This is a genomic window from Acinetobacter sp. BD54, assembly GCF_044778325.1.
Lineage (GTDB): Bacteria > Pseudomonadota > Gammaproteobacteria > Pseudomonadales > Moraxellaceae > Acinetobacter > Acinetobacter baumannii.
In genome coordinates, this window is record NZ_JANJEP010000006.1 from 115,344 (window position 1) to 278,665 (window position 163,322).

Annotated in this window: 150 protein-coding genes and 4 pseudogenes (1 of these 154 only partly in view); 83 read left to right on the plus strand and 71 right to left on the minus strand. The window is 37.6% G+C overall.

Going from position 1 to position 163,322, the window contains the following annotated elements; all coding sequences use genetic code 11:
- The 4 genes in view from NQ782_RS11605 to NQ782_RS11620 are tightly spaced (at most 29 nt apart) and all read left to right on the plus strand, a layout consistent with a single transcriptional unit that may run on beyond the window.
- On the plus strand, positions 1 to 743 hold the 3' end of the coding sequence (locus tag NQ782_RS11605) for a 2-oxo acid dehydrogenase subunit E2 (RefSeq protein WP_057092886.1). The gene continues 793 nt to the left of window position 1, outside the view; 743 of the gene's 1,536 nt are visible here — the last part of the coding sequence; its start codon lies off the left edge, out of view; the stop codon is at positions 741 to 743.
- A gap of 10 nt (positions 744 to 753) precedes the next feature.
- The gene (lpdA, locus tag NQ782_RS11610) at positions 754 to 2,157 is read left to right on the plus strand and encodes a dihydrolipoyl dehydrogenase (RefSeq protein ID WP_057092888.1); all 1,404 of its coding nucleotides are present in this window, start codon (positions 754 to 756) and stop codon (positions 2,155 to 2,157) included.
- Positions 2,158 to 2,183: 26 nt separating this feature from the next.
- Positions 2,184 to 2,969, plus strand: coding sequence for an acetoin reductase (locus NQ782_RS11615; protein ID WP_057092890.1), 786 nt, complete (start codon positions 2,184 to 2,186; stop codon positions 2,967 to 2,969).
- A 29-nt stretch (positions 2,970 to 2,998) separates the two neighbouring features.
- Positions 2,999 to 4,057: a 2,3-butanediol dehydrogenase gene (locus tag NQ782_RS11620; protein ID WP_057092891.1), complete on the plus strand. Its 1,059-nt coding sequence runs from the start codon at positions 2,999 to 3,001 to the stop codon at positions 4,055 to 4,057.
- 47 nt (positions 4,058 to 4,104) lie between these two features.
- Here NQ782_RS11620 and NQ782_RS11625 read toward each other — a convergent pair whose 3' ends face one another.
- Both NQ782_RS11625 and NQ782_RS11630 read right to left on the minus strand, forming a co-directional pair.
- On the minus strand, positions 4,105 to 5,016 hold the full coding sequence (locus NQ782_RS11625; protein ID WP_047480733.1) for a bestrophin family protein: 912 nt from the start codon (positions 5,014 to 5,016) through the stop codon (positions 4,105 to 4,107).
- A gap of 69 nt (positions 5,017 to 5,085) precedes the next feature.
- The gene (locus tag NQ782_RS11630; RefSeq protein WP_057092893.1) at positions 5,086 to 6,357 is read right to left on the minus strand and encodes a sigma-54-dependent Fis family transcriptional regulator; all 1,272 of its coding nucleotides are present in this window, start codon (positions 6,355 to 6,357) and stop codon (positions 5,086 to 5,088) included.
- A gap of 191 nt (positions 6,358 to 6,548) precedes the next feature.
- On the opposite strand from NQ782_RS11630, the gene NQ782_RS11635 reads away from it, so the two are divergent.
- The 4 genes from NQ782_RS11635 to NQ782_RS11650 all read left to right on the plus strand — a co-directional run bounded on the left by NQ782_RS11635 (position 6,549) and on the right by NQ782_RS11650 (position 10,990).
- Positions 6,549 to 7,244 carry an MBL fold metallo-hydrolase gene (locus NQ782_RS11635; RefSeq protein WP_000465441.1) on the plus strand — a complete coding sequence of 232 codons (696 nt, stop codon included), beginning with the start codon at positions 6,549 to 6,551 and terminating at the stop codon, positions 7,242 to 7,244.
- 9 nt (positions 7,245 to 7,253) lie between these two features.
- On the plus strand, positions 7,254 to 8,909 hold the full coding sequence (locus NQ782_RS11640) for a TIGR01244 family sulfur transferase (RefSeq protein ID WP_057093942.1): 1,656 nt from the start codon (positions 7,254 to 7,256) through the stop codon (positions 8,907 to 8,909).
- 175 nt (positions 8,910 to 9,084) lie between these two features.
- Entirely contained in the window at positions 9,085 to 9,876 is a 792-nt protein-coding gene (locus tag NQ782_RS11645; protein ID WP_057093940.1) for a sulfite exporter TauE/SafE family protein, read from the plus strand.
- 109 nt (positions 9,877 to 9,985) lie between these two features.
- Complete coding sequence (locus NQ782_RS11650) at positions 9,986 to 10,990, plus strand: homoserine dehydrogenase (RefSeq protein WP_057093938.1); 1,005 nt, start codon at positions 9,986 to 9,988, stop codon at positions 10,988 to 10,990.
- Positions 10,991 to 11,022: 32 nt separating this feature from the next.
- Here the strand turns inward: NQ782_RS11650 and NQ782_RS11655 are convergent, their stop codons facing one another.
- Positions 11,023 to 11,940, minus strand: coding sequence for a DMT family transporter (locus tag NQ782_RS11655; RefSeq protein WP_057093937.1), 918 nt, complete (start codon positions 11,938 to 11,940; stop codon positions 11,023 to 11,025).
- 166 nt (positions 11,941 to 12,106) lie between these two features.
- Here NQ782_RS11655 and NQ782_RS11660 point away from each other — a divergent pair, with 166 nt between their 5' ends.
- A complete protein-coding gene (locus NQ782_RS11660; protein ID WP_000331398.1) occupies positions 12,107 to 12,961 on the plus strand; it encodes a helix-turn-helix domain-containing protein in 855 nt (284 codons plus the stop codon).
- On the opposite strand, the gene NQ782_RS11665 is transcribed toward NQ782_RS11660, so the two are convergent.
- Complete coding sequence (locus NQ782_RS11665) at positions 12,958 to 13,353, minus strand: helix-turn-helix domain-containing protein (protein ID WP_079281616.1); 396 nt, start codon at positions 13,351 to 13,353, stop codon at positions 12,958 to 12,960. The genes NQ782_RS11660 and NQ782_RS11665 overlap by 4 nt on opposite strands.
- Before the next feature lie 95 nt (positions 13,354 to 13,448).
- Here NQ782_RS11665 and NQ782_RS11670 point away from each other — a divergent pair, with 95 nt between their 5' ends.
- On the plus strand, positions 13,449 to 14,057 hold the full coding sequence (locus NQ782_RS11670) for an FMN-dependent NADH-azoreductase (RefSeq protein ID WP_057093935.1): 609 nt from the start codon (positions 13,449 to 13,451) through the stop codon (positions 14,055 to 14,057).
- 83 nt (positions 14,058 to 14,140) lie between these two features.
- On the opposite strand, the gene chrA is transcribed toward NQ782_RS11670, so the two are convergent.
- A complete protein-coding gene (gene chrA / locus NQ782_RS11675; protein WP_001186393.1) occupies positions 14,141 to 15,490 on the minus strand; it encodes a chromate efflux transporter in 1,350 nt (449 codons plus the stop codon).
- A 241-nt stretch (positions 15,491 to 15,731) separates the two neighbouring features.
- On the opposite strand from chrA, the gene NQ782_RS11680 reads away from it, so the two are divergent.
- From NQ782_RS11680 to NQ782_RS11715, 8 genes are read left to right on the plus strand one after another with little or no spacing between them, the layout of a single operon-like run.
- Positions 15,732 to 16,475 carry a GntR family transcriptional regulator gene (locus NQ782_RS11680; protein ID WP_057093933.1) on the plus strand — a complete coding sequence of 248 codons (744 nt, stop codon included), beginning with the start codon at positions 15,732 to 15,734 and terminating at the stop codon, positions 16,473 to 16,475.
- Positions 16,476 to 16,503: 28 nt separating this feature from the next.
- A complete protein-coding gene (locus NQ782_RS11685) occupies positions 16,504 to 18,237 on the plus strand; it encodes a fumarate reductase/succinate dehydrogenase flavoprotein subunit (RefSeq protein WP_057093930.1) in 1,734 nt (577 codons plus the stop codon).
- A 20-nt stretch (positions 18,238 to 18,257) separates the two neighbouring features.
- Entirely contained in the window at positions 18,258 to 18,503 is a 246-nt protein-coding gene (locus NQ782_RS11690; RefSeq protein ID WP_000864073.1) for a ferredoxin family protein, read from the plus strand.
- A gap of 19 nt (positions 18,504 to 18,522) precedes the next feature.
- On the plus strand, positions 18,523 to 19,953 hold the full coding sequence (locus NQ782_RS11695) for an ABC transporter substrate-binding protein (RefSeq protein ID WP_057093928.1): 1,431 nt from the start codon (positions 18,523 to 18,525) through the stop codon (positions 19,951 to 19,953).
- A gap of 34 nt (positions 19,954 to 19,987) precedes the next feature.
- Complete coding sequence (locus tag NQ782_RS11700; protein ID WP_057093926.1) at positions 19,988 to 20,842, plus strand: ABC transporter permease; 855 nt, start codon at positions 19,988 to 19,990, stop codon at positions 20,840 to 20,842.
- Between the two features lies 1 nt (position 20,843).
- Positions 20,844 to 21,683 carry an ABC transporter ATP-binding protein gene (locus tag NQ782_RS11705; RefSeq protein WP_000117518.1) on the plus strand — a complete coding sequence of 280 codons (840 nt, stop codon included), beginning with the start codon at positions 20,844 to 20,846 and terminating at the stop codon, positions 21,681 to 21,683.
- Positions 21,680 to 22,678 carry a HEAT repeat domain-containing protein gene (locus NQ782_RS11710; protein WP_057093924.1) on the plus strand — a complete coding sequence of 333 codons (999 nt, stop codon included), beginning with the start codon at positions 21,680 to 21,682 and terminating at the stop codon, positions 22,676 to 22,678. The genes NQ782_RS11705 and NQ782_RS11710 overlap by 4 nt, the downstream gene beginning before the upstream one ends.
- Entirely contained in the window at positions 22,662 to 22,943 is a 282-nt protein-coding gene (locus tag NQ782_RS11715; RefSeq protein ID WP_001167103.1) for a gamma-butyrobetaine hydroxylase-like domain-containing protein, read from the plus strand. The genes NQ782_RS11710 and NQ782_RS11715 overlap by 17 nt, the downstream gene beginning before the upstream one ends.
- A 39-nt stretch (positions 22,944 to 22,982) precedes the next feature.
- Here NQ782_RS11715 and NQ782_RS11720 read toward each other — a convergent pair whose 3' ends face one another.
- Positions 22,983 to 24,269, minus strand: coding sequence for an MFS transporter (locus NQ782_RS11720; protein WP_000222731.1), 1,287 nt, complete (start codon positions 24,267 to 24,269; stop codon positions 22,983 to 22,985).
- A 518-nt stretch (positions 24,270 to 24,787) separates the two neighbouring features.
- Here NQ782_RS11720 and NQ782_RS11725 point away from each other — a divergent pair.
- Positions 24,788 to 26,992, plus strand: a complete 2,205-nt coding sequence (locus NQ782_RS11725; protein ID WP_267581199.1) for a TonB-dependent siderophore receptor — start codon at positions 24,788 to 24,790, stop codon at positions 26,990 to 26,992.
- Between the two features lie 53 nt (positions 26,993 to 27,045).
- Here the strand turns inward: NQ782_RS11725 and NQ782_RS11730 are convergent, their stop codons facing one another.
- Positions 27,046 to 28,464 (minus strand): aspartate ammonia-lyase, encoded by a 1,419-nt coding sequence (locus NQ782_RS11730; protein WP_000980437.1) that lies wholly within the window; start codon positions 28,462 to 28,464, stop codon positions 27,046 to 27,048.
- Positions 28,465 to 28,877: 413 nt separating this feature from the next.
- Here NQ782_RS11730 and NQ782_RS11735 point away from each other — a divergent pair, with 413 nt between their 5' ends.
- From NQ782_RS11735 to NQ782_RS11750, 4 genes are all read left to right on the plus strand, one after another.
- A complete protein-coding gene (locus tag NQ782_RS11735) occupies positions 28,878 to 29,063 on the plus strand; it encodes a hypothetical protein (RefSeq protein ID WP_000922092.1) in 186 nt (61 codons plus the stop codon).
- A gap of 91 nt (positions 29,064 to 29,154) precedes the next feature.
- On the plus strand, positions 29,155 to 29,376 hold the full coding sequence (locus tag NQ782_RS11740) for a hypothetical protein (protein WP_000668585.1): 222 nt from the start codon (positions 29,155 to 29,157) through the stop codon (positions 29,374 to 29,376).
- A 778-nt stretch (positions 29,377 to 30,154) separates the two neighbouring features.
- Positions 30,155 to 31,051, plus strand: coding sequence for a LysR substrate-binding domain-containing protein (locus NQ782_RS11745; RefSeq protein ID WP_001047847.1), 897 nt, complete (start codon positions 30,155 to 30,157; stop codon positions 31,049 to 31,051).
- A 236-nt stretch (positions 31,052 to 31,287) separates the two neighbouring features.
- Positions 31,288 to 32,184 (plus strand): LysR family transcriptional regulator, encoded by an 897-nt coding sequence (locus NQ782_RS11750; RefSeq protein WP_001983834.1) that lies wholly within the window; start codon positions 31,288 to 31,290, stop codon positions 32,182 to 32,184.
- 60 nt (positions 32,185 to 32,244) lie between these two features.
- On the opposite strand, the gene NQ782_RS11755 is transcribed toward NQ782_RS11750, so the two are convergent.
- The 6 genes from NQ782_RS11755 to NQ782_RS11780 all read right to left on the minus strand — a co-directional run bounded on the left by NQ782_RS11755 (position 32,245) and on the right by NQ782_RS11780 (position 38,019).
- Positions 32,245 to 33,417 carry a thiolase family protein gene (locus NQ782_RS11755; protein WP_004739006.1) on the minus strand — a complete coding sequence of 391 codons (1,173 nt, stop codon included), beginning with the start codon at positions 33,415 to 33,417 and terminating at the stop codon, positions 32,245 to 32,247.
- A gap of 64 nt (positions 33,418 to 33,481) precedes the next feature.
- Complete coding sequence (locus NQ782_RS11760; RefSeq protein ID WP_267581198.1) at positions 33,482 to 34,891, minus strand: short-chain fatty acid transporter; 1,410 nt, start codon at positions 34,889 to 34,891, stop codon at positions 33,482 to 33,484.
- 116 nt (positions 34,892 to 35,007) lie between these two features.
- Positions 35,008 to 35,649: a 3-oxoacid CoA-transferase subunit B gene (locus tag NQ782_RS11765; RefSeq protein ID WP_000312583.1), complete on the minus strand. Its 642-nt coding sequence runs from the start codon at positions 35,647 to 35,649 to the stop codon at positions 35,008 to 35,010.
- Position 35,650: 1 nt separating this feature from the next.
- Entirely contained in the window at positions 35,651 to 36,355 is a 705-nt protein-coding gene (locus tag NQ782_RS11770) for a CoA transferase subunit A (protein WP_001045563.1), read from the minus strand.
- A 245-nt stretch (positions 36,356 to 36,600) separates the two neighbouring features.
- On the minus strand, positions 36,601 to 37,482 hold the full coding sequence (locus tag NQ782_RS11775) for a LysR family transcriptional regulator (protein ID WP_000172956.1): 882 nt from the start codon (positions 37,480 to 37,482) through the stop codon (positions 36,601 to 36,603).
- Positions 37,483 to 37,629: 147 nt separating this feature from the next.
- Positions 37,630 to 38,019, minus strand: a complete 390-nt coding sequence (locus tag NQ782_RS11780) for a hypothetical protein (RefSeq protein WP_000637822.1) — start codon at positions 38,017 to 38,019, stop codon at positions 37,630 to 37,632.
- A 197-nt stretch (positions 38,020 to 38,216) separates the two neighbouring features.
- On the opposite strand from NQ782_RS11780, the gene NQ782_RS11785 reads away from it, so the two are divergent.
- Positions 38,217 to 39,044, plus strand: a complete 828-nt coding sequence (locus NQ782_RS11785; RefSeq protein WP_024435806.1) for an RsiV family protein — start codon at positions 38,217 to 38,219, stop codon at positions 39,042 to 39,044.
- A 202-nt stretch (positions 39,045 to 39,246) separates the two neighbouring features.
- Here NQ782_RS11785 and NQ782_RS11790 read toward each other — a convergent pair whose 3' ends face one another.
- On the minus strand, positions 39,247 to 39,648 hold the full coding sequence (locus NQ782_RS11790) for a DoxX family protein (RefSeq protein WP_000157577.1): 402 nt from the start codon (positions 39,646 to 39,648) through the stop codon (positions 39,247 to 39,249).
- Positions 39,649 to 39,757: 109 nt separating this feature from the next.
- Here NQ782_RS11790 and NQ782_RS11795 point away from each other — a divergent pair, with 109 nt between their 5' ends.
- The 5 genes from NQ782_RS11795 to NQ782_RS11815 all read left to right on the plus strand — a co-directional run bounded on the left by NQ782_RS11795 (position 39,758) and on the right by NQ782_RS11815 (position 44,906).
- Positions 39,758 to 40,372, plus strand: coding sequence for a TetR/AcrR family transcriptional regulator (locus tag NQ782_RS11795; protein ID WP_000622631.1), 615 nt, complete (start codon positions 39,758 to 39,760; stop codon positions 40,370 to 40,372).
- 101 nt (positions 40,373 to 40,473) lie between these two features.
- Positions 40,474 to 40,890 carry a hypothetical protein gene (locus NQ782_RS11800; RefSeq protein ID WP_000739326.1) on the plus strand — a complete coding sequence of 139 codons (417 nt, stop codon included), beginning with the start codon at positions 40,474 to 40,476 and terminating at the stop codon, positions 40,888 to 40,890.
- Between the two features lie 465 nt (positions 40,891 to 41,355).
- Complete coding sequence (locus NQ782_RS11805; protein WP_057094074.1) at positions 41,356 to 42,777, plus strand: GntP family permease; 1,422 nt, start codon at positions 41,356 to 41,358, stop codon at positions 42,775 to 42,777.
- Between the two features lie 33 nt (positions 42,778 to 42,810).
- Positions 42,811 to 43,596, plus strand: a complete 786-nt coding sequence (locus tag NQ782_RS11810) for a 3-hydroxybutyrate dehydrogenase (RefSeq protein ID WP_000163854.1) — start codon at positions 42,811 to 42,813, stop codon at positions 43,594 to 43,596.
- Positions 43,597 to 43,919: 323 nt separating this feature from the next.
- Entirely contained in the window at positions 43,920 to 44,906 is a 987-nt protein-coding gene (locus tag NQ782_RS11815) for an AraC family transcriptional regulator (RefSeq protein WP_031985676.1), read from the plus strand.
- 68 nt (positions 44,907 to 44,974) lie between these two features.
- Here the strand turns inward: NQ782_RS11815 and NQ782_RS11820 are convergent, their stop codons facing one another.
- Positions 44,975 to 46,318 (minus strand): aromatic acid/H+ symport family MFS transporter, encoded by a 1,344-nt coding sequence (locus NQ782_RS11820; RefSeq protein ID WP_057093015.1) that lies wholly within the window; start codon positions 46,316 to 46,318, stop codon positions 44,975 to 44,977.
- Positions 46,319 to 46,646: 328 nt separating this feature from the next.
- On the opposite strand from NQ782_RS11820, the gene NQ782_RS11825 reads away from it, so the two are divergent.
- The 5 genes from NQ782_RS11825 to NQ782_RS11845 are packed head-to-tail and all read left to right on the plus strand — an operon-like array spanning position 46,647 to position 51,535.
- Complete coding sequence (locus tag NQ782_RS11825; protein WP_002047180.1) at positions 46,647 to 47,897, plus strand: dienelactone hydrolase family protein; 1,251 nt, start codon at positions 46,647 to 46,649, stop codon at positions 47,895 to 47,897.
- Between the two features lie 12 nt (positions 47,898 to 47,909).
- Complete coding sequence (locus tag NQ782_RS11830; RefSeq protein ID WP_057093017.1) at positions 47,910 to 48,695, plus strand: SDR family oxidoreductase; 786 nt, start codon at positions 47,910 to 47,912, stop codon at positions 48,693 to 48,695.
- A 43-nt stretch (positions 48,696 to 48,738) separates the two neighbouring features.
- Positions 48,739 to 49,977 (plus strand): styrene monooxygenase/indole monooxygenase family protein, encoded by a 1,239-nt coding sequence (locus tag NQ782_RS11835; RefSeq protein WP_057093019.1) that lies wholly within the window; start codon positions 48,739 to 48,741, stop codon positions 49,975 to 49,977.
- Between the two features lie 28 nt (positions 49,978 to 50,005).
- Positions 50,006 to 50,536, plus strand: a complete 531-nt coding sequence (locus NQ782_RS11840; RefSeq protein WP_000379658.1) for a flavin reductase family protein — start codon at positions 50,006 to 50,008, stop codon at positions 50,534 to 50,536.
- Positions 50,537 to 50,587: 51 nt separating this feature from the next.
- Positions 50,588 to 51,535 (plus strand): transporter, encoded by a 948-nt coding sequence (locus NQ782_RS11845; protein ID WP_000843226.1) that lies wholly within the window; start codon positions 50,588 to 50,590, stop codon positions 51,533 to 51,535.
- Between the two features lie 58 nt (positions 51,536 to 51,593).
- Here NQ782_RS11845 and NQ782_RS11850 read toward each other — a convergent pair whose 3' ends face one another.
- The 4 genes from NQ782_RS11850 to antA all read right to left on the minus strand — a co-directional run bounded on the left by NQ782_RS11850 (position 51,594) and on the right by antA (position 56,051).
- Positions 51,594 to 52,652 (minus strand): AraC family transcriptional regulator, encoded by a 1,059-nt coding sequence (locus NQ782_RS11850; protein ID WP_057093022.1) that lies wholly within the window; start codon positions 52,650 to 52,652, stop codon positions 51,594 to 51,596.
- A gap of 449 nt (positions 52,653 to 53,101) precedes the next feature.
- On the minus strand, positions 53,102 to 54,136 hold the full coding sequence (antC, locus tag NQ782_RS11855) for an anthranilate 1,2-dioxygenase electron transfer component AntC (RefSeq protein WP_001987956.1): 1,035 nt from the start codon (positions 54,134 to 54,136) through the stop codon (positions 53,102 to 53,104).
- Between the two features lie 5 nt (positions 54,137 to 54,141).
- The gene (antB, locus tag NQ782_RS11860; RefSeq protein WP_000076811.1) at positions 54,142 to 54,633 is read right to left on the minus strand and encodes an anthranilate 1,2-dioxygenase small subunit; all 492 of its coding nucleotides are present in this window, start codon (positions 54,631 to 54,633) and stop codon (positions 54,142 to 54,144) included.
- Positions 54,634 to 54,635: 2 nt separating this feature from the next.
- Positions 54,636 to 56,051 (minus strand): anthranilate 1,2-dioxygenase large subunit, encoded by a 1,416-nt coding sequence (gene antA / locus NQ782_RS11865; RefSeq protein ID WP_057093024.1) that lies wholly within the window; start codon positions 56,049 to 56,051, stop codon positions 54,636 to 54,638.
- 222 nt (positions 56,052 to 56,273) lie between these two features.
- Here antA and NQ782_RS11870 point away from each other — a divergent pair, with 222 nt between their 5' ends.
- The 7 genes from NQ782_RS11870 (at position 56,274) to NQ782_RS11900 (ending at position 61,686) form a co-directional block, all read left to right on the plus strand.
- Positions 56,274 to 56,624, plus strand: coding sequence for a winged helix-turn-helix domain-containing protein (locus NQ782_RS11870; RefSeq protein WP_000663108.1), 351 nt, complete (start codon positions 56,274 to 56,276; stop codon positions 56,622 to 56,624).
- 191 nt (positions 56,625 to 56,815) lie between these two features.
- Complete coding sequence (modA, locus tag NQ782_RS11875; protein ID WP_057093026.1) at positions 56,816 to 57,601, plus strand: molybdate ABC transporter substrate-binding protein; 786 nt, start codon at positions 56,816 to 56,818, stop codon at positions 57,599 to 57,601.
- Positions 57,598 to 58,290, plus strand: a complete 693-nt coding sequence (gene modB / locus NQ782_RS11880) for a molybdate ABC transporter permease subunit (protein ID WP_057093028.1) — start codon at positions 57,598 to 57,600, stop codon at positions 58,288 to 58,290. Before modA ends, modB begins: the two co-directional genes overlap by 4 nt.
- A gap of 4 nt (positions 58,291 to 58,294) precedes the next feature.
- A complete protein-coding gene (gene modC / locus NQ782_RS11885; protein ID WP_057093030.1) occupies positions 58,295 to 58,915 on the plus strand; it encodes a molybdenum ABC transporter ATP-binding protein in 621 nt (206 codons plus the stop codon).
- Positions 58,916 to 59,274: 359 nt separating this feature from the next.
- The gene (locus NQ782_RS11890; RefSeq protein WP_001257949.1) at positions 59,275 to 60,045 is read left to right on the plus strand and encodes an SDR family oxidoreductase; all 771 of its coding nucleotides are present in this window, start codon (positions 59,275 to 59,277) and stop codon (positions 60,043 to 60,045) included.
- A gap of 72 nt (positions 60,046 to 60,117) precedes the next feature.
- Entirely contained in the window at positions 60,118 to 60,759 is a 642-nt protein-coding gene (locus NQ782_RS11895) for an isochorismatase family protein (protein WP_000026859.1), read from the plus strand.
- Positions 60,760 to 61,284: 525 nt separating this feature from the next.
- Positions 61,285 to 61,686 carry a transcriptional repressor gene (locus NQ782_RS11900; RefSeq protein ID WP_000207886.1) on the plus strand — a complete coding sequence of 134 codons (402 nt, stop codon included), beginning with the start codon at positions 61,285 to 61,287 and terminating at the stop codon, positions 61,684 to 61,686.
- Between the two features lie 67 nt (positions 61,687 to 61,753).
- On the opposite strand, the gene NQ782_RS11905 is transcribed toward NQ782_RS11900, so the two are convergent.
- Entirely contained in the window at positions 61,754 to 63,535 is a 1,782-nt protein-coding gene (locus NQ782_RS11905; protein WP_057093735.1) for a bifunctional UDP-sugar hydrolase/5'-nucleotidase, read from the minus strand.
- 305 nt (positions 63,536 to 63,840) lie between these two features.
- On the opposite strand from NQ782_RS11905, the gene ppk1 reads away from it, so the two are divergent.
- From ppk1 to NQ782_RS11955, 10 genes are all read left to right on the plus strand, one after another.
- Positions 63,841 to 65,916 carry a polyphosphate kinase 1 gene (ppk1, locus tag NQ782_RS11910; protein ID WP_057092962.1) on the plus strand — a complete coding sequence of 692 codons (2,076 nt, stop codon included), beginning with the start codon at positions 63,841 to 63,843 and terminating at the stop codon, positions 65,914 to 65,916.
- Positions 65,917 to 66,139: 223 nt separating this feature from the next.
- Entirely contained in the window at positions 66,140 to 66,214 is a 75-nt protein-coding gene (gene pqqA / locus NQ782_RS11915; RefSeq protein WP_001982218.1) for a pyrroloquinoline quinone precursor peptide PqqA, read from the plus strand.
- 75 nt (positions 66,215 to 66,289) lie between these two features.
- The gene (gene pqqB, locus NQ782_RS11920) at positions 66,290 to 67,201 is read left to right on the plus strand and encodes a pyrroloquinoline quinone biosynthesis protein PqqB (protein ID WP_017725688.1); all 912 of its coding nucleotides are present in this window, start codon (positions 66,290 to 66,292) and stop codon (positions 67,199 to 67,201) included.
- Positions 67,202 to 67,209: 8 nt separating this feature from the next.
- Complete coding sequence (pqqC, locus tag NQ782_RS11925; protein ID WP_000195110.1) at positions 67,210 to 67,968, plus strand: pyrroloquinoline-quinone synthase PqqC; 759 nt, start codon at positions 67,210 to 67,212, stop codon at positions 67,966 to 67,968.
- Positions 67,965 to 68,249 carry a pyrroloquinoline quinone biosynthesis peptide chaperone PqqD gene (pqqD, locus tag NQ782_RS11930; RefSeq protein ID WP_001031363.1) on the plus strand — a complete coding sequence of 95 codons (285 nt, stop codon included), beginning with the start codon at positions 67,965 to 67,967 and terminating at the stop codon, positions 68,247 to 68,249. Before pqqC ends, pqqD begins: the two co-directional genes overlap by 4 nt.
- Complete coding sequence (gene pqqE / locus NQ782_RS11935) at positions 68,246 to 69,400, plus strand: pyrroloquinoline quinone biosynthesis protein PqqE (RefSeq protein ID WP_057092965.1); 1,155 nt, start codon at positions 68,246 to 68,248, stop codon at positions 69,398 to 69,400. The genes pqqD and pqqE overlap by 4 nt, the downstream gene beginning before the upstream one ends.
- Positions 69,401 to 69,416: 16 nt before the next feature.
- Entirely contained in the window at positions 69,417 to 70,469 is a 1,053-nt protein-coding gene (locus NQ782_RS11940) for a dipeptidase (RefSeq protein ID WP_057092966.1), read from the plus strand.
- 582 nt (positions 70,470 to 71,051) lie between these two features.
- On the plus strand, positions 71,052 to 71,228 hold the full coding sequence (locus NQ782_RS11945) for a hypothetical protein (protein ID WP_000920231.1): 177 nt from the start codon (positions 71,052 to 71,054) through the stop codon (positions 71,226 to 71,228).
- 253 nt (positions 71,229 to 71,481) lie between these two features.
- On the plus strand, positions 71,482 to 71,718 hold the full coding sequence (locus NQ782_RS11950) for a hypothetical protein (protein ID WP_000044010.1): 237 nt from the start codon (positions 71,482 to 71,484) through the stop codon (positions 71,716 to 71,718).
- Positions 71,719 to 71,885: 167 nt separating this feature from the next.
- The gene (locus NQ782_RS11955) at positions 71,886 to 72,473 is read left to right on the plus strand and encodes a uracil-DNA glycosylase family protein (protein ID WP_000582747.1); all 588 of its coding nucleotides are present in this window, start codon (positions 71,886 to 71,888) and stop codon (positions 72,471 to 72,473) included.
- Positions 72,474 to 72,481: 8 nt separating this feature from the next.
- On the opposite strand, the gene NQ782_RS11960 is transcribed toward NQ782_RS11955, so the two are convergent.
- Positions 72,482 to 74,041, minus strand: a complete 1,560-nt coding sequence (locus NQ782_RS11960; RefSeq protein WP_057093827.1) for a phospholipase D family protein — start codon at positions 74,039 to 74,041, stop codon at positions 72,482 to 72,484.
- Between the two features lie 438 nt (positions 74,042 to 74,479).
- On the opposite strand from NQ782_RS11960, the gene NQ782_RS11965 reads away from it, so the two are divergent.
- Positions 74,480 to 74,947 (plus strand): hypothetical protein, encoded by a 468-nt coding sequence (locus NQ782_RS11965; RefSeq protein WP_057093728.1) that lies wholly within the window; start codon positions 74,480 to 74,482, stop codon positions 74,945 to 74,947.
- 811 nt (positions 74,948 to 75,758) lie between these two features.
- On the plus strand, positions 75,759 to 76,124 hold the full coding sequence (locus NQ782_RS11970; protein ID WP_004747199.1) for a hypothetical protein: 366 nt from the start codon (positions 75,759 to 75,761) through the stop codon (positions 76,122 to 76,124).
- Between the two features lie 77 nt (positions 76,125 to 76,201).
- Here NQ782_RS11970 and NQ782_RS11975 read toward each other — a convergent pair whose 3' ends face one another.
- The gene (locus NQ782_RS11975; protein ID WP_057093397.1) at positions 76,202 to 77,365 is read right to left on the minus strand and encodes a catalase family protein; all 1,164 of its coding nucleotides are present in this window, start codon (positions 77,363 to 77,365) and stop codon (positions 76,202 to 76,204) included.
- A 182-nt stretch (positions 77,366 to 77,547) separates the two neighbouring features.
- On the opposite strand from NQ782_RS11975, the gene NQ782_RS11980 reads away from it, so the two are divergent.
- Positions 77,548 to 79,419 (plus strand): hypothetical protein, encoded by a 1,872-nt coding sequence (locus NQ782_RS11980; RefSeq protein ID WP_017725693.1) that lies wholly within the window; start codon positions 77,548 to 77,550, stop codon positions 79,417 to 79,419.
- A 229-nt stretch (positions 79,420 to 79,648) separates the two neighbouring features.
- On the plus strand, positions 79,649 to 80,758 hold the full coding sequence (locus NQ782_RS11985) for an S-(hydroxymethyl)glutathione dehydrogenase/class III alcohol dehydrogenase (RefSeq protein WP_000842120.1): 1,110 nt from the start codon (positions 79,649 to 79,651) through the stop codon (positions 80,756 to 80,758).
- A 56-nt stretch (positions 80,759 to 80,814) separates the two neighbouring features.
- Here the strand turns inward: NQ782_RS11985 and NQ782_RS11990 are convergent, their stop codons facing one another.
- From NQ782_RS11990 to NQ782_RS12025, 8 genes are all read right to left on the minus strand, one after another.
- The gene (locus NQ782_RS11990) at positions 80,815 to 81,789 is read right to left on the minus strand and encodes a DUF4882 family protein (RefSeq protein WP_057093400.1); all 975 of its coding nucleotides are present in this window, start codon (positions 81,787 to 81,789) and stop codon (positions 80,815 to 80,817) included.
- A gap of 112 nt (positions 81,790 to 81,901) precedes the next feature.
- A complete protein-coding gene (locus NQ782_RS11995) occupies positions 81,902 to 82,912 on the minus strand; it encodes a fimbrial protein (RefSeq protein WP_000821733.1) in 1,011 nt (336 codons plus the stop codon).
- Positions 82,909 to 85,467 (minus strand): fimbria/pilus outer membrane usher protein, encoded by a 2,559-nt coding sequence (locus NQ782_RS12000; protein WP_001124962.1) that lies wholly within the window; start codon positions 85,465 to 85,467, stop codon positions 82,909 to 82,911. The genes NQ782_RS11995 and NQ782_RS12000 overlap by 4 nt, the downstream gene beginning before the upstream one ends.
- A gap of 57 nt (positions 85,468 to 85,524) precedes the next feature.
- Positions 85,525 to 86,259 carry a molecular chaperone gene (locus tag NQ782_RS12005; protein WP_000774086.1) on the minus strand — a complete coding sequence of 245 codons (735 nt, stop codon included), beginning with the start codon at positions 86,257 to 86,259 and terminating at the stop codon, positions 85,525 to 85,527.
- Between the two features lie 88 nt (positions 86,260 to 86,347).
- On the minus strand, positions 86,348 to 86,881 hold the full coding sequence (locus tag NQ782_RS12010; protein ID WP_000731819.1) for a fimbrial protein: 534 nt from the start codon (positions 86,879 to 86,881) through the stop codon (positions 86,348 to 86,350).
- 490 nt (positions 86,882 to 87,371) lie between these two features.
- Positions 87,372 to 87,662 carry a hypothetical protein gene (locus NQ782_RS12015; RefSeq protein WP_000794351.1) on the minus strand — a complete coding sequence of 97 codons (291 nt, stop codon included), beginning with the start codon at positions 87,660 to 87,662 and terminating at the stop codon, positions 87,372 to 87,374.
- Between the two features lie 1,190 nt (positions 87,663 to 88,852).
- Positions 88,853 to 89,227 (minus strand): hypothetical protein, encoded by a 375-nt coding sequence (locus NQ782_RS12020; RefSeq protein WP_024434471.1) that lies wholly within the window; start codon positions 89,225 to 89,227, stop codon positions 88,853 to 88,855.
- A gap of 2 nt (positions 89,228 to 89,229) precedes the next feature.
- Positions 89,230 to 89,604, minus strand: coding sequence for a helix-turn-helix domain-containing protein (locus tag NQ782_RS12025; protein ID WP_001245401.1), 375 nt, complete (start codon positions 89,602 to 89,604; stop codon positions 89,230 to 89,232).
- 145 nt (positions 89,605 to 89,749) lie between these two features.
- On the opposite strand from NQ782_RS12025, the gene NQ782_RS12030 reads away from it, so the two are divergent.
- The 6 genes from NQ782_RS12030 to NQ782_RS12055 all read left to right on the plus strand — a co-directional run bounded on the left by NQ782_RS12030 (position 89,750) and on the right by NQ782_RS12055 (position 95,272).
- Positions 89,750 to 90,973: a phage/plasmid replication protein, II/X family gene (locus NQ782_RS12030; RefSeq protein ID WP_057093603.1), complete on the plus strand. Its 1,224-nt coding sequence runs from the start codon at positions 89,750 to 89,752 to the stop codon at positions 90,971 to 90,973.
- A gap of 13 nt (positions 90,974 to 90,986) precedes the next feature.
- Positions 90,987 to 91,283: a hypothetical protein gene (locus NQ782_RS12035; protein WP_034038088.1), complete on the plus strand. Its 297-nt coding sequence runs from the start codon at positions 90,987 to 90,989 to the stop codon at positions 91,281 to 91,283.
- Between the two features lie 496 nt (positions 91,284 to 91,779).
- Positions 91,780 to 92,031: a hypothetical protein gene (locus NQ782_RS12040; RefSeq protein ID WP_004749067.1), complete on the plus strand. Its 252-nt coding sequence runs from the start codon at positions 91,780 to 91,782 to the stop codon at positions 92,029 to 92,031.
- A gap of 320 nt (positions 92,032 to 92,351) precedes the next feature.
- On the plus strand, positions 92,352 to 93,713 hold the full coding sequence (locus NQ782_RS12045) for a methyl-accepting chemotaxis protein (RefSeq protein WP_404214385.1): 1,362 nt from the start codon (positions 92,352 to 92,354) through the stop codon (positions 93,711 to 93,713).
- Positions 93,713 to 94,054, plus strand: coding sequence for a DUF2523 family protein (locus NQ782_RS12050; RefSeq protein ID WP_001127949.1), 342 nt, complete (start codon positions 93,713 to 93,715; stop codon positions 94,052 to 94,054). The genes NQ782_RS12045 and NQ782_RS12050 overlap by 1 nt, the downstream gene beginning before the upstream one ends.
- Positions 94,055 to 94,057: 3 nt before the next feature.
- Positions 94,058 to 95,272: a zonular occludens toxin domain-containing protein gene (locus tag NQ782_RS12055; RefSeq protein WP_057093605.1), complete on the plus strand. Its 1,215-nt coding sequence runs from the start codon at positions 94,058 to 94,060 to the stop codon at positions 95,270 to 95,272.
- Positions 95,273 to 96,120: 848 nt separating this feature from the next.
- Here the strand turns inward: NQ782_RS12055 and NQ782_RS12060 are convergent.
- Together NQ782_RS12060 and NQ782_RS12065 are read right to left on the minus strand one after the other, a co-directional pair.
- A complete protein-coding gene (locus tag NQ782_RS12060) occupies positions 96,121 to 96,495 on the minus strand; it encodes a hypothetical protein (protein ID WP_024434471.1) in 375 nt (124 codons plus the stop codon).
- A gap of 2 nt (positions 96,496 to 96,497) precedes the next feature.
- On the minus strand, positions 96,498 to 96,872 hold the full coding sequence (locus NQ782_RS12065; protein WP_001245401.1) for a helix-turn-helix domain-containing protein: 375 nt from the start codon (positions 96,870 to 96,872) through the stop codon (positions 96,498 to 96,500).
- A 145-nt stretch (positions 96,873 to 97,017) separates the two neighbouring features.
- Here NQ782_RS12065 and NQ782_RS12070 point away from each other — a divergent pair, with 145 nt between their 5' ends.
- From NQ782_RS12070 to NQ782_RS12080, 3 genes are all read left to right on the plus strand, one after another.
- On the plus strand, positions 97,018 to 98,241 hold the full coding sequence (locus NQ782_RS12070) for a phage/plasmid replication protein, II/X family (RefSeq protein ID WP_057093603.1): 1,224 nt from the start codon (positions 97,018 to 97,020) through the stop codon (positions 98,239 to 98,241).
- 13 nt (positions 98,242 to 98,254) lie between these two features.
- Positions 98,255 to 98,551: a hypothetical protein gene (locus NQ782_RS12075; protein WP_034038088.1), complete on the plus strand. Its 297-nt coding sequence runs from the start codon at positions 98,255 to 98,257 to the stop codon at positions 98,549 to 98,551.
- A gap of 460 nt (positions 98,552 to 99,011) precedes the next feature.
- Positions 99,012 to 101,273, plus strand: coding sequence for an excinuclease ABC subunit UvrA (locus NQ782_RS12080; protein ID WP_031967104.1), 2,262 nt, complete (start codon positions 99,012 to 99,014; stop codon positions 101,271 to 101,273).
- Positions 101,274 to 101,419: 146 nt separating this feature from the next.
- Here the strand turns inward: NQ782_RS12080 and adeB are convergent, their stop codons facing one another.
- Together adeB and adeA are read right to left on the minus strand one after the other, a co-directional pair.
- A complete protein-coding gene (gene adeB, locus NQ782_RS12085) occupies positions 101,420 to 104,530 on the minus strand; it encodes a multidrug efflux RND transporter permease subunit AdeB (RefSeq protein WP_086230968.1) in 3,111 nt (1,036 codons plus the stop codon).
- Positions 104,527 to 105,717: a multidrug efflux RND transporter periplasmic adaptor subunit AdeA gene (gene adeA, locus NQ782_RS12090; RefSeq protein ID WP_064191312.1), complete on the minus strand. Its 1,191-nt coding sequence runs from the start codon at positions 105,715 to 105,717 to the stop codon at positions 104,527 to 104,529. The genes adeB and adeA overlap by 4 nt, the downstream gene beginning before the upstream one ends.
- A 145-nt stretch (positions 105,718 to 105,862) precedes the next feature.
- Here adeA and adeR point away from each other — a divergent pair, with 145 nt between their 5' ends.
- From adeR to adeT1, 3 genes are all read left to right on the plus strand, one after another.
- Positions 105,863 to 106,606, plus strand: a complete 744-nt coding sequence (gene adeR / locus NQ782_RS12095; protein ID WP_016685949.1) for an efflux system response regulator transcription factor AdeR — start codon at positions 105,863 to 105,865, stop codon at positions 106,604 to 106,606.
- 31 nt (positions 106,607 to 106,637) lie between these two features.
- A complete protein-coding gene (gene adeS, locus NQ782_RS12100; RefSeq protein WP_032031304.1) occupies positions 106,638 to 107,711 on the plus strand; it encodes a two-component sensor histidine kinase AdeS in 1,074 nt (357 codons plus the stop codon).
- A 123-nt stretch (positions 107,712 to 107,834) separates the two neighbouring features.
- Complete coding sequence (adeT1, locus tag NQ782_RS12105; protein ID WP_057094234.1) at positions 107,835 to 108,830, plus strand: putative multidrug efflux protein AdeT1; 996 nt, start codon at positions 107,835 to 107,837, stop codon at positions 108,828 to 108,830.
- Positions 108,831 to 108,905: 75 nt separating this feature from the next.
- On the opposite strand, the gene NQ782_RS12110 is transcribed toward adeT1, so the two are convergent.
- A complete protein-coding gene (locus NQ782_RS12110) occupies positions 108,906 to 109,931 on the minus strand; it encodes an AraC family transcriptional regulator (RefSeq protein ID WP_057094236.1) in 1,026 nt (341 codons plus the stop codon).
- A gap of 191 nt (positions 109,932 to 110,122) precedes the next feature.
- On the opposite strand from NQ782_RS12110, the gene NQ782_RS12115 reads away from it, so the two are divergent.
- Genes NQ782_RS12115 through NQ782_RS12125 form a run of 3 tightly spaced genes read left to right on the plus strand, consistent with a single transcriptional unit; the run spans position 110,123 to position 112,816 of the window.
- Positions 110,123 to 111,037 (plus strand): alpha/beta hydrolase, encoded by a 915-nt coding sequence (locus NQ782_RS12115; RefSeq protein ID WP_032059833.1) that lies wholly within the window; start codon positions 110,123 to 110,125, stop codon positions 111,035 to 111,037.
- 30 nt (positions 111,038 to 111,067) lie between these two features.
- Positions 111,068 to 111,928 carry an SDR family NAD(P)-dependent oxidoreductase gene (locus NQ782_RS12120; protein WP_057094238.1) on the plus strand — a complete coding sequence of 287 codons (861 nt, stop codon included), beginning with the start codon at positions 111,068 to 111,070 and terminating at the stop codon, positions 111,926 to 111,928.
- A 45-nt stretch (positions 111,929 to 111,973) separates the two neighbouring features.
- On the plus strand, positions 111,974 to 112,816 hold the full coding sequence (locus tag NQ782_RS12125) for an SDR family NAD(P)-dependent oxidoreductase (RefSeq protein ID WP_057094240.1): 843 nt from the start codon (positions 111,974 to 111,976) through the stop codon (positions 112,814 to 112,816).
- Between the two features lie 47 nt (positions 112,817 to 112,863).
- Here the strand turns inward: NQ782_RS12125 and NQ782_RS12130 are convergent, their stop codons facing one another.
- Positions 112,864 to 114,057 carry a CaiB/BaiF CoA-transferase family protein gene (locus NQ782_RS12130; protein ID WP_000650722.1) on the minus strand — a complete coding sequence of 398 codons (1,194 nt, stop codon included), beginning with the start codon at positions 114,055 to 114,057 and terminating at the stop codon, positions 112,864 to 112,866.
- A gap of 1 nt (position 114,058) precedes the next feature.
- Positions 114,059 to 114,997, minus strand: coding sequence for a hydroxymethylglutaryl-CoA lyase (locus tag NQ782_RS12135; protein WP_057094242.1), 939 nt, complete (start codon positions 114,995 to 114,997; stop codon positions 114,059 to 114,061).
- Between the two features lie 385 nt (positions 114,998 to 115,382).
- Here NQ782_RS12135 and NQ782_RS12140 point away from each other — a divergent pair, with 385 nt between their 5' ends.
- Both NQ782_RS12140 and NQ782_RS12145 read left to right on the plus strand, forming a co-directional pair.
- A complete protein-coding gene (locus NQ782_RS12140) occupies positions 115,383 to 116,654 on the plus strand; it encodes a CitMHS family transporter (protein ID WP_000959905.1) in 1,272 nt (423 codons plus the stop codon).
- Positions 116,655 to 116,819: 165 nt separating this feature from the next.
- Positions 116,820 to 117,590, plus strand: coding sequence for an IclR family transcriptional regulator (locus tag NQ782_RS12145; RefSeq protein ID WP_000167520.1), 771 nt, complete (start codon positions 116,820 to 116,822; stop codon positions 117,588 to 117,590).
- A gap of 61 nt (positions 117,591 to 117,651) precedes the next feature.
- Here NQ782_RS12145 and NQ782_RS12150 read toward each other — a convergent pair.
- Positions 117,652 to 117,759 (minus strand): annotated as a pseudogene (locus NQ782_RS12150) (GNAT family N-acetyltransferase); the annotation flags it as partial.
- A gap of 105 nt (positions 117,760 to 117,864) precedes the next feature.
- On the opposite strand from NQ782_RS12150, the pseudogene NQ782_RS12155 reads away from it, so the two are divergent.
- Positions 117,865 to 118,130 (plus strand): annotated as a pseudogene (locus NQ782_RS12155) (hypothetical protein); the annotation flags it as partial.
- Here NQ782_RS12155 and NQ782_RS12160 read toward each other — a convergent pair.
- The 6 genes from NQ782_RS12160 to NQ782_RS12185 form a co-directional block, all read right to left on the minus strand.
- The gene (locus NQ782_RS12160; RefSeq protein ID WP_024432169.1) at positions 118,130 to 119,041 is read right to left on the minus strand and encodes a LysR substrate-binding domain-containing protein; all 912 of its coding nucleotides are present in this window, start codon (positions 119,039 to 119,041) and stop codon (positions 118,130 to 118,132) included. The pseudogene NQ782_RS12155 and the gene NQ782_RS12160 sit on opposite strands and share 1 nt — an antisense overlap.
- 95 nt (positions 119,042 to 119,136) lie before the next feature.
- Positions 119,137 to 120,411: an OprD family outer membrane porin gene (locus NQ782_RS12165; protein ID WP_000572023.1), complete on the minus strand. Its 1,275-nt coding sequence runs from the start codon at positions 120,409 to 120,411 to the stop codon at positions 119,137 to 119,139.
- 86 nt (positions 120,412 to 120,497) lie between these two features.
- Complete coding sequence (locus tag NQ782_RS12170) at positions 120,498 to 121,853, minus strand: MFS transporter (RefSeq protein ID WP_228138148.1); 1,356 nt, start codon at positions 121,851 to 121,853, stop codon at positions 120,498 to 120,500.
- A 16-nt stretch (positions 121,854 to 121,869) separates the two neighbouring features.
- Positions 121,870 to 122,649, minus strand: a complete 780-nt coding sequence (locus NQ782_RS12175) for an SDR family NAD(P)-dependent oxidoreductase (RefSeq protein WP_057093324.1) — start codon at positions 122,647 to 122,649, stop codon at positions 121,870 to 121,872.
- Positions 122,639 to 123,532, minus strand: a complete 894-nt coding sequence (locus NQ782_RS12180; protein ID WP_000147284.1) for a sugar phosphate isomerase/epimerase — start codon at positions 123,530 to 123,532, stop codon at positions 122,639 to 122,641. The genes NQ782_RS12175 and NQ782_RS12180 overlap by 11 nt, the downstream gene beginning before the upstream one ends.
- 212 nt (positions 123,533 to 123,744) lie before the next feature.
- Complete coding sequence (locus NQ782_RS12185; protein WP_001115794.1) at positions 123,745 to 124,047, minus strand: YciI family protein; 303 nt, start codon at positions 124,045 to 124,047, stop codon at positions 123,745 to 123,747.
- A 292-nt stretch (positions 124,048 to 124,339) separates the two neighbouring features.
- Between NQ782_RS12185 and NQ782_RS12190 the strand changes: the two genes are divergently transcribed.
- Both NQ782_RS12190 and NQ782_RS12195 read left to right on the plus strand, forming a co-directional pair.
- Entirely contained in the window at positions 124,340 to 125,179 is an 840-nt protein-coding gene (locus tag NQ782_RS12190; protein ID WP_000235266.1) for a PAAR domain-containing protein, read from the plus strand.
- Positions 125,176 to 125,877, plus strand: a complete 702-nt coding sequence (locus NQ782_RS12195) for a hypothetical protein (protein WP_057093088.1) — start codon at positions 125,176 to 125,178, stop codon at positions 125,875 to 125,877. Before NQ782_RS12190 ends, NQ782_RS12195 begins: the two co-directional genes overlap by 4 nt.
- Positions 125,878 to 126,070: 193 nt before the next feature.
- Here NQ782_RS12195 and NQ782_RS12200 read toward each other — a convergent pair.
- A pseudogene (locus NQ782_RS12200) lies at positions 126,071 to 126,178 on the minus strand (GNAT family N-acetyltransferase); the annotation flags it as partial.
- 369 nt (positions 126,179 to 126,547) lie between these two features.
- Here NQ782_RS12200 and NQ782_RS12205 point away from each other — a divergent pair.
- Positions 126,548 to 129,247: an ATP-dependent RecD-like DNA helicase gene (locus tag NQ782_RS12205; protein ID WP_086230967.1), complete on the plus strand. Its 2,700-nt coding sequence runs from the start codon at positions 126,548 to 126,550 to the stop codon at positions 129,245 to 129,247.
- A 77-nt stretch (positions 129,248 to 129,324) separates the two neighbouring features.
- Here NQ782_RS12205 and NQ782_RS12210 read toward each other — a convergent pair whose 3' ends face one another.
- From NQ782_RS12210 to NQ782_RS12220, 3 genes are all read right to left on the minus strand, one after another.
- On the minus strand, positions 129,325 to 129,846 hold the full coding sequence (locus NQ782_RS12210; RefSeq protein ID WP_001071844.1) for a hypothetical protein: 522 nt from the start codon (positions 129,844 to 129,846) through the stop codon (positions 129,325 to 129,327).
- An 81-nt stretch (positions 129,847 to 129,927) separates the two neighbouring features.
- Positions 129,928 to 130,488 (minus strand): TetR/AcrR family transcriptional regulator, encoded by a 561-nt coding sequence (locus NQ782_RS12215; protein WP_057094442.1) that lies wholly within the window; start codon positions 130,486 to 130,488, stop codon positions 129,928 to 129,930.
- Between the two features lie 726 nt (positions 130,489 to 131,214).
- Positions 131,215 to 131,526 carry a helix-turn-helix domain-containing protein gene (locus NQ782_RS12220; protein ID WP_000737062.1) on the minus strand — a complete coding sequence of 104 codons (312 nt, stop codon included), beginning with the start codon at positions 131,524 to 131,526 and terminating at the stop codon, positions 131,215 to 131,217.
- A 295-nt stretch (positions 131,527 to 131,821) separates the two neighbouring features.
- Between NQ782_RS12220 and NQ782_RS12225 the strand changes: the two genes are divergently transcribed.
- Positions 131,822 to 132,262, plus strand: a complete 441-nt coding sequence (locus tag NQ782_RS12225; protein WP_002126884.1) for an HD domain-containing protein — start codon at positions 131,822 to 131,824, stop codon at positions 132,260 to 132,262.
- A gap of 34 nt (positions 132,263 to 132,296) precedes the next feature.
- On the opposite strand, the gene NQ782_RS12230 is transcribed toward NQ782_RS12225, so the two are convergent.
- The 14 genes from NQ782_RS12230 to NQ782_RS12295 form a co-directional block, all read right to left on the minus strand.
- The gene (locus NQ782_RS12230) at positions 132,297 to 132,941 is read right to left on the minus strand and encodes a hypothetical protein (protein WP_057093818.1); all 645 of its coding nucleotides are present in this window, start codon (positions 132,939 to 132,941) and stop codon (positions 132,297 to 132,299) included.
- An 11-nt stretch (positions 132,942 to 132,952) separates the two neighbouring features.
- The gene (gene surE, locus NQ782_RS12235) at positions 132,953 to 133,924 is read right to left on the minus strand and encodes a 5'/3'-nucleotidase SurE (protein ID WP_086230966.1); all 972 of its coding nucleotides are present in this window, start codon (positions 133,922 to 133,924) and stop codon (positions 132,953 to 132,955) included.
- A 126-nt stretch (positions 133,925 to 134,050) separates the two neighbouring features.
- On the minus strand, positions 134,051 to 135,211 hold the full coding sequence (locus NQ782_RS12240; protein ID WP_057093817.1) for a hypothetical protein: 1,161 nt from the start codon (positions 135,209 to 135,211) through the stop codon (positions 134,051 to 134,053).
- On the minus strand, positions 135,204 to 136,532 hold the full coding sequence (locus NQ782_RS12245) for a TolC family protein (protein ID WP_057093815.1): 1,329 nt from the start codon (positions 136,530 to 136,532) through the stop codon (positions 135,204 to 135,206). Before NQ782_RS12245 ends, NQ782_RS12240 begins: the two co-directional genes overlap by 8 nt.
- A complete protein-coding gene (locus NQ782_RS12250) occupies positions 136,529 to 138,115 on the minus strand; it encodes a GH3 auxin-responsive promoter family protein (RefSeq protein ID WP_057093812.1) in 1,587 nt (528 codons plus the stop codon). Before NQ782_RS12250 ends, NQ782_RS12245 begins: the two co-directional genes overlap by 4 nt.
- Positions 138,112 to 138,900, minus strand: a complete 789-nt coding sequence (locus NQ782_RS12255) for a hypothetical protein (RefSeq protein ID WP_171251921.1) — start codon at positions 138,898 to 138,900, stop codon at positions 138,112 to 138,114. The genes NQ782_RS12250 and NQ782_RS12255 overlap by 4 nt, the downstream gene beginning before the upstream one ends.
- A 187-nt stretch (positions 138,901 to 139,087) precedes the next feature.
- Positions 139,088 to 140,635, minus strand: coding sequence for a DHA2 family efflux MFS transporter permease subunit (locus NQ782_RS12260; protein ID WP_016685934.1), 1,548 nt, complete (start codon positions 140,633 to 140,635; stop codon positions 139,088 to 139,090).
- Between the two features lie 24 nt (positions 140,636 to 140,659).
- Complete coding sequence (locus NQ782_RS12265; RefSeq protein WP_005124018.1) at positions 140,660 to 141,721, minus strand: HlyD family secretion protein; 1,062 nt, start codon at positions 141,719 to 141,721, stop codon at positions 140,660 to 140,662.
- 755 nt (positions 141,722 to 142,476) lie between these two features.
- A complete protein-coding gene (locus NQ782_RS12270; protein WP_000737387.1) occupies positions 142,477 to 142,599 on the minus strand; it encodes a hypothetical protein in 123 nt (40 codons plus the stop codon).
- A 167-nt stretch (positions 142,600 to 142,766) separates the two neighbouring features.
- Positions 142,767 to 144,161, minus strand: coding sequence for a methylenetetrahydrofolate reductase C-terminal domain-containing protein (locus NQ782_RS12275; protein ID WP_267581195.1), 1,395 nt, complete (start codon positions 144,159 to 144,161; stop codon positions 142,767 to 142,769).
- Positions 144,162 to 144,234: 73 nt separating this feature from the next.
- On the minus strand, positions 144,235 to 145,002 hold the full coding sequence (locus tag NQ782_RS12280; RefSeq protein ID WP_000155299.1) for an NrtR DNA-binding winged helix domain-containing protein: 768 nt from the start codon (positions 145,000 to 145,002) through the stop codon (positions 144,235 to 144,237).
- 60 nt (positions 145,003 to 145,062) lie between these two features.
- Positions 145,063 to 146,556, minus strand: coding sequence for a nicotinate phosphoribosyltransferase (locus NQ782_RS12285; protein ID WP_057094266.1), 1,494 nt, complete (start codon positions 146,554 to 146,556; stop codon positions 145,063 to 145,065).
- Positions 146,557 to 146,567: 11 nt separating this feature from the next.
- Positions 146,568 to 147,452 (minus strand): phosphoribosyltransferase family protein, encoded by an 885-nt coding sequence (locus tag NQ782_RS12290; protein ID WP_057094268.1) that lies wholly within the window; start codon positions 147,450 to 147,452, stop codon positions 146,568 to 146,570.
- A 181-nt stretch (positions 147,453 to 147,633) separates the two neighbouring features.
- Positions 147,634 to 148,443, minus strand: coding sequence for a sulfite exporter TauE/SafE family protein (locus tag NQ782_RS12295; RefSeq protein WP_057094270.1), 810 nt, complete (start codon positions 148,441 to 148,443; stop codon positions 147,634 to 147,636).
- Between the two features lie 98 nt (positions 148,444 to 148,541).
- Between NQ782_RS12295 and NQ782_RS12300 the strand changes: the two genes are divergently transcribed.
- Positions 148,542 to 149,330, plus strand: a complete 789-nt coding sequence (locus tag NQ782_RS12300; RefSeq protein WP_057094272.1) for a helix-turn-helix domain-containing protein — start codon at positions 148,542 to 148,544, stop codon at positions 149,328 to 149,330.
- Here NQ782_RS12300 and NQ782_RS12305 read toward each other — a convergent pair.
- Genes NQ782_RS12305 through NQ782_RS12320 form a run of 4 tightly spaced genes read right to left on the minus strand, consistent with a single transcriptional unit; the run spans position 149,325 to position 152,606 of the window.
- Complete coding sequence (locus NQ782_RS12305; RefSeq protein ID WP_057094274.1) at positions 149,325 to 149,816, minus strand: GNAT family N-acetyltransferase; 492 nt, start codon at positions 149,814 to 149,816, stop codon at positions 149,325 to 149,327. The two genes, NQ782_RS12300 and NQ782_RS12305, sit on opposite strands and share 6 nt — an antisense overlap.
- Positions 149,813 to 150,577, minus strand: coding sequence for an ABC transporter ATP-binding protein (locus tag NQ782_RS12310; protein WP_057094276.1), 765 nt, complete (start codon positions 150,575 to 150,577; stop codon positions 149,813 to 149,815). The genes NQ782_RS12305 and NQ782_RS12310 overlap by 4 nt, the downstream gene beginning before the upstream one ends.
- On the minus strand, positions 150,574 to 151,584 hold the full coding sequence (locus tag NQ782_RS12315; RefSeq protein ID WP_086230965.1) for an iron ABC transporter permease: 1,011 nt from the start codon (positions 151,582 to 151,584) through the stop codon (positions 150,574 to 150,576). The genes NQ782_RS12310 and NQ782_RS12315 overlap by 4 nt, the downstream gene beginning before the upstream one ends.
- Before the next feature lie 2 nt (positions 151,585 to 151,586).
- Positions 151,587 to 152,606, minus strand: a complete 1,020-nt coding sequence (locus tag NQ782_RS12320; RefSeq protein ID WP_057094280.1) for an ABC transporter substrate-binding protein — start codon at positions 152,604 to 152,606, stop codon at positions 151,587 to 151,589.
- A gap of 256 nt (positions 152,607 to 152,862) precedes the next feature.
- On the opposite strand from NQ782_RS12320, the pseudogene NQ782_RS12325 reads away from it, so the two are divergent.
- A pseudogene (locus NQ782_RS12325) lies at positions 152,863 to 152,964 on the plus strand (hypothetical protein); the annotation flags it as partial.
- A 71-nt stretch (positions 152,965 to 153,035) separates the two neighbouring features.
- Here the strand turns inward: NQ782_RS12325 and NQ782_RS12330 are convergent.
- Positions 153,036 to 154,088: an NAD(P)-dependent alcohol dehydrogenase gene (locus NQ782_RS12330; RefSeq protein WP_000206303.1), complete on the minus strand. Its 1,053-nt coding sequence runs from the start codon at positions 154,086 to 154,088 to the stop codon at positions 153,036 to 153,038.
- 285 nt (positions 154,089 to 154,373) lie between these two features.
- Between NQ782_RS12330 and NQ782_RS12335 the strand changes: the two genes are divergently transcribed.
- Complete coding sequence (locus tag NQ782_RS12335; RefSeq protein ID WP_057094283.1) at positions 154,374 to 155,258, plus strand: AraC family transcriptional regulator; 885 nt, start codon at positions 154,374 to 154,376, stop codon at positions 155,256 to 155,258.
- A gap of 95 nt (positions 155,259 to 155,353) precedes the next feature.
- On the opposite strand, the gene NQ782_RS12340 is transcribed toward NQ782_RS12335, so the two are convergent.
- The 4 genes from NQ782_RS12340 to NQ782_RS12355 all read right to left on the minus strand — a co-directional run bounded on the left by NQ782_RS12340 (position 155,354) and on the right by NQ782_RS12355 (position 159,753).
- Positions 155,354 to 156,226 carry an NAD(P)-dependent oxidoreductase gene (locus NQ782_RS12340; RefSeq protein ID WP_016805386.1) on the minus strand — a complete coding sequence of 291 codons (873 nt, stop codon included), beginning with the start codon at positions 156,224 to 156,226 and terminating at the stop codon, positions 155,354 to 155,356.
- Positions 156,226 to 157,602, minus strand: coding sequence for an MFS transporter (locus tag NQ782_RS12345; protein ID WP_057094285.1), 1,377 nt, complete (start codon positions 157,600 to 157,602; stop codon positions 156,226 to 156,228). The genes NQ782_RS12340 and NQ782_RS12345 overlap by 1 nt, the downstream gene beginning before the upstream one ends.
- A 33-nt stretch (positions 157,603 to 157,635) precedes the next feature.
- The gene (gene denD / locus NQ782_RS12350) at positions 157,636 to 158,607 is read right to left on the minus strand and encodes a D-erythronate dehydrogenase (RefSeq protein WP_057094287.1); all 972 of its coding nucleotides are present in this window, start codon (positions 158,605 to 158,607) and stop codon (positions 157,636 to 157,638) included.
- 210 nt (positions 158,608 to 158,817) lie between these two features.
- Positions 158,818 to 159,753: a LysR family transcriptional regulator gene (locus tag NQ782_RS12355; protein WP_000774594.1), complete on the minus strand. Its 936-nt coding sequence runs from the start codon at positions 159,751 to 159,753 to the stop codon at positions 158,818 to 158,820.
- A gap of 111 nt (positions 159,754 to 159,864) precedes the next feature.
- Between NQ782_RS12355 and NQ782_RS12360 the strand changes: the two genes are divergently transcribed.
- The 3 genes from NQ782_RS12360 to NQ782_RS12370 all read left to right on the plus strand — a co-directional run.
- Complete coding sequence (locus NQ782_RS12360) at positions 159,865 to 161,040, plus strand: fumarylacetoacetate hydrolase family protein (protein WP_001011893.1); 1,176 nt, start codon at positions 159,865 to 159,867, stop codon at positions 161,038 to 161,040.
- A gap of 87 nt (positions 161,041 to 161,127) precedes the next feature.
- Positions 161,128 to 162,915 carry an IlvD/Edd family dehydratase gene (locus NQ782_RS12365; protein ID WP_057094289.1) on the plus strand — a complete coding sequence of 596 codons (1,788 nt, stop codon included), beginning with the start codon at positions 161,128 to 161,130 and terminating at the stop codon, positions 162,913 to 162,915.
- Between the two features lie 16 nt (positions 162,916 to 162,931).
- Positions 162,932 to 163,322: aldehyde dehydrogenase family protein (locus NQ782_RS12370; protein WP_267581194.1), on the plus strand; the 391-nt coding region annotated here is incomplete at its 3' end.

A 163,322-nucleotide genomic window follows, 5' to 3' on the forward strand; every position in this document is an offset into this window, starting at 1 on the left:
ATAACCCAACGCCAGTAAATGAACAACCTTTGCAATGTGCAACTCAACCACAATCAACCGTTACGACGGTGGCAATGAATGGAATGCGTAAAGCGATTGCTTCACGGTTACAGGCTGCAAAACGTAACGCACCGCATTTCCGCTTAGTGGTCGATCTCAACGTAGAAGCTTTGCAAAAACTACGTAAGCAGATTAATGAGACTGTTCCCCAAGTGAAACTTTCTATTAATGACATGCTAATTAAAGCAGCTGCCGCCGCGTTGATTAAAGTACCTGAGGTGAATGTTCAATTTGATGAGGCGACTCAATCAATTTTACAGTTCTCTCAAGCGGATATTTCGGTGGCCGTAGCGATTCCAAACGGTTTAATTACACCCATTGTAAAAGCAGCAAATCAGAAGTCTTTAGCACAAATTTCCGATGATATGCGTGATTTGGCAACGCGTGCTAAGACTGGCAAGTTACAACCTGACGAGTTTCAGGGAGGCAGCTTTAGCATTTCAAATTTAGGAATGTTAGGCATTAAACAATTCGATGCCATTATTAACCCGCCGCAAGGTGCAATTATGGCATTAGGTGCTTCGGAATCTCGCGCTATTGTCGAAAATGGCAATGTAGTGGTTCGTGAGATTGTCACAGCGACGTTGTCATGCGATCACCGAGTTATTGATGGCGCAGTTGGGGCAAAATTCTTGGCCAGCTTTAAGCAGTTTGTTGAAAACCCTGCTTTAATTTTGGTGTAGGAGAACCCGCATGTCAGAAGCTCAATTTGATTTAATTGTGATTGGCGCGGGACCGGGTGGGTATGTGGCTGCAATTCGTGCAGCCCAGCTCGGGTTAAAAACCGCAATTGTAGAAGAGCGACATTTAGGCGGAATTTGTCTAAATTGGGGCTGTATTCCAACCAAAGCTTTGCTTGCAGGGGCAGAGCTCGCAACCCAGTTTAAACATGCCGGACAGTTTGGTTTTCAGGTATCCCAACTCGTTTTTGATATCCAAAAGCTTGTGCAACATAGCCGACAAGTATCAGCTCAATTAGTACAAGGCATCGATTACTTACTGAAAAAGAATCAGGTGACTGTTTTTAATGGTCGTGCTCAGCTTACGGCAAAAGAAAAACTTGAAGTGACAGATGCTCAAGGTAATAGTCAGGATTTGAGTGCACCACATATCATTTTGGCAACTGGGGCTAAAGCTCGACATGTTCCTCAACTTCCTGTCGATGGAATATATGTCTGGAGCTATAAAGAAGCGCTTGTTCCAGAGCAGTTACCGAAAAGTTTACTGGTTGTAGGTTCAGGTGCAATTGGTAGTGAGTTTGCTAGCCTTTATCAAGATTTGGGATGTCAGGTGACCCTTATTGATTTGGCTAAACAAATTTTACCGACCGAAGATGCAGAAGTTGCTCAATTTGTTAGAAAACAATTTGAACAAAAAGGTATGAAAGTCTTAACCGATGCTGTCGTTCAAAGTATTCAGATTGAAAATGAGCAAGTCCACTGTGTGGTTGAAACGGCAAATGATGTTCAAACGCTTGTTTTTGATCGCGTGCTTTCGGCAATTGGTGTACAGCCGAATACCACAGGGCTAGGACTAGAACGTTTAGGTGTAGAACTCAATCCACAAGGTTTTGTGGCAATTGATGACTATTGTAAAACCAACGTAGCAGGGCTTTATGCCATTGGTGATGTTGCTGGAGCGCCTTGTCTCGCTCATAAAGCAAGCCATGAAGCCATGATATGTGTCGAGAAAATCGCTGGTGTGGCAAACGTCCATTCACTCGACCGTAGCCAGATACCCGGTTGTATTTTTACACATCCACAAGTGGCAAGTATTGGTTTAACGGAAAATGCAGCAAAAGCTAAGAATCTACCTATACGTATTGGTAAGTTTTCTTTAACTGCAAATGGTAAAGCTTTAGCAATTGGAGATGCGTCAGGTTTCGTTAAAACGGTGGTACATGCAGAAACGGGCGAGCTGCTTGGTGCACATATGGTGGGTCATGAAGTGACTGAACATATCCAAGGCTTTGCGATTGCCAAATATCTAGAAGCAACTGATGAAAGTTTAGCTCAAGTGATTTTCCCACATCCAACATTATCAGAAGCTATGCATGAATCCATTTTGGCTTCAATGCAACGAGCGATTCATATGTAGAAATTCTACATTTACAGGAGTTGAACATGGTTAAGGGATTAAAAAATAAAGTCGTTTTAGTAACTGGGGCAGCTCAAGGCATTGGCCGTGGGATTGCCCTGCGCTTGGCGCAAGAAGGGGCACATATTGCATTAGTTGATATGAAACAAGATCGACTAAACGATGTGCAGCAGGAAATTCAGGCTTTAGATGTAAATGCGAGCACATTTATTGCTGATGTAAGTGACCGCGAGCAAGTGTATGCCGCTATAAATCATGCTGAGCAGACCCTTGGTGGGTTTGATGTCATGATTAATAACGCTGGAATTGCCCAAGTTCAAGCGATTGCCGATATCACACCCGACGAATTTCAAAAAATTGTTGATATTAATATTGGCGGCGTGCTGTGGGGCATACAGGCTGCTGCTGCAAAATTTAAGCAACGGCAACATAAAGGTAAAATCATTAATGCTTGCTCAATTGCAGGCCACGACGGGTTTGCTTTACTCGGTATTTACTCGGCAACTAAATTTGCGGTACGAGCACTTACCCAAGCCGCGGCAAAAGAATATGCCAGTCACGGTATTACGGTAAATGGATATTGCCCTGGAATTGTCGGAACGGACATGTGGGTTGAAATTGATAAGCGTTTTGCTGAAATTACCGGTGCCGCAATTGGTGAAACTTATAAAAAATATGTGGAAGGCATTGCTTTAGGTAGAGCCCAAACACCAGACGATGTAGCTGCATTAGTTGCTTTTCTGGCAAGTGAAGATTCGGACTATATTACGGGTCAATCCATTTTAACGGACGGCGGAATTGTCTATCGCTAAAACAACATCCTGATTTGAGGGAGATAATAATGAAAGCAGCGCGTTTTTATGACAGAGGTGATATTCGTATTGAAGATATCCCTGAACCAAAAGTCACTCCCGGCACTGTAGGTATAAAGGTGGCTTGGTGTGGAATCTGTGGTACAGATTTGCACGAATTTATGGAAGGGCCAATTTTTATTCCACCGTGTGGACATCCGCATCCTATTTCAGGTGAATCTGCACCGATTACCATGGGACATGAATTTTCAGGTGTGGTTTATGCCGTAGGTGAAGGTGTTGATGATATTGAAATTGGTCAGCATGTCGTCGTAGAGCCTTATATTGTGGCCGATGATGTGCCGACTGGACCGGGTGATAATTACCATCTTTCTAAAAATATGAACTTCATTGGTTTAGGCGGTCGTGGTGGTGGTTTATCGGAAAAAATTGCAGTTAAACGCCGTTGGGTGCATCCAATTTCCAATAAAATTCCGCTAGATCAGGCAGCCTTAATTGAACCGTTATCGGTGGGTCATCATGCTTTCGTACGTAGTGGTGCAAAGGCTGGTGATATTGCACTGGTTGGCGGTGCGGGGCCAATTGGTTTATTGCTTTCGGCAATTTTAAAAGCGAAAGGTCTTAAGGTCATCATTACCGAACTAAGTGCCAAACGTAAAGAAAAAGCCAAAGAGTCGGGAGTTGCAGATTATATTTTAGACCCGTCAGAAGTTGATGTTGTTTCTGAGGTCATGAAAATTACTAATGGCGATGGTGTTGATGTTGCGTTTGAATGTAGTAGCGTTAACAAGGTGTTAGATACTTTGGTCGCGGCAGTGAAACCAACAGGCGTTATAGTTATTGTTTCGATTTGGAGCCACCCAGCATCAATTAATGTGCACAGTGTTGTAATGAAAGAGCTCGATGTAAGAGGCACAATTGCCTACGTAAATGACCATCAAGAAACCATTAAACTGGTCGAAGAAGGTAAAATAAATCTGGAACCTTTTATTACCCAGCGCATTCAACTTGATGATTTGATTTCACAAGGTTTTGAAACCTTAATTCATAACAATGAGTCAGCCGTTAAGATTATTGTACATCCATAAATAGACACTTAAGCCTATAAAAAAGAGCGAATCATCGCTCTTTTTTATTAAAGTAAATTGTTGTTTTGGGCTTCAATAATAGGCGGTAATGGCTGCCCTAAAGAGCTTAGAGACTCTCGTTCAATTAAACGCACAATAGAATCGAGCGGTAAATCATTTTCTTGCAAGCCAAAAGGTTCTTCAATTTGAGCACTTAAGGCATCTAGTCCTAAAAACATATAAGCGATTAAGCCGACAATAAGCGGTGTCCAAATGCCTAAAGCAGCTTCAAGGCTAAAAGGTAAGATGAAGCAGAAACAATAAACAGCACGGTGCAAAAGTACTGAATATGAGTAGGGTAAAGGTGTCCCAGCAATTCGGTCACAACCTGCTTGGATATTGCCTAACTCAATAATATGTCGATTTAGCGTGCTATAGATGATGTCACTAATTTCACCGTCTTTTAGAGCTTTGACTAAATCCTTTTGAATATTTTCGAGTACAAATTGAGGTGCATTAATATGCTCATTTAAATAATTAAGTGAAGAGTTATTTAAATAGGCATGCTCAAGAAATTTGGTGGGTTCGACTGTTTGTTGACGCAGTCGATCACGCAACAAGTTACTAAAAATTAAGACCTGATGAATTAAATGTTCACGTTGTTCATTAGATAAAACATGGCTATCTCTAACAATATGTCTGGCATTGGCAATTAAAGCACCCCAGAGCTTGCGACCTTCCCACCATCGGTCATAACACGCGTTATTTCTAAAACCCGTACAAATCGAAAGGATCACCCCAAAGATCGTAAATCCGATCGCGGGTACGGTAGGAATTTGAATCCAATGATAATAAGAGAGCCAGACCACACAGGCTGAAATAAGTACAACAAAACTCAGTGCTGGCAAGACCTTCGGTAAAATTGTTCCTTTCCAAGCAAATAAAAGTTTAAATACATTGCTTTTATCACGAACAATCATATAAAGCCTTTGAACTAATGAACCAAACCATGTGCAATATGATACGCCTTAGATGAGCTAAATACCTACTTAAAGCTTATGTTTTTGTCTATAGCGCCAAAGCGTGGTACGGCTAATTCCAAAAATATTCGCGACTATATTCAGGTTATGGTTATATTTTTCTAAAGCGGCTTGCACATTTTCTGGACTAAGCTCTGCATTTTTCTCGGGTAATTTAACGTAATCATCTGCATTTAAGAGTTCATTTGGTAAGTCTTCGACTTCAATTTCATCCTTACCATTTGCCATGGTTAAAGCATAAAGCAGAGTGTTTTTAAGCTCACGAACATTTCCTGGCCAGTCATAATTCAATAAAACTTGCATGGCTTTTTGATTGACATGTCGAGGCATTGTATCGAGTTGAGTGGAGCTCTCTTTTAAAATCTGATCGACAATAAGAGGAATATCGACTTTTCTCTCTCTGAGTGGTGGTATAAAAATTGGAATTACGCGTAAACGGTAGAGTAAATCATGACGGAAACGCCCAGCCTTAGCCTCTTCGCGTAAAGCTTTATGTGTTGCGGTAATAATTCGGACATTGGCTTGAATCGGTTTTTCACCACCAACTGGCGTAAATTCACCTGTTTCTAACACCCGTAATAATTTAGCTTGAAGCTCTAAAGGAATCTCGGCAATTTCATCCAGAAACAGCGTTCCGCCTGCGGCACGTTCAAACACGCCTTTATGGTCACGAATTGCTCCTGTAAAAGCACCTTTCACATGCCCAAAGAGTTCACTTTCTAAAATATTGGCATTAAGAGCGGCACAGTTAATCGCCACAAAAATCTTATTTTTACGTTGGCTATAATCATGAATTGCTTTTGCCACAAGTTCTTTACCACTACCAGATTCGCCGCGGACGAGCACTGGAAACTCAGTAATTGCCACTCTTTGAATAATTGAAAACATACGAGTCATTTCTGGTGAACAACTATTGAAAACTTTAGCCAAGTCTTGCAATTGTTCTGTGAGCTCTACTTGATTAGCAATATCATTCTCTATGCTAACGGGCTGTAGAATATGCAATTTCCCGATAATGCGATGCTCTGCGATGTAAATATCATTTTCCTGATAGATAAATCGCTGTCTCATTTTAGGAGTATTAATTTCGAGATATTGATTGTGATGGTCTTGAGTAAGCGCTGCCATACTCTCTACAGAAATATCGTCTGTATTAAATTTATAGTGAATTGCTTGAGTCGTTGTGTCTGCTAAAAACAGACTCGCATTTGGGAATAGAGCTTTAAGCTGCTCAAATAAAATAAAAAAATCCTGTTCTGACTCAAAATTTAACTTTGCCATTTCATATGTTTCACAATCGTTTCATTGAAACATACTTGAGTTTCATAGGAACATCAAGCTGAGTTCATTTTCTAAGTTTAGTTTTAATTATTGTTTTAAGAGTTTGATTTTTATATTTATTATTTAATTTTAAATAATTGGCATCTTATTTGCAAAATATAGGAAAGAAATAAATTATTAGGGTATAAATCATGTTCTTTAAGCAGTTTTTTGAAAAAGAAAGTTCGACTTATACATATATGCTTGGATGTGAAGAAACACGAGAGGCTGTTTTAATTGATCCAGTCGCATCAGATATAGAGATTTATGCAAAAGAATTAGAGCAGCATCAATTTACGCTCATCTATACCTTAGATACTCATGTTCATGCAGACCATATTACCGCTGCAAATTTACTTCGTGAACGTTTCCATTGCAAATCGGTTTTACACCGAAACTCAGAAGTAAGTTGCGGAGATATTTTAATTACTGATGGTTGCATGCTTAAAGTTGGCAACCTCAGTATTGAAGCACGTTATACACCAGGTCATACCAATGCTTGTACGAGTTATCTAGTTGGAAACATGGTTTTCACTGGTGATGCATTATTAATTGACGGCTGCGGTCGAACTGACTTCCAACAAGGTAATGCAGGCACACTTTATGACAGTATTCATAAGCAACTTTTCAGCCTACCTGACGAGACTATTGTGTATCCGGGACACGATTATAAAGGTCGTCTATCTTCAACAATTGGTTATGAACGCTTAAATAATTCACGTCTAGGTCAAAATCGCTCGCGTGAAGATTTTATTGAATTAATGAATAACTTAAATCTGCCATATCCAAAACAAATCGATAAAGCACTTCCTGCTAATCAGGCTTGCGGCTCAATTTCACAATTATAAGGTGGCAATATGGAACTTAAACGAGTTAATCAAGATTTTTATGTTGCTGGCCAGATTACTGCCGACGATATTGCGAAAATTGCAGACCAAGGAATAAAAACTCTGATATGTAACCGTCCAGATGGAGAAGGTACAGATCAACCTAACGTGATTGAAATTGAAGAAGCAGCTCAGCGACATGGCCTAAACGTAATCTATCAGCCTGTTATTAGTGGTAAAATTACCGATCAACAAGTTACCGAGTTTAAGCAGCTTTATCAGAATGCTCAGAAGCCCGTTTTAGCATATTGTCGCTCGGGTATGCGTGCAATCAGTTTGTGGGCTTTGGCTGAAGTTGCTCCATCAGATGCAGCACTGTTAGTTGAGTCGGGTAATAAGCTTGGGTTTAACTTAAAAGGCTTGGTGCCACGTATTTTAAAACGTGATCATGAACCAGCCACAATTCCTTGTTATAGCGTTGTGATTGTTGGCGCTGGGGCAGCAGGAATTTCTGTAGCATCGAGCTTAATGTCTCGCGAACCTCATTTAGATATTGTCATTATTGATCCGGCAGATACCCATTATTATCAACCGGGCTGGACCATGGTCGGTGGCGGTATTTTTAAACCTCAAGTAACCGCACGTTCAATGGCAAGTGTGATTCCTTCAAAAGTGAAATGGATGAAAGCCGCCGTTGCTGGATTTGACCCTGAGCATAATCAGGTTATTTTGGAAGGATGCCAACCCATTCAATATAAAGCCTTAGTCGTCTGTCCTGGTTTAAAACTGAATTGGCATGGAATTGACGGTTTAGTTGAAACCTTAGGTAAAAATGGAGTGACGTCTAACTATCGTTATGACTTGGCGCCGTATACATGGGAACTGGTGCAACAGCTAAACGGTGGAAAAGCAATCTTTACCCAGCCGCCTATGCCGATTAAATGTGCCGGAGCCCCACAAAAAGCGATGTATCTTTCAGCCGACTACTGGTTAAAGCAAGGCAAACTTAAAGATATCTCTATCCATTTTTATAACACTGGTGCTGTTTTATTTGGTGTGAAGGAATATGTACCTGCACTAATGCAATACGTTGAAAAATATGGCACTGAACTTCATTTTAACCATCAACTTGTCAAACTAGACGGGCCTGCAAAGAAAGCATGGTTCAAAGTGGTGAATGATGAAAATGCAGCTTTGGTCGAAACAGATTTCGATATGTTGCATGTTGTTCCACCGCAACAAGCGCCTGATTTTATTCGTGCAAGTACTCTTACTGATGAAGCCGGCTGGGTGAGTGTGAATCCTCAAACCCTACAACACACACAGCACGCCAATATTTTTGCTTTAGGTGATGTGATGAATGCGCCTAATGCCAAAACTGCTGCTGCGGCACGGGCACAAGCTCCGATTGTTGCTGTAAATGTTCTCGCACAACTGAACGGTGAGCAAAACTTCTGCGAGTACAACGGCTATGGCTCATGTCCACTTACGGTAGAACGAGGAAAAATCGTTCTGGCTGAGTTTGGCTACGGCGGCAAATTACTTCCAAGTTTTCCAAAATGGGTAATTGATGGGCAAAAACCTTCCCGTTTGGCTTGGCTGCTTAAAGAGCGGATTTTACCGCCAATTTACTGGCAAGGCATGCTCAAGGGCCGTGAGTGGATGGTCAAACCTGAGCGAGGATAAGTAAAGCAACGCTTTACCCGAGCGCAAGACGAGAACTATGTTCGAGTGGAAGAGGATAAGTAAAGCAACGTTTTGTCCTGAGAAGCGACTAAAGCTTCGCAAGAAGACGAGATCAACTCACTCATTAACTAGCAGTCTACTGCAAACGATGTATATGCAATTTTAGGCTTTTAATATGTTATTACTTGTCGTTGAAGGCATTGTGATTGGCTTTTTACTTGGTCTTACCGGTGCGGGTGGTGGCATTCTTGCTGTACCCGCGCTTATGACCAGTCAAGGCTGGAGCGTGGTGCAAGCTGCACCGATTGGGTTATTAGCAGTTGCGCTATCTACACTCATTGGAACTATTGAAGGCTTATTTAAAAAGATAGTTCGTTATCGTGCTGCAATCTGGATTGCCTTAATTGGTGCCCCTATGGCACATATCGGTATTTTAATAGCTAACACAATTTCACCTATTTGGCTCATGTTAATGTTTAGCTTGGTCATGTTTACAGTCGGCTATCGACTTATTAGTAACCGAATTTCGGATTTTCATAACCCGCCGTGTCAGGTCAACCCAAGTACGGGACGCTTTATCTGGAATTTTAAAACTGGTGGTGTGCTTGCGAGCATCGGGATTATTGCTGGGCTTTTAACTGGTATGTTAGGGGTTGGAGGCGGCTTTGTAATTGTACCCGCGCTTAGAAAAGTCACAAATTTGGATATGCATAGCATTGTTGCAACCTCACTTATGATTATTTTCCTGATTAGTGGAATGAGTATTGTGATGCATATTGCAGAGGGCTTTCACTATCCAGTCGCCATTACTAGTGCGTTTGCACTCGCATGTGCATTCGGTATGTTATTAGGACGCCGAGCTATTCGGTTTATTCCGTCTGCAATTGTACAAAAGGTCTTTGCTTTAATGGTTTTTGCTGTCGCAATTTATATGGTTATTAAGATTGTTAATCTAACAAATATCTGAGCGATATAGTATTTTAACCTTCTCTATAAATAGCAATTTTTCCAAGATGAGATATTAAAATTATCTTTGGAAAATTGATTTAAACCATTTAATTTTTTGAGAAAGTGAAATGAAGCGAATTAACGTGGCAATTTGTGGTTTTGGACGGATTGGGCAACAAATTGCAGAGCTTCTTTTAAATCGATCGACCTACTATAAACAAAAATATCAAATTGATGCCCGTTTAGTGGGTGTTTGTAACTCATCATCAGGTTTAATTAACCAAGATGGTTTACAAGCTTCAAAGTGGCTAGATAAAACACAATATCAAGCAGGCCTAACTGAGCAAAAGTTTTTAGAACAGGTTCAAGCAGATGTCATTATTGAAACTGGACCAAGTGATTATGTTACCGGTGGGAAAGGCCTATTTTATTTAAATTATGCTTTAACACATAACATGAATGCGATAGCAGTATCTAAAGGTGCTTTAGTCGTAGAAGGCAAAAAAATAATTAGCTTGGCACATCAACATAATAAAAAACTATTTTTTAGCGGTGCAACTGCTGCAGCTTTACCGACGGTTGATTTGTTTGAATATAACTTGGCGGGCTGCCAAATTTTAGAAGTTGAAGGTGTGTTTACAGGCACCACGAATTTTATTTTGAATGATATGTTGCAACATGAATGCGCATTTACAGAATCTCTTGAAAAAGCTCAAGCAAAAGGTATTGCGGAACCTGACAGTTCTTTCGATGTAGATGGATGGGATACTGCTGCAAAAATTACGATACTAGCCAATACTGTTTTGGGAGCTGATGTAAAAATTCAGGATATTTCAAGACAAGGAATCAGTCATGTTACGGCCGATCATATTCGTGATTGGAAAAAAGGAAATGTAATTCCTCGTCTAGTTGGTTTTATTCATATTAAAAATCAGCAAATTCAAACAGGTGTTGAATTAAGGTTAGTCCCAGCAAATCATCCGTTTGCTCATCTGCAAGGTTCCAATAAATGCATTCGGGTGTTAACGAAAGAAATGGGGGAATTTGTTGTCAGTGGAGGGGCATCTGCGCCCTTAGCCACAGCCGCTGCAGCTTTAAAAGATTTCGAGTTAATGCTAAAAACTGGCTGCTAAAATTAATTATGATTTATAAAAAAAGCAGGCTTTTATGCCTGCTTCTCACAATTTTTTGGACTGCTAAATAACTTCTTTCCAATTTCAAACTTACTAAACATTAAGTAGTTACCAAGTAAGATGAGTAAAATTCCAAATACAGCATTTAAAGTCCACTCATATCCTTCAAAGAAAGTAGAAACTGTTAAAGCAACTAAAGGAAAGAGCAACGTGCTATAGGCTGCTTTGGCTGCACCAATTCGTCCGACCAGAGAAAAATAAGCTGAAAACCCAATAACCGTACCAAATACAGCCAAGTATAGTACCGAGCTTAAAAATGGGAAATTCATCGGCGGCATTAAATCTTGTCCTGTAAATAAAGCCAGAATTAACATCACCAATGCGCCATACGTCATGGCATAACAGTTTGTTGAAAAGATATTTAGACCACGTTTTTGGTGTCTAACACTAATCATGTTCCCTAAAGAAAAACCGTAAGTGCCTATTGCACATAGCCCAATACCCATTAATAACTGCGCATTAAACTGGCTATTAATCAGGTCATGCCAAAACAGTAAAACAATACCACTTAGGCCCAAAAGTGCAGCTGGTGCAAAGTTTGGGGAAGGTTTCTGCTTAAAAAAGATAAGCGCATTAATGGCATTAAAGAAAACGGCCATCGAAAAAATGACAGACTCTAAACCGCTATTTACATATTTAACCGCAGTATAAAAACAAATAAAGTTTAGACCAAAAACGCAAAGGCCTTGCAGCATACAAAACAAGTGATCTTTTAAAGCAATTCGCTGTAACTTTCCTGAAAATAGTAAAACCACCCAAAGTAATAAGGCTGAAATAGCAAAACGCCATAAAATTGCGACAACGGGTGTTGCATAATGGCTTTGAACGGCAATTCCAATCCATGTTGTTCCCCAAATCAACACCACCGCAACATAGAGTAAAATATTCATAACTTCATCCTCGATTACCAAGCTTAAGTATCTAGGAATGCTTCATTTTTCACGTATATATTCTTGTGTTGTACATGCAAGATCTTGCGTTTTTTATAGACCTAAACTAGCTGAATTTTGCTGAATATGGTTAACTTAAGCTCAATCATATTCGTTTTAATTTTGCATGGCTTATCAAACTTTAGAACAGCTGCAGCAGTCTAAAGCCAAGCTTCACGAAACTGTGGTGCTTGATGAAAATATGCAACTTGCATTTTGGTCTAATCAGCAAGATCGTGTAAGTGTCTGTAGCGATCACCACACTTTAAGTCTTTATATTCAAGATGGTTATGAAAGCTATCAAAAAACACCTGCGGGCTGGAAAAATGGCGGTGGACCAGGACGTTTTTGCCTATTGCCCGAGCATCAGGAATCGACTTGGGACATACGTGGTGGGCTTAAATTTGTCCACTTGTATTACACCGATCAACATTTGCGTGATGTTGCTGAAAAAATATGGGACAAAGAGCCGAATCAAATTGAACTAAACGAAGTTGTCTTTAATGACGATGAACGGATTCGGGCGTTATATCAATTTTTCTTGTTAGATTGCGATTGGCAAGATTCTTCAAATCATTTGCAAATGAGTACAACGGCAAGTTTATTGTTGAATCACTTAATTCGAAAATATAGTAGTGTTCAATGGCAACAGCCTACTATCAAGGGCGGACTGGCACCCCATAAACTCAAATATATTCAGGAATGGATTGAAGATCATCTAGATCAGGCACTCACTTTGTCTGATTTGGCAAATATTGTGAATTTAAGCGAATACCATTTTGCTCATATGTTTAAACAGTCCATGAATATGGCGCCTCACCAATATGTCATGCAAAGACGCTTAACCAAGGCCAAGGGGCTAATTCAGTCATCTCAGCTTTCTTTGCAAGATATTGCCCTAGTATGTGGGTTTAGTTCAGCAAGCCATTTAAGTCATCGCTTTAAACAATTTTATGGTATGAGTCCTTCGCAGTTACGTTAAGTGTCTAATGTAATTGGTTTCTCCTGAGCTGCGTCAAATGCAGCTCTTGCCGCATCAATATCCGCAATATGCCGCTGAGCCCATTGACCTAAAGCAATTACAGGCTCTGTAAGTGAATGGCCCAGTGGAGTTAATTCATATTCAACATGAGGTGGAACTACAGGATAAACCGTACGTTTAACCAACCCATCTCGTTCTAAACCACGCAAACATAAGGTAAGCATACGCTGCGATATTCCATTGATACGTCTCTTTATTTCAGAAAAGCGATGAGGATGTGATGCAAGTGTCATTACAATGAGTATACTCCATTTCTCTCCAACTCTAGCCAACACTTGACTGACTCTTTGGCAATCTGAACTTTGGATATCATGAGGTATGGTTACAGTCATATTACTTGGTTCCCTAAATGTGCCTTCTTGTGCATAAGAATAATAGTAGTAACATAATTAGCTCAAGTAACAATTTTATACTGTAGGTATAAGCGATGAAACTACTTCAAATTGACACAAGTATTTTAGGTGAGCAGTCTGTTAGCCGCCAACTCACCTCATCTGTTATTCGTCAGCTCAGAACAGCTTATCCAGATGCAGAAATTATTCATCACGATTTTGCTTTAGAGCCAATTCCTCATTTGTCTGATGCTGAGTTTTTAGCATGGCAAGGTGTTGAACCTAATAATGAAACAGCGCAACAACGTGTTGCAAGAAACACCCAATATTTGGATGAGTTTTTATCGTCAGATATCGTTGTAATTGGCGCACCTATGTATAACTTTAGCTTCCCATCACAGTTAAAAGCGTGGCTTGACCGTCTATCTGTTGCTGGTAAAACATTCCGTTACACGGAACACGGTCCTCAAGGTTTAGTAGAAGGGAAACGTGTCATTATTGCTTCTTCGCGTGGTGGTGTGTATTCAGAAGGTTCACCAGCCGAAGCTTTAGACTATCAAGAAACTTATATCAAAGCGTTTTTCAATTTTATTGGGGTGACTGATATCACTTTTGTGCGCGCCGAAGGAATCGCTTTTGGACCAGAAGCACGTCAAGCTGCCTTAGATAATGCAGCAGCGCAAATTGCCCAGTTAGCGGGTTAAAAATATAAATAGCCGAACAGTAAAGGAACTGTTCGGCCTTATTGAGATTATGATTTTGAAAAATCAATTCAATCAGTAAATAACTAGAAGAAAGTGACTGCGAGCCCAACCAGTGCCGAAGCAAAAATGACATACAGCACGTTAATGTTAAATCGGAATAAAGCAATAAATGCAGTAACAGTAATGAGGGCCGCGACAATATCAAAATGGCCTGAAAAACCCTGTGGCCATAACACGTGATAACTAAAAAATAGTGCTAAATTTAAAATGACACCGACCACAGCCGCGGTAATTGCAGTGAGGGGTGCAGTAAATTTAATTTCGTTATGTGTAGATTCAATAATCGGTGCACCCGCAAAAATAAAGACAAATGAAAATAGAAAGGTAAACCAAGTCACAATAACAGCACCGAGTGCTCCAGCAAAAAATAAATGCTCAGAGCCAAGTAATGAATGATTAACGCCTCCTAAAAAACCAACAAAGGCAACGACCATAATTAGTGGACCGGGTGTAGTTTCACCAAGTGCCAATCCATCAATCATTTGTGTAGGTGAAAGCCATCCAAAATGATTGACAGCCCCTTGATAGACATAAGGTAAAACCGCGTAAGCGCCCCCAAACGTAAGCAGCGCAGCTTTAGTGAAAAACCAAGCCATTTGGGTATAGGAATGATGCCATCCAAAATATGCGCCTAAAGCTAAAATTGGCAATAACCATAAAGCGATTGCCACAAGAATAAGTCTGGCTAACCGTGACCAATGGAATTTAGCGTGCTCTGGTGTTGGGGTATCATCATCAATATATGCCGGACCATAATCTTTTTGACTGGCTTTATGTCCAGCCGCTGAGGAAAATAGTTCTGGGTACTTTTTACTCGCTAAATAGCCAGTAATACCTGCAGATAAAACGATAAGCGGGAAAGGAAGTTTTAAGACAAAAATGGCAAAAAACGCTGCAATCGCGACGACCCATAAAAACTTATTTTTAAGCGAACGACTACCTATACGGTAAGTTGCATGAAAGACAATTGCAGTGACGGCAGGCTTTATCCCGTAAAAAATACCTGCAATAACAGGCACATCTCCAAATTTTATATAAACCCAAGATAGTCCAATTAAAATAAATAATGAGGGCAATACAAATAGAATACCTGCAACCAATCCTCCCGCAGTTCTATGCATAAGCCAACCAATGTAGGTTGCTAACTGCTGCGCTTCAGGACCGGGTAACAACATGCAGTAGTTCAGTGCATGTAAAAATCTTTTTTCTGATATCCAGCGCTTTTGCTCAACCAGTTCCTGATGCATCACAGCGATTTGTCCAGCTGGTCCCCCAAAGCTAATAAAACCAAGCTTGAGCCAAAATAAGAAGGCTTGCCAGAAGGTGACTTGTTCCACTGAATCATCAGGGGTATTTAATTGTTTTTGTTGCATATTATCCCCTAAAAAATAATATTAATTTTTACGTTTATGGCATAACGGAGTATGTTTTATAGCATAACAAACACAAATGTATTTTTTATGATAACCATTCAACTTTTATAGATAACTATTTATTAATTTATTGATAATCAATGAAATTATTTTTTTAACTAAAGTTATCGCTTTAAATTATTTCCAAAGCTGAAACATTTTAAACATTATTTGCTCAAGTTGTTATAACAGGTTGTGAGCCGTGAGCCAGCTACCCCAAGATCCCAAAAATCACAAGCCTCTTTACGATCAGTTAAGGGAACTCATCCTTAACAAAATTGTAAATGGTGAATATGCCGTGTTGAGTCAAATTCCATCTGAAAACGAGTTTGCTGAACAGTTCGGTGTAAGCCGAATCACAGTTCGCCAAGCACTTAACCAATTACAGTTGGAAGGCTATATTTTTAAGGTGCCAGGTAAAGGGACCTTTGTAAGTAAGCCAAAAACGTTCCAGAACATCTCAAGTTTACAAGGCTTTGCAGAAGCAATGTCATCTGCTGGTCACGAAATTTTAAACCGTGTCATCTCCGCCGAGCTTAAACAGGTCCCGATGCACGTTGTACCCAAATTAAAGTTACCTGTTAAAGCCAATGTGTATGAAATTCAACGTGTTCGTTTACTCAACCGTCAGCCAGTGTCTTATGAGTTGACTTATTTGCCTGAACATATTGGTTTGAGGCTTAAAGATAAAGCGATTGATTTACGTACAACCGATATTTTCAAGGCATTAGAGCAAGAGTGCGATATTCCCTTGGGACATGCGGATTTAAGTATTGATGCCACGGTGGCGGATGAAGAATTAGCGGCTTTGTTACAAGTCGATACCGGAACTCCTGTATTACGGGTCGAACGTTTGACTCATGACGCAAATGGCCAACCGATTGACTATGAATATCTCTATTTCTCGGGCGATACCTTCCAGTACCGTTTACGTATTCATCGTTAATAACTCAAATAAAAATAAGGAATATTCAATGGAAACTAAATATCTTGAGTTCGATATTGTGGTGATTGGTGGTGGAACTGCAGGGCCAATGGCTGCGATTAAAGCCAAACAAGAAAACCCGAATTTAAAAGTCTTGCTCATTGAAAAAGCGAATGTAAAACGTAGTGGGGCGATTTCAATGGGAATGGACGGTCTGAATAATGCCATTATTCCGGGATACGCAACACCTGAGCAATACACCAAAGAAATTACCATTGCCAATGATGGGGTAGTTAACCAAACCACTGTATATGCATATGCAAAGCATAGTTTTATAACCATTCAACAGCTCGATCAATGGGGCATTAAGTTCGAAAAAGATGAGACGGGTGAATTTGCAGTAAAAAAAGTACACCACATGGGGGCATATGTTTTACCTATGCCTGAAGGTCATGACGTTAAAAAAGTTTTATACCGTCAATTAAAGCGTGCTCAAGTCAAAATTAATAATCGGATTGTCACCACAAAGCTTTTAAAAAATGAGCAAGGTGCAATCAATGGTGTACTCGGTTTTGACTGTCGTAGTGGTGACTTTTATGTCATTAAAACGAAAGCTGCCATTTTATGTTGTGGTGCCGCAGGGCGTTTAGGTTTGCCAGCTTCCGGCTATTTAATGGGTACTTATGAAAACCCAACCAATGCAGGTGACGGCTATGCAATGGCATACCATGTAGGTGCTGAGCTTGCTAACTTAGAATGCTTCCAGATTAATCCATTGATTAAAGACTATAACGGCCCAGCTTGTGCCTATGTGACTGGTCCTTTAGGAGGTTATACCGCTAACAGTAAAGGTGAACGTTTCATTGAATGTGACTACTGGAGTGGTCAAATGATGTGGGAGTTTTACCAAGAACTGGAAAGTGGTAATGGTCCTGTTTATTTAAAAGTAGATCATCTGGCCGAAGAAACCATTCAAACCATCGAAGAAATCTTGCATACCAATGAGCGCCCAAGCCGTGGACGTTTTCATGAGGGTCGAGGAACCAATTACCGTCAAGATATGGTGGAAATGCATATTTCAGAAATTGGTTTCTGTAGTGGACACAGTGCTTCTGGCGTATGGGTCAATGAAAAAGCCGAGACTTCGGTTAAAGGCTTATATAGTGCTGGCGATATGGCGGCTGTACCTCATAACTATATGCTTGGTGCATTTACCTATGGTTGGTTTGCGGGTGTAAATGCTGCGCAATACGTGAATGCAATTGAAGATAGCGAATTAAACCAAAGCGAAATAGAAGCAGAAAAAGCTCGAATATTTGCGCCACTGGATTGCTCAGAAGGTTTGCCTCCCGAACAAGTGGAATATAAGCTGCGCCGTTTTGTAAATGACTATTTGCAACCCCCTAAAACTCGCCAAAAAATGCAAATTGGGCTCAAGCGTTTTGAAGAAATTAAACAGGATATTAAGCGAATTTCTGCCAGAAACCCACATGAGCTGATGCGTGCCGCTGAAGTTTCTTTTATTCGAGATTGTGCGGAAATGGCAGCAAGAGCTTCATTGTTTAGAGAAGAAAGCCGCTGGGGACTGTACCACTATAGAGCAGATTTCCCTCAAAAAAATAACTCGGATTGGTTCTGTCACGCGCATTTGAAAAAAGATGAACACGGCAATATGGTCAGTTTCAAAAAGCCAATCGAGCCTTATGTGGTTCCGATTAATCAAGATGAAGCTGTGTCGTATGACCGTTTACGCATTCAAAAAGATGTTGCTCTAGCAGACTAAATAAATCAGGAATTCAAATCATGGCTTTTATTTTTAAAGAAGTACAGCACCGTACTGTCGCACCCGTCATTATCGATGAAGATAAATGTATTGCTGATAAAGGATGCACAGTCTGTGTAGATGTTTGTCCAATGGACTTATTGGCAATCGATCCAACAACTCAAAAAGCTTTCATGCAGTTTGACGAATGTTGGTACTGCATGCCTTGTGAAAAGGACTGCCCAACAGATGCAGTCAAAGTAAATATCCCATACCTACTCAAATAATTAATTTGGAATACGTAACATGAGACAAAATAAATTGATCAATAAAAAACTATTACTCAGTAGCTTAATTGGTGCCATGGTACTCGGCACTTTGGGGTGCGGCAGTAAAACAGAAACTGTGCGTGTAGCCATTGGTACACAAGACACGACCATTAACTGTGCAACAGGTGGGTTGCTGATTCGTGAATTAAATTTATTACCAAAATATTTGCCTAAAGATGGTAAATACAAACACGTTAAATATGACATTCAATGGAAAAACTTTACCTCTGGCGCACCACTTACCAGTGAGATGGTGGCTGGGCGTTTAGATTTGGGAGCAATGGCTGACTTTCCTGCGGTTAATAATTTAGCGGCATTTAAAAAAGCTGGGAAAGAAAGCATATTTTTAGCCCCATTGTCAGGCAGTATTAATGGTAGCGGCAATGCGATTGTTGTTCCAATTGACTCAAAAGTAACTTCACTCAAAGAACTAAAGGGACAGACTATTTCCGTACCTTTTGCTTCAACTGCTCATGGACTGTTGCTACGAGCAATTCAAGCTGAAGGCTGGCAACTTGATAAAGATATTAAAGTGATTGCTCAGGCGCCAGAAGTGGCAGGGCCTGCATTAAAAAGTCATAAAATTGCTGCACATGCTGACTTCGTACCATTTGGAGAGTTATTTGCTTACCAAGGTTTTGCCAAAAAAATCTATGATGGTTCACAAGCAAAATCACCAACATTTCATGGTTCACTTGCCAGCAAGGATTATGCACAGCAGCATCCAGAAGTTATAAAAGCCTATTTACAGGCAACTATTGAAGCGAATCGTCTGATTCGGGAACAACCAGAAAAATATAGTGAACTTATTGCTGAAAAAACAGGTATTCCTGCCGAAGTTGTTTATCTATTTCATGGCCCTTTAGGTCTGCAAACTCGTGACTTAACGTGGAAACCTGAATATCGAAAAGCGACTCAAATTGCGATAGATACCTTAAAAGTTTTAGGCAAAAACGACGGTACGCTTGATGTAAATAAATTTATTGATGATCAATATATTAAGGATGCATTTCAGGCATCTGGACTTAATTACAGCCAGCAACTGGCCGACTATGCAAAATCACCTTTGGTTGCCAATGACGCTTTAACGGGCCAACCCATCAAAACATTTGATCGGGTAACTCAAATTTGGGTAAAGGGTGAAGAAAAAGTGCGTAGCTACGAAACGCCTGAGCATGCTTTTTCTGATTTAAAGAAAATACAAGCCGATGGAAAAACGGTGCGTGTGGTTTATAGCCAAGATCATCAGTCCGATATTAAGTTACTTGCTAATTTGGCATGGTATGCCACAGACAAAGCAGGACAAATTCAGGCTTTTTTATTAAAAGATGATGCTGAAAAATGGGCTAAACAACAGGGCGGAAAAGTATATGACTTTAAAGCTATTCAGCTTGTAACACAGAGCTGATGTGTTGTCTTACCTAATGATCAGGAGGTGACAAATGAGTAGTTTAGCCCAGACAAAACCTAATAACCAAAGTACATTTTTGACTAAATTTTTTCAGCAGTTGAGTTCATATCCGGCGCGTTTAAAAAGCTATGTCATTGCTTTCACATCTATAGCTTTTTGGATAGTCATTTGGCAAGGACTTGCTCAGTTTAAAGTAAATTTAGGCTTTGTGAACTTTAGCAATGTCCCGACACCTTTAGATGTCATTCATGCGCTATGGGCTTTTTTTCAACTCAGCGCTGCATTTGAACATGTTGAATCTAGTATGTTTCGTGTAGTGATTGGTTTTGTGCTTGCGGCTCTAATTGGTGTAGGTATTGGTTTGTTGGCAGGACGTTATCAAAAACTGGCTGCCTTTCTAATGCCACCATTAGAAGTATTACGTCCAATTCCGGCAGTTGCATGGATTCCTTTAGCGATTCTGATTTTTCCATCCTCAGAGGCTTCCATGATTTTTATTACCTTTATTGGGGCTTTATTTCCAATTTTATTAAACACGGTACATGGTGTTGGTGCAGTTGACCCAAGACTCGTTGCGTCAGCGAAAAGTCTAGGTGCTTCTGATCTCGCCATTATTCATGAAGTCATCATTCCGGGAGCATTACCGAACATCATTACTGGTTTATCCATTGGAATGGGCACTTGTTGGTTTTGTTTAGTGACTGCCGAAATGATTTCAGGCCAACACGGAATTGGATACTTCACATGGGAATCTTTCACCTTGCAAAACTATAGCAATATCGTGGTTGGCATGGTGCTGATCGGAGCGTTAGGTATGTTTAGCAGTACATTGGTACGTGTGATTGGAAACCGATTTACTCCATGGTATCAATTGAGGAAGTCTTAAAATGTCAGTTACACAAGGCCATGTACGTATTCAAAATCTATCTCTACATTTAGGGCAAGCTAAAAATCGTTTTCAGGCATTAGATCGGGTTAATTTCGAAATACAACCGGGCGAGTTTATATGTCTACTTGGCCCATCTGGTTGCGGTAAATCTACATTATTAGGTGCTTTGGCAGGGCATTTACCGATTAGTTCTGGGTCTTTAACGGTCGATGATGAATCGATATTTGAACCGCATCCAGATAGAGGTTTGGTGTTTCAGCAACATACCTTATTTCCGTGGAAAAGCGTGCTCGAAAATATTGCCTTTGGTTTAAAAATGAAAGGCATCGCTAAACAAAAGCGTATTGAACAAGCTCAGAAAATGATTGATCTGGTCGGGCTTAAAGGTTTTGAACATAAATTTCCAGCCGAACTTTCTGGTGGCATGCAGCAACGAGTTGAAATTGCGAGAGTATTGATTAATCAACCTCGCATTTTATTAATGGATGAGCCTTTTGGTGCGTTAGATGCTCAAACTCGTTTAAAAATGCAAATGCTATTACTCGAAATTTGGCAAGAAATCCAAACGTCGGTTTTATTTATTACCCACGATATTGATGAGGCACTTTTTTTAGCCGATCGAGTGTTGATTATGAGCCATCGACCAGGACGGATTATTGAGGAAATTTCGCTTAAGTTTGAACGTCCACGGGATGTTGAGCTTGTAACGAGTAGTGAATTTACAGCCATAAAAAAACATTGCATCCAAACGTTAAAAGAAGCCACTCAACAAGAAGAGTTAAGCCGTTTAAATCCATTAGGGCTTGGAAAGAAATCACAAATTAAGGAATACGAATGAGTTTTTATTATCAGGCTTTAGACGACCTCAATGAATATAATCAGGAATTTCTCGCACAGCTCAATCATGCAGATGAAAAGATCCGTTTTGTCGCTTTAATGAATATTGGTGATGAAGAAAATCCGGATTTACTTCCGTGGCTGCATACAGCACTACAACACGATTCTTCAGCTTTAGTTCGTGAAGAGGCAGCAAAAAATTTAGAAAGCTGGGAAGACCCAACCAGTTTGCAAGTATTGGCGCAAGCCTTATTTGATGTTGATCTGAATGTGAGACAAGCTGCCAGCCAGAGTTTAAGTGAAGTCAAAAATCCGGCATCGGCCCAGATACTGGCACCGTATTTAAAGCATACGGATACTTTTGCTCTTGGTGCAATTCTGCGTGCTTTAAAACCTTTACGACCACAGCAATTATTTGAAGAGATATCTGCTTTGGTACACCACGAAGATGCATTTGTACGCCGTGAGGCAGTCAGTGCATTAAGTTGGTTACAACAAGACCAAGCAATTACGATATTGGCAAAAATTGCCGAAACAGATACAGATGATGAGGTCCGCCGTATTGCAACAGGTGGTTTAGCTTATAGTCAGAACATATCGGTTGAAGTTATCCGAGCACTTCAACATTCTTTAACTTCGGAAAGTTGGCAACTAAGAGTGGAAGCTGCTCTTACGATTGGAAAATTACGTATTGTTCAGCTCGAAGCTCCTTTAATTCATGCTGTATCAGACTTGTATTGGCAAGTACGTATTGCAGCAGTACGGAGCTTGGGACTACTTAAATCACATCTGGCAGTTGCTCATTTGACTGATAACTTTAAGCATGAAATTAGTAATTTGCGTAAAGAAGTCGCTTTAGCCCTAGGTGAGATTGGTACAGCAGAAGCTCAGAAGCTATTGGAACAACATCAAAATGATCCAGATCCTGAAGTACGAAAAGCGATCCGTATTGGATTAAATCAAATTGGTGAGGTGAAGTATGCAAATCAGACCTGATATCCGTGTCGACACTATAAATAAGCAGGTTCACTTTATATGGACCGATGGCTCAAGCGTATGTCTGAGTCATCAAAGTTTAAGGGAAATTTGCCCATGTGGCTTTTGTCGAGCGAAGCGGATTAAACAAATTAAAATAGAGCATCAAAATGTTGAAGTGACAGCTATGTTTGATCAAGGTTATGGTGCCCAAATTTGCTTTAGTGATGGGCATGACAAAGGGATTTTTCCGTGGGCTTTTTTAAAAGAATTTGCTACGGGATAAAAGATGCCTTCTGCTTGGGACAGAAGGCATCTTATTTAATTAATGATCATGTTCTAAATAATCTGGTTTTTTCGGAAGCGCAAGGCTACATAAGAAACAGATAATCAGCATGACAATCACATATATAAAGAAGGTATTTTCAATTCCGGCAGCTTTAAACTGTAAGGCAACCGAAGGCGCAGAACCACCAAACAGCGCATTACCTACTGCATAAGAGAAACCTACACCTAAAGCTCGCACATGAGGTGGGAACATTTCAGCTTTTACCAAACCACTAATAGAGGTATAGAAGCTGAGTAACATCATCATAAAGATGAGTAGCAAGGTAATGATGATCGGAGAATCTATATAGGCACGCATCCCGATGACCATGACGGGATAAATAAAAATGGCGGACAATAAGCTAAATGCCAACATTGAAGAGCGTCGCCCAATACGGTCTGAAATTGCACCAAATATAGGTTGAGCACACATATAGACAAATAGGGCAAAGGTCATGATATAACCAACGGTTTTTCCGTCCATCCCTAAATTGGTTAAATAGGTTTTTGAATAAACAGTCTCTACATAAAATGTTAATGAACCAGCAGAAGTGTATCCAACCACCAATAAAAAGGTTTTCCAGTGCTTTTTAAAGAGTTCTCTTAAGCTACCAGACTCTTTTCGTTCGCTGTCTTGATGAGAAAGTGTTTCTTCTAAACGACTACGTGCAAGCAAAGATAAGATTGCTGCGATACCACCAATAACAAATGGAATACGCCAACCGCCATCATGTAATTGTTGTTCACTTAAGAACGTCAACAAAATAACGCCCAGTAAGCTTGCAAGCAATTGACCACCAGAGAGGGTGACATATTGGAAAGATGAGTAAAAACCACGCTGACCTTTTAAGCCTAATTCACTCATATAAGTGGCAACGGCGCCATATTCACCACCCACTGATAAGCCTTGAAGCAAACGAACAAGGAGTAACAGAAAAGGGGCAAATAAACCGACTTGATCATAAGTAGGCAAAGCTGCAAATAAAAAGGAGCTTAAAGCCATCAGACAAATTGATATGATCATCGACTTCTTTCGGCCATGTCGATCTGCAATACGACCAAATAGCCAGCTTCCAATCGGACGCATAAAGAAGCTTGCGGCAAACACCCCCCAAACATAAATAGACTTGGTTGTGCTATCCATATCTGGCGCGGTTAAAGCTTGAGTAAAGTAAGCAGCAAATACTGCATAAATATAAAAATCAAACCATTCAACTAAATTACCAGAGGCTGCGCCTACAATCCCACGTATCCGGCTACGTTTTTCTTCCTGAGTATATGTCATATTACTTCCATCATTTTGTAGACAAAAACTAGGAACTTTTAGGTGGGCTAAACAGAAAATAGAATGAACTTTTTAAAAATCACTCAACCCTGAGCACGTCCTTAGAATTCCTAACCATTCATTTTTTCTAATTTTAAAATTCGATTCTAGTGAGATTACGTCCTTTTGTTCGATTTAAAGAGATTTTTACCAATGATCGAACACTTCCTTTTATTTAACTGAATAATTAATTGTTTTTAAAATCAGTAAGCTAATTTAATACCAGTATTTTTCTATTCTGTTTCTCCTTTTAAGTGCCATTTTGAGCTTAAGTGTATTTTGAATATTTGATAATACTTAAAAAGTTATAGTATCAATTCCTAAGAAAATAAATGAAATTCATAGAATGATAAGTTGAAAAAAGTCGAACTAAATTCACTTAATCGAAAAAATACAGAATATGTTGTTTCTCAATATATGTAGCTGTATTCTTGCGTGGCTAAAAATCGGCTCAGCACTTATTTCTAGCGCTTCAAATTATGCACGGTATGGCAGGTAGTTATTCAATGGAAAGACGTTCGTTAAATCTTCACTTCATGACATGCTCTAAAACAGCATTGGCTTCATCTATTGCACTCATAACATCTGTCGTCTATGCAAATGAAGCGGAGGTTTCGCAGCTCCCAACCATTACTGTGAACGCTACACAAAATACTGATGCACTATACACATCAAAAAAAGTGAGTTTATCTGGTTTTCAAACTGGTGATGTAAAGAAAGTACCTGCATCTATTACAACCATTACATCTGAACGCATAGCAGATCAACACGCAAAAACACTGACCGATGTAATTAAAAATGATTCATCCTTAGGCGATGGTTATGCTGCAATTGGCTACTATCCAAATTTTGTAGCACGTGGTTTTGCGCTTGATTTAGGCTCAAGCTATCTCATTAATGGCCATACCATACGTGGCGAACAAAATGTAGCTTTAGAAAATAAAGAACAAGTTGAAATCTTAAAAGGTATTTCTGCAATTCAAAGTGGAATGTCGACACCCGGTGGTGTGGTTAACTATGTAACCAAAAGACCTGCCGATATTAAAACTATTACGGTCGATGCAAATTCAGAAGGCGGCTATACACTGGCAACGGATGTAGGCGGCTTTGTTAATGATAGTTTTGGTTATCGAATCAATTTAGCCCATGAAAGCATCCATCCAAATGTTGATCACGCAAATGGTAAGCGTGAGTTTGGTTCAGTTGCTTTAGACTGGAAAATTAATGAGCGTTCTAAACTACTGTTTGACATTGAAGCTCAGCATCAAAGCCAACGTTCAGTACCCGGTTATCAGCTGCTTGATGGGCAAGAAGTACCAATAAATGTAGATCAAGACCGTTTATTGGGTTATCAGTCGTGGAGTAAACCTGTTGTAAATAACAGTCTAAATGCGAGTTTGAAATATCAATATGCATTTAACGATCAATGGAATGGTAGCTTAAGTGCGTCTCAAAGCCGTGTTGTGATTGATGATAATAGTGCTTTCCCATGGGGATGTTATAGCAGCATTTGTGAAGTTACCGGTTTGGGCTATACTTTTGATAAACACGGAAATTATGACATTTACGACTTCCGCAGCCCAGATGATACACGAATTACTAACCAGTTCGCTGCTGGGTTAAATGGTCAATTCAACACTGGCAATATTCAGCATCAAATCGCTTTCGAATTACAACGTACATATAAAACCTTAAAACACCATACACCACTGAATGTAGGGGTAGGAACAGGCAATATCTATGAAGATACGGTCGACTACAGTCCTTCATCGGAAAGCCCAGGCGATCGTTACAAAGCTCTAGAGAGTGATCAGACTGCACTTACTGTATCTGACCGAGTTCAATTTAATGATCAATGGTCAACTCTACTCGGTGGAAAACTGATTCACCTTGATGAGCAAGCTTATAATTCAGATGGGCAGCAAAGCCGTGATACGGATTTAAACAAATTCTTGCCACAATTAGCACTCATGTATAGTCCAATTTCCACGACTAATCTTTATGCTTCATATGCCAAAGGATTATCAGATGGTGGTGAAGCTCCGTGGTTCGCTAATAATGCTCTAGAAGTTCTATCTCCTAAAAACTCTGAACAATATGAAGTTGGTGTTAAGCAACAAATACGCAATTTCTTAGTAACAGCAGCTATTTTTGATTTAAAACAAGACAATCAATACAGTAAAGTAAATGCAGATAGAACTTTTGATTTTGTTGAGCAAGGCGAACAACACAATCAAGGTATTGAGTTAGGTTTAACAGGTGCCTTAACCGATACACTCGATGTAAGTTCAGGTGTTACCTATACCAAATCTCGTCTAGTTGATATTGATACTGACAACTACAAAGGCCACCAAACTCAAAATGTACCGAAAGTACGTGCCACAGCCCAGTTATCTTATAAAGTACCGTCAGTTGAAGGATTAAGATTACTCAGTGGTATGCAATACAGTAGCAGTAAATATGCAAATAAAGAGGGAACGGCAAAAGTAGGCGGATATAGTGTCTTTAATATTGGTGCTGCCTATAAAACAAATTTTGCTGGGCATGACACAACTTTTAGATTCAATATTGATAACTTATTTAACAAGAAATATTGGCGTGATGTAGGGGCATTTATGGGGGATGACTATCTGTTCTTAGGTAATCCTCGCACAGTTCAATTTTCTACAACTTTTAGCTTTTAAAAGTTACAGGACAAATAAAAAGGAGCTTTGAAAGCTCCTTTTTATTTCAGGAATTAAGCCGACATTTTTGGTTTAACCATATTATTAATCGACAAGATATCATCAAGCACTTGTGCTGATAATAAACCTTCATTTTGAACTAAAGCCAATACGCTTTGCCCAGTTTCGTTTGCCGTTTTAGCAATACGAGTTGTAGTTTCATAACCTAGGTATGGGTTAAGTGCAGTCACAATACCAATTGAATTTTCAACCAAAGCTTTACAGTGTTCAGGGTTCGCCGTAATTGTATCAATACATTTGGTTTGGAACATTGCCATTGCTTTACCAAGCAAGTCCATCGATTCAAACAGTTTGAATGCAATAAGTGGTTCCATTGCATTTAACTGTAATTGACCAGCTTCAGCAGCTAAAGTTACAGCCAAATCATTTGCAATGATCTGGAAGCAAGCAAGGTTCATTGCTTCAGGAATAACTGGGTTTACTTTACCCGGCATAATCGAGCTACCAGGTTGACGTGCTTCTAAATTAATTTCATTAATGCCAGTACGTGGACCACTTGAAAGTAAACGCAAGTCATTGGCAATTTTTGAAAGTTTAGTTGCAGTACGTTTTAATAAACCAGATAAAAGAACAAAGTCACCCATATCAGAAGTGGCTTCAATCAAATCTGGAGCTGACTTAATTTTCTTACCAGAGATTTTTCCAAGTGCTTGAATCGCGAGTTCACGGTAACTATATTCAGTGGTAATTCCCGTACCAATCGCTGTACCGCCAAGATTCATATAAGCTAAAACATTTGGAATAAGCGTATTAATTTGCTCAAGGTCTTTTTGTAGAGTTACAGCAAAAGCACCAAACTCTTGACCTAATGTCATAGGCACAGCGTCTTGTAACTGAGTACGACCCATTTTTAAAATGTGTGCAAACTCTTGAGATTTATTCAAGAAGCTAAGAATCAAATTGTTAAATGGAAGATTTAACTCATCTAGGCTAAGTAATAAACCTAAACGAATTGCAGTAGGGTATACGTCATTTGTTGACTGCGACATATTAATGTCGTTATTTGGATGCAAGTATTGATATTGACCTTTAGAATGGCCCATATATTCTAAAGCAACGTTTGCCAATACTTCATTTGCATTCATATTGGTTGAAGTGCCAGCACCGCCTTGCATCATGTCGATTGGGAACTGGTCATGGAAATTACCACGAATAAGCTGATTACAGCTGTATTCAATCGCTTCAAATTTAGTTTGATCTAAGTTTTTAAGATTATAGTTTGCTTCAGCACAAGCTAGTTTAACCATAGCTAATGCTTTAATTAAATTAGGGAAATTTCCAACTTTGCTATTTGTTAAGTTGAAATTTTCTAAAGCACGTAATGTTTGAACTCCGTAATAATGGTCATTGTTGATTTCTCGATGACCAATAAGATCCTTCTCAATACGGGTAGTAATATCAGCGTTCATCATTAAACTTCGAATTAGTTAAGATGATTCATCTTAGAATTCGAAATGCTTCACTTCTAATGCATTTATTAAAGCAATTATGCATTTTTTGCATAAAAAAAAAGAGGGTAGTCGAGAAATAATCGTTGGTATATGAGCGTATATAGAATGAATACTTGTTCTAAAGTTTAATATATTCAAATATTTATTTAATTTTATAGATTGGTCAAAGGTGTGAAAATATAAGTAAATCAAAATTTATACAGAAAACTAAGCAATCATTTCCGTGTATTAAAATCAAAAAAATATTTGATTTTTCATGTGAAAGTTAATTTATATAAGCAAATAATGAGTTTTGTTTAATAAATTTTAATAAAATTGTGATGCATTTCACATAAAAATACTTATAATACAGAAAATTTTGATTTATTAAGTTTATGTTAAAAGTAACTGCTGCTTTATTAATATTGGGAAGTTTTGCTTGTTATCTCCTTTGGGGTAATGAAGAAAAAGCTGAAACTAAAAGTTCGCACATGCTTAAAGAAGCTGAGCAATCAATTAAGAATGCTGAGTTATCTATTCAAAAAGCTAAACAAAATATCCCTACTGCATCGTATCAATAATTTAGGCATTCAAGATTATTGTCTGTTAAATAATCTTTTGACTGAAATTTTATAAGGTGTAAGCACGCTGTAAAGAGACAAATGCATGAGAATGAAGTTTATTGCATATGACCCTAATTCTGGTGAGAAACTCAGCTTGAAAGAGCATATTCATCACATGGATAAATACACAACTTATGTTTTTTTTAGTGATGAAAAAGACAATATGGTTTTCAATCCACAGAAAAAACAGATATTTGAAATCAGTCAATATACTTCTAATATGATGGTTGAAATTTCAAGAAAGTTATACTACTTGATTGGTGAATATTAGGTCATTTTGATCAACCCGTCTGCGAAAATCGTCACCGCTTTTAAAGGGGACTCAATACGTTTGCGTACACCCAAATAGATACTTTAGTATAATAGTCGGGATTATCTTTTTATCTTATACTCTTTTCAAATATTGTATTTAAATACAATTAATTATTATGACTGCTTAAATCCTGAAATGAGGTAAGGTAATCATTTTCTTATCAATTATTACCTTACCAACCCATTGAGTGAGTAAAAAAATTATTTTTCATATTTTTTGGATTAGGCAAAGTAAAAAGGGTATGAAAATAGATTTTTTAACTACCTTTTATAGTGGAAAAGTATCTTAATTAAGATTCTGAAAAATTTAATCAATAACATAAGGATTGGTTATTGAAACAGTTTACAGTCCGCATTCTTCCCCAAGGTGCGGACTTTTTTTATCAATAAAATGTACAAATATAAATTCGTGCTTATTTCTAAAAGTTATCTTTTCAAGATCTCTTATTTATTTTTATGATGGCTTTTTATTGTTTGATTTAAATAATTTTTTTAGCTGAATTGTACTTATGTTCATCTCTTGTCTCGTGAAAACAAAACCTATTATTTTCTTATCTTCTTTTCTATGTCAGAATTATTAAATACTTAATTTTATAGATTGGCTTTGTCCTTTCACTTCTCGCATTTTTGCAGGTACTCCCTATGTTTTATCATTCTTTCTCATCACTAAATTTATTTATGCTACTTCCCAAAAATATCAATTAATAAAATTACAAATCTAAAAGGGAATAGATAAGATGAATTTAGAAGTCCGTTGGGTAGAGGATCTCCTCACATTAGAACGTGAACGTTCAATCTCAAAAGCAGCAGAGAAAAGATTTATTAGCCAGTCTGCATTTACTCGAAGAATTCAACAAATTGAAGAAATGATTGGTGCTGAAGTCATTATTAGGAACAACAAAAACAACATCGAATTTACAGACATTGGTCGAATTTTATTAGTGATGTCTAAAAATATTGAAAAACAGGTAGAGGAGACCGCAAAACTAATTAAAAATATTAAAAATGAAACTGAATCGACCATTCGTTTCTGCGTTGTTCATTCTTTAGCCTCTGGATTTTTAACTACTTTTTTAAAGAAATTTCCTACACTTATTCGTGATTTAAAAATTGAAATTGTCGCAACGAATAGTGGAGAAGGCCTGTCTTTGTTAAAAGAAGGTGCTTGTGACTTTATGATTTGCTATGCAGATAAAAGCAATATTAGAAAAGTTGGGGATGATATTTTAAGTGGTATCAAAATTGCTGAAACGGTTATTGTACCGGTTTCTGCAACTGAACCTGACCACAGTCCTAAACATACAATACAAAGTAATTTTGCTCTGCTAGCGTATAGTAAACACGCGTACTTAAGAAAATTGGTAGATCAACTGATTGAAGGTAAGCTTGTATATAAAACCTTATATGAAACAGATAATGCCACCAATTTAAAAGAGCTGGTTTTACAAGGTCTAGGAGTTGCTTGGATTCCAAAAATTAATGTTGAAGAAGACCTTGCAGCCGGAAAATTAGTCATTTTAGACCAACAAGAATATTGCCTTGCTCAAGATATTTATATCTTCAAAAATAATTTGAGTGATAATAAGTCGGTACAGAAAATATGGAATGGTTTTAAAGGCCAGCAAGACCTATAACGTCTACTCATTTGAAATGATGAAGTACAGATATTTATATATAAATTAAGCAAATAAGTAGATTATGCTTTGGTCTTTACGATGAAAGGCAGTATAAAGCATTGCCCCTTGTCTAAATTCTTTGATAATTTAGAGTAAATTTCAATAAGTCAAAAGTAGAGTATAGGAGTATTTATCTCTTTCATACCTACTTTGAGCTTATTTCAATGGATTATTGAGTCCAAGCGGAGACAATTTTGTTTGATCTAGACAGTAGATTATTAAATATTTTTTATCATATTTATCGGTTCAAAAGTGTTTCAATGGCTGCAGATGCCATTGGTTTGACACAGCCGAGCGTTAGTAATGGTCTAAACAAAATCCGCCAACATTTTAATGATCCTTTGTTTATTCGAGTCGGTAATGAAATGATTCCGACTGAACTGGCAAAGCAAATTTTTCCACTCATTAGCGAAGTTATTGATAAGGTTGAAAGCATTAATAATTTCAATGTGAACTTTGATCCGTTGACCTCAGATCAGTTGTTTACGATCGCGATGACTGATGTGTCTCATTTGGTCTTGTTGCCGCAATTAACCAATTATTTAAAAGAAAAAGCACCTTTGATTCGTTTAAATATTAGGCCTATTACACCAGAAACTAGCTATCAAATGGCAAACGGCGAAATTGATCTAGCCATAGGTTTTTTACCGCAGTTAGAAGAAGGTTTTTATCAGCAGAAGTTTTTTCGTCAACATTATGTTGTAATTAGCTCAAAAAGCCATCCACGTTTAGACCCAAATAATTTCACTTTAGAGGATTATATGCGTGAATCTCACATCGATATTGATGCGGGTATTGGGCATTATCACATCAAAAATGAGCTACAAAATAAAGGGCTGGATCGAAATATTTTAATTCGCTTACCAAGTTATTTAGGAGTGGGATTGGTCGTTCAGGAAACAGATGCTATTGCCACTGTGCCATATTATTTAAGTCAGGTTTTATTGGTTAGAGAGAACTTACAGATTTTACCGGCACCGCTTGATTTTCCAACTTATGATGTTAAGCAACATTGGCATATGTCTTGTCACCATAAGAGTAGCCATAAATGGTTCCGTCAAACCTGTTATGAGCTATTTAAAACCGCTTAAGAATTTTTATTATAAAAAAGAAGATGTAAGAAAATCCTTACATCTTCTTTTAATTTTAAATTAAATTTCAATCGCAACGGCTGTTGCTTCACCACCACCAATACATAGGGCAGCGACACCTTTCTTTTTACCTAAGCGTTTTAATGCATAAATAAGAGAAAGGATAATTCTTGAACCTGTAGCACCAATTGGATGGCCCAATGCACATGCACCACCATGGATGTTTACTTTTGCTTCATCAATTCCTAGCTCATGAATTGGTGCCATTGCCACCATTGCAAAAGCCTCATTAATTTCCCAAGCATCTACTTCATCAACAGACCAACCAGCACGCTCAAGTACTTTCTGAATTGCACTAATTGGAGCAATTGTGAATTCGCTTGGATGCTGAGAGTGAGTCGAAGTTGCAACAATTTTTGCTAAAGTATTTAAGCCATGGCTTTGAGCATATTCTTCAGTAGTAAGTACTAATGCAGCTGCGCCATCAGAAATAGAGCTTGAGTTAGCGGCTGTAATTGTGCCGTCCTTGCTAAAAGCAGGGCGTAAAGTCGGAATTTTCTCAAGATTTGCTTTTAATGGTTGCTCATCTTGATCAATAACTTCGACACCTTTACGGGTTTTTACTTCAACAGGAACAATCTCTTCTTTGAAATAACCTTCCGTAATCGCAGTTTGCGCTTTTTTAAGTGAAGAAATTGCAAAGTCATCCATTTGCTCACGGGTAAAGCCTTTGGTATTTGCCATGTCTTGAGCAAAAGAACCCATTAAACGACCTGTTTCTGCATCTTCGAGGCCATCTAAAAACATATGGTCCTTAATTTCGCCGTGTCCCATACGATAACCACCGCGAGCTTTAGGCAAAATATAAGGTGCATTCGTCATAGATTCCATGCCGCCAGCCACAATAATATTGGCACTGCCTGCTTTTAAGGTATCTGATGCCATTAACACCGCTTTCATTGCAGAGCCGCAAAGTTTATTAATGGTCACAGCTCCGACATGATCAGGCACGCCAGCTTTGCGCATGGCTTGACGAGCAGGGCCTTGACCAATACCTGCACTGAGTACGCAACCGAAAATCACTTCATCTACTTGTTCAGGTTTAACACCCGCACGTTGGATCGATTCACGGATGACAGCAGCGCCAAGTTCTGGAGCAGTTAGAGAAGATAAACTACCCTGAAAACCACCCATTGCAGTACGGCTACCTGAAACTATAACAATTGAACTCATCTTAATATCTCTTATTGGTGTATTTGCTAAATTGCCTTTAGCCTAAACTAAAGGCGCCACTAAATTAAAAAGTTGGAGGGGTATAGCTGAGCGTTCTACCAAAGAACCACAGCAAGAATAAAACTAAAGGAAAATGCACAACGAGCTGCGTCACTGTAAAACCAATCACATCTTTTGCTTTTAGTTTTAAAATGCCTAACATTGGAAGCATAAAGAATGGATTGATTAAGTTTGGTAAAGCTTCGGCTGCATTATAAATTTGCACAGACCAGCCTAAATGAACCTTTAAATCATTTGCTGCTTGCATAACATATGGGGCTTCAATAATCCATTTTCCACCACCTGACGGTACAAAAAATCCAAGTACCGCAGAGTAAATTCCCATCACAATTGCAAAGGTTTCTTTTGAAGCGATTGAAACGAAAAACTCGGCAATATAATGTGACAGCGATAAGTCTTGGCTATTTAAAGCTTGCGTCATAATAAAGGCGATACTTCCGTAAAGTGGAAATTGAATTAAGATGCCCGATACTGCCGGAACTGCTTTTGCAACAGCATTTAAAAAGTTCCGTGGTGTGCCATGTAAAGCTAACCCAAGCATTAAAAACACGAAGTTGTAGGTGTTGAGACTTGAAATGGCAATGATGGGATTGCTTTTTGAAAATTCAAAAAACATCAAGATTAAGCCTAAAACCACCACAATAATCGTTAAGATAGGCGAATTTTCTAACCAGTCACCTGGACGAGTAGATTTTGCTTCACTTGTTTTTTCTTCTTCAAATTGCACATCAAAACTATCAATGGTTTTAACGCTATTGCCTTTTGGGGCAGACCAATATGCAATAGCGATTGAAACAATCACTAAAATAATGGTCATTGCAATTGATTGCCAAAGGAAAATCGTTTCGGTAAATGGAATAACACCAGTCAGGTTATAAATTGACTCAGGTAAACTGGTTTTATTCGCCTGAAGCTGTGCTGCTGATGAACTAATTCCAAGAGCCCAAGTTGCGCCCATACCAATGATTGCGGCTGCCGCAGCAGCACGATAATCCATATTCAGCTCTTTACGTTTTGCTAATGCGATCACTAAAAGTGCAGTAAGAATCGTACTTATTGCCCAATTGACTAGTGAAATTAATAAACTAACGGTTGCCACCAAAACAATAGCACCACGTCCAGAACTTGGAATACGCGCCATTTTTTGGATCAGGAATTTTACGGGCTTAGATACAGAAACAACATAACCTACAATAATGAGCATAGTCATTTGTAGGGTAAAGGGAATAAGACTCCAGAAGCCATTACCAAATGAGGTCGCTACATCATGGATTGGAGCACCAATACCTAAAGCGGCAACAGAAACAATAATGACGCCAAGCAGAGCAAAAATATATGAATCAGGAAACCATTTTTCAGACCAGTCACTAATCCGAAGAGCAAATCTTTCAAAAATTCCTTGCTGTTTTTCCATAGCTGAAAAAATCCTTCTCATTCTTATTTATAGACAGCACATCCGGTGCTTGATAGGGCTAAGACTCAAGCTCAATTACTAACTTGAGTCTTGTACAGCTAACTAAGCCTTAGAATTTACGCGACTAAGGTTTTATAAAACTCGACACCTGTAGCAGCTTGAATTTGTTCGAGCGTTACGTCTTTAGCAAGTTCAATGAGCTCTACACCTTGTGGCGTAATATCCATTACGCCTAAGTCTGTAATTACGCGATGAACAACACCTTTACCTGTTAAAGGCAAACTACAGTTTTTCACGATTTTTGGTGTACCGTCTTTTGCGCAGTGTTCCATTAGAACAACAACTTTTTGAACACCAACAACCAAGTCCATTGCACCGCCCATACCTTTGACTTTTTTACCCGGAATCATCCAGTTCGCTAAGTCTCCTTTTTCAGAAACTTCCATTGCACCTAAAATTGCAATGTTGACATGGCCACCACGAATCATGGCAAAGGATTCTGAGCTTGAGAAAAAGGCTGCTCCAGGGCGAGCAGTAACCGTTTGTTTGCCGGCATTAATTAAATCGGCATCGACAGTTTCTTCAGTCGGGAATTCACCAATACCTAATAGGCCATTTTCAGATTGAAGCCAAACATTAATATTTTCAGGAATATAATTGGCAACAAGGGTAGGTAAACCAATACCTAAATTGACATAAAAACCATCTTCAAGTTCTTTTGCAGCACGTTGTGCCATTTCATTACGTGACCAAGCCATTTTATACTGCCTCCGTGCTTAAAGTTTTATGCTCAATGCGTTTTTCAGGTGATGCATTTAATACAATGCGGTTCACATATATACCTGGTAAATGGATTTCATCCGGATCCAATTCACCAATTTCAACCACCTGTTCAACTTCTGCAATTGTAATTTTTCCAGCCATTGCACATTCGGGATTAAAATTCTGAGCAGTTTTACGAAATACTAAATTACCTGCCTTGTCTGCCTTATATGCTTTAACAAGAGCTACATCGGCTGTTAAAGATTCTTCTAAAATGTAATTTTTGCCGTTGAAAATACGTTCTTCTTTACCTTCAGCAATGAGTGTACCTACGCCAGTTTGTGTGTAAAATGCTGGAATTCCAGCACCTCCAGCACGTAACTTTTCAGCTAAAGTACCTTGCGGAGTAAGTTCAACTTCTAATTCACCATTTAAATATTGGCGCTCGAATTCTTTATTTTCACCCACATAAGAAGAGATCATTTTTTTGATCTGTTTGGTTTGAAGCAATATACCTAAACCGAAATCATCTACACCTGCGTTATTCGAAATGCATGTGAGACCAGTTACACCGCTTTGTTTAACTGCAACAATTAGTTTTTCCGGAATTCCACACAAACCAAAACCACCAACAGCAAGTGTTTGATTGTCTGCAATTACATCTTTCAGTGCTGCCTCTGCGTTGGCATAAACTTTATTCATTCTGTTGTTTTCCTATATCCCTTAGTGTTTCTAGTTTTAGCATCACATTTTGTGTTATAGAAGTTAATTTTTTTAAATGATTAATAAGTATAATCAATGAATAATATCAAATTAAGTACAAAACTTAAGACGCATACAAGCTAAAAAATTTAAAAATTACTCTACAACATATTGAAAATTATAAAAATTAAAGAATTTAACTTATCCATAAGCTTAACTTATATTAAAAGACAATCTTTAATTTTTTAAAATTTATATTGAACCAGTGCCTCAATAAATTGAGCAGAAATATTTGAAATTTCAAAGTTCTTTTTATAAACAATTCCTACTGTTTTATGAATGGCTTCGTCTTTTAAATCAATCAGTACGTTATGTTCTTTATCAATGTGTTTAGCAAAATGCCTTGGAATTGCACTTACCCCAATTCCATAAGCAACGAAACTTGAAAGAGATGAAATTTGGTGGCATTCAACTTTTAAATCGAGCGTTATATTATTTCGCAAACAATTTTGCTCAACTAAATATCGAACAATTGAGGGTTTTTGCAAGGTTACAAATGGATTTGAACAAAGCTCATGCCATGTAATAGAAGATGATTGAGCGAGTGGGTGACTCTTAGGTAATAGAGCTAAGAAGTCTTCTTCAAACAACGGTTTAAACTCTAAACCTTCGGTGAGATCCGGTTCAAAACAAATACCAAGCTCAAAAATACCATCTTGTACTTTTTCTATAATGGTCTCATTTGGAATATCGTGAATTGAAAAATTAAGGTTGGGGTGGACTGCTAAAAATTGATGAATCACCTCTGGCAAAATTGCATGGGTCACAAAGGGCATAGATGCAATACTTAAGGTTCCACGATTGAGTTTAAAGCGTTGTTTAACATCGTTTTCCATTTCATCCCAATTGGCGAGTAATTTTTTTGCATATGGAATGAGTGATTTGCCTTCTTGAGTAAGCTCAACTCGGCGTGTATTACGGTTAAAGAGCTTTCCGCCTAATTCTTCCTCTAAGCTTTTGATGGTGAGACTTAAAGCAGATTGGCTGAGATGTAACTCTAAAGAAGCATTGGCATAGTTGAGTGTACGCGCAAGGGCCAAAAAAGCTTTTAGTTGTTTAAGCGTCATTTCTTTCCTTTAAATTACTCAACTTACCTAGAAGATTAATTTATACGAAAATTTGTCTAATATGATGTTTTTTGACAAAAAATTATGAAAAATAAAAATCATGGACTTATTTAACAGAGAGCCAGAAATAAATGTAAAAATCTTGAATTACTTTAATAAATTGTCCCAACAAAACTCGTCTCTATTATTAGAAAAATATATAAACACGCCAATTACATGGAAAAACAAATAACCTAGCCAAATTGCTTGAGGAGCAACTTTCAAGCCTTCTAATAAAACAGTTGTTGAATAGATTGCCAATAAAAAGGTGAAGAGGATGACGTAAGTAGCACTCACTACAAATTTATATTTCGGTGCTAGATGAGGGATTTTATAACCAATAAGAATTTGCATCCCGCAATTTATGATCAATGAAATTATACCTACAAAGACTTGTGGCATATTTAGAGATGTTAAAGAGAGTTGCGTAATTATAAAAATAGCTTGCCACAGTACAAACATACCAAGAGGATACAAGATAAATTTAATCCATATCATATTTTGTTTTCTTATCAATATCTTACTTCGCTATTGTATTAAATAATTTAAATTAAATAAATATTATTTTTTCAAAATTTATTTTCAAAAAATATCAAGATATAAAGTCATTCTAATTTCAATTAATATATCTATGAATTTTTAAATTCTTTAAAATTTAATTTAAAAGATAAATAAATTATGTAAGGGTATAATTGATGAATAAAACTATTCTTGGCTTAATGGTAGTACCACTTGTATTGAGTGGATGTATAAAAAAAGCAGAGGAAAAACCAACAGAAAAAACGGAAAAAACCTCTACTATAAAAGCAACTGAACAGCCTCCAAAAGAAAAAAATATAATTCCTGCTATGCTAGTACGTAATTTTCTTGTGAAGTTTCAACAACCCAAAATTTGTGCTCCAAATCCAGATGTTGATGGAATTGTATGTACCTCTAAAGAAGCGATTGCACTTAAAAGTAATATTGAATGGATTGATCAAGTAATCGATAAGGAAATCCGTAAAGATTATGCAGATGCTCTTACACCTCCTTCAGAAAAGCAAAAGCAACTAAATCAAACCCAAGCTGAAGGGTTTAATAACTGGTCACAGAGTGTGGTTTATCGCTTTAATGGACAGTTTGGCCAATATGTGCAAATTTCGAAAGTAAGTTCAGAATATTCTGGCGGGGCTCATGGTATAGCAACTTTTGAAGATTATATTTTTGACTTAAAAAGTAAAAAACGCATTGAATTAAAAGATATTGTTATCAATGGAAAGATGAATGCGCTTAAAGAAGAATTGTGGAAACAATACGGATATTGGTGTCAAGAAAAAGATATGCAGCCTTATATTAGTAAAGAAGACTTTAAAGTAAGTGAAAATTTCTATATTAATCAATCAGGCGGGATTACATTTGATTTTCAGCTTTACGAATTGGCTCCATATGCTGCAGGTCCTGTGAGTTTAGAACTCTATGATACAGATCAACTGATAAAATCAGATTTTTTACCGCCAATGCCTACTTTAAAAACTGAAATGTAAAAATAACTCCTGCCTAATCCGATAAAGATATTAGAGCAAAATTTTTATATTAATTTACAATCTCTAGTAAATGGTAATAGTCACAATGGCACAGAATTTTTTGAGGAAGAGGATTATTCGGAGTCTCTATTAAAGAGCCCTGTGAAGACAGAACTCACTATTTATGTAACACAGAAGATTTTGAGTTTTTGATTATCTCAACTTATTTCTTGGTGGCTATTGCTGCTAATAGAAGCCCTCCACTTAAAGCAATATGTTCTAATACAATTTGGAAATCCTGAGTTCTTTGTGGTTCAGCTAATTTCCAAAAAGGATGTCCAATAGGAATACAAAGTAAAGTGAAAATGGCTAGTATTCCTGCACCCAACCATGTAAGCCCTGCAAAATTTGAAATAAGTAGAATTGATCCTATAAGTTGAATGGCAATAGTTGCAAAAGCAAATAATTGAGGAAGTGGTAAATTTGCTCCAATCATTTCATTAACAACAGTATCAAAGTTAAACACACCAAAAATACCAGCGATTAAAAAGAATGAAGATAAAACTATTCGTCCAATAACTAATGTGTAATTACTTGATAAAGTATTATGAATTAAGGATGCCATAAGGAGATTATTCCTATATAGAGTTGATGGTAACGATTGTTACCATCATACTTTTGTACATGGTAATGTCAATAACCATGGCATGCCTTTTATTTTGTAGGAAAGAATTGTGATAAGTGAAAGTACCAAAACCAATCAAATTGATAATAAAAATCGCCTTATAATTCAAACAGTAGGTGATCTTTTTCTAGAGTATGGTTACTCAAGAGTTTCTATTAATTTAATTATTTCCAAGATCGGGGGGTCTAAAAGAGATCTATATGCTCAGTTTGGAGATAAGGAGGGGCTTTTTAGGAGTGTGATTGCGGATGTGTGCCAGCAAGTACTTGATCCACTAAAAGCCTTACCAGTAGAAGGTGGCTCAATTGAGCAAGCACTTACTTCTTTTGGAAGAATATTTTTATCAGTACTTTTATCTTCTCGCGTAATTGCTTTACAGAAACTGGTACTTTCAGAAGCGACTCGTTATCCAGAGTTTGCAAAAACATTTGTACAATTAGGTCCAGTTAGTGCATATAACTTAGCAGCAGAACTTTTAATGAAAAGGGCTGAGGTTGGGGAGATAAAAGTTTCAAAACCGAAAGTCATGGGTGCTTTATTTTGCGATATGCTCATCTCAGATCTACAATTTAAAATTATATCTGGTGAAATAGTTACTGATAGTCAAATAGATGAACGTGTTGAAATGGCAGTTTTAACTTTCCTAAATGGTATAAAAAGCTAAAGTTCGGTTCAACTGAGCGAATATACTTGCGCAAAAACCGTAAAATTAATGAATAAGATCTGAAATGTTAAATTTTACACATTATTAAAGTGGATAATATCATGAAAAAAAACATTTTTTTAGCTTTAGTTCTGGGCTTAGTTGGGTGCTCAACAGCTCCAGTTGTTCCGAATACAGCGAAACTGATACCTAATGAGAGAGTATACAATCAGAACTATTTAAAGAAACAGACTCCTGAACAAGCAAAAGTTACTTTTTCACGAGATAAAGGTTTTCTAGGATCTGGTTGTACTCATGATATGTATGTAAATAACGAAAAAGTATTTTCAATTCGCTCAAACGAAATCGCTACAATTTATCTTGAGCCTAAATATTATATCTTTAGATTAGAAACTGGTGGGGGAATGTGCCCAAATATTGCCACTTCTCAAGAAACAGAAGTCAAACCAGGGACAGAGATAGAATATCGAATTTTACTTCCATCTGACTTTAATTTAAGACTAACTCGAATGAAATAAGAGAGTAAGATCTTTTGTCTAAAGCAAACAAGCAATATTAGATTTTAATTAAACCCACTCGTCATTAGGTGGGTTTTTCTTACTTGCTAATAGATTATTGATCTCAACTAACAAAATATTTATTAAATTAATTTATAAAATATATTATTCAATTGACTTTATTAAATAATATAGAAACATTAATTTAATTTACTCAATAATTAATAAGTTTTATAAAACAATAATATTTTTTAATAATTAAATTTTACCAAGAGAATTAAATAAGTTCTTGTAATTTATTGTGATTTAAAAATTTAAATAAATTACATTGTTTTTAAATATTTTAGTGATATTTTATTTTTAAGCTCATTTACCTATTACCATCCATAGATATTGTGATTTTTATCATTATAGGTTTGGGATAACCTAAATATCTTTTGGTAATTTTATTGAACCTAATATCTATTCTTTAGGGAGAAAGAATATATGTGGGAATTATTTGTAATTCTAATTTCGCTTGGGCTGTTGATGTATACAGCTTACAAGGGCTTTTCTGTCATTCTCATGGCACCAATTTGTGCCTTACTTGCAGTTTTACTCATTAATCCGGCCAATGTTTTACCGTTTTATTCGGGCGTCTTTATGCCCAAAATGGTGAACTTTATTAAAGATTACTTTCTTGTGTTTTTGCTGGGGGCAATTTTCGGTAAAGTCGTTGAAATGTCAGGAATTGCTGAGTCTATTGCTCGAACCATTGTAAGATGGATTGGGGCAAAAAAAGCAATTTTAACGGTTGTATTACTAGGTGCAATTTTAACCTATAGCGGTGTAAGTTTATTTGTTGCTGTATTTGCAATTTATCCCTTTGCAAACCAGCTTTTTAGACAAGCGAATATTCCAAAACGTTTAATTCCAGGAACCATCGCGCTGGGTGCATTTACATTTACCATGGATGCATTGCCTGGTACACCACAAATTCAAAACGTAATTCCAACCACATTCTTTGGCACCAATATTTATGCTGCACCATTTCTAGGAATTATCGGTGCTATCTTTGTTCTATGCATGGGTTTGGCTTACTTAGAATGGCGTCGCCGTGCAGCTGTAAAAGCTGGTGAGGGATACTCTGGTTTTGGTGTAGACGATACGCCGTCTCAAGAAATTGAAGCCGATATGAACTTACAAAATAATGAAAGTACGGCTCGTCAGTTTTTAGCGTTTGTACCCCTTATTCTTGTTGCAGTAATGAACAAATATTTGTCTAAAGCAATCAAAGAGTGGTATCCAAATGGTTTTGATTTTGCCACTGTCGGTCTAGCGGATTACACCGTGGATGTTGCGAAAACTGGTGCGATCTGGGCGGTGGGCCTTGCGCTTATTGTCGGGATTATTTCTGCAATTTTGTTTGATTATCAGCGTGTAGTGACGAACTTTAAAGAAGGCATTAATGCCAGTATTGGTGGCTCACTTTTAGCGGTGATGAATACCGCATCTGAGTATGGTTTTGGTGCAATTATTGCGTCATTACCGGGTTTTGCCATGATTAGTCATGCAATGAGCAGTACCTTCACAAATCCATTAGTCAATGGGGCTGTGACCACAACTGTTTTAGCAGGTATTACTGGTTCAGCTTCTGGGGGTATGAGTATCGCTTTAAGTGCGATGGCTGAACAATATAACGCCGCGATTTTAGCTGCGGGTATTCCACCAGAAGTCATGCACCGTGTAGTTGCGATGGCGTCAGGCGGTATGGATACGCTTCCGCATAATGGTGCTGTTATCACTTTACTCGCTGTTACAGGCTTAACCCATAAACAATCGTATAAAGATATTTTTGCAGTCACGGTAATTAAAACGTTAGCGGTATTTGTGGTCATTACGGTCTTTACCGTAACAGGTATTGTTTAAATCAGCACGTTATAAGTATTAAGGAGTAAATAAATGACAAAACTTTTAGACGGTAAGGTCGCTTTTATTACAGGTTCTGCAAGTGGTATCGGTCTAGAGATTGCTAAGAAATTTGCTCAAGAAGGTGCCAAAGTTGTTATTTCTGATATGAATGCCGAAAAGTGCCAAGAAACGGCGAGCTCACTTAAAGAGCAAGGTTTTGATGCCTTATCTGCACCATGTGATGTAACTGATGAAGATGCTTATAAACAAGCTATTGAGCTCACTCAAAAGACCTTTGGTACGGTTGATATCTTAATTAATAATGCTGGTTTCCAACATGTTGCGCCTATTGAAGAATTTCCAACGGCTGTTTTTCAAAAGTTAGTTCAAGTCATGTTAACTGGGGCATTTATTGGTATTAAACATGTTTTTCCAATCATGAAAGCTCAAAAATATGGTCGTATTATTAATATGGCTTCAATTAATGGCTTGATTGGTTTCGCTGGAAAGGCAGGTTATAACAGCGCTAAACATGGCGTAATTGGTCTAACAAAAGTTGCCGCATTAGAATGTGCACGTGATGGTATTACGGTAAATGCTTTATGTCCGGGGTATGTAGATACACCATTGGTTCGTGGGCAAATTGCAGACTTGGCTAAAACCCGTAATGTAAGTTTAGACAGCGCACTTGAGGATGTAATTTTGGCAATGGTTCCTCAAAAGCGTTTGTTATCTGTTGAAGAAATCGCTGATTATGCAATTTTCCTTGCGAGTGAAAAAGCAGGTGGGGTAACAGGCCAAGCTGTCGTGATGGATGGCGGTTATACGGCCCAATAATTTAATTGTTTTATAAAAGCCGCTTATTCTATATAAGCGGTTTTTTATTCGTTAAAAATTTATGATTATCTACTGTTCAAAATAATGCTTTATCTCTACTATAAGTTGTTATAAAAAACTAAGAAAATAAGTTCTTTAAGGTATAAATTTATACTTTAAAGGTATTTAACTTATTTCCATTTTTAAAATTTAATAGAGTATGAGAAAGTAATATTTACGCTATTTCCTGATTAGATATTTTCAGGAAAACTCGTCAATTAAAGGATATTAATTGGCATACAAGTTGCTTTTTTAGCAATAAGTTTTAGCTAGGTGAAAAGGATATGATATCACTCAGCCAACAGATGGAACTCAATCATTATTCCCGCAAAGCTGAATTTGCGCAGAATCTGATGTCCACAATTTGTGGTGAACACCGTCTAGACACAATTTACAAAGATAATCTCGATTTCCACTATGACGGAATGCGTTTGCCCAATAAAAAAATGGCAATCGGCACAATCAGTTATGGTGCAAACGTCGCTATCAACATCTCAAATTTAAAAGCTTATAGCATTAGTTTACCTATACAGGGGCGACAAGCTCTCAACATTCGTGGTGCACATTATCAATCTGATGAAAACAGAGGCCTAATTGTTTCAAATAATGATCAACAAGATCTGATTATCGATAAAGACTGTAGAAAATTTCAGGTGGTTATTCCTGAGCGAAGTATGCAGATTGTCCTTGCAGATTTACTGAATAAACCTATAGAAACGCCTATCATTTTTAACCCTGAAATGCACTTAGACTCTGAGCAACTGATTGGAGCGTGGTGGAAGAATATTCAGAATTTTTTACAGCTAAAATCGCAATATAGCAATTTTTATGGTTTACAGATGTTATCTGAAGACTATGAAAATTTTGTAATTAAAGCCTTACTATTATCTCAAGAAAACAACTACTCTGAAGCTTTAAAGTCACTCTCACATCAAGATGAGCCAGCTTATATTCGAAAGGTTCGTAATTTTATTATTGAACATGCTCACGAAGAAATCTGTGCAGAAGACTTGCAGCGTTTGGCTGGGGTTTCAAAATCAAAATTGTATGATGAATTTCAACAGTACTATGGCACCAGCCCAATGTCGTATTTAAAAAAATATCGCCTCCAACAAATTTACAAAATCCTGAGCACCACAGGTGCAGATAGAAAGGTTTCTATTTCAAAGCTTGCCTATGACTGGGGGTTTAACCATTTAAGTCGTTTTTCTCAAGAGTATCGTGAAGAATTTGGAGAAAACCCAAGTGAGACCAAAGGCAAAATTTTCTGATATTTAATTTTCCAAATAAAAAAACTGATTTAGGCAACTAAATCAGTTTTTTATTTATCAATTAATATTTATAGACTTTCTTCGAGCTTTAACACTTGTTTGTGTTTAGATTTTTCATAGATCACTTTTAGGCTAAGTGCAATAAATGAGATGAAGGTTGGTATTGCTAGAATAAAGAAAATACCGCTTAAGCTTAGGTTGAAAGTGAAAATGAGCGAACCAAAGAAAGCGCCTAAAATTGCACCGATACGACCGATGCCATGCATCCATGAAACACCAACCGCGCGGCATACTGCTGGATAGAACATAGCTGCAAGTGGCAGTAATGAAGACTGTGCACCAGCGAGTAAAGCACCAATTAAGAAAATAGTAAGACCCAATAAGAAAATATTTGAGCTCACCAAACCTGCAACCATGAATAGGACGAAAGCAATCAGATATGAATATTTAATGACTGTAGTTGGGTTCAGTTTATCCATGTACCATCCCATAATGGTTGCACCAATTACACCACCAAAAGGGAAAATCGCAGCAATTAAACTAAACTGTTGAGTACTAAAACCTGCTGTTTTTAAAATCGTTGGCATCCAGCTTGTTAAAAGATAAAACACCAACAGACTGGTAAAGCAGCAGAGCCAAAGCATGCTTGAACCCCACAGGTATTTTCCTAAAACCACTTTAACTGGATTTTCATCTGATGCAGTTTCTGCTTGAGTTAAAACAAGTTTTACAGGTTCTTGAAAAGAATGACCTTGAATATTTTCTAGAATACGCTGAGCTTTGTCTTGTTGATGACGTGTAATTAAGTATTGAGTTGATTCAGGTAATTTAAGCAATAAAGCAACCACTAAAATTAGGGGAATGCTTCCACCAATAATAATAACCTTAGCCCAACCATAGCTTTCTAACAGATAAGCGGATAGCACACCGCCACAAGAAATACCCAGCATAAAACCACAGCCAGCAAGACCTGTAAGGAATGCTTTACGTTTTACGGGCATATATTCAGAGACAATCGTACTGATGTTTGGCATGGCTGCGCCTAAACCAACACCTGTAATAAAGCGATAAATCATTAAGTCTTGGGTTGAATTGGCAAAGCCACACAAAATCGTAAATATGGAAAATAAAAGGCTTGTAAAAACAATAACGCCTTTGCGGCCAAACTTATCGGACAGAGGCCCAGAAATGATTGCACCGATCGACATGCCGACTAAAGCAGCACTTAAAACGGGAGCAAGCTGAGGCTTGGTAATTCCCCAATCATCCAGCAATGCTGGAGCAACAAAACCAATAATTCCTGTGTCTAGACCATCACAGAAAAAGACAAAAAAGCCTAGGATAAAAACCATCCACTGTAAGGGAGACAGTTTTTCGCGATTGATAATCGTATTTGCATCTATCGTTATCATATGTATTCCTTCTTAAAATTATCTAATTCCCTGAGTAATTCAATGTATTCGTTACAAAACCTGTGTCTTTGATTGAACTATTTTTAGCCAGTCTTCACTATCCAATAAGTCCTAATCTTCATCCATTTTTTCCAAATTAGATAAAAAGTATTAATTTCATTTTTACTTTAAGTTTTTGAAATATAGATATTTCTTTGTTTTTAATTTTTATCCAGTTTGATTGATTTTGATAATTACGCAGAGATTGGATAGTGCTTGCAGCTTTTGGACAGTCTAAAAAAAATTTCAGATAGAAGATAAAGCCATAACAATGTCAGGAGTTGACACTATGGCTGGTCAAACCATTCAAATTAAAACTGCATCTGGAAAGCAGTTCAGTGCATATCTAGCGACACCAGAAACAGGAAAAGGACCTGGTGTGGTGCTTTGTCAGGAAATCTTTGGAGTGAATGCAGCAATGCGGGAAAAGGCAGATTTTCTTGCAGAAGAAGGCTATACCGTTTTAGTACCTGATTTATTTTGGCGTGTAGCACCTAATATTGAACTGGGTTATACACCAGAAGATTTTCAAAAAGCTTTTGAACTTTATCAGCAATATGACGAAAACCTCGGTGTTGAAGATATTCAAGACAGCTTAGCTTTTTTAAAGACACGACCAGAATGTGATACCTCTACAGGTCTCGGCGTGGTGGGCTATTGTTTAGGTGGAAAGCTAGCTTACTTGGCAGGCTGTCGACTTTCTGAAGTAGCATGTGCCGTAGGTTATTACGGTGTAGGCATTGAAAAAGCGTTAGATGAGTTAGCTAACGTAAAAGGGCGTTTGGTTTTACATATTGCAGAACTGGACCAATTTACACCGCCAGATGCGAGACAAGCGATTGTCGATACAGCTAATCAATATTCAAATGTACAAGCTTATGTTTACGAAGGCGTTGATCATGCCTTTGCACGACCAAAAAGCAACCATTACCACAAACCTTCAGCACGCTTTGCTCACGAGCGTACAGTAACAGCTCTACATGAAACGATTGGACCGAAATATGACCTAGTCGCACTCTGGGAAGAGCATATCCGTCATGAGTTCGATACGCGTGACGTCCCCGCAACTATGGCAACAATGGTCGCAGAACCTTATGTCAACCATATTCCAACGTTAACTGGTGGGGTAGGTCAAAGCCAGCTTGCTCGTTTTTATCAGTATCACTTTGTTCATCAAAACCCAAAAGATATGAAGATCACTTCGATCTCTCGTACGGTTGGCTCAACGCAAGTGGTAGACGAGTTCATTATGAGCTTTACCCACGACGCTGAAATTGACTGGTTATTACCGGGTGTAAAACCGACTGGTAAATATGTCGAAATACCAATGTTAGGTGTAATTCAGTTCAGAGGTTCAAAGCTGTGCCATGAGCATATTTACTGGGACCAAGCATCGGTGCTCGTTCAAATTGGTTTATTAGACCCAACAGGCTTACCAGTTGCAGGTGTCGAGACAGCGCGAAAACTTCTTGATGAAGATCTTCCTTCCAATACGTTGATGCCATCTTGGTCAAGTAGTGAAGGCAAGCCAGTTAGTTAAGGAGTATTTGCAATGAATATAGATTTAAAAGGAAAAGTCGCTGTGGTGAGCGGCGGTGCAACACTGATTGGTAAAGCTGTTGTACAAGCCTTAGTCAGGGCAGGTGCCCATGTCGCTATCTTAGATATTGATGCCAAAGGTAAGGCGATTGCCGAGAGCTTTAACGATGATGTGATGTTTATTCAAACCGATTTAACCAGTGATGCGGCTATCCACCAAGCCGTGGCGGATATTCACCAACATTTAGGTGAAGTGAGTTACTTGGTCAATCTGGCATGTACCTACTTAGATGATGGTTTTAAATCCTCACGTCAGGACTGGTTACAAGCACTCGATCTTAATTTGGTCTCTACCGTTGAGCTGAGCCGTGCTTTATACAATGACCTAAAAAAGCAGCAAGGTTCAATTGTTAACTTTACTTCCATTTCAGCCAAAGTGGCACAAACAGGACGCTGGTTATATCCGGTTTCTAAGGCCGCGATACGTCAACTCACACAAAGCATGGCAATGGATTTTGCTGCCGATGGTATTCGCGTCAATTCGGTTTCTCCGGGTTGGACATGGTCTCGTGTCATTGCAGAAGTCAGTGGCAATAACCGTGAAAAAGCCGATAGCGTGGCAGCCGATTATCACTTACTAGGCCGATTGGGTCATCCAGAAGAAGTCGCCAATGTTGTTTTGTTTTTATTGTCACCTGCTGCGAGCTTTGTTACCGGAGCAGATTATGCGGTCGACGGTGGCTATTCAGTAATGGGCCCTGAAGGATCACAGCCCGCTATTCCACGTTTAGCCGAATAGCACAGCGTTTTAAAAGCACATTTAGAAAATTATGGAGAATATTATGCGCCGTATTGCAATTGTTGGAGCAGGACAGTCTGGTTTACAGCTTGGTTTGGGCTTATTAGATACAGGCTATGACGTAACCATGATTACCAACCGAACTGCCGATGAAATTCGTCAAGGTAAAGTCATGTCAAGCCAGTGTATGTTTCATACCGCTTTACAAACTGAACGTGACTTGGGACTAAATTTTTGGGAAGAACAATGTCCAGCAGTAGAAGGTATTGGGCTAGCTTTAGTTAATCCTGAAAATGGTGCTAAAGCATTTGAATGGAGTGCTCGTCTTGAGCGCTACGCACAATCGGTCGATCAACGCGTCAAAATGCCATATTGGATGGAAGAGTTCGAACGCCGTGGCGGTCGATTGGTAATTCAGGATGTTGGAATAGAAGAGTTGGAACAACTCGCAAACGACTACGAGCTTGTATTACTCGCGGCTGGTAAAGGTGAGGTTGTTAAGCAATTTGAGCGTGATGATGCACGTAGTGTTTTTGATAAACCGCAGCGCGCTTTGGCATTGACCTATGTCAAAAACATGAAGCCAATTTCACCTTATTCACGTGTGACTTTTAACATTATTCCCGAAGTTGGTGAATACTTTTCATTTCCGGCACTAACCATCAATGGGCCTTGCGACATTATGGTGTTCGAAGGTATTCCAAATGGACCGATGGATTGCTGGCAAGATGTGAAAACACCAGAACAGCACCTGCAATGTAGTCTGGACTTACTCAAGAAATTTGTGCCTTGGGAATATGAACGCTGTGCAAATGTTGAGATAACCGATGCTGGCGGTTATTTGGCAGGGCGTTTCCCGCCGACGGTACGTAAGCCCGTTTTAACCTTACCGTCTGGCAAAAAGATTTTTGGCATGGCAGATGCCTTAGTGGTCAATGATCCAATTACCGGTCAAGGCTCAAACAATGCGGCTAAGTGTAGCAAGATCTATTTTGATGCCATTTTAGCCAATGATAATCAAAGCTTTAGCGAACAATGGATGGTTCAAACTTTTGAACGCTATTGGGCTTATGCAGAAAAAGTCGTGGCTTGGACCAATAGCTTGTTATTACCACCAGAGCCTCATGTCGTTGAACTCCTAGCAGCTGCAAGCCAAAACCAGAGCATTGCTTCAATTATAGCCAATAACTTTGATGACCCGCGCGCCTTTGCTCCGTGGTGGTTTGATGCAGATCAAGCTCAGGCATTCTTAGCTTCAAAAAACACAGCAAAAGTCGCTTAAGGTCAAAATATCAAAGGGAGATTTAAAAATGGACACAATTGAAACTTTATCTTTACAAGCGATTAATATTGAAAACCCAAGAGAAATTCGTAACTTGCTTGGTCAGTTTGCAACTGGCGTTACCGTGATTACCACTCGTGGTAAAGATGGCCGGAAAATAGGTATGACAGCCAATTCATTTTCATCTCTGTCGTTAGATCCGCCATTAATTTTGTGGAGCCTTTCAAAAACAGCGCCAAGTTTGCCTGATTTTGTAGAAGCTGAATATTTTGCTATTCACATGTTGGCACAAGAGCATCATCAGCTTTCGGGACATTTTGCTCGAGGTGCGGAAGATAAATTTGCAGGCATTGCCCATCAGCAATGCAATGCAGGCGTTCCAATTTTGACGGATGCACTCGCAACCTTGGTTTGCCGTAATGTAAATCAGTATGAAGGCGGAGATCACCTGATTTTTATTGGTCAAATTGAACAATACCAACAGCGTCAAGGTGAGCCTTTAGTATTCCACGCAGGAAAATATCGGATTGCCGCTGAGCATCCAGAATTAGCACATTAATTCACCATAATCACGATCAATCCGGTCGTGATTTTTTTAGGAAATAAGAAGATGAAAAGCACTTTAATTAAACATGGCTTTTTAGCAGGGACATTGTTAGGTTTGCCGTTGGTTACACATGCCTATGATTTACCGACCGTAAATTTAGGCATGACCAGCTTTCTCGATGGCGGATTACCTGCAGGGCCCGGCTGGTATGCTCAAACCTATTTTCAAAATTATGATAGCAATAAACTGGTTGATGCCAATGGACAAAAACTCGGTTTACCTAAAACAGATTTAAATTATCAAGTACTGGTTGAGCAGATTAGTTATTTATCGAATGTCCGAGTAAAAGATAAAGCTAGTCTAGGCATAAATTTTTTAATTCCTTTTGTCAGCAAAATGGACATGGATGATGGCTTAAATAATGCTGCTATTAAGGCCCAAAGTGGCTTTGGGGACATTATGATCGGACCTTTTATTCAGTTCGATCCAGTCATGGGTGCGCAAGGGCCGAAGTTTGTACATCGTTTTGAGTTTCAGGTGAATTTACCTACTGGCGAATACGACCAGCAAAAAGATATTAACCCAAGTAATAATGCTGTTTCATTTGACCCGTATTGGGCTGCCACATATTGGTTTAATCCCAAATGGACTGCGTCAACACGTATCCATTATCTCTATAACTTTAAAAATGATGACCCAAGCTATGCGTTTGCAGGTGCAAATGATATGCAAGCTGGGCAAGCAATTCATGCAAACTTCGCAACAGACTATGCCATTACTGAACAGTTCCGCTTGGGACTAAATGGCTATTGGCTAAAACAAATCACTGACACTGAAGTGGATGGTGAAAAAGTTAAAGGTAGACGTGAGCAAGTCTGGGCAATTGGTCCGGGGGCGATGTATAGTTTTTCTAAAAATGATCACTTGGTTGCAAATGCTTATTTTGAGCAAGACGCTGAAAACCGACCAGAAGGAACACGATTACAAGTTCGTTATGTTCATCATTTCTAAGTCATAAAAAAAAGCCTTTTATATTTATTGATATAAAAGGCTTTATCTATTTTTTAGTTTAAGAAAAAATAGAAGTAATTAAGCCTGAGCCTTCACTTTGACCAGAACGGCGAGTAGAAGAAGGTAATTCACCATAACGGCGTTTGTACTCTTGAGAAAAACGGCCTAAGTGAGTAAATCCCCATTTAAATGCAACGTCAGTGACCGATAGATGTTCATTATGCATAAGTTCTAAATGGGCTTGTTCAAAGCGTAATTCTTTAAGATAAGACATTGGGGTGGTTCCCAAATAATTTTTAAAACCAGTAAATAGGGTTCTTACGCTCACGCCTGCATGTTCAGCTAAAATCTCGACATTAAGCGGCTCATGCAAGTGTTCTTTAATATATGCTTCTGTGCGCTTCACGAAATAAGGAGATACCGTTTTTTCTTTATATTGATCAATTTTATGTAATGCATTATTGGGCTGACCATAAATCAGTGCATTAAATAAATTTGACCCAAACTGTTTAAAGGCTAAAGGATGATGGAGAGGGTGTTGCTCGCATGCTAAAGCATCCATCAATGTTCTAACCAGCTGTAAAAAATAGGCTCCACCTTGGGTAGAAAAATCTAATTTTGGGTCAAAAATGAGTAAGTTATTTTCTGAATCGGTAATGTGTTGACGGCAATGGTAAGTAAAATCATCCTTTGACACTTTTAGAATGAGCTGTGGTGAGTTTGCATGCCAGCGCATACGTAAAGATTGCTGAGGAGAAATAAGAGAAGCAACTTGAGAATAAGAAATGAACTTTTGCGAACCAAACTCGATTTCTGCATAGCCCTGAGTTGGAATCTGAATTAAGTAAAAGTTATCCAGATGATCTGGTTCAATAATGACATCTGCGCCATATTCCAAGCGACTAATAGACAATGCGCCTGTTTTAACATGGTGCATAGTTGCACTGAAATCTCGCTTCTGATGAGAGATTTTAAGATCATGCGGTTTAAAAATTTGGCCTACATTTCGGCAGGTTTCGCTTAAATCGTGGTGATCGAACACCAAATTATGATCAGTAAAGATCGGCTCATTTTGAAAATGACGTCCATTGAGTTCGTGGGAGTTGGCTTGGTTCATATTTATCCCTTTTGGCTCACTCCTGTATTTACCAATGCTGCAAAAGTTTTAAACTTTCACTGTGCAATAAGTAAATACGGCACTTAAAAATTAAGTTAAGCGTAAAATACAATGAGATATAAGCAAGATATAGACCAATCTAACCGCTAGTTATTGTGATTTTCTCAAACTTTTACGTCGGATTTTGTCCATCAATTTAATACATTCGAGAAATAGAATAGGGGGATATAAAAGGTGCTATAACTTAATCTCATCATGATCTTATTCCTTAAGATCTATCAAAATTTATAACAAATCCATGCGAACTGGTCAATTTATTTTGTCGGAATTCATTATTTTATATTATTGATATATAAAAGCTTTTAATTTAAATGCAAAAATTCAATATACCCCTTATAAGAGTATATTGAATCATTTCAGGTTTAGTAGTTTTTAAGCTATTTATACTTTTAGCGTGAGGTATTGCTCTGTAAAAATTTCTCGCTGTAGATACGGTAGTTTTGCAAAGCTTGTTCATCTAACCAATTTTTAACGGCTTCAATCATTGGCGGTGGGCCACATAAATACATATCAAAAGCTTGCTCGGCCAGTTGATCTTTATTTAAGTGCTCATGGATATAACCGGCTTTACCTTGCCAAGTTTCCGTTGCCTTAGTCACAATCGGGTGATAGCTAAAGTTGGGTAGCTGTTCTGCATAGGCCTGTAAACGCTGTTGTTCACACAAGTCAGTTTCACTATTTACGCCGTAGTACAACTGAACTGCAGGTGAGTTAGGCTGTTCAACCAAGTTATCAAGCATTCCCAAGAAAGCTGATAAGCCAGTTCCACCTGCCACAAAAACCAATGGTCGTTCTACTTCACGTAAATAGAAACTACCAAGCGGTGCTTCAATAAGTAAGCTTTGTCCAACCTGACAACGATCACGCAGGTAATTACTCATCACACCGTCTGGTAAGAGACGAATTAAAAATTGTAATTGATTGGTCGCATTTGGTCTATTTGCAAAAGAATATGAGCGCCAATCTTCAGTATCTGGTATTTGCAAACGAGCGTATTGACCTGGCAAAAACTGAAGTTGTTCAGCATGACTGCTCGCATCAAGATGTAAAATTGCTGTTGTTTCTGAAACCAGCTCAACCGCAGTCACTTTGGTTTCAATTTTTAAGGTATCACCAGCATTGCAAATAGCAGAATCATGATCGAAATAAAAAGCTGCATCTGATTTTACACGCGTCTGGCAAGCTAACATTTTTCGCTCGGCCAAATCACGTTCACTTAATGCATCTTCATCGACATATTCTTGCTCATAAATGCCGGTTTCACACTGTCCCTGACAGGTACCACAAACACCTTCGCGGCAGTCTAACGGCAAGTTAATTCCTTGACGAACTGCCGCATCAAGCAACAATTCGTCGTTATTTACCGAAATGAAAAAGGTTTTGCCATCGGCAAAGTTAAGTGCAACTGAATGTCCCATTTTCATTCCCCTTAAACGTGATAGAAGTCTAAAACGGAATCAATTTTGTCATTCAGCAAAATGCTGTGCTGACGACGAATACGGAAACTATCTGCTGTTTGGCGTAAAAGATAAGTAGCGTGTCCGTAAAAACAGCCTTCTAAACCTTGACGGTTATACAGCGTTTGCCATGCAACTTTTGCTTCAATTAATCCATCATCCAATGTTTTAACTCGAATGTTATTTATGCTGTGCAAAGTACGTGGTAACGGTGTTGCAGACGCTGCTTTTCCAGTACGAATACGGAATACACGGTCTTCGAGTCCAGTACGGTCTGCATAATAAATGTATGACAAGCCCTGATTTGGATCTTGAACATAGTTATGGTCATCAATCCACTGTGGAATATGATATTCACTATCTTCATCGTAAAGCTCTAGATAGGCATCCCAGTCATAAGCATCACAAAGTTCTGCTTTTTTGTACAAAAACTGAGATACAGCAAAATGTAGTTCTTGTGACATGGTTACACCTCATCCATTACGGCATTGTTTTCAAAAGTAATATCCTGCATTTTCAATGCTTTCTTGTTTAAGCCGTCGAGCATCAGACGTTGCCAATGTCCATGCTGGTTTACATAGAGTCCTTCATGGGTAAACTCACGGCCAGTAATGACGGGTTGAATGCCTAAATCTTGTGAATTTTTGGTTGCACCGTATTCCCAAGACTGACAACCGCGCGAAATATCACTCCAACGTTCAAGACGTGCTTGGAAACCTTTTTGCTGTTCACGGAATTCAACTAAATCATCTGGTGTACCAAGGCCTGATACGTTAAAAAAATCTTCAAACTGGCGAATACGGTTACGGCGCGCTTCAGCAGATTCACCTTTAACACCAATACACTGACTAATGACTTCGGTTTTATTCCATGCCACAGGGCGAACAATACGAAGCTGAGAACTAATTTGGTCCATAAAAAATAGGCTAGGGTACAAGTTTAAGTTTCTTAAACGGTGCATTGCCCATTCAGCATATTTGTCGCCATATTTTTCGACCATATATGGCATAACCGTGCTATAACCCGGACGAACTGTTGGGTTCGGCATGTCACTAAACAATACACTATGACCATTTTTAAAACTAAACCAGCCATCGTCAGTTTCTGAGTCACCAGCACCTAACTTGCTATAGTCAAGCGTATCGAGCTCTTCACCTTTTGATGCATTCACTTGCTGACGGTGTTGAACTGTAGAGACATAGTTATAGTGAACGGTACTTACATGATAGCCATCTAAGCCATTTTCATTTTGTAGCTTCCAGTTACCTGCAAAGGTATAAGATGACTTACCTTGTAATACTTCGAGTTCACCTGTTGGCGACTGGTTAACCATTAAATCAAGGAACAGTTTTGCATCGCCTAAAAAGTCTTCTAGGGAATCTGTTGCTTGAGTATCAAGGCTTACAAATACAAATCCACGATAGCTGGCAATACGGCCTTGTTTTAGACCACGGCTTGATTTATCAAAATCTTCACAATATTCGCTAGGCGCTTTGACTTTAACCAAACGGCCATCTGACTTATAGCACCATGCGTGGAACGGACAGGTAAATGTAGATTGATTGCCTTTAGCAACACGTGTTAAGGTCGCACCGCGGTGTTCACAAGCATTCACCATGGCATGTAGTTCGCCTTTACCATCACGGCTTACAATAATCGGTTGGCGGCCAATTTGAACGGTTAGGAAATCATGATTGTTTGGAATTTCACTTTCGTGACATGCATAAATCCAAACCTTTTCAAAAATAAATTCCATTTCCAAGTCAAATAGTTCTGGCTCGGTAAACATGTCGCGTGCAATACGAAACACGCCATCGTTAGGACGGAAGTCGATACATCCATCTATAAAATCATTCCATTGTTTTAAATTAGATGAGGTCATTTACTCAATCCTCCAATCAATCAGCTTTTAACTGATTGAACCGCGATTAAGCATTGCTCTCTATCCGTTTTTTCCAGATCTTTATCCACTTTGTGCAGATTTGATTTTTTAAATGAACTCTTTTTATGAAAGAGTAGAGATTTAAATTTGTATGTGTTTTAACCTATTACAGTTCCCTATAATGTTAAGCAGCATAAAAATGAAACTTTGTGAACTAAGTCTATGAAAGAACAAAACTTAAAATTACAAATCAGAATTCTTTTAGAGCAAGACATTGCATTTGGTCCGGGTAAGGCGGACTTACTTGAAGCAATTGCGAGAACAGGTTCAATCTCACAAGCTGCAAAATCTATGAATATGAGCTACCGCCGTGCATGGCAGTTGGTCGACACCATGAATCAATGCTTTGAAACAGTTTTAGTTGAAACGCAAACAGGCGGAACACATGGTGGTGGGGCAGCTGTCACAGCTTTGGGCCAGAAAGTCTTACAGCATTACCGTCAAATGGAAATCAATGCCCGACAAGCTTTAGAGCGTGATTACCAAATCATGAGTAGTTATTTAAAAGGTTAAGATTAAAGATTGCATAACGATGAAATCTTTTGATTTGGTATAGCTTTTGCTTAATATCACGTGCATGCTGAAAAAGCACTACTGCATTCCAGTCATCTATAGTTAACGAATTATGCTTTTCATAATCTTTATGTAGCGCTATATTCTTGAGTATATATCGCTGCAAAAAAAACACAAAAAAGGTAAACATAATGGTAAGTGATACGAAGATAAAAAAATTGGCTTTCGCCTGTTCAGTCCTCAGCATAGGATTGGTCTTTAATGTTCCAGCCAAGGCTGAATCGGTTACCGTTTATGCAGCAGCGAGCTTAACGAATGCAATTAACGATTTAGAAAAAATTTACGAAAAACAGAATAAAGTAGAAGTTAAAACTTCGTATGCAGGATCATCGACCTTAGCTAAACAAATTGATGCTGGAGCACCAACTGATATTTTTATTTCAGCAGATACCCAGTGGATGGATTATCTACAAAACAAAAAACGAGTTGCAGCAAATGACCGTATAAATTTATTAGGTAACCGTTTGGTGCTAATTACCCCTAAAGGGCAATCATTAAACATAAAACTAGATAAAACGACCGATCCCAATAGAGTGTTTACAGGAAAGATTTGTACAGGGGATACCAAAAGTGTGCCTGTAGGCAAATATGCTAAACAAGCTTTTACCAATTTAGGTTGGTGGAGCCCTATTGAGCCAAAGTTAGTTGAAACAGAAGATGTTCGAGCGGCATTAAACTTTGTTGCGCGTGGTGAATGTCAGGTTGGGATTGTCTATGCAACCGATGCAGCGATTAGCAAAGACGTGAAGGTAGCAGGCGTATTTCCAGAAAATACACATTCGCCAATTATTTATCCTTTAGGGTTGATTAAAAGGAATCCGAGCTCAACAAAGTTCTATCAATTTTTACAAAGCAACCAAGCCAAAGCTGTCTTTAAAAAATATGGCTTTAGCGTGTTGGCTCCAGTCAAGCCATGATGTTTTCTCTAACCCCAGAAGAGCTCAGCGTTCTGCAACTTTCTTGTAAGGTGGCAGCGAGTTGTCTTGTGGTTAGTATTATTCCTGCAATTTGTGTGGGATGGTTTTTGGCACGTAAAGACTTTTGGGGGAAGTCATTCATTGAAACATTGGTGTTTTTACCTTTAGTACTACCGCCAGTAGTTCCTGGTTATTTGCTTTTACAAGTTTTTGGGAGCCGCGGCATTATTGGGCAATATTTGGCCCCACTCGGAATTGATTTTGCATTTAACTGGAAAGGCGCCGTTCTTGCTTCGGCAGTGATGGGTTTTCCACTATTGGTGCAATCTATTCGATTAGCGATTGAACTGGTCGATCAGCGTTTAGAAATGGCAGCAAAGACATTAGGAGCTTCATCTTTAGGGGCATTTTTTCATGTCACTTTGCCTCTTGCCAGCAGTGGCATTTTAATTGGTGCTATTTTATGTTTTTGCCGCAGTTTAGGGGAGTTTGGGGCCACCATTACTTTTGTTGGTAATATTTCAAATGAAACACGGACTTTGCCTCTAGCCATGTATAGCTTAATGCAACAACCCGATACAGAAGCTGCTATTCAAAGGCTTATTATTTTATCGTTAATTGTAGCTTTTCTGGCATTATGGTTTGCCCAGTGGTTTCATCGTTATCAAAAGAAGCGTTTAGGACGGTAAAATTATGTTGATTGAATGCCGTTTTCAGCTACAAATGGGCCAATTTCATATTGAAGCTAGTTTCCAGTCAGATGCTTCTGTTATTGGCTTATTCGGTGCATCGGGTTCAGGTAAAACGTCCATTTTACATGCCATTGCAGGGCTGAACACTCCGCGTAGTGGAATCATTAAAATACAGGGCCAAACATGGTTTGATTCAGATCAAAAAATTAATGTCAGCACGCAAAAGCGGCATGTTGGATTGGTTTTTCAAGATGCTCAACTTTTTCCGCATAAAACAGTCAAGCAAAATTTATTATTTGGTTTTAAGCATCTTTCGCAAAAAGAACGTCACTTTGAAGCAGATTACATTATTGAATTATTAAAGTTAGAGCATTTATTACAACGTATGCCTATCAAACTCTCAGGTGGGGAAAAGCAGCGCGTGGCACTAGGTCGAGCATTATTATATTCGCCTAAGCTGTTACTGCTTGATGAACCATTATCAGCATTAGATGCGAACCATAAAGCTGAAATTATTCCTTTTTTTCAGAAAGTAAAAGAGGAAATTAAAATTCCGATGATTTATGTAAGTCATGATATTCAAGAGATTAAACAACTGACCGAAACAATGTGGATTTTATAATTTTTCATTTTTTATACGCATTTCTAAACTTACGAGAGTCGGAGTTATAGAGAACTCATTCTGAGCCTGCGGGAGATTGAACCCTAAAAAGTTACTAGTTTTGATAAACCATAAATCTGATTTTAGTCGAATAAATCAAAACCTGTCTTATTGAAAATGATTATTAATAACAAAATATTCTTGACCTTTAAATTTTATAAACTGCCTATAAAACAATATTTTAGCTTGTAATTTTAAGCTATAACTCATTTGTATAAGATCATAATTTGAACTTTTATATCCATTTGCTCTTGATAAGAATGATAATTATTTGCAATTATATTTATAGATTTCTTTATAATATAAATTGGAGTATTAACATGCGCTCTACCATCGTGGTCACAGGTGCTGCAAGAGGGATAGGAGCGGCTATCGCCAAGCAACTACTAGATCAGGGCTATCATGTTATTGGTATTGACTGTCAAAAAAATCCTGAACAATGGGATATCAGTAAAACAATGACGTCAGATCAATCTTCACAATGGCAAGGCATCTCACAAGACATTACCCATCAACAAGAAACACAAACTTTAATTTCAGAGCTGTTAGAAAAATACGAAATTACGGGGTTAGTAAATGCAGCAGGAGTATTAATTATGCGCTCCATGCTTGAAGCAAAAACGGAAGATTGGGAAACACTTTTTGCGGTCAATGTCATGGCGCCTATCGCGATCAGCCAACAAGTTGCTAAACATTTTTGTGCAAAAAGGCGGGGTAGCATTGTCACTATTAGTTCAAATAGTGCGCGTATGCCACGTATGCAACTTGGTATGTACGCCACCACTAAGGCTGCACTGAGTCATTTTTGTCGCAATCTGGCGCTTGAAATCGCCCCTTATCAAGTCAGGCTGAATATCGTTTCACCTGGATCTACTCTCACTCAAATGCAGCAACAACTCTGGACAGATAATGCACCTCCACCTGCAGTAATTGATGGTGATTTAAGCCAGTACCGAACAGGTATTCCCTTACGGAAACTCGCGCAACCAGATGATATTGCCAATACCGTGAGCTTTTTACTTTCGGACCGAGCGGCCCAAATTACTATGCAAGAAATAGTGGTAGATGGAGGAGCTACACTTGGGGTTTAAAGCTTACTTCAGCACAACAATACACTGAAATTAAAGAACAAATATTTTTAAAGATAGAAAAGGAAAATACCAATGAGTATTCCAAAGATTGCAAGTTACAGCATGCCCCAAGCCCATGAATTTACTCCAAACAAAACAAATTGGCCACTACATACCAGTCGTGCTGTTTTATTGGTTCATGATATGCAGCAATATTTTTTAGATTTCTATGATCTAACCCAAGAACCTATTCCAGAACTAATTAAAAACACAAAAGCATTAATTGATGCTGCTCGCCAGTCTAATATTCCCGTTGTCTATACAGCACAACCTGGCAACCAATCACCTGAATATCGGCAGTTATTAACCGACTTTTGGGGGCCTGGTTTAAAGGATGAGCCAAGCATCACACAGATTTTTCCGAAAATTTCACCTCAAAAAAATGATACGGTGCTTACTAAGTGGAGATATAGTGTTTTTAAATTTTCTCCGCTCGAACAACTCATGCGAGACTCTGGTCGCGATCAACTCATTATCTGTGGTGTATATGCACATATTGGTTGTCTAATGAGTGCTGCGGAAGCATTTATGCTAAACATACAGCCATTTTTATGTGGTGATGCGCTGGCTGACTTTAGCAGAGAAGAGCACGATATGGCATTAAAATATGCCAGTACACGATGTGCTCAAGTCATGACAACACAACAAGTAATCCAAGCATGGATACAAGAATAAGATGCACTACCTCTAGAATAAAAATCATTTAATTTTCTGTATTTAAAATATAAAGAGCAGGTCATTGATCTGCTTTTTATATGGGCCGAAATGAATACTTATAATAGAGGATGGATGCAACTCATCATTATCTAATCAATAAAATATAATGGTTATCATTATGTATTTGATAATTACTTAATATTGAATATTAAAACTTATGTGTATATGATACACCGCTAAACACAAATGATAATATTTATCATATGTTAATCATTATATAGAATAAGGTCGGAAAATGACTTAATGAAGAGGGTCGCCATATGGTTCAGTTCAAGAATGCATCTAGTGGCAAAGTGCCTACATGTAGAAAGCAAAGAGAGGGATAATATGGGAGTTATTTTAAAACTTAATAATTAGCTCAGAGCTTATTTATAGGGTAGTAAGTTCTAATTTATAGATCAAATCATTTCCATAATTTTCAGGTAAATATAGTCAAAATAATTTTAAAAATTCCTATATTTCTAGACATTAAGGTTCAGTAAGATGACGACAATATCAAAATCATTATTAAATGGATTACCGATAAAAAAATCGAGGGTACAAGTTTTTGAGATTTTAAATCAGAACCCACAAGGCTTAAGCGCGGTAAGTATCTATGCGCAAATTAAAAATGAACATAAAATTACCTTAGGTACCATTTATCGAATTTTATCTGAGTTTGAAAACCGTAAAATCATCAAAAGGGTGTTTTTAGGAAAAAGTAAAAGTATTTATAAGCTTAGAAAAGACAAGATGAGCTGTAACCTCATTTCGCTCAAAACCTCTGAAGCCTTGAACTTTGAAAATGAGAAAGTTAAAGAATTACTTCATGAGGTTACGGATATTATTTTTGCAAACACCGGAGTCGACATTAGTAGTGTTGAACTTAATCTTTATACCGAATAAAAATCTTTTAAACTGTTATAAAAATAAAGGACAGCTTCATACTGTCCTTTATGTATTCTTAAATGAGTTATTTAATGACTTTAATACGAGTCGTAGCCGGAATAATTAACGGTGAGTTCTTAGCAACATAGCTTTCAAGCGCATCAATATCTTGACCACCACCGACACGGTTTTGGCCTTCTTTTAATACCGTAAAGTTGTCACCACCATCTGCCAAGAAACTATTTACCGTCACACGGTATACTTTAGTGTCAACTAATGGTGAACCAGCAACCATGATGTTATTTGCTCGCGGTGAAACAGAAGTATTTGCCGCATATTGATAACTCAACTCTTTAGACGGCTGTAAAATTCTAGGCGAATTTGCATTTGCACCAGACCATTGCTGTTCAAGCACATCTCTAATCTGTTTACCGGTTAAGCTCAAAGTCACAATCGAGTTACCGAAAGGTTGAACTGCAAAAATATCACCAAACGTAATCTGGTTACTGCTGTTAATTAGTAGGTCAGCACGTACACCACCTGGGTTCATTAACGTAAAATCCGAACCTTGATTACTTGCTTGAAGAGCGGCAGCTTGCTGCGCATCGGCAATCATATCACCTAGTGGGCTTTCACCACTTTCGACTTGCGTACGGCTCACAACGGCAGTAGAAGTTCCAACAACACGTCCAGAAATTGTGGTTACTGCTTGACGGTATTTATCTAAAATCGCTTCGATACTTGGTGTCTTACTAAATTTTTGATAGAGGTCTGTCAGACTTACAGTGGTTGTACCCGAAGTATAGGCCTCACTTTGAACCGGAATTTGTTTAGCATCTTTTTTAATGATATCGCCAGTTTTACCATCCAACTCCACCTTAATATCGGTAATAAGCGTGCCGTATTGGCCAGCTGAGGTTAGTAAAAACGGTTTAGCCGGATTCTTGGTTGCATAATCACAAATATAAGACTGATGTGTATGCCCCGAAACAACAATATCAACTGCTGGATTTAACCGATCTAAAATACCTAAAATTGGCCCACTTAAGCCATCACATGTTTTTTGATTGAGTTTCGTACTTGGCGCTGCACCTTCATGGACAACGACGACAATGGCTTCAATACCTTGTTTTTGGAGTTCAGGAATTAACGCATTTACCGTATCCGCTTCATCACGGAATTCAACATCCTTAATACCCGCCGCTGAAACAATACTTGGAGTCGCTTTGAGTGTTAAACCAATAAAAGCTACAGGAATCCCGCCATAAGTTTTGACTTTATAGGCAGGAAAAATCGTTTTACTTGTATCATTTTTCATTGCCACGTTAGCTGCAAGGAAATTGAATTTTGCGCCGCTAAAGTTTTTATTAATTTGGCATGGGGCAGTGCTGGTATATTGTTGACAACCGCCATTTTGTAAACGACGCAATTCATCTGTACCACGGTCAAACTCATGATTTCCAACCGCATTAAAGTCAATTTGAATATCATTCATGACTTCAATAGTAGGCTCATCTAGAAATAACGAAGAAGTGAGTGGGGAAGCACTAATTAAGTCACCTGCTGACACAACAGCATTATTGGGATTTTGAGCTTTAAGTTTCTTAATTGCATCTGCAAAGTAACTCACACCACCGACAGGAATACGTACAGTTTGAGATGCATCATTTGGATTCGCTGCTTCAACGTAACGTTTAGGTGGTTCTAAATTTCCGTGAAAGTCATTGAAAGCTAAAATATTTACAGTTTGGTTACTTCGCGGTGCTGGTGTGCTTGAATCATTGTCATCATTATCATTACAGCCTACCAATAAGGCCATTGCCAGACATAAAGATGTTGTCTTAAATAGTATGTTTAAAGTCGTCATTTTTTATCAATTGATGAATTAAGATGCATAAAAAATACGCATAGAGTATGAATATTTGATGAAAATTGAAACTGAATCGAAATAGAATGATCTTTAAAAAATTAATGTTAAGATGATGGTAGATATGGATGACTAGAAGGAAGTAAATAAGGCAAAAATAAATATTAATTTTAAGGTTTTCATAAAAAATTCATGAATTTGCAATAAAGCAGTTACAAAATGTCCGGTGAATAAAATCGGTTATACATTAATAAATTAATCTTTTTTATTCATTTTAACTTTTTTACCCAGTATAAGAGTCAAGAATGACATCATTGCCCACTTTAGCTAGCTCAAACCAGCACAATTTAGAAACGTATATTAATAGAGAACTATCTTTATTAGAGTTTCATAAACGGGTGCTTGCTCAAGCCAAAGATATAGAACACCCATTACTGGAACGTTTGAATTTTTTAATTATTTTTTCGCGTAATCTGGATGAGTTTTTTGAAATTCGTGTGGCAAGTTTAATCCAGAAAATTAGCTTGATGAGTCGGGCAACCGGACCAGAGGGTTTACCGTTAGTAGAAGTATTAAAGCAAATTTCAAAAAATGCTCATGAGGCGGTTGAAGAGCAATATAAAATCTTAAACTATACTTTGTTACCGCAACTCCAAGGCTATGGCGTTCATTTTATTCAGCACGGCGATATATTAGAAAAGCATAAAGAATGGATTAAAGAATACTTTTTTAAAGAAGTACAACCTGTAGTTACGCCAATCAGTCTAGACCCAGCACATCCATTTCCAAGGCTGGTCAATAAAAGTCTAAACTTCATTGTAACTTTAGAAGGTAAAGACGCTTTTGGACGTCAAATTGATTTAGCTATTGTGCCGGCACCGCGTTCGTTACCAAGACTTGTTAAAATTCCAGAACATATTTCTGGCGGTGCAGAGCATTACATTCTGCTCTCGGCCATTATCCATCAGCACATTTCGGATTTATTTCCGGGCATGAAAGCGACGGGCTGTCATCAATTTCGTGTAACTCGAAATGCCGATTTAACCGTTTCTGAAGATGTAGAGGATTTGGCTGCTGCTTTAAAAGGTGAATTATCTTCACGCCGTTTTGGCCAAGCAGTTCGTTTGGAAGTAGCAAAAAAATGTCCTGGAGAAATTGCTAACTATTTATTAGAGCAATTCGATTTAGATGCAGAACATCTTTACTACGTCGATGGCCCCGTTAATTTAGCCCGTTTTATCTCAAACTTTGATTTACCAGAGTTACGCTATAAACCATATCAACAAGTTTTGCCTCAGCTTTTATACACTAAAAAACCGATTTTTGATGTGTTAAAAGCAGGAGATGTTCTACTGCATCATCCATTTGATTCTTTTGCACCTGTTATCAAGTTCCTTCGGGAAGCTGCACAAGATCCAAATGTTTTAGCAATTAAACAAACCTTATACCGTAGTGGTGCCAACTCGGAAATCGTACAGCTACTTGCAGAAGCTGCGCGTAATGGTAAAGAAGTAACCGCGGTTATTGAGTTGCGGGCACGTTTTGATGAAGAATCAAATATTGAAGTCGCAAACGTTTTACAAGAAGCTGGCGCAGTTGTGGTGTATGGCATTGTTGGCTATAAAACTCACGCTAAAATGATTTTAGTGGTCCGCCGTGAACAAGACAAAATCAAAAGATATGTGCATTTAGGTACAGGCAACTATCATGCAGTGAATGCCAAAATCTATACCGATTTTGGTTTGCTGACCAATGATGCGGAAATTTGTGAAGACGTCCATAAAATTTTCCAAGAACTGACCGGTATGGGCAAAATGGCAAAACTTAAAAAACTTTTTCATGCGCCATTTACCTTACATTCTCAGCTGTTAGAACTTATTGAACAAGAAATTAAAAATAGCCTTGCTGGTAAAAAAGCACACATCATCATTAAAGTGAATGCGCTTACTGAACCACAGCTCATTAGCGCGCTTTATAAAGCATCACAAGCTGGTGTAAAAATTGATTTAATTATTCGTTCAATTTGCTGCCTGAGACCACAAGTTGCAGGCCTTTCAGAGAATATTCGAGTACGTTCAATCGTTGGTCGTTATTTGGAGCATACGCGGGTTTACTATTTTTATAATGATGGCGATACAAAAGTTTATTGTGCAAGTGCAGACTGGATGGAACGTAATTTGTTCTCTCGTATTGAAACCTGCTTCCCAATTGAAAATAAAAAATTAAAGAAACAAGTCATTGAAGATGGCTTAAACAACTATTTGAAAGACAATCGTCAAGCATGGGAATTACAAACTGATGGAACATGGGTGCAATGTCATCCTAAGCCGGAAGAAGAACTTTATATTGCACAGCAACACTTGATGAACTTAGCTGGGTAAGGCATAAGTCATAACAGAACATTGACCTGTTATGACTTTTCAAATGCTTTTGAAAGATCAGGATTTATTAAAATTTGGACAAAAAACACAATTATCGAACAATATCTTGTTTCGAGCTTATCTACAAACGTGGCATTTTTAATTAGAATAAATTTTTAATTGCCTTATATGATTTAATCAAGTGATTCATTTCACAAGATTAATACTGACTGGAGTAAAATTTATGCAATGGACAAAACCAGCTTTCACTGATTTACGTATTGGTTTTGAAGTAACAATGTACTTTGAAGCACGTTAATCATTTCTATTCAAATCTGTCATAAGCCCTAGTCTTGTTCTAGGGCTTATGTCTTTCTAATAAGATATTAATTTTATGCATATTTATATTTTAGGTTCAGCAGCTGGAGGCGGTTTCCCTCAGTGGAACTGTAATTGTCCTAATTGCCATGGTGTTCGTACAGGTACGATTAATGCCAAAGTGCGTACTCAATCTTCAATTGCAATTTCAGAAAACGGCGTAGACTGGATTTTATTAAACGCATCACCAGATATCCGTCAACAATTATTTGATTTTAAAGCGGCTCAACCAGCGCGAAAATTACGTGATACTGGTATTACCAATGTTATTTTAATGGATAGCCAACTTGACCATACCACTGGACTTTTAACTTTACGTGAAGGCTGTCCAATGAATGTGTGGTGTACTGAAATGGTCTATCAAGATCTCACCACGGGTTTTCCGGTATTCAATATGCTGAAACACTGGAATGGTGGTCTTCAATATCACCAAATTGATCCTAAACAAGCTTTTAAAATTGATGGTTTCGAAAATTTAGAATTTTTGCCTTTAATTATTCAAAGCGCGGCGCCGCCATACTCGCCACATCGCCATGACCCGCATGAGGGCGACAATATTGCCTTAATCATCAAAGATCACAAAACACAAAAACAGTTGTTTTATGCGCCAGGGCTTGGAAAGATTGACGATCAAATCATGCAGATTATGCAAGATTCTGACTGCGTCATGATTGATGGCACACTATGGACAGATGATGAAATGCAGCAAACCGGTGTAGGGAAAAAAACTGGCCTTGAAATGGGGCATTTATACATTAGTGGTGAAGGCGGTTCGTTATCTTACTTAAACCAACTCAGTACACCAAAGAAAGTGCTAATTCATATTAATAATACCAATCCGATTTTAAATGAAGACTCTGCTCAATTTGCTGAACTAAAAGCAAATGATGTAGAAGTTGCCTTTGATGGCATGCAAATTGAACTCTAAGGTGAAACATGACTCAAACACCTGAAGCTTTAACGACCGAACAATTTAAACAGGCCATTATTGATAAAGGTCAGTATTATCATATCTATCACCCATTTCATGTGATGATGTATGAAGGAAAAGCCACTCAACAACAAATTCAGGCTTGGGTTGCAAACCGCTACTACTATCAAATCAATATTCCGCTCAAAGATGCTGCGATCATGGCAAATTGTCCTGATCAACGTGTGCGACAGGAATGGATTCAACGCATGATTGACCAAGATGGTGAATATCCTGATGGCGGTGGACGAGAAGCATGGTTACGGTTAGCCGAAGCTGTAGGCTTGAGTCGTGAGCAAGTGATTTCCGAAGAATTGGTTTTGCCGGGTGTACGATTTGCTGTAGATGCCTATGTAAATTTTGCACGCCGTGCGTCATGGCGTGAGGCAGCAAGCAGTTCTTTAACTGAACTATTTGCACCTCAGATTCATCAGTCTCGACTTGAATCATGGCCACAGCATTACCCTTGGATTGATGACAAGGGCTATGAATATTTCCGCTCTCGTTTAAGTCAAGCACGCCGTGATGTTGAACATGGTTTAACAATCACGCTTGATTCATTTACTACTCATGAACAACAACAAAGAATGCTGGAAATATTACAGTTTAAACTGGATATTTTATGGAGCATTTTGGATGCTTTAACACTGGCATATGTACACAATGAAGCACCGTATCATAGCGTGACTCAAGAACGGGTATGGCACAAAGGACTATTTAAATGAATAAAGAACAATTTGATGTAAATCTTGTGCCTACCTGGCGCCAAGGTTATCGCTTTCAATTTGAGCCTGCTCAAAATGGCTTTGTCATTTTATACCCTGAAGGCATGATCAAATTAAATGAAAGTGCAGGGGCGATTGGACAGTATATTGATGGGACAAATAATGTTTCTGCAATTATTGCCCAGCTCAAGCAACAATTTGGTGATATACCCGAAATTGACAACGATGTTATTGATTACATGTTAGTTGCCCAGCAACAACACTGGATTGATTTAGTATGACAGAAGGTGTTGGCCTACCTTTATGGTTATTAGCGGAGTTAACTTATCGTTGCCCGCTACAATGTCCATATTGCTCAAACCCTTTAGACTACGCACAGCATAAAAATGAACTGACCACGCAAGAGTGGTTTGATGTTTTTGATCAAGCGCGTCAAATGGGGGCAGTACAACTCGGTTTTTCCGGTGGTGAACCTTTGGTGCGTCAAGATCTGGAACAACTTGTGGCGCATGCACACCAACTAGGCTTCTACACCAACCTGATTACCTCAGGCATGGGACTTACCGAACAGCGTATTTCGCATTTAAAGCAAGCTGGCCTAGACCATATCCAAATCAGCTTTCAAGCGAGTGATCCGGTCGTTAATGATGCTTTAGCAGGGTCGAAACATGCTTTTGAACAAAAGTATGAAATGTGCCGACTTGTTAAGAAATATGATTATCCGATGGTCCTCAATTTTGTAATTCATCGGCATAACATTGACCAGATCGATAAAATTATTGAGCTTTGTCTAGAACTTAATGCAGATACAGTCGAACTAGCAATTTGTCAGTTTTATGGTTGGGCGTTTTTAAACCGTCAGGGTTTATTACCGACACAAGAACAACTCATACGTGCTGAACGTATTACCAATGAATATCGGGAAAAGTTAAAAGCGCAAAATCATCCTTGCAAACTTATTTTTGTAGTGCCTGATTATTACGAAGAAAGACCAAAAGCCTGTATGAATGGCTGGGGTAAAATTTTCTTTACAGTTGCTCCAGATGGTATGGCACTGCCTTGTCACGCAGCAAGACAATTACCGATTTCTTTCCCAAATGTTCGTGAACAAAGCCTATCAAAAATCTGGTATGAGTCTACCGGTTTTAACCACTTCCGTGGTGATGCATGGATACCAGAAGGATGCCGTAGTTGTCCAGATAAAGACCGCGACTTTGGTGGCTGTCGTTGTCAAGCTTATATGTTAACAGGCGACGCAAGTAACGCAGATCCTGTTTGTGGTAAATCGCCGTATCATCAACTCATTGAACAGGCACGTGCCGAGAGCGAAATTGATTCCTCTCTGGAAAAATTAGTATTCCGTAATAGCCGAAATTCAAAGCAATTCACGGTTCAACAAAACATTCCGGTTCAAAATATTGTAGATGATTAGCTATGAGAAAACCGATATGAACCATGGCACATTTCCTGTTTTTGATGGCCATAATGATGTACTAACCCGATTGTGGTTAAGTGATCATAACAATCCTGCTCAAGCTTTTATTCAAGAAGGTTTAGCAGGACATCTCGATTTAAAACGTTGCCAACGAGCCGGTTTTGTTGGTGGTATGTTTGCTATTTTCTTGCCGCCTTTTCATTATGTTAAACAGCATCATCCCAACAAACTCTTTGACCAAGATGCATCTAACTTCACGCAACAGCAAATTGAACACATTTGTTTGGCACAGCTCGATTTAGCAAAACAACTTGCCGAGTATTCTAACGACATTCAAATTTGCACAACTGTTCAGGACATCCAGCACTGCCTAACACAGCAAAAGTTAGCCATTGTATTGCATATGGAAGGTGCTGAAGCATTACAACATAATCCAGATTTACTCGATGTATTTTATGATGCTGGGCTTCGTAGCATCGGTCCACTTTGGAATAGACCAAGTCGTTTTGGTCATGGTTTAAATGCCAAGTTTCCGCATTCACCTGATACCGGAGCAGGTCTTACAAACGAAGGTAAAGCTTTTATAAAGCGCTGTGCTGATAAAAAAATGGTGATTGATGTTTCCCATATGAATGAACGAGCTTTTTGGGATACAGCTAACATTCTTCAGCAACCAATTGTCGCAACTCACTCAAATGTGCATGCTTTATGTCCACAAGCCAGAAACTTAACAGATAACCAACTTAAAGCAATTAAGGACTCTAAAGGCATAGTCGGGTTAAATTTTGATGTCGCATTTTTGCGTAAAGACGGGCAGCGTGATGCAAACACATCCATTGAGGTACTTTTAGAACATCTTGAATATTTAATAGATCAAATGGGAGAAAATCATGTCGGTTTTGGTTCTGACTTTGATGGAGCACTGATTAGTCATGAAATTGAAGATGTAAGGGGACTACACCTACTGATTGAAGCAATGCAAAAGCGGCATTACTCAAATGAGATTATAGAAAAAATTTGTTTTTCGAATTGGTTAACCGTGCTCAATCGCATCCTAGATAAATAATTTACAGACAAACATATTAAAAATAGCGAATTACTTAACATTTTTTATTGGCCGAAATGACTAAAAAAAATACAATTGGTTTAATTGTCAACTATTTGGTAAATTAATTAGAATCAATAGTACTAAATGTAAAGACATTTGGTATTTCAGGTCTTTAGTGGTTTTCACTTGCGCTCATTTCTTTTTGAGAAGTAGAAATGGGCGTTTTTTATTGCCTTAAACAATTAAATGTTAATCGTGTCACAAAAAAGTTCATTTTGTTGCAAATCATCGCTTTCCTATCTTGACTAAAAGATCGACATTAAATACATTGGAAGAGTATTTAAAGATAAATAAGATTGCTTAAAGCAATTAATAATACTGCTTAATCCTGAAATACAGTAGAAAGCCTATTCTGTTTTGAGAATAGGCTTTTTGCTTTGTATCAAAATTTATTTTCTCAAAATATTATACTTTTTAATTAACATAAAAATTAAATACCTTACAAAAGCGGCTCAAATGAAAGCCCTTAAATAACAAAGAATATGCTATTAATTTAAGTTGATTTCTCAGAAGTTTCTCCGTCAATTAAAGAGGTGCAAAATGTTAAAGTCAATTTTAGTATTAGGAACAGGTATTGCGATTGGCATGTGTATGTACAAGAAAAAGCAAAAGAACAGTAAGAGCTTCTCTACTGATAGTGATACTGACTCATTGATTAGTAAGGATAATAATAAGAGTAAAGATGACAATTCACTCGATAGTGCTGTCCAGGTTTAAAGTTAAATGCAAGGGTTCATACGTGAGCCCTTTAAATATTATTTTTTATAAAATTAATTTTACTTAAAATAAAGATAGCTTTAATAAGTTAATTTAATAATAAAACTTATTTTTAAAGATATTCCACTATTCATTTAATTATTAAATAAATATGTTTAAAACAAAAAAAACACTTCAAATGTTAAATTTTACACATTGTAGCAAAACACCCTTTACTATTTTTTATGTTAAGAATAAAAAAATGGAGATTAGAATGTCAAAGCGCCATATTTTAAAAGAAGTTAATGCGAAAAGTATGTGTGGGATGGAAATTGTAGTAGAACAAATTTTTGAAAATACATTGGAGAAAAATTTAGCTTCGGCTGAAATCGAACAAAACTGGTTACCGCTTTCCAAGATTGTGATTTCAGATAAAGTTATCAATTTAGATCAAGATAACACCTTTGCTCATCCCAGAACAGGGAAAGTTTTTAAAGTTTTAAATTCTTAAATATTTTTGGTTTTTAGCATGAATATAAAATTAGAAATGATTGAGGCGAAACAACAAAACGTTTCGCCTCAATACATTTAATTAAGATAATTTGCACTTCTTGACTCGTGATTAACCTTAAAATACGTTAAGTTATTTATAAATTTTGAAGTAAATACTGATTTTTTATGATAATTGAGATAGAAACCCATCCACTGCAACCGTTTTTGCCAGAAAATGCCCGTTTATTAATGTTAGGAAGTTTTCCACCACCACGTAATAAATGGAAGATGGACTTTTACTATCCGAACTTTCAAAACGATATGTGGAGAATTTTTGGTTTAATCTTTTTTCAAGATAAAACTTATTTTTTAAGTGAGAACCAAAAAAGTTTTAATGAAGAAGCTATCCGCAGTTTCCTGATTGAGACAGGCGTTGCTATTTTTGATACGGCGTATCAAATTAAACGCCTAAGGGGCAATGCTTCCGACAAATTTCTTGAAATTGTCACTCCGACAGACTTAGCAGTTTTATTGAAACAGATTCCTCAATGTCACACTATTATGACTACAGGCGATAAAGCCACAGATACCTTAATCTCAGTTTTACCTGAGAACACGGAAAAACCTTTAATTGGGACATCTACATCAACTTATTTTGCAGACCGCGATATTAATTTATATCGATTACCGTCATCTTCTAGAGCATATCCATTAGCTCTCGAGAAAAAAGCAGAAGCCTATCAGAAATTTTTTAAGGAAATCGGTTTCTTGTAATAAGAAAATTACATCATCCACTCAATTGGCAAATAAGAGACAGCTTTAATCATTGTTCTCTGAAAACGGCTGGTTCCCGGGTCTTTATCATATTCAATGACTTGTCCGTTGGCTTGGTAATCTAGCCAAGTAATTTGGCCTTGGCTATTTAGCTTAAGTTGATATGCTACTTGAGGTAAATGTTGATCTAACATGACAGAAATCTGAGTTTGTAATTGACTGGACTCAATCACCAAACCTACTTCGGTGTTTAAATAGGTAGAGCGGGGGTCAAAGTTAAATGATCCGATAAAGACTTTGCCATCTACATCAAAAAACTTGGCATGCAAGCTCGACTTATTTTTTCCTTTTGCTGGTATAACGCTGCCTGTTACGATTTCGTACCACGTTCTACGTCGTCGTTCCAGAACAGGTTTAAACTCATACAGTTCAATACCATTCTTAAGCATTTCTACACGGTATTGGCTATAAAAGGCATGTACGATCGCAACATCGTTTGCAGCAAAAGAATTTGTTAAAGCGCGGACTTTTATACCTTCAACTCGTAGTTGCTTTAAGTAATAAGTGCCTTGTTGGGTAGGTACAAAATAAGCTGAAGCTAATTCTAAATGTTGCTTAGGTTTACCCATAATAGACATGACTTGGCCATAAAGCATTTCATGTTGAGTTGCAGTGCCCAGTATTTTCTTCGGAGAGTCAGCAACAAAATGGGCCTTAGACCATTGAATAGGGTTATGCTCTAAAAGCTCTTTTAAATAACTCTGCGCATCGTAAAGCTTATCTTCAGTGAGGCTATGGTCTTCGTGGTGGAGTTGTTCATAGTGCTCTCTTAAAGCTTTTAAATGATGCTCAGCACAAGTTCCGATAATATCAGTTGCATTTACGCTTAAAGTACTTTCCCAAAAATCAGTAAATACAGCTTGGGCATGTCGCACTGCATGCCCGTAAAATAAGATATCCATATCTGTAAATTGAAACTTACTACTTGCTTCAAAATATTCACTACTAATATTTCTACCGCCTGTTACTGCAATCGATGCATCTGCAATAATGAGCTTATTGTGCATCCGATGATTTACTTTTTTAAATCGGAAGAGATAATCGAAGATACGTAAGTAACGAAATTTATAAGGATTAAATAATCTAATTTCAAAGTTGGTATGCTGTAAAAGGCTTCTTAATATGCCATCAAGCTTTATACCGTTTTGATCATCAATTAATAAGCGAACTTTGATGCCACGATCCGCTGCCTTGAGCAGCTCATGTAAAATAAGGTTCCCCACAAAATCATTGGTCCAAATGTAGTATTGTAGATCAATCGTTTCCTTGGCATTTCTAATTAAATAAATTCGTGATGCAATACTCATAAATGCGTCATCAAGAGCTACAAAGGCAGTGAGACCTTGCTGAGTTTTTTCCTCTGCTGCCTCATCATTCAACCAATTATTTGTCTTTATCACTATATCTTTCTCATTAGGATCATATTTATCTGTATAAGAAGGTAAATCAGTAAAGCCCCAAGCGCTTAAGGCCATAGTACTATACTGCTCATATAGCTGATTGATCATGTAAGCATTTAATTTGCATCCAAGTTAGAGCTATAAGAGCATTCTTATATTCAATTTATATGTCAAAATTCACAATAACTGTATGATTTTGTTATAATCTAAGAAGGTTAAAATTTAAAATATAATAAAAACAGAAGTTTATAAATTATTTTTTAAATTTTCTATAGTTATATATGATTAATTAACGTAATTATGTGAGCTGTATTTTATTGCAAACAATTATTTCGATCATTTACGTTTTTATAAGTAAAACAGTGACGTAGTTCTCTTTGTCGTTATAAGATGCGTTTTATTAGATACTCAGATTTCATAACTTTACATTACTTACAATTAAGTTACCAACAACTACATTACAACACATGATTTCTATCATACTTCCTTAAAAAGCTGAGTAATGAGTAAGCAACCAGCTAGAAAGAGGAAGGAAGGAGATAGGAAATGCCACAATATTTAATGATTGCTGAAAAGGTGTATAAAAAAATTAAAGAAGATGATCTTTTCTCTGATACTCCGACCGAGCATTTAAATAACTTAATAGGTGTGATTCGAAAGGAAATCAAAGGTACAAAGTTTAAGCTTAAATATAATTTTATTGACTTTGATGAATTTTTAACAAAGCCACTAGATGAATGTGCCGTAAAAATTGATATTAGCCTCATGCCTAGTCATAAAAATAAAGATGAATATATTTTATGGTTAGCTGGATTTATAGAACGAATGACGACAGGCGGGGAAACCCATCTTCCACCTATCTCAAAATTTATTCCGCCCGATTTTAAGTTTAATTGCGAATTTGATAACGCTAAGACACCAGCAAAATCTACATATCCAGATGATGAAGGTGAACTGATCATTAACTATTTTAAATCTGAAGCTTTTATGAAAATTATAAACGAAGATAAATAATGTGATAAGAAATATAGAAGGTTTCTACCGTACTTCTATTCATAGCTGTTAAAATTCAGCAACCGCCTTTTGGGGCGGTTTTTTGTGGCTTAATCTCTTTTTTATCTTGTTCTCTTCACATAAGTTTTCATTGTAAACAGAACTCACTTGTTCCCTATAAAAACAGATACATAGATTAGTGCTAACTTTTACTTATCTTCATTGAGTAAGGAGATAAGATATTTTGAAATATTTTCTTTTTGCTTCAACTTAAGCTTTTTCACATACCTTTCAAAAAAGATATGGTGAAAAATTTCCCTTTTAGACAATTGAGTCTAGATGTATTCTGAATTTCTAAAAAACTTCCATAATTGTTGGTTTTTTAAGGAGGTGTCTATGCTCCATAATATTAGACAATTTTTCTGCATGCACATCTGGGAATATGATTTTGATATTTCACATGAGGAAGTCAGAGAATGCAGAAAGTGCGGGAAAATTCATAAAATGAAGAGTTCCCATAAAATGACTTAAGGTTAAAGCGAAATACTTCAGTCATACTAAACCAATTAAAGATAAGCTCAATAATTAAAAGTATTGAGCTTATTTATTTTAAAGAAGAGCATAGTTTAATTCAGTAATCATATAAAACCTATTAATTTACTCAGAATATAATTCAAAGTAGTTCACACTTTAAAATAATAAAAAGTTGCAACTTACATAAAACTCTATTAATTTTAAAAAATAAATAACACTTCAATAAAAACTGAAAACTTAAATTTATAACTTTAATTTTATACTCATATTTTATAAAAAAATTGATAAGGAGATAGAAATGCCAAAATACTTACTATTAGCAGAAAAAATTTCTAAAAATATTAAACAAGATTCTTCAAACAATTATCTAGAAAACTTAAATAATTTAATTATAGAAATAAAAAAAGCCATTACAGGAACGGAATTAAAATTTTTATATAATTTTTTAGATTTCAGTGGTTCGCTACTTAACCTTCAAGATGAAGTATTGCTCAAATTTGATAGCAGTCTGATTCCTAGCTATAAAAATGAAGAAGATTTTATTTTATGGTTAGCAGACTTCATTGATCGGATCACCATAGATACAAGTAAAGGAGATTATCCAATAAAAAAGAATTTAGCCAACCTAAGCTCTATTGCTGAGAAATTGATGTATAGACATTAGAAAATCTAGGGCCATCCTCATCAAATACTGAACTATAAAGAACTGCTTTGGTTATTGGCAGTTCTTTTATACTTAAATTAGTTTTTGGGTTCTTGTCGGGGAGCTGAGTTGATATCGTGTCTAACTCTGCTTATATTTTCATAAATAATTTTACGCATTCTATTTATTGCGCCAAGCGGTTTATGCTCAGGTAAAGCATGCCACGGTGTAAAAGAGAGATTTTCACAAAATTGATTCTGTTCAGGTGTATCAAAGCTTTGCTTTGGAATATGAATGGTCGCAACTTGGTAAAAAGGTGCTTCATTTTCTTTCCACTCGGACATTGTATCTTCAACCAACATTTTAGTCGAAGTTCTTGGCTGTATAAGAAATTCCATACACACGTCTTGCTTTTGCAATGTATCTTTTAAGGCATTTCGTAAAAAATTATGGCTAGGGTGATCAGGTAGAGTTGCAGACACTGTAGAGCAATTTCTTACGGAGTATTTAACCGCTTGACGGTCAACACCTAATCCTAATTGATAGGGCACCATAGACCAATACCGTGTATATAATGGATTTGCAATTTTAGAATTACGCGCGCCTAAAGCATTCATGGTACCTTTAAAACCTAAAGCAAACGGCATATGAAGCTTTCTAATCATATTATGGCTATTTAGATCGTTCATAAAAGAAAGGTATCTTTGCCCGTCATTTACAAAAAAGACGGGGTTATTAATCATAATAAAGTCTTGAGTTGTAGCCTCTTTTTCATTTTCTAAAATTTTCTGACCTGATACACCTAAGATTTTTATTGCCATTCCACGTGCGTCTTTTTCAATATCTGCTCTAGAAGCATCATTAGAAGCATTCGAAAAACGAATCCATGCTTCATAGTTTTTATCTGGAATAAAAATACCTTTTGCAAGTTGAGCTGGTATATTTTTAAGTACATGAAATTCAGCACGAACACATCCATGTGCTTTAGGGTGTGCATCACGCAAAGCATTTCCCGCCGTATACTGTTCACGAATCGACTTCTCAATAACTTGAGTTATTTGATGAGCTATTACTTCCTCATTCGGTTGTAACTTTTCTCCTAATGCTGTATCGATCTCTGGATAGTCGATATTTTCTGAAGAAGACTTTACTGATGGGATTGTTTGGGAATATAGCGTTTCACTACAACCTATTGATACAAACAGAAGAGGAGTAAATATAAACAAAGCCTTAAAACTGATAGGCTGTATTAATTTTGACATTTATAGTCTCCTCGGTAGAAAAAATATTTTAGAATAATATTAAGTTTTTTGTTTAAGATTATTTTGAGCTTTTTAAAATTATTCACTGTAAATAATTTAAACGTCATTGTTACTTATCTGAACAGTAAAATAAGAATACTTATTTAATATAAAACTTCTTAATACATTAAGAGAATGACGTCATGATAACTAATCGACAAAATGTGCAAAATAATACTAATACATCACCTCATCCAATTACCCAAAATACACTTATTGATCGGTTTAGTCCTATTTACTGGAGAATAGACGGCCCACAAACCATGTCTTTTGCCATTACAAATTATGGAAATGGATTTGAAGCATCTTTTAGATCACGTATGACAAATGACTTGGTAGGGATTAGCTGGGATTCTTATGATACGAAAGATCATAAACTTTTAGCATATGAAACCAAATATAGTTATGCAGGGGTAGTTTGGGATTTTGATATTGAATTATCGGCTTCTATGCCCGTACTTAATAATCCAAGTTTAACGCCAACTTTAACGGTGTACTATCATGACAATGGCGTAGATAAAATTGCATATATCGTCTTATTTAATTATGCAAATAATCCTTCGTCGCGAACGGCGCATATTCATATTAACTGGGATACAGTTAAAGCTGGTTTTTCTGCTACAGATAGCTTTCCGGTAACCAATATTCAACGTATCTCATTTTCAGGCTTTACTAGCCACTATAACGGCCAGTCAGCTACGCCGTTAAGCCAGCCAGAAGATGGTTATATTCGTATTACCAATTCAGTCGTGACTGGAACAAATGCAAAGTTAAATCTGAGTCGTGTTGTTGTACCCCAGCACAATTATGGGATCTGTACCAGCTATGATGACCATTATGACTTGAACCCGCAGCGCCTAGTCAACAATATGGTCGCTTTGGGATATCAGGGATTGGTAAACCACTATTGTGGAATGTCGCATTATCCTGAAATGACATGGAAAAGCGATATTAATAAATGGCAAATACCAGATACGTTGGTAACAGGTGAGGCCGTCGTCAACGCATGTACCCGAAAATGGCATGAAAAATATGCCCAAGCTCTACATAATGCAAATATGCAACCCATTTTTGGGGTAAGTTTTGAGATGTATTCACTTGGAGCAAATGAGTTTTGGGCACAGCGTGACTGGAATAGCAATTTAGGCAAAACAGGCTACCAACCACCGAGTTATTTTTTTAGCTTAAGTGATCAAAATGCTTTGGCTTATTTGCACAAAGTTTTTATTGAGTTCGCAGATACAATGGTTGCTGGCGGCTGTAATGTTAACATGCAAATTGGTGAACCTTGGTGGTGGTATAACACGGACACGAATCTACCTTGTGTGTATGACTATCCAACAAAATTAGCCTTTAATGCCGATACAGGACTATATGCGCCAGACCTAGGCACCATCTATGAGGCTATGAATAAAACAGGTACGCCGTATGATGAGTTTAAAACTTGGTTAAGAAATAAGTTAGGACAGACCTGTCAAAATATTCGAGCAGCCATTAAAGCTAAATATGCAAATGCTAAAGTGTGTCCTTTAATATTTTTCCCATCCATTCGTTCTCCAATACAAACCCTAGCAACCTATATCAACTATCCAAGCCAGCACTACTCCTATCCAAATTTTGATTACATGATGACTGAAGCCTATGACTGGCTTTTAGAAGCTAAATTAGATTTAGCTCATCAAGCTGTTTCTCAGATACCAACTCAAGATTTAGGTTATCCGGCAAATAAAGTTGCTTATTTATCTGGATTTGTACCAGATGCATCTATTGCTTATATCTATGGATTCGACAAAAACAAACCTTATCGGACTCCAATTTGGCAGAGGATTTTTGGCGATATGAAAAATAACGTATCTCTTGGCCTAATGAAGCAGTTTATCTGGGCCTATCCGCAAGTCATGTTTGATTCAATTACAATTGATACGACCCAAGCCCCAAATGGTTTCTTTGTTGAAAATACGCTTTACTCACCAATTAGTGATAACACACCGTATCCACCAGATATTTACCTCTAAGTAAACATAAGCTGTTTATAAGAGAAGTAATCTGATAGAAAACCTCTTCATCTAGGAGGTTTTCTTCTTTTTTTAGTACAGGCTTGCTTAGATGTATTTGACTGGCTATGCTGTGATAGATTGTCATGAAAGCCAATTTTAATTTAAGCAAAATTAAGCTCTTGTATTATCAATATATAATCTATTTTGCTCGACTATAAATACCGAATGATTTAAAGGAAACCCAAAGATGAAATCTCGTGCAGCTGTCGCCTTTGCCCCAGGAAAACCTTTAGAAATTGTTGAAGTTGATGTTGCACCACCCAAGGCTGGTGAGGTTTTAATAAAAATTACCCATACAGGGGTATGCCATACCGATGCTTTTACATTATCTGGCGATGACCCAGAAGGTGTTTTCCCAGCGATTTTAGGTCATGAAGGTGCAGGTGTTGTAGTTGAAGTAGGCGAGGGCGTAACAAGTGTTCAACCTGGCGACCACGTGATTCCACTTTATACAGCTGAATGTAAAGAATGCTTATTCTGTAAATCCGGAAAAACTAACTTGTGTGTTGCGGTACGTGCGACGCAAGGTAAAGGTGTAATGCCGGATGGAACTACACGTTTTTCATATAACGGCGAACCGATTTATCATTACATGGGTTGTTCAACCTTTAGTGAATATACAGTAGTTGCGGAAGTCTCTTTAGCTAAAATCAATCCTGAAGCGAATCACGAACAAGTATGTTTACTGGGATGTGGGGTGACTACTGGTATTGGCGCCGTGCATAACACAGCAAAAGTACAAGAAGGTGATTCGGTTGCCGTATTTGGTTTAGGCGGTATTGGTTTAGCTGTTGTACAAGGTGCGCGTCAAGCGAAAGCAGGGCGCATTATTGTCGTAGATACCAATCCAGCTAAATTTGAACTTGCTAAGCAGTTTGGTGCTACAGATTTCTTAAATCCAAAAGATTATGATCAACCTATTCAGCAAGTGATCGTAGAAATGACAGGATGGGGTGTAGATCATTCATTTGAATGTATTGGCAACGTCAATGTTATGCGCTCAGCTCTAGAATGTGCACATCGTGGTTGGGGACAATCCGTTATTATTGGTGTTGCTGGTGCAGGTCAAGAAATTTCGACTCGTCCATTCCAGTTAGTGACAGGCCGTAAATGGTTGGGTACTGCTTTTGGTGGGGTAAAAGGCCGCTCACAACTTCCTAAAATGGTCGAAGATGCTATGAAAGGTGAAATTCAACTTGAACCTTTTGTAACTCATACCATGCCTCTACAAGATATTAATACCGCTTTTGATTTAATGCACGAAGGTAAATCAATTCGTACTGTCATTCATTTCTAAATGAAATAAAAAAGGGCTGTGATTCAGCCCTTTTTTACCACTTATAGTTTTATATCTTAGATGGCATTACCACACATGTCAGTGGTACCCTGAGGGTAGTTAAACTTTAGCGCATTACGGTCTGTAATGAGTTCATTAGACAACTCTTGTCCAAATAATTGATTAGAATATAATCCTATACTACTTGAGACAGAAAAACGTATATTCTCTAGTGGAGCAGGTAAAGTAGATTGATACCCCTGATCAACACCATTTACAATAAAGCCAACCTGCTTGGTATTCTGATTAATATACATCCCTAATCTTTGGTATTCATTTGAATTATTTGTCATGTTTTGACCTTTATAATATGGATTGTTAGGCCCACTATTATCACTAAGTCGATAAGCTACATAATAGTTTAATCTAGCAGGATTCTCGCCAAAATCTGGATCATACCCCCCCATATCAAACCAATAGTTGGATCTAATCGTATAACCATTATTTGTTACGCCACTAAATCCAATGCTAGAGGAGTAATAAGTAGAATTTCCAAGTGATGAACTCCCAAGAGTTGATGTTGGAATTTTAAGTTCCATTTCAAATGCAATAATACCTGTGTGAGGTATTGTTAAATCACCAATTTCATTAATCGAATTCGGACTATTTATTTTACTTGTAGCAACATAATCTACGTAGCCATACTCACTTTCTGGCCTAGGTTCCACTTTAAAACCAAATTTTTGACCAATTATCGATGGGAATATTTTTATAGGAAAATCAGGATATTCATTATTCCAGAGATCAAAATCTTCCTGAGTCGCGTTAAAATTATATTTACAGACTGGGGCAGAGGAATTAAGGGAGGTAGTTTGAGCCAAGAGAGTTTGAGACGCTAACTTTTCATTCTTTGTAGTGGATGGAATGCTTTTAGATACAACTTTTTGGTTAGATTCGCCACGCATTACTGTATTGGTATTTTCAGAAGATACCTCATACATTGCCCAACATAATGTCACTGCACTAACTGCAACTATACCTATTCTTTTCATAAATATTCCTATTAAGTTAAGTATGAAATTCTTAGAAAGTAGTGTTAAAGTAAAATTTATTATTAATATTTAAATATTTGAAATTATTAGGTTTAAAAACTATTGAATATGATTAATCATATTCAATAGTTACAGTAGCCATTGCACGCACTTTACCAGCAGTCACATTTGTTGCTGTTTGATAGTAGCGGGCAGTCATCGGTACGTTATATTGAATTGTCTGGTTAGAAGACAAGGTACCTAAGGCTAATTTGTCACCTTTTTTGATGACTTGATTTTTATTTTGATAGTTCCAGAGTAATTGTACGCCCACACCATTAGCTTTTTCAGATGCGGCAGCCGTATTTGCCAATACCTGATTATTTGTACCATCTTGGGTAAAGTCATAAGTTAAACTAATAAGGTTTTTCTCTTCGTAACCCGTTGGGTTGATACCCCCATTACATAAGATGTTCATATCGAAGGTTTGTTCGCCTTGAGTTGAGCCAACGCCTTTAAAACCTGCCTTTGTGACTGTAGGCAACTGTACAACTTTATTAATATTACCTTGAATCTCACATGAAGAAGAAGCAATGGTAATTGCATTAGCATCAACAGTACTTGTTAAAAACGGCTGATTTGGAAAGCCACGGACGTAATAACTACTATATCTGCCTGGTACTAATGTTCCAGAACCAGTTTGTGGAGCAATTTTAATGATTTCTACAACAAAATAACCTGATGCCAAATAACGAGTACCAGAAATACCGCCACGTTCATAAGGGTAATAACCAGAAAAATTACTGCTATTCTCTGCTTCACGATATAAACGAATACCAATGCCAGGAATATTGGTTGTATAGATGCTATTGCCTAAGGAACTTAATGGATAAGCTTGTGTTAATTGAGCAACTACAGTATCTCTACTATCACAATACATCGCTTGTGTACCGCTACTACTGATAGGGAAAGTTGCTTTCCTTAAAACAGCACCCACTGGATCACTAGGACGTACAACAACACGGCCTACTGCCATGCGAACATCATTTGGTTGATAATTAACTATAATACATGAAGCATTCGCTTCACCATACATACCAAAGCCCGCGGTAAATAGAGCACCCGTTAATAATATTCTTTTCATTTGCAGACAGCCTCGGTCATAACTATGCTTTGTTGTTTATTTCGCAACTCATTACTGATGTTGTACTCAACCGAACAACGTTCATTACTTTCATCACCCCATTTCACATAGAGACGGTCTTGAGCAAGTGGGGTACGTAAGTAAATCATACTACCTTGTGCAACAATACCTACAGCTTCATCTTTCTGGTTAAAGACTTGCGCTGCAAACGGTAAACTGTTGCCATCTGCAGTTTTACTATTAATATAAACTGCATAGCCTGTTTTAGTTGCAAAATCTACTTTCGCAATTGCACCAGCAAATGGGGCAATACGTTGACTTGTTTCTTCAAGTTCAACTTCGCTCGACATTTCTTGTGGGTCAAGAGTAATGTCATTAAGGCGGTATGGCGTAACATAAGGAACTACTGCATAACCCGCTTTATTTACACTTAGACCAACCGTGTTATTCACTTTTGCTCCAGCGGCATCAGGTGCATGCACAAGTACCATGGTTTGGCCTTGCTCAGGTCCAAATAAAATACCGTCAGAATGTGCAACAACACTACCGCTTAAACTTACCATTGCTTGTTGATAAGAATCAGCAATACTATAAGAGCCGCCAACAGTTGCATAGTTAGTACGGTAACGACCATTTGCGTTAAATGTTGGGTTCGCATAGTCTTGATGTGACACAGAAGCGCCGTAACTAAAGCGATCACCCACCATTCCACTTGCACCAACAGTACGGCTGTCTTCAGAAGCAGTAACGTTGACGTTGACTGAATTCTTCTTAAAGTTAATTGGGAATGAAAGCGTCATTAAATATTCAGTATCATGCGACGCATCATTTGAGCCGTACTCAACCTTACGGTTAATTGCAGATAAACCATAAGTTAAACCATGGTAGTTATTACTATAACCAATCTGATACTGCTTAGTACTCTCGCTACGATTCCAGTAATCTACCCATGAACCTACCACATAGAAGTTACCCCAACCCTCAGGTAACCCTTGGTTTAAAGTAATCTGGAACTCACTACGTTGACGACCAGCAGCATAAGTGTTTACACCTTTTTCTTCCAAGTCACGTATAAGCAGGGCATCGCGCAATTTATAGAAGTTTTCGGTTGAATAACGGTAAGCTGCAAGTGTTAAGTTTGTGTTGGTCGGCGTAATTAACTTACTATAACTTAAACGGAAACTTTGACCTGATTGTGAAGCCTGTTTTTCAAACTCAGCTTCAGAGTGAGTCACGTCGAATGCAATTGCTCCAATTGGTGTAGCAACGGCAGCACCAAGCAATATTGCAGCGTAATTCTCAGATGCCTGAATTCCGGTATAGCCGGTTAAATAGTTATTAATACCTTGTTGGTATTTACCCTGAATAATCCAAGGGTCCAGATCAATGTCTTGATCACGGAACTGACCTACAGTTAATGAGTAACGGTTCATGCCTGGGCGTAACATCTGTACAACAGAGGCATAAGGCACAGAAAATTTCTGTATTTCACCATTCGCTTCGATAACAGAAACTTCAATTTCACCACCAAAGCCGGTAGGGTAAAGGTCATTAATTTCGAAATTACCTGGTGCAACCGTTGTTTGGTAAATCAATTGCCCCTGTTGACGTACTTCAACTTTTGCATTGGTTTTTGCATTACCACGGATACGTGGAGCATAACCAAGCATACTATTCGGTAGCATTCGATCATCACTTGAAAAATCGATACCACGATAACCATATGAGTCAAATACTTCGCCGTTTGTAAAACTATCCCCGAGTGTTAAAACACCACGATATTTAGGGAAAGCTCTTTGTAAATAGGTGCTTGTTTCTTGATAGTCTGATTTAGATTGATTTTCCGCAGGCGTATCTTGCCATTGCCACTGACCATTATGACGTAATTGCCAACCTGCTAAATTTAGACCAGCCGTAACCCCCATAAAAGCATTAGTCGTTTCGCTTCGGTCACCAGACTGATTAAAAGTTTTATACGCACTACCACTATAAGACAAAAAGCCGGCATTAATCCCGCGATCCCATACGCTTGGGTCGACATAGCCTTGAGCATTTTTTTGTAATGCGACTTGAGGAATTGAAATATCTACACGTAAACGAGACGTATCGAATTCATAAAATGCGTTTTCTACCCATTCTTCAATTTTATAACAACTATTATTTTCTTTTTGAAGGGGAGCGTGCTTGGTTAAAATTTCTTGTTTTACGCCGTATTCAAGAAGATTCATTCCAGTAAAACAAGTTACGGCATTTTGATTTGGATCTAATGCCTTGAAAATCATGCGGCGTTTACCAAACCATTGACCATTTACATAAACGTCAACGTTATATTCACCTGGTAAAACAGGGTTGCCGTACTTAAATCGAGAAATATCGACTTTCTGAGCGTCACCAATTAAAAAAGCAGAATCAAATTCAGCTTCTACAGGCGCACTCGCAGCTGCTTCTTCAGCATGCACGAACACAGGCATTGTCATTGTAACAACGCCAGAAGCCAAGTAATAACAAATATGGCGTTTTAATAATTTATAAGATTCTTGCCTTTTTTTTGGCATAGCTAAGTCCGCCTACTCACATAATAGGTGCTTAAATTTATTAAAAAGATAATCTGATTACTGAAGTTTTATTTGGTGTTCGACTCGACCACCATAGTCGTTGACATTAATAAAACTCATATCCTGAAGATTGCTATTCTTAAGCTGAATAGAAGCTTCAGAAAAAGGCTTAACCATTAGCCCTTGAGGCAATAAATCAACTTTTTTATCTCCAACCTTTTGATAAACAGAAGTCATCGTAATGTGGAAAGGAGTTGGATTTTTTACCGTTAAATTCTGACCAGATTTAACCCATTGAAGCTTATCTGCTGCTAAATTCGCATCTTCTTTAATTGAAGCCGGACGATAGAAGAATTTGATCCGGGAACGAATTGCAAGTTGTAAGAAGTTATCAGGTGTCGTATCTGCATTTTTTGAGGTAGGTCTTGGTGGAATATCCAAAACGTTTAACCACAAAACAGTTTCTTGCTTCTGGTTAAATTGAGAAGCATTTGGAAGGGCAGTAATACGAAGTGTCTGACTTTTTGTCGCTTCAACACGAGAAATTGGAGGAGCAATCATAAAAGGAACTTTTGATTGATCCGGAGTACTTTTTGGATCACCTTCATCAATCCAAGCTTGGACAAGTGCTGGTTTTGAACCGTTATTGCTAACTTGTAGCGTAACTTCTCTAGCATCCGACGGATAAATTACACGGGTGCCATGAATTACAATTTCTGCTTGAGCGGCAGGAGCAGCAACAGATGAAGCAAACGCCAAACCTAACAAAAAATTATAACTGTTCAATTTCATTTTTCGAGTTCTCAACCAAGAAAGATTCAGGAAAGTGCTACACAAAACAGGGTTTCCATGCGGACATAGAAACCCCGCTATCAATTAATTATTGATAGATAATTGTGTATTGAACAGAAGTAGTTACTTTACCAGCAGTAGAAGCACCAGTTGCATAGTATTCAGCATAGTAGTTAAGGTCAGCACTTGCACCTTCAGCTACGTCAACCCATTGAGAGTTAGCTTGAGCACCGTTTGCACCAGCAGCAAGTACTGGGATGAAGTTATTGTTGCTACCTAAAAGTTGAACGTTAACGTTTTTAGCACCAGTAGCGTCTTGGTTAAGTAAACGACCAGTATTGAAGTCAACAGTTGCACCTGGTTCAAAGTAAGTAGCTACTTTACCTTGTGAACAGTTAGCTAAGTTGATTTGGAAAGGAGTACGGCCAGCAACATCCCCAGCAACAGCTAAAGTTTGTTTAGAAACAGTAGGAAGAGTCACTGTGAAATCTTTACCAGCAGGAGTAACGATGTCACAAGTTTTATCTGTAACTAAACCATTAATTGTAATTGTACCATCAGCAGCTTGAGCATTCGCAATCCCTACAACCGAAAGAGCAGCGATCAAAGCAAGTTTTTTCATAGTGTTTTCTCAAAAGTCTGGATAAAAGTTTAATTCCTTACTTTTCCAGTGTTTGACATCTTGAAAAGTAATGTAACAATGCTAACACTTTTTAAACAAAATGCAAACTATGTCACATTATTTTTTTATAGTTTTAATTGTGTCACCCTTTTAGGATTCAGTTAACAGCTAGTTAACACAGCTTATATAACTGTTTTATAGATAGTTTTTATTGTTTAGAAGAAAGGAATCGTAGAGATAAGAAAATTACATAAGGCTACTATGTAACAGGAAAAAGAATTAAACAATTTACGTGAAGAATAAGCTTAAATTCTTACAATACAATTATATAGAATAAATTATGCAGATGTATATAGAAAAACTATACAAATAGACATTTTTGCAGAAAAAGAGTGACCCAATACCCAATTCATAAAAAATTATGTTGAATTGTATGAATCACTCTTTTGCCAGCTTCTATAGTAATAAGTTCAAATGTGATGAAATGAGCTTAATGATAATTGATAAGTATAATCTTTCGATTAGAACCTAGACTTTCAATGCTAGTGTCCATCTTCTCTGTATGTTGAGCTAATTTATAGAGACTATCTTTATTTAAATATTCACTATCAAGTTTAATATTCAAATTGTTGACTTCGTTACATTCTATCTCATTACTTTTTGTTGAGCATGTGTCTTCAACAATATTTCCTTTAATCATTATTGTGTTATTTGCATAACAAAATAGTGGGGAAGTAGAAAATACCGCCAAAACCAAAATTTTAAATATATTATTTTTCATTTTATAAGTACCTATTTATTAAATAGTTAATATAAGTGATACAATATTTTTTATTTAAAAACAATATATAAATCAATTTCAATTAAAAAACACAAAATAATATGTGACCCGTATCTCACTAATTATTTAATTTGTTTAAATAGGTTTTATTTCTACATCTATTTTATTAAAACGATAATTGAATCACACTTTACAAATATTAGTGTATCTTAGTTATTGTAAAATTAAATTATTGATAATAAATACTTTAATTAAAATTATAAAAATTTAAACTAAAATACCAAGCTAAAAAATAATTTAATTAATTATAATATTTATTGAGATAATATATATTCACGCAAATTAAAAGTGATGTTTTAGCTCAGATTTTTTATTTATACGAATTAAAATATGAAAAATAAAATCACTTTTGAATAGGTTGTAAATAATTCTCGTATTTATTTAATTTTACTTAAAAACTTAAGGTAATAATAAGGCGAACTAAATTAGAAGATTTAATCTTTAAAGTATTTAAAAGGAATACAGAAAGTTGAGTATCAGAATGATTATTTTAAAATTTCTGTAATGATAAAGTTGTTTGAATTTAATTGAGTAGTAAGGAGCATGCATGGTTCATCTGAAATTTAATTTAAATTTTAATTCTTTAGCCAAGGACGATCATCTAAATTTAAGTGCAGCAAAGATTCTAAGAAAATCTATACAGTGATCAATAAAATTATGTTAGCTATGTAAAGCTGAATAGAGAAAGATGAATGTCATATTTATGCTCAGATAGTGATGTTTAGCCAAATAACTTTAAAGCTACGTAAAGAGAGCTTTAGATCTGAAAGATAGAAATAACTAGGGATTAGTTTAAACTATATAATTGTTCGTATAATACGGCATTATGTTACTTGCCATGTTCGTTGACTAAAGACCCCGCGCTAGCGGGGTTTTTTGTCAATGATGCGACCATATTTACGCACTCGCATGGCATTTAACATCAGTGCTCATTATGCGAATTGGAAGGATAGGAAAGGGCGGGCAGCGACTCGTCGCGCCTGACCTTTCTGGGAGATTTTGAGAGAGGGCACACTGCTATCTAATAGTGTGCCTGACTGTCCAAAGTTTTTTTTAATTTCGCCTATGAGCTATATATAACGGAGCTTTCAGAGGAAATGAGAAATTTTATCATTTAGGCGATTTATTGATCATATTTTGATCTTTTTGCCTATTATTTCTTCTATATTGTATTGGCCTTCTGGAGGAATATATCCTTCTGGTACTTGATTATTTAAATCAAATACAAGTTCTACATATTCTACTTTCTGGCTCTTTCTTTTAAATCTTTCTTTCTCATGTTCTTCTCTTATATATTTCTCTGTTATTCCACACTTTTTTAGTTCATTCATATATTTTTTAAATGTTTTTTCATCATGATCTTTTTTTATTTTTTCTATTCCAATCATGACAAGTACGCATAAAAAACTTGTTAGATTTCTTGTCTTTACTTTTGATAGTCTGCCAGTAGGAGTGGTTTTATTAAATACTTTTCCTATTTTTTCTTCTATTTCTAGAATATCCATTTTCATTTCCTATTTTTGCTTTCGGCAATCATCATTCGAACCATATATAAGATTCTTTTTTTATCTTCTTTTTCTATATTTTTTAGGTCGTTAAGAATGATAGCGATTTCTTCATCTGTGCTTCCTTCTTCGCCAAATGCAAGATTATCGATACTCATACCTAAAGCTATGCTTAATCTCTTTAAGTGCTGCAATGTAGGGTTTGGGTCTTCGGCGGTCATGTTTCTTTTTAGGGTCTTGTAATTTACTCCAGCGATATTTGCTAGTTCAGGAATGCTGATATTCAGTTCCTTACATTTTTTTTCTATACGTTCGCCTATACTGTTCATTTCATGACCTTTTTCACTTTCGTCAATTTTATAACAATTATTTCTCATATATTAGATTTCCTTTGTTTACAGTTCTCATATATTAGATTAATATCTATTTAAAGAGATTTTAATTCTATTAAATGCGATAATTATTGGGGAATTTTATGAGCATACAACAAGTATTAGAAGTTCATATATCTGGGTAATTGCTATGCTTGATTTTCTGCGGTTAGCGATTCCGATCATTCCTACGTATGTACGTAGTCTTGATAATCATCATTGGTTTAATGGTGATATTCGTGATTATGGTATTCCTGCTGCTACTCGCCATGTTTCTAAGACCGATGATGGTCAAACTATAACAGGGGAGCTTTACCATCCGTATGAGTCACTTCCATCTGACTATACAGATATGGCTGTTAAATTTTATACAAATACAATGAATACACCGCCTTATGTTGAGATTAAGGCATCTCCATTGAAGTTGTTACAAGGTCACAATGTGTATGGTTTTGAGTCTATCGAATTAGGCTCCGATCATATGCTTGGCATGTTACTCGAAGCCTTTCCCCAGTTAGCCCCAATTTTGGATTTACCCAATACTGAGGTTTTACATCTAGATACGACATATTTATTTAGATTGCCTCATCAGAATATGGTTCAGCCAACTTTGGACTATATGGCTAACTTGGCTTCGGGTCACCGTAAAGCCCGTGAAGTTAAATATGATAATTACATTACTTGGGGTAATGATTCAGCAAGTGTACGTCCTAAGGCATATGGCAAATTTGAAGAAGTTAAAAGCCAACTAAATAAGATTCAGAAGAAAGCAGATAAGGGTTGTATGCGCTCTAAATCGCTTGTTATTGCTATGAATGGTGCTTTGCAATTTGCTAATGCTGTTTTACGTCTAGAAGCTCGTATTTGTAAGACTTATTTAACCAAGAATGGTTATCCATCGAATTTATTTCAGCTTATTAAGCTGCAACATGAACAGCCAGAATTATTGCTACGCCTCTGGCACGTAGCGTTTGACCCAATCCTTAAGACAATGGAGGGTGAATATATGAATTTCGCAAGTGATGATGAATTAGAAGCTTTACTTAAATCTAAATTGGTTACCTATACCAAGAAAGGTAATCCTAGTTATACCAAGGCTTATAACGCCTTTGATTTCTATCGATCATTGCGTATTGATGGTTATAAAAAAGTAAAGTCCAGACATTTGGAATCACGTTTCTATAAACGTGAAAGAGAGCTTATTAGCTGCGGTATTAGCCGTTCTCATCTACAGAATTTACATAAGAATCCAAACGGTAAAGTCATTCCATTTGTACGTTTATTCGAACTTAAGATGGCTGATCAATTACCACCAGATTACGTTCAACCAGTTTCACAATACACACCCAAACGTGGGTTACATCTAGTTGCCTGAGGAGGCTTTAACCATGCAAGTTTCATTTAATAAACGCACAATTTTTCCAACCGTTTACCGTACTGAGAAAAATGGTGAATCTAAGGCTTATTTATCTACGACCGTATTGTCACCAGTGAAATATAACTTAAGTGCAATGCCAGGAATGATGCCAGTTGAACAAATTCAGGCAATCCTTGAGGAATGTGCTGACAACGCTCAAGAAGTAGAAATCGAATTCACAGAGCAACAAACTAAGTTTGGAGCACAAATGCAGGTGTTTAGTGTTAAGCCAGTTCCTAAGAAAAACCCAATGGAATCAAAGGCTTAATGGTGAATTATACGATTGTTCGTATAATGTATAATATGTCAATTAAATCAATAACTTACGTGTAATTAACTATGACAGATTACATTTATAAATGCAAGAAGTGCGGTGCAGAGTTCACAAAACACTCAAGTTATTGCATCCATTTTTATAAGTGTAAATAAAAAGAATTTGCCGGCTTTTGGGGGCGTTAATCGCAAGTCGGCAATCCTATTTATTGGGGATGTCTCTAATGGTCATCTATGCAGTTTGGTATTTCTTCGTAGTAGGGGTTATAGCTCATCCAGTGGGCTTATATCTCTACTATAAAAAACGGAAGTAAAGGAATTCAATTATGTTGGCTTGTTTGATTTATGGGTCGGACCAGACGACATGTATTGGGTATTTAAACATGGGTTTGGTGACTGGTCTTTTTGCTGCTTTAGTAGTTTTGTACGGTCTCAGCTATGTTTTTAAAATCGTTCTAAAACTAATGGGTTTTTAACCCTTGGAGATAAATATGGAAAATCAAATCGTTGTACAAGAAAAACGCGGAGTTGTAAGTCTACGCAATGCTTCTCGTTATGGTTTGGGGGCTGTTTTATCAGCGGGTATTTTAAGCAGTGCAAGCGCAGCAACTTTAGTAGATGAACAAGCTGCTCAGTTTAAAACTGATGGTATTGCAATGGTTACAGCGATCGGTGTTGCAATGATTTCTGTTGCTGTTGTTGCTGTACTCATTAAATGGGCAAAAGCTACATTCTTTAGCTAATAGCTCAGGGGGTAGAAATACCCCCATCTTATAAGAATTAAATATTTAAAAAGTTGGGGGCTTTTATGAAGTTTTTTAAATATTTCATTTTTATAATTATTAGCTTGTTTTGTGTACATTCTTATGCTGCTGAATCTTCTGTTTCATATTATTTAGCTAATTACACGCCTAATTTTCGTTCATCTTCAATTAATACAACTTGTCAATCTTTAGCATCAAATATTCAGTCGAAGCTGGGATCATCTAGCACTATATATTTTTTAGATAGTGCTTCAATAACTGACTACTCCGGTTATAACTTTGTCTGTGTAATTGGAAAAATGCATTATGATGAGCGAACGATCCATGGTTATTACTATGGCTATAAAGAAATACAGCAGACTAAATGTCCGCAATCTGGTTATCCGATTCCTATTTATTTTGAGCCTAATACACCAATCCCGCTTAGAACTTGTAAACAAAATTCTGATGGTACTTACTGTATTACTGAATACACGGGCGACAAAAATAAACCTCTTGTTATTTCTGGTAATAAATATCAGAACATTACACATGCATCTGTGAGTGAAATTCCGTCACCTTCGTGTACACCTGAATTTTCAAAAACGAGTTGTGATCCGAAAGACCCATACGGGGGATGTTATCAGCCACCTGATGATGGTTGTAATCGATTAGCTGACGGTTCTATTTACTGTCCTCCCGATGTACCGCCACCGCCGATTCAGTCGGGCTGCTCTAACAATGCAACTTACTGTGATATGCCACCAACGGGTTGTGGTTCCGGTTATGTTCCCGGTACGTTCAACGGTCAGCAGATTTGTGTTAGAAAAAGTAATCCTCCGCCGATTGATCCAATTGATCAACCACCTTCGGCTTCAGAACCTCCGCCGATTGATCCGAACGATCCGCCTCCGACTTCGGCACCACCGCCTATTCCGAACGAAAGTAATACGATTTTACGTTCAATTCTTGATGCTATTAATGCGGTTAATAACAAGCTGACATGGCTTAAAGATGAGATCGTTAATTCTGTTAATAACGTTTCAAGAACACTCGGTATAACTAATCAAAAGCTTGATGCTGTTAATTCATCAGTTAAAGAAACGACTGCTGCTGTCAAGCAAACAACGACTGCTGTTAATAATGTAAAAGCTGCTGTAGATGCTAATGCAACAACGGTAAAAACGGCTGTAGAAGCCAATGCAGATAAGGTTAAAGGTGCTGTTGACGCTAATACCAACTCTACAGCTAATAAGCTTAATGAAGTTGTTAATGCAATTAATAATAAGCCTGTTGGCGGTGGTGGTGGCGGAACTACCGATGTTAAGCCTGTTGTTGATGCTATTGAGAAACAGACTACTGATTTTAAAGATATGATGAAGACTGATTCATCAGACTTTGATACATCACAGTATGAGAAAATTGGAGATGCTTCAGACGATCCACGCTATTTAAATGCCCAGTCAGAAGCTACCAATGCACTTCAGAATTTATCTAATAAATTAACTTTTTCTAATACTGCATGCGTACAGGACTTTACAGTTGATTTTCCTTATTTTGGTTCTTTTGTAGTTCCAATTTCTCGTTGGTGTGAACTCTTAGCACTAATAAAAATATTGATACATCTCAGTACATTAATTCTTGCTTTTAGAATGCTTGATTCAACAGTGAGGGCTATCTAATGCCATTGTTTATTGGGGCTATTGTTGCTGCATTATTGAAGGTTTTATTTAGATATGCGGTTTTTAAAATATTTGCCAAATTAATTTTGGGGACTGCTACAGCTGGAATTATTTACTTATTTTTAACGAGTACGATCAAACCTTTTATTGATGAAATGCAACAAAAGATTGTTGATAAAGCTGCTGAACTCTCAACCATTGGGGGTACTGCTGCTGAGGTCATTCAATACTTTGATTTCATTCAATGTGTAAACATTATTTTATCTGCTTCGGCTGCTTGTTTTAGTTTAAAACTAATGTCAGTAGCCATTCGTGCCTTTGGCATTAATACAGGGGGTTAATTCATGGCTATTAAACTAATTACAGCACAGCCTGGCTCTTATAAGACTGCAATGATGATGGAAATTGCTAGCAAAATGGCTAGTGAAAACCGTCCAATTTACTTATGTAATATTCGTGGTTTAAAACCTGAAATACCTTTCCCATATCAAGTTCTAGATCATTTTAAAGACTGGATTGATACACCAGAAACATCAGTTATTTTTATTGATGAGGTTCAGGAATTTACACGAGACGTACCAACTAACTGTAAAACTGAGGATTTACCTAGATGGCTAACGTTATTAGAAAAACATCGTCATGAGGGTAAGGATATTTTTATTGTTACTCAGCATCCAATGTTTATACATACTCATGTAAGACGTTTAACATCTGAGCATATTCATCTTGTGAGAAATGGGAATGTTCCGTTCGCTGCCAAACGTACTTGGGGGTTTGTTGAGTCAGATCCAGACGACTTTCAAAAGGCTACTGTTAAAAATGGTTGTACTACGTCTATCTATAGACCTAATAAAGAGGTCTTTAACTGGTATGAATCTACGGTATTAGATACCCATAAATTTAAATTTCCTACTAAATTAATTAAGACAGTAAGTCTTTTAGCTGCTCTTGTTGGTTTTTCTGTATATATGGGATATCCAGTATTTAATAAATATTTTGGTTCTAAAGAACAAGAAGTCTCTGCTACAGATATTTCACCACAGCCTAATAATTCAAATATGACCTTAGCTGAAAAGGCTAAGCTTGATGCAGCTATGGCTGGTCTTACTCCAGAGCAGTACGCTGATTTAATGCATCCTGAAAAACGTAACGCTAAGCTGCAAGCTGTTAACGATGTAAGAATGGAAACTATAGCTGTGAAATATAATCCTAATCGTCCTTACGATATGGATACTTCACAGATTCAATATGAAGTTACTGCTAAGCCTGTTTTTTCAGGTTGTATGAAGAAAAATGGTAAATACGTTGCTTATACTCAACAGGGCACTATTTTGCATGATGTAAGCCAATCTGATTGCCGTAAACTTATGGAAGATGGCGATAGACCATTTAATTATTTTCAGGTTCAGAATAATCGACCTGCTCAGGTAAATAATGCTGTGCCACAAGTGCAGGTGCAGCCTAATTATTCATCTTATCAGGCTAATAATTATGTCCAGCCTAACCTACAGCGTAGTTCTGTCGATGGTGCAAATTCTCAAAGTTCTTTTTCTTTCTGATTACCTAAAACCGTCTATATGTTCTACCGTAGCAGTAACCAAAAAAAACCGTTCAGGGGAATTGTGACCGATCGAACTCGGTCACAAGGCGTAGTCTACGGTTTTTTACGTGATAATATATCGACTTACACCCAATGCCAGTATTGCGGTCGTACCTTGCAATTTGGTCAATTAATGAAACATTTGAGGCTTTTTCATGGATACGGAACAAGTAGTTTTGACCTTGGCATCTGAATTTACCTTCCCTGATTTATTTCAATTTCTAGCTTTATGCCTTATTGGTTTTCTTTTAAAAATTCTAATTGAAACCATATTAGAGTCTCGATAATAGGAGTTATCTATGGTTTGTTTTGATGATAGTGAATTAGAGACGATCTATACAATTATGCTTTCTTATGGTTTGACTGATTCTGCTCTATCTATTACTAGAATTATTGATCAATCTTATTATTTTTGTCACCAGTGCCAGAGACTAATTCGCCTTGAATATTCTGAACAACATTTACAAGAACATGATGACTGAGAGTTCGCATAATACGGCATTATGTTACTTGCCATGTTCGTTGACTAAAGACCCCGCGCTAGCGGGGTTTTTTGTCAATGATGCGACCATATTTACGCACTCGCATGGCATTTAACATCAGTGCTCATTATGCGAATTGGAAGGATAGGAAAGGGCGGGCAGCGACTCGTCGCGCCTGACCTTTCTGGGAGATTTTGAGAGAGGGCACACTGCTATCTAATAGTGTGCCTGACTGTCCAAAGTTTTTTTTAATTTCGCCTATGAGCTATATATAACGGAGCTTTCAGAGGAAATGAGAAATTTTATCATTTAGGCGATTTATTGATCATATTTTGATCTTTTTGCCTATTATTTCTTCTATATTGTATTGGCCTTCTGGAGGAATATATCCTTCTGGTACTTGATTATTTAAATCAAATACAAGTTCTACATATTCTACTTTCTGGCTCTTTCTTTTAAATCTTTCTTTCTCATGTTCTTCTCTTATATATTTCTCTGTTATTCCACACTTTTTTAGTTCATTCATATATTTTTTAAATGTTTTTTCATCATGATCTTTTTTTATTTTTTCTATTCCAATCATGACAAGTACGCATAAAAAACTTGTTAGATTTCTTGTCTTTACTTTTGATAGTCTGCCAGTAGGAGTGGTTTTATTAAATACTTTTCCTATTTTTTCTTCTATTTCTAGAATATCCATTTTCATTTCCTATTTTTGCTTTCGGCAATCATCATTCGAACCATATATAAGATTCTTTTTTTATCTTCTTTTTCTATATTTTTTAGGTCGTTAAGAATGATAGCGATTTCTTCATCTGTGCTTCCTTCTTCGCCAAATGCAAGATTATCGATACTCATACCTAAAGCTATGCTTAATCTCTTTAAGTGCTGCAATGTAGGGTTTGGGTCTTCGGCGGTCATGTTTCTTTTTAGGGTCTTGTAATTTACTCCAGCGATATTTGCTAGTTCAGGAATGCTGATATTCAGTTCCTTACATTTTTTTTCTATACGTTCGCCTATACTGTTCATTTCATGACCTTTTTCACTTTCGTCAATTTTATAACAATTATTTCTCATATATTAGATTTCCTTTGTTTACAGTTCTCATATATTAGATTAATATCTATTTAAAGAGATTTTAATTCTATTAAATGCGATAATTATTGGGGAATTTTATGAGCATACAACAAGTATTAGAAGTTCATATATCTGGGTAATTGCTATGCTTGATTTTCTGCGGTTAGCGATTCCGATCATTCCTACGTATGTACGTAGTCTTGATAATCATCATTGGTTTAATGGTGATATTCGTGATTATGGTATTCCTGCTGCTACTCGCCATGTTTCTAAGACCGATGATGGTCAAACTATAACAGGGGAGCTTTACCATCCGTATGAGTCACTTCCATCTGACTATACAGATATGGCTGTTAAATTTTATACAAATACAATGAATACACCGCCTTATGTTGAGATTAAGGCATCTCCATTGAAGTTGTTACAAGGTCACAATGTGTATGGTTTTGAGTCTATCGAATTAGGCTCCGATCATATGCTTGGCATGTTACTCGAAGCCTTTCCCCAGTTAGCCCCAATTTTGGATTTACCCAATACTGAGGTTTTACATCTAGATACGACATATTTATTTAGATTGCCTCATCAGAATATGGTTCAGCCAACTTTGGACTATATGGCTAACTTGGCTTCGGGTCACCGTAAAGCCCGTGAAGTTAAATATGATAATTACATTACTTGGGGTAATGATTCAGCAAGTGTACGTCCTAAGGCATATGGCAAATTTGAAGAAGTTAAAAGCCAACTAAATAAGATTCAGAAGAAAGCAGATAAGGGTTGTATGCGCTCTAAATCGCTTGTTATTGCTATGAATGGTGCTTTGCAATTTGCTAATGCTGTTTTACGTCTAGAAGCTCGTATTTGTAAGACTTATTTAACCAAGAATGGTTATCCATCGAATTTATTTCAGCTTATTAAGCTGCAACATGAACAGCCAGAATTATTGCTACGCCTCTGGCACGTAGCGTTTGACCCAATCCTTAAGACAATGGAGGGTGAATATATGAATTTCGCAAGTGATGATGAATTAGAAGCTTTACTTAAATCTAAATTGGTTACCTATACCAAGAAAGGTAATCCTAGTTATACCAAGGCTTATAACGCCTTTGATTTCTATCGATCATTGCGTATTGATGGTTATAAAAAAGTAAAGTCCAGACATTTGGAATCACGTTTCTATAAACGTGAAAGAGAGCTTATTAGCTGCGGTATTAGCCGTTCTCATCTACAGAATTTACATAAGAATCCAAACGGTAAAGTCATTCCATTTGTACGTTTATTCGAACTTAAGATGGCTGATCAATTACCACCAGATTACGTTCAACCAGTTTCACAATACACACCCAAACGTGGGTTACATCTAGTTGCCTGAGGAGGCTTTAACCATGCAAGTTTCATTTAATAAACGCACAATTTTTCCAACCGTTTACCGTACTGAGAAAAATGGTGAATCTAAGGCTTATTTATCTACGACCGTATTGTCACCAGTGAAATATAACTTAAGTGCAATGCCAGGAATGATGCCAGTTGAACAAATTCAGGCAATCCTTGAGGAATGTGCTGACAACGCTCAAGAAGTAGAAATCGAATTCACAGAGCAACAAACTAAGTTTGGAGCACAAATGCAGGTGTTTAGTGTTAAGCCAGTTCCTAAGAAAAACCCAATGGAATCAAAGGCTTAATGGTGAATTATACGATTGTTCGTATAATGTATATTATGTTAAATAAAGGATTTGGAAACCTACCATATATAAGGCTTTGCTTACTCTGTGTTGTTGCTCTAGCTACATTTGACCTTTACTGTAATCCACCACAAATTGATTAGGTATAAGTTCACTCCTAGACATGCAGCAAAACTTTATTTAATTTAATTCATAACAAATTTAAGAAATTCTCTATTACTTGTTTGGGTCAACCTTAACCCTATTAATCTAATTTAATCTGTTAGCAAAATCTGACAACATGAACTTTATACAATGTGTTTATTCATAAAACTTGTTCTTCAGTGCCCTTATTGCTTATTGATATATGGAAAAGGCTTATAAGTTAAATATTTAAACTATTTTCTTAAGAAACATATACATCCTTCTCATCAATTTTACCTTATCTTTACGCTAAATCTTTGATTTCAAGTGATCACACATGACTAAAAGAACAATAAATATTTATGGTGCCAGACAAAATAACCTTAAAAATATTTCATTGAAGATTCCTAAACATAAAATCGTTGTCTTTACTGGAGTCTCTGGTTCAGGTAAATCTTCTTTAGTTTTCGAGACTATTGGCGCAGAAGCTCAAAGACAAATTAATGAAACTCAAGATAGTTTTGTACGTAATCGCTTGCAACATTTTGGTGTTACTGACGTTGATAAAATTGAAAATTTAAATGTACCTGTGATTATTAATCAAAAACCTTTAACGGGCAATATTCGCTCAACTGTTGCAACAATTACAGATATTTATGCCAATCTTCGCTTGTTATTTTCACGTATGGGTGAGCCGTTTGTTGGATACTCTAATGTCTTTTCTTTTAATCATCCAAATGGCATGTGTCCACAATGCGAAGGTATTGGAATCGAGCAAACAATTGATATTTACAAAATATTAGATTTAGATAAATCCTTAAATGAAGAAGGTGCTATAGACTTCCCTACTTATCAACCTACAGCATGGCGTTGGACGCGATATGCAGATTCAGGTTACTTTGATTTAGATAAAAAATTAAAAGATTATAGTGAAAAAGAATGGGACTTATTTTTGTATGCTCCTCAGCACAAGCCTTTAAACCCGACAAGTAAATGGAGAAAAACCGCACTTTATGAAGGACTAATTCCCAGATTTGAGCGTAACTTTTTAAAAGGTGAAGCACAGGAAAGAAATCGTTATAGAAATAAACTTGAGCGAATTATTACAATCAAAGAATGCTCCTTATGTAAGGGACAACGGCTAAATCAAAAATCCTTATCTTGTAAGATTAACGGTAAAAATATTGCGGAATGTACGGCCCTATCCGTATCAAGGCTTTTAGAGTTTCTCGAATCGATAAAAAGTGAAAAATTTGAAACCGTTTTGCACGAAATAAAAAATAAACTCAATAACTTAAATCTCGTTGGACTCAGCTATTTAAACCTTAACCGTGTCAGCAATACATTGTCGGGAGGAGAATCACAACGAATTAAAATGGTTAAACATTTGGGTAATAGTCTGGTTGACCTACTCTATATTTTTGATGAACCAAGTATTGGCCTGCACCCCAAAGATTTAGATAATATTATTAAAATTATTCAAAAAATTAGAGATAAGGGAAATAGTGTTTTATTGGTTGAGCATGATCCTGATCTTATTAGGACAGCTGATCATGTCGTTGATATGGGGCCTCTTTCTGGTATCAACGGCGGTGAAATTATTTACCAAGGAACTTTTGAAGAATTAAAAAATTCATCAGGTTTAACAGGTGCGTTTTTTAGAAGGCCAAATACCTATAAGAAAGAACCACGTATGGGCAATGAATGGATTTCAATTAAAAATGCTCATTTATTCAATTTAAAAAATATTGATGTCGACATTCCTAAGAACTGTCTAACCGTTATTACAGGAGTCGCTGGTTCAGGAAAAAGCACATTAATAAGTAAAGTATTACCACAACAATATCCTGAAACAAAAGTTGTTGATCAATCTGCAATTACTGCAAGTATTCGCTCAAATTTATTGACCTATCTTGACCTTCTTGATCCGATTCGTCAGCTATTTGCAAAAACAAATAAAGTAAGTGCCAAGCTCTTTAGTTTTAATAGTGAAGGTGCTTGCCCTCAATGTAAAGGATCTGGTATCGAAAGGGTTGAACTTGCATTTTTAGATGATATTGAAATGACATGTGATGTTTGTCATGGTTCTGGATATGCACCTGAAGTTTTAAAATATCTTTATAAAGATAAAAATATTGCTGAAATTTTAAAAATGACGGTTGCAGAAGCAAGCAACTTTTTTGAAGATCGAATTTTACAGCAACAATTTAATTCTTTGATGAGTTTGGGGCTAGACTACATTGCAATCGGCCAACGCTTAAATACATTTTCGGGTGGTGAGCGTCAAAGGTTAAAACTCACAAAACAAATTAATGAAACAGATAATATTTTTGTATTGGATGAACCGAGTACAGGTCTACACCCTTCTGATACTGAAAAACTAATTAGTTTATTAAATAACTTAGTTGAGAAAGGCAACACAATCATTGTGATTGAACACAACTTAGACATCATAAGTCAAGCCGACTGGATTGTTGATATTGGTCCTTTGGCGGGTGACAAAGGTGGTGAATTGGTATTCTCAGGAACTGTTAGCGGTTTGCTTTCAGCAGAAAAATCTTTAACAGGTTATTATTTGAAAAAATATTTAGAGCTGTAAAAAAATATAGGCTAGTCTGACTTTTTATATAAATTTAAAACCCCAAAGACTATAAATGGCTGACATTTATTAGTTAGTAATATTCTCTCATTCAGATCAGTAAAAATGCATCAGAGGAAATTGGTATTTCCCCTGATGCATTGAACTTAAGATGAGATTTTTTTCTTAGATGAAAATAGCTTTTCTACGGCGCCCAAAATGAAGATGAAAAACACGGGAACAAAGAAAATAGCCAGAATGGTTGCTGAAATCATGCCACCAAAAACCCCTGTGCCTAAAGCATGTTGAGTTTCTGAACTTGCACCTGAGGCAATCACCAAAGGAATTACACCACACGTAAATGCAAGTGATGTCATCAGGATTGGCCGTAAGCGAAGTTTGGCTGCGGCAACAGTGGCTTCAATCAAACTCATGCCTTCTTCTTTCAGCATTTTCGCAAATTCAACAATCAAAATCGCATTCTTTGCCGATAGACCAATAATGGTAATTAGCCCGATTTTGAAGAACACATCATTCATTAACCCCCTAGACATAATGGCAATGATTGCTCCAAAAATACCGAGTGGCACAACCAGCATCACAGAAAGTGGAATTGCCCAGCTTTCATAGAGTGCAGCCAAGACAAGGAAGACAACTAACATGGATAAACCAAGTAAAAAGGCCATTTGTGATTCAGACTGCTTTTCCTGTAAGGAAATACCTGTCCACTCGTAGCCAATACCTTTCGGTAATTTCGCAATCAGTTGTTCCATTTCACGCATTGCTTCACCCGATGACGTATCGAAGTTAGGAATACCAGCAATACTCAAAGATGGTCGTCCGTTATAACGATTATATTGTTGTGGTGCCTTATTCCATTGTGGCGTTACAACTTCTGATAACGAGACTAATTGACCGCTTGAACCCATGACTTTCAGATTCAAGATATCTTTCAATTGCATACGTGATTTAGCCTCAACTTGTACAATGACTTGTTGCATACGTCCTTGATTAGGGAAGTCATTGATATACATTGAACCCATCGAGGTAGAAATGATGTCTGAAACATCAGAAAACTTAACACCAAGTGCACTAAGCTTTTTACGGTCAATTTTTAAAGAAATATTGTCACCTTGTGGCAACCCTTCATTCCAAACCATATAGAACTTTTTATTCTTGGCTGCCATTGCCATAAGTTCATCTTGAGCAGCCAGTAAAGCAGGCATACCTAAGTTAGCGCGGTCTTGTAAACGTAAACTGAAACCTGAAAAAGTACCTAACTCATCAATAGCGGGTGGTAATACGGCCATGGTCTCACCTTCCGTACTGTTCGCCATAGAAGAATTAACGTCGCTTGTCATCTTGGATGCAGAGCTAGTCCGTTCTTTGAAGTCTTTAAGTGTCGTAAATGCCACAGCTACATTTTGTCCTGCACCACTAAAACCCCATCCCAAAATGGTGGTATTACTTTTTACATCGGGATTATCTTTCAAATTATTTTCAAATTGATTGACTACGTTCCGAGTACGCTCTGCAGTTGCATCTGAAGGTAGTTGGAACGAAGTCATGAACCAGCCTTGATCTTCCTCTGGCATAAATGCTGTTGGCCAATATTTCATTCCGGCAAAGGTAATACCGGTAATTACTAAAAAGATCACCATCATTGGAACTGTATGTTTGATAATTTTAAGCAGCATCAATTCATACTTTTTAGTGACTTTATCGAAACTACGATCAAACCATGCAAAGAAGCCCTTCTTCTGATGATGCCCATCGATTGGCTTTAAGATCGTGGCACAAAGTGCAGGTGTTAAAATGAGTGCCAATAGCGCTGAAAATAAAATAGATACTGACATGGTCAAGGTAAACTGTTTATAGATTACCCCTACAGAACCACTCGCAAATGCCATAGGTAAAAATACTGCCGCCAATACCAGCGTAATACCAATAATCGGGCTGGTAATCTCTTTCATTGCTTTAGAGGTTGCATCTTTAGGCGATAATCCTTCTGTCGCCATAATCCTTTCTACGTTTTCAACGACAACAATGGCATCGTCGACAATAATCCCGATGGCAAGTACCATACCGAACATGGTGAGTACGTTAATTGAAAAGCCGGCAAGCAACATCACGGTAAAAGTACCGAGTAAGGCAATAGGCGCCACAATCGCTGGAATAAGCGTATAGCGGACATTATGTAAAAATAGATACATCACAATGAAAACCAGAACCATGGCTTCAAGTAATGTATGTATTACCTTTTCAATTGAAATTTTGACAAACGGCGCGGTGTCGTAAGGAATACTAAACTCCATGCCTTCCGGTAAATTTAGCTTCAATTCTTCAATTTTTGCTCGAACACCTTCGGCAGTTTTCACGGCGTTAGCACCCGGGCTTAATTGAATTGCTGCCGCGGTAGCAGGCTTACCATTTTCCAAAATGGCAAAGTTATATGCTTGTGAACCTATTTCTACATTGGCAACATCAGATAACTTAATTACGCTTCCGTTAGTTTTACTTTTTAAGCTGATATTTTTAAATTGCTCGAGACTAGACAATTGCCCTTGAGCCGACAACGGAATAGTAATGAGCTGGCCTTTTTCAGCTGGTAAATCACCAAGTCGGCCGGGTGCAATTTCGACATTATTTTCACGAATGGCATTATTCACATCACTAATCGATAAACCGTAAGAAACAAGCTTATTCGGGTCGACCCAAATACGCATAGCTTTCTCGGCACCGAAAGATTGAACCTTCCCTACACCTTCGACACGTTTTAGCTCTTCTACAACATTTCGAACCAAATAATCACTCAAATCAACTTCGGAATATTGATTATTTGGAGAGTTAATCCCGACCAGCATTAAAAATCCGGACGATGAAGCCTCAACCTGTAAGCCTTGCTGGCGTACAACTTGCGGCAAGCGAGCTTCTACAGCCTTGATTTTATTTTGAACGTCGACCTGAGCCATTTCCACATCTGTGCCCGGTTTAAACGTAGCGGTAATCTCTGCTGTACCGGAAGTATCTGTTGTCGCACTATAGTAGAGTAGATTTTTTACACCCGATAATTCGCGCTCAATTAAGGTTACAACGCTATCGTTAATGGTTTTAGCTGTAGCACCAGGATAAGTCGCACTAATATTCACCTGTGGCGGGGCCACACTTGGAAAACGTGCAATTGGCAGTTTAGGAATACTCAGCAATCCAAATATAATAATGAAGATCGCGATAACCCAAGCAAAAACGGGGCGACGAATAAAAAATTGTGACATCATGGTTGTGCTCCCTCAGCTATAGAAGTTTTGGTTTCTACACTTGAAGCATGATTTGCGACGGCTGGTGCTTTCCATGCTGCCAATGTCAATTTTTGATTTGGCTTAATACGCTCAATACCTTCAACAACGACTTTGTCACCGACTTTCAAGCCTTTGTTAGCGATATAGAACTGCTCATATTGCTGTCCAATTTCGATAGGACGAATTTCCGCTGTACCTTGGGCGTTGATGACATATACCTGAGGCTCGCCACTGATATTACGTTGGATCGCTTGCGCCGGAACCAATAGCGCTTGAGGAATAGAAGCACGATCAATATTGACACGCACATACATGCCCGGAAGTAATTTTCGTTCAGTGTTATTAACTTCAATACGGAATGTGACATCGCCCGTTTCCGGGTCAACATTAATATCTTCAAACAACATTTTTGCTGTGACGTTATAAGGTTGCCCGTGGCTATTGGTAATACGAACGGTTTTGTCACTATTTGCTGATAATTCACCGCTTTGTAGCGCAGCTTGTAAGCGCTCATACTCACTAACTGATTGCTTAACATCAACATAGACTTTATCAATCTGTTGAATAGTTGCCATCGTATTGGTATCGCCCTGACCGACCAATGCACCTTCAGTGACAAAAGATTGCCCAATACGCCCAGAAATAGGCGCTCGAACTGTTGCATATTGCAGATTCAAGTTTTGTCTGGCCAGCAATGCTTTCATTTGAGCCACATCGGCTAGAGCCTGACGATACTGAGCTTGAGCATTACTTACTTCTTGCTTACTAATTGCATTACTTGGTAATAGCTGCTCATAACGTTCTAACTGAACTTTGAGTCTTGCCACCTCAGCTTCAGCTTTATTGAGAGAAGCTCTATTGCTATTTACATCAGCCTCAAAAGTCTCGGAATTAATTTTATATAAGGCTTGCCCTGCTCTAACTTCACTACCTTGTTTAAATAGAACCTTTTCAATGATACCTCCGACTTGCGGACGGATTTCCGCCGTACGGAATGCATGTACACGTGCAGGAAGATTTTCACTAAAATTTACCGATTGCGGTTGAATGCTTAATACACTGACTTTAGCCGGTGGTGGCTCAGCTTGAGCGACTTCTTTTGAATCACACCCCTGTAATATCAGCCCAATAGATAAAAATAAAGGAAGTAAAAGATGCTTTTGCATACTGTCCAAACCTAGTGAGTTTTTGATGTTCGTATTATTTTTGATGAGTGTGTAGGGATAATCACTAAAGTGTGGAGTAAGTGTGGAGAAATACCGATAATTTGGCGTATGATGAGTTGAAGCACTTTCTATAGCCAGATTTTCTATGTTTGATCATTCTTTTTCTTTTGATTGCCAAGATAAAGTTATTCTTGTGGTAGAAGATGACTACGATATTGGCGACATTATTGAAAATTATTTAAAACGTGAAGGCATGAGTGTTATTCGGGCTATGAATGGAAAGCAAGCGATTGAATTGCACGCTAGCCAACCCATCGATTTAATATTACTTGATATTAAATTACCCGAATTAAACGGTTGGGAAGTATTAAATAAAATACGCCAAAAAGCTCAGACTCCCGTGATCATGTTGACGGCGCTAGATCAAGATATTGATAAAGTTATGGCATTACGCATAGGTGCAGATGACTTTGTGGTGAAGCCTTTTAATCCAAATGAAGTCGTCGCTAGAGTTCAAGCAGTCTTAAGAAGAACTCAATTTGCAAACAAGGCAACTAATAAGAATAAAATCTATAAAAATATTGAAATTGATACCGACACTCATAGCGTTTATATACACTCTGAGAATAAGAAGATCTTGCTTAATCTGACGCTGACTGAATATAAAATTATTTCATTCATGATTGACCAGCCTCATAAAGTTTTTACGCGCGGAGAACTTATGAATCAATGCATGAATGATAGCGATGCACTAGAGCGAACCGTAGATAGCCATGTAAGTAAGCTGAGAAAAAAACTAGAAGAACAAGGCATATTTCAAATGTTAATTAATGTGCGTGGCGTGGGATATAGGCTAGATAATCCCCTAGCTGTAAAAGATGACGCCTAAATAATATTAAAAAATAGCTAGGGAATATTTTATGAAAAGTAAGTTAGGAATTAGTAAGCAACTTTTTATTGCCTTAACTATTGTGAATTTAAGCGTTACGCTATTTTCAGTAGTACTGGGTTATGTCATTTATAACTATGCAATTGAAAAAGGCTGGATTAGTTTAAGCTCATTTCAACAAGAAGATTGGACCAGTTTTCATTTTGTAGACTGGATTTGGTTAGCCACTGTTATCTTTTGCGGCTGTATTATTTCATTAGTGATTGGCATGCGCCTCGCAAAGCGTTTTATTGTGCCAATTAACTTCTTAGCCGAAGCAGCAAAAAAAATTAGTCACGGCGACCTCTCTGCTAGAGCTTACGATAATAGAATTCACTCCGCCGAAATGTCGGAGCTTTTATATAATTTTAATGATATGGCTCAAAAGCTAGAGGTTTCCGTCAAAAATGCGCAGGTTTGGAATGCGGCCATCGCACATGAGTTAAGAACGCCTATAACGATCTTACAAGGCCGTTTACAAGGCATCATCGACGGCGTTTTTAAACCTGATGAAGTTCTATTTAAAAGTCTTTTAAATCAAGTTGAAGGTTTATCTCACTTAGTCGAAGACTTACGGACTTTAAGCTTAGTAGAGAACCAGCAACTCCGGTTAAATTATGAATTGTTTGACTTTAAGGCGGTAGTTGAAAAAGTTCTTAAAGCATTTGAAGACCGTTTGGATCAAGCTAAGCTAGTACCAGAACTTGACCTAACGTCCACTCCTGTATATTGCGACCGCCGTCGTATTGAGCAAGTTTTAATTGCTTTAATTGATAATGCGATTCGCTATTCAAATGCAGGCAAACTTAAAATTTCCTCGGAAGTGGTATCACAAAACTGGATATTAAAAATTGAGGATGAAGGCCCCGGCATTGCAACCGAGTTCCAGGACGATTTATTTAAGCCTTTCTTTAGATTAGAAGAATCAAGGAATAAAGAATTTGGCGGCACAGGTTTAGGTCTTGCTGTTGTACATGCAATTATTGTGGCACTGAAAGGCACTATTCAATATAGCAATCAAGGCTCGAAAAGTGTTTTCACCATAAAAATTCCTATGAATAACTAAATAACCTCCTGACCCTAAGTTCTCTTTTGACTTTTTCACTTAAAATTTTTATTGAAATGCCATATCTAACCTTACCAAGATTTATAAAATAATTTTTATAATTTAAATAATGGATAACTAGATATGGATCGTTTTAAAGCTATTTTACTTATTACAAGTACATGTTTAACAACAACTCTTTACGCCAAACAACAAGTCGTCTGTGTGTTTGACCCAATTGGTAAATCGGGAGACGCTTTCGCTTTAGCCAAAGATTATGCACTTGAAGCCAAAAATTGGGGAGCTGATCTATCTTTAAAAGCATATGTTGATGAACGTGTAGCTGCTGAAGATTTGAAAGTTGGAAAATGTGATGGCGCTATTATTAGCGGTTTACGTGGCCGTCAGTTTAATAAATATACAGGATCTTTAGATGCTGTTGGTGCATTAACAAATATGAAAACGGCGATTAATGCCTATAAGCTATTGTCCTCACCCATGGCCGCAAAGAACATGGTGGTAGGTCCTTATGAAATTGCAGGTTTAGGCACAATTGGTCCAGCCTATTTATTTGTAAATGATAGAAGTATAAATACTCTCGCCAAAGCTGCCGGTAAAAAAATTGGGGTATTTAAATACGATGAAGCCCAACCAAAGCTTGTTCAACATGTCGGGGGTCAGGCTATATCGGTAGACGTTACCAATGCCGGTGCAAAATTTAATAACCATGAAATTGATATTGTGCCCGCTCCTATTGTTGCGTTTAAACCTTTTGAACTCTACAAAGGTTTAGGTGAGAAAGGAGCAATTGTTCGTTTTCCTTTGACTCAAATTTCAGCAAACTTCATTATTCGTAAAGACCAATTCCCTGCGGGTTTTGGGCAAAAGTCTCGAACTTGGGTAGCCAGCCAACTCAATAGAACGTTTGGCATTATTGCTAAATATGAAAGTGATATTCCTTCAAAATATTGGATGGATATTCCTAAAAATGAACAATTAAACTATATGAAAATGATGCGCGAGGCTCGTATACAGCTAACCAAAGCAGGTATCTACGACCCAAAAATGATGAACTTTTTGAAAAAAGTAAGATGTAAAGAAAACCCAAGTAATTTTGAATGTGCATTAAATGATGAATGAACACTCAAAACATCTGCATATCTTTTTTAAAGCATTTGTATAGACTTAAAAGGTAGAACTTATAGTATGAAAGTTCTACCTTAACTCATTCATTTCTTCTCTAGCTTGTTGTGGTGTTTTACCCGACCACTCTTTATAAGCCCGTGTAAATGGACTGTGCTCGGCATAACCTAACAGTAAGGCTATTTCTACAATTTGTAGCCTTAGATCCTTTAAATACGATTTTGCCAATTCGTAACGAACAGTATTTAATTCTTTCCGAAAATTCGTACCTGCCTCGGTTAAACGGCGTTGCAAGGTTCTACGTGAATAATTTAATCGCTCTGCAAGCTGTTCAATAGTTGGTTCGCCTTGATGAAGTAAATAAGCAATCTGTTTACGAACTTGATCTGTAATTTCATCAATATGTGGCAGACTTGCCAGTAACTTGTCAGCATGTTTTTCTAGTATGGCAACTAAGGCCGCGTCGGAGTTTTTAAGCGGTAGACTTAAGATTTCCTTACCAAAACGCATAAGTGCCACGGGTTGCTCAAAAAGCACAGGACAACCAAAATACTCCTCATAAGGCTGAACATTTTCAGGCCGTTCATGAATAAAATGTATTTCTTTAAGTCTTTCTTTTCCTCTAATGAGACTACGGCAAAACTGAACTATAACGGTACGGCCAGTTTCATCCGATAAAGGGCCGACTTGCTCACCTTTTGTATCCCATGAAAGCTCTACATATTCAGTATAAATACGAACAGTGGCAGGATAAACATCATAGACAAGCCGCTGATATCGTTCAAACCTTTCTAAAACCGCCCGCAGATTTTCACAAGCAAGAAATACTGACCCTAATACACCCAGATGCTGAGCTGTAATGGTTTGCCCCACATGTAAACCAATGAAAGGGTCATTTAAATAATCTTTAGCAATAATGAGAAGACTTTCCCAATGATCGATATCTACGCCTTCTAAATGATTTGAATCTGCTTTAGGCCATGGTTCACCCAGCACCTTTTCTGGGTCATGTCCTAGTTTTTCCAGATATTCAAATAATAACTGAACATAGATTTCAGAAATCCTTCTTCTATACAACGGCTTATTCAATCCATTCATTTCGTATAGTTCTAATTTGGCGCCAATTATCAATTAGTGTACTTAAAGCTTTCAAGCAAAAGCAAATAACTAAAAATACCTGCTCAATCCAAATTTTGGCGCAAAGTGTCAAGCAATATGGCAGCTTTCATCAAGCCCTATCTCATTATTTTTTAGAAGATAGCGTTATAGCCAATATTGAGAAAAATACAATGGGTAAAAGTCTAAATAATGTGCCCCAAGCACCACTTGATGTTCAGTTTAATTCAAATGGCATGAAATGCAGCGCCTATTTATATCGTCCAGCGACCGAGGCCACTACACCAATTATTGTAATGGCGCACGGTCTGGGTGGTACTCGAAGAATGCGTTTAACAGCTTTTGCAGAGCGCTTTGTGGCAGAGGGTTATGCTTGTTTAGTGTTTGATTATCGCTATTTTGGTGATAGCGAAGGACAACCTCGACAATTACTAGATATAAAAAGTCAGCTCGAAGACTGGAAAGCTGCCATTGCCTATGCACGTAGCCTAGACAAAATTGACCCAAACCGCGTCGTTATATGGGGGACTTCTTTTGGTGGAGGCCATGTGCTGGCAACAGCTGCTGATGATAACCGACTTGCTGCTGTTATATCCCAATGCCCCTTCACTGATGGTTTCTCATCTAGCATGGCAATGAACCCAATAACGACCCTCAAGCTCACGGGACTCGCTTTAAAAGACAAGATTGGATCATTGTTCGGCGCCAAGCCAGTCATGGTGCCTCTTGCAGCGCCATCAGGACATACAGCATTAATGAATGCACCTGATGCTTATTCAGGCTATCTCGCACTCATGCCTTCAGGTTCAAATATTCCGAACTATGTCGCTGCACGTTTTGTACTCGACATCATACGCTATTACCCGGGCCGTAAGACATCACGTATTCAAGCGCCCGTATTGTTTTGTGTCTGTGATACCGACTCTGTTGCCCCCTCAAAAACAACATTGCGTCATGCAAGCCATACACCCAATCATGAAATTAAGCACTACGCCGATGGTCATTTTGAAATTTACGTTGGAGAAGCTTTTGAGCGTGTTGTTCGTGATCAGATCGACTTTCTTAAACGCATCGTTCCAGTCAAGTAACAGTAAATTTAAAATATTTGGAAAAAGACCATGAAATATGACCTGAACAAAAAAGTTGTTTTAATTACAGGAGCCGCTGGAGGGATTGGTGCAGCAACAGCCCGTGAATTTTATGCATTAGGTGCAAACTTGGTACTCACCGATATGCAACAGGAAGCTGTAGAAAAGCTTGCATCTGAATTTGAGGCGTCTCGTGTTTTACCATTAGCGCTAGACGTTACTGATGCAGTAGCCACAAAAGATGTAGTCCAGAAAACAATAAAACACTTTGGACACCTAGATATAGCTTTCGCCAATGCAGGTATCTCATGGCGTGATGGTGCTTCGACAATTGCTAGCTGTGATGAAGCTGAGTTCGATAAAATTGTTGAGGTTGATTTACTGGGTGTCTGGCGTACAGTCCGTGCCGCCTTACCAGAGGTGACCCGTAACAAAGGACAAATCCTCATAACCTCTTCTGTTTATTGCTTCGTCAATGGAATGGCAAATGCTCCATATGCGGCTTCAAAGGCGGCAGTAGAAATGCTCGAACGCTGTCTCCGTACAGAGATTGCATATACCGGTGCAACCGCTAGTGTTGTCTATCCAGGCTGGACAGCAACACCAATCGCTAAGGTTGCCTTTGGGGGTAATGCAACTGTAACGAAGATGATTGAAGCAGCATTTCCGGCATGGTTACGCAAGCCTATTTCTCCGGAATATATGGCACAAGCAATTGTAAAAGGTGTACAACGCCGACAGCCACGGATTTTTGCTCCAGTGCGCTGGGTTCCGTTCTCGATATTACGCGGAATGTTTAGTGCAGCTAGTGATGCAATGGTTATCCGCCACAAGAAATTGCAGGGATTACTTCAACAACTTGAAAGTGAATCTAAACCTGTCCAGAAATAATCCATTGACTTAAAGCTCATTTATAAAAATGTCTGGAAATCTGATATGTCTAAGTACAAATTAAAAGATAAAGTTGTGGTCATCACAGGTTCAACAGGTGGACTAGGACTTGCGATTGCCCAAGCATTACAAGCCAAAGGCGCAAAACTAGCACTCCTAGATTTAGACCTTAACAAAGTTGAAAGTCAGGCAAAACAGCTAGGTGGACAAAGTATTGCCGCAGGTTGGGTAGCCGATGTACGCTCTTTGGAAAGCCTAGAAACGGCTATGGCAAATGCAGCTCAACACTTCGGTAAAATTGATGTGGTGATTGCAAATGCTGGCATAGCTTCAACCGAAGCACTAGAACATATGGCACCAGAAACTTTTGAAAGAACGATTGATATTAACCTTACTGGAGTATTTCGTACTTTTCGCGCAGCTATACAGTATGTAAAACAAACTCAGGGATACTTACTGGCTGTATCTTCAATGGCAGCTTTCGTCCACTCCCCATTAAACACTCACTATACTTCGAGTAAAGCAGGCGTCTGGGCTTTATGCGATAGCCTTCGACTAGAATTAAAATATTTAAATGTAGGCGTTGGTAGCCTTCATCCAACTTTCTTTAAAACACCATTAATGGACAATATTCAAAATGACCCAGCAGGTAAAACTGTGTGGAAAGGCAACTCGGGTATTTGGAAATATATCTCTATTGAAGAAGTTATCTCGGGTGTAGTTGAAAGTATAGAACGGCGTAAAGATATGACAGTTGTACCTAAAATAAATACCCCGATTGCGAAAGCACCCGCATTGTTTAGAAATGTGATTGAGTTTTTAGGTTTCAACCGTAAACAGCTTAAGCAGACCATGCTCTTGGCAGAGAAAAACCATAATTCATTTTAGGTCTCAAGAAATAAATGGGCTACATGGTTTGTAGCCCATTTTAGCAATTAGTTAGATTTAATAACTTGCGAATCAGTAAGTTCTTTGATTTTGGCTTGGTCATAACCTAAAGAGGTAAGCACTTCAAAGGTATCTTCACCCACTTCTGGCACATTTTGACGAACACCGAAACGTTGTCCATTCATCGTAAATGGTAATAAAGGAACCTTTACTTGCTTACCATTTTCCAGAACTACTTTCCCCATCCCTCCTGATTCATTTAAGTGAATATCTTCAAATAAATCTTCTGGGCGTTGGATTGGAGAAAAAGGTAAACCAGCCTGTTCACATAGCTCCATTACCTTTGTTTTGTCTAATTGGCTAAGCGTCTCACGAATAATGGGATGGATTTGCTCACGTGCTTTTACACGTTGGTTATTTTGAGCAAAATCCGGATTATTTTTTAGGTTTTCTAAGCCAAAAGCATCACAGAATGCAATCCACTGTGAGTCCGTTACAACACCAATAAAGACTTGTTCATTATTTTTCGTGTTGAAAACATCATATACAGCCCAAGCTGAAACACGATTTGGCATTGGAGCGACGGGCTTATCTGTAACCGCTCTTTGCATCATGTGCTGTGCAACTAAAAATGCAGAATTTTCGAATAAACCTGTTTCAACAAGTTGACCTTGGCCAGTTAATTGGCGTTGGTATAAAGCTGCCACGATTGAGTAGGCGCAGAACATTCCGCCCATCACATCATTAACAGATGCTCCAGCACGTAATGGACGTCCCACTGGACCCGTCATATACGCAAGCCCAGTCATCATTTGTACGACTTCATCCAAAGCAGTCCGATGTTCATAAGGACCGGGTAAAAAACCTTTCATTGAACCATAAATAATATCAGGCTTAATTGATTTAACCCCTTCATAATCGAGTCCTAGTTTTTTCATCGCTCCGGGTCTAAAGTTTTCAATCACAACATCCGCTGTTTTAATTAGATCCTTAATAAGTGACATTCCTTTTTCACTTTTAATATCAACTGACAAACTTTTTTTATTGCGATTGTAAGTCATCCAGTAGCCAGCACCTGACCCCATAAGTCTGCGAGTGTTGTCACCTTGTGGCAATGGTTCAATCTTAATGACTTCAGCACCTAAATCTGCGAGAAGTAAACCACATGCAGGCCCCATAACCATATGTACGAATTCTAAAACTCGGATTCCAGCCAGTGGAAGTTTCTTATCATCTTTCATGTTATTGGTCCTTTGCATATTTGAAGTTTTTACCTACGCCTGCATCTGGAATAAATCCGTAAAGTGGCTCTCCCGGTATGCCTTGCTTTAACCATTCACGAGCTTCAACAAGTCGATCGATATCAATACCAGTGCGTAATCCCATGCTTTCTAGCAGGTAAACTAAATCTTCAGTGACAATATTGCCTGATGCACCGGGTGCATATGGACAACCACCAATCCCACCTTGTGAGGCATCAAATGTAGTCACACCTACTTCAATTGCAGCTAAAACATTTGCCAGACCTTGTCCACGCGTATTATGAAAATGGGCGCTACCCGCTAAATTACCGACTTCCTGTTTTAATTTTTTAAATAGACTACGGACTTGAACAGGATTTGCATATCCAACCGTATCTGCTAGGCCAATCTCATCTACACCTAATTGGGCCATTCGTTGGGCCATCGTGAGGACTTCATTTTCTGTAACTACACCTTGAATGGTGCAGCCGAAAACTGTGGATAGACCTGCTTCTATTAATATTTCGGGATATTTTTCATTTCTAAGCTGAACAATTGAATTTACTTCTTCATAAACTTCAGCATGCGTTTTACGGACATTTGAAAGTGAATGAGGTTCACTCACTGAGACAGGGATCGTAATTTTTTGAACCCCTGCGTTAAATGCATTTTCGGCGCCCTTTAGGTTTGGAACTAAAGCGGTCACGAATACGTCTTTTAAAGTCAAAGTGTGTTTAACCAGCTCTCCACAATCCGCCATTTGTGGCAGCAATTTTGGAGATACAAAAGATCCAACTTCTATTTCAGTTAATCCTGCTTGAGCTAAAGCTGAAATCCATTTTTTCTTCATATCGGTTGGCATGGTTTGTTTAATACTTTGCAAACCATCGCGAGGTCCAACCTCACTCACCAATATATCGATGTCCTTTGAATGGCTCATATGCTTACATTTCCTATTGCACAAGAATATTTTTACATACAACGCAGAGGCGTTCTATCTAATAGAACACAGTTCTATTTTTAATGCAAACTAAAATTTTATTGCTCTCTGGCGAATTTAATTAATTTTTAAAAAGACTTGACATGACACAGAATTAACTAAAAAATAATATTAAATAGAACATCGTTCTGTAGAGTAGAACATCAAAAAGGTTATATGAAGATTTTTGTATGGCTAAAAGATCTACCCACTAAAGATAGATTTTTTTATTGATTCCTCTATTGTCTCCATCTTAACTACAGATTTGAAATATTGCTGTAAATCGATGTTTTATAGACACTAATTTCACTTAAAATTTATTTTTAAGTAAATCAAGGATTGATTTATGTTAGTCTTTTTAAGTTACAGCATGATCGCTGTATTTATGTATGCTGTAATGTCGAAACGCTTATCTGCGCTTACAGCTTTAGTAATTATTCCAGTAATTTTTGCTCTTCTGACTGGTCATGTCGCGGACATGAGTAGCATGATGATTGATGGAATCAAATTACTTGCTCCCACTGGCATCATGATTACCTTTGCAATTCTATATTTTTGCATGATGACAGATGCCGGCCTGTTTAATCCTCTTATTCAATTCATCATTAAAATTGTTAAAGGCGACCCGTTAAAAATTGTTGTGGGCACAGGTATTCTTGGAATTTGTGTCGGGCTAGATGGTGATGGCGCAACGACTTATATTATTGTCGCAACAGCCTTATTACCTTTGTACAAAAAAATTGGAATCCGCCCACAAGTCATGGCAACAGTTCTATTACTGTCAATTGGGGTAATGAATATTTTACCTTGGGCTGGTCCATTTTCTAGAGCTGCGAGCGCACTTAAAGTCGACCCAACTGGACTCTTTTTACAAATGTTGCCCGTGATGTGTGCGGGTCTTATTTGGGTCATATTTGTCGCTTTTTACTTGGGTTTAAAAGAAAGAAAGCGTTTAGGTATTCATGAAATTAAACCAGATGACGATCTTATCCATCATGAACAAAATACGAAAAGCTGGAAATCATGGTTCAACCTGATTCTTACTATTCTTCTGGTTTTTTCAATGATTAAAGGTTATTTACCTTTAGCGCCTCTGTTCATTTTGGCATTCTGTATCGGTTTAGTGGTTAACTTCCCAGAACTTTCTGAACAGAAAAAATTAGTCGCGAAATATGCAGATAGCGTTTTAGCGGTTTCTTCTCTGATCTTTGCTGCGGGTATTTTTGTAGGAATCATGACAGGTACAGGCATGATCGAAGCTATTGCTCAGCATCTCATCTCAATTATTCCTGAATCGTCTGGATCTTATTTATCATCGATTACTGCTTTTATCAGCATGCCATTTACCTATATTTTGACGAATGATGCGTTTTATTTTGGAATTTTACCTATTCTTGCTGAAACTGCTTCACATTATGGGATCAGTGCAAATGAAATGGCTATCGCAAGTTTAATTGGACAACCTATTCATTTGTTAAGCCCAATGGTTGCCTCTACTTATCTATTATGTTCTTTAACCAATGTAGATTATGGTGAAAATCAAAAGGCATCCATACTCTGGTGTACTGGAACCTGCCTAGTGATGTATGTTGCGGCTCTAGTTATCGGCCTTATATAAATTAATAAAAGTGCTTTCAAAATTTGAAGGCACTTTTTACATTCTTCTATGTTTTATCTCGCCACACGCTGACATTCACTAAAAAATCTATTTCATCTTTTAAATTACAGCTATACTTATTTATTCCTAAAACACTTAAATTTAATTGAGTTTTTATATTTTTGTATGACGAAATCAACACAAGATCCTGATAGCCAAATGGATAAGCAAAATTCAGGTGTAGCTGCCGTAGATAGAGCATTACTTATTTTGGATGCTTTTGATATAGATAGCCCCGTCTTATCTCTCGCAGAAATTTCACGCCGTACAAAGCTATATAAAAGTACTATTCTTAGATTACTAAGTTCATTAGAACGTCATGGTTATGTTGTTAGAAATGAAGATGGTCAATTTTCTTTAGGCATTACACCTTTAAAACTATCAAGAATTTATCAAAATTCTTTTAAGCTTAAAGATGTGCTTTATCCTATTTTGGAAAGAATCACCAAAGAAACAGGTGAAACTTCTTCATTTTATATTTTAGATAATGATAAGCGCGTGGTTCTGTTTCGCATTGAACCCGCTCGATCTGTAAAAGTTTCAATTTCTGAAGGAGATACCTTCCCTGTAAATGTGGGGGCTTCGGGTAAAATTCTTCGCGCATTTTCTCAAACTGAAGTAGATGAAAATCTACAACAAGTCCAAAAGCAATTTTGGGCAAGTTCATTTGGAGAACGTGACCCAGAAACGTCCTCTTTGTCTGTACCTGTATTTAGCAATGGGAGACAGTTACAAGGGGCGCTTACCATTTCAGGGCCTTCTGAACGTTTAACACAAGAAAAAATTGCCGAAAATACTTCGCTTTTACTTGAATGCAGTATCCAAGTGTCAAAGTATTTAGCAGGCAGTATTTATGGTTTAGAAGATGCTATAAAACTTTTAAAAGCTGCACATTAAACATTTTAATATTTCAGGCAGTTCTTTTTTAAGTAACTGCCTATATTTCCAAAAGCTAATTTTAAACAAGCTTTTTATAATAAATAGCTGTACCGTCGTAGTTCCCATTTGAACTTAATGCTTTAGCAACTTTTACCAACACTGGACCATATGGTATTAACGAATATATGTAAAATGTCTTTGGGCATTCCGATCAAGCCACTGTTTCATTATATATTTAGAGATAGCACTACTCTCCACCTAATAACCGCTTCTCACTATGAAAATTACGTAAATACCAATATTGCTACTTTCCTGCTTATTCCTGACTTCTTGTAAGGCTTCGACAGATAAAGAAGACATTGATAACTATGTGAAAGTAGATTTAAAAATTATGCTACTGACAACTATAGATTGATCATTGAAGCGAATAAGAATGTGAACAATGAGCCTGCTTTGAAAAACTCTTTGTTTAATAATTCCTATGTTAAGTTAGAAACAGCACGGAGCCTTTCAAATGATGAGTATCCAGATTGGATTCAAGGCTTAGATAAAAACGGTTAGTGGGTTATACAAATCTTTTTAAGAATATCAATAAAATTTTGAACTTCTAAAGATCGATTTTTATCTGCTAATGTAGTGATACCCACAGGTCCTTTTAGTAAGCTATTTTGAAAGTTCAATTTTGACAAGTAACCTTTTTGCAGATCCAGATTTACTATTCCTTTTTGTACAAACCAAACCGCATCATAGTTTGTAACATAAACTCTTGAGAAGGTTTCACTAGTGCTTTCAATCAATTTATATTCATAATTAAAACTATTTTCAGAAATTAAGAAGTTATCGGTAGCAATGCGTACTAAAGTATTTTTTGGTGAGACTAAAATATCATACGGAAGAATATCTTTCAGTGACAGCTGCTTTTTTAATAGTAGCGGGTGGTTAGCTCTAACCACCAGTAATAAATTCTCTTCGTACAAAGTTTCAAAAATAACACCTGTCATATCTTTGCCGATAAGACGTCCAATAATTAAATCTATTTCTTGAGTATTAAGCTTTTCAACTAGATATTCATAAACTCCAGATAAAATTTTAATTCTTATTGTTGGGAACTTTTCCCTTAAGGTATGTATAGCTAGAGGTAATATCATCCCTGCAGCTGTTGGTAATGCGCCAATAGTAATAGTGTATTCTTCAGTTTTTTTCCCTAAATCGGAGGACATAGCCATATTGTAGCTGGTCAATGTTTGCGAGGCATGTTTATAAAATTCCACACCTGCACTTGTCATTTGTATTGATTTCCGATTTCTTTTCAGCAATTGTACATTTAGCTCATCCTCTAATTCTTTAATGCATTTAGAAACTGCAGAAAGAGTTACATGCAGCTTATCGGCAGCTTTACTAAAGCTTTCCATTTCAACTACTGCAATAAAGAACCTTAAATGACGTAACTTAATTAATGATTGAGCCATATTCTTCCTTGAAACTATCTTTTGCATGAAATTAAAAGAGATAAGGACCTCTCAAAATTAACTTTAATTAGCCCTATCTTCTGGTAAGCAATAAACTAATTGAACACAGGAATGGTGTAACTTAGGATAAGTCTATTATCATTAAAACTATTAGTATTACCCCAATTTCTACGAATTTCAGAATGTCGTGCTTTGATACTTAGAGATTTTAACCATCCTGTTTTGATGGTATAGCTGATTTCAGTTTCAAAACCATGTTCTCGGCCATCTTTAGTCTGTGAGTTTTCAATTCCATTACCGTAAATATAACGATTCATTAAATTTAAGTCAGGCAAATTAAATTTCCCAAAATTAAAGTCGTGACGAATCTGCCATGAACTTTCCTTAGGATTATCATAACTTGAAGTAAAGCTGTCATTTGCTAGAGTAAAACCACTTGTTCCATTGACGCGTAGAAACTCGTCTTTACCCATCATCTGCTGAGCTGAAAAGGAAACTTTTTGATATTTGTTCGCTAATGATAGAGTTGAATAGAGAGCCTGATTATCGAGCTGCCCAGCTTTTGCATCACCATGCTCTGTTCCGTATAGATAACCCACATTCCATTTTAAATTCATACTATCTATAGGAATGCTCTTTGTATATTGAAAATAGTTTTGCTGATAGATATCTTTAAGCTGCGAGTACCATATGGAGATCTGGTCATTCTTTTCGTTAAAAGAGTAATCTAAACCAATAAAATTAAATTGATCCGAAGTGGCTGAACTACGAGAAGTCAAATACATATCTTTCATACGTTCACTATCACGTGGACTATTTTTATAAAACTGGCCTAAATGTACCTTTAAATTTTTAAACTCTGATGAGGTAAGTTGCCAGCCTTCAAAAGTTTGAGGTAAAGAACGCCCATCATCTGAACGTAATATTGGCAATACTGGAGACCACTCACCTACTTTTAGTTCTGTATTAGAAACTTTTCCCTTTACAGCTATTGCCAATCGCCCAAAATCATCTTCTTGAATATTATTTTCTTTAACTGGTAATAATTGGGTACCAATTTCATTATCTTCACCACGAATTTTAAAGCTATATAAGGCCAAAAAATCCAAGCCTACTCCTATTTTCCCTGGAGTATATCCTGATTTAAAATCTGCGATAAAACTTTGTGTCCATGCTTCTCCTGTATCTCTCACTCGATTTTTCTGATAATCACGACTCATATAAAAGTTTCTAAGTTTTATCTCAGCACTTGTGTCCTCAATAAATGTATTTTTACTATCTGCATATACTGAGTTATGAAAAAGAATTCCACCAAGGACTGCTAAATATCTAAGATATGAAATTCGCTTATTTAAAATATTTTCTATCATTTGCATTATCCATATGCCAAATTTTAGATAAAGGAAGGGTATGACCTGATAGATTTATTAATCAGGTCATTTTATTAAAAATAAAATTAAACCTGTTTTAAGTGTTGAATTACACGGTTAGGATCTTTTTTCAAGAATCTAGATAAATATGCAGAAATTGCAGCGACAACAGATAAGGCAGCAAAGAAACTAGCTAATTCAATCCAACCACCACCGTAATTAATAATTAAATAGCAAATACTTGGAGCGAAACCTGCAAAAATAAAACTAATTTGAGTTGCTAGCCCAACACCAGTGTAGCGGTTTTTCAAACTAAACATTTCTGCATATAAAGATGGCCATAAAGCATTAGGTGCACTATAGAACACGCCTTTAAGTAAAATTGCTGAGAAAATAATTAGGAAAGCTGAATGAGTTGTAATAGCCCATAAATATAGGAAAGAACCAAGTGCACAGGCTATGCATCCACTAACAAAAATTACTCTCTTACCAATTCGATCGGCCAGAAATCCATATAAAGGCTGAAAGAATAAAGCAGAGAACTGACATGCCGATACGGCCATTAACATTAAAGTACGATCAACACCTTGATTGTTTGTAGCCCAAGATAAACCAAAAATAAGGACTAAAGATGAGATTGAACAAATCAATGCGCAGCAGAATACTGTTAAAAAAGAGCCAAATTCATTTTTGAAAACTGATAAAACAGGTACTGCTTCTTTCTCTTTACTCTGTTCTTTCTTTTTCAACTCAAGTTCAAATTGAGGGCTTTCAGTTACGGTGCGTCGGATCATCCATGTAATAACTACCATTAAAACACTCATTAAAAATGGAATTCTCCAACCCCATGCTAACAATTGTTCTTCACTTAAAAATGTTGTTAAAGGTATAAATACGGCAGATGCAAGGATTGCACCTATGGAAGCGCCATTAAGTAACCAACTAGTATAAAAAGCCTTTTTCCCCGATGGTGCGTGTTCCATCGTTAATAAACTTGCCCCTACCTGCTCTCCTCCAGCTGATAATCCTTGCATCAAACGAAAGAAAACTAAAAATAAAGGTGCAAATATCCCAATATCTTGATATGTCGGTAAGATACCGATACCAAAAGTTGCTAATCCCATTAACATTAAAACTAGCATTAATGATTTTTTTCGACCATATTTATCGCCGATATGACCAAAAATCAATGCTCCTGCAGGGCGAGCAATATATCCGATACCAAATGTTAGCAACGCTGCCAATGTGCCAGTAGTTTTATCTTCTTGTGAAAAGAAAATCTGATTAAATACCAGTGCTGCAGCTGTACCGTAGATAAAGAAATCATAGTACTCAACAACACTTCCCAAGAAACTGCTAAAAGCAGCTTTTTTTGCATGTTTGTTAACATCCACAGATGAGTTAGCCATATTCATATCCTTGTTATAGCTTAAATTTGTCAATCAATTGACATAGTTACTATCTTCGCCCGAATGGAGCTAATTGACCTCCACCGCAAACATGTATGACCTCAGCGGTAATAAATGAAGAATCATTCGAAGCTAGAAATGCTGCGGTATTTGCCACATCTTCAGGAGTAGTCAGACGTTTAATAGGTGTATCTTCAATTGCGTTTTCCGCAATTTTGTTAAAAGCTTCTATATCGCGCCCATCAAGAGTAAAAGCAGATGGTAAAATCCCTGGCGCAATAGCATTTACAGTGACGTTATAGGGTGCTAATTCTCTTGCCATTGATCGAGTAAGCCCTACTAGCCCTGCTTTACAAGATACGTAAGCTGGTGGTCCGCCTGCGACCCAACAACGAGAAACAATATTTATGATACGACCACTATTTTGGGCCATAAAATAGTTACTTAACTTTTGGCTCAGTAAAGCAGGTGCACGAAGATTTACTGCAAACATCTTGTCCCAATCATCTGCTTTGAAGTCAAATATAGAACCTCTTAAATTTAAGGCTGCATTATTTACCAATACATCAACTTGATTATATTTAGCTTGAACTTCACTTATTAAAGCTTCGATTTCATTACAAGAGCCCAAATCCGCAAGTATAAGCTGAGCACTTTCCTTACGAGCCTGATTCAAATCGTCAATAAGTTGATTAGCAGCTTTTGCTGAAATATCAACCGCTATAATATTGAATCCAACTTTGTGTAGACGACGGCAGAGTGCCTGTCCAATTTCTCCACCGGCACCAGTAATAAGAGCTACTCGTGTTGAAAACATTTCATTTGGCATGAGCAACCAACTCCTTTTCAATTGCATAGAAATCGCCATCTAAATAAGAGCGAATAAGTTCGATATTGTGTTTTAACTTTTCTAAATCACTTCGTTGGCTTGAAAAATCCTCAATGGATAGCCAATCATTAAAATTATTTTTAATCACGGTACTCAGCATCTTAGGAATAGGCAAAACACCATTTTCAATAGTTTCCCAATACCAAGCCCATCCTTCATTCTCTGCTAATGGTTGATAACCAACATTTTTTATCTGAACATGTGTAAGATGTTTTCCAATTAAATCTAACGATAATTGGACATCCTCTCGGCCCTCAATAGCGAGGTTCCCCATGTCATAAATCACGCCAAGTAAATTATGAGGATAATGCTCTGCTACTCGCACGGCGAGTGAAGGACTCGAACAAATTGTTCTTTGGTGGATTTCGAGAGCTAATTGGACATTGAGCTCTTCAGCCCGCATTAATAACTCATCAATGAATTTACGAAACTGATAATATCTTTCTTGATATGTAGAACCATTACCATTGAAAGGTGCCCAAATACGTACACGTGCATGATTTGCAACATGGGCTAGATCAAGCATTTTTAAGGCGTAATTTTTGTCACCTACAGGAATATATGGACTTAGCCCAAAAATTTCGATATTTGCTTGTTTGCAAAGATCAGTGATCTGTTCAATTGATTTCAGATTTGGCTGAACTGTGCAGCGATTATTTGAGACAGCATTCCATGAAATATTAGGGTTTAGTTCATTAGTCTCAGCTACACGCCATTCAATTCCTCTATATCCAAGCTTGACCATTGCTTCAACCAATTGTTCAGGACTTAAACTCGGAAAAGCAGTACTGTTTATCCCTATTTTATTGAACATACCTGTCATTAGCTCTATTCCACATCCTTTTAAAAAAGTTTAAGTTAATTTTTTTAATAATAAAATTGAAATAAAATCCACTTTAAGTTAACTAAATAGTCAACCTACTTTATAAAAATATTTGGTTAATTAATTTGTTTTAATTTTTATGGTTTAAAATTTTAGATTTTATTAGTAAGAAAATAAAAACCCGAATTTTATGGATTCGGGTTTTGAGGTAACTAGGAAATTGGGAAAGCTTTATTAAAAATTTTGACATCAATATTTGAATAAACCTTTTCTCTAAGAAATGGTTCATCTTTCAACCATTTATCTAAATCTTCTCGGCTATCAAACTCAACAATTAAAATACTTCCATAAAAACCCCTCTTAATATTATTTGGATCTTTAGGTAAGGCACCTGCTGTAATCAATCGGCCTTCATTATTAAGCTTTTCCAGACGTTTAATATGTTCAGGACGTATTTCCAATCGTTTTTCTAAAACATCATCATTGTCCGTACAAGTAACAACAAAAAATGGCATATATTCCTCAAAACTTAGTTTTTAAAAAGTAGGTTTGCCGTATATAGCACATAAAAATTTAATCTTAAAAGTTTGAGGCACTAAGTTTCTAAAAATTCAATTATGATTAATTTTAATTATCAATTTAATCAATTAAAAATTATTATTAGGGCCAAAAGTTAAAAATTTTCTTTTGATTGGCCTATTTACTCTATACAAGATATATTTACTATTGCTTAAATAAAACTATACAGCACTGTCTACCCCTCTTTGCTATCATTCCGTCACTTCACTAAAATAAGAAGGAATAGATTTGGCAACACCATATATAACAATAGGCTGCCCAACCTCTGGTGGTGGCCAAGTAATTTCTGGGAATAATATGTTCCTGATTGACGGAATTCCCGTTGCCTGTGTTGGTGACAAAGCAACTTGTCCAACTCATAAAGTCGTTGCAACTATTGTATCTGGCGATCCGTGCATGCAAATCTTTGGGAAAGCTGCTGCTCGAGTAAATGACTCACTCTCTTGTGGTTGCAAATTACTGCCTCAACAAAACTTGGTTGTTCAGGACAATGGTGGTGGTGCGGCATCATCAGCTTCAAAATCATCATCAGCTCCAATTTCACAGAAGCAACCAGCCACAGACAGTTTTGTTAAAGATGAATATGAGAACTACTACATCGAGCAAAACACAACGAAATATGTAAAATTTACAAATGGTATTTTCCCGTACGATGAAGATAAGAAAAATCTTTTTGGGGCAATTAGTCAGGCTGTTTCAGGTGTATGTACTTTCATAGTTACTTATATTCTAAAAGGGCAAGAACTTTTCGTGACAGTTTCTATGCTTCCTCCAACATTAAGCGGTGATGCTACAATTTTTCCATACGCAACACTTGATCTTGTGCATAACAATCAAAGCTTAGGAAAAACACGTTTGGAAAAGGGAAAAGGCGTATGGTCAACAGAAAACTCTAAGGAGCCTGTAGGTCAGTGTAAGGTAACTCTACCTAAACCTGATTTATCAACTATTGAAGCAACTTTAACTATGGGTTACACCGCAAAATTTGATGGCGGTACTGTTCGACCAAACCCACCTCACACTCGCTTCTCTTTTACTTTAAATTCAGCATCAAGACGTAAATCATGAATAGAAAATTAATCAGTACTATTGTTCTCATTTCTGTATTTGCAGTTACTGCTTGTAGCAAGGCATCAAATGAACAAGCAAAGGTAGATACTACTGAGAAAAGCAACTCTCAAAACGTAAAAACGGAATTATCCGCAAGTGATAAAGCGATTTTAGATAGATATGAAACAATCACAAATGAAGTTGTAATTTCTGGTGAAGATGAAAAGATAAAACAAACTTTAGCACCTTTAATACCTGAAATTAAGAAAGTTACTGCCAAGAAACAAAGAGAAATGGCATTGATGAATATTTATATGCTGTCTGGTATGTATAAAGAGGCTTATGAGTTAAATGAGCAACAAATCAAAGAGAAACCCTTACCTCAACGGATAATGTTTAGGTGTACATTGCTTGAAAAATTAAATGAGGCCAAAGTAAAAATTCAACAGTGTCACGAAGCTTCTGCCCAACTCATACAAGCCGAATTGAGTAAATCATCTAGCAAAAATGATCCCCAGTACAGAGACGCCGAATTTGTATATTTAACTGAAATGTATAAAGCTGGTCACACTGACTATAAAGCTAAAATACAGAAATTTATTGATGAAACTAAAGATGTCGCATCAAAAGATAGATATAAGTCTTTGTATGATGCAGATATTGAGTCATTTTATGGTACTGATTCACCAAATTATGTACCAGAATCATTAAAGTAAATTTAAATGAAAAGCCCCGAATATTCAGGGCTTTTTTAATTCTTTACGTAAAAAGAAATATCTACGTTGCAACTCACCCTATCCCACTAAAAAATACCTCCAAAACCATCTCATCAACGTTATTCGAGCTTATGAGCCACATTCTATATTTCACGGTAGTTGTTTATGCGTCTTTGGATAGTTATTTCTAGTTTCAAACCAGCCTTTTATAATAAATCGTGGTGCCGTTATAGTTTCCGTTTGAACTTAATGCAAAATTTGTAATTTCACCCACGCGGACAAATCCAATCTTGCTATATATGTGAAAACATTTTTTTTAGATCTATTAAAGCTCTGCCGGTGACCATTAACATTGCAATTCTTTTCCCCTTTCTTTGTTAATTGCCGAACACTCTCAATCTTGAACTTATCGGTATATCTTTTGCCACTTATAAAACACCTAGTTAATTAGCTATATTATCTAACATAACGGTATCTAAAAAATTAGTGGCTATTCAAAGTGAGCAAGTTTAAGTCATGTTAGTCATTCACATTTCTTAAATGTAGCAAGCAGTGTGTTCTTTGAATTAATCTAAATTAATAAATTTATGTATGTATTGTAAAAAGAACAACATATACTATTTTTTAGATAAATCCTTTGATAAATATTTTAGAAAAATGGGGTAATTAAATGACAACCGTTTATTCGCAAATTCAGAATGCAAGTAATGTTATTTCACAGAATATTGAAGTATTTACAGAAAAAAGAGAAATCCTTTCACAAAATATTCTTTCTCAATTACGTAACCTAATAGAAGGTGTAGCAGTTCTATTAGAGACTAATCAATTAAACATAGAATTTAATTATCATCTTATTGAGTCTGGTTTATCCTTTATCAAAAGCAAATCAAAGTATAATTTTATTGGAAGATTTCATAAGTTAATACAGATAAGTTCTTCCCATTATACCTTAGATGGTGATTCATCTGAGCGATTAATGTTAAAGTATTATGAGTATTTATACAGAATACGAAACTTATTAAAAAATGATTTTAATATTTCAATATTATCTAATCTAGAGTCTTTCCCTATTGACCTAGATCCTTCTTTACGTGAGTATCATGAAAAAATTGCAAATAAAATTAATAATATAAACCACAGCGATTCTCAAAATTATAAGACTGAAAGATATTATATTCATAAGACTCGCCCTTTTTTTATTGGAGGTTACATTTACTATGAAGTTACATTTTATAGGGCTATCAATAAAGTCAATAAACATGATCGAATAATTGCTTTTACTAATATAGATATATCTAAAAATTATGCTTGTACTTTAACTTTGCAAAACGCCTCTATTGAAGTTTTAGGTTATCATATGCCAATTATTATTATCCGAAACTGGAAAATAGCAATTAGACAATGTGAATTTAATAATTTTGCAAAAATATTAGACCTTAAAATACAGGTTAATACAAAATCAACTGAGTATAACTTTTTAATGGGTTGGCTAACTGAAAGATCAGGAAGTTTACTCGAGTTAATTGACAAGGAAGAAAACTTATATTTAAATATTAAAAGATTTTCGGTTAACAATGACTTGAGCAACATCCAAATATTTAAAATATTAGATACGATCAGAAATTTAAATAAGACCAAATCACGTGGTTATAATATTCTTAGGTATTTGCTTTTAAAAATGAATAATCAAGTTATCAAAGCACAGTATGATTCCAGAGGTTGTTCATATCTTTCGAATTTAAAACTTTCATATAGTTGTATCCCATTTGAGGAAATGCCTTTCTGTACATCATTAAGAGGACACAATCCTAAATTAAGAGATTTATTAGAATGTATTAATTCTGAGGAAAGAAATCAGGAATTTTTAGCTCGGCGTATAAAAAACAATATTGAGCAAAATGGTATTCTTTATACACCATTAGCAGAAGTAGAGTATTTTGGATCAACTCAAAAACTAATCGACAAATATAACAACCAACTCTATTACTCACATAAAGAAAATAGAAAATTAGTTTTTGATAAAGGCCATATATTTATCAATCAATATGAAAATGATACTTATAAAATCATTAAAAAGTTACAGAGTTATTCTGATTCAGGTATAGCTGGATACTCACATGCTGTAGAGCTCTGGTTAAACTCCTCTTCGATAATAATTGATGATCCTCTCAAAATTATTGCTATAAAACAATTATTCAGTGATTCTAAAATAGCTATAATTTATGGTGCAGCTGGTACAGGTAAATCTACTATGGTTGACCATATAGCGCACTACTTTAATGATAAACAAAAACTTTTTCTCGCTCACACAAATCCTGCTATAGATAATCTCAAACGTAAAATAAGTGCACAAAACTCAGATTTTCGTACTATTAAAAGTCATATTAGTAGATATAACTCTGCTGAATATGATCTTATGATCATTGATGAATGTAGTACTGTAAGTAACACTGATATCTTAAATGTTTTAGAAAAAACATCTTGCAAATTAATAGTTTTTATAGGCGATATATATCAAATTAAATCAATACAATTTGGTAACTGGTTTAATATAATTAAATCATTTATACCTAAAAAATCTGTATTTGAGCTAACTAATCCTTATAGAACATCTAATGAAAATTTATTAAATTTTTGGCATAAGGTTAGATATATTGAAGATGATATTGCTGAGATAATGGTTCGTAACAATTATACAACTATATTAGATAATGCATTATTTGAAAAAAAATTCGAAGATGAAATTATTCTCTGTCTCAATTACGATGGGTTATATGGGATAAATAACATTAATCGATTTCTTCAAAGTAGTAATCAAGGAAAAGCTGTTTCTTGGGGTATATCAACTTATAAAGTAGGTGATCCAATATTATTTTCAGAAACAGAAAGATTTAAACCTGTGATTTATAATAATCTTAAAGGAAAAATTATAGATATTATTGAAATTGCTGAAGGTATTCAATTTGACATAGAACTAGATAGATCTTTGGATGAATCTAGTGTTTGGGGCACGGAACTGTATTGGGTAAAAGATTCAATTATTCGCTTTTCTGTTTTCAATGCAATTTCTAGTGATGAAGATGATGATTCTTCATATTCCACTATTCCCTTCCAAGTAGCTTATGCTGTTTCTATTCATAAAGCTCAAGGACTCGAATATGATTCAGTGAAAGTGGTTATTACTGATGCTAATGAAGATGAAATAACTCATAGTATTTTTTATACAGCTATTACTAGAGCTCGTCAAAATTTGAAAATTTATTGGACTCCTGAAACTCAACATAATATTTTAAGGAAACTTTCTCTAATTCCTAATTCTAAGGATATCCATCTACTTGCAAGTCGAAAAAATTTAGAAGCTGTAAAATAAAATCTTGGGGCTTATAAAAAAGCCCCATTTCTAAATTCTGTACTAAGACAATCTCTAATTCAGTCAACAATATTCTCTTACGAGGACATCTTTCGTAATGAGGAAGCTATTTCCTTTAATGAATTTCTTACTTCTCTTTCAAAAGTTGATTCACCAATATCAACACCACTAAAAGCATTCATATCTACTGTTACCACATTCTTAATTTTTCTTTTATAAGGATATAAGGCGATCTTACTATGGAATGTAATAGAAATCTTTAAAGGATAATCCGGTAATGATTTCTTTAATGTAGGGTATGTACCCAAGCAATAAATTAACTTTTCATCAGGAAAAAGTATGGGAGTCCCTACCTTAAAGGCACCTATATCAATGTCTGATGAATTTTTTAGAAGATAATCAGTACCAGAAAACTTTATATCTTGAGCAATACCCTTACCAATATTGTGAATAATTAATAAAATAATACCCTGTCTGCTCATATCAACTTTAGCATATACAACCACATCTCCTTTAGAATTATTAAAATAAACTATATAGGCAATAACAAAAGTCAATAACCCTATGATAAATGTAGAAATTGTCAATATTTGATTCATTTTTCCTCTTGTTTTTTAATTGTCATTTTAAAATCGTATCGCTTCATTTTATATCAAATAATCAAAGATCCGCTCTACAACTTAAATCTTAATTACTGACATCCCCCTCAAAAACACCTCAACCATTCTTTCATCAACTTCATCGGAACTTAAACGCTGAATAATGGCACCTTCAATCATATATAAAAATAATTTGGCATCGGTAAAGGAAGCATCGGGTTTAAGTACTCTAAGCTGACTATAGATTTCATTGATTAGCCATGTTCTATATCTTATGGCGGTTGTATATGCGTTTGGGTAGGTATTTTTGATTTCAAAAATGGCTTTAAATAACAGGTAATACAGCCCGTCTACATCGGTATGTAGAACATAGAGTTTCTTGAGTTTATCGATTGCGTTTGTGTCGTGGTCGTATTCGACCATAGCAACCACTTTTTCTTGGAGTCGTTCTTTTTGCACCATTAGACAGATTTCAATTAACCGTTCTTTAGAGTGAAAGTAGTTATAAAAAGTTGCTTTGGTAATTTCGGATTCTTTTACAAGTCTGTCGACACCCACGATATGAAAACCGCGGCGGTGAAATAACTCAATTGATGTATTTACAACTTTTAATGCACGTGTTGGGAGAACTAAATTTGGCATATTTTTACCGTTATAAATTAAATTTTTGTTGTATATAAATGAGATATAAAAAACTGCTGACTTTTTTGGGAGAAAAAAAAGGCATAGCAAAGCCCTAAAGACTGTGCCCAGCACATCTCAAGTTTTAGTTGTTCGAAGTTTTAAGTAATAACGAGCTAAAGCCTGAAAAAGCCTTACGGCGATCAAGCTGCGTTAAATGTTTTTAAGCTGTGTTGTTATAGCTTTTGGCAAGGGTTGCCAAGAAATGATGGATGCGCAAAGCCAACTCCTTATTTATGGAGTTCTGCCAGAGCATAAGATTTATGGTGGCAGAACGAAAGAGGGTTAGCAGACTGGTTTGGACTCCAGCACACCCGAAGGTGTCCCTCTCCCGTCCTACCGCTACGGGAGGGAACGAGATTTACATGCAAAACTATTCCTCAGAAGAAATAGCTCTGATGTAGTCCAAAAAAACGGTCTGCTAAAACCGACTGGCAATGTAGGCCAGCCCGCAAATGGTAATCTTCAATATTTGAAGTGTCAATGTGAAATTGGCTAGAAAATATTTAAATAATTATTATTTTTCATTTAATTACATAATTAAGGATATTCTTAAGTAATATTTACAATCTGCTTTTATATCATTAAGTTAAATTTTAAAGTTGCAAAAATTTATATATTAGATTGGTTCAAAAATTATCATTTTAGTGTTCACAAGCGTACGCTTGTGAACGTTTAAGTAGTTACTTACTCGTTTGGCTTTATAATTTTGCTAACAATATGTTCATGCGTAGGTACAAGCCCTGCTTTTAAACCAAGTGGTTTAAACACTTTATCTAACACAGACTGAGTGAGTTTACCTTTATCCTGCTCAATGTCCGTTAAAGTCCGACGGCTTATACCCACCAAATTAGCATATTGTTCTTGCGATAAACCCAACACATTTTTGCGTAAATACGATAGCAATTGCCCCAAAGTAATCTCACTCAACAAATATTGTTTATATAAATCTATAAGAATCTGTTGACGGTCTTGGGCTTGTATCGTTAATTTTTTCATTAGTACAAATGAGCAATTATTTTCTCAAAAATACTATAAAAATAAGTTTTTGTGAATATATTTGCTCAATTTGATTTATTTTAGATAAAAGTGAGCAAATTTTTGCGCATCTCATATTTATAAATAGCAATAATTTATTTATCCGTTTTCATATGTTGAATATTACATTGTGGAGATTCACCAAACAAACGAGAGTATTCACAACAAAATAGCTTATTCAGTATAAAATTATGACTTAAGCTACCCATCTCGCCCATTAGGCCGTGTCATATACTTAAAGTAATAAGAGTAAAAAATGACTCAAAATAAAGTTGAATTAGCAGAGAAATTGTCAAAAGAATCGCATCAAGGTCAAAAGTATGGTTCTCATGATTACTTTGATTACCATATTAAAGGTGTGGTCAACTCATTAATTGAGCATCAATTTTCAGAAGTCTATATTATTACAGCCCTTCTCCACGATAGCGTTGAAGATACGCCTCTTACCCTAGCCAAAATCGAAAGCTTATTTGGAAAAGAAGTTCGTGATGCGGTTGATGCATTAACTAAACGAGAAACTGAAACACGCGAAGAATATTTAATTCGTTGTAGTTCAAATCCGATCGCTCGAGTCGTGAAACTTCATGATGCAGCCTTTAATGCGCACAACTCACATAAAGAAAGTAATCAATCACGTGTCGATTATTACCTTCAAACCATGTTAATTGTTTCAACGGCGCAAGATAAGTTGAGATAAAAGACAACGAAATAAATCCGTTGTCTTTTTATTTTTAAGATTGTGCAAATGCCCAAATGTCTTTTGATGCAATGGTGTCAGATATGAGTCTAAAATTCATAGGCTCTAAGTCTTCATCTACCACCACATAACCTTTCGAGTTATTTTTTAGCGCATCACACTGATTATCAGTCAGTTGATAGTTTGCGGTATTGGCTAATGCACTTTCAGTAATAACACCTGTAAACACACAATTCGGGTCTTTCGAGACAATTTTGCCTTGTGCATTCACCTCGGCATTTACCGTCGTTCCATCTGGAAACGATAAATCGTAGGTGCCGACCAATTGATTAAGCAAAAGTTTTTGATCAGCAATTTTTTCATAATGTGCTAATTCGACTGTCATCGCCTGATTAGACTGGTTGCTTCGCCAAGCTTTGGTTTTTGCATCGTAGCTCATCACAATCTTGGCACGGTTTTCGTCATCATCTAAAACCAATAATTTAGAACCATCTGCACCAGAATAGTATTTACCCGCCATAGGTAATTCTTGATCAGTTTCAGTACTAATAATATAAGTACCGACATCTAAGCTCGGTGCTAGTGCAGGTTTTTCAGTCGAGACTTGGTCATCATGATCATTGTCATTACAAGCCGCTAATCCAAGCCCAAGGAGTAAAACCAATAAACAACGTTTCATGGTCTTTCTCCTTACTTGTTAAATAAGTTTTTTAAACGGATTTTAAGCCATTCTTGACCTGCTGGTCGTTGGTCATAAGCAACTTGCATTGCAGTTACAGCAATTTTGCTTTGCATTACAGCGCTTTCATCCGACATTTGAGCGGCAGTGGGTGCCGATGGTGCCGCATCGATTCCTAAGCCAAATTGATTGTTGCCTTTACTATCTTTGGACACTTGGAACTTCAATTTATATAAGTCATAAGTCCCAATTTTTGAAAAAGCAAACGGCGTGCTGGTTGTTAAATTTTTAGGAAAATTCACATTTAGCGTAATACCTTTTGGCAACAACTGGCCCTTGCCTGCCTTAGCTTGTAATTCTTTTAATAACACTACAGTTTGTTTTGCCACAATCGCAGAGTTAGGGTTGTTTAAAGTTTTGTCATCTACCGTGTTGGTATCGGCGCTTAAGGCAATAGACGGAATCCCGCGTCCTGCCGAAAACTGTACATTGCCAATGGTGCCAGAGTGTACAACGACTTTTCCGACATTTTGGCCTTCATTCGGGCCAGATAAAACTAGGTCTGGTGCTTTACCCCAGCGTTTTGGTGCAACCACGTCTAGTCCATAAACTGTTGCCATGACTGGTGTGCCATGCGTGTAGTTCCAGTCGCCATTGGTATAACCCGCTTTGGTAAAAGTTCCAGCGGCAGGTGCGCCAATTGGTGCTGCGCCATTGTGACAACCATTTTCAGCGGCAATTTGCTTATCGTTATCCGCATTAATTGTTGTTGAGCTATACATCACAATTGCGCCACCGCGACCACTTTGTGGTGAACACGGTACAGACACAAGCACGTTATGACCATTTGCTTTTAATTCATCATAGAGTGCTTTGATATTGCTCGTTAGGCCGTCATCGTTAACCAATAAAATATTTAATGCAAAAGCTGGAGTCGTACACAAAGACAGAATAAGACCGCCCAATAAACTTTTTTTCATCACTTAACTACCATGTTATTAAATTTCGGTTTGTATGGTAGTGGCGGTATATGTATGTTTAGTGACTAAGCATAAATATAACAAAAACCCACTTTCGTGGGCTTCATTAAAATTACTTCAAGTTTTAAGTTAAATACGTCCAACCTCTAAGTATGGAATCAGCTTTTTATCAAAATTTGGCCGTGGGTCACCTTCAAAGCTAATAAAACCATGCATGCCCGTTAAACGTTCACCTTTATAAAACTGATTTAACTGATATCGCGGGTCTTTATGTGAAAGCGTAAAACTTACCACACCAACGCCCTGCTGTTTTGACTTGTTATAGGCATCTTCGAGCATTTTATGGTGTAAAGCCAAATCTTCTGGATGGCACATAAGCGTATGTAGCACATGGTACTGAATAGAGTCACCAAGTTTAGGCAAACGCATGCCTTTGGTAATTGGTGACAAAAAGTTATAAATGGGTCTAAGCACAGCTATGGCCGAGCTGTAATTTAAAATTTTGGTTTGTTTAATACTATGCTGATCCCATAAGCCAAACATGCCCACCAGTTTTTCGCCCTTAAAGTAAAGTGAAAAGTCAGATAGTTTCATCCCTGAAAAATACTGATGACCTTGGGCAAGTTCTTCAAAGTTATAGGCCGGAATAAAGTTATAGTGTTCTGCCATGTCGCTAATAAACTGGTTCATTGCGGCTATATGCTCAGCTTCAGCAACACAGCTACGAATCTCTTGAAGGTTACTCTGTTTGGCAGCCTGCTTTAGAAAAGCCGTGATTTTTCTTTTTGCGCCTAAGTCAGTCAGACTTAATGTTTCGATGAGTCCTTCATCATAATAATCAGGCATTCCCGTTTTGCCTGTTTGGATGGCAGCACGCGCCGCGTGGTTATCATCAAAAATAATCATTTGGCTATAGTTTGGTTCATGCATAGTCTGTTTTACATGTTTGCCTAAGACTTTCACCAATGATTTACCCCGATAGCTGTGATCTACCCGTAAATCTCCAGCATAGCGTAAGTTTTGAATGTTCCGATTGATATAACACGGACGGTAACCATTGCTATAACAGGCCACTTTCTTTTGGCTCTCGGTATCTTCAATCACGACATGCAATTTATGCCGATAGACAATATCGGACGCTCTAAAATAACTTGGTTCGCGCTGAAAGCTAATTTGTATGCCTTTGGTAGTCATGGGTACGGCAATTAACTCTCGTAAAGCCTCGTCATCTGCCAAAGTCGCTTCACGGGTAATGAGAGTATTAGCAAGTGGTGTATTTGTTTTATTCATTATTCACCTGTTGTGCGGTCTGTGTAGGAACCAAATTGTTTAAACGCCCCATTTGGTCGAGTAGTTGATAGACAAACACCACTTCGTCTTGGTCATTTACGGTTTTCTGGGTTTGCGCATCGAGTAGTTTCTGCTCGGTATTGAGCAAATCAAAGGTAGTTTTGGTGCCGACATCGAACTCTTTACGGGTATAGACAAAAGCAATAGACGCTGCCTCTATGGCATTTGCCAGTGCGTCTTTATTTTGTCGGATCGTTTGAAGCTGCGCATAGGTGGTACGGGTACGCTTATTCAAGTCCAGCTCAAGACTTCGAATTTTTTGCGCAGCCAAATCGATATCGGCCTGTGCTTTTCTGACGTTGGCCCGATTTAAACCATCGTCATAAAGCGGTACATTGAGCTGCACCCCAACCATATAGTTATTACTTTCAGAACCAATATAACTCGCTTCATCTTGCTTTCCGGCACGACTGGTCAGCATGACCGTAGGCCACAGTTCGCGTTTAGTTAAAGCATATTGTTTTTCGGCAGCCTGCTTTTCATATTTAGCCCGCATTAACGCCGGGTGGTTCTTGGTTTGAGCCAATATTTCATCTAGGTTAGCGGGAATAGGAGGTAATTGATTGATTGGAACAAGGTTGTCAGGTGTTGTACCTGTCACTTGATAAAACTGTGCTTCGCTTACGGTCAAGTTAGATTGCGCCTGTGTAATATCGGCTTGACCTTGCGCGACTTGTGCCAACACCTGAGCCAAATCCGCACGGGTAATCATACCGACATCAAAACGGCGCTTTGACTCATATAAAGACCGTTGCAAATTTGCCATGGTCTTTTGTCTAAGCTCTAAAATGGCTTTCTTCTTTAATACGTCGGTATAGACCATCACGGTATTTAAAATAGTTTCCGATCTTTGATCTGATAAGCCTTGGTGTTGGGCTGAAAGCTGACTTTCGGCAATGTCTATTCCTAAACGGTGTCGCCCAGAGGTATAAATCGGATAATCTGCCTGCAATTGCAAACTTCGGCCTTTACGGTTTCCTTCGGTTGGAAACAAGACGTGTGAAGGCGTATTTATTCTTTCATAGTCAAGTTGCCCGACTAAATTAACTTTGAGTCCATCACGTTGCTTGGCCTGTTCAAGCATAGCGGTGGACTGGTTCACACTTAAACGGCTCACTTCAAGCTGGCTTTCATGCCTTAAACTAGCTGACAAAGCCTCATCTAAAGTCATGGCATGTGTATTCGACACCAACAACACGCCTAGATATAAGGCATGTCGAAGTGTTAAAAACCGCGTATTAAATGGCTTCATCCCTTTCATAGTTGTTCCAAACTATTCAGGGTGACTTTCTTGAGTGGCTCAGGCTTGATATTGCCTTCGATAATGCCATCAAACATGACTAGTTTCTTGTACGCATTCCAGCCATTATTGGCTTGGCGAATTTGAGGCTGGTCGAGCTGCCCTAAGTTTCGTGCAAGTTCATAATGGAAGTTTTGACGTAAGATACTGTCGATATATTCATTGTTAATACTGTGATGAATTTCACCTTCAAAAAGCACACAATAAAATGGTTTTACTTGTTGTTGGGTATCAATCGCCAGTAAAGAAATCGCTTTTGACTCGGTTTCGTTTAACTGAGACAACAATTGTTGAGCAGTTTCAGGTGCTAGTTTTTCACCGACCAGATCTACCCCAAAACGACGGCCTTGAAACTCAAAACACGGAATTTGCTCTATAAAGCCAGTCACTTTTAAGCAGTCATCTAGACAGTAACGCAGTAAGCCATTACCCGAAGTAATGAGTGGGCTGACCACGTCACCTTGTTTAAGTTGCCATGAAGGAACGATTTGCCCTTGTTTTTCACCTTCTAAATATTCAAATTCATAGAAGTGACTTTGGTAAGCCAATGGGTATTGGTCGTTATAGGGAATGGTGACTACACCTTCCGTCGCCCATAAGCCTTTACCTTCAAACTGAACACTGGGTAATTTCTCTTTTAATTTTTCGGCCCACGCTTTTGAACCTGCGGTGTCCCAACTCGACACTAAACTTAACTTTGGCCAAAGTTTTTTAAAGTCGATCTGTTCGCCGTCTGAACTCGCAATTAATGCTTGAGCACTTTCAGGGCTATGCGGTGCAGTGACTTCTTTTAGTGAAGCCTGACGGTTACTCCATGAACCACTTTGTAAAACCTCAATCACGTCTTTTTGCATAGACTCCAAACGTTCAAGTAATTGCAACGCAAACGTTGGACTCCACACCGAAATCATGGCTAAGTTACGGTTTGCCACCAAATAACAAATGGTGGCAAACAGTGCATCATCAGCATTGGCCGCAAATGCAACGTTACTTGGAACCGCTTGGGTAAACTTAGACAAAATGCGCTTACCTATACCGAGTAGCGCACTGTCATCATTTAAGTTTTTATCTTTTAAAACTTCACGCTGACTTTCAGGTAACCATGACACCGACCAGTAATGAGTGCCCGAACTCAACTGTGGGCATTTGCGGTATAAACTTGCCATCCACGGCGCAATTGCATGGTCAAGTTCATCTAAAAACAGCTTGGTGTATGGAATAAACTTGATTTGTTCACTCGAACCACTGGTCGGCTGGAAACGAACCAGTTTACTGCTCGAGAGTGAAAGCTTTTGTTCACGGTAACGCTGAATGTCTTCTCGCCAAGCGCTATAGCGAGTTGCAGGAAATGCTTTTACAAACTGCTCATAGTTTTGAACTTGTTTATCTTTGGCCAAAGTAGAGGTCTGTAAAATCGAATGCAAAATTTGACGTTGCGTGGTCTCTAAAGCATTAAACTGTTTTTGGAAATTACGGTCAGATGCATCACACCATTTTTTTAAAATAAGATGCGAGCCGAGAGTCAACCATTGATTAGATTTCATTGGATAGCCTCTCTACGTTTTGTTTTATGGCTTAACTGCGCTTCAAATTTTCCTTTGCTTGTCGGCTTCGTCATCAGTTTTACAGGGAAACGGGCAATATCTTTCCAACCAAGTCGACCAATACATGGCAGTTCTGTACCAGCTCTCCAAGTTGGATTTTTCTGCTCAAAGAAATGAATATTTGGGTTCTTTTCTCTCATTTCGGCAGTAATCGGTGCGACTTCGCCTTTTAATGGTTGATAGTCATCACCAAAGTTGAGTAAGCCGGCTTCTTTGTCGTAGTATTCGCCAAAGAATTTTTCACAGTAATGTTCAACAACTTCCGAAAGATGTTGGTTTTCATCTTTAATGTTTGGGTAATACACATAGTAGTTATTAGCAAGTAAGAGATAAGTCTTATAGCCTTTAGAAATGAGAAGCCAATAAAGTTCGTTAAAAGGATATTTAATTCGAAGCTTGATCATGAGTTTGAGCATGGTACTTTGCAATGTACGCGTGCCCCAAAACTTTTTCAAAATGACCGTATCACCGCTAAAGAGCACGGTGTAATCTTTACCGTTTAAGTAGAAATGCTGCACAACTACCGTCGAGAAACCGACAATCTCATCTGTTTCTGAGTCAAAAATTAAGATCGCACCGCTTTTATTTTTAAAATCATCTACCAAAATAGAAAATCTGGTATTTTCATAATACTGCTCGTAAATGGAATACATCACTTTCAATCGTTCAGTATCGATTTGCTCTTTTTCAAAATATTGCCCATAAGTTGCGTTTTTCAGGTTCAATTTTGAAATCAGTTTATATGTTGTATTAATCATAATACTTTAGTCTCCCACATCCAGATCTGTGAGTTCCCCTATCTCATACAGCGATATTCGAAACTCATATCAATGTTCTTTTTCTATGAAGGGATATGTTTTGATATGCCCTATTGTTTTCATTCTTTGAAAGCTGCCTTTTATTTCTAAATCGCTACATATTCATTTTCTTCCCCCGATCCATAAATATGGTTAAAAAGGCGGTCACAAACATAATGATTGCGAGCATGCGTAATAAGTCATTGAAACTCGATGTCAGTGCTTGAAAGTGAATGTCACGATAAATCACACTCAGTGCGATTTGCTGGGCATTTGCACCAACTTCCTGATATTGCGCCGTAAGCTGGTCAAGCCGTTCTGTAAATATCCAGTTTTGCGGTGTCATCGACTGATTAATCTGGGTGACATGCATGGCGGTCAGCCAATCTAAGGATGAATTGATAAGTGCTAACCCCACAGCGCCGCCGATATTACGCATCAGGTTATAAATACCACTGGCATCAGCTACTTTACTGAGTGGTAATGTACTCATAGCTAAATGCGAAACCACAATCAGGCAAATCATGAGGCCAATACCACGGTAAATTTGCGGCCAAAACATAAAGTCATAATCACTATGAATGCTCAAATGTGAATTAAGCCAGACACCAAAGCCCGCCAGAATCATTCCGACAAATACGGTTTTGCGGGTATCAAAATTGGGAATGAGCCACGCAAGAAATGGCGCAAAGCAGAACATGACAATACCTGTCACCATCATGACGTGACCAATTTGGCTACTGTTCATTTCACGGACTTGCCCAAGAAAGACAGGAATCATGTAACCCAAGCCATATAGCGCCATGCCAATCACAAACGTTGTAATGGCACTTAAGGTAAAGTTTTTATTTTTAAATACCGATAAATCGAGCAAAGGTTTAGGCTGAGTAAAACTTCGAGAGAAGAAAATCATGCCGCCTACAACACAGACCATAAAAGCAATCCGAACGCCTGTGTCTGCAAGCCAGTCATGTCGTGCGCCTTCATCAAGGAAATATTCAAGCCCACCCAAAAACATCGCCATACCCACCAAACTAAACCAATCCATGCTTTTGATGAGTGAATAGTTGGCACGGTCAATATTTGGACCTGAGTAGATGACCGTAGCAATGATAATGCCCGGAATAATATTGATCAGGAACATCCAGTGCCATGAGAAGTTATTGGTAAGCCAACCGCCAATGGTTGGGCCAATTGCTGGACCTAAAGTACTGATCATGCCAAACATGACCAAAGGTAATGAGCGTTTTGGTTCTGGAAACAGTAAATACAACGCCGTCATGGAAGTCGGAATCATCCCGCCACCCATAAAGCCTTGAATGCCACGGAACACCAGTAAACTTTCCAAGTTCCATGACAAAGCACAAAGTAAAGAACTGACCGTAAAACCTATTGCACACATGGTGTAATACACCCGTGTTGAAAGCACTCGCGAGACAATACTCGACATTGGAATTGCAATAATTTCGGCAATTAAATAAACCGTTTGTACCCAAGTGACTTCATAACGACTTGCACTCATACCAGCTTGTACTTCGTTTAAAGAACTCGCCACAATCTGAATATCAAGAATCGCCATGAAGTTGCCAAAAATCATGGCAGCAAAAATTGCCCATGCAGTTTTTGCGGGAAACCTCCACTCGGCTTCAACATGCTTATTCATTTATGATTACCCAAAATTTTATTATTAAGTTCTTAGGTCAACGGTGGCGCTCACCGACATTCCAGGTTTTATCAAATCAATATGTGGGCTTGAATCTATAGCAATACGTACAGGAATACGCTGTACAACCTTGTTAAAGTTGCCTGTGGCATTGTCTGGTGGCATGAGTGAGAAAGTTGCGCCTGAAGCTGGAGAAAAACTCTCAATTTTTCCGGTATAGGTCAGGCTCGGATAGGCATCAAGTTTTAATTTAACTTTCTGACCAATATGCATTTTTTCAATTTGAGTTTCTTTGAAGTTCGCCTGTACATACAAACTATTTTCAGGAATGATCGCCATTAAACGGGTTTGTGGAGAAACACGTGAGCCTTTTTGAATTGCCAGACTACCGATTTTACCGCTTACAGGACTAACCACTTTTGATGAAGCCAAATCGACTTGATACAGGTTTAAATTTGCATGGGCACTTTGAATATCTGCTAAAAGCTGCGCTCGACTCGCTTGTAAACTCCCCAACTGAGCTTCTGCTGCATTTACGGCGGCTTGCGCTTTGCTGAGCTGTGCCTGAGCCGTTAAATATTGAGACTGAATCCCTTCAAAATTTTGTCGGGTAATTACGCCATCTTTTAATAGATCTTGATAACGCTCGAACTCTTTTTTCAAACGCGCTAGGTCTGCTTGCGCTGCCACTACACCACTATTTGCTTCAATAATTGAAGACTTGGCAGACTTTTCATTTTGTTGTTGTACACCCAGTGCAGCTTCTTTTAGGCTGACCACAGAACGGGCTTGGTCATATCGAGCTTGGTAGTCACGATGGTCTAATACCGCTAAAGTTTCCCCCTTTTTTACCACCTGATTATCGTTAATTAATAACTCCATCACTTCGCCTGAAATCTTTGGCATTACCCAAGTGACATCGGCTTGTACATAAGCATTATCAGTAGATTGATAGAATCGGTATACAAAAAAATAATATAAGATGCCAGCAACTAAAAATAACAGCAGGACACTAAAAACACCCCAAGTTATTTTCTTTCGGCTTTGGAAATTAGTATCAGTTTCTAGCTGAGCTACGTTATCCATAATCATTCCGCTTATTTGTAATATTCGATTTTTTATTTAAGCCAATAAAATTATTGGTTTCTTTTTACGTAACTTTTCACTTGGTTTTATTCAATGAATCGTGACAGCGTAAAATTTGGTGCAAATTATGGTTCTTAAGTGAATTAAATATCATTGACCTCTTTGACATATATTTCTTCTATTTATGTCAATTAATCATATTATATAAACTATGTTTAAAAATTATGTAATTCGAATTTGTCTAAATTTTCTATATAAATTTATTTTAAAGAATCGAATATAAATAATTGTTTTACAAATAAATTACCACTTGGTAGACAAGGTTTTTTAAATTTACTAAATAACCTTTTATTGCAATATTATTAAATATAAGTTTAATTATGTAATATTTAAGTATTATTAATTAAAATAATATGTAATTTCAAAATTGGTTAACAATCTAAATTGTTATAGTTATACAAATAAGATATATAAGCTATAAATATTATATTTCTTTAAATTTACAATAGTAAAACTGACAGAATGTTTAATCTTATAAGTAATGATTTTTTAATAAATAAGCGATTACAACAAGTAAAATAGCTTATTATTTTTAGATAAAACAAACTTACAAATAAGTTTAAACCTACTATTAAAAGGTGAACAAACCTTCAAAAATAGTAATTTAAGTGGTTTTGTTTATTAATTAAACTCTTAAAAATTTCTTCTAAAGTTATTCCAAATGAAACCCACTCATTGAGTGGGCTTTTTTATTACTAACCGTTTTGCCTGAGGTGGTCTTGGAACTCTTGGTCGTGTATTTTGTTGTAATTAACAGGGTCGTAGACACATCCAGTTAAAACAACAATTACAGTAAGTACAGCAACCAACTTTTTCATTGAGACAGCCTTTCTTTTAACGCAAAAGATTTGCTTTAAGTATACTCCTAGGTGATCACTTTGATTGGACATAATTAAGGCAAACGATTGTTATTTTTAAATTATTACCCTGCTTTAGCATATAAATTGATTTTTTAACAAAATCAAATCACGGATTAGTACAAAACTTAAGCCTCAGTCGCTAAATACCAGTTTTTCCAAGAACTGGTTCCTCTCGTTTCAAGAGGCACCGTTGGAATCAGTTTCTCTTTTAATATTTCGGTTTGTTTAACCGCTTTGGCTAGTCTTGCTTTGACAGAATGAATACATTCACGGTCACCAAATTCACAGCAGTCTAAAGTTGTTCCACCGCAAGGACCATTGGCTAAGCCTTTGGGACATGTTTCAGGGCAAATATATAAAGTGTCACCTAAACGGCACTGACCACAGCTTTCACAGCCGACTAGGCTATGTTTACTCAATACTTCTGTTTTGAGTAATGCTTTAGCAACCACAGAATATTCCCAAAAAGGCGCTTTAAAAATAAACCGCCCAAAGCCTTTGGCAATTTTAGATCCGAACAGGGCCTCATGCATCACATGCAGTTGGCGATATTTAATGATTTGTTTAGATGTTGGCTGACGTGAAAAACGAGCAATTTCAGGGGTAAACTCTTTGCCTGTCGTGACTTGCCAAAGTGAATTCCAAAGCTCTTCTAAGGCCTTAAGGTTAAGATGTCTGTATTGCTCGATGTAACTTTCAAGCAGCATTTGCTCTTCTGGCTTATGACAAGCAGATAAATGAATACCCGCAAATCCTAAGTGTTCACATATTAAAATCTGTAAAGCGCAGCGCAAATAAACACGGTCTGTATGCCCTGCCTGTTTTTCCTCTGCCAAGACTTTTAGCATGTGTGGAGTAATCACAATACCCGCAACTTTATGCTTTACCATGAAGTTGGCACGGCCTAAAGTCAGTGGCATGACGCAAGCTAGTATTTGCTGCGAATAATCATGCTTGGTTAAAAATGATTTGGCTTGTTTTAAGGCTTCAATGTCATAGCCCAATTGGGTAATGATAAAGTCAGCACCTGCTTTAATCTTCTTATGCAGTTTTAAATACTGTGCATCACGCTCAGCTTCGACATATTTAAACGGATTAAAAGCAACCCCAATACGAAAACCACCATGTTGCTTAGCTGCCATTACGGCGTTTACCGACTCTAGGTAACGACTACGAGGCTGCCCATCTCGACCATTATGGTGTTCTTTGAGTTTGTCGCCTGTAAGCAATAACAAGTTTTGAATATTGGCTGCTTGAGCTTGTTCTAAAAAGAGCTCAAAGTCTTGTATGTCTCTCGCTTTACCTGAAAAGTGTAAGACTTTATCGATTGATTCAGGGTAACTTTTACTGGCTTCAAGCGGCGCGATATCATGATCCGAATGTACTCGATCTGCCAATGTCATTGCAGCCGGGTACCCTGCAAACTCATGTCTTATAGGATAAATTTCATGTAGTGAAGTGAGGTACTCCACCAACACAAAAAACTGGTTTTGCTGGAAGCAGGGAGAAACTTGTGACATAGGCAAAGCGCTTATCAAAACATGACATCAATCATAAGCGCGGCATTATAAATCAAAAGCGCATCAAGATGCGCTAGTCAGAAAGCTCATTGTTTTGCTTGCCTTCACCCTCTTTATTTCTAGGTAATTCGAGTGAACGAGGAAATATAAAATCAAAAGAATCGAGTGCATAGCGGTAAAGCTGGGCTGGTCGTTTGCCTACAATTTTACTGTGGTTGGTTTCTTCAACTGCACCTGCTTCTATCATACGGCGTCTAAACGCTTTTTTATCTAAGGATTGTCCAAGAATAATTTCATAAATAGTCTGTAGCTCGGTCAGTGTAAATAACTCGGGCATTAGACTAGCTGGCAATGCGGTATAGCGAGTTTTACTGGTTAAACGCTCTAAAGCTAAGCTGAGCAATTCATTATGATCAAACGCCAATGCTAAATCTTGTGCTTTTGCTACAGGCACCCATTCACTGTATTCAGCCAATGCTTGATGTTGATAGGCATTAAAATCAATTAATGCAAAATACAAAATGGTTACTGCCCAACCACGCGGGTCACGTTTCGCGTTACCGACAGAAGCAACTTGTTCCAAGTAAGGTGAACTAATTCCTGTTTTTTCGACCAGCTTACGATAAGCTGTGGCCATCAAATCTTGATCGTGCTTTAAATCGGCAAAACCACCCGGTAAGGCCCATTGGTCTTTGGCTGGAAAGTTGGGCCGCTTAATGAGTAATACCTGCAACTGACCATTAAATACCGAGAAAATAGCCATATCTACAGTGAGTAAAGGTGCGTCATAATCTCGGCGATCATAACTGGCAAGGAATTCTTGTTCAGTTTGAATAGTCACGTTCAGTCTCTCAATGAAAATGATGAGCCGATACTCATGCAACGGCTCATCTAAACTCAGTTATGCGATGGATAAACGCTCACGTATTTGATCCAAAGTACACTCATATTGAAGTTTACCATTTTCAAAGACGGTTTTAAGTGCTCCACCTTGTTCTTGTTCGGCTGTTTGCTCATCAAACAAAGTAAAGCCATTTTCACTTTCTTCGATGCGTAATAGACCTTTCGCAGATTTTTTAACGCCTGAGTCAGTAATCGGGTCTTTAAACAGTTCGCGGCCTACACCATTCACCTGTCCCCAAGTCGCTTTCACAGCAAACCCAAAGGTATCGCGAGTTAAGTAGTTATAGGTAAAACTGCCTATACCAAACACCAAGTTGTTTGAAGCAAAACCTTTGGCTTCTAGCCCTTCTAAAATACGCTGTGCACGGTCTAGGGTAATGGAGTCACCATAAATTAAACCGACACGTTCATTCAGTACTTTATAGCCTTGGTCAGTTGTTGTACCACCAAACACTTCCCATAAACATTCAACAGCGCCTTTATATGCTGGGCTACCGACTTTGGCGTCTGGGTCACCACAAATAATTTTAACTGGGTCACCAGAGTCTGGACGGAAAACCAATTTAGCCAAGCCTAAAGCATTAGGTTGTCGCGCCAAAATTTCAGGTTTTAAAGCCACCGTAAATTCTGTAATGACTCGCCAAAAGTCCCAAGTATCAGACACAATACTGACAACACCAGACGGATAAAGCTCGCAAATTAAACGTTTAAATGTTTCTAGCTCACTGTCTTCTGTACCCATACACATCACACTGTGTTCGGTCGCTGGTACAGATACCCCAATCACACCTGTGGCATTGTAATATTCTTCTGCGTAGTCGATTGAAGCAACCGAGTCTGTTCCAATAAAACTGGTTAAGTGGCCTACTCCTGATTGTGCCGCATCATATATTCCACTCATGCCACGGCTACTAAAATCGTGTCCTTGCACAGGTACAAAATCGAGTGGTGCGCCAGTTTTTACGGCATATTGAGTTAATAAACGTTTGTACTCATAGGCAATTGTGGCCGTAGTGCAGCTTTTCCAAAGTTCAGCACTTAGTACGGTTTCAATATAGTTGGTTAGCCAAAAGAAACGCGGGTCGGTATTAATTACGGTAAGCACAGGTACACGCATATTGACGCGGCTACCTTCTGGCAAAGCTTTAAGCCGTAAAGGTAAATAACCCAAATCGTGTAAAGCTTCAATATGATCGACTGGTACAGCACCTTCACCTAATGAGCTATCCATACGGCGTTTATATGCAGCTACCACTTTGTCTTTAGGTTGCTTGAAAAAGCCTTCATTCCATGTATCGATTAAAAAGTGTTTGATAAAACCCTGAAGACCAAAGAACACAACTTTATCATCGAAGTCAGGCAACATTTTAGCGAGTCGAGATGAACGCGGCGTAAAGTTTGCGTACACGTACTCTGTACCTGCTGGATACTGACGTCTGTGATCGGCTTTATAAAAATCGATAGCGTTTAATGGATTAAGTTTAATCGTCATCTTTGTTCTCTTTATTCTGCTGCAAAAGCAATTACTGAAATTTTGTCTGATGGTTGTTGTGGAAAGCTGTCTGAGGTAAACAGTTGATCTAACAGTCCATCAAAAACCTCTGTTCCCTTACTGAAAATACCGTGGGTCACATATAGAACGACCTTATGGCAATTGAGGCGACGCAGTTCTTTGGCAATACCAATAAAGGTTGCACCGCCGTCGCAAATGTCATCGGTAATGACCGCTGTGAGGCCTGATAAATCAGTCGCATGTACATGTGTACCTAAAATTTTGCCAGTTATTGGATCACGTTTTTTATCGCACTGAACAATAGTGATTGGTTGTTTGCGCTCAGAATTAAAAGCATCTGCGACCATTTGTGTGCGTGCTTTTGCGCCCTTGTCTGGGCAAACCAGCACTGTTTTTTCATCTTTTAACAATGTGCTTAGCGCTTCACTCTTTGCGATGATGTCTACTGAACTGATGTTTACAACTTCGCTAAAAGAAGTATTGGTAGCAAGTAATGCTGTTGTTACTTCACTATGACAGTCCCAAACAGTGATCTTGCCTTGGTTGCCCGCTTTTTTGTCAGCATTGATGTTGAGTAACTTGGTCATCACATCAAGCGAGAACGCTTGGCCTACTGCACAAATACGGTCCTGACGTGCATATGGAAAATACGGAACTTCTAGGTCAATGGTTAAACCCTGAGTCAGCAATATATTTTCAAGTAGTAAATAGTCCATCACATCGTGACTTGAGGCCATGTGTGCACGAACCAATACATTGCCATATAGTGAACCTAAGGTTGTCTCATCAATTTGAACATGACGCTCGCCACCAGAAAACTGCGTAAATTTCACTGGAATTTCGTTTCTTGCCGCATCTAAAAGCTGGATAGCCATATCATCCTCTTTTTGTCTGATGACCTTCGATGAATATATAGTGGCACAAAGCCACTATATATTTCAAGTCTAATTTTTAAACTTTTTTCAACGCCCTTTAAGACATAAAATTTGCAGTTTTAGAGCATTTAGAAATTCGATATTTAAGAGAGATGATTCTTCAATTAATTGAAATAAAAAGTTAATTTACAAAAAACATGACGAGTAGAACTATTATTAAAAGTAGCGGATATAACTTTGCCCGCCATAAATCAGGTAGTTTTGAAATAAATTTTTCTGAAAAATATAGTCCGATCCATGTTCCTGCAACCAAGAATAAAGCAGTTTCAAACCAGATTAGACCGATAAATCCACTAGGTGCCCATTCAGATTGCCATACCGACAACACACAATAGGTCAGCGTTGCAGTTAAAGACAAAGGCAGCGTGAGAATGTTTGCAATAGCCGCGGCCTCTGCCATAGAACTGCCCCGCCGCCGTAATAAAGGAACCGTCATTACACTTCCTCCAACACCTAAAAGTGCTGCAACCCAACCAATAATGCCCCCTTTAATGAGTTCACTGTTTTGACCATAGTGTTGCTTTTGCCTTGAGGTCACTATAAACCCTGGTCGGTAATAACAATCTAGAATGGTTATGAACACATAGCCCATAAATATCCAGCGAAGCCAATTTCCATTAAACAATGAGGCCATTACCGCACCGACAATTCCACCAAGTGCAATACCACCCCACAAAAAGCGGATCTTTTGCCAATCTATATGTCCAGACCGGAAGTGTCGAAAGGTTGCAAAACTTGCCGAGCAGAGCATGACAAAAGCTGATGTGGCTACGGCGATTTGCATAGCATGTATGCTGACACTGCTTTCATTACTCCACTTTTGAATAATGACTGTATAAAGCAAAGGTACAGCAACAAATCCGCCGCCAAAACCAAATAACCAAGTCGTTATGCCTGACAGTAGTCCAAATAAAAATAGCTCATATAGCATCATCATCTTCCTCACGTTTATAGAGGCATGATATAAAATAGCTATATGGCAAACTAACGTAGAAAAGCCATATTTTTATTTGTTTCAGCCAAAAATATATGCGTAATATTCCAATTAACGATGTAGACCATCTACCACAAGCAGTTCTAGCGTTAGGGTCAGATTATCCTGCTGATACCTTGTTAGATACGCATAGCCATCGCCGTGCACAGTTCTTATATGCACCCGAAGGCCTCATGAAAGTTGAAACTGAAGATGGACAATGGCTCGTATTACCGTACAGCGGTGTATGGATACCGGCAGGCAAACCACATCAGGTATGGTTATCTAAAGTCAGTACTTATAGTTTGTATATAGAAGTGAGTAATGCCCCAAGACAAGCAAACTATTGCGAGGTTATACAAGTCTCGCCTTTGTTACATCAATTGCTCATTCAGGCAAATAAGTTATCCATTGATTACTCGCGCTCAGGCCGTGACGGCGCTCTTATCGATTTATTGTTATATGAATTAGAAGCTGCACCAGCCCTGCCTCTGTTTATTCCGCTGCCTAACAACACATTATTATCTAAACAGTGTGCTGAGTTTATGCAGCATCCTGATATTCATAGCAGCCCTAAAGATTGGGCAAATGACCACAATAAAAGTGAACGAACTTTTCATCGTTGGTTTAAGTCAGAAACAGGTATGTCCTTTCAGGCTTGGCGTAATCGAGTCTGCATTATTTATGCTTTAAATGCCTTAAAAGAAAATATCTCGATTACGGAAATTGCTTTTAGTTTGGGCTATGAACACTCGGCAGCTTTTACCGCAATGTTCAGCAAAATTATGGGTTATCCACCTACCCATTTTCAAAAAAGATTTCATGCGCATAATAAAACGCTATAAAGATTTACTCATATGAATGGTGTCATACGTATCAATCCATTCGCGTTGAATAACCTCAAAACCTCGTAGAGTCCAAAACTCTTCAGCCGCCGGTAAAAATGGATGAGTATGCAAATACAAACTAGTAATAGCATGTTTTTTGGCATGGCTAAACAACATTTTACATAGCATGGTTGCAATGCCATTACGGCGGTATTCAGGCAATACAAATAACTTAACCACCTCAACCGTATTAAGCGGTAAATTTAAATCAAAACGATGGTCATAAGCCCGATATGCAATCGTGCCAATAATACGGTTTTGGTCTTTTACTGTAATGAAGCAGCCCAGTGGATCATGGACATAATGTTGCTCAAAATTTTGTAAATCTTTGGGGACTTGCCCATGATAGATTTCTGGGAATAACAACTGTCTTGTATAAAGTGCAAACTCTACCGCTGACTCATAATCAGTTTTGCCCACTAGCTGATAATTCAACATATTCATAGCCAAGAATGATCAGGAATCACAATGGTTTTGTCTTGAATCATGGCTTCATGGAACTCAACATCATAGACACTTTTTAAAAACTTAGGATCGGTGATTCGTGTTTTAGACTCAGGCTTAACCACTTCGTGTTGGCGCATAAAAAACAGATGATCTGCAAATAAAAAAGCTAAATTGGGATCATGCATAATCGCAATCACCGTAAAATCTTGCCGCGACAACTGACGCAATTTTTTCATTAAATAAGACTGATAATAAACATCGAGATGATTGGTTGGCTCATCGAGCAAAATGACTTTCGGTGCTTGCACTAAAATACGCGCAATCATAACCAATTGCCGTTCACCACCCGATAACTCGGTATAAGGACGGTCACGCAAATGCTCAATATCTAAATCAAGTAAAGCTTGCTCTACACGTTCCCAGTCTGATTTTGAAGGTCTATATCTGCTAAAAGCAGCACGCCCCGTAATCACCACATCTTTAACCAAAAATGGAAATACGGTTTTATGAAACTGTGGTAAAAAACCGAGTAAGGCTGCCCGATCTTTTCCTTTAAAGTCCGATAGTGCTTTTCCAGAGTAACGAATCAAGCCATCTTTTACGGGTTCTAGGCCCGCCATCAATTTAAACAGTGTCGATTTACCACAACCATTACGCCCTAAAATCACTGAAAACTGATTTTCGGGAAACTCTAGATGAATATTTTTAAGAACCTGTTTGTGCCCATAGGCATAATTTAACTGATCAATTTGAATCATGCCCAATGAGTCCTCTGTGTTTTCATTAATAATAAGAAAAATGGCGCACCAAGTAGCATAGTAAAAATACCAATCGGTATTTCAAACGTCAGTAAAACCCGAGAAAAGTTATCAATCAACAGTAGAAAACTGCCGCCCAACACCATATTGGCAGGAATACTGTAGCGATGATCTGGCCCAACCAACATTCTCACAATATGTGGCATAAACAGCCCATATAAACTAATAATGCCTGCCGCAGCCACAGAAGTTGACGTACATACAGTCACCAGAGCAATTAAAAGAAGCTGTTCCCACCTTGGGTTAACACCCACCGCCTGTGCTTCTTCAGCACCGAGTGCCATTAAGTTTAAGCGCCAACGCATCGCAAATAATCCGGCAAGACCAATACAAATCGGAAGCACGGCGTATTGAACCTTTTGCCAAGAAGCCTGATGTAAGTTGCCCATCGTCCATTGCACAATCGCTTGTAATTTAAATGGATCGCTTAGGTATTGAATAACCGTAAGTCCTGCTAAAAACAATCCCGAAACAATCATGCCCGATAAAATCACCATCACTAAAGACGTCTGACTTTCATGTTTTTGATGTGCAAATAAATACGTTAAGGCAACAGCACAAACACCAAAAATAAAGGCGGATAGATTTGGCGAAAGCCAACTTAAAGAAAGTGCCAAAGCTGCACCGAAAGCAGCGCCAGATGAAATACCAAGTACATACGAGTCGACCAAAGGATTACGAAACAATGCCTGCAAGCCATTACCTGCGGTTGCCAATGCAGCTCCCACCATAAAGGTCAGTAAAATTCTAGGCAGCCTGACATTTACTAAAATGTTTTGCATCAGCCTAAATTGTTCAGCGTCAAAATATGGTGTACCAAAGACCGCTTGTACACCCCAAAACAAATAATCCCATGCACTTAACGTTTGAGTTGGCCCAATAAGCAATGAGATAAAAATCATGATGAAAGGTAATGGGTAAAACCAGTAATACTTCAGCTTTTCCATATTCATTGCACCAACGCTTTAGCAAGCTGCTCACCATACAACTTGGTTAAAATACGCTGTTGTAAAGTACTTACTGGTAAATCAGACTGTTCAGGATAAATACTGTGATTTAGATAAATCGCCGTAATAATGATTTTGATGGTGTGCGGGTTATATATAAATGCAGGACTCAAATTAAATACCTTTCGGTTTTGTACAGCGCTTAAACCCTGTAATTCTTTTCGTTCATAAATCAGTTTAGGATTGGTATTCCAAAGCACAATATTGTCAGGGTTCCATTCAATTAATGTCTCGGGGTTTACGTTAGGTTGGTTAGCAGCGGTCTGAACAATGTTGTACGCACCCGCTAGCTCAATAAAGTCATTGGTAATCGACTGACGTCCCGAGGTAGAAAAAATTCGTCCACCAGACCAAGCATAGTAAATCGATTGTTTATTTGGCTGACGGGCCGTTTTGGCTGCGACTTCTGCCACAATTTCATCAGAGAAATTTAAAATTTCCTGAGCTCGCTTTTGGGCACCGCTTAGAATAGCAATTTCAGACAGCTCTTCTTTCACTTGTTTATAGGTGCCTGACTCCATCACATATACAGCAATGCCAAACTGCCGTAACAGTTCAATCGTTTGAGTCTGCCCGCTTCCTACAATTACCAGATCAGGCTTTAACAGCATCAGACTTTCAATATTGGTTGCATTGGCTCCTTGCGAAGGTGCTGCAAGCTGTTTATTAGCAATGCGTTTATCTATTTTTGAATAGGCATTAAATAATAAAGGTTGAATGTATACTTCGGCAGGTATACCAATTACTTTGTCGCCTTGCCCTAGCATATAGAGGCCATCTAAACCCGACTCAAACAAAGAGACAATTCTTTGGGCAGGTTTGGCTACACAGACTTTTGTATTTGTACTATCAAAAACACATATTGAATGAGAGGTTGAGTTTTCTTGAGTTTTTCTATTTTGCTCAGATGAGGAACATCCACATAGAATGAGTAAAGTGAGTAATGAAGCCAATAACTTCATTATGGCACCCCGTGCACAAATAGAGTGCAAAATAAAAAGATGTGTTTATTTAGTGCATTTTTCATGTGAAAAAAACACCATAAGAGAGCAAGACGTTTTGAATCATCATTTATACAGCAATCAAATTAAGTATGTTAGATAAGACCTTAGATAGTAAGCAAAAAAAACGCCAAATTTACTAACTAATAAAAACTATTTAATGATTGGGCAAAAAGTCTACAAAAGCGAGTCAAATAATTTAATCATGTTTATAGCGGTGAGCCTCGTGTTAGGACTCAGCTTACCTGTTTTTGGATTTAGTATTTTATTTAAGCTATTTATCTTTGCTATGCGTAAATATATACCTTCTAAATCATAGCGCTCGCATCAATTAACCTGATGGGCTGTGCACACATAGCTATAGTATGCACAGCTCAAATAATGTCTGAATTAATCTTCAGACAGTGTTTTCATATCAATCACAAAACGATACTTCACGTCGCTCTTTAGCATACGTTCAAAAGCTTCATTAATGTTTTGCATATTAATCATCTCTACTTCAGAAACGATATTATGCTCACCACAAAAATCGAGTAGTTCTTGTGTTTCTTTAATTCCACCAATAACCGAGCCTGCAATTGATTTTCTACCTAAAATCATAGGTACTGAATTTGCGCTAATTTCACCTAAATATCCAACTAATACAATGGTTCCATTTAAAGCTAAAGTTGGAATATAAGGCTTCAAATCATGGTTATAAGGCACAGTATCAACAATTAAATCAAATTGATTTAATACCGACTTCATTTGATTCTCATCTGTTGATAAGACTACATGATGTGCGCCAAGTTGTTTTGCATCTTGTTCTTTGTTTGCTGAGCGAGTAAATAGTGTCACTTCAGCGCCTAGAGCATTGGCAAGTTTAATCGCCATGTGTCCTAAACCACCTAAACCAACGACAGCAACTTTACTGCCCTTTCCAACATTCCAGTGACGTAGCGGCGACCATGTGGTAATACCCGCACAAAGTAGTGGTGGTACAGCTTGAGCATCCAGATTTTCAGGTACTTTTAATACAAAATCTTGACTACAGGTAATGCTTTGTGAATATCCACCATAAGTTGGGCGTTGGTCATGGCGATCTACGCCGCCATAAGTCTGGATGTTACCTTCTTCACAATATTGCTCGAGTCCTGAATGACAAGCAGAACAAGTACGGCACGAATCGACCATACAGCCAATGCCCACTAAATCACCAACTTTATACTTTGTGACTTTAGGACCGATTGAGGTAACACGTCCAACAATTTCATGGCCGGGAACTAATGGATAAGCACTAAATCCCCAATCGTTTTTAGCTTGATGTAGATCAGAGTGACAAACACCACAATACTCAATTTGAATGACAACATCATCTTCACGTGGGGTTCTACGTTCAAATTTAAACGGAACTAAAGGAGTTTCTGATGACAGCGCGGCATAACCTAAAACTTCAGTTGTCATATTTTTCTCTCATGTATAATGTTTAAATAGAAATGATTTATTCACTGGCTATTCATTAATGGCCATTGATTTTGAAACCATATGAATATGCTTTGGAAGCGGTAGTCCAGCAGAATTGAATCAATCAGTTTTTGCCATGTTCATCAGTATAAAAATGAAAGTTGTAAGGTGTTGTTCTATTCCTCTCACAGATTTGCCTAATCCTCCGAATTGTTGCACTTCTCACTATTTTTCTTATTTGAAATGCCTACAATAAAAATACAGAGGGTAATCGGTAGAATCTGAATGGCGAATAGGTCTAACCATAATCAAGAATTGGCTCAACTTGTCGATCAATGGACACGAGAAAAAGGCACATTCGAAACAGCTATTACGGGACTGACTTTATATCGTGCAGAGACATTGACCAAACCAAGTAGCAGTATGATGGATGCGAGTCTATGTATGATTGCTCAAGGCAAAAAACAGGTGATTCTTAGCGAAGAGACTTATACTTATGACTCTAACCATTTCCTTTTTACTGCAATTGACCTGCCTGTAATTGCTCAAGTGCTTGAAGCTTCTGTTGAACAACCCTATCTCTCAATTGTGCTAAGGCTAGACCCATATTTACTTGCTCAAATCATGCTTGAGGCCCATATTCCCTTTAAAGATGTAAATACTGAGAAAAAAGGAATGGCTGTTGGAGTAGTCAATTCAGAGCTGAATGATGCGTTTATACGGTTAATAAAATTACTAGATGCGCCACAAGACATTCCCATCTTGTCTCCTCTTATTATTAAGGAAATTTTTTATCGTTTATTGATGAGCCCGCAAGGCGATCGACTTAAACGTATTGTAGCGGCAGGCACTACAGGTCATCGAATTGTGAAGGCGATTGAATGGCTGAAAACAAATTTTGCGAAACCATTTAGTATTGAAGAACTGGCAAGCACAATGGGGATGAGTGCATCAAGTTTTCATCAACATTTTAGGGATATAACCTCAATGAGTCCCTTACAGTATCAAAAGAGAATGAGGTTGACCGAGGCACGGCGTTTATTAATGACCGAAGAATACGATATTTCATCTACCAGTATGCAAGTCGGTTATGAAAGCTTGTCCCAATTTTCCAGAGAATATAAACGCTTTTTTGGGGTTTCTCCGTCAGTAGATATTAAGAATATATAAAAGCAATAAACGTGGACTATTAAAAAATTAATACCAGAAAAAAAGCGGTACTTGATTATGTCTATTCATCAAGTACCGCTAAAATTAAAGCAATATTACACATGATTCATTCGTTCAAGCTCACGAATTAAACCAGAATGATCAAGCTCACCATCTCCGGCAGCAAGCATATTTTCGAACAATTGACTGACTTTTTGGGCTATAGGTAAATTCAACTCAAGCGATTTAGCATAGCTAACGGCTGTATGAATATCTTTATGCTGGTTTCGAGCTGTACCTCCCGGTTTAAAATCTCGATTTAACATGCGTTCGCCATGCTGTTGCAAAATCGGAGAGTCTGCAAAACCGCCTGTTAATGCTTGTTTTAGTTTTATCGGGTCTGCTCCTGCTTTACTGGCAAGCAATAAACCTTCACTCACGGTCGCAATGGTGGATGCGACTATCATTTGATTGACGAGTTTTGCCAGCATTCCACAGCCAGCATCTCCAACTAAAATTGGCCGCCCCATGGCAGATAGAACATGTTCAGCATGTGAAAATGTTTGAGCATCGCCGCCAACCATAATCGCCAGACTTGCATTTTGAGCACCTTTTTCACCGCCAGAAACAGGTGCATCTAAATATCTAAGTCCTCTTTCTTTACATTTTTCACTTTGTGTTTTTGCAACTTCAACAGGTATCGAACTCATCACTATGACCGTGCTTTCGGGTTTTAGCTGTGAGATTGCACCACATTCTTGAAATAGAATTTCATCACAGGTTTTTCCATCACTGAGCATACAAATCAGAAACTCTACATCTTTTCCAACTTGTTCAAGTTCACTACAAACATGTGCACCAGCTTCTTTTAAACTTTCTGCTTTAGATGAAGTTCTATTCCAAACCTTAACTTGATGACCAGCTTTTAATAAGTTCATGGCCATTGGCATTCCCATAATGCCCGTTCCAACAAAACCAATCCGAGCCATTATTTCATCTCCGTAGCAGTCCGCACTTTAAGTCGCCGTTGTTCTACTTTTAGGCTATCAGACTTTAACTTTGCTAAAAGCAGTAACCCTAAACCGCCCATGGCGACAAATCCTGCAATGGCAAGGAACGCTACTGTATAGGTGCCAGTGGTGGTATATAAATAGCCTGTTAAATATGGACCAGTAAAACCACTTAAATTACCTACAGAGTTAATTAAGCCAATACCGGCTGCGGCACCCACTCCTGTTAAAGTTTGCCCAGGGATAGTCCAGAAAATGTTAATTGCACTAAATACACCAATTGCGAGCAGAATAAAGCCCACAATAATTGCCCACGGTTGATTCACAATCAAAGCAATCGCAATTGCGAAAGCCGCCATAAGTGCTGCACAAGCACCGTGTTTATAACGCTCTTGTTTACGATCAGAACGGCGGCTCCATAAAACCATACCAACCGCCGCAAATGCATATGGAATAGCAGTGAGTAAGCCATTTTGGATAAGGCTGATTTGCATACCAAAGGTGTTACGGAATGACTCTAAAACACTTGGTAAGAAGAAGAACATCGCATTTGAACCAGACGTAATTCCAAAATAAACAATTGCCATAATCCACACTAAAGGATTTTTAAACACTTGTTTAATGAGTTCACCTTTTGTTAAAGCAGCATCGGCAGATTGCTCTTTTTGTCTTTCTTCACGTTCTAGCGTATTCATGAGCCATTGGCGCTGCTCAGCTGTTAACCACTGTGCTTCTTTCGGGTTATTGGTTAAATATTTTAGACAGACTAATCCTAAAATAATGGAAGGAATCCCTTCTAAAACATACATTAAACGCCAGCCTTCATAGCCAATGGTATTGCCCCATTGCATAAGGCCGACTGAAATTGGTGCTCCAATAATTTGGGCAATTGGTAACCCTAAATAGAAAGTCGCGAAGACACGGGCACGATATTTAGCAGGAAACCATAAGGTTAAATAAAAAATAACCCCCGGAAAGAAACCCGCTTCTGCAATACCCAGTAAAAACCGTAAAATAATAAATTGGGTACCACTATGGATAAATCCCATAAGCCCAGCAATAATTCCCCAAGTAATCATGATTCGAGCAATCCAGATCCGTGCACCAAACCGATGAAGTAAAACATTACTCGGTACTTCTGCAATAAAGTATCCCAAGAAAAATACACCCGCACCTAAACCAAAAATAGTTTGGGTAATTCCAATTGCATCATTCATATGTAGCGCAGCAAAACCAATATTGGTTCTGTCTAGAAAAGCCATAATGAATAAAATAATAAGAAACGGGATAATGCGACTTGAAATACGTTTAATTGTCTGCTCTTCGAGAGCAGTGACATTTTTGATATCTTCCATAATAACTCTCACATGAATTGGCGATCACTGCCATTAATTTTGGGTATCTTCTATATGTGCCTGAATGATGCTTTCAAAATTCTCATCTGCTTGGAAACCTAAAGATTCGGCATATTCAGCTTTCACTTGAACCGGCCAACTTTGAACAATCCTTTGAATCATTTTATCTTCTTGCCACTGCACTAAATCAGTTGCTTGTTTACCGGCAACTTTTTCAAGAGCCTCAAGCATTTGCTTAACGGTAACGGTCAATCCCGGTAAGGGAATAATTCGGTTATCTTGGAGTGCATCTGAAGAAATTGACGCAGCCTTAATCATTGACTCAACACAGCGTCGTGGTGAAGTAATAAAAACCGGAGTATCTGGCGGGACTGGACAAACTGCCGTTTCACCTTTTAAAGGCTCGCGGATAATTGAGCTAAAAAATGTAGATGCAGCTTTATTAGGCTTACCCGGACGAACCACAATAGTCGGTAATCTTAAAACACGGCCATCAATAAAGCCTTTACGTGAATAATCTGAAACGAGCAATTCTCCTACTGCTTTTTGCATACCGTAAGAGGACTTTGGTGTAACCACCGTATCATCTGTTACAACTTCTGGTAATTGACCACCAAATACAGCACAACCACTCGCAAAAATGACTCGAGGCATTGTTTGTTTTTTTCTTAATTCTTCTAATAAATTTAAAAGGCCATAAAGGTTTACATCCATTCCCAAGTCAAAATCGGCCTCTGCTGCCGAACTCACCACGGCGGCTAAGTGCCAAACAACATCAATTTTTTCTGTAATATTTGCCACTATGGTTTTGTCGGTAATATCACCAATCACCACTTCAATTTTTGGGTCTTGCGGTAAATCATCACCAGCAAACGCATCAAACAAAATAATTTTATCGATGGGCTTAGCTTGTTTACCGTCTAAAGTCAGGCTTCCGGTTTTTAAAATCTCTTTGGCGATTTGCTTTCCAATAAAACCCGTGCCGCCAGTAATTAACACATTCATACAGGGATCCTTTCCTAATTCTTATTCACTTAAAGATTTTTAATCATCATGAATTAAACGATAAGGAGTCCCTGCAATAATTTCCAATGAATAATTTCTAAATATTGATAACTTTTTAATATCAGTTTTATGATGAAACTTTGACTAAATTAAATAGGCTTTCTTTTAATTTAAAAGCCCCAAGTCTTCTATGACTTGAGGCTGAGGACTTTACTTACGTTTTGCATTTTTAAGTAAAATATTAATGAATGCTGCGGCTATATCAGACACTGGTTCATCTTTACGTGTCAAAATTCCATAATCTTGGGCATCTAAAATCAGGTCTGTTTCTAAAATCTGTAGTTGTCCTTCTTTCACCTGATCAATCACCATTGCTTCTGGCAACATGCCCACCATAGGTGCCCCTTTTAAGATCTGTAAAAAGGTCTGCATCGACATGGTATTTACCGTATTTAAAGGAATTTTGACTTTAGCTCGGGCGAATGCACCTTCCATACGCTCTCGAATCGGTGTGCCTTTAGGATAAAGTACCCACGGCCATTTTAATAATTCTTCTAATGTACAAAACTTTTTCTGGGCACATGGGTGCGCATTATTGACAACAATACAGAACGGTTCAGGGCCTAACGGCTGGAAATCAAAAAACTGGCTTTGCGTAACATCAGTAAAACGCCCTATGGCTAAATCTAGAGTATGTTCACTCAACATTTCCATTAAATGGTCACTGGTCTGTTCAACAACATCGATAGAAAGTAGAGGCCATTGTTTCTTAATTTCGATAATTGAGTTTGGAATTACCACGGCGGTTGCTGCAAATATTCCCCCTACTTTTAAAAACCCATGTCCACCCAACCGTAAAATCTCGATGTCTTCGACAAAATGCTTTGCGTCATTCAAAACACGCTGTGCATAACGAATGACATGTTCACCCAATGCCGTTACAGGCATATTTCGGGGCAGTCGCTCAAAGACCTGAAACCCAAGAAGGCCCTCAATTTCCTTTAGCATTTTACTTACGGCAGGTTGACTTAAATTCATCTGCTCGGCAGCCAAATGCATGTTATTGGTTCTAGCTAACGTCTCTAATAAAACCAAATGCTTGAATTTAAGCCAGTTATTTAAACTTGAGTAAGTCAAATCTGCCATTTTTAAAATTCCTTTTTGATAACCACTGGTTATTAATAATTAAATTATTACGATTGGTGTTTATTAAATAAGAAACATATCATGATTTCAAATAAAAGAAGGAAGCTTTAAATGAACTTTACGTTAAATTCCCAGAACTCATTACCAGATGATGCAACTCAAGGATGCTTAATTGGCCGTGCGTGGATTCCAAGTCAAATTTCGGGTCCATCCCCTATTATTTTAAGGGGAAATCAAGTTTTTGATATCTCGGAAAAATTTCATACTATTTCCGAGTTACTTGAAAGTGCTGATCCTTTAAAAGCTTTATCTGAAATTGAAGGAAGACGAGTTGGTTCAATTGATGAATTATTTGCCAATACTGTCGCCGAGCCAGATACCAACAAGGCATATTTTTTAGCCCCTATTGATTTACAAGTAATTAAAGCGGCAGGTGTTACCTTTGCTGCAAGCATGTTAGAACGAGTGATTGAAGAACAAGCTGGTGGCGATGCACAAAAAGCTCAATCGATTCGTGAAGTTGTACAAGGCGTAATTGGCGATAATTTAAAAACAATCGAACCCGGTTCTGAAAAAGCGCTACAACTCAAAGAATATTTAATCGAACAAAAAATGTGGTCTCAATATCTTGAGGTGGGTATTGGTACAGATGCCGAGATTTTTACTAAAGCCCCTGTTTTAGCAGCTGTAGGCACAGGACAAAATATTGGTATTCACCCAAAGTCTGAGTGGAATAATCCAGAGCCGGAAGTCGTATTAGTTGCCAACAGCCAAGGTAAGATTTTAGGTGCGACTTTAGGTAACGATGTGAATTTACGGGACTTTGAAGGCCGTAGCGCTTTACTGTTGAGTAAAGCGAAAGATAACAATGCATCTTGTGCGATTGGCCCATTTATTCGCCTTTTTGATCATACTTTTACTTTAAATGATATTCGTACTTGCGATGTTGAACTGCAAATTCAAGGCACCGATAACTTTGTGTTAAATGGGGTGAGTTCTATGTCGCAAATTAGCCGAGATCCTGAAGATTTAATTCAACAAACTCTTAATGAAAACCATCAATATCCAGACGGTTTTGTTTTGTTCTTAGGTACTTTATTTGCACCGACTCAAGATCGAGAACAAGCTGGGGCTGGCTTTACCCATAAAGTCGGAGATGTCGTCCGTATTCATTCACCTAAACTTGGTACTTTGTACAACACGGTTATGACCAGTGATAAAGCAACACCGTGGAATTTTGGAATAAATGCTTTGATGCGTAATTTGAAGCAGCGTGAATTACTATAATTTTCACGTATTATCGATCGGTTGAATTGCAAGATTCATCCCGTAAATAAACTAAATTTCAAAAAGTATGAGTGAAAGGATCAAAAAATGAATGATCAAAATAAACGGATTTTTTTACGTAGCCAAGAATGGTTTGATGATCCTGAACATGCCGACATGACCGCTTTATATGTTGAGCGTTATATGAACTATGGTTTGACCCGTGCCGAGTTACAATCAGGTCGCCCGATTATTGGAATTGCACAAACCGGTAGTGATTTGACCCCATGTAACCGTCACCACAAAGAACTTGCTGAACGCGTTAAAGCGGGTATTCGAGACGCGGGTGGTATTCCAATGGAATTCCCCGTCCACCCGATTGCAGAACAAACCCGCCGTCCAACTGCTGCACTTGACCGCAACTTGGCCTATTTAGGTTTGGTTGAAATCTTGCATGGTTATCCGCTTGATGGTGTGGTGCTGACCACTGGCTGTGACAAAACTACCCCTGCATGTTTAATGGCAGCAGCCACAACAGATATACCTGCAATTGTGTTGTCTGGTGGGCCAATGCTAGATGGTCATTTTAAAGGTGAGTTAATTGGTTCCGGCACTGTGCTTTGGCATGCAAGAAACTTACTTGCCACTGGTGAAATTGACTATGAAGGTTTCATGGAAATGACCACTTCTGCTTCACCTTCAGTCGGGCATTGCAACACCATGGGCACTGCACTTTCCATGAATGCTTTGGCAGAAGCATTGGGTATGTCTTTACCAACATGTGCAAGTATTCCGGCGCCATATCGTGAACGTGGGCAAATGGCCTATATGACCGGCAAAAGAATATGTGAAATGGTTTTAGAAGATTTACGTCCTTCTAAAATTATGACCAAACAATCTTTTGAAAATGCAATCGCAGTAGCCTCAGCTTTAGGTGCCTCGAGTAACTGTCCTCCTCACCTCATTGCAATTGCCCGTCATATGGGTATTGAGCTGAGTTTAGAAGACTGGCAACGTGTGGGTGAAAACATTCCGCTTATTGTGAACTGTATGCCGGCGGGTAAATATTTGGGTGAAGGTTTCCACCGTGCGGGTGGTGTTCCTGCCGTTTTACACGAATTACAAAAAGCTGGTGTATTACACGAAGATTGTGCATCGGTTAGCGGTAAAACAATGGGGGAAATTGCCAAAAATGCAAAAACCTCAAATGCGGATGTCATTTTCCCTTATGATCAACCTCTTAAACATGGTGCTGGTTTCATTGTGCTCAGTGGCAATTTTTTTGACAGTGCCATTATGAAAATGTCTGTAGTGGGCGAAGCATTTAAAAAAACCTATTTATCAGATCCAAACAATGAAAATAGCTTCGAAGCACGCGCAATCGTTTTTGAAGGTCCCGAAGACTATCACGCACGTATCAATGACCCTGCCTTAAACATTGATGAACATTGTATTTTAGTCATTCGTGGTGCAGGTACGGTGGGGTATCCGGGTAGTGCTGAGGTCGTCAATATGGCTCCCCCAGCGGAGTTGATTAAAAAAGGGATTGATTCACTGCCTTGCTTAGGAGATGGTCGCCAAAGTGGAACTTCTGCCAGCCCATCTATTCTCAATATGTCACCCGAAGCGGCGGTAGGCGGTGGAATTGCCTTACTTAAAACCAATGACCGTTTACGTATTGATTTAAATAAACGTTCTGTCAACGTGCTCATTTCTGACGAAGAGTTAGAACAACGCCGCCGTGAATGGAAACCGACGGTATCTCCATCTCAAACACCTTGGCAAGAAATGTATCGCAACATGGTAGGTCAATTATCTACTGGTGGTTGTTTGGAACCCGCAACTTTATATATGCGAGTCGTAAACCAAGACAACCTTCCAAGACACTCTCATTAATTTCAGGATATTTGTTATGACCATTATCGGACACAACTTTATTGGTGGTTCACGCAGCGCACAAGGTACAACCTTATTAAAAAGTATTCATGCTACGACTGGTGAAGCTCTGCCTTATGAGTTTCACCATGCAACCGAGCAAGAGATTAATCAGGCCTGTGAAGCAGCCAGTCAAGCGTTTAAGACTTACCGCCATACCACACCTGAACAGCGTGCTGTTTTTTTAGAAAATATTGCCGATGAGCTCGATGCTTTGGGTACAGATTTTCTTGAAATCGTGTCACAGGAAACCGCTTTGCCACTTGCACGCTTACAAGGTGAACGTGCCCGGACCAGTGGGCAAATGCGTTTGTTTGCCAAAGTATTGCGCCGTGGTGATTTTTTAGGTGCCCGTATTGATACTGCTT

Bases quoted from the DNA above. Each gene is read 5' to 3' on its own strand.
- NQ782_RS11670 (WP_057093935.1), top strand. From the start codon at position 13,449: ATGAAACTACTTCAAATTGACACAAGTATTTTAGGTGAGCAGTCTGTT.
- NQ782_RS12360 (WP_001011893.1), top strand. From the start codon at position 159,865: ATGAACTTTACGTTAAATTCCCAGAACTCATTACCAGATGATGCAACT.
- NQ782_RS12060 (WP_024434471.1), bottom strand. From the start codon at position 96,495: ATGGATATTCTAGAAATAGAAGAAAAAATAGGAAAAGTATTTAATAAA.
- NQ782_RS12230 (WP_057093818.1), bottom strand. From the start codon at position 132,941: ATGAAACGTTGTTTATTGGTTTTACTCCTTGGGCTTGGATTAGCGGCT.
- NQ782_RS11950 (WP_000044010.1), top strand. From the start codon at position 71,482: ATGTCAAAGCGCCATATTTTAAAAGAAGTTAATGCGAAAAGTATGTGT.
- NQ782_RS12005 (WP_000774086.1), bottom strand. From the start codon at position 86,259: ATGAAATTGAACAGTTATAATTTTTTGTTAGGTTTGGCGTTTGCTTCA.
- NQ782_RS11845 (WP_000843226.1), top strand. From the start codon at position 50,588: ATGAAAAGCACTTTAATTAAACATGGCTTTTTAGCAGGGACATTGTTA.
- NQ782_RS11690 (WP_000864073.1), top strand. From the start codon at position 18,258: ATGGCTTTTATTTTTAAAGAAGTACAGCACCGTACTGTCGCACCCGTC.
- NQ782_RS11790 (WP_000157577.1), bottom strand. From the start codon at position 39,648: ATGGCATCCTTAATTCATAATACTTTATCAAGTAATTACACATTAGTT.
- NQ782_RS11980 (WP_017725693.1), top strand. From the start codon at position 77,548: ATGATAACTAATCGACAAAATGTGCAAAATAATACTAATACATCACCT.
- lpdA (WP_057092888.1), top strand. From the start codon at position 754: ATGTCAGAAGCTCAATTTGATTTAATTGTGATTGGCGCGGGACCGGGT.
- NQ782_RS11815 (WP_031985676.1), top strand. From the start codon at position 43,920: ATGATATCACTCAGCCAACAGATGGAACTCAATCATTATTCCCGCAAA.
- NQ782_RS11665 (WP_079281616.1), bottom strand. From the start codon at position 13,353: ATGACTGTAACCATACCTCATGATATCCAAAGTTCAGATTGCCAAAGA.
- NQ782_RS12110 (WP_057094236.1), bottom strand. From the start codon at position 109,931: ATGAATGGATTGAATAAGCCGTTGTATAGAAGAAGGATTTCTGAAATC.
- NQ782_RS12365 (WP_057094289.1), top strand. From the start codon at position 161,128: ATGAATGATCAAAATAAACGGATTTTTTTACGTAGCCAAGAATGGTTT.
- NQ782_RS11990 (WP_057093400.1), bottom strand. From the start codon at position 81,789: ATGAAAAGAATAGGTATAGTTGCAGTTAGTGCAGTGACATTATGTTGG.
- NQ782_RS11785 (WP_024435806.1), top strand. From the start codon at position 38,217: ATGAATAAAACTATTCTTGGCTTAATGGTAGTACCACTTGTATTGAGT.
- NQ782_RS12195 (WP_057093088.1), top strand. From the start codon at position 125,176: ATGAATAGAAAATTAATCAGTACTATTGTTCTCATTTCTGTATTTGCA.
- NQ782_RS12295 (WP_057094270.1), bottom strand. From the start codon at position 148,443: ATGCTATATGAGCTATTTTTATTTGGACTACTGTCAGGCATAACGACT.
- adeR (WP_016685949.1), top strand. From the start codon at position 105,863: ATGTTTGATCATTCTTTTTCTTTTGATTGCCAAGATAAAGTTATTCTT.
- NQ782_RS11620 (WP_057092891.1), top strand. From the start codon at position 2,999: ATGAAAGCAGCGCGTTTTTATGACAGAGGTGATATTCGTATTGAAGAT.
- NQ782_RS11755 (WP_004739006.1), bottom strand. From the start codon at position 33,417: ATGAGTTCAATTGTTATAGTTTCAGGTAGCCGTACTGCAATGGGTGGT.
- NQ782_RS12270 (WP_000737387.1), bottom strand. From the start codon at position 142,599: ATGAAAAAGTTGGTTGCTGTACTTACTGTAATTGTTGTTTTAACTGGA.
- NQ782_RS11940 (WP_057092966.1), top strand. From the start codon at position 69,417: ATGAACCATGGCACATTTCCTGTTTTTGATGGCCATAATGATGTACTA.
- NQ782_RS11745 (WP_001047847.1), top strand. From the start codon at position 30,155: ATGAATTTAGAAGTCCGTTGGGTAGAGGATCTCCTCACATTAGAACGT.
- NQ782_RS11740 (WP_000668585.1), top strand. From the start codon at position 29,155: ATGAAGTTTATTGCATATGACCCTAATTCTGGTGAGAAACTCAGCTTG.
- adeS (WP_032031304.1), top strand. From the start codon at position 106,638: ATGAAAAGTAAGTTAGGAATTAGTAAGCAACTTTTTATTGCCTTAACT.
- NQ782_RS11905 (WP_057093735.1), bottom strand. From the start codon at position 63,535: ATGACGACTTTAAACATACTATTTAAGACAACATCTTTATGTCTGGCA.
- NQ782_RS11715 (WP_001167103.1), top strand. From the start codon at position 22,662: ATGCAAATCAGACCTGATATCCGTGTCGACACTATAAATAAGCAGGTT.
- NQ782_RS11735 (WP_000922092.1), top strand. From the start codon at position 28,878: ATGTTAAAAGTAACTGCTGCTTTATTAATATTGGGAAGTTTTGCTTGT.
- NQ782_RS12120 (WP_057094238.1), top strand. From the start codon at position 111,068: ATGAAATATGACCTGAACAAAAAAGTTGTTTTAATTACAGGAGCCGCT.
- NQ782_RS12310 (WP_057094276.1), bottom strand. From the start codon at position 150,577: ATGATTCAAATTGATCAGTTAAATTATGCCTATGGGCACAAACAGGTT.
- NQ782_RS12210 (WP_001071844.1), bottom strand. From the start codon at position 129,846: ATGAATCAAATATTGACAATTTCTACATTTATCATAGGGTTATTGACT.
- NQ782_RS11720 (WP_000222731.1), bottom strand. From the start codon at position 24,269: ATGACATATACTCAGGAAGAAAAACGTAGCCGGATACGTGGGATTGTA.
- NQ782_RS12080 (WP_031967104.1), top strand. From the start codon at position 99,012: ATGACTAAAAGAACAATAAATATTTATGGTGCCAGACAAAATAACCTT.
- NQ782_RS12175 (WP_057093324.1), bottom strand. From the start codon at position 122,649: ATGCCAAATGAAATGTTTTCAACACGAGTAGCTCTTATTACTGGTGCC.
- NQ782_RS11765 (WP_000312583.1), bottom strand. From the start codon at position 35,649: ATGGCTTGGTCACGTAATGAAATGGCACAACGTGCTGCAAAAGAACTT.
- NQ782_RS11955 (WP_000582747.1), top strand. From the start codon at position 71,886: ATGATAATTGAGATAGAAACCCATCCACTGCAACCGTTTTTGCCAGAA.
- NQ782_RS11645 (WP_057093940.1), top strand. From the start codon at position 9,085: ATGTTATTACTTGTCGTTGAAGGCATTGTGATTGGCTTTTTACTTGGT.
- NQ782_RS11825 (WP_002047180.1), top strand. From the start codon at position 46,647: ATGGCTGGTCAAACCATTCAAATTAAAACTGCATCTGGAAAGCAGTTC.
- NQ782_RS12340 (WP_016805386.1), bottom strand. From the start codon at position 156,226: ATGGCTCGGATTGGTTTTGTTGGAACGGGCATTATGGGAATGCCAATG.
- pqqE (WP_057092965.1), top strand. From the start codon at position 68,246: ATGACAGAAGGTGTTGGCCTACCTTTATGGTTATTAGCGGAGTTAACT.
- NQ782_RS12305 (WP_057094274.1), bottom strand. From the start codon at position 149,816: ATGAATATGTTGAATTATCAGCTAGTGGGCAAAACTGATTATGAGTCA.
- NQ782_RS12260 (WP_016685934.1), bottom strand. From the start codon at position 140,635: ATGAATAAGCATGTTGAAGCCGAGTGGAGGTTTCCCGCAAAAACTGCA.
- adeT1 (WP_057094234.1), top strand. From the start codon at position 107,835: ATGGATCGTTTTAAAGCTATTTTACTTATTACAAGTACATGTTTAACA.
- NQ782_RS12125 (WP_057094240.1), top strand. From the start codon at position 111,974: ATGTCTAAGTACAAATTAAAAGATAAAGTTGTGGTCATCACAGGTTCA.
- NQ782_RS12140 (WP_000959905.1), top strand. From the start codon at position 115,383: ATGTTAGTCTTTTTAAGTTACAGCATGATCGCTGTATTTATGTATGCT.
- NQ782_RS12030 (WP_057093603.1), top strand. From the start codon at position 89,750: ATGCTTGATTTTCTGCGGTTAGCGATTCCGATCATTCCTACGTATGTA.
- NQ782_RS11835 (WP_057093019.1), top strand. From the start codon at position 48,739: ATGCGCCGTATTGCAATTGTTGGAGCAGGACAGTCTGGTTTACAGCTT.
- chrA (WP_001186393.1), bottom strand. From the start codon at position 15,490: ATGCAACAAAAACAATTAAATACCCCTGATGATTCAGTGGAACAAGTC.
- NQ782_RS11975 (WP_057093397.1), bottom strand. From the start codon at position 77,365: ATGTCAAAATTAATACAGCCTATCAGTTTTAAGGCTTTGTTTATATTT.
- NQ782_RS12240 (WP_057093817.1), bottom strand. From the start codon at position 135,211: ATGAATAAAACAAATACACCACTTGCTAATACTCTCATTACCCGTGAA.
- NQ782_RS11820 (WP_057093015.1), bottom strand. From the start codon at position 46,318: ATGATAACGATAGATGCAAATACGATTATCAATCGCGAAAAACTGTCT.
- NQ782_RS12020 (WP_024434471.1), bottom strand. From the start codon at position 89,227: ATGGATATTCTAGAAATAGAAGAAAAAATAGGAAAAGTATTTAATAAA.
- NQ782_RS11850 (WP_057093022.1), bottom strand. From the start codon at position 52,652: ATGAACCAAGCCAACTCCCACGAACTCAATGGACGTCATTTTCAAAAT.
- NQ782_RS11725 (WP_267581199.1), top strand. From the start codon at position 24,788: ATGCACGGTATGGCAGGTAGTTATTCAATGGAAAGACGTTCGTTAAAT.
- antC (WP_001987956.1), bottom strand. From the start codon at position 54,136: ATGAAAATGGGACATTCAGTTGCACTTAACTTTGCCGATGGCAAAACC.
- NQ782_RS12290 (WP_057094268.1), bottom strand. From the start codon at position 147,452: ATGGCTATCCAGCTTTTAGATGCGGCAAGAAACGAAATTCCAGTGAAA.
- NQ782_RS12115 (WP_032059833.1), top strand. From the start codon at position 110,123: ATGGGTAAAAGTCTAAATAATGTGCCCCAAGCACCACTTGATGTTCAG.
- modA (WP_057093026.1), top strand. From the start codon at position 56,816: ATGGTAAGTGATACGAAGATAAAAAAATTGGCTTTCGCCTGTTCAGTC.
- NQ782_RS12335 (WP_057094283.1), top strand. From the start codon at position 154,374: ATGGCGAATAGGTCTAACCATAATCAAGAATTGGCTCAACTTGTCGAT.
- NQ782_RS12050 (WP_001127949.1), top strand. From the start codon at position 93,713: ATGCCATTGTTTATTGGGGCTATTGTTGCTGCATTATTGAAGGTTTTA.
- antA (WP_057093024.1), bottom strand. From the start codon at position 56,051: ATGACCTCATCTAATTTAAAACAATGGAATGATTTTATAGATGGATGT.
- NQ782_RS12070 (WP_057093603.1), top strand. From the start codon at position 97,018: ATGCTTGATTTTCTGCGGTTAGCGATTCCGATCATTCCTACGTATGTA.
- NQ782_RS12180 (WP_000147284.1), bottom strand. From the start codon at position 123,532: ATGACAGGTATGTTCAATAAAATAGGGATAAACAGTACTGCTTTTCCG.
- NQ782_RS11985 (WP_000842120.1), top strand. From the start codon at position 79,649: ATGAAATCTCGTGCAGCTGTCGCCTTTGCCCCAGGAAAACCTTTAGAA.
- NQ782_RS12015 (WP_000794351.1), bottom strand. From the start codon at position 87,662: ATGAAAAATAATATATTTAAAATTTTGGTTTTGGCGGTATTTTCTACT.
- NQ782_RS12220 (WP_000737062.1), bottom strand. From the start codon at position 131,526: ATGAAAAAATTAACGATACAAGCCCAAGACCGTCAACAGATTCTTATA.
- NQ782_RS12265 (WP_005124018.1), bottom strand. From the start codon at position 141,721: ATGGATAACGTAGCTCAGCTAGAAACTGATACTAATTTCCAAAGCCGA.
- denD (WP_057094287.1), bottom strand. From the start codon at position 158,607: ATGAATGTGTTAATTACTGGCGGCACGGGTTTTATTGGAAAGCAAATC.
- NQ782_RS11730 (WP_000980437.1), bottom strand. From the start codon at position 28,464: ATGATGAACGCTGATATTACTACCCGTATTGAGAAGGATCTTATTGGT.
- NQ782_RS11655 (WP_057093937.1), bottom strand. From the start codon at position 11,940: ATGAATATTTTACTCTATGTTGCGGTGGTGTTGATTTGGGGAACAACA.
- NQ782_RS12225 (WP_002126884.1), top strand. From the start codon at position 131,822: ATGACTCAAAATAAAGTTGAATTAGCAGAGAAATTGTCAAAAGAATCG.
- NQ782_RS11775 (WP_000172956.1), bottom strand. From the start codon at position 37,482: ATGACGCTTAAACAACTAAAAGCTTTTTTGGCCCTTGCGCGTACACTC.
- NQ782_RS11650 (WP_057093938.1), top strand. From the start codon at position 9,986: ATGAAGCGAATTAACGTGGCAATTTGTGGTTTTGGACGGATTGGGCAA.
- NQ782_RS11770 (WP_001045563.1), bottom strand. From the start codon at position 36,355: ATGAATAAAGTTTATGCCAACGCAGAGGCAGCACTGAAAGATGTAATT.
- NQ782_RS11635 (WP_000465441.1), top strand. From the start codon at position 6,549: ATGTTCTTTAAGCAGTTTTTTGAAAAAGAAAGTTCGACTTATACATAT.
- NQ782_RS12345 (WP_057094285.1), bottom strand. From the start codon at position 157,602: ATGGAAGATATCAAAAATGTCACTGCTCTCGAAGAGCAGACAATTAAA.
- NQ782_RS11800 (WP_000739326.1), top strand. From the start codon at position 40,474: ATGAAAAAAAACATTTTTTTAGCTTTAGTTCTGGGCTTAGTTGGGTGC.
- NQ782_RS11625 (WP_047480733.1), bottom strand. From the start codon at position 5,016: ATGATTGTTCGTGATAAAAGCAATGTATTTAAACTTTTATTTGCTTGG.
- NQ782_RS12055 (WP_057093605.1), top strand. From the start codon at position 94,058: ATGGCTATTAAACTAATTACAGCACAGCCTGGCTCTTATAAGACTGCA.
- pqqD (WP_001031363.1), top strand. From the start codon at position 67,965: ATGAATAAAGAACAATTTGATGTAAATCTTGTGCCTACCTGGCGCCAA.
- NQ782_RS12245 (WP_057093815.1), bottom strand. From the start codon at position 136,532: ATGAAAGGGATGAAGCCATTTAATACGCGGTTTTTAACACTTCGACAT.
- NQ782_RS12000 (WP_001124962.1), bottom strand. From the start codon at position 85,467: ATGCCAAAAAAAAGGCAAGAATCTTATAAATTATTAAAACGCCATATT.
- NQ782_RS11840 (WP_000379658.1), top strand. From the start codon at position 50,006: ATGGACACAATTGAAACTTTATCTTTACAAGCGATTAATATTGAAAAC.
- NQ782_RS11630 (WP_057092893.1), bottom strand. From the start codon at position 6,357: ATGGCAAAGTTAAATTTTGAGTCAGAACAGGATTTTTTTATTTTATTT.
- NQ782_RS12130 (WP_000650722.1), bottom strand. From the start codon at position 114,057: ATGAAAGATGATAAGAAACTTCCACTGGCTGGAATCCGAGTTTTAGAA.
- NQ782_RS11995 (WP_000821733.1), bottom strand. From the start codon at position 82,912: ATGAAAAGAATATTATTAACGGGTGCTCTATTTACCGCGGGCTTTGGT.
- adeA (WP_064191312.1), bottom strand. From the start codon at position 105,717: ATGCAAAAGCATCTTTTACTTCCTTTATTTTTATCTATTGGGCTGATA.
- NQ782_RS11960 (WP_057093827.1), bottom strand. From the start codon at position 74,041: ATGATCAATCAGCTATATGAGCAGTATAGTACTATGGCCTTAAGCGCT.
- pqqC (WP_000195110.1), top strand. From the start codon at position 67,210: ATGACTCAAACACCTGAAGCTTTAACGACCGAACAATTTAAACAGGCC.
- NQ782_RS12145 (WP_000167520.1), top strand. From the start codon at position 116,820: ATGACGAAATCAACACAAGATCCTGATAGCCAAATGGATAAGCAAAAT.
- NQ782_RS11870 (WP_000663108.1), top strand. From the start codon at position 56,274: ATGAAAGAACAAAACTTAAAATTACAAATCAGAATTCTTTTAGAGCAA.
- antB (WP_000076811.1), bottom strand. From the start codon at position 54,633: ATGTCACAAGAACTACATTTTGCTGTATCTCAGTTTTTGTACAAAAAA.
- NQ782_RS12165 (WP_000572023.1), bottom strand. From the start codon at position 120,411: ATGATAGAAAATATTTTAAATAAGCGAATTTCATATCTTAGATATTTA.
- NQ782_RS11805 (WP_057094074.1), top strand. From the start codon at position 41,356: ATGTGGGAATTATTTGTAATTCTAATTTCGCTTGGGCTGTTGATGTAT.
- NQ782_RS11970 (WP_004747199.1), top strand. From the start codon at position 75,759: ATGCCAAAATACTTACTATTAGCAGAAAAAATTTCTAAAAATATTAAA.
- adeB (WP_086230968.1), bottom strand. From the start codon at position 104,530: ATGATGTCACAATTTTTTATTCGTCGCCCCGTTTTTGCTTGGGTTATC.
- NQ782_RS12160 (WP_024432169.1), bottom strand. From the start codon at position 119,041: ATGGCTCAATCATTAATTAAGTTACGTCATTTAAGGTTCTTTATTGCA.
- NQ782_RS12300 (WP_057094272.1), top strand. From the start codon at position 148,542: ATGCGTAATATTCCAATTAACGATGTAGACCATCTACCACAAGCAGTT.
- modB (WP_057093028.1), top strand. From the start codon at position 57,598: ATGATGTTTTCTCTAACCCCAGAAGAGCTCAGCGTTCTGCAACTTTCT.
- NQ782_RS11965 (WP_057093728.1), top strand. From the start codon at position 74,480: ATGCCACAATATTTAATGATTGCTGAAAAGGTGTATAAAAAAATTAAA.
- NQ782_RS11945 (WP_000920231.1), top strand. From the start codon at position 71,052: ATGTTAAAGTCAATTTTAGTATTAGGAACAGGTATTGCGATTGGCATG.
- NQ782_RS12320 (WP_057094280.1), bottom strand. From the start codon at position 152,606: ATGAAGTTATTGGCTTCATTACTCACTTTACTCATTCTATGTGGATGT.
- NQ782_RS11695 (WP_057093928.1), top strand. From the start codon at position 18,523: ATGAGACAAAATAAATTGATCAATAAAAAACTATTACTCAGTAGCTTA.
- NQ782_RS12045 (WP_404214385.1), top strand. From the start codon at position 92,352: ATGCATTATGATGAGCGAACGATCCATGGTTATTACTATGGCTATAAA.
- NQ782_RS12035 (WP_034038088.1), top strand. From the start codon at position 90,987: ATGCAAGTTTCATTTAATAAACGCACAATTTTTCCAACCGTTTACCGT.
- NQ782_RS12010 (WP_000731819.1), bottom strand. From the start codon at position 86,881: ATGAAAAAACTTGCTTTGATCGCTGCTCTTTCGGTTGTAGGGATTGCG.
- NQ782_RS12185 (WP_001115794.1), bottom strand. From the start codon at position 124,047: ATGCCATTTTTTGTTGTTACTTGTACGGACAATGATGATGTTTTAGAA.
- NQ782_RS11615 (WP_057092890.1), top strand. From the start codon at position 2,184: ATGGTTAAGGGATTAAAAAATAAAGTCGTTTTAGTAACTGGGGCAGCT.
- NQ782_RS11890 (WP_001257949.1), top strand. From the start codon at position 59,275: ATGCGCTCTACCATCGTGGTCACAGGTGCTGCAAGAGGGATAGGAGCG.
- NQ782_RS11705 (WP_000117518.1), top strand. From the start codon at position 20,844: ATGTCAGTTACACAAGGCCATGTACGTATTCAAAATCTATCTCTACAT.
- NQ782_RS12215 (WP_057094442.1), bottom strand. From the start codon at position 130,488: ATGCCAAATTTAGTTCTCCCAACACGTGCATTAAAAGTTGTAAATACA.
- ppk1 (WP_057092962.1), top strand. From the start codon at position 63,841: ATGACATCATTGCCCACTTTAGCTAGCTCAAACCAGCACAATTTAGAA.
- NQ782_RS11700 (WP_057093926.1), top strand. From the start codon at position 19,988: ATGAGTAGTTTAGCCCAGACAAAACCTAATAACCAAAGTACATTTTTG.
- NQ782_RS11810 (WP_000163854.1), top strand. From the start codon at position 42,811: ATGACAAAACTTTTAGACGGTAAGGTCGCTTTTATTACAGGTTCTGCA.
- NQ782_RS12275 (WP_267581195.1), bottom strand. From the start codon at position 144,161: ATGTCACAAGTTTCTCCCTGCTTCCAGCAAAACCAGTTTTTTGTGTTG.
- NQ782_RS11895 (WP_000026859.1), top strand. From the start codon at position 60,118: ATGAGTATTCCAAAGATTGCAAGTTACAGCATGCCCCAAGCCCATGAA.
- NQ782_RS11710 (WP_057093924.1), top strand. From the start codon at position 21,680: ATGAGTTTTTATTATCAGGCTTTAGACGACCTCAATGAATATAATCAG.
- modC (WP_057093030.1), top strand. From the start codon at position 58,295: ATGTTGATTGAATGCCGTTTTCAGCTACAAATGGGCCAATTTCATATT.
- NQ782_RS11685 (WP_057093930.1), top strand. From the start codon at position 16,504: ATGGAAACTAAATATCTTGAGTTCGATATTGTGGTGATTGGTGGTGGA.
- NQ782_RS12250 (WP_057093812.1), bottom strand. From the start codon at position 138,115: ATGAAATCTAATCAATGGTTGACTCTCGGCTCGCATCTTATTTTAAAA.
- NQ782_RS11660 (WP_000331398.1), top strand. From the start codon at position 12,107: ATGGCTTATCAAACTTTAGAACAGCTGCAGCAGTCTAAAGCCAAGCTT.
- NQ782_RS12025 (WP_001245401.1), bottom strand. From the start codon at position 89,604: ATGAGAAATAATTGTTATAAAATTGACGAAAGTGAAAAAGGTCATGAA.
- NQ782_RS12315 (WP_086230965.1), bottom strand. From the start codon at position 151,584: ATGGAAAAGCTGAAGTATTACTGGTTTTACCCATTACCTTTCATCATG.
- NQ782_RS12065 (WP_001245401.1), bottom strand. From the start codon at position 96,872: ATGAGAAATAATTGTTATAAAATTGACGAAAGTGAAAAAGGTCATGAA.
- NQ782_RS11830 (WP_057093017.1), top strand. From the start codon at position 47,910: ATGAATATAGATTTAAAAGGAAAAGTCGCTGTGGTGAGCGGCGGTGCA.
- NQ782_RS11640 (WP_057093942.1), top strand. From the start codon at position 7,254: ATGGAACTTAAACGAGTTAATCAAGATTTTTATGTTGCTGGCCAGATT.
- NQ782_RS12205 (WP_086230967.1), top strand. From the start codon at position 126,548: ATGACAACCGTTTATTCGCAAATTCAGAATGCAAGTAATGTTATTTCA.
- NQ782_RS12355 (WP_000774594.1), bottom strand. From the start codon at position 159,753: ATGGCAGATTTGACTTACTCAAGTTTAAATAACTGGCTTAAATTCAAG.
- NQ782_RS12075 (WP_034038088.1), top strand. From the start codon at position 98,255: ATGCAAGTTTCATTTAATAAACGCACAATTTTTCCAACCGTTTACCGT.
- NQ782_RS11760 (WP_267581198.1), bottom strand. From the start codon at position 34,891: ATGGAAAAACAGCAAGGAATTTTTGAAAGATTTGCTCTTCGGATTAGT.
- NQ782_RS12285 (WP_057094266.1), bottom strand. From the start codon at position 146,556: ATGACGATTAAACTTAATCCATTAAACGCTATCGATTTTTATAAAGCC.
- NQ782_RS11780 (WP_000637822.1), bottom strand. From the start codon at position 38,019: ATGATATGGATTAAATTTATCTTGTATCCTCTTGGTATGTTTGTACTG.
- NQ782_RS12330 (WP_000206303.1), bottom strand. From the start codon at position 154,088: ATGACAACTGAAGTTTTAGGTTATGCCGCGCTGTCATCAGAAACTCCT.
- pqqB (WP_017725688.1), top strand. From the start codon at position 66,290: ATGCATATTTATATTTTAGGTTCAGCAGCTGGAGGCGGTTTCCCTCAG.
- NQ782_RS12135 (WP_057094242.1), bottom strand. From the start codon at position 114,997: ATGAGCCATTCAAAGGACATCGATATATTGGTGAGTGAGGTTGGACCT.
- NQ782_RS12040 (WP_004749067.1), top strand. From the start codon at position 91,780: ATGGAAAATCAAATCGTTGTACAAGAAAAACGCGGAGTTGTAAGTCTA.
- NQ782_RS11900 (WP_000207886.1), top strand. From the start codon at position 61,285: ATGACGACAATATCAAAATCATTATTAAATGGATTACCGATAAAAAAA.